At 50.9% G+C, this 230,686-nt stretch carries 221 protein-coding genes, 2 other RNA genes, 1 pseudogene and 1 riboswitch (2 of these 225 running past the window's edge); of the genes and pseudogenes, 77 read left to right on the forward strand and 147 right to left on the reverse strand.

Features of this window, described 5'->3' with window-relative positions:
• Positions 1–333: the 3' portion of a LytR/AlgR family response regulator transcription factor gene (locus ACO0LD_RS02610; RefSeq protein ID WP_423003422.1), read on the forward strand. Its footprint begins 414 nt before the window's first position; the window shows 333 of its 747 coding nt (coding positions 415–747); the start codon falls outside the window, past its left edge; the stop codon is at positions 331–333.
• A 56-nt stretch (positions 334–389) separates the two neighbouring features.
• On the opposite strand, the gene ACO0LD_RS02615 is transcribed toward ACO0LD_RS02610, so the two are convergent.
• Positions 390–1,247, reverse strand: a complete 858-nt coding sequence (locus tag ACO0LD_RS02615) for an HDOD domain-containing protein (RefSeq protein ID WP_423003424.1) — start codon at positions 1,245–1,247, stop codon at positions 390–392.
• A gap of 251 nt (positions 1,248–1,498) precedes the next feature.
• On the opposite strand from ACO0LD_RS02615, the gene ACO0LD_RS02620 reads away from it, so the two are divergent.
• Positions 1,499–1,774, forward strand: a complete 276-nt coding sequence (locus ACO0LD_RS02620; protein ID WP_423003426.1) for a hypothetical protein — start codon at positions 1,499–1,501, stop codon at positions 1,772–1,774.
• A 70-nt stretch (positions 1,775–1,844) separates the two neighbouring features.
• Here ACO0LD_RS02620 and ACO0LD_RS02625 read toward each other — a convergent pair whose 3' ends face one another.
• The 8 genes from ACO0LD_RS02625 to ACO0LD_RS02660 all read right to left on the reverse strand — a co-directional run bounded on the left by ACO0LD_RS02625 (position 1,845) and on the right by ACO0LD_RS02660 (position 10,320).
• Positions 1,845–2,417 (reverse strand): winged helix DNA-binding protein, encoded by a 573-nt coding sequence (locus ACO0LD_RS02625; RefSeq protein WP_423003428.1) that lies wholly within the window; start codon positions 2,415–2,417, stop codon positions 1,845–1,847.
• A 163-nt stretch (positions 2,418–2,580) separates the two neighbouring features.
• Positions 2,581–4,239: a methyl-accepting chemotaxis protein gene (locus ACO0LD_RS02630; RefSeq protein ID WP_423003430.1), complete on the reverse strand. Its 1,659-nt coding sequence runs from the start codon at positions 4,237–4,239 to the stop codon at positions 2,581–2,583.
• A gap of 116 nt (positions 4,240–4,355) precedes the next feature.
• On the reverse strand, positions 4,356–5,060 hold the full coding sequence (locus ACO0LD_RS02635) for an ABC transporter ATP-binding protein (RefSeq protein ID WP_423004076.1): 705 nt from the start codon (positions 5,058–5,060) through the stop codon (positions 4,356–4,358).
• On the reverse strand, positions 5,060–5,773 hold the full coding sequence (locus ACO0LD_RS02640; protein WP_423003432.1) for an ABC transporter ATP-binding protein: 714 nt from the start codon (positions 5,771–5,773) through the stop codon (positions 5,060–5,062). The genes ACO0LD_RS02635 and ACO0LD_RS02640 overlap by 1 nt, the downstream gene beginning before the upstream one ends.
• Entirely contained in the window at positions 5,770–6,840 is a 1,071-nt protein-coding gene (locus tag ACO0LD_RS02645; protein ID WP_423003434.1) for a branched-chain amino acid ABC transporter permease, read from the reverse strand. Before ACO0LD_RS02645 ends, ACO0LD_RS02640 begins: the two co-directional genes overlap by 4 nt.
• A gap of 21 nt (positions 6,841–6,861) precedes the next feature.
• The gene (locus ACO0LD_RS02650; RefSeq protein ID WP_423003436.1) at positions 6,862–7,728 is read right to left on the reverse strand and encodes a branched-chain amino acid ABC transporter permease; all 867 of its coding nucleotides are present in this window, start codon (positions 7,726–7,728) and stop codon (positions 6,862–6,864) included.
• Between the two features lie 153 nt (positions 7,729–7,881).
• Positions 7,882–9,159, reverse strand: coding sequence for an ABC transporter substrate-binding protein (locus tag ACO0LD_RS02655; RefSeq protein WP_423003438.1), 1,278 nt, complete (start codon positions 9,157–9,159; stop codon positions 7,882–7,884).
• A 117-nt stretch (positions 9,160–9,276) separates the two neighbouring features.
• Positions 9,277–10,320, reverse strand: coding sequence for a TRAP transporter substrate-binding protein (locus ACO0LD_RS02660; RefSeq protein ID WP_423003440.1), 1,044 nt, complete (start codon positions 10,318–10,320; stop codon positions 9,277–9,279).
• A 389-nt stretch (positions 10,321–10,709) separates the two neighbouring features.
• On the opposite strand from ACO0LD_RS02660, the gene ACO0LD_RS02665 reads away from it, so the two are divergent.
• The 3 genes from ACO0LD_RS02665 (at position 10,710) to ACO0LD_RS02675 (ending at position 16,859) form a co-directional block, all read left to right on the forward strand.
• Complete coding sequence (locus tag ACO0LD_RS02665; RefSeq protein WP_423003442.1) at positions 10,710–14,351, forward strand: hydantoinase B/oxoprolinase family protein; 3,642 nt, start codon at positions 10,710–10,712, stop codon at positions 14,349–14,351.
• Positions 14,352–14,772: 421 nt separating this feature from the next.
• Entirely contained in the window at positions 14,773–15,852 is a 1,080-nt protein-coding gene (locus ACO0LD_RS02670) for a porin (protein ID WP_423003444.1), read from the forward strand.
• 242 nt (positions 15,853–16,094) lie between these two features.
• Positions 16,095–16,859: a substrate-binding periplasmic protein gene (locus ACO0LD_RS02675; protein WP_423003446.1), complete on the forward strand. Its 765-nt coding sequence runs from the start codon at positions 16,095–16,097 to the stop codon at positions 16,857–16,859.
• A 6-nt stretch (positions 16,860–16,865) separates the two neighbouring features.
• Here the strand turns inward: ACO0LD_RS02675 and pyrF are convergent, their stop codons facing one another.
• Complete coding sequence (pyrF, locus tag ACO0LD_RS02680) at positions 16,866–17,684, reverse strand: orotidine-5'-phosphate decarboxylase (protein ID WP_423003448.1); 819 nt, start codon at positions 17,682–17,684, stop codon at positions 16,866–16,868.
• Between the two features lie 167 nt (positions 17,685–17,851).
• Between pyrF and ACO0LD_RS02685 the strand changes: the two genes are divergently transcribed.
• Positions 17,852–18,304 (forward strand): MarR family winged helix-turn-helix transcriptional regulator, encoded by a 453-nt coding sequence (locus ACO0LD_RS02685; RefSeq protein ID WP_423003450.1) that lies wholly within the window; start codon positions 17,852–17,854, stop codon positions 18,302–18,304.
• Positions 18,305–18,523: 219 nt separating this feature from the next.
• On the forward strand, positions 18,524–18,943 hold the full coding sequence (locus ACO0LD_RS02690) for an organic hydroperoxide resistance protein (RefSeq protein WP_110257224.1): 420 nt from the start codon (positions 18,524–18,526) through the stop codon (positions 18,941–18,943).
• 108 nt (positions 18,944–19,051) lie between these two features.
• On the opposite strand, the gene ACO0LD_RS02695 is transcribed toward ACO0LD_RS02690, so the two are convergent.
• The 5 genes from ACO0LD_RS02695 to ACO0LD_RS02715 form a co-directional block, all read right to left on the reverse strand.
• Complete coding sequence (locus ACO0LD_RS02695) at positions 19,052–19,582, reverse strand: YcnI family protein (RefSeq protein ID WP_423003452.1); 531 nt, start codon at positions 19,580–19,582, stop codon at positions 19,052–19,054.
• Positions 19,579–19,782: a hypothetical protein gene (locus ACO0LD_RS02700; protein WP_423003454.1), complete on the reverse strand. Its 204-nt coding sequence runs from the start codon at positions 19,780–19,782 to the stop codon at positions 19,579–19,581. The genes ACO0LD_RS02695 and ACO0LD_RS02700 overlap by 4 nt, the downstream gene beginning before the upstream one ends.
• Before the next feature lie 10 nt (positions 19,783–19,792).
• A complete protein-coding gene (locus tag ACO0LD_RS02705) occupies positions 19,793–20,242 on the reverse strand; it encodes a copper chaperone PCu(A)C (RefSeq protein WP_423003456.1) in 450 nt (149 codons plus the stop codon).
• A 20-nt stretch (positions 20,243–20,262) separates the two neighbouring features.
• On the reverse strand, positions 20,263–20,838 hold the full coding sequence (locus ACO0LD_RS02710) for an SCO family protein (RefSeq protein ID WP_423003457.1): 576 nt from the start codon (positions 20,836–20,838) through the stop codon (positions 20,263–20,265).
• 113 nt (positions 20,839–20,951) lie between these two features.
• A complete protein-coding gene (locus ACO0LD_RS02715; RefSeq protein WP_423003459.1) occupies positions 20,952–21,413 on the reverse strand; it encodes a DUF2946 domain-containing protein in 462 nt (153 codons plus the stop codon).
• 147 nt (positions 21,414–21,560) lie between these two features.
• Between ACO0LD_RS02715 and ACO0LD_RS02720 the strand changes: the two genes are divergently transcribed.
• From ACO0LD_RS02720 to ACO0LD_RS02740, 5 genes are all read left to right on the forward strand, one after another.
• On the forward strand, positions 21,561–22,334 hold the full coding sequence (locus ACO0LD_RS02720) for a hypothetical protein (protein WP_423003461.1): 774 nt from the start codon (positions 21,561–21,563) through the stop codon (positions 22,332–22,334).
• A gap of 6 nt (positions 22,335–22,340) precedes the next feature.
• Complete coding sequence (locus ACO0LD_RS02725; protein WP_423003463.1) at positions 22,341–23,609, forward strand: acyltransferase family protein; 1,269 nt, start codon at positions 22,341–22,343, stop codon at positions 23,607–23,609.
• A 17-nt stretch (positions 23,610–23,626) separates the two neighbouring features.
• Positions 23,627–24,124, forward strand: coding sequence for an RNA polymerase sigma factor (locus ACO0LD_RS02730; protein WP_423003465.1), 498 nt, complete (start codon positions 23,627–23,629; stop codon positions 24,122–24,124).
• A gap of 1 nt (position 24,125) precedes the next feature.
• A complete protein-coding gene (locus ACO0LD_RS02735; RefSeq protein ID WP_423003467.1) occupies positions 24,126–24,830 on the forward strand; it encodes a hypothetical protein in 705 nt (234 codons plus the stop codon).
• A gap of 89 nt (positions 24,831–24,919) precedes the next feature.
• On the forward strand, positions 24,920–27,211 hold the full coding sequence (locus tag ACO0LD_RS02740; protein WP_423003469.1) for a CocE/NonD family hydrolase: 2,292 nt from the start codon (positions 24,920–24,922) through the stop codon (positions 27,209–27,211).
• An 80-nt stretch (positions 27,212–27,291) separates the two neighbouring features.
• On the opposite strand, the gene ACO0LD_RS02745 is transcribed toward ACO0LD_RS02740, so the two are convergent.
• From ACO0LD_RS02745 to rpsP, 10 genes are all read right to left on the reverse strand, one after another.
• Positions 27,292–27,936 carry a tetratricopeptide repeat protein gene (locus tag ACO0LD_RS02745; protein ID WP_423003471.1) on the reverse strand — a complete coding sequence of 215 codons (645 nt, stop codon included), beginning with the start codon at positions 27,934–27,936 and terminating at the stop codon, positions 27,292–27,294.
• 146 nt (positions 27,937–28,082) lie between these two features.
• The gene (locus ACO0LD_RS02750; protein ID WP_423003473.1) at positions 28,083–28,244 is read right to left on the reverse strand and encodes a hypothetical protein; all 162 of its coding nucleotides are present in this window, start codon (positions 28,242–28,244) and stop codon (positions 28,083–28,085) included.
• A 10-nt stretch (positions 28,245–28,254) separates the two neighbouring features.
• On the reverse strand, positions 28,255–29,328 hold the full coding sequence (locus ACO0LD_RS02755; protein WP_423003475.1) for an acyltransferase family protein: 1,074 nt from the start codon (positions 29,326–29,328) through the stop codon (positions 28,255–28,257).
• Between the two features lie 59 nt (positions 29,329–29,387).
• The gene (locus ACO0LD_RS02760; RefSeq protein WP_423003477.1) at positions 29,388–29,957 is read right to left on the reverse strand and encodes a GNAT family N-acetyltransferase; all 570 of its coding nucleotides are present in this window, start codon (positions 29,955–29,957) and stop codon (positions 29,388–29,390) included.
• A gap of 106 nt (positions 29,958–30,063) precedes the next feature.
• The gene (locus ACO0LD_RS02765) at positions 30,064–31,014 is read right to left on the reverse strand and encodes a CobD/CbiB family protein (RefSeq protein WP_423003479.1); all 951 of its coding nucleotides are present in this window, start codon (positions 31,012–31,014) and stop codon (positions 30,064–30,066) included.
• 118 nt (positions 31,015–31,132) lie between these two features.
• Positions 31,133–31,801, reverse strand: coding sequence for a CoA pyrophosphatase (locus ACO0LD_RS02770; protein ID WP_423003481.1), 669 nt, complete (start codon positions 31,799–31,801; stop codon positions 31,133–31,135).
• Between the two features lie 136 nt (positions 31,802–31,937).
• Entirely contained in the window at positions 31,938–32,321 is a 384-nt protein-coding gene (gene rplS / locus ACO0LD_RS02775; RefSeq protein WP_186947495.1) for a 50S ribosomal protein L19, read from the reverse strand.
• 132 nt (positions 32,322–32,453) lie between these two features.
• Positions 32,454–33,200, reverse strand: coding sequence for a tRNA (guanosine(37)-N1)-methyltransferase TrmD (trmD, locus tag ACO0LD_RS02780; RefSeq protein WP_423003483.1), 747 nt, complete (start codon positions 33,198–33,200; stop codon positions 32,454–32,456).
• A gap of 25 nt (positions 33,201–33,225) precedes the next feature.
• On the reverse strand, positions 33,226–33,768 hold the full coding sequence (gene rimM, locus ACO0LD_RS02785) for a ribosome maturation factor RimM (protein ID WP_423003485.1): 543 nt from the start codon (positions 33,766–33,768) through the stop codon (positions 33,226–33,228).
• A 17-nt stretch (positions 33,769–33,785) separates the two neighbouring features.
• Positions 33,786–34,037 carry a 30S ribosomal protein S16 gene (gene rpsP, locus ACO0LD_RS02790; protein ID WP_110255824.1) on the reverse strand — a complete coding sequence of 84 codons (252 nt, stop codon included), beginning with the start codon at positions 34,035–34,037 and terminating at the stop codon, positions 33,786–33,788.
• Positions 34,038–34,221: 184 nt separating this feature from the next.
• Here rpsP and ACO0LD_RS02795 point away from each other — a divergent pair, with 184 nt between their 5' ends.
• Positions 34,222–34,662 carry a TM2 domain-containing protein gene (locus ACO0LD_RS02795; protein ID WP_423003487.1) on the forward strand — a complete coding sequence of 147 codons (441 nt, stop codon included), beginning with the start codon at positions 34,222–34,224 and terminating at the stop codon, positions 34,660–34,662.
• 254 nt (positions 34,663–34,916) lie between these two features.
• Here ACO0LD_RS02795 and ACO0LD_RS02800 read toward each other — a convergent pair whose 3' ends face one another.
• From ACO0LD_RS02800 to alaS, 10 genes are all read right to left on the reverse strand, one after another.
• Positions 34,917–35,828 (reverse strand): hypothetical protein, encoded by a 912-nt coding sequence (locus ACO0LD_RS02800; RefSeq protein ID WP_423003489.1) that lies wholly within the window; start codon positions 35,826–35,828, stop codon positions 34,917–34,919.
• Between the two features lie 195 nt (positions 35,829–36,023).
• Entirely contained in the window at positions 36,024–37,073 is a 1,050-nt protein-coding gene (locus ACO0LD_RS02805) for an alpha/beta hydrolase family esterase (protein WP_423003491.1), read from the reverse strand.
• A 7-nt stretch (positions 37,074–37,080) separates the two neighbouring features.
• Positions 37,081–38,775 carry a thiamine pyrophosphate-binding protein gene (locus tag ACO0LD_RS02810; protein WP_423003493.1) on the reverse strand — a complete coding sequence of 565 codons (1,695 nt, stop codon included), beginning with the start codon at positions 38,773–38,775 and terminating at the stop codon, positions 37,081–37,083.
• Between the two features lie 244 nt (positions 38,776–39,019).
• Positions 39,020–40,810 carry an acyl-CoA dehydrogenase gene (locus tag ACO0LD_RS02815; RefSeq protein ID WP_423003495.1) on the reverse strand — a complete coding sequence of 597 codons (1,791 nt, stop codon included), beginning with the start codon at positions 40,808–40,810 and terminating at the stop codon, positions 39,020–39,022.
• A gap of 255 nt (positions 40,811–41,065) precedes the next feature.
• Positions 41,066–41,995: an electron transfer flavoprotein subunit alpha/FixB family protein gene (locus ACO0LD_RS02820; RefSeq protein ID WP_423003497.1), complete on the reverse strand. Its 930-nt coding sequence runs from the start codon at positions 41,993–41,995 to the stop codon at positions 41,066–41,068.
• Between the two features lie 98 nt (positions 41,996–42,093).
• Positions 42,094–42,846, reverse strand: a complete 753-nt coding sequence (locus ACO0LD_RS02825) for an electron transfer flavoprotein subunit beta/FixA family protein (protein ID WP_423003499.1) — start codon at positions 42,844–42,846, stop codon at positions 42,094–42,096.
• Between the two features lie 487 nt (positions 42,847–43,333).
• Complete coding sequence (locus ACO0LD_RS02830) at positions 43,334–43,561, reverse strand: sulfurtransferase TusA family protein (RefSeq protein ID WP_162042138.1); 228 nt, start codon at positions 43,559–43,561, stop codon at positions 43,334–43,336.
• A 336-nt stretch (positions 43,562–43,897) separates the two neighbouring features.
• The gene (locus tag ACO0LD_RS02835) at positions 43,898–44,416 is read right to left on the reverse strand and encodes an NUDIX domain-containing protein (RefSeq protein ID WP_423003501.1); all 519 of its coding nucleotides are present in this window, start codon (positions 44,414–44,416) and stop codon (positions 43,898–43,900) included.
• Positions 44,417–44,423: 7 nt separating this feature from the next.
• Positions 44,424–44,960, reverse strand: coding sequence for a GNAT family N-acetyltransferase (locus ACO0LD_RS02840; protein ID WP_423003503.1), 537 nt, complete (start codon positions 44,958–44,960; stop codon positions 44,424–44,426).
• Positions 44,939–47,689, reverse strand: coding sequence for an alanine--tRNA ligase (alaS, locus tag ACO0LD_RS02845; RefSeq protein ID WP_423003505.1), 2,751 nt, complete (start codon positions 47,687–47,689; stop codon positions 44,939–44,941). Before alaS ends, ACO0LD_RS02840 begins: the two co-directional genes overlap by 22 nt.
• A 604-nt stretch (positions 47,690–48,293) precedes the next feature.
• Between alaS and ACO0LD_RS02850 the strand changes: the two genes are divergently transcribed.
• Positions 48,294–48,662, forward strand: coding sequence for a VOC family protein (locus ACO0LD_RS02850; RefSeq protein ID WP_423003507.1), 369 nt, complete (start codon positions 48,294–48,296; stop codon positions 48,660–48,662).
• A 178-nt stretch (positions 48,663–48,840) separates the two neighbouring features.
• On the opposite strand, the gene ACO0LD_RS02855 is transcribed toward ACO0LD_RS02850, so the two are convergent.
• The 7 genes from ACO0LD_RS02855 to ugpQ all read right to left on the reverse strand — a co-directional run bounded on the left by ACO0LD_RS02855 (position 48,841) and on the right by ugpQ (position 55,495).
• On the reverse strand, positions 48,841–49,164 hold the full coding sequence (locus ACO0LD_RS02855; protein WP_423003509.1) for a hypothetical protein: 324 nt from the start codon (positions 49,162–49,164) through the stop codon (positions 48,841–48,843).
• Positions 49,165–49,320: 156 nt separating this feature from the next.
• Positions 49,321–50,613, reverse strand: a complete 1,293-nt coding sequence (locus tag ACO0LD_RS02860; RefSeq protein ID WP_423003511.1) for a hypothetical protein — start codon at positions 50,611–50,613, stop codon at positions 49,321–49,323.
• A gap of 2 nt (positions 50,614–50,615) precedes the next feature.
• Positions 50,616–51,401 carry an outer membrane lipoprotein-sorting protein gene (locus ACO0LD_RS02865; RefSeq protein ID WP_423003513.1) on the reverse strand — a complete coding sequence of 262 codons (786 nt, stop codon included), beginning with the start codon at positions 51,399–51,401 and terminating at the stop codon, positions 50,616–50,618.
• Positions 51,402–51,424: 23 nt separating this feature from the next.
• Positions 51,425–52,819 carry an ABC transporter permease gene (locus tag ACO0LD_RS02870; RefSeq protein ID WP_423003515.1) on the reverse strand — a complete coding sequence of 465 codons (1,395 nt, stop codon included), beginning with the start codon at positions 52,817–52,819 and terminating at the stop codon, positions 51,425–51,427.
• Entirely contained in the window at positions 52,816–53,535 is a 720-nt protein-coding gene (locus tag ACO0LD_RS02875) for an ABC transporter ATP-binding protein (RefSeq protein WP_423003517.1), read from the reverse strand. Before ACO0LD_RS02875 ends, ACO0LD_RS02870 begins: the two co-directional genes overlap by 4 nt.
• Positions 53,536–53,584: 49 nt before the next feature.
• A complete protein-coding gene (locus ACO0LD_RS02880; protein WP_423003519.1) occupies positions 53,585–54,646 on the reverse strand; it encodes a MerR family transcriptional regulator in 1,062 nt (353 codons plus the stop codon).
• A 102-nt stretch (positions 54,647–54,748) separates the two neighbouring features.
• Positions 54,749–55,495, reverse strand: a complete 747-nt coding sequence (ugpQ, locus tag ACO0LD_RS02885) for a glycerophosphodiester phosphodiesterase (protein WP_423003521.1) — start codon at positions 55,493–55,495, stop codon at positions 54,749–54,751.
• Between the two features lie 152 nt (positions 55,496–55,647).
• Here ugpQ and ACO0LD_RS02890 point away from each other — a divergent pair, with 152 nt between their 5' ends.
• The 8 genes from ACO0LD_RS02890 (at position 55,648) to ACO0LD_RS02925 (ending at position 64,208) form a co-directional block, all read left to right on the forward strand.
• Entirely contained in the window at positions 55,648–56,889 is a 1,242-nt protein-coding gene (locus ACO0LD_RS02890) for a CaiB/BaiF CoA transferase family protein (protein WP_423003523.1), read from the forward strand.
• A 158-nt stretch (positions 56,890–57,047) separates the two neighbouring features.
• Entirely contained in the window at positions 57,048–58,175 is a 1,128-nt protein-coding gene (locus ACO0LD_RS02895; RefSeq protein ID WP_423003525.1) for a sensor histidine kinase, read from the forward strand.
• Positions 58,176–58,190: 15 nt separating this feature from the next.
• On the forward strand, positions 58,191–59,012 hold the full coding sequence (locus tag ACO0LD_RS02900; RefSeq protein ID WP_423003527.1) for a LytR/AlgR family response regulator transcription factor: 822 nt from the start codon (positions 58,191–58,193) through the stop codon (positions 59,010–59,012).
• 33 nt (positions 59,013–59,045) lie between these two features.
• Positions 59,046–59,525 (forward strand): GNAT family N-acetyltransferase, encoded by a 480-nt coding sequence (locus ACO0LD_RS02905; protein WP_423003529.1) that lies wholly within the window; start codon positions 59,046–59,048, stop codon positions 59,523–59,525.
• A gap of 48 nt (positions 59,526–59,573) precedes the next feature.
• A complete protein-coding gene (locus ACO0LD_RS02910; RefSeq protein ID WP_423003531.1) occupies positions 59,574–60,476 on the forward strand; it encodes a sulfurtransferase in 903 nt (300 codons plus the stop codon).
• Between the two features lie 190 nt (positions 60,477–60,666).
• Positions 60,667–62,727: a M13 family metallopeptidase gene (locus ACO0LD_RS02915; protein ID WP_423003533.1), complete on the forward strand. Its 2,061-nt coding sequence runs from the start codon at positions 60,667–60,669 to the stop codon at positions 62,725–62,727.
• A 204-nt stretch (positions 62,728–62,931) separates the two neighbouring features.
• Positions 62,932–63,363: a hypothetical protein gene (locus tag ACO0LD_RS02920; protein ID WP_423003535.1), complete on the forward strand. Its 432-nt coding sequence runs from the start codon at positions 62,932–62,934 to the stop codon at positions 63,361–63,363.
• An 11-nt stretch (positions 63,364–63,374) separates the two neighbouring features.
• Complete coding sequence (locus tag ACO0LD_RS02925) at positions 63,375–64,208, forward strand: DUF2145 domain-containing protein (RefSeq protein WP_423003537.1); 834 nt, start codon at positions 63,375–63,377, stop codon at positions 64,206–64,208.
• Positions 64,209–64,227: 19 nt separating this feature from the next.
• Here the strand turns inward: ACO0LD_RS02925 and ACO0LD_RS02930 are convergent, their stop codons facing one another.
• Positions 64,228–65,106, reverse strand: a complete 879-nt coding sequence (locus ACO0LD_RS02930; protein WP_423003539.1) for a LysR family transcriptional regulator — start codon at positions 65,104–65,106, stop codon at positions 64,228–64,230.
• Positions 65,107–65,215: 109 nt separating this feature from the next.
• Here ACO0LD_RS02930 and ACO0LD_RS02935 point away from each other — a divergent pair, with 109 nt between their 5' ends.
• Complete coding sequence (locus ACO0LD_RS02935) at positions 65,216–66,199, forward strand: zinc-binding dehydrogenase (RefSeq protein ID WP_423003541.1); 984 nt, start codon at positions 65,216–65,218, stop codon at positions 66,197–66,199.
• Positions 66,200–66,463: 264 nt separating this feature from the next.
• Positions 66,464–68,181, forward strand: a pseudogene (locus ACO0LD_RS02940) (long-chain-fatty-acid--CoA ligase).
• Positions 68,182–68,465: 284 nt separating this feature from the next.
• Here ACO0LD_RS02940 and ACO0LD_RS02945 read toward each other — a convergent pair.
• The 5 genes from ACO0LD_RS02945 to ACO0LD_RS02965 form a co-directional block, all read right to left on the reverse strand.
• Positions 68,466–68,921, reverse strand: a complete 456-nt coding sequence (locus ACO0LD_RS02945; RefSeq protein WP_423003543.1) for an HIT family protein — start codon at positions 68,919–68,921, stop codon at positions 68,466–68,468.
• A gap of 73 nt (positions 68,922–68,994) precedes the next feature.
• A complete protein-coding gene (locus ACO0LD_RS02950; RefSeq protein ID WP_423003545.1) occupies positions 68,995–70,632 on the reverse strand; it encodes an amino acid adenylation domain-containing protein in 1,638 nt (545 codons plus the stop codon).
• 109 nt (positions 70,633–70,741) lie between these two features.
• Positions 70,742–72,802, reverse strand: a complete 2,061-nt coding sequence (locus ACO0LD_RS02955) for an alpha/beta fold hydrolase (protein WP_423003547.1) — start codon at positions 72,800–72,802, stop codon at positions 70,742–70,744.
• 50 nt (positions 72,803–72,852) lie between these two features.
• Positions 72,853–73,098 (reverse strand): hypothetical protein, encoded by a 246-nt coding sequence (locus tag ACO0LD_RS02960; protein WP_423003549.1) that lies wholly within the window; start codon positions 73,096–73,098, stop codon positions 72,853–72,855.
• The gene (locus tag ACO0LD_RS02965; protein ID WP_423003551.1) at positions 73,076–73,972 is read right to left on the reverse strand and encodes a diiron oxygenase; all 897 of its coding nucleotides are present in this window, start codon (positions 73,970–73,972) and stop codon (positions 73,076–73,078) included. Before ACO0LD_RS02965 ends, ACO0LD_RS02960 begins: the two co-directional genes overlap by 23 nt.
• A gap of 527 nt (positions 73,973–74,499) precedes the next feature.
• Here ACO0LD_RS02965 and ACO0LD_RS02970 point away from each other — a divergent pair.
• The 7 genes from ACO0LD_RS02970 to ACO0LD_RS03000 all read left to right on the forward strand — a co-directional run bounded on the left by ACO0LD_RS02970 (position 74,500) and on the right by ACO0LD_RS03000 (position 79,897).
• A complete protein-coding gene (locus ACO0LD_RS02970; protein ID WP_423003553.1) occupies positions 74,500–75,765 on the forward strand; it encodes an RNA polymerase sigma factor in 1,266 nt (421 codons plus the stop codon).
• Between the two features lie 82 nt (positions 75,766–75,847).
• On the forward strand, positions 75,848–76,912 hold the full coding sequence (locus tag ACO0LD_RS02975; RefSeq protein ID WP_423003555.1) for an alpha/beta fold hydrolase: 1,065 nt from the start codon (positions 75,848–75,850) through the stop codon (positions 76,910–76,912).
• Positions 76,913–77,065: 153 nt separating this feature from the next.
• Positions 77,066–77,488: a VOC family protein gene (locus ACO0LD_RS02980; RefSeq protein WP_423003557.1), complete on the forward strand. Its 423-nt coding sequence runs from the start codon at positions 77,066–77,068 to the stop codon at positions 77,486–77,488.
• A 36-nt stretch (positions 77,489–77,524) separates the two neighbouring features.
• Positions 77,525–77,875: a YciI family protein gene (locus ACO0LD_RS02985; protein ID WP_423003559.1), complete on the forward strand. Its 351-nt coding sequence runs from the start codon at positions 77,525–77,527 to the stop codon at positions 77,873–77,875.
• 11 nt (positions 77,876–77,886) lie between these two features.
• Positions 77,887–78,300, forward strand: a complete 414-nt coding sequence (locus ACO0LD_RS02990) for a VOC family protein (protein WP_423003561.1) — start codon at positions 77,887–77,889, stop codon at positions 78,298–78,300.
• Between the two features lie 54 nt (positions 78,301–78,354).
• Positions 78,355–78,759, forward strand: a complete 405-nt coding sequence (locus tag ACO0LD_RS02995) for a VOC family protein (protein WP_423003563.1) — start codon at positions 78,355–78,357, stop codon at positions 78,757–78,759.
• Positions 78,760–79,033: 274 nt separating this feature from the next.
• Complete coding sequence (locus ACO0LD_RS03000) at positions 79,034–79,897, forward strand: alpha/beta hydrolase fold domain-containing protein (RefSeq protein WP_423003565.1); 864 nt, start codon at positions 79,034–79,036, stop codon at positions 79,895–79,897.
• A gap of 585 nt (positions 79,898–80,482) precedes the next feature.
• Here ACO0LD_RS03000 and ACO0LD_RS03005 read toward each other — a convergent pair.
• Together ACO0LD_RS03005 and ACO0LD_RS03010 are read right to left on the reverse strand one after the other, a co-directional pair.
• Positions 80,483–81,052, reverse strand: a complete 570-nt coding sequence (locus ACO0LD_RS03005) for an NAD(P)H-dependent oxidoreductase (protein WP_423003567.1) — start codon at positions 81,050–81,052, stop codon at positions 80,483–80,485.
• An 88-nt stretch (positions 81,053–81,140) separates the two neighbouring features.
• Complete coding sequence (locus ACO0LD_RS03010) at positions 81,141–81,842, reverse strand: pirin family protein (protein WP_423003569.1); 702 nt, start codon at positions 81,840–81,842, stop codon at positions 81,141–81,143.
• A 119-nt stretch (positions 81,843–81,961) separates the two neighbouring features.
• Between ACO0LD_RS03010 and ACO0LD_RS03015 the strand changes: the two genes are divergently transcribed.
• The gene (locus ACO0LD_RS03015) at positions 81,962–82,879 is read left to right on the forward strand and encodes a LysR family transcriptional regulator (protein WP_422953049.1); all 918 of its coding nucleotides are present in this window, start codon (positions 81,962–81,964) and stop codon (positions 82,877–82,879) included.
• 9 nt (positions 82,880–82,888) lie between these two features.
• Positions 82,889–83,791: a tRNA glutamyl-Q(34) synthetase GluQRS gene (gluQRS, locus tag ACO0LD_RS03020; protein WP_423004078.1), complete on the forward strand. Its 903-nt coding sequence runs from the start codon at positions 82,889–82,891 to the stop codon at positions 83,789–83,791.
• 77 nt (positions 83,792–83,868) lie between these two features.
• Here gluQRS and ACO0LD_RS03025 read toward each other — a convergent pair whose 3' ends face one another.
• Both ACO0LD_RS03025 and ACO0LD_RS03030 read right to left on the reverse strand, forming a co-directional pair.
• Entirely contained in the window at positions 83,869–84,378 is a 510-nt protein-coding gene (locus ACO0LD_RS03025; protein ID WP_423003571.1) for a hypothetical protein, read from the reverse strand.
• 188 nt (positions 84,379–84,566) lie between these two features.
• On the reverse strand, positions 84,567–85,235 hold the full coding sequence (locus tag ACO0LD_RS03030) for a hypothetical protein (RefSeq protein WP_423003573.1): 669 nt from the start codon (positions 85,233–85,235) through the stop codon (positions 84,567–84,569).
• Positions 85,236–85,497: 262 nt separating this feature from the next.
• Positions 85,498–85,584, forward strand: a riboswitch (cyclic di-GMP riboswitch).
• A 128-nt stretch (positions 85,585–85,712) separates the two neighbouring features.
• Here ACO0LD_RS03030 and ACO0LD_RS03035 point away from each other — a divergent pair.
• Positions 85,713–88,046, forward strand: a complete 2,334-nt coding sequence (locus ACO0LD_RS03035) for a putative Ig domain-containing protein (protein WP_423003575.1) — start codon at positions 85,713–85,715, stop codon at positions 88,044–88,046.
• A gap of 61 nt (positions 88,047–88,107) precedes the next feature.
• On the opposite strand, the gene ACO0LD_RS03040 is transcribed toward ACO0LD_RS03035, so the two are convergent.
• The 4 genes from ACO0LD_RS03040 to ACO0LD_RS03055 form a co-directional block, all read right to left on the reverse strand.
• A complete protein-coding gene (locus ACO0LD_RS03040) occupies positions 88,108–89,520 on the reverse strand; it encodes a multicopper oxidase domain-containing protein (protein WP_423003577.1) in 1,413 nt (470 codons plus the stop codon).
• Positions 89,521–89,545: 25 nt separating this feature from the next.
• On the reverse strand, positions 89,546–90,955 hold the full coding sequence (locus tag ACO0LD_RS03045; RefSeq protein WP_423003579.1) for a TolC family protein: 1,410 nt from the start codon (positions 90,953–90,955) through the stop codon (positions 89,546–89,548).
• Between the two features lie 210 nt (positions 90,956–91,165).
• Positions 91,166–91,543, reverse strand: a complete 378-nt coding sequence (locus ACO0LD_RS03050; RefSeq protein ID WP_423003581.1) for a hypothetical protein — start codon at positions 91,541–91,543, stop codon at positions 91,166–91,168.
• A gap of 44 nt (positions 91,544–91,587) precedes the next feature.
• On the reverse strand, positions 91,588–92,196 hold the full coding sequence (locus tag ACO0LD_RS03055; protein WP_423003583.1) for a LysE/ArgO family amino acid transporter: 609 nt from the start codon (positions 92,194–92,196) through the stop codon (positions 91,588–91,590).
• A gap of 338 nt (positions 92,197–92,534) precedes the next feature.
• Here ACO0LD_RS03055 and argP point away from each other — a divergent pair, with 338 nt between their 5' ends.
• Complete coding sequence (gene argP, locus ACO0LD_RS03060) at positions 92,535–93,446, forward strand: HTH-type transcriptional regulator ArgP (protein ID WP_423003585.1); 912 nt, start codon at positions 92,535–92,537, stop codon at positions 93,444–93,446.
• Here argP and ACO0LD_RS03065 read toward each other — a convergent pair.
• The 11 genes from ACO0LD_RS03065 to ACO0LD_RS03115 all read right to left on the reverse strand — a co-directional run bounded on the left by ACO0LD_RS03065 (position 93,427) and on the right by ACO0LD_RS03115 (position 109,924).
• Positions 93,427–94,695 (reverse strand): GGDEF domain-containing protein, encoded by a 1,269-nt coding sequence (locus ACO0LD_RS03065; protein ID WP_423003587.1) that lies wholly within the window; start codon positions 94,693–94,695, stop codon positions 93,427–93,429. The genes argP and ACO0LD_RS03065 overlap by 20 nt on opposite strands.
• A complete protein-coding gene (locus ACO0LD_RS03070) occupies positions 94,692–95,513 on the reverse strand; it encodes an ABC transporter substrate-binding protein (protein WP_423003589.1) in 822 nt (273 codons plus the stop codon). The genes ACO0LD_RS03065 and ACO0LD_RS03070 overlap by 4 nt, the downstream gene beginning before the upstream one ends.
• A gap of 583 nt (positions 95,514–96,096) precedes the next feature.
• The gene (locus ACO0LD_RS03075) at positions 96,097–96,888 is read right to left on the reverse strand and encodes a DNA adenine methylase (protein ID WP_423003591.1); all 792 of its coding nucleotides are present in this window, start codon (positions 96,886–96,888) and stop codon (positions 96,097–96,099) included.
• On the reverse strand, positions 96,848–97,045 hold the full coding sequence (locus ACO0LD_RS03080) for a Com family DNA-binding transcriptional regulator (RefSeq protein WP_422973485.1): 198 nt from the start codon (positions 97,043–97,045) through the stop codon (positions 96,848–96,850). Before ACO0LD_RS03080 ends, ACO0LD_RS03075 begins: the two co-directional genes overlap by 41 nt.
• 335 nt (positions 97,046–97,380) lie before the next feature.
• Complete coding sequence (locus tag ACO0LD_RS03085; RefSeq protein ID WP_423003593.1) at positions 97,381–99,291, reverse strand: hypothetical protein; 1,911 nt, start codon at positions 99,289–99,291, stop codon at positions 97,381–97,383.
• Positions 99,292–99,294: 3 nt separating this feature from the next.
• Positions 99,295–99,684: a hypothetical protein gene (locus ACO0LD_RS03090; protein ID WP_423003595.1), complete on the reverse strand. Its 390-nt coding sequence runs from the start codon at positions 99,682–99,684 to the stop codon at positions 99,295–99,297.
• A complete protein-coding gene (locus tag ACO0LD_RS03095; RefSeq protein WP_423003597.1) occupies positions 99,681–100,664 on the reverse strand; it encodes a LamG domain-containing protein in 984 nt (327 codons plus the stop codon). The genes ACO0LD_RS03090 and ACO0LD_RS03095 overlap by 4 nt, the downstream gene beginning before the upstream one ends.
• A 2-nt stretch (positions 100,665–100,666) precedes the next feature.
• Positions 100,667–101,836 carry a hypothetical protein gene (locus ACO0LD_RS03100; RefSeq protein WP_423003599.1) on the reverse strand — a complete coding sequence of 390 codons (1,170 nt, stop codon included), beginning with the start codon at positions 101,834–101,836 and terminating at the stop codon, positions 100,667–100,669.
• Positions 101,837–101,847: 11 nt separating this feature from the next.
• The gene (locus ACO0LD_RS03105) at positions 101,848–105,465 is read right to left on the reverse strand and encodes a hypothetical protein (RefSeq protein WP_423003601.1); all 3,618 of its coding nucleotides are present in this window, start codon (positions 105,463–105,465) and stop codon (positions 101,848–101,850) included.
• Positions 105,466–105,467: 2 nt separating this feature from the next.
• Positions 105,468–105,869 (reverse strand): hypothetical protein, encoded by a 402-nt coding sequence (locus ACO0LD_RS03110; protein WP_423003603.1) that lies wholly within the window; start codon positions 105,867–105,869, stop codon positions 105,468–105,470.
• Positions 105,866–109,924 carry a hypothetical protein gene (locus ACO0LD_RS03115; protein WP_423003605.1) on the reverse strand — a complete coding sequence of 1,353 codons (4,059 nt, stop codon included), beginning with the start codon at positions 109,922–109,924 and terminating at the stop codon, positions 105,866–105,868. Before ACO0LD_RS03115 ends, ACO0LD_RS03110 begins: the two co-directional genes overlap by 4 nt.
• A 17-nt stretch (positions 109,925–109,941) precedes the next feature.
• On the opposite strand from ACO0LD_RS03115, the gene ACO0LD_RS03120 reads away from it, so the two are divergent.
• A complete protein-coding gene (locus ACO0LD_RS03120; RefSeq protein ID WP_423003607.1) occupies positions 109,942–110,094 on the forward strand; it encodes a hypothetical protein in 153 nt (50 codons plus the stop codon).
• Here ACO0LD_RS03120 and ACO0LD_RS03125 read toward each other — a convergent pair.
• The 37 genes from ACO0LD_RS03125 to ACO0LD_RS03305 all read right to left on the reverse strand — a co-directional run bounded on the left by ACO0LD_RS03125 (position 110,091) and on the right by ACO0LD_RS03305 (position 133,286).
• Positions 110,091–110,564, reverse strand: coding sequence for a hypothetical protein (locus ACO0LD_RS03125; RefSeq protein ID WP_423003609.1), 474 nt, complete (start codon positions 110,562–110,564; stop codon positions 110,091–110,093). The genes ACO0LD_RS03120 and ACO0LD_RS03125 overlap by 4 nt on opposite strands.
• Positions 110,565–110,671: 107 nt before the next feature.
• The gene (locus ACO0LD_RS03130; RefSeq protein WP_423003611.1) at positions 110,672–111,436 is read right to left on the reverse strand and encodes a hypothetical protein; all 765 of its coding nucleotides are present in this window, start codon (positions 111,434–111,436) and stop codon (positions 110,672–110,674) included.
• Positions 111,437–111,470: 34 nt separating this feature from the next.
• Complete coding sequence (locus tag ACO0LD_RS03135) at positions 111,471–111,659, reverse strand: DUF7210 family protein (RefSeq protein ID WP_423003613.1); 189 nt, start codon at positions 111,657–111,659, stop codon at positions 111,471–111,473.
• Positions 111,660–111,669: 10 nt separating this feature from the next.
• The gene (locus tag ACO0LD_RS03140) at positions 111,670–112,119 is read right to left on the reverse strand and encodes a phage tail terminator protein (RefSeq protein ID WP_423003615.1); all 450 of its coding nucleotides are present in this window, start codon (positions 112,117–112,119) and stop codon (positions 111,670–111,672) included.
• Positions 112,119–112,532, reverse strand: coding sequence for a gp436 family protein (locus tag ACO0LD_RS03145; RefSeq protein WP_423003617.1), 414 nt, complete (start codon positions 112,530–112,532; stop codon positions 112,119–112,121). The genes ACO0LD_RS03140 and ACO0LD_RS03145 overlap by 1 nt, the downstream gene beginning before the upstream one ends.
• On the reverse strand, positions 112,532–113,002 hold the full coding sequence (locus tag ACO0LD_RS03150) for a hypothetical protein (RefSeq protein ID WP_423003619.1): 471 nt from the start codon (positions 113,000–113,002) through the stop codon (positions 112,532–112,534). The genes ACO0LD_RS03145 and ACO0LD_RS03150 overlap by 1 nt, the downstream gene beginning before the upstream one ends.
• 79 nt (positions 113,003–113,081) lie before the next feature.
• Entirely contained in the window at positions 113,082–113,999 is a 918-nt protein-coding gene (locus ACO0LD_RS03155; protein WP_423003620.1) for a Mu-like prophage major head subunit gpT family protein, read from the reverse strand.
• Positions 114,000–114,055: 56 nt separating this feature from the next.
• Complete coding sequence (locus ACO0LD_RS03160) at positions 114,056–115,141, reverse strand: phage protease (RefSeq protein WP_423003621.1); 1,086 nt, start codon at positions 115,139–115,141, stop codon at positions 114,056–114,058.
• Positions 115,142–115,344: 203 nt separating this feature from the next.
• Positions 115,345–115,890, reverse strand: a complete 546-nt coding sequence (locus ACO0LD_RS03165; RefSeq protein WP_423003623.1) for a phage virion morphogenesis protein — start codon at positions 115,888–115,890, stop codon at positions 115,345–115,347.
• 86 nt (positions 115,891–115,976) lie between these two features.
• Positions 115,977–117,149: a phage minor head protein gene (locus ACO0LD_RS03170; RefSeq protein WP_423003625.1), complete on the reverse strand. Its 1,173-nt coding sequence runs from the start codon at positions 117,147–117,149 to the stop codon at positions 115,977–115,979.
• Position 117,150: 1 nt separating this feature from the next.
• Positions 117,151–118,665, reverse strand: coding sequence for a DUF935 domain-containing protein (locus tag ACO0LD_RS03175; RefSeq protein ID WP_423003627.1), 1,515 nt, complete (start codon positions 118,663–118,665; stop codon positions 117,151–117,153).
• Positions 118,666–118,728: 63 nt separating this feature from the next.
• Positions 118,729–120,522 (reverse strand): hypothetical protein, encoded by a 1,794-nt coding sequence (locus ACO0LD_RS03180; RefSeq protein WP_423003629.1) that lies wholly within the window; start codon positions 120,520–120,522, stop codon positions 118,729–118,731.
• Positions 120,519–121,028, reverse strand: a complete 510-nt coding sequence (locus tag ACO0LD_RS03185; RefSeq protein WP_423003631.1) for a DUF1804 family protein — start codon at positions 121,026–121,028, stop codon at positions 120,519–120,521. The genes ACO0LD_RS03180 and ACO0LD_RS03185 overlap by 4 nt, the downstream gene beginning before the upstream one ends.
• On the reverse strand, positions 121,028–121,354 hold the full coding sequence (locus ACO0LD_RS03190) for a hypothetical protein (RefSeq protein WP_423003633.1): 327 nt from the start codon (positions 121,352–121,354) through the stop codon (positions 121,028–121,030). Before ACO0LD_RS03190 ends, ACO0LD_RS03185 begins: the two co-directional genes overlap by 1 nt.
• 9 nt (positions 121,355–121,363) lie before the next feature.
• Positions 121,364–121,606, reverse strand: coding sequence for a TraR/DksA C4-type zinc finger protein (locus ACO0LD_RS03195; protein WP_423003635.1), 243 nt, complete (start codon positions 121,604–121,606; stop codon positions 121,364–121,366).
• Positions 121,596–122,144, reverse strand: a complete 549-nt coding sequence (locus ACO0LD_RS03200; RefSeq protein ID WP_423003637.1) for a hypothetical protein — start codon at positions 122,142–122,144, stop codon at positions 121,596–121,598. Before ACO0LD_RS03200 ends, ACO0LD_RS03195 begins: the two co-directional genes overlap by 11 nt.
• A complete protein-coding gene (locus ACO0LD_RS03205; RefSeq protein WP_423003639.1) occupies positions 122,141–122,776 on the reverse strand; it encodes a transglycosylase SLT domain-containing protein in 636 nt (211 codons plus the stop codon). Before ACO0LD_RS03205 ends, ACO0LD_RS03200 begins: the two co-directional genes overlap by 4 nt.
• A 1-nt stretch (position 122,777) precedes the next feature.
• Entirely contained in the window at positions 122,778–123,131 is a 354-nt protein-coding gene (locus tag ACO0LD_RS03210) for a putative holin (protein WP_423003641.1), read from the reverse strand.
• Between the two features lie 152 nt (positions 123,132–123,283).
• Complete coding sequence (locus ACO0LD_RS03215; protein WP_423003643.1) at positions 123,284–123,934, reverse strand: hypothetical protein; 651 nt, start codon at positions 123,932–123,934, stop codon at positions 123,284–123,286.
• A 14-nt stretch (positions 123,935–123,948) separates the two neighbouring features.
• Positions 123,949–124,368, reverse strand: coding sequence for a Mor transcription activator family protein (locus tag ACO0LD_RS03220; protein WP_423003645.1), 420 nt, complete (start codon positions 124,366–124,368; stop codon positions 123,949–123,951).
• On the reverse strand, positions 124,365–124,787 hold the full coding sequence (locus ACO0LD_RS03225; protein WP_423003647.1) for a phage protein GemA/Gp16 family protein: 423 nt from the start codon (positions 124,785–124,787) through the stop codon (positions 124,365–124,367). Before ACO0LD_RS03225 ends, ACO0LD_RS03220 begins: the two co-directional genes overlap by 4 nt.
• The gene (locus ACO0LD_RS03230; RefSeq protein WP_423003649.1) at positions 124,781–125,209 is read right to left on the reverse strand and encodes a hypothetical protein; all 429 of its coding nucleotides are present in this window, start codon (positions 125,207–125,209) and stop codon (positions 124,781–124,783) included. The genes ACO0LD_RS03225 and ACO0LD_RS03230 overlap by 7 nt, the downstream gene beginning before the upstream one ends.
• A 9-nt stretch (positions 125,210–125,218) precedes the next feature.
• Positions 125,219–125,287: hammerhead ribozyme type II (locus tag ACO0LD_RS03235), an RNA gene on the reverse strand.
• A gap of 142 nt (positions 125,288–125,429) precedes the next feature.
• On the reverse strand, positions 125,430–125,693 hold the full coding sequence (locus tag ACO0LD_RS03240; RefSeq protein WP_423003651.1) for a hypothetical protein: 264 nt from the start codon (positions 125,691–125,693) through the stop codon (positions 125,430–125,432).
• Entirely contained in the window at positions 125,690–126,301 is a 612-nt protein-coding gene (locus ACO0LD_RS03245) for a DUF3164 family protein (protein WP_423003653.1), read from the reverse strand. Before ACO0LD_RS03245 ends, ACO0LD_RS03240 begins: the two co-directional genes overlap by 4 nt.
• Positions 126,302–126,317: 16 nt before the next feature.
• The gene (locus ACO0LD_RS03250; RefSeq protein WP_423003655.1) at positions 126,318–127,097 is read right to left on the reverse strand and encodes a DUF3310 domain-containing protein; all 780 of its coding nucleotides are present in this window, start codon (positions 127,095–127,097) and stop codon (positions 126,318–126,320) included.
• 15 nt (positions 127,098–127,112) lie between these two features.
• Positions 127,113–127,373 carry a hypothetical protein gene (locus ACO0LD_RS03255; protein WP_423003657.1) on the reverse strand — a complete coding sequence of 87 codons (261 nt, stop codon included), beginning with the start codon at positions 127,371–127,373 and terminating at the stop codon, positions 127,113–127,115.
• Positions 127,370–127,558, reverse strand: a complete 189-nt coding sequence (locus ACO0LD_RS03260) for a hypothetical protein (RefSeq protein ID WP_423003659.1) — start codon at positions 127,556–127,558, stop codon at positions 127,370–127,372. The genes ACO0LD_RS03255 and ACO0LD_RS03260 overlap by 4 nt, the downstream gene beginning before the upstream one ends.
• Positions 127,559–127,768: a hypothetical protein gene (locus tag ACO0LD_RS03265; protein WP_423003661.1), complete on the reverse strand. Its 210-nt coding sequence runs from the start codon at positions 127,766–127,768 to the stop codon at positions 127,559–127,561.
• Positions 127,765–128,121 (reverse strand): VVA0879 family protein, encoded by a 357-nt coding sequence (locus tag ACO0LD_RS03270; RefSeq protein ID WP_423003663.1) that lies wholly within the window; start codon positions 128,119–128,121, stop codon positions 127,765–127,767. The genes ACO0LD_RS03265 and ACO0LD_RS03270 overlap by 4 nt, the downstream gene beginning before the upstream one ends.
• On the reverse strand, positions 128,118–128,618 hold the full coding sequence (locus tag ACO0LD_RS03275) for a MarR family transcriptional regulator (protein WP_423003665.1): 501 nt from the start codon (positions 128,616–128,618) through the stop codon (positions 128,118–128,120). The genes ACO0LD_RS03270 and ACO0LD_RS03275 overlap by 4 nt, the downstream gene beginning before the upstream one ends.
• Positions 128,605–129,243 (reverse strand): hypothetical protein, encoded by a 639-nt coding sequence (locus ACO0LD_RS03280; RefSeq protein ID WP_423003666.1) that lies wholly within the window; start codon positions 129,241–129,243, stop codon positions 128,605–128,607. The genes ACO0LD_RS03275 and ACO0LD_RS03280 overlap by 14 nt, the downstream gene beginning before the upstream one ends.
• Positions 129,244–129,245: 2 nt before the next feature.
• A complete protein-coding gene (locus ACO0LD_RS03285) occupies positions 129,246–130,007 on the reverse strand; it encodes an AAA family ATPase (protein WP_423003668.1) in 762 nt (253 codons plus the stop codon).
• Between the two features lie 19 nt (positions 130,008–130,026).
• Complete coding sequence (locus tag ACO0LD_RS03290) at positions 130,027–132,210, reverse strand: Mu transposase C-terminal domain-containing protein (RefSeq protein ID WP_423003670.1); 2,184 nt, start codon at positions 132,208–132,210, stop codon at positions 130,027–130,029.
• Positions 132,207–132,425, reverse strand: a complete 219-nt coding sequence (locus tag ACO0LD_RS03295; protein ID WP_423003672.1) for a hypothetical protein — start codon at positions 132,423–132,425, stop codon at positions 132,207–132,209. Before ACO0LD_RS03295 ends, ACO0LD_RS03290 begins: the two co-directional genes overlap by 4 nt.
• 9 nt (positions 132,426–132,434) lie before the next feature.
• Complete coding sequence (locus ACO0LD_RS03300) at positions 132,435–132,923, reverse strand: hypothetical protein (protein WP_423003674.1); 489 nt, start codon at positions 132,921–132,923, stop codon at positions 132,435–132,437.
• A 60-nt stretch (positions 132,924–132,983) separates the two neighbouring features.
• The gene (locus ACO0LD_RS03305; protein ID WP_422979702.1) at positions 132,984–133,286 is read right to left on the reverse strand and encodes a helix-turn-helix domain-containing protein; all 303 of its coding nucleotides are present in this window, start codon (positions 133,284–133,286) and stop codon (positions 132,984–132,986) included.
• A 193-nt stretch (positions 133,287–133,479) separates the two neighbouring features.
• Between ACO0LD_RS03305 and ACO0LD_RS03310 the strand changes: the two genes are divergently transcribed.
• On the forward strand, positions 133,480–133,920 hold the full coding sequence (locus ACO0LD_RS03310; protein ID WP_423003676.1) for a hypothetical protein: 441 nt from the start codon (positions 133,480–133,482) through the stop codon (positions 133,918–133,920).
• A gap of 421 nt (positions 133,921–134,341) precedes the next feature.
• Here the strand turns inward: ACO0LD_RS03310 and ACO0LD_RS03315 are convergent, their stop codons facing one another.
• From ACO0LD_RS03315 to coaE, 3 genes are all read right to left on the reverse strand, one after another.
• Positions 134,342–134,659: a hypothetical protein gene (locus ACO0LD_RS03315; RefSeq protein ID WP_423003678.1), complete on the reverse strand. Its 318-nt coding sequence runs from the start codon at positions 134,657–134,659 to the stop codon at positions 134,342–134,344.
• Between the two features lie 223 nt (positions 134,660–134,882).
• Positions 134,883–136,025 carry a pantetheine-phosphate adenylyltransferase gene (coaD, locus tag ACO0LD_RS03320; RefSeq protein ID WP_423003680.1) on the reverse strand — a complete coding sequence of 381 codons (1,143 nt, stop codon included), beginning with the start codon at positions 136,023–136,025 and terminating at the stop codon, positions 134,883–134,885.
• Positions 136,026–136,027: 2 nt separating this feature from the next.
• On the reverse strand, positions 136,028–136,666 hold the full coding sequence (gene coaE, locus ACO0LD_RS03325) for a dephospho-CoA kinase (RefSeq protein WP_423003682.1): 639 nt from the start codon (positions 136,664–136,666) through the stop codon (positions 136,028–136,030).
• 249 nt (positions 136,667–136,915) lie between these two features.
• Between coaE and ACO0LD_RS03330 the strand changes: the two genes are divergently transcribed.
• The 3 genes from ACO0LD_RS03330 to groL all read left to right on the forward strand — a co-directional run bounded on the left by ACO0LD_RS03330 (position 136,916) and on the right by groL (position 141,635).
• Entirely contained in the window at positions 136,916–139,330 is a 2,415-nt protein-coding gene (locus tag ACO0LD_RS03330) for a phosphocholine-specific phospholipase C (RefSeq protein ID WP_423003684.1), read from the forward strand.
• A gap of 320 nt (positions 139,331–139,650) precedes the next feature.
• Positions 139,651–139,941 carry a co-chaperone GroES gene (gene groES / locus ACO0LD_RS03335; RefSeq protein ID WP_110257032.1) on the forward strand — a complete coding sequence of 97 codons (291 nt, stop codon included), beginning with the start codon at positions 139,651–139,653 and terminating at the stop codon, positions 139,939–139,941.
• A gap of 41 nt (positions 139,942–139,982) precedes the next feature.
• Positions 139,983–141,635 carry a chaperonin GroEL gene (groL, locus tag ACO0LD_RS03340; protein ID WP_423003686.1) on the forward strand — a complete coding sequence of 551 codons (1,653 nt, stop codon included), beginning with the start codon at positions 139,983–139,985 and terminating at the stop codon, positions 141,633–141,635.
• Positions 141,636–141,752: 117 nt separating this feature from the next.
• Here the strand turns inward: groL and ACO0LD_RS03345 are convergent, their stop codons facing one another.
• Both ACO0LD_RS03345 and ACO0LD_RS03350 read right to left on the reverse strand, forming a co-directional pair.
• Positions 141,753–142,148, reverse strand: a complete 396-nt coding sequence (locus tag ACO0LD_RS03345) for a VOC family protein (RefSeq protein ID WP_423003688.1) — start codon at positions 142,146–142,148, stop codon at positions 141,753–141,755.
• Positions 142,149–142,187: 39 nt separating this feature from the next.
• A complete protein-coding gene (locus ACO0LD_RS03350; RefSeq protein ID WP_423003690.1) occupies positions 142,188–142,610 on the reverse strand; it encodes a tautomerase family protein in 423 nt (140 codons plus the stop codon).
• Positions 142,611–142,769: 159 nt separating this feature from the next.
• Here ACO0LD_RS03350 and ACO0LD_RS03355 point away from each other — a divergent pair, with 159 nt between their 5' ends.
• From ACO0LD_RS03355 to ACO0LD_RS03375, 5 genes are all read left to right on the forward strand, one after another.
• Complete coding sequence (locus ACO0LD_RS03355) at positions 142,770–143,345, forward strand: TetR/AcrR family transcriptional regulator (protein WP_423003692.1); 576 nt, start codon at positions 142,770–142,772, stop codon at positions 143,343–143,345.
• A gap of 291 nt (positions 143,346–143,636) precedes the next feature.
• A complete protein-coding gene (locus tag ACO0LD_RS03360; protein WP_423003694.1) occupies positions 143,637–145,619 on the forward strand; it encodes an OPT family oligopeptide transporter in 1,983 nt (660 codons plus the stop codon).
• Positions 145,620–145,872: 253 nt separating this feature from the next.
• Entirely contained in the window at positions 145,873–146,328 is a 456-nt protein-coding gene (locus ACO0LD_RS03365) for a nuclear transport factor 2 family protein (RefSeq protein WP_423003696.1), read from the forward strand.
• Between the two features lie 182 nt (positions 146,329–146,510).
• Complete coding sequence (locus ACO0LD_RS03370; protein WP_423003698.1) at positions 146,511–146,843, forward strand: hypothetical protein; 333 nt, start codon at positions 146,511–146,513, stop codon at positions 146,841–146,843.
• 50 nt (positions 146,844–146,893) lie between these two features.
• Positions 146,894–147,436 (forward strand): hypothetical protein, encoded by a 543-nt coding sequence (locus tag ACO0LD_RS03375; RefSeq protein WP_423003700.1) that lies wholly within the window; start codon positions 146,894–146,896, stop codon positions 147,434–147,436.
• Between the two features lie 79 nt (positions 147,437–147,515).
• Here the strand turns inward: ACO0LD_RS03375 and ACO0LD_RS03380 are convergent, their stop codons facing one another.
• A complete protein-coding gene (locus ACO0LD_RS03380; RefSeq protein ID WP_423003702.1) occupies positions 147,516–148,136 on the reverse strand; it encodes a tRNA-uridine aminocarboxypropyltransferase in 621 nt (206 codons plus the stop codon).
• Positions 148,137–148,259: 123 nt separating this feature from the next.
• On the opposite strand from ACO0LD_RS03380, the gene ACO0LD_RS03385 reads away from it, so the two are divergent.
• Entirely contained in the window at positions 148,260–149,510 is a 1,251-nt protein-coding gene (locus tag ACO0LD_RS03385; RefSeq protein ID WP_423003704.1) for a hypothetical protein, read from the forward strand.
• Between the two features lie 313 nt (positions 149,511–149,823).
• Here the strand turns inward: ACO0LD_RS03385 and ACO0LD_RS03390 are convergent, their stop codons facing one another.
• Positions 149,824–151,773, reverse strand: a complete 1,950-nt coding sequence (locus tag ACO0LD_RS03390; protein ID WP_423003706.1) for a TonB family protein — start codon at positions 151,771–151,773, stop codon at positions 149,824–149,826.
• Positions 151,774–151,964: 191 nt separating this feature from the next.
• Here ACO0LD_RS03390 and ACO0LD_RS03395 point away from each other — a divergent pair, with 191 nt between their 5' ends.
• Both ACO0LD_RS03395 and ACO0LD_RS03400 read left to right on the forward strand, forming a co-directional pair.
• Positions 151,965–152,519 (forward strand): hypothetical protein, encoded by a 555-nt coding sequence (locus ACO0LD_RS03395; RefSeq protein WP_423003708.1) that lies wholly within the window; start codon positions 151,965–151,967, stop codon positions 152,517–152,519.
• A 207-nt stretch (positions 152,520–152,726) separates the two neighbouring features.
• Complete coding sequence (locus ACO0LD_RS03400) at positions 152,727–153,665, forward strand: 4-hydroxyproline epimerase (RefSeq protein WP_423003710.1); 939 nt, start codon at positions 152,727–152,729, stop codon at positions 153,663–153,665.
• Positions 153,666–153,723: 58 nt separating this feature from the next.
• On the opposite strand, the gene ACO0LD_RS03405 is transcribed toward ACO0LD_RS03400, so the two are convergent.
• Complete coding sequence (locus ACO0LD_RS03405) at positions 153,724–154,866, reverse strand: ABC transporter substrate-binding protein (protein ID WP_423003712.1); 1,143 nt, start codon at positions 154,864–154,866, stop codon at positions 153,724–153,726.
• A gap of 166 nt (positions 154,867–155,032) precedes the next feature.
• The gene (locus ACO0LD_RS03410; RefSeq protein WP_423003714.1) at positions 155,033–155,800 is read right to left on the reverse strand and encodes a helix-turn-helix domain-containing protein; all 768 of its coding nucleotides are present in this window, start codon (positions 155,798–155,800) and stop codon (positions 155,033–155,035) included.
• Between the two features lie 344 nt (positions 155,801–156,144).
• Here ACO0LD_RS03410 and ACO0LD_RS03415 point away from each other — a divergent pair, with 344 nt between their 5' ends.
• Positions 156,145–156,813: a GntR family transcriptional regulator gene (locus tag ACO0LD_RS03415; protein ID WP_162042205.1), complete on the forward strand. Its 669-nt coding sequence runs from the start codon at positions 156,145–156,147 to the stop codon at positions 156,811–156,813.
• A gap of 600 nt (positions 156,814–157,413) precedes the next feature.
• Positions 157,414–157,845 (forward strand): hypothetical protein, encoded by a 432-nt coding sequence (locus ACO0LD_RS03420; protein WP_423003716.1) that lies wholly within the window; start codon positions 157,414–157,416, stop codon positions 157,843–157,845.
• Positions 157,846–157,857: 12 nt separating this feature from the next.
• Here the strand turns inward: ACO0LD_RS03420 and ACO0LD_RS03425 are convergent, their stop codons facing one another.
• The 5 genes from ACO0LD_RS03425 to ACO0LD_RS03445 form a co-directional block, all read right to left on the reverse strand.
• A complete protein-coding gene (locus tag ACO0LD_RS03425; RefSeq protein WP_423003718.1) occupies positions 157,858–158,643 on the reverse strand; it encodes an enoyl-CoA hydratase in 786 nt (261 codons plus the stop codon).
• Positions 158,640–159,572, reverse strand: a complete 933-nt coding sequence (ylqF, locus tag ACO0LD_RS03430) for a ribosome biogenesis GTPase YlqF (protein ID WP_423003720.1) — start codon at positions 159,570–159,572, stop codon at positions 158,640–158,642. The genes ACO0LD_RS03425 and ylqF overlap by 4 nt, the downstream gene beginning before the upstream one ends.
• Before the next feature lie 199 nt (positions 159,573–159,771).
• The gene (locus ACO0LD_RS03435) at positions 159,772–160,281 is read right to left on the reverse strand and encodes a nuclear transport factor 2 family protein (RefSeq protein WP_423003722.1); all 510 of its coding nucleotides are present in this window, start codon (positions 160,279–160,281) and stop codon (positions 159,772–159,774) included.
• A gap of 45 nt (positions 160,282–160,326) precedes the next feature.
• Positions 160,327–160,881, reverse strand: a complete 555-nt coding sequence (locus tag ACO0LD_RS03440) for a GNAT family N-acetyltransferase (protein ID WP_423003724.1) — start codon at positions 160,879–160,881, stop codon at positions 160,327–160,329.
• A 3-nt stretch (positions 160,882–160,884) separates the two neighbouring features.
• Positions 160,885–161,823 (reverse strand): histone deacetylase family protein, encoded by a 939-nt coding sequence (locus ACO0LD_RS03445; protein WP_423003726.1) that lies wholly within the window; start codon positions 161,821–161,823, stop codon positions 160,885–160,887.
• A gap of 287 nt (positions 161,824–162,110) precedes the next feature.
• On the opposite strand from ACO0LD_RS03445, the gene ACO0LD_RS03450 reads away from it, so the two are divergent.
• The 5 genes from ACO0LD_RS03450 (at position 162,111) to ACO0LD_RS03470 (ending at position 167,843) form a co-directional block, all read left to right on the forward strand.
• Positions 162,111–163,031 carry an AAA family ATPase gene (locus ACO0LD_RS03450; RefSeq protein ID WP_423003728.1) on the forward strand — a complete coding sequence of 307 codons (921 nt, stop codon included), beginning with the start codon at positions 162,111–162,113 and terminating at the stop codon, positions 163,029–163,031.
• 28 nt (positions 163,032–163,059) lie between these two features.
• Complete coding sequence (locus ACO0LD_RS03455; RefSeq protein ID WP_423003730.1) at positions 163,060–164,034, forward strand: DUF58 domain-containing protein; 975 nt, start codon at positions 163,060–163,062, stop codon at positions 164,032–164,034.
• A gap of 5 nt (positions 164,035–164,039) precedes the next feature.
• Positions 164,040–166,052, forward strand: a complete 2,013-nt coding sequence (locus tag ACO0LD_RS03460; protein WP_423003732.1) for a transglutaminaseTgpA domain-containing protein — start codon at positions 164,040–164,042, stop codon at positions 166,050–166,052.
• Positions 166,053–166,069: 17 nt separating this feature from the next.
• On the forward strand, positions 166,070–167,209 hold the full coding sequence (mltB, locus tag ACO0LD_RS03465; RefSeq protein WP_423003734.1) for a lytic murein transglycosylase B: 1,140 nt from the start codon (positions 166,070–166,072) through the stop codon (positions 167,207–167,209).
• 334 nt (positions 167,210–167,543) lie between these two features.
• Entirely contained in the window at positions 167,544–167,843 is a 300-nt protein-coding gene (locus tag ACO0LD_RS03470; RefSeq protein WP_110257001.1) for a hypothetical protein, read from the forward strand.
• 362 nt (positions 167,844–168,205) lie between these two features.
• Here the strand turns inward: ACO0LD_RS03470 and cysM are convergent, their stop codons facing one another.
• From cysM to ACO0LD_RS03485, 3 genes are all read right to left on the reverse strand, one after another.
• Positions 168,206–169,108, reverse strand: a complete 903-nt coding sequence (gene cysM, locus ACO0LD_RS03475) for a cysteine synthase CysM (RefSeq protein WP_423003736.1) — start codon at positions 169,106–169,108, stop codon at positions 168,206–168,208.
• 261 nt (positions 169,109–169,369) lie between these two features.
• Positions 169,370–169,867 carry a ComEA family DNA-binding protein gene (locus tag ACO0LD_RS03480; RefSeq protein WP_423003738.1) on the reverse strand — a complete coding sequence of 166 codons (498 nt, stop codon included), beginning with the start codon at positions 169,865–169,867 and terminating at the stop codon, positions 169,370–169,372.
• A 154-nt stretch (positions 169,868–170,021) separates the two neighbouring features.
• Positions 170,022–170,906 carry a LysR family transcriptional regulator gene (locus ACO0LD_RS03485; RefSeq protein ID WP_423003740.1) on the reverse strand — a complete coding sequence of 295 codons (885 nt, stop codon included), beginning with the start codon at positions 170,904–170,906 and terminating at the stop codon, positions 170,022–170,024.
• A 174-nt stretch (positions 170,907–171,080) separates the two neighbouring features.
• Between ACO0LD_RS03485 and ACO0LD_RS03490 the strand changes: the two genes are divergently transcribed.
• Complete coding sequence (locus ACO0LD_RS03490) at positions 171,081–171,884, forward strand: DODA-type extradiol aromatic ring-opening family dioxygenase (protein WP_423003742.1); 804 nt, start codon at positions 171,081–171,083, stop codon at positions 171,882–171,884.
• 23 nt (positions 171,885–171,907) lie between these two features.
• On the opposite strand, the gene ACO0LD_RS03495 is transcribed toward ACO0LD_RS03490, so the two are convergent.
• The 13 genes from ACO0LD_RS03495 to gyrA all read right to left on the reverse strand — a co-directional run bounded on the left by ACO0LD_RS03495 (position 171,908) and on the right by gyrA (position 187,728).
• Entirely contained in the window at positions 171,908–172,501 is a 594-nt protein-coding gene (locus ACO0LD_RS03495) for a phospholipase D family protein (protein WP_423003744.1), read from the reverse strand.
• Between the two features lie 642 nt (positions 172,502–173,143).
• Positions 173,144–174,058, reverse strand: coding sequence for a D-glycero-beta-D-manno-heptose-7-phosphate kinase (gene rfaE1 / locus ACO0LD_RS03500; protein ID WP_423003746.1), 915 nt, complete (start codon positions 174,056–174,058; stop codon positions 173,144–173,146).
• A gap of 54 nt (positions 174,059–174,112) precedes the next feature.
• A complete protein-coding gene (locus ACO0LD_RS03505; RefSeq protein WP_423003748.1) occupies positions 174,113–175,486 on the reverse strand; it encodes a UDP-glucose dehydrogenase family protein in 1,374 nt (457 codons plus the stop codon).
• Between the two features lie 159 nt (positions 175,487–175,645).
• Positions 175,646–176,821 carry a lipopolysaccharide assembly protein LapB gene (gene lapB, locus ACO0LD_RS03510; RefSeq protein ID WP_423003750.1) on the reverse strand — a complete coding sequence of 392 codons (1,176 nt, stop codon included), beginning with the start codon at positions 176,819–176,821 and terminating at the stop codon, positions 175,646–175,648.
• Positions 176,822–176,950: 129 nt separating this feature from the next.
• A complete protein-coding gene (locus ACO0LD_RS03515) occupies positions 176,951–177,265 on the reverse strand; it encodes a LapA family protein (protein WP_162042230.1) in 315 nt (104 codons plus the stop codon).
• Between the two features lie 157 nt (positions 177,266–177,422).
• A complete protein-coding gene (locus tag ACO0LD_RS03520; protein ID WP_110256992.1) occupies positions 177,423–177,728 on the reverse strand; it encodes an integration host factor subunit beta in 306 nt (101 codons plus the stop codon).
• A gap of 23 nt (positions 177,729–177,751) precedes the next feature.
• Positions 177,752–179,455 carry a 30S ribosomal protein S1 gene (rpsA, locus tag ACO0LD_RS03525; RefSeq protein ID WP_186952926.1) on the reverse strand — a complete coding sequence of 568 codons (1,704 nt, stop codon included), beginning with the start codon at positions 179,453–179,455 and terminating at the stop codon, positions 177,752–177,754.
• A 155-nt stretch (positions 179,456–179,610) separates the two neighbouring features.
• Entirely contained in the window at positions 179,611–180,288 is a 678-nt protein-coding gene (gene cmk / locus ACO0LD_RS03530; RefSeq protein WP_423003752.1) for a (d)CMP kinase, read from the reverse strand.
• A gap of 26 nt (positions 180,289–180,314) precedes the next feature.
• Positions 180,315–181,652: a 3-phosphoshikimate 1-carboxyvinyltransferase gene (gene aroA, locus ACO0LD_RS03535; protein ID WP_423003754.1), complete on the reverse strand. Its 1,338-nt coding sequence runs from the start codon at positions 181,650–181,652 to the stop codon at positions 180,315–180,317.
• A 49-nt stretch (positions 181,653–181,701) separates the two neighbouring features.
• Positions 181,702–182,610, reverse strand: a complete 909-nt coding sequence (locus ACO0LD_RS03540) for a prephenate dehydrogenase (protein WP_423003756.1) — start codon at positions 182,608–182,610, stop codon at positions 181,702–181,704.
• 7 nt (positions 182,611–182,617) lie between these two features.
• Positions 182,618–183,691, reverse strand: coding sequence for a prephenate dehydratase (pheA, locus tag ACO0LD_RS03545; RefSeq protein ID WP_422942727.1), 1,074 nt, complete (start codon positions 183,689–183,691; stop codon positions 182,618–182,620).
• Between the two features lie 242 nt (positions 183,692–183,933).
• Positions 183,934–185,037 (reverse strand): 3-phosphoserine/phosphohydroxythreonine transaminase, encoded by a 1,104-nt coding sequence (serC, locus tag ACO0LD_RS03550; protein WP_423003758.1) that lies wholly within the window; start codon positions 185,035–185,037, stop codon positions 183,934–183,936.
• Positions 185,038–185,043: 6 nt separating this feature from the next.
• Positions 185,044–187,728 carry a DNA gyrase subunit A gene (gyrA, locus tag ACO0LD_RS03555; RefSeq protein ID WP_423003760.1) on the reverse strand — a complete coding sequence of 895 codons (2,685 nt, stop codon included), beginning with the start codon at positions 187,726–187,728 and terminating at the stop codon, positions 185,044–185,046.
• 297 nt (positions 187,729–188,025) lie between these two features.
• Between gyrA and ACO0LD_RS03560 the strand changes: the two genes are divergently transcribed.
• The 13 genes from ACO0LD_RS03560 to ACO0LD_RS03620 all read left to right on the forward strand — a co-directional run bounded on the left by ACO0LD_RS03560 (position 188,026) and on the right by ACO0LD_RS03620 (position 201,600).
• On the forward strand, positions 188,026–188,601 hold the full coding sequence (locus ACO0LD_RS03560; protein WP_423003762.1) for an OmpA family protein: 576 nt from the start codon (positions 188,026–188,028) through the stop codon (positions 188,599–188,601).
• A 309-nt stretch (positions 188,602–188,910) separates the two neighbouring features.
• Positions 188,911–189,567 (forward strand): outer membrane protein OmpA, encoded by a 657-nt coding sequence (gene ompA, locus ACO0LD_RS03565; RefSeq protein ID WP_423003764.1) that lies wholly within the window; start codon positions 188,911–188,913, stop codon positions 189,565–189,567.
• Positions 189,568–189,826: 259 nt separating this feature from the next.
• Complete coding sequence (ubiG, locus tag ACO0LD_RS03570; protein ID WP_423003766.1) at positions 189,827–190,531, forward strand: bifunctional 2-polyprenyl-6-hydroxyphenol methylase/3-demethylubiquinol 3-O-methyltransferase UbiG; 705 nt, start codon at positions 189,827–189,829, stop codon at positions 190,529–190,531.
• Between the two features lie 106 nt (positions 190,532–190,637).
• Complete coding sequence (locus ACO0LD_RS03575; protein WP_423003768.1) at positions 190,638–191,315, forward strand: HAD family hydrolase; 678 nt, start codon at positions 190,638–190,640, stop codon at positions 191,313–191,315.
• A 44-nt stretch (positions 191,316–191,359) separates the two neighbouring features.
• Positions 191,360–191,719, forward strand: a transfer-messenger RNA (tmRNA) gene (gene ssrA, locus ACO0LD_RS03580).
• 641 nt (positions 191,720–192,360) lie between these two features.
• On the forward strand, positions 192,361–193,131 hold the full coding sequence (locus ACO0LD_RS03585) for an HNH endonuclease (RefSeq protein WP_423003770.1): 771 nt from the start codon (positions 192,361–192,363) through the stop codon (positions 193,129–193,131).
• A 307-nt stretch (positions 193,132–193,438) separates the two neighbouring features.
• Positions 193,439–193,666 carry a hypothetical protein gene (locus ACO0LD_RS03590; protein WP_423003772.1) on the forward strand — a complete coding sequence of 76 codons (228 nt, stop codon included), beginning with the start codon at positions 193,439–193,441 and terminating at the stop codon, positions 193,664–193,666.
• A 245-nt stretch (positions 193,667–193,911) separates the two neighbouring features.
• On the forward strand, positions 193,912–195,366 hold the full coding sequence (locus ACO0LD_RS03595) for a DUF3375 domain-containing protein (RefSeq protein ID WP_423003774.1): 1,455 nt from the start codon (positions 193,912–193,914) through the stop codon (positions 195,364–195,366).
• 2 nt (positions 195,367–195,368) lie between these two features.
• Entirely contained in the window at positions 195,369–196,046 is a 678-nt protein-coding gene (locus tag ACO0LD_RS03600) for a DUF4194 domain-containing protein (protein WP_423003776.1), read from the forward strand.
• Positions 196,047–196,050: 4 nt separating this feature from the next.
• The gene (locus ACO0LD_RS03605; RefSeq protein ID WP_423003778.1) at positions 196,051–199,428 is read left to right on the forward strand and encodes an ATP-binding protein; all 3,378 of its coding nucleotides are present in this window, start codon (positions 196,051–196,053) and stop codon (positions 199,426–199,428) included.
• On the forward strand, positions 199,425–200,627 hold the full coding sequence (locus ACO0LD_RS03610; protein ID WP_423003780.1) for a Wadjet anti-phage system protein JetD domain-containing protein: 1,203 nt from the start codon (positions 199,425–199,427) through the stop codon (positions 200,625–200,627). Before ACO0LD_RS03605 ends, ACO0LD_RS03610 begins: the two co-directional genes overlap by 4 nt.
• Positions 200,628–200,639: 12 nt before the next feature.
• Positions 200,640–201,248: a hypothetical protein gene (locus ACO0LD_RS03615; RefSeq protein WP_423003782.1), complete on the forward strand. Its 609-nt coding sequence runs from the start codon at positions 200,640–200,642 to the stop codon at positions 201,246–201,248.
• Positions 201,249–201,411: 163 nt separating this feature from the next.
• Positions 201,412–201,600 carry a hypothetical protein gene (locus ACO0LD_RS03620; protein WP_423003784.1) on the forward strand — a complete coding sequence of 63 codons (189 nt, stop codon included), beginning with the start codon at positions 201,412–201,414 and terminating at the stop codon, positions 201,598–201,600.
• A 359-nt stretch (positions 201,601–201,959) separates the two neighbouring features.
• Here the strand turns inward: ACO0LD_RS03620 and ACO0LD_RS03625 are convergent, their stop codons facing one another.
• Both ACO0LD_RS03625 and ACO0LD_RS03630 read right to left on the reverse strand, forming a co-directional pair.
• The gene (locus ACO0LD_RS03625) at positions 201,960–202,835 is read right to left on the reverse strand and encodes an ExbD/TolR family protein (RefSeq protein WP_423003786.1); all 876 of its coding nucleotides are present in this window, start codon (positions 202,833–202,835) and stop codon (positions 201,960–201,962) included.
• A gap of 218 nt (positions 202,836–203,053) precedes the next feature.
• On the reverse strand, positions 203,054–203,683 hold the full coding sequence (locus tag ACO0LD_RS03630; RefSeq protein WP_423003787.1) for a hypothetical protein: 630 nt from the start codon (positions 203,681–203,683) through the stop codon (positions 203,054–203,056).
• A 315-nt stretch (positions 203,684–203,998) separates the two neighbouring features.
• Here ACO0LD_RS03630 and ACO0LD_RS03635 point away from each other — a divergent pair, with 315 nt between their 5' ends.
• The gene (locus ACO0LD_RS03635; protein WP_423003789.1) at positions 203,999–206,035 is read left to right on the forward strand and encodes a di-heme-cytochrome C peroxidase; all 2,037 of its coding nucleotides are present in this window, start codon (positions 203,999–204,001) and stop codon (positions 206,033–206,035) included.
• On the opposite strand, the gene ACO0LD_RS03640 is transcribed toward ACO0LD_RS03635, so the two are convergent.
• From ACO0LD_RS03640 to ACO0LD_RS03655, 4 genes are all read right to left on the reverse strand, one after another.
• Entirely contained in the window at positions 206,029–207,045 is a 1,017-nt protein-coding gene (locus tag ACO0LD_RS03640) for a substrate-binding domain-containing protein (protein ID WP_423004080.1), read from the reverse strand. The genes ACO0LD_RS03635 and ACO0LD_RS03640 overlap by 7 nt on opposite strands.
• 92 nt (positions 207,046–207,137) lie before the next feature.
• Positions 207,138–208,394 carry an MFS transporter gene (locus ACO0LD_RS03645; RefSeq protein WP_423003791.1) on the reverse strand — a complete coding sequence of 419 codons (1,257 nt, stop codon included), beginning with the start codon at positions 208,392–208,394 and terminating at the stop codon, positions 207,138–207,140.
• A gap of 58 nt (positions 208,395–208,452) precedes the next feature.
• Complete coding sequence (gene pgmB / locus ACO0LD_RS03650) at positions 208,453–209,106, reverse strand: beta-phosphoglucomutase (protein ID WP_423003793.1); 654 nt, start codon at positions 209,104–209,106, stop codon at positions 208,453–208,455.
• Complete coding sequence (locus ACO0LD_RS03655; protein ID WP_423003795.1) at positions 209,099–211,492, reverse strand: glycoside hydrolase family 65 protein; 2,394 nt, start codon at positions 211,490–211,492, stop codon at positions 209,099–209,101. The genes pgmB and ACO0LD_RS03655 overlap by 8 nt, the downstream gene beginning before the upstream one ends.
• Positions 211,493–212,189: 697 nt before the next feature.
• Here ACO0LD_RS03655 and ACO0LD_RS03660 point away from each other — a divergent pair.
• The 4 genes from ACO0LD_RS03660 to ACO0LD_RS03675 all read left to right on the forward strand — a co-directional run bounded on the left by ACO0LD_RS03660 (position 212,190) and on the right by ACO0LD_RS03675 (position 219,226).
• Complete coding sequence (locus ACO0LD_RS03660) at positions 212,190–214,019, forward strand: IucA/IucC family protein (protein ID WP_423003797.1); 1,830 nt, start codon at positions 212,190–212,192, stop codon at positions 214,017–214,019.
• Positions 214,019–215,182, forward strand: a complete 1,164-nt coding sequence (locus ACO0LD_RS03665) for an MFS transporter (RefSeq protein ID WP_423003799.1) — start codon at positions 214,019–214,021, stop codon at positions 215,180–215,182. The genes ACO0LD_RS03660 and ACO0LD_RS03665 overlap by 1 nt, the downstream gene beginning before the upstream one ends.
• Complete coding sequence (locus ACO0LD_RS03670) at positions 215,179–217,101, forward strand: IucA/IucC family protein (RefSeq protein WP_423003801.1); 1,923 nt, start codon at positions 215,179–215,181, stop codon at positions 217,099–217,101. Before ACO0LD_RS03665 ends, ACO0LD_RS03670 begins: the two co-directional genes overlap by 4 nt.
• A 61-nt stretch (positions 217,102–217,162) precedes the next feature.
• A complete protein-coding gene (locus ACO0LD_RS03675) occupies positions 217,163–219,226 on the forward strand; it encodes a TonB-dependent receptor (protein ID WP_423003803.1) in 2,064 nt (687 codons plus the stop codon).
• Positions 219,227–219,463: 237 nt separating this feature from the next.
• On the opposite strand, the gene ACO0LD_RS03680 is transcribed toward ACO0LD_RS03675, so the two are convergent.
• Complete coding sequence (locus ACO0LD_RS03680; RefSeq protein ID WP_423003805.1) at positions 219,464–220,615, reverse strand: PepSY-associated TM helix domain-containing protein; 1,152 nt, start codon at positions 220,613–220,615, stop codon at positions 219,464–219,466.
• A gap of 249 nt (positions 220,616–220,864) precedes the next feature.
• Positions 220,865–221,875 carry a LacI family DNA-binding transcriptional regulator gene (locus ACO0LD_RS03685; protein ID WP_423003807.1) on the reverse strand — a complete coding sequence of 337 codons (1,011 nt, stop codon included), beginning with the start codon at positions 221,873–221,875 and terminating at the stop codon, positions 220,865–220,867.
• Positions 221,876–222,450: 575 nt separating this feature from the next.
• On the opposite strand from ACO0LD_RS03685, the gene ACO0LD_RS03690 reads away from it, so the two are divergent.
• Positions 222,451–224,925, forward strand: coding sequence for a TonB-dependent receptor (locus ACO0LD_RS03690; RefSeq protein WP_423003809.1), 2,475 nt, complete (start codon positions 222,451–222,453; stop codon positions 224,923–224,925).
• A gap of 59 nt (positions 224,926–224,984) precedes the next feature.
• Here the strand turns inward: ACO0LD_RS03690 and ACO0LD_RS03695 are convergent, their stop codons facing one another.
• The gene (locus tag ACO0LD_RS03695) at positions 224,985–225,650 is read right to left on the reverse strand and encodes a thioesterase II family protein (RefSeq protein ID WP_423003811.1); all 666 of its coding nucleotides are present in this window, start codon (positions 225,648–225,650) and stop codon (positions 224,985–224,987) included.
• Between the two features lie 60 nt (positions 225,651–225,710).
• On the opposite strand from ACO0LD_RS03695, the gene ACO0LD_RS03700 reads away from it, so the two are divergent.
• Positions 225,711–226,511, forward strand: coding sequence for a 4'-phosphopantetheinyl transferase family protein (locus ACO0LD_RS03700; RefSeq protein WP_423003813.1), 801 nt, complete (start codon positions 225,711–225,713; stop codon positions 226,509–226,511).
• 78 nt (positions 226,512–226,589) lie between these two features.
• On the opposite strand, the gene ACO0LD_RS03705 is transcribed toward ACO0LD_RS03700, so the two are convergent.
• Entirely contained in the window at positions 226,590–226,823 is a 234-nt protein-coding gene (locus ACO0LD_RS03705; protein ID WP_110256962.1) for a hypothetical protein, read from the reverse strand.
• Between the two features lie 258 nt (positions 226,824–227,081).
• On the opposite strand from ACO0LD_RS03705, the gene ACO0LD_RS03710 reads away from it, so the two are divergent.
• A complete protein-coding gene (locus ACO0LD_RS03710; protein WP_423003815.1) occupies positions 227,082–227,393 on the forward strand; it encodes an STAS domain-containing protein in 312 nt (103 codons plus the stop codon).
• Between the two features lie 76 nt (positions 227,394–227,469).
• Here ACO0LD_RS03710 and ACO0LD_RS03715 read toward each other — a convergent pair whose 3' ends face one another.
• The 3 genes from ACO0LD_RS03715 to ACO0LD_RS03725 all read right to left on the reverse strand — a co-directional run.
• On the reverse strand, positions 227,470–229,725 hold the full coding sequence (locus ACO0LD_RS03715) for an ABC transporter transmembrane domain-containing protein (RefSeq protein ID WP_423003817.1): 2,256 nt from the start codon (positions 229,723–229,725) through the stop codon (positions 227,470–227,472).
• Between the two features lie 73 nt (positions 229,726–229,798).
• Positions 229,799–230,089 carry an acyl carrier protein gene (locus ACO0LD_RS03720; RefSeq protein ID WP_423003819.1) on the reverse strand — a complete coding sequence of 97 codons (291 nt, stop codon included), beginning with the start codon at positions 230,087–230,089 and terminating at the stop codon, positions 229,799–229,801.
• A gap of 22 nt (positions 230,090–230,111) precedes the next feature.
• On the reverse strand, positions 230,112–230,686 hold the end of the coding sequence (locus tag ACO0LD_RS03725) for a fatty acyl-AMP ligase (protein WP_423003821.1). The gene runs 1,210 nt beyond the window's last position; only the last 575 of its 1,785 coding nucleotides appear in the window; the start codon falls outside the window, past its right edge; it ends in the stop codon at positions 230,112–230,114.

A 230,686-nucleotide genomic window follows, 5' to 3' on the forward strand; every position in this document is an offset into this window, starting at 1 on the left:
AGCGAAAAACTGCAACGCCTGCTGATACGTGACCGTGGCCAGGTGCATGTGGTGCCGCTGGAAAGCATAGATTATGTTGAAGCGCAGGATGACTACATCCTCATCCACGCAGCAGGTAAGTCATACATGAAAACCCAGAGCCTGTCTGACCTGGAAGCGCAGCTCGACGCTAGCAAGTTCGTGCGCGTGCACCGCTCTTTCCTGCTACAGATCAGTGCATTGCAAGCGATGGAGAAGACCAGCAAGGACAGCCAGGTTGCTGTCCTGAAGAGTGGTGCGCAAGTGCCGGTTAGTCGTGCTGGCAACGAACGTATACGAGCATTGTTGAATTGAAACCGGAATTGAAACCGGAATTGAAACTATAGTATTGAAACTCTAGTACTGAAGCTCTAGTTAATCGCCTTCAAAACCAAAGCCAGCTCAGTCCTGGTTTCCTGCATCAGGGCATCAATATTATCTTTATCGATATTCAGTATTTTGAAACTGGCTGGTACGGTATTCCAGTCCAGTTCGGCGATGCTTTCATTGACGAAATGCGCATCCAGAAAATCTGCCACTGTCACCACGTCAATGAGGCCAACTTTATGAGTAGGGCCTGGCTGATGATCACGGTGGTCAAGCACGGCGACACGGATATCTTCAGAAATTTCCCAATCTTCCAGTATCGCGCTGCCTATGCTGGCATGCCAGTGATCGATCAAATCCCATAGCACCTGTTCGGAACTGAACAACTCTTGATAATGATTGGCCCGGTTCAAAATATAGAATTTGCCTATATCGTGCAACAAACCGGCCAGCATGGCCTTGTCGGCACTCAGCCGGGTATAGGTCCTGGCAATCACCATGGCCAGGGCTGCTACGCGAAGACTGCGCCGCCACAGGCCATCCATCTGGGCTGACAGGCTGCCATTGTATTTATTCTCCGCCAGTTGCTTCATACCTATGGAAATGGCGAGATTGCGTACTGCAGAGAAACCCAGCAGATTAGTGGCCGCCCGCAAATCGCCTATTTTTCGCCCCTGGACATTAAAGCTGGCTGAATTACTCAGATGCAGCACTTTGGCGGATAAAACCGGCTCAGTACCTATGATGCGCGTCACCATGTCGGTCGAAATGTCAGCCTGGCTCAGGGCCTTCCTGATTTTCATGGTCGCCCCCAAAGAAGTGGGGAATACCAGCTTTTTGGCAGACAATTCCGCAGTGAAAGCTTCAAGGAAAGCGAATTCGGTATTTTTTTGGTCTGTCATGATAGCAATAAGGAATGCTGACGATTTTTTATTGTACCTTGGGAAACCTGTTTATGCAGGCTTGGAAAAGACTGCTTACATGAATTATCAATTGTACTTACTGACCTCTATCCATTTCACAGGCTTTAGCCACCTTTTAATCCCGTATTCACGCATTTCGTCGCAAAGCCGGTGCATCGCAGATGGTGAAGGCGTAATCTGCATTCATCGCAGCAAGATATTGAAAAATCAGAAAACAAAGGGAAATCACCATGAAATCTGCTCAAACCGAACAATTATTCACACTGATGCGTCAGGCCGCTCATGAATTTTATTATCTGTGCCGCAAAGCCTTTCTGGCCATGATGGCCCTGCCGCTGCCACATTTGCTGGTAATCTGCCTGGTGATCGCTGTTGCCCTGATGATATTGCCGCTGGCTTTGAGTATCTTCATCGCCTTCATGATATTCAAGCTCATCGTCATCTTGCTGGCGATTAACATCAACAAAAACCAGAAGCAGGCCAGGCAATTAAATCAGGAGCAATGAGCAGGAACAATAAAGCAGGCTGGCCAGTTTTCCTCCAGGAGGAGCTGGCCAGACAAATGCAGCGCCAGGCTTACAAGGATGTAGCCGCCCTGGCCGCCTGCTCATACAAGCCAGACAATACCCGCAGGAAGCGGGCTAGCTCACTTAGTTCAAAACTCTCGGTGCCGTCGCCAGTCAGGGCAGATACCAGTACCTGCTCACGCACTTCAGAATAACGGCGACAGATATCACGGCCCGCTTCATTAGTCGAATACAGGATTTCCTTGCCACGCTTTTCTGTCTGCACCAGCTTCAGGGCCTGCAGTTTCTTGAGAGAATAATTGACGATATGGGTGTCTTCAATATTCAGAATGAAGGCGATATCGGCCAGCTTTTTCTCACGCGCCCGGTGGTTGATATGATGCAGTACCAGTACGTCGGTAATAGTCATGTCTTTCATGCCCACCGCAGCCATGCACCTGACCGCCCAGCGGTTAAAGGCATTGCTGGCAATAATCATTCCAAACTCAAACTCACTCAATTCTGCACTCCTGCCCTCAGCCAGATGGGAAGAGGAGACGATAGGTACTCTGGGTGTGGCGCTGGAAGCGGCTGGGCTAAGACCGGTTTTCGTGACAGTCTTGACAGGTTTGGTCGTGGACATAATGACTCTTTAAAGATAAATTGAATAAAAAACTGGCGTAATCCGTAGCCTGATTTTATCTTCTTTGAGCAAAAAGTCAGTCTTTTCGCATTGATTTATCAATAAAAAATCGATATTTTATGTTTTTATCCACAGCCTTAATGTTTCGCCAGCCATGCTCACCTTAGCCACGCACTACTTTTTTATTGCTGGAAATGCTCAATGCTGGCCTTGCCTGGACCCGGCCCTGTAACTGCGTCTGTGCCTGCACTGGCTCAGCTTGCGAGTTTTTTTCCAGCTTGAAGACCGCTACCGTACCCACCAGTAATTCTGCTTCATCCTGCATGCTCCTGGCCGCCGCAGCCGCCTGCTCCACCAGTGCCGCATTTTGCTGCGTCATCTGGTCCATCATGCTGATGGCCTGGTTGACTTGAACTATACCGGTATTTTGTTCACGGCTGGCCGCGCTGATTTCACTGATGATCTGCGCCACATGCTGGACTGAATTGACAATATCGCGCATGGTCAGGCTGGCTTCATTGACGAGTTTGCCACCGGCATCTACCTGCCCCACCGAGTCGGCAATCAGGGTTTTGATTTCTTTCGCCGCGCTGGCCGATCTTTGCGACAGGTTGCGCACCTCTGCCGCCACCACCGCAAAGCCACGTCCGTTTTCACCGGCGCGCGCAGCTTCTACCGCAGCATTCAATGCCAGGATATTGGTTTGAAAAGCGATGCCGTCAATGACGCCGATAATATCGACTATCTTGTTGGAACTGGCCTTGATCGCACCCATGGTGAGCTCTACCTGATCAATCACCTTGCCACCCTTGCCTGCATGCTGGTAAGCCTTGCCCGCCAAATCATGCGCCTGGGCGGCATTCTCTGCGTTTTGGCCTACCGTGGCGGTCAGTTGCTCCATCGACGCAGCGGTTTCTTCCAGGCCCGATGCCTGCTGTTCGGTACGGTTAGATAAATCCATATTGCCATTGGCGATTTCGCGCGAGGCGATGCCAATTTTTTCTGAACTTTGCCTGACCTGGCCCACGGTGCTGATCAGGCTCTGGCTCATCTGGTTCAGCGATGCCAGTAATTGACCTGTCTCATCGTTGCTCCTGACTTCAATATCGGCCCGCAAATCACCGCTGGCAACTGATTCAGCAAGCAGGATTGCGGCCTTCAATGATGAGGTAATTGCCCTGGTGGTGAGGATGGCAATCAAGATTGCCACCACGCCAGCAAAAGCCAGCAAGATAATCATCAGCACTTGTGCCGCACCAGAGATGGATGCTGCATCGCTACCGCTGCGCTCCATCTGGCTGGCTTGTAATCCCACCAGTTGATCGAGTGCAGCAAAATACTGGTCCTGCAAAGGAGCGATCTCCGGCAAGACCAGGTCCTTGGCCTGTTCCACCTCATTGTCTACCACCAGCTTGAGGAACTTGTCGAGTACAGGCTGGTAACGCTGTTTTGCTGCCAGCACGGCCTGCAAAAGTTTTTTCTCTTCTGCTGAGCTGGCCTGTTTGCCAAACTGCGCCAGATCAAGCTCTATCTGTTTTCCTGATTTGTCTATCGCAGCCTGCTCAAGCTTTCTTTCATCCAGTGTAGACAGCAGCAAGAGATTGCGCATGCTGCGGGCGATATGATCAAGGTCAGACTTGATGCGGTTGACTGTCGCTGTTTTCGGATAAACTTCCTTGACGACCAGGTTCACGCCCTGGTTCACCCGCCCAAGTTGCGTGTACCCGGTGACCGTCAACGCCAGCATGAGCAAGATAACAAACGCAAAGCCCAGGCCCAGTTTATGGCCTATCTTCCAGTTCCTGATGTACTTGTTCAGCATGGCTAGCTCCTAAAGTCAAAACGCATTTCTTTACTAAATTCGCAGACAAGTCAAGACAGCAGCAAGTGAAAACACTTGCTGCTTACCTGCTCCATTCCCCCGAAAATAACGCAATATCAGACGCCTAAATACGCTTTCTTGACGTCTTCATTGTTGAGCAGCTCTTGCCCCGTGCCCTGCATGACGATACGGCCTGTCTGTATGACATAACCGTTATGCGCAATTGCCAGCGCCTTGTGCAGGTTTTGCTCCACCAGCAGTATTGACATGCCTTGCTGGTTGATCAGTTGTATGGTGTCGAGCACCTTGGTGACGAACTTGGGTGCGATACCCCAGGATGGTTCATCCAGCAAGAGCAATTTTGGTTTCGCCATCAGCCCACGGCCTATCGCCAGCATTTGCTGCTCACCACCACTCATGGTGCCGGCCAGTTGATAGCGCCTTTCCTTGAGGATGGGGAACAAGGTGTACATGGTATCTATCGACTCAGCCACTTCGTCATCATCGCGGCGGGTATAGGCACCCAGTTGCAAATTCCTTTCCACCGTCAGGCGGGCAAAGATGCGCCGCCCTTCAGGTACCAGCGACAAGCCCAGTCCCACCCGTTTGCTGGCCGGGATTTTTTCCAGTGGTTTGCCATCGAATACGATCTGGCCAGCATCCGCCGCATTCAAACCGGCAATTGCCCGCAAAGTAGTGGTCTTGCCATTGCCATTGCCACCGACCAGGGCAACAATCTTGCCCTTCTCTACATCGATATCGACTTTGGACAAGGCCAGCACGCCGTCATAACTGACTCTCAGATTTCTTACTTGCAGCATCATTCATCTCCCAGGTAAGCAGCGATCACTTTGGGATCGTTAGATACTTGTTCAGGACTACCTTCGGCTATCTTCTTGCCGTAGTCGAGTACGACGATGGCATCAGCAATCGGCATGATGCCTTCCAGCACGTGTTCAACGATCAGGCAGGAAATACCTTCTTCACGAATTTTCAAGACCACGTCCACTGTCTCTTTGACTTCAGTCGGATTCAAACCCGCCATGACTTCATCCATCAACAACAGGCGTGGCCTGACGGCCAGTGCGCGTGCCACCGCAAGGCGGCGCTGTTCACTGATGGTCATGCTGCCTGCGGGCTTGTCCTTGAATTGGCCGAGGTTGACAAAGCTCAGCAATTTCGCAGCACTCTGTCTCGCATCGCCCACATTCTTGTTGATCAGGAAGGCACCCACCATGACGTTTTCCAACGCTGTCATGCTGGTGAAAGTGCGTGCCACCTGAAAGGTGCGGCCTATGCCAGCGCGCGCGCATTGCTCAGGGCTCATGCCGGATACCTTGATGTCATTCATCCAGATTTCACCGGTAGTTGGTGGTGCATAACCGGCGATGCAATTGAACATGGTGGTCTTGCCAGCTCCATTCGGACCTATCAGGCCAACAATCTTGCCCGCGCCCACTTCAAATGAGACGTCCTGGTTGGCGGTGATGCCGCCAAAGCGTTTGCTGACGCTCTCTACTCGCAACAAGCTCATGCTGCCTCCCTTTTTGCCTCTTGTACGTCTTGTACTTTTTGTGCCTTGACTGCTTTTCTGCGCGCAAAAAATTGCTTGATCCAGCCCAATACACCTGTCGGGTAATACACGGCAATTACCACGATCAATGCGGCGTAGATCACCAGATCAGTACCTCGACCAGAGCCACCAAACAGGGCACGGGTACCTTCTTCAATGAAGGTCAAGACACCTGCGCCTATGACTGGCCCCAGCAAAGTACCCACCCCACCAAGAATAGACACAAGTGCCATCTTGATCGACAGGCCTGTGTGCAGGACTGAGCCGGGGTCTATATACAATTCCTTCTGTGCATACAGGCTACCGCCAATCGCCGTGAAGAAACTGCTGACGGCAAAAGCGATTTGTTTGTAGCGGCTGAGGTTGATACCCAGGCTGCGTGCTGCATCTGGCTCATCCTTGATGGCGCGGAAGTAGTAACCGAGGTAGCTGTGTTCTATCCAGTAATTTACCGCCAGCGTCACCAGCAAGAGACCAAGGGCGATGTAGTAATACGGTGCCTTGTCGGTAAAGATCATGCTGCCCCAGCCTTGCTGGTCCATGGGTATGGTCAGGCCAACGGCGGCACCGGCGTATTCCCAGTTCGTGAAAATGATCTGGATGATTTCAGCCACCGCAATGGTCGCCATGCCAAAGTAATGCCCGTTAAGGCGAAAGCATGACCAGCCTATGATGAGACTGATTGCTGCGGCCAGTATGCCGCCACAGATCATGGCCACCCATGCGTTCAGGCCAAATTGCGTCAACAACAGTGTCGAGGTGTAAGCACCCAGCCCGTAAAAAGCGACATGCCCCAGCGAAACCTGGCCCGCATAACCGCCGACGATATTCCAGGCCACACCCAGTTGCGCTGCCATCAAAATCAATATCGCCAGATTTTGATGCGACGGGTCTTTAACCACCACAGGTACCAGCAATGCTGCAATCACGCACAAAGCCAGCAGTATGTATTTCACCGAGGAATTGCCATGTGAATCTGGCGCCAGCAACTCATGCGCCGAGATCACGGTTTTGTCTTGTATGTTCATTTTTGCACCTTATCTTCTACGCTATTGCTTACCCATCAATCCTTGCGGACGGAACATCAACACCGCCAGGAACAAGCCGAGCACCAGAGCCAATTTATATTGCGGCCCTATCAGAAAGCCACCCATGACTTCGATGACACCGACAATAATCCCGGCAAACAAGGCACCAATCACGCTACCAAAACCACCGAGGTTTACCACCACAAAAGCAATCAGGATGAAGTTCGCGCCCACTTCCGGGAAGATGGGAAAGAATGTCGACAACAAGGCACCCGCGACACCCGCGCAAGCTGCACCTATGCCCCAGGCCATGGCAAACATTTTTTGTGAATCAATGCCCATTAGTTGTGCCGCCTCTTTATCAGCAGCGGTCGCTTCCAGTGCTGCACCGGCACGGGTCTTGGTGAGGAACAGGTAAATCCCCATGGTCACCAGGATCGCACCAACACCTGCAGTCACCTGCGGCATGCCCACCTGTATACCAAATACCTGAACGGCACCGGATACGATGGAATGATCAACAGTCCTGAAGTCTGGTTTCCAGAAGAACTGCGCCAGACCGCGGAACAGCATCATCAAACCGAAGGTGGTAAAAATCTGCGACAACATCGGCGCATTGGTGATTTTCTTGATAATCAGCTTGTACAGGATCACGCCAAGCGCAAACAAAAACAGTGCCGTTAAAGGCAGGGTAAATATGGGGTCCAATGCAAACAGCGAGTACATCCAGAAACTGGAATACATGCCGAACATCAGAAACTCACCATGGGAAAAGTTGACGACATCCATGACACCAAAGATCAGCGTCAAACCTATCGCCACCAGCGCATAGATCAAACCGATCAAGATCCCTGACGCCAGGGTTTGAATAATAATTTCAAGGGACATATTTCTCCTCGCACTTCCTCTTATGTATAGCTATGTAAAACCGACGTCATGTATCGTCAGATAGCGCCCGGCATTTTTTTACTTTTTGGTTTACTTGCCCGGTAATGACCGGGCAAGTTTTCTTCATGTCCTGCTAAACTTCTGATTTGCGGCTTACTTGCGTTGATCCCACTTAGGCATAGGCCAGACCACATCTTTAGTCGCCAGGTCAAAAGGCCATACCGTGTTGTATTTACCATCGATGATCTGTACCAGGATGCCGGAACCCAAAACGTTCTGACCATGTTCATCAAACTTCACACCCTTCCAGGGCATGATCAGTTTATTGGCAGGGATATTGGTTTCAGTCAGTGCTTTGCGGATGGCTTCTGGCTCGGTAGAACCGGCGCGGTTGATGGCATCGACCAGTGTCATCAGACCAGTAAAAGTGCGCGAAGAATTGCCGGTAAAGTCAGCCTTGTATTTGCTGTTATACAAATCATTGACTTGCTTGATCAGTGGATTATTTTTTGCCAGATCAGGCGACCACACTTCTCGGGTGATGACGTAGTCAGCATCCTTGCCCAGAGTGCGGCGGAATTCTGTATCCGTAAAACCGGCATTGTTGGCCAAGATCATGTCAGGTGAAAAACCAAGCTCCTTATACGTTTTCATGGACATGATGGCGTCGCCCAGATAAGAAGACTGCATGACGACTTGCGGGCTGGCTGATTTCAATTGCTGCACTTCAGAAGTCAGTTGTGTGCTTTTTGCTGGATAGACGATGGTCTTGACCAGGTTGTAGCCTTTTTCTGCCGCCAGCTTGGTTTCCAGCTTGGTGGTTTCATTACCCCACAGAGTGTTTTCATTGAAGGTGGCCAGTTGCTTGACCTTGATGCCTTTTTTGGCTTCCAGCTCTTTGAAGAATTCAAAGAAATTATGAACGAATAGATCATCATGCGCCGTCGTGCGGAAGAACCATTTGAAGCCGCGCTGCGTCAGGGTAGAAGAAGATGACTCAGGATTCACATAAGGAATCTTGTATTTCTCGGCCACCTGACTGGAGGTTGCAGTCACATTACTGAAGTAGGCACCGACCACGGCGACCACTTTTTCCTGGGTAATCAGTCGCTCGGTTTCTGTCGCGCCGATTTGTGGATTGCCCTGATGGTCAGCAAACACCAGCTTGATTTTTGCGCCCTTCAGGTTAGGTAAGCCACCGCCAGCAGAGAATGGCAGATTGGGGACACTTTTTGCACCGTTATTGACGATGTCAGCAGCCAGTTCCAGCGCGTTTTTCATTTCACTGCCAGAGGATGCAGCCGCACCGGACAATGGATAGATAACGCCTATCTTGATTTCTTGCTGCGCATAGGCAGAGTAGCAAAAACTGAGACCCAAACTGGCCAGAAGACCGGCACGGGCAATTTTTTTGATGGTATTTGTAAACATTATTAAACGCTCCAATTTAATTAAATGTAAGCCCTCTGCTCTTACTTTGAAGAGAGCCATTTCCTATGCTGCTACATCTGCCTTCGTCTGGACATGCTGTATTTGCCAGCCAAAGATTTACTTCATCGACCTTTCGGTCGTGTATTTCAATAAAATCGATACTTCTTCACTGCTTGCGGTTTTCAACCACTCCCTGACAAACTGTTCACCCAGCCTGTCGAGGTTATTTCTTAATAACGCATCTACCCGGTCAACCTTGATCTTGTTATTGCGCAACTGGTTTTCAAAACCGGCATCACTATCGCGGCTCATATTCCAGCCACGTTTTTCTGCGGCCTGGGCTGCTTCCATCATTTTCTTTTGCGTCTCGGCAGCCAGCTTGGCAAACACTTTCTGGCTGATGAAGACGATATTCTTTGGTATCCATGCATTCGCCTGGTAGTAATACGCCATCTTGCTCCAGGCCTTGGTTTCTACCCCTGTCCAGCTTGAGGTAATCATCAAGTCCAGTTTATCGCTGGCTATCGCCTTTTCCAGGTCTATTACTTGTACGGGTACTGCGGTCGCCATTGCCAATTCGGCGATACGTTCGCTGGCCGGGTTGTAACTGCGCATGCGCATACCCTTGAAATCTGCCAGCGAACTCAAGGGTTTTTTCGAATACAGATTCTGTGGTGGCCACGGTACTGAATACAGTAACTTCAAACCACGCTTGGCCAGTGCTTTTTCCACTTCCGCTTTGGAAGCCATCCACAGATTATGAGCATCTTCATAACCCCTGACGGTGAATGGCAAAGAATCAAGACCAAACACCGGTATCTCTTTTGCCAGGCTGGACATGATGACTTCTCCAGCCTCGGCTTTTTCACTAATAACACCAGGAAATATTTCTGCCGGTTTTAATAAGCTGCCCGCAGCAAACACCGACATCTTCACCTGGCCGTTGCTGGCACCTGCCACTTCCTTGGCGAACTGCTGCAAATTCATGGTCTGGAAGTTATCTGCAGCATAGGCGGTGGCGATACGTATATCCACTGTCCCTGCCTGCACATTGGCAGCCATGACTGCTGCCACCAACATATAAATACCAGCAAATCTCTTGCGAGAAGGAGCAGATATGCAGGAAAAACTCAGCTTATTGCGAATTGAATCCAACATCATTTGTCTCCTCTATGTTTTATATCGTAAACGTTTTATCGATAAAACGTCAATAAAATATCTTACATTTAATCTCAATAACTACTACAATATCATCAAAGGAAAAATCTACAAGATGTTTATAAAGTTTTTTTCCTTGTCGTTATTAAGATGAAAACCAAGATGAAAAGAACTGCACCACGCTGTGGCGGCGATGCACAAGAACAGTGAACTTTTTTGCTTTTTTAATATTGGGTATCCATTGCTTCTTATATTTCCGGGCATAAAATGCAAACAAATACTTTGTCTGATTTTTGACACAAAGTTTGCAGGCCCGGGCAGGAATGGCTCCAGACCGAGATAAGACTTTGCCGAAGAAACGGCAACATCTCTTTATGAAAGGTGGTTGCAAAATGAACGAACAGAAACAGGCACACAATGACTTCGTTGAAGATCAACGCTGGCAATTCTGGATAGATAGAGGTGGTACGTTTACCGATATCGTGGCGCGCCGCCCGGATGGCAAATTACTGACCCATAAACTGCTGTCAGAAAATCCTGAGCAATATAAAGATGCTGCCGTTGCGGGTATACAAGGCCTGCTGGGTTTGACAGCAGACCAGAATATCTCGCCTGAACTGGTGTCTGCAGTAAAAATGGGGACCACCGTTGCCACCAATGCCTTGCTGGAACGCAAGGGCGACCCGACTGCGCTCATCATCACCAAAGGTTTTCGCGATGCCCTGCGCATCGCTTATCAAAACCGCCCTCGCCTGTTTGACCGCCATATCGTCTTGCCAGAACTCCTGTATGAAAAAGTCGTGGAAGTCGATGAGCGCATCGATGCGCATGGCAATGTCTTGCAAGCCCTGGATGAAGCTGCGGTCAAAAATGAATTGGCTACTCTATATAAAGATGGCTACCGCGCATTGGCCATCGTGCTCATGCATGGCTACCGACATACACGGCATGAAGACATCATAGGCAAGCTGGCTGCTGAAGCTGGCTTTACGCAAGTCTCGATTTCCAACCAGGTCAGCCCCATGATGAAGCTGATCTCGCGTGGTGACACGACAGTGGTGGATGCCTATCTGTCCCCTATCCTGCGCCGCTATGTTGACCAGGTTGCCAGCAAGATGGATGGCGTGCGTCTGTTTTTCATGCAGAGTAATGGCGGCTTGACAGATGCGCACCGCTTCCAGGGCAAGGATTCCATCTTGTCAGGCCCGGCAGGCGGCATAGTCGGCATGGTACGTACAGCCCAGACTGCGGGCTTTGACAAGATCATCGGCTTTGACATGGGCGGCACCTCGACTGACGTGTCCCATTATGCTGGTGAGTTCGAGCGTGAGTTTGAAACTCAGGTCGCCGGTGTCAGGATGCGCGCGCCGATGATGAGCATACATACCGTTGCTGCTGGCGGCGGTTCCATCCTGCATTTTGACGGTACCCGTTATCGCGTAGGCCCGGACAGTGCAGGTGCCAATCCTGGCCCTACCAGTTACAGGCGCGGTGGTCAATTGGCTGTGACTGATTGCAATGTGATGCTGGGTAAAATCCAGCCAACTTATTTCCCTAAAGTGTTTGGCCCCAAAGCAGACATGTCACTCGACCGTGATGCCGTTGTAGAAAAATTTACAGCCATGGCAGCAGAGATAGAAAAAGCCACAGGCATACGCAAGTCCCCTGAAGAAGTAGCTGAGGGCTTTATTGAAATTGCGGTTGGCAATATGGCCAATGCGATCAAATTTATCTCGGTACAGCGTGGTCATGATGTAACTGACTATACCCTGACCACCTTTGGTGGTGCAGGCGGCCAGCATGCCTGCCTGGTGGCAGACGCCTTGGGCATGACCAAGGTGTTTGCCCATCCATTCTCAGGTGTCTTGTCTGCTTACGGCATGGGCTTGGCAGACCAGACTGCCATGCGCGAACTGGCGATGGAATTACCACTGGCACCTACCTCAATACCCGCGCTGGAAAAAGAACTGGCGCGCTTGTCGGATGCAGCCAGCAATGATTTGCTGAGCCAGGGTGTCGTATCCGAAAATCTGAGCGTCAAACAACGCGTGCACTTGCGCTATGAAGGTACAGACTCTGTCATCGTGGTGGCCATGCAGGATATTGCCAGCATGATTTATCAATTTGAATCCGCCTACAAAAAACGCTACTCCTTCCTGATGTCCAACAAGCAGCTCGTCATAGAAGCGATTTCTGTGGAAGCCATAGGTAGCTCTGGTGAGGGCAATGAAAACATCGAATACTTGCCACCACGAGAAAATGATCAGACTTTGCAGCCTGTAGAAATTGTCCAGTTGTTCTCAGGTGGACAATGGCATGACACGGGCTTGTACGACCGTGACGATATGCGCCCCGGTGACAAGATCAAGGGTCCGGCCATCATTGCAGAAAAAAATGCCACCAACATCATAGAACCAGGCTGGGGTGCAGAGGTGACAGCACTGGACCATCTGGTATTCACCCGCCTCGAAGCACGCCCTAAACGCCAGGCCATAGGCACCAAGGCTGACCCGGTAATGCTGGAAGTGTTCAACAACCTGTTCATGAGCATCGCCGAGCAAATGGGCCTGCGCCTGCAAAACACGGCCTTCTCAGTCAACATCAAGGAGCGCCTGGATTTCTCTTGCGCCCTGTTTGATGCGGAAGGTAATCTGATTGCAAATGCACCGCATATTCCTGTGCATCTGGGTTCCATGGGCGACAGTATCAAGACCATCATCCGCGCCAATGCAGGCAGTATGCAACCGGGTGATGTGTATATGCTCAATGACCCCTACAACGGTGGCACCCACCTGCCTGACGTAACGGTGATCACGCCTGCCTTTAATGCAGAAGGAACCGAGGTGTTGTTCTATGTAGGTTCACGCGGCCACCACGCTGACATAGGGGGTATCACACCTGGCTCCATGCCTGCAGACAGCACAGTGGTGGAAGAAGAAGGCGTGCTGATCAATAATTTCAAACTGGTCAGCGCGGGCAAGTTGCTGGAAAAAGAAACCATCGCCCTGCTCTCTTCCGGCAAATACCCTTGCCGCAATGTCCATCAAAACCTGGCTGACTTTCAGGCACAGATTGCCGCTAACCAGAAAGGTGTCGATGAATTGCTCAAGATGGTGCAGCACTATGGCCTGGATGTCGTGCAAGCCTATATGGGTCATGTGCAAGACAATGCAGAAGAAGCGGTAAGACGTGTCATCACGGCATTACAAGACAGCAGCTATGAATACAAGCTCGACAATGGTGCAATCATCAAGGTTGCCATCCGCGTTGACCATGCATCACGTTCTGCAGAAGTCGATTTCACTGGCACATCACCGCAACTGAATAATAACTTCAATGCACCAAGTGCGATTTGCATGGCTGCCGTGTTGTATGTCTTCAGGACCTTGATAGATGATGATATCCCGCTCAACGCTGGTTGCCTCAAGCCGTTGAAAGTCATCATCCCTGAAGGCTCGATGTTGAATCCGCGCTACCCGGCGGCTGTAGTGTCCGGCAATGTGGAAACCTCAAGTTGCATCACCAATGCACTCTATGGTGCGCTGGGTGTGGTGGCATCCTCACCTGGCACCATGAATAATTTCACCTTTGGTAATGATGATTACCAATACTATGAAACCATCTCTGGTGGCTCTGGTGCTGGTGAAGGTTTCAATGGTACCGACGTAGTGCAAACCCACATGACGAACTCACGCCTGACTGATCCTGAGATACTGGAGTGGCGTTACCCAGTCAGGCTGGAAAGCTATGAAATCAAGCCAGATTCAGGCGGTGCAGGCCGCTGGCATGGTGGCAACGGTGGCGTGCGCAAGATACGCTTCCTGGAAAACATGACGGCTTCGATACTCTCGAATAACCGCGTGTATGCGCCCTTTGGTGCTGCTGGCGGTGCCGCCGGTGCCTGCGGTAAAAACTATGTGATCAGGAATGATGGCAGGACCGAAGAACTTGGTTTTGTTGCCAGCACCGACATGCAAGCTGGCGACATTTTCGTCATTGAAACGCCGGGTGGTGGTGGGTATGGCAAGGCATGATTTTTATGTGATTTGTATGTGATTTGTATGCTTTCTCATTCCTGCATTTCCGGCGAACACATGAGCTAAGAAAAATAGCCAGTGGCGGCATGTCACTGGCTATTTTTTTAAACACAAGCCTGAAAATTTTCGGGCAAAAACCCGCACCACAAATATTTCTCCTTACGCAATTTCAACTTTTTAACAACGCATCATCTATTTTTTATCAACGATTTATAATTAAGTTATATGTAAACATCTTACTTTTCATCGATAATAAATTACCGACTGCGATCGAAACAAAGTCGGTCGGTAATCGCCCTTATCGCTCGCACCAGACAACGTGAATGCACAGCGCATTGATGCATGCAGTGAAGCTACACAGCAAAGGCGATTCTTTTAACAGCGCTATCGTTTCCTTACTATTTTTTGAGAGAACCACATGAAAAAGACTTTCCTTGCTTTAGCTGTATTTGGCGCTATTGGCACTTTTGCCGGTTCTGCTTCGGCACAATCTTCTGTCACCATTTACGGCATCGTCGATACGGGTATCGCCTTAGAAAGAGGCGGCAGCGCTGGCTCAGTCAGCAAATTGACCAGTGGCATAGGTTCAGGCTCACGTCTCGGTTTCAAGGGTACTGAAGATCTGGGTGGCGGTCTGTCTGCATTCTTTTTGCTGGAAAGCGGCATCAATGTCGATACAGGCTCACTGGGCCAGGGTGGCCTGATGTTTGGACGCCAGGCCTATGTCGGCGTCAAGGGTGACTTTGGTACGCTGACTGCTGGCCGTCAGTACACACCAGAATATTTAACACTGGCATTCGCCGATCCTTTCGTTACCGGTTTTGCAGGCGATGCAGCCAATATCATGCCTAACTCTGGTGCCGGTTCCAGCCGTATGGACAACACACTGAAATACGTCACACCTTCTTTTGATGGTTTGACTGGTGAGCTAGCTTATGGCTTTGGTGAGACTGCCGGTGATACTTCTGCCGGTCGTCAGCTTGGCGCTGCCATTGCCTACACTTCTGGTCCGTTTGCAATACGCCTGGGTTACCACAACCGTAACAATGACACGGCCACATTAAAAAATACCGACGACGGCAAAACCACTTTGCTGGCTGCTACCTATGATTTTGGTGTAGTGAAAGCGCATCTCGCTTATGGCGTCAACAAAGGTTTGAACAGCTCACCATTGCGCAATACAGCCAATCCTTACGGCAGCCTAATCGCCCCAACGGCATCCACAGATTCCAACGATTTTCTGTTGGGTGTGACGGTACCGTTTGGTAGCAGCAAAATATTGGCTTCGTATATCCGCAAAGACGACAAGACCGTGAAAAACCAGGACGCCAGCCAACTGGCGGTTGCCTACATCTATTCAGTATCCAAGCGAACGGATTTGTACGCAGCATATGCAAAGATAGACAACAAGAATGGTGCTGGCTACACAGTAGGCAGCGCCATTGAAGCTGGTTCCGGTGACAGTGCCCTGCATGTGGGCATACGTCACAGTTTTTAATGCAGATCGCACATCATCAAGCGACACAATGAATTGACTTTGCTGCAGGCAATGAGTTTACTTCTTCTGAACAGACTCATTGCCATCTGAAATTTCAAAGCATGTTTGGGTTGGCAAAAAATCGTCCCAACAAGGCGTAACGACGAAGACAGTACTTTAAGTACGGCCAGGAGTTACAACGCAGTTGGGGCGGTTTTGTGCCAGTCCATTTGATGAGTGTGGCATCTGAAAGAGGCAACAAGATGCACACCATTTTCCACTCCCTGCTGGCAATCGTGCTGGCCCTGCTGCTCACTTCTGATAGTACTGCCGCCACGTTCAAACTGGCGAGCCTGAGTTACCCACCCTACGAGTATGTAGAACAAGGTGAAGTCAAAGGCATTGCAGTCGATATCGTTAAAGAAGCTTTCCGCCTGATGGGACATCAGGCCACCATCAATATCTACCCCATGCGGCGCAGCCTGGAAATGGTAAAAAGCGGTGAAGTCGATGGCATCTTTACGGCTTTCAAAACACCAGAGCGGGAAAAATTCATCGCCTACACCAATGAACCCGTCTTACTGCTAACCATCAGCCTGTGGGCAAAAAATGACAGCAATATCAGCTTTGATGGCGACCTCAGTCACCTGTCGCAATACAGGTTTGGTGCGGTGAGGGGTATCAGTTATGGCAGCAAGTTTGATGAACTCAGCAAGAGCGGCCTATTGAATGTGGAACTGGCCAGCGACCAGACCAGCGCCATCAACATGGCTCTGGCGAACCGATTCGATATCCTGATCAGCAACCATTTTGGTGCGATTCATGAAATGAAAAAAATGGGCTTGTTGAACGACTTTAAAGTTCTCTACCCTGTCATACAAGAACAGGAAACCTTTTTCGGTTTTGCCAGGAAAGCCCATCTTGAACCACTCAGGGATGAACTCGATCAGATCCTGAGATTGCTCAAGCAAAATGGCTACTACGATCTGGTCCTGAAGAAATACCGGGATGTCGCAACACCCCGATAGCTATCTTTAGCGGTATGCGTTGATGGCGTCACGCGTTTCCAGCGCCACACGGCGAATCGCATCAGCAGCACTTTCACCAGCAGCTGGCTGTGCATATAAAATGGCGCGTGAAGAATTAATCATCATGCCTGTGCCTGCTGCTGTTTTACCTGCCTGCACAGTCGCCGCTATATCACCACCCTGGGCACCTATGCCCGGCACCAGCAAAGGCATATCGCCTATAACTGCGCGCACCTGCGCCAGTTCTTTTGGAAAGGTAGCACCGACCACCAGAGCGCATTGGCCATTGGTATTCCACTTATCAGCCACCAGTTGCGCCACATGCTGATACAGCGGTTTGCCACCGACATCAAGAAATTGCAGATCAGAGCCACCCGCATTGGAAGTGCGGCACAGCACGATGGCACCACGGTCTTTCCATTCCAAGTAAGGTGCGACGGAATCAAAACCCATGTAAGGATTAACTGTGACTGCATCGGCGTCATACCGCTCAAACGCCTCACGTGCATATTGTTCTGCTGTTGCGCCGATGTCACCACGCTTGGCGTCCAGTATCACCGGGATATGCGGATAAGCAGACTTGATATAGCGGCAGATTTCTTCGAGCTGGTCTTCTGCGCGCAGGGCAGCAAAATAGGCGATTTGTGGCTTGAAGGAACAGGCCAGGTCTGCGGTTGCATCAATCACTGTTTTGCAAAATGTATAAATGGCATCTGGTTTTCCAGCTATCTCTGCCGGGAAACGGCTGACATCAGGGTCCAGGCCTACGCACAACAGGGAATTATTGGCTGTCCAGGCAGCGGAAAGTTTTTCTATGAAAGTCACGATTTACCTCTTACAGTGGGGCGTGACAGTGCACGCGCAGTGGTCGACATTATACCTTGCAGCACTCGTGGAGTTCGTCTGCATGTCAGCAAGTTCAGCACGGTGCTGGCAAAAACTGTTTATCATGCCTGCATATCATCCATTTACGAATTTGCCAGAGTGCCAAAATGAAAACACCCGCAGAAACACCCGTCAACATGCTGGCACTGGAAAACCAATTCTGCTTTGCCCTGTATTCATCCTCACTGGCGCTGACCAAGGCTTACAAGCCCATGCTTGAAGCCCTGGGCCTGACCTACCCGCAATACCTGGTCATGCTGGTCTTGTGGGAGCAGGATGATGTGCTGGTCAAAGACATAGGCCATGCCCTGTTCCTTGATTCAGGCACCCTGACACCCTTGCTGAAACGCCTGGAAGCCAATGGCATGCTGCAAAGGCACCGCGACGAAACCGATGAGCGCCAGGTCAGGATCACCCTGACACCTGCAGGCAAGGATTTGCGCAACGCCGCCCTTGATATACCGCAAAAAATCCTCTGTGCCAGTGGACAAAGCAAAGAGACGCTGATGGAATTGCGCAGCCAGCTCAGTGATTTGCGCAATGAATTATTAAATCCTTGAGTTATTCAGATCATAACTTACCAAATCCTTAACATTTTCTGATGTTTGTACTAATCTGGTGACACCTGTGCTATCGCGATGATAGAAAAAGACAATTGAAATTTAAATTGCACACAATTAAATTGTTCGCTATAGTTCATCCATCGACTCAGCAGTCGAACTTAATAACCTAGTAAATAAGCAGTAAATCAACCAGTAAATTTAAATCAGGAGTTCACCATGCAAGTACTTTACACAGCAAATGCAACAGCAACTGGCGGTCGTGATGGCCGTGCCGTTTCCAGCGACAATCAACTTTCCGTCAAATTGACGACACCAAAAGAACTCGGTGGCGCGGGTGGTGAAGGCACTAATCCTGAGCAATTGTTTGCTGCTGGTTATTCCGCCTGCTTTATCGGCGCGATGAAATTTGTTGCAGCTGCTGGCAAAATCGCCCTGCCAGCCGACGTGTCCATCAATGGCCTGGTTGGCATAGGCCCGAATGGCAAAGGCGGCTTTGGTCTGGCAGTGACTTTGAACGTCAGCCTGCCAGGTATGGATCGGGCCGAAGCAGAAGCGCTGGTACACAAGGCACATGAAGTTTGCCCATATTCCAACGCTACACGCGGCAATATCGAAGTGACTTTGAATATCCTGTAAATTCAGATGCCGGACTCGCCTGACAAATCGGGCCCCGGCAATTGAACAAGAAAAAAAATCCCCAATAGTGATTTCACGATTGGGGATTTTTCAAGTATACAAAAACACTTAGTGGTGATGTGCTGCTTCTGTTTTTTCCAATACCTCCAACACAGGTGCTGGTGCTTTCAAGCCCTTGGCAGTCTGGCCATCTGCCGGGATTTCTGCCCAATCCAGACTACCTGTTTCACATAACTGTGTCACCTTGAAGTAGACCTTGCCCGCTTTCTCTGGCAATTTCACCTGTATCGAAAACTCGTCGTAATAAGCGTCAGGCAAAGGGCCACCAGTCCAACTGACTTCACGCACATCCTGGCTGATAGTTTTGCCATGCGAGTTATAGGGCGCGCTGAGCGGCTGTATGCTGGTATCGATTCTCCAGCCAGCTTTAGGCATGGGTTTGGCGCCACTGACGTTTTCAGGGATGCTGACCTTCACTGCATTGGTTGCACTGCCCTCGCAACCATGGCCGATTTTAAATGTCAGCTTGTGATATGCACCCGCATTTGCACTGGCTTGATCCAGCGTGACATGGGCATGAGCAGCATGCGCCAACATATTGCTGGCGGCGAAGAGGCTGATGAACAATAGTTTTTTCATGTGATTATCCTCGGAGTATTTTGTTGATGAGCGGGCAGGAATTGAAATTCAATCACGGCAGGCCTGGCTTCACGTGACATGGCCTGATGCAGATAAAATGCATAGGCATGCCACACCGCCAGTGCACAAATCGCTGCGATATTGAAGCACTGCAACAGCTTCATGACACTACCAAATCCAGTTATCTTGGTTTTATTCATATCGCACTCATCAATGTTGCGTTGCCTGGTTCAAGGGTTTGACTATCGCTTTGACCTCTATGGTTTCGCGCTTTTTGTCTTTGCCTTCCACTACCAGCGTCACTGGCACTACATCACCTTCTTTGACCTGCGCTTTCAAATCCAGCAGCATGATGTGGTAAGCACCGGGTTTAAGTTCTACCACCTTGCCTGCAGGCAGGTCCATGCCATCGACAGCACGCATCTTCATCATATTGTCGGCCATTTCCATTTTATGGATTTCAGCAACACCTGCCACTGGCGAACGTACTTCCAGCAAGCGCGCGTCCTTGACGGATTTGATTTGCATGAAAGCACCCGTGGCTTTTTGCTGTGTAACAGTGGCGCGTACCCAGGCATCACTGACAGTGACTTGTGCCTGGGCAGACATGGTGAGAACGCTGGTTGCCAGAGCCATCAATATTTTATTAAATTTGTTCATTTTATTTATTCCTTTACATATTAAGTAGTCATCAGCGCGCGCAAATCTGCCGCACATTGCTCTGCAGTTTGCTCATGCTTCAAGGCAAGGCGTATCTTGCCCCTGGTATCAAATGCATAGCTGATGGAACTATGGTCCATGCTATAAGAACTGCCGCTGGGCACCTTTTGGTAAAACACCCTGAAAGCAGCTGCCATATCCTGCGTTTGCTTCATGTCGCCATACAGGCCCAAAAAGCCGGGGTCAAATGCTTTCATATATTCTGCCAGCAATTCCGGCGTATCTCTTTCCGGGTCTATGGTAATGAAAATGACCTGCAATTGCTCAGCCTTGTCCGCCAATAATTTGCGTATATGTACAGCACGGCTCAAGGCTGTGGGGCAAATATCAGGACATTGGGTAAAGCCAAAGAAGATCAGCACGCACTTGCCCTTGAAACTGGCCAGGCTATACTCCTTGCCATCGTGCCCACGCAGCTGAAAATCATTGGCATAGGTGGCACCGGTAATATCAAGGCCGGTGAAAGTCACAGGCGTGCGGCTGCAAGCCAGCAATGACATGCTGCCCAGCAGCGTCAATACAGAACGACGTTTCATTTCGATTTCTTTTCTTCATTCATCGCCACTCAAGACAACGAGATAATCCGATGATGGATTGATATCGTCTTACCCGCCCACAATCAGCAAGCCCAGGTAAAACAGGATGGAATTCAAGTAAGCTGAGCAGGTGGAGCAGGCGGCCCACGTGGCTGCGCCGCCGTCCAGATGAATAAAGTATGCGAGGATTGATAAAACAGTAAGGGCACAGCCTCAGCCAGATTGCCCTGCGGCAGGCAGGCAAAAGAGCCCGGCAACACAAAATCATGACCCGCATGCGGCAAGCAATAAGCACAATGCGCAGCCATATGCAGCTTGTCTTGCGGCGACTTGCCAGCAACCAGCTTGATCAGCTTGCCCGTCACCGCATCAATCAGCTTGACGCCATCAACACTACAAACCTCAACGACGCCAGGCTGGCTGCTAACAGTCGTAGTCACACCCATCCCTCCAGCCATCGCTGGCAGCAAACCATTGAACAGCAATGCAAAACATGCAAGCCATATCGTCAGGTATCGGAGTGAAGAAGAAATACGCATGAGCAGATTATAACCAAAGCAGAGCTGATTAACCATGCGACAGGAATATTGCTCTCGTGGCTACAGAAAATAATTTCATACGAACTGTAAATTTCTCCTGTCCCCTGCGAATAAAAGAGTAAGAGTTTAGCGATGCATTACATAAACACGCTAAACATGTACTCATCGATTCAGGGAGATAACATGTACGGTTTGATTCTATTACGCAGTTTTGTACTTGTCTTATTTTATGCATGCTGGTCTGGCGTAGCATTTGGCCAGCCTGCTAAAACCAGCTTACCAGCTTCAGCGACTTTGACACTAGAGAATGTCATGCAGCGCCATCTCGCAGCGCTAGGGGACTTCAGCAAGGTGCAGTCACGCCGGGTCAAGTTGCGCATCATAGGGATGGCACCATTTGAAATACCGACGACGGTAGAGGCAAGGCGTCCTAACCTCTTGCGCCGGGAGGTGCAGGTGCAAGGACAAGTACAAATTTCCAGCTATGACGGCAAGGATGCATGGAAGATTGATCCTTTCCTGCCTAGTGGCAAACGTGCTGTTGATCTGTCTGCGGAAGAGTTGCCAGCCATGCTGGAAGAAAGTTATTTCGACGGGATATTGGTGGCGGCGCAAAAGCAAGGTTTTCCTTTGCAATATGCCGGTATCGAAAACCAGGATGGACGGCGTGTGCATGTGCTGAAAGTCAGTATGCCGGCCACGGGTGAATCGACTATCTATCTGGATGCGGATAGTTTTCTGGAAATCAAGCGCCTGCAAAAGCGCCAGATCATGGGGCGCATGACAGAGCTGGAGGTGTACACCAGCGACTATCGTCTGCGAGATGGCTTGATGATGGCTTACCGATTTGAGATTGGCACAAAGGGCTCTACGCAGCGCATGAGCATGGTGGTGGATGCAGTGGAAAATAATCCGGCGATTGCCGCCAGCCGTTTTCAGCGCGCCACTGCGAATTGAACAGCCATGCAAAGTGATCTCATTATTGATGCGCCTGTCTCTGGCACATCGACAGCGACTGTGAAAGCTGAAGTCACTGCTGTAGCCACTACAGAACGCCTGCATGGTCTGGATGCCTTGCGTGCCGGGGCGCTGATGCTGGGGGTGTTATTGCATGCGACCATGTCTTTTTTACCCGGTGCCAAATTCTTTTGGGTCGTCAGTGACAATCAAAAAACTGAATTGTTAGGGCCAGTGTTTTTTGTCATCCATTTATTCAGGATGCCCTTGTTCTTTTTGCTTGCCGGTTATTTTGCGCACCTGGTTTTGCAAAAGAAGGGCTTGGCTGGTTTCATCAAGGACAGGTTCAAGCGCATAGTCTTGCCCTTGCTGGTCGGCTGGCCCATCATATTTACTGCCATCGTCGCCGCCATTGTGCTGGCAGCCTGGGTACGCAATGGTGGCAGCCTGCCCAGGAAATCGCCACCCGCACCTGACTTCAGGGCGGACAGTTTCCCGCTGGCGCACTTGTGGTTCTTGTATATGTTGACGCTGCTGTACGCTGTGTACCTAGGTCTCTGGGCATGCTGCAGGCGCCTGGGCATATTGCCGCATCTGAAGAAGTTTGCCGATTTGCTGATGCCAACGCTGGCAGGCTGGGTTGGCCCTTTACTGCTGGCTCTGCCGGTAGCACTGGCCTTGTTTTATACGCCGTACTGGGTGAGCTGGTTTGGTGTACCTACGCCGGACCAGTCGCTCTATCCTGGTCGTGCTGCCTGGATCAGTTTTGGCATGGCGTTTGGATTTGGCTGGATGTTGCAACAATCGCCTGCTACGCTGCTACAGTGGCAAAGGCGCTGGGTCTGGCACTTGGGGATGGCTACATTGCTGGCGGGGGTTTGTCTATACCTGACGAGTCTGGCACCGCAACTGGTACCAGCAGTACATGATGACGACAAATTGATCTATGCTTGCCTGTATGCAGCCGCTGCCTGGAATTTTTGTTTTGGCCTGACCGGTCTGGCATTAAAATTCATGAGTCATGCGAGTCTGACAGTACGCTATCTGGCCGATGCTTCTTACTGGATTTACCTCGTGCACCTGCCTTTGGTGATGGTTTTCCAGGCGCTGGTATCGCGCAGTGAATGGCATTGGACAATCAAACTGGCAGCAGTTTTACTGGCAACGCTGGCAGTGGCTTTGCTCAGTTATCACTATCTGGTCAGGCTTACTTTTATAGGCAAGGTCTTGAATGGTCAGCGCCATGCTGGCCACCGACAGTCCGTGCGGACATAAGGCATATGAACGAGTATATGGACGAAGAACTCTTCTTGCAGCAACTCGCTTCACACAAACGCCTGTTATACAAGGTGGCCTATAGCTATTGCCGTCATGCCGAAGACAGGCGCGATCTGGTGCAGGACATGGTGATGCAATTGTGGCGATCGTTCCGCAGTTTTGATCAGCGTGTGCAGTTTTCTACCTGGATGTACCGCATCGCCATGAATGTCGCTATCTCACACTACCGCAGTGAAACGCGGCAAGTGCGCGATACGCTTCCAATGGAAGAATTCGGGCTGGATATTGCCGAGGCAGATCAGCTCTACAGTGCCCAGAGCGACAATATGCGCACGCTGGACAAACTCATCAGTGAACTCGATGAACTCAATCGCGCGCTGATACTGCTGTTCATGGATGGTTACAGCAACGATGAAATCGCCAGCATCATGGGCCTGAGTGCCGCCAATGTTGCCACGCGCATGACGCGCATTAAACAGAAATTGCAAACCCGGTTTGCAGAAAGTAGCTAAGATGAATTTCGATCTCTTGAAAGCCGAGTGGGAAGCCCGGGACCAGCGCCTGGAACAGGCAGTCAGAATGAATACCCAGATGTTACGCCTGTCTTTACTGGAGCAGCACCGCCGTGAAATCGCCAAATGGAGCTGGGTAGATAAATATGAAATCATCGCTGGTACACCAGTATTCATCTACTTGATCTGGTTCCTGGCGCATCACATTGGTATATGGCAATTTGCCCTGCCCGCCTATGCCCTGCTGGCGTGGACCATCGCCATGCCCATACTCAATCATAAGCTGCGCCATGCCTTGCAAGATATGGATTTTGGACAGTCCATCGTGACAGTACAAAAGCAATTGGCCGAACACAAGGCACGACGTCTGAACTTGCTCAAATGGGCGTTTTTGCTGGGCCAGATAGTCTGGTTCATTCCCTTCATTCTGGTGTTGTTCAAAGGTCTGTTTGGTGTTAACTTGTATCTGAAGACGGAGAACTTCATAGGCCCAAGCCTGATTGGTGGTGTGCTGTTCATCCCGCTGGCGATAGGCATTTCCAAATTGTTGTCCGGCCGCTTAAAACACTCTGCCCGCTTCCAGGCATTTACCGACATGCTGGCAGGCAAGGACATTATCCAGACGCGCCAGTTCCTGAGCAAGATTGCACAGTTTGAAGAAATGCCGGATGAAACCAGTGCCAGTGACCGTCATCAAGATAGCTGATTTTTTGATGTAGGCATTCATGAATCATGTTATCTTTAATGCCATTTTTAAAATGGCAACTTCCCCTTTCATTAGCCCTGAGGTGACTCATGCGTTTTTGCATAAATCTTGCTGCCCTTGTTTTTGCACTGAGCTTGCAAAATCCTGTTCTAGCACAGGCGAATGACGGCCATGTCACTTTGCCAGAATCAGGATTGACGCAAGCCGCGTCTATGCAAAAGTCCATGGCTGTGCTGGCAAAGAACCTGCTCGAACGCGGTGGCATGGATGGTAAAAAATGGGACGCCAACCAATTGTTCCGTTTGCAGTTGCTCACTGCACAGCCGGAAGCTGCACGTCAGGCGATACAGGAATGGCGAGCGCAGGCAAAGCAGCGCGGACAAAGTAATACTGACACTCTGTTCGTTATTTATGAGCTGTATGCAAAAACACTGGAATTACAAACCCAGCGCAAGCTGAGTTTTGAAGAAGCATATAAGCTGGTTTTTCAGGATGTGTTTTCTCAACTGGACGGTGAAGCAGCACAAGATGCCAGCTTTGCACTAGGCACTTCAGTAGAACGCCTGGAAGCAGAATTGCAGCGGCAATTGAAAGAACATACCGGTAAAACAGAATTACCTCTGAAAGATGCAGTGAACCTGGCCCGCCAATACCTGGCATGGCTGGCCTATTCGAAAGTTATTCCTCTAAGCCTCCCCCTGCTGAAGGAAGATGAACAGCGCCGCTATGTCACAGAAGAGTTACTGATACCAACAGCCGATGGTGCACAGATTGCGACTTTGCTCATGCGCCCCAGAGAGCAAAACGCTGACGCGAAAAAATATACGACATTAATGAGCTTTACCATTTACGCAGACGATAACTGGAGTCGTGCTGACGCAAAAAAAATGGCTGCGCATGGTTATGCCGGTATCGTCAGTTTTACCCGTGGCAAAGGCCGCAGCCCGGACAAAATCGTCCCGTATGAACATGATGGTGAAGATGCGCGTACAGTCATCGCATGGATAGAAAAACAGGGCTGGAGTGATGGCAGGGTCGGCATGTATGGCGGTAGCTACAGTGCCTTCACCCAATGGTCTACGGCAAAAAAAATACCCAGGGCCTTGAAAGCCATGGCTGTTTCTGCCAGTACGACACCGGGTATAGATGTACCTGCAGAAGGCAATGTTTTCATGAATTTTTTATATCCATGGGTGCCCTATGTCGTCAACAATAAAACCCTGGACAATGATGCGTATGGCGATGAACAGCGCTGGAAAAATCTGGACAAGAACTGGTATACAAAAGGCGTGGCTTATCGCGAGCTCGACAAGATAGATGGCATTGCCAATCCATTGCACAAACGCTGGCTGGAACATCCTGCCTATGATAGTTATTGGCAAGCCATGATCCCCTATCAACACGAATTCTCAAAAATTAATATTCCCATCCTGAGTACTACTGGGTACTTCGATGGTGCGCAAGTTGGTGCGCTGTATTACTTCCAGCAGCACACACAATATTTGCCAACTGCTGACCACACCTTGCTGATAGGCCCCTATAACCATTTCGCCATGCAGGGTGGTGTGCCCGCGACTGAATCAGGCTACACCATAGAAGAAGTAGCAAAACTGGATTTGGCCGCATTGCGACTGCAATGGTTTGACTATCAATTCAAAGGCGCACCCAAACCAGCAATACTCAAGGACAAAGTCAATTATCAGGTGTTGGGGGCGAATATCTGGAAGCATGCGCCCAACCTGGCGGCCATGCAAAGCAACCATGTCGACTACTATCTGGGCACACCTGCACAACAAGGAGCTACACATCAATTATTGCAAAAACCTGATGCCAGACAGCGTCCGCTTACCCTGACTGTTGACATGGCAAAACGGGATGATGTCCATCAACAGGAAAGCCTGCCACGCGTCAGCAAGACTTTGAATACCCGCAATGCACTGGTCTTTGTCTCAGGTAGCTTGCCGCAAGTGACGGAAATCAGCGGCCTGTTCGCAGGCCACCTGGAATTCATCGTCAATAAAAAGGATGTAGACCTGAACGTCACACTGTTTGAGCAAATGCCCAATGGTGATCATTTTGAACTCGCTTCTTACCTGGGTAGGGCCAGCTATGCCAATGACCGCACTCAGCGTCATTTACTACAACCAGGCAAGCGCCAGCTTGTTGACTTTGTCGCTCAGCGTATCACCAGCCGCCAGACGCAAGCAGGTAGCAAAATAGTCATCGTCATTGGCATACCCAAACAAACTGACCTGCAAATCAATTATGGTACGGGCAAAGATGTCAGTGATGAAACCATCGCCGACGCAGGCAAGCCGATAGCATTGCAATTACTCAGTGGCAGTTATATCCGGGTGCCGTTCGGACAAGTCAGCAAATAAGCCCGCTTATTTGCTCTGTTTGAGAGTACGCAAAGGCGAACAAAAAATGCTCTCCAAGAAATTATAGAAACGAGGTTTCATCAATGAATCTCGCCATAAAATTTTCTGAGCTCCAAGGATAGCTTTAGCGTATCAGCCAGACTGACTATGCCTGCCAGGGCACTAATTGCTTCTTCATAATCGGGAGTAATTTGTAAGGCGCTTTTAAAGCAGTTTATTGCCTGCTCATATGTACCCAACGCGCGGTAAGCCAGGCCCAAATTAAAATATGCTTCGTCTTTTATTGCATGGTCACCTCGTAGCGCCGTTTCAAAGCATGCAATTGCAGTTTCAAATTCGCCCAAGGAAATCAAATTCGAGCCTCTGAGTATCCAGGGCCAACCGGAGTCAGCGTCTGAATATTTGCAACCAATCTCAAACCATGGAGACGCATCTTTGGGAGACTGGAAATCTTTTAACAGCACTCCGATCTGCATAGCGACATAGGCTTTATAGGTTTCGGGTGCGAGTTCATAAGCTGCAGTTAATGCTTGCAAACCTTCTTTGTTTCTCCCCAAGTCCTTCAGAGCCTCTCCATACAGAGCCCAGGCTCTGGCGTGATCAGGCCGTACCTTAATATAAACTTCGAGAAGCTCCACGACATGGGCATGATGATGATCTTTCTCTGATAATTCCTTAGCTTGGGCAAAAATCTCATCCAAAAACTCAACAGTCATTTCATTCATTGTAAAAACTCATATGCTGATAATAAATTTACGCCACCGCCAGCAGTCGTCGCATATCTGAGGGTCCCGCTCAATGTATCGCCATGTGCCCGCCATTGCGGGCCAGCCAGGGATGGGATACGTATCAGCAGGTCTTGCAATTCACTCTATGAACCTGGGCAACTGGTACATTGCTCAGGCTTGCGATAACTGCCGATAAAATCCATCAGCCCATATGCACGCTGGTTGATGGCGTCGAGCGCCAACACCGGGTCGACGGCGTTTTGTACTGGCAATTGCAAATCATTGGGCATCGCGAAAACGGACACCAAAATCTGACTAAATGCTACTCCGCACTTTAGGAATATGGGTCTTGGGTAAGAGCAAAGCATGCAAGAGCTTGCTCTTTTTAACCAGGCTCAATAGCAACAAGGGCAACAACAATCCTGCAACAAAGGCCAGGCTGGCATTCAGGTATTCAGATGCACTCCAGCGTGCCAGCATGCCGAATATTTTCCATTCTATCCATGAATGAAAAATCATGATGAATAAACTGCTGGTGCCCAGATAAGCCAAGGCTGTGCCCAAACTACCCGCGTATTGCAGGCAAGTTGATACCGACAAGACCAGATAAATACCCAGCAAAGCCTGTGCAGTTGATATCCACCAGTTGCCATACAGGCGCATATTCAAGTCTATGGTTTCGTCAAAAAAGAAATGCAAAGTCGCGAATAATATCAATGCAATGGCAAAAACCCAGGGCTGGAAGCTGAAGCGCATGACATGCTCGTGCATGGCATAGCCAAGCAAGATGAAAGCAGTGCTGATGCCTATCAAGTCCATGCTCCACGGCAAACCGGGGAAATTATGTAGTCGATTACCGAGCAAAAGATTGAATCTGTCAAATTGCTGTACATCCAAGCCTGCACAAAAGTGTGCCGTGATGACCCCCAGGGCCAGCAAAATACCTGCACAAAACATAGGTAGCAATAATCCAGGACGCAGGTAATTCGTCAGGCGCAGGATTATCCAGGCCAGCAATATGGCGAGGAATAAATGTGGTAGATACCATAGTGGTACCCACTCTATGGTGTTGCCAGTGCCATACAACATGCCCAGCAAATAAGTACGTGCATCAATACCTGATAAGACAATTCGCGCCACCCCCCAGGCTGCCAGCACGACAAAGAAAGGCTTCAATAAAGCATCAATTTTGAATGCCAGAAAATCCTTGAAGGCAGTGTCATGATGCAGAACCGCCCCGGACAAAAAGAAAAACAGGGGCATGTGAAACGAAAAAATGATACGGAATAGCTCGCCATGATCATGAGCGATGATCCAGTTGTGCCCAAAGACGACGAGGATAATACCTATGCCTTTGGCTATATCGATGCTGGCGTTGCGCTCTGACATAAGCTGGGTGAATGTATCCTTGTTTAAATCTGACCGAAATCTGACAACAATCTGGCACGCTATTTTTGCACAAGATATTCTGGCTGCGCATGCCAGTCTTGTCGCGATATAGAATGCACCGCTGCCGTCACCGGCACACCGCCAACCACCAGGCGATTACGCGCCATGCATTCGAGTTGCGCGCCCACTTTTTTTGCGACGGCAATACTATTGACATTGCCTTCAGCCGCGACTATCTCTATGCGATTAAAACCCAATTCCCTGAAACCGGCATCAGCCAGCAGCGTGGCCGCCTTGGTGGCGATACCCTTCCCTTGCTCAGACTGCCTGATCCAGTAACCGAGATTGCAGTAATTATGCAATTTGCTGATCATGTTCAAACCTGCACCGCCCAGTAATTCCTTGCCATCTTCACTGAAGATACCAAATTCATAAGCCGTACCTTCTTCCCGCGCCTTATCGCATGCGGCAAACCAGTCACGTGCGTGGTCGCTATTAAATTCTGCTTGGCACCACCCCATCCAGCGGCCTACGGTTTCTACTGATTCACGGACTACGGCTGCAAACACGTCAGCATCACCAGCTTCATAAGCACGCAGGCAAATACCAGAGGCAGTAATTTTTTTCATTATAAATAATTAGTATTCGGATATGACAAGTATAGCCTGATCAATGTACGCTGCGATTAAGTGAGCAGGCAAAAAAAAAGCCCTGTATTTAACAAGGCCCATTTTTTTAGATCCATTTTGCGAAAGATAATAATAACAGCAGCAGCATCCATAATAGCAAGGCTCGCCAGACCAGACCGACTGCGCTTTGCAAGGCACGTGGTGAAGCTTCTGCACCTGGCTGGCTTTCCAGCTCCAGGCTGTCGACATCGACCGCTGTCGCATCTGCTTGCAAGACCATGGCTTTTTCTTCTGGTTCACCAAGGCGTACACCAAGAGCACCGCCACCGGCAGACAAGATGATGCCGACCAGTTCGTCCGACCAGCGGTCTGCGTAATTGCGCCAGGAGTAGACCGCATCTTCAAAATTGCCGACCACGGCAAATGCAACCGCAGTCAGACGAGCGGGCACCCAGTCTATCCAGTAAAAGACTTTGGCTGCATAGATGCCAAATTCTTCGTTTTTCATGTGCTCAGGCTCGTTCCAGGCCCGCGACAGATATTCTGCTGCGCGGTACATGACAGCACAAGCCGGGCCGACAGGCATGAGGAACCAGAAGAACACCCCAAACACATTGCGATGGGTGGCGATCAATGAACGCTCGACAGCAAGGCGGGAAATTTCTGATACTTCCATGCCGGTGGTATCCATATGCGTCCACTCAGCCAGATAACGTCTCGCGGTATCCTCATCACCAGAACTCAAGGCCAGTTGTATAGAGGTGAAATAATGACTATAACGGCGGAAGCCCAGGGTCAGATAGACGATGAGTACATTCCATAACAAGGCGGCAATGGGATTGAGGCGCAGGCACAGCCAATAGATCAGTGCCGTTGGCAAGGTCAGCGAGGCGATGACTATCCACCAGCCCAGGCGGCCATGCTTGACCTTGCCAGCATTGAAGGATGCTTCGATTTTGTCAGCCAGTGTCTGGATTTGCGTATAGATAGGGTTATCTGCCCGCAAGGGCTTGAGCTGCTCAATCAACAACGCTAACAGGATAGAAATAAAGGTCATGGTAGACTGGACTTATGTTGCAGCGCAATGCTGCAAACAATCAATTTGCAAATGCGGCAAGTGTAAACCGATTTGCCCAGATTATGAAGCTTTGTTCTACGGAGCAAGAACTTAAGACTCATGCACGCAGGAAATGAAACAGATTGCGCAGCATGCCCGCCGTTGCACCCCAGATGAAATGCTGCTCATAGGGCATGGCATAGAAATGCCGTTTGCCTGCGTTATCTGGCAAATCAAAGCTCCTGCGCTGGTGGTTTTTGCCATCCATCAAGAAGTCCAGCGGCACTTCAAAAATCGAGGCGACTTCTGAAGGATCAGTGCGCACCCGAAAGTCGGGCTTTATGAGTGAAACGATAGGGCTCACCTGATAACCTGTGCCGGTTTTGTATTCTGGCAGGCGTCCCAATATCTCAACAAATTCGCGCTGCAAGCCTATCTCTTCTTCTGCCTCGCGCAGGGCTGTCGTCACTGGATCGAGGTCTTCCTCTTCATAACGCCCGCCGGGAAAGCTGATTTGGCCAGGATGATGGTTCAAATGCGCCGCCCTTTCGGTAAGGAGCATGGTCAGGCCTTCATCACGCATGACGATGGGTATCAATACAGAGGCGGGTCGAAAAGGCAGGTTCTTTGAGAAAAAACTCTCATCAACAACTTCTGGTATCCATACACGTTCCTGCAAAAAACGCTGGCGCAACCAGGCTGGCGAAAGATGTGCTGCAGGAACAGCACTTTCTTCACCCAAGGAATGGACAGGGAAGCTTTCAGGATCAAAAACTGGTTTGCTCACAATGACAATTAACTTTACTGTTGGTCTGTATATTCTTGACTTGCATGGCAACGAACATTTGCCGCCCATTTACTACCCATTTACCAATAAAAAAAGGATGCCGGAGCATCCTTTTTCAATACGGCAAGACCAGATATTACTCTGCTTTTGCTGCAACAACTTTACGTGCTGGCAATTTCTCTTTGATACGAGCAGATTTACCAGAGCGTTCACGCAGATAGTACAGTTTTGCACGACGTACATCACCGCGACGTTTCACTTCGATAGAAGCGATCAGTGGGGAGTACAACTGGAATGTACGCTCAACGCCTTCGCCGGAAGAAATCTTACGGACGATGAAGTTGGAATTCAAACCACGGTTACGACGGGAGATAACTACGCCTTCGTAAGCCTGTGCACGTTTGCGAGTACCTTCAACAACGTTGACGCTCACAACTACTGTATCACCTGGCGCAAAGTCAGGGATGTTCTTGCCGAGGCGAGCAATTTCTTCTTGCTCTAATTTTTGGATCAGATCCATTTTTTACTCCTATGACCATCTTGCCGACGCTGCAGAATCTGGTTCTGGCTGATGCCCGGTAGAGGATGGGGTTTAACATGTGAATCATTGAAGATTCACGCTTAAATATTTCAGCTCAAGAGCTGAAAATTACTACAAACTGCTTAAAAACTTTTCGTCGGCACGGCTTAACAAGCCTGCCACACGCGCTGCGATGATTAAATCCGGACGCTTTAACTGACTGGCTTCCAGTGCACGCTGACGCCGCCACTTTTCGATTTCAGCATGATTACCACCCATTAATACGGCTGGTACAGCCTGGTCTTCAAAGACTTCTGGCCTGGTGTAATGCGGACAATCCAGCAAGCCATTGACAAAACTGTCTTGTATTGCCGAGGTGTCATCATGCAAGACGCCAGGGATTTGCCGTATGACAGCATCCATCAGCGCCATCGCTGGCAATTCACCGCCAGACAAGACAAAATCGCCGAGGCTGATTTCTTCATCGACGTAATTATCCAGCAGACGCTGATCAACTGCCTCATACCTGCCACATAACAAGACCAGACCTGGCGTTGCCGCCAGTTGCATGACCTTTTCATGCGTCAGTGGTTTGCCCTGTGGTGACAGATAGATCACTTTGGGTGCCACTGCAGACAAGGCAGTCTGACGTGCCTTGGCAGATTCGATTGCGGTCTGCAAGGGTTTTGCCAGCATCACCATACCCGGGCCACCGCCATAAGGCCGGTCATCCACGGTACGATGCCTGTCAGTCGTAAAATCACGCGGATTCCACAGCTTTAATTCGCATTTTTGTTGCTCGAAAGCCCGCCTTGTTACACCTGATTGTGTAATGGCAGCGAACATTTCGGGGAACAGCGTAATGACATCAAATTGCATGCTTATGCCTTCTGATTGCATCACGTTAATAATCACTACCCCAGTCGACCTGGATTTTGCCTGCTTTTTGATCGACTTCCTTGACGAAAGCTTCTACAAAAGGGATCAGGCGTTCGTGTTTCGCCAGTTCATTTTCAGGTACATCCGCTGCCGCCACCCGTAAAATCGGGTGCGCACCGTTGTCCATCAAATCCCTGACCACACCTAAATTCTCACCCTGAAGATTTTCCACCTGCAAACCTATCAGATCGAGCCAATAGAATTCACCGGATGCCAAAGCAGGAAAATGCTTGCGAGAAATTTGTATAGTTGCACCCTTCAGTGCTTCTGCCGAATTTCTGTCAGGCACACCCACCAGCCGCGCAACTACGTCTTCCCCCTGGATTTTAACTTCCAGACGGTCAACATCACGCAACTCAGGCTTATCCAACCACCAGGTTTTTACTGACATCAATGCGTCAGCATCAGCAGAATAAGGACGTATCCTTACCCAGCCGTGAATACCAAATGCTCCCGAGATATAGCCAACCAGGACCAGATCATCAGGAGCATGGACTGCAGCAGTCATGATACAGCTTGCAGCGATTAAGCTGCTGCTTTACCGGACTGAGCTACCAGGCGAGCAACTGCTGGAGACAATTGAGCGCCAACACCTTGCCAGTAAGCCAGGCGATCAGCTGCAACGCGTACTGTTTCTGCATTGCCAGTAGCTACTGGGTTGTAGAAACCGATGCGCTCGATAAAGCGACCATCGCGACGATTACGGGAATCAGTTGCAACGATGTTGTAAAAAGGGCGCTTTTTTGCGCCACCACGAGCTAAACGAATAACGACCATAATATTTCCAAAAAATGTCTGAACGCGGAAAAAGCTGTAGATTATAGCCCGCTTCTTGAGTAAGTCGCAAGGACTATCCCACTTTTCCCTTGCCGAAGGGTGATTTTATTGATCAGCGTGACTATTGAGACACACTATACCGTCATCGCATACAATCACAGCTTCAACTTTGATGGTTTTTGCAATGACACCCACAGATACAAGCAACTATACAACGCCACATAAAAATAAAACCCTGGCAACTTTACTGGCAGCTGTATTTGGCGCCATAGGCTTGCACCGCTTTTACCTGGGTGGCAAAAAAGACAAATGGGGCTGGCTGCATTTCATCACGCTGCCAATCAGCATGGTGATCCACTATTTCTATTTTGGCAAACCCGAGATTGTGCAATACGGTTTTTTACTACTGTCTTTTTTGATCGCCATCCTGGAAGCGCTGGTGATAGGCCTGACACCTGATGAGAAATGGGATGCCCGCCATAATAGCAAATCCGGCAAGACCAGCGAATCCAACTGGCCGCTGGCATTGCTGCTGGTATTGACATTGGCTGTAGGCGCGTTTGCACTGATTGCCGCTATCGCACGTACTTTTGATTTGCTATATACCGGTGGTGCTTACGGCTGATGATTACGTAGTGCGTAATGAAAAGAAAATGGCTCATCGTAAAAGATGAGCCATTTTTATTACTATGCCTGCAATCTGATTACAGCATTTTTTTAACGCACAAACAAGGCAATCAGAATAACTATAGGAAGAGGTATGCCGAGTAACAAAAGCAAGATTGAACGCATGATAGGCTCCAGAAAATAATAGTTTGTTGTTTGCCCTTGCTACATTCAGGAGCAAGGGCAAAGTTTTGTGTGGACACTGATACTGACTTATACAATCACATGTGCCTCGTCACGTTGACGACCACCCAGTGTTGCTGCCAGGCTGGCGACGAAGGCACCCAGCAGCAAGGCCACGAACATCCACAGCGCAGAGTTTGCAGCAGCTTTACGGGCCTGGTCAGCAGCGACTTTGGCAGTATTTTTTGCATCGCTAACTGACTTGTTCAGTTGATCAAATACAGCATCAACGCGCTTGGTCGCATCTACCTGTGTCATGCCAGTACGTTGAGCAACCAGCTTGGCCAGGTAATCACGGTCATTTGGTGACAGAGAACCGTTGGCGATATCCGTCGACAAGATGCGGCCAACTTCCATGCGTACACCATTGTTATTACCGGCATTAGAGGCCGCGCCATCTGTCGCTGTTTGCTCTGTACGCAAAAGCATATCGGTAAAATAATCCACCGGATTGACCTTGGCATTACCAGCTACATTACCAGCTACTGCCGCTGTTGCAGTCACCGCAGTGCCTGCGGCATCTGCTGCGCCACTGAGCATGCTTTGCGCAGCACTGGCGAGCAAGCCCACCGTCAACAATGAGGCAACTGCCCATGCCAGCATGCCGTGCGCAGTGTCGCGGAAGTACACTTCGTTGTCATGCACATTGCTCCACTTGGTACGCAAGCGGCCTGCGATATAACCGCCAATGCCGGACGCTGCAAGTTGCGTGAAGCCTATCCAGGCGATGGTGGAAATCCCCATTACTGTGGCGTTATAAGACCACGGTGAAACCGCGGACAAACCTAGGCCCGCACCCAGCATCAGCAATATCAAAGACAGTGCCGCTGCAGCCACAGCACCCCCAAGCACCGCTCCCCAGGACACGCCAGAAGTGCCTGACCGGGATGCATTTTCTTGGGTGACTACCAACATGTTTGCTTCAGTAGTATTGTTATTCATATAGGTATCCATCTGCTTTCAATTGGTTAGGACATACGAAATAAAATCTCAAGCTTTTTCATTATCAAAAACCACCTGAGAATGTCATCAGGATAGGTGGCACTTATTTGTATGTCTGTGTGTTATTTAACACTGCCAAATAATTTTTTCTGGAGGAAATAGGAGATGCATTTGCACAACAGCAATCCGGATTGATCAGGATGAATATGCAAACTGCTTGCTGGCAAAAGCCCAGATCATGCTACTTGCGTCAGGGCCTTTAGGATCACTGTAAGCATGGCCTGCAGCGCCGCCACTCCAGGCATGCTCCAGCCCAATCACCTCGCACAAGCTGGCGACAACTCGTCCTTGAGCACGATAGTCGGTAATAGTCGCTGGATAACGTGCGCCGCGTTGTATGGTACGAGGCTTACTCGCTTTCGCGCCCGCCTGGGTCGCCCACTGCTGCGCCACCAGCACACCATTGACAGGGAAGACAACGCGGTCTTTGCTACCCTGTATCACCAGCAAAGCAGGCAGCTTTATCCCGGCTGGTAGTGGTGCTGCATCCAGGCGGCGTCCGCGCATTGCCATGATGGCCGTTGCCGAAGAATGCGCAAGCCCGGTAGCAATGCCCGAATGCATGGCCAGCGCCCGAAACCTTGCCGGGTGACTTACCGCCAGCAGTGCTGCCATGCTGGCACCGGCAGAAAGCCCGGCCACGGCAATGCGTTGCAGGTCTACAGGCTGCAACAGGCACACCTGATCGATCACGGCATCGATGGATTTAGCCTCGCGTTGTGCCCGGCCTGAGCGTGTGTCATACCAGTTCCAGCAAGCCTGGGGATTCGACAGTTTATCCTGTTCAGGATAAAGCACGAGAAAGCGCTTGCGAGCAGCCAACTGATTCATTTTGCTACTGGCCGCCAATGCCGCTGCATCTTGCAGGCACCCATGCAGCATGACCATGAGTGGCAAACGCTCGGTACACCTGACACCGGGTGGCCGGTACAGGTAATAGCGCCGCAAACCAGCCATACCGACCGTCATGCCTGTACTTGAAACTGATTTTGCTGATTTCGCTGGTGTACCCGGTTTGGCCGCCTTAGCCAACCTGGCTGGTTTTCGTTTGCCGGTCTTTGGCACAACTGCTGCCAGTGTTTTTTTGACTGCACTGGCACCAGTCCGAGACGCCACTTTTACCATCTTGTTCAAGGCGCTTTTGAAGGAATTGCTCCATAGCGACGTGCTGATCCGTTTGCTCATGTATGGCTTAGCCGCCACGTATGGACAGCAAGGCTTCTTTCACCCTCGCCAATCCGAAACGCCATATTTGATCCAGATGTATGTGTGGCATGGATGGCAGCTCCGAAGGATCGATAAACACATTCAAGACCGCCGGGCCGCTGGCGGCCAATACCTGGCGCAAACCCTCTTCCAGCTCACTCGATTTCTTCACCGTGAATCCGGATGCGCCACAAGCGACTGCAAAGGCAGCAAAATCCATATTCGGAAATGTACTGCCCTTATCCGCTGGCAAGCCAGCCTCTTCCATTTCAAGATGCACCAGGCCCCATTGCTGATTATTGAACACCACCACTTTCACTGGCAGGCGATGTTCGACACTGGTCATGAACTCACCCAGCAACATGGTAAAGCCACCATCGCCTACCGCCACGATGACTTGCCTGTTACGGTCCAGCGCCTGCACGCCATTTGCCTGGCCCAGACTGGTGCCAACTGCTGCGTTATTGAATGAAGCGAGTATCCTTTGCTGGCCGGATTGTTGCAGCCAGTTGCCGCACCACAGAGTCACTACGCCAGTGTCGATGATGATGGCCGCATCTGCTTTTGCATGTCTGCTGATGCCACGTGCCAGCGCTTGCGGATTGACAGGCTCAGTGCCCTCTTTCAACTCCGCCTTTTTATCCAGCATCTCATCCCATTTTTTGCGGGCTTCGGTCACTGTTTGCAAAAAACCCTGGTCTTCGCGCTGTGGCAATTGTTCAAGAAACTGCGTGATAGTCGGCTTGATGGCACCAACTATACCGAGTTGCACACCGGTACGGCGCCCCAGTACTTCAGCGCGCAAATCGATTTGTATTACCTTGCCGTTCTTGGGTAGGTATTCGGCATAGGGATAATCTGAGCCCAGCATCAATACCATGTCTGCATTTTGCAGGGCATCGACACCAGGTGCGCCACCGATCAAACCAACCCCGCCCATCCACAGCGGGTGGTTGTGCACCACCATGTCCTTGCCACGGAAGGTGTGCATCACAGGTGCCTGCAAGCGCTCTGCCAGTTGCAGCACTTGGGTTATGGCTGAGCGACAACCAGTACCGGCAAAAATCGCGATTTTCTTTGATTGCTTGATCAGGTGCACTGCCACGGCCACGTCTTCAGGATCAGCCGCCATTTCTGGCGAGGCACGCAAGGTGGCCAGGCTGCCCATTTTGGCATCGGTTTTTGCAAAAAATACGTCTGGCGGAATATTCAAATGAGCCACGCCGTGCATGCCATAAGCATGCGCAATCGCCTGGTGGAATATATGCGCCGCCTGCTCGGCATTGGCCAGCGTTTGGGTATACACCGCAACATCGCGGAATAATAAATCAGGTGTATTTTCTTGCAGATAATCATTACCCCGCTGCGCAGCAGGAACGCCGCCAGAGATCGCCAATACCGGCGCATGGTCTTTGTGCGCCTCATACAGACCGGCAATCAGGTGATTGGCACCCGGGCCAGTAGTGCCACAGCAGACAGCAAGTTTGCCAGTCAGCTTGGCCTGGCCTGCTGCCGCGAGGGCCGCGCCTTCTTCATGCCTTACGCCTATCCATTCCATGTCCTTGTGGCGGCGTATGGCATCAGTAAATGGATTGAGCGCATCACCCACCACGCCAAATATCTGACGTACACCAATGTCATATAAAGTGGCGACCAAAAACTCAGCGACTGTTTGTTGCATGGGATACTCCTTATCCGGGGGCACGCGATCTGGGCGGGCCGCATTGAAAGCGGGCAAAACAGATACCCAGCTTTGATGGTAAAGGTGCACGCGATAAGTCTCTATGCGCTAACGCACACAGGATTTGGAGGAGATAAGCTAAGGAAGGATAAACAGGCAGGATGTCGTCATAAAAAAACGGCCCATTCAACATGAATGAGCCATTTTTTATACAAACATATAATTTAACTTACGACAACGATCCTCAGAACTGATCTTCAGACAAAGCCATGACACCAGCGCTGCCATCCACAATCGCTGAACGCAAACCTTGTGCTGCCGACAGGATATGGTCAGCAAAATAGCGGGCAGTTGCGATCTTGGCTTTCAGGAAAGCTGCATCGCCCTCGCCTGCATCCAGTTTTTTCTGGGCGATGATGGCAGCACGTGCCATTTGCCAGCCACCGAAAACGATGCCTGCCAGCTTCAGGTACAGGACGCTGCCAGCAAATACACCCTTGATGTCTTGCTTGAAGTTGGTCACGACATAATCAACCACGTCTTCCAGCGCTGCAGTACCTGCTGCCAGTTGACGCTGTATCGCCAGCGCATCAACAGAACCAATTGCCGTCAATTGTGCTTCTGTGGCGCGCATGTCAGCGATGAATGCTTTGGCAGTGGCACCACCATCGCGTGAAGTCTTGCGGCCTACCAGGTCATTTGCCTGGATGGCTGTAGTACCTTCATAGATGGTCAGAATCTTGGCATCGCGATAGTGTTGTGCCGCACCGGTTTCTTCGATAAAGCCCATGCCACCATGCACCTGCACGCCAGTCGATGTGACATCCAGCGACATTTCTGTCGACCAGCCTTTGACGATAGGCACCAGGTATTCATACTTGGCCTGGTTAGTCTTGCGCACTGCGGCATCGGCATGGTGATGAGCAAAGTCACTGATACCAGCGGCGACGTAGGCCAGCGCACGTGCCCCCTCAGTCTGGGCACGCATGGACATCAGCATGCGGCGTACGTCAGGGTGATTGATGATAGAGACCGGGCCAGCGGAACCAGCCAGGTCACGCGATTGCACGCGGTCTTTGGCGTACTGCACTGCCTTTTGGTAAGCGCGTTCTGCCACGCCTATGCCTTGCAAGCCAACGCCAAAGCGGGCCGCATTCATCATGATGAACATGTATTCGAGGCCGCGGTTTTCTTCGCCTACCAGCGTACCCAAAGCACCGCCGTTGTCGCCGAATTGCAATACCGCAGTCGGGCTGGCCTTGATACCCAGTTTGTGTTCTATCGATACACAGTGCGCATCGTTGCGTGCACCCAGGCTACCGTCGGCATTGACCAAAAATTTAGGCACGATGAACAGCGAAATACCTTTGACGCCTTCTGGCGCATCAGGTGTACGTGCCAGCACCAGGTGGACGATATTTTCTGCCATATCGTGTTCACCATAGGTGATGAAAATCTTGGTACCAAACACTTTATATGTGCCATCGCCTTGAGGTACTGCGCGGCTGCGGACCATCGCCAGGTCAGAACCGGCTTGTGGTTCAGTCAGGTTCATGGTGCCTGTCCATTTACCGGAAATCAGGTTTTCCAGATAGATGGCTTTTTGTTCGTCACTACCTGCGGTCAGCAGGGCTTCAATCGCGCCATCGGTCAGCAAGGGGCACAGGGCAAACGAGATACTTGCTGCATTGAGCATTTCTATGCACGGCGTTGCCACCAGCTTGGGCAAGCCCTGGCCGCCAAATTCTTGTGGATGCTGCACACCCTGCCAGCCTGCCTCACCAAACATCTTGAAGGCTTCTTTAAAGCCCTTGGTGGTAAAGACTTCGCCATCTTTCCAGTAGCTCGGTGCCTGGTCACCAGGGAAGTTCAAAGGGGCGACCACTTCACCGGCAAACTTGGCGTTTTCTTCCAGCACTGCTTCTACGGTTTCTGCCGTTGCATCTTCACAGCCAGGCAAGGCATTTACTTCCGCCAGACCGGCCAGTTCGTTGATGAGGAACAGCATGTCCTTGACAGGGGCAACATAGCTCATTTTTGTATCCCAAAAAAAGAAAAAGGGGCAGGTCAGGAAGATCGCCTGAATGATGCGATAAACCGCTTACCTGCCCCGTCGGGCCGCCACAGCGGCCAAAAAATTAGAACCTGCTCACGATCTTACTGCGCGAGCGTGATCGGGGCTCATGCGCTGCTCAAAATGCTCACGTACTTAAGTACATTCCGCTTTTTGCGCTGCTCTTCAACCCGCTGACGCCCGCTCGCTACAGATCGTGAACAGGTTCTTAGTTTTTTAGCCCAGCTCAGCTACCAACTGTGGAACGATTTCAAACAAATCGCCAACGATGCCATAGTCCGCTACCGAGAAAATCGGTGCTTCTGGATCTTTGTTGATGGCGACGATGGTTTTGGAATCTTTCATACCGGCCAGATGCTGGATCGCGCCAGAGATACCAACGGCGATATACAACTGAGGTGCAACGATCTTGCCGGTCTGGCCAACTTGCCAGTCATTCGGTACAAAGCCAGCATCCACCGCAGCACGGGATGCACCCATGGCTGCGCCCAGCTTGTCAGCCAGCGGTTCCAGAATCTTGAAGTTGTCGCCAGAACCCATGCCACGGCCACCGGAAACGATGACTTTGGCGGCTGTCAGTTCAGGACGGTCAGACTTGGCCACTTCGCGGGAAACAAATGCAGATTTGCCAGAATCAGCAACTGCAGAAATTGTTTCAACAGCAGCAGAACCACCAGTAGCAGCAGCGTCAAAACCTGTAGTACGTACAGTGATGACCTTGATCGCATCTGTCGATTGCACGGTAGCGATGGCATTGCCAGCATAGATAGGACGCTCGAAAGTGTCAGGACTGTCTACTTTGGTGATTTCAGAAATTTGCGATACGTCGAGCTTGGCAGCAACGCGTGGCAAAATGTTTTTGCCGTAGGCAGTTGCCGGTGCCAGGATGTGGCTGTAGCCAGAAGCGATTGCCAATACTTGCTCGGCAATGTTCTCTGCCAAACCATCGGCAAAATGCGCTGCATCTGCATGCAATACTTTGGCAACGCCAGCGATTTGTGCCGCAGCTTGTGCTACTGCACCAGCATTGTGGCCAGCAACCAGTACGTGTACATCTGCGCCGCATTGTGCAGCAGCAGTAACGGTATTCAATGTGCTGCCCTTGAGGCCAGCGTTGTCGTGTTCAGCGATGACGAGTGTAGTCATGATGTCTTCCACTTGATGTGTTGCCAGGATCAATATCCGGGCAACAAAAATTATTCTTAAATTCTGTCTCTAATTCAGCAGTCAGCTTTAGCCAAATATCAGCCAATAACCTTGGCTTCATTACGCAGCTTGGCAACCAGGGTCGCTACGTCAGGCACTTTGATACCGGCGCTGCGTTTTGGTGGCTCTACCACTTTCAGGGTCTTGACGCGGGAAGCAACATCCACACCCAGGTCTGCTGGTTTGACATTGTCCAGTTGTTTTTTCTTGGCCTTCATGATGTTAGGCAAAGTCACATAACGTGGTTCATTCAAACGCAAGTCTGTCGTGATGATGGCTGGCAGTGTCAGGGACAGTGTTTCCAGGCCGCCGTCCACTTCACGGGTGACTGTGGCTTTACCATCAGCAACCGTGACTTTGGAGGCGAAAGTCGCTTGTGGCCAACCCAGCAGAGCTGCCAGCATCTGGCCAGTCTGGTTGCTGTCATCATCAATTGCCTGTTTGCCGAGGATGATCAGTTGTGGTTGTTCTTTGTCAGCCAGTGCCTTGAGCAATTTGGCCACGGCCAGCGGTTGCAGTTCTGCATCGCTTTCGACCAGAATGCCACGGTCAGCACCAATTGCCATTGCTGTCCGCAAGGTTTCCTGGCATTGCGCCACGCCGCAAGAAACAGCGATAACCTCGGTCACCACGCCAGCTTCTTTCAAACGAGTCGCTTCTTCAACAGCGATTTCATCAAATGGGTTCATGGACATTTTAACGTTGGCGATATCAACGCCAGAGCCATCAGATTTGACACGTACTTTGACGTTGTAATCGACGACGCGTTTGACTGGTACCAGGACTTTCATAGTTCTGCCTTTATGAGCTAATGGGGAATACCGAATTTAATACCGATTTATACGAAACTTGCTACGAATGTTAAAGCTTGATACTGAAAATTTGTTGCCTGACGTTCCATCACTTTGCCTGCGAGACTGGGGAAGTGTATAAAACCTCTGCATTAAGTACGGTCTTACAGACCAGGGTACTTAACTTAGCCCCTTATATTACTGCGCTTTCACACCTGCAAATTGACGTATACGTAAATTCTATTGATTATAAAACGAAAACATCAAGATTTTGCACAATTTAGCACGAGCGTTCTTTTTAATCCACTTTAGCACTAGAGCAGAATGTCTAATCCAATAATGAATTACGCACCTGTATGAGACGGATTCATGCTGAATAGAGCAGGAAATAAGTGGTAAATTGATTTACAGAAATGAAAAAACCCGCAACAAGATTGCGGGTTTTTTTGTGCGCTGCTTTGCCGACGGGTGAGCAGGCAGATCAGGCTTATTTGCGTTTGATAAAATACTCAAACTCTTTGCTGCCTTCTTGATGCGACAACAGTTCATTGCCGGTTTGCTTGGAAAAGGCCTTGAAGTCCCTTACCGAACCAGGATCAGTCGCCAGCACATGCAACACTTCACCAGTGAGCATTTCGGCCAGCGCCTTCTTGGTTTTTAAAATTGGAAGAGGACAGTTCAGTCCGCGCGCATCCAGTTCTTTATTGAATTGCATGATTTCCCCAGTAATACAAATTGAGTAAGCTAATTCGCCCGACAATTGATGCACCAATTCTACCGGAATTTTCATTCGTATGGTGCATCGCAGCAGACTAACAACAAAAGACCAAATATTTTAAAAAGTTTCCGCACTGAAATGGTGCAAAACCAAAGAATCTTCGTCTACAGCCTACACTCTCATCTTAGACAGTAAACTTACTCCTGGCTTACTAATTGAGGGTATTTCACCAAAACAATTGTTAAACTGGTTTTTTTATTAGCAATTACACATAAATCCGCATGCACTTGGTCTGATAACCCGCACATTGTTTTGCATTGCAAAAGACCCAAGCTATTTACTTTCCCATTCCCTGTACACAGGTTCCAGACCACGCTTACGCATCCAGTCAGCCATGGCATGACCAGTACCGGCATTCCAGGGCCTGAGTTTTTCGGGTTCTATGAGGCGGTATTCCAGCAATTCTGGCGACAGGCTGACTGTGCCAGATGCCTTGACGTGATAGGCAATGATGAGTTCATTTTTTCTGATGAACTCATAAACGCCAATCAGGGTGATTTCGTCGGCATCGAGATTGGTTTCTTCCTTGAGTTCGCGGGCCACGCCCTGCTCAGGGGTTTCGCCGCGCTCCATGAAGCCGGTGATCAGGGCAAAGGTGTTTTCTGGCCAGGCGGCATTGCGTGCCAGCAGTATCTTGTCTTCAAATTCGACCAGGGCAGCCAATACAGGCAAGGGATTGTCCCAGTGGGTCCAGTGTCCTTCAGGGCAGGCCAGCCTGAGCTTGCCTGCTTCCTGTTCATCGGGACGTTCTATCAGGGATGTTGCACATACAGGGCAAAACTTCATTTCCATGCTGACCTCAGGTTTCCCTCAGCGGTATCATCGCCTGCCTGGGATGCAAACGCGCCATGGCATAGCTGTCGACATATTGTCCATTGCGAAAAGCATAAGCTCGCATGGTGCCTTCAATATCGAAGCCAAATTTTTTATACAAATGAATGGCGGCAGTGTTATCGCAAAACACGGTCAACTCTATGCGCAGCACATTAAGCCAGTTATCCGATAAATTCAGTAACTCGGTCAACAGCGCGGTGCCTATGCCGCGTCCGGAAAAAGAGTCTGCCACACCCATGCCAAGCGAGGCAACGTGACTACGTCTTTGCTTTTTTTCCATATGCAGGCTGGCCATACCCACCACCACACCATCATAGATGGCGACCAGGCGGGTATCATTGGGGTCAGCCTTTTCCAGCCGCTCTTGCCATATCTCTGTTGTGGGATGCGGCAGTTGCAAAGTACCTGCATAGGTGCCGCCACTGGCGAACACCCTTTGCAGTTGGGCCGCATCTGAAACTTCAGCACGGCGTATATGTATCATAGACGTGAAGTTACCCATTCAGTCACACCCTCCAAGGCTTTTGTCAGACCACTGGCATCCGTACCACCCGCTTGCGCCATATCAGGACGGCCACCACCTTTGCCGCCGACTTGCTGCGCTACGAAGTTGACCAGGTCACCCGCTTTGATTCTGGATGTGCTGTCCGCCGTTACACCGGCAATCAAGCTGACTTTGCCGTCATTAACTGCGGCAAGAACGATGGCAGCGGTTTTCAGCTTGTCTTTGAGCTTGTCCATTGTTTCACGCAGGGCTGTTACGTCAGCGCCTTGCAGCGTGGCTGCCAGCACCTTGATGCCTTTGACATCAACGGCCTGGCTCACCAGATCATCGCCCTGGCTGGAAGCCATTTTGGATTTCAGCGTGGCCAGTTCTTTTTCCAGCGCTTTGACATGATCCTGCACTTGCCCGATACGCAGCGTCAGTTCTTCTGGCTGGGTTTTCAGGGCTGCTGCAGCTTCATTGATGCGGCTGTTCAGGTTTTGTACCAGCGCCAGCGCAACTTCACCAGTCACAGCTTCTACACGGCGGATACCAGCAGCAACGCCACCTTCAGCAACGATCTTGAACAAGCCGATATCGCCCGTGCGGGATACGTGCGTACCACCGCACAATTCGCGAGAAGAGCCGATATCAAGTACACGCACTTCATCGCCATATTTTTCGCCGAACAAGGCCATGGCACCGTGCTTGACCGCGTCGTCATAGCCCATGACCTGCGCCTGGGTAGCGGCATTCGCCAGAATTTCACGGTTGACGATGGTTTCTACCTGACGGATTTCATCGGCAGTCATAGGACCATTGTGGCTAAAGTCGAAGCGGGTTTTTTCCACATCAACCAGAGAACCTTTTTGTGAAACATGGCTGCCCAATACTTCACGCAAGGCCTTATGCATCAAATGCGTGGCAGAGTGATTGCGCATGGTTTGTGCGCGGATTTCTGCATTCACTTCAGCTTTGAGGCTTTGTGCCAGGCTGAGACTGCCTGATTTCAAAACACCATGATGGCCGAATACATCGGCTTGTACTTTCAGCGTGTCACTGACTTCAAACACCGTACCATCCGCTGTCACCAGGACACCAGAGTCACCAGCCTGACCGCCGGACTCAGCATAGAAAGGCGTAGTGTCGAGCACAACGATAGCTTGCTGACCAGCCTTGATTTCATTAACGGCACTGCCATCAACATACAGAGCTACAACCCTGGCTTCGTGCTGCAACTGATCGTAGCCGACGAATTTGGTTTTGTCGCCGCTATATTCCATTGCCGCAGTTTGCTTGAATTTACCGCCTTCGCGTGCTTTTTGACGTTGCGCTTCCATTGCAGCGTCAAAGCCTTCCATATCCAATGTCACGTCGCGTTCTCTGCATATATCTGCAGTCAAGTCCACAGGAAAACCATAGGTATCATAAAGTAAGAACGCAGTCTTTCCGTCCAATATCTTTGTTATCTTCTTAATATCTTTAATTTCTTTAATAATTCCTTTGTCGGAATTAAACGTTTTAATGTTTTCAGGGCCACCGACAAGTGCATCTCTTATGACATCCATCCCCTCCTCAAAACGTTCTGGTCTTGGAGATGATGTTTCTTTTGTCAGCGCTGCTTCAAGAATCTTCATGCCGTTTTCCAGCGTTTCGCCGAAACGTTCCTCTTCCTGCTTGATGACTTGCGCAACACGTTCAGCCGCTTCCGCCAGTTCAGGATAAGCAACACCCATTTCCTTGACCAGATCAGGTACCAGCTTATAGAAGAAAGGCTGGCTTTGGCCCAGCTTGTGACCATGACGCAAAGCGCGGCGTGTGATGCGACGCAAGACGTAACCACGGCCTTCATTGCCCGGAATGATGCCGTCAACGATCAAAAAGCCCGCACAGCGGATATGATCAGCAATCACGCGCAGCGAATTGTTTTCCAGGTCCGTACAGCCAGTTTCACGTGCAGCGGCCTTGATCAGGTTTTGGAAAGTATCGATTTCATAGTTGGAATGCACATGCTGCAAGACTGCAGACAGACGCTCCAGGCCCATGCCGGTATCCACGCATGGTTTAGGCAAAGGATTCAGGACACCTGCTTCATCCTTGTTGAACTGCATGAACACGAGGTTCCAGATTTCGATGAAGCGGTCGCCGTCTTCATCTGGCGAGCCTGGAGGGCCGCCCCAGATTTCCGGGCCGTGGTCATAGAAAATCTCGGTACAAGGACCGCAAGGGCCAGTGTCGGCCATTTGCCAGAAATTGTCGGATGCGTAACGTGCGCCCTTGTTGTCGCCGATGCGGATAATGCGTTCTACCGGTACGCCGATTTCGTTTTTCCAGATATCGTAGGCTTCGTCATCTTCCTGGTAAACGGTGACAGTCAGCTTGTCTTTTGGCAAGCCATAGACAGCAGTCAACAATTCCCAGGCGTAGTGAATCGCATCTTTCTTGAAATAATCGCCGAAAGAGAAATTGCCCAGCATTTCAAAGAAAGTGTGGTGACGCGCTGTGTAACCCACATTTTCCAGATCATTATGCTTGCCACCGGCACGTACGCTGCGTTGCGCTGTCGTGGCACGGGTGTAGGCACGTTTGTCCTGGCCGAGGAACACATCCTTGAACTGCACCATACCGGAGTTGGTGAACAGCAAAGTAGGATCATTGCCGGGTATCAAACTGGAAGAGCGCACACGGGTATGGCCCTTGGATTCAAAAAAGCTGAGGAATTTATCGCGGATTTCTGACGAGTTCATAAATGATGGTTCTAAGCTGAAAAATGGGTGTAATTTCTGATTATACGGTATAAATTCAGCTCGATATCTATGGCGGCAGATGGCAGACGGACAAGTTTATTAAAAAACCTGCTTAAAAAACTAAAGACCTCTCAACACAGAGACACGGAGACACAGAGAAAAGAAGGAGGAAACCACAAAGTATTTTTGAGAGACTGGCGTTGTTTTATCGTCATCAGCATGGATGGTGCGTACAGGAATAGACAAAAATATGATTATCTTTTTGCAAAAAAAAACCCCCTAAAGCCACCAGCATTGACTGGCGGCTTTTCTCCTGATTACTTGAGTATCAGCCATCTACACTGGCATTATGCTTTTTATTACGAATTTTCTTGCTGGCACGGTCCTCTTCGTGCTCCAGCTTGGCGCGGTCAATGCGCCGGTCCCTATAATACATTTTCAATCTGGCCGGCGATTACGCGATTGCTAATTGCCCCTACGCGCTGAATACCCCTGAAAAAAATAGCTTTCCTTGATACAGTTGCGATCCAGCACTGATCAAATGGCTGTAACCAGTCCAGGCGATAGAGCTTCGACATTTCAACCAAATTTTGCAGAGAGCGCCATGCCAGCAGTTTTAAACACTATTCTGATTTATGCGAAAAGCCCGTCGGCTACGGCTGAGTTTTATCGCAAGTTCTTTGACTTTGAAACCACCGGGGACATAGTTGAAGGTTTGATCGAGCTTAACTCTCCCGCCTCTGGTGCCAGTATCCTGATTCATCAAGCTGCCAGGACCATTAAGCTTGGTCAGGTTGGGGTAAAGCTGATGTTTAGCGTCAAGGATGTTGATGGTTTTAAAGAGCAATGTGCACAACGTGGCCTGGTCTTTGGCAGCACGCATCAGGCCAACGGGTATTCTTTTGCGAATGTCAAAGACCCCGATGGTAATTCGGTTGCGATATCAAGTCGTGCCTATCGTGCTGCTGCTTGAGCTATCAGGGGCACGGTTTGGGTGAGGGTAAAGAGAATATCTTGTACGCTCATTGTGTAATGCAACTGGGACAGTTTTGTGTAAGTCTTAATTAAATTTCCTGCAAACAAAAACCGCCAGCATAAGCTGGCGGTTGTGCTTTTGGCTGTGCATTTACAGCGATACATACCGAAAAACCTTAATTTGTTGTCGCGCTTGCATTGTGCTTTTTATTACGAATCTTCTTACTTGCACGATTTTCTTCATGTTCAAGTTTAGCGCGCTCTGCTCCGGTGACAACGCCGTCCGCTTTGGCTGCTTGCTTGTCGGCCTCGATTTTGGCTTCGCGTTTTTCCAGGTTGGCGGATTCTTTCGCGGTCAATGCGCCACTTTCCATGCCTTTGGCAACGCGCTTTTGTTGCACTTCCTGGCGTTTATCAATATTCGGGGTATTGGTTTGTGCGAAAACCGAACCGGCGATGAGGGTAGCGACAAGTGCTGCAGCAAATTTGATGGATTTCATGGTTTTTCCTGTTAAGAATGATCTGAGCTAAATTATTTTGTGCTATGAGCATGCTGCCCATGTGCCAATAACGAGAGCACCACGTTTTCCGATTACAGCAGAAATGTAATCGATGTAAGAACTCGTAACCGCCTGCCTCCAGTCTTGCCTGCCTATCTAAAAGTAATAGCGCGCCAGTAATTGCCAGCTTTGCATTTGTGGCGCTGCGCCGTAATTGCTCAGGGCTGTGCCGCTGTTGCGCTGCCATTGCAGGGCGAACTCTGAGTGTTTCACGTGGTAACGGGCCTCCAGCCATGACATGCGGCTGGAATCAGCCAGGTCATGGCGACTCATCGCCGCCAGGTCCAGATGGTTGATCAGCGCATCCTGCCAGCTTGCATAGACAAAAACACTGCGCTTGGCCGGTGCCTCTTGTACACCTTGCAGAAAGCGGCGATAGATCACATAGCTTTGCAGGGAAGTCTGTCCCAGATTGTTCCATTTTTCCTGATCCATGCCACCGCCGTTGTATTGCAGTTCGGCTGTCAGCGATATCTTGTTGCCGGTGGTATAGGTCAAGCCAGTCGCGCTGTGATTGCGGAACGCGCTGTCGTCAGGATAAGTTATTCCGATTTGCCGCATGGCTTGGCTCAGGTTGGACTGGCTGCGCCCGCCCGACCACTCGGCAAACATCACCGTAGAATCATTGAGCAGAGCGGTCAGGTTCAAGCCAAATTGCACAGGCTGTTTTTCTGCCTTGTACAACAAGACCTGTGGTGTGATGCCATCAATCACTTGCTGGCTCAAGGCCAGCAGCCAGCGGTTCTGATCATTGGTTGCCGCAACATCAGGATTAAAGCTGGAGGCATTGCGTACATCAGCCAGTTTGGGCGAATACAAGGCCGTCAAAGAGCCGCCACTCCACAGTTTTTGCCCACGCAACATGATACTGCCCTGGCGGTTTTCTTTCAGACTGGCAGGGTCGACCGACACCACGGAACGCAAGGCAGAAGTGCGGAAATAATCAGTAGGGTTGTAACCCAGTGCCACGCCATTACGTGCATTGATACGTCCCAGGTCCAGTATCTGATCAGTCTGCACCTGCCAACTGAGGTAAGCTTCTTTCAGGGTATTGATGCCATGTTGCTGCCCTGCTAGCTGTGGCGGCCAGTTGACATCAAGCCGGTCAGACAAGACTGCGCGCCAGCCTGGCGCGAAAGAATTGTCATACTGCAGGTCCAGCGAAAGCCGTTGAAAATGCTGGCTGGCGCCACCAAGACGTGCACGGTTTACCCCGGTCCCGGCTTCAACAAATAGACGCCAGTTACTGGGCTGCTCAACTGTAGCAGGCATCTGGTCCGCGACTTTCAACGCATCAAGATCGGGGTCTTGCTGAGCATAAGCGTTCAGCGCCAGCAAAGCCATGAAAGCGAAAACACCAGATTTGAATGGAAATGGTTTGCAGCGCATTGTCATTCCGGCTTGAAGCGTGGCAAATAATCGCGCTGCAACCACTGGTCTGGCACGTCACGCTTGACCAGGTTGGAGTAACGCATCACCGTCACCCATGTTGGGTCCAGGCCATCGATGATGACGGTTTCGGTCGGCCTGTCGATGCCAAGCTGTTTTTCATAGCGACGGTAATATGCGGTCTTGAGCAGCTTGCCGCTTTCGGTATAAAACTTTGCCTTGACCGGATGATTATTGCCAGACTCTATCCACATATCGATGTGATGATAAGTCGCGTCAGGCGAGCTGACATTCATGCTCAGTTTGTTGCAATGTTTGGTCTGGCGATCACCGTCCTGGGTGTCTTCTTCCACGGCACTCACTGCCTGGTAATCCTTGGCCAGATTGACGGTGACCACATCACCATTTGATGCCTGGCCCAGCAGGCGCTGCTGCGGTGACATGCGTATGCTGGCCTTGCTGCTGGGGTCGTAAAACCACAAGTCCTTGCCGCTGAACAGGATAAGCTTGTTGGCATCCCTCGCTGGTGCGATATAGCGTATCAGGCTGCGGAACTGGCCGCTGTTGGGGTCAGCCTTGGAGTAGATGGACAGAGTGCTGGTGTCCGTCTGTTTGCCTGCACGATATTCGATAAGGGTATTGGTCAGGCCGAAAGGATAATCGGGATTGCGTACCACATCACTGGCAGCCAGTATCTCTTGCGGGTTTTGGGCTGCATGAGCAGCCTGAGCTACCAATAACAAACCGGCCATGGCAAGGAAAATGACAGGCTTTTTCAAATAATTCATGGAGTTTCCCGGTAATTTTTGCTTCATACATGCCTCAGCGCATCAACAATCATCAGTCTCGATGCGCGATTCGCAGGCAACCAGGCAGAGATCACAGTCACCAGCAACAGGCCGATAATGCTACCTGTCAGCAAAGGCATATCTTGCCATACCCGCACCTGTATCAGGTAAGCATAGGAGTAACCAGGCGGTGTCCATGCTGCGCCGCTATTATTGATCAGATAGGCAATCACCAGTGAACCAAGCAGACCGCATACTGCACCTATCGCACCCAGCACCACACCTTCACACAGGAACAGCCTGCGTAAGCCGGAACGGCGCAGACCCATGGCGCGCAAGGTGCCTATCTCTACCGTGCGTTCCACCACGGCAGTGCTCATGGTATTACCGATAGTGAAGAGTACAATCACGCCTATCAGTATGGCGATAAAGCCAAACATGGAATTCATGAATTGCACCGTCTGCCCATACATGGGGTTGAGCACCTTGAAGTCGAGTAGTTCCAGTTTCTGACCTGTCACATTCTGATCCAGCAATTGCTGAAGACGGGCACGTGCTGCCGGTATCTGCCAGGTATGTTTTAACTGTATCTGTATCGCGGTTACCTGCGCTTTGCCATTACCATAGATCAGCTTTTGTGCCTGGCTTAAATGCATGGCCATATAAACGTCATCGAGTGCCTTGATACCCATGTTCCTGGCGGTGATGACACTGAGGCTGGCAACATTTGGCGCACCGTGTGAAGTTGCCGCCAGCATTTCTATGCGGGTACCTTCTTCCTTGACGGTGTTGCCCTGCTCCAGTGCAGACAGCGCTGCGATATCGCCGGGGGCCTGTGCGCTATTGTCTGCCGGGGCGGCGGGGGTGTCGTCCTGCTTGCAGTCAGGTATCTTCAAGGCCTTGCACAATTTGATCTTGCGTGCCACGCCTTCGCCTATGACGACTGCATCGGGGTTGCTGCCATTCAAAGGCAGGGGCTTGGCATAGCTTTGCATGTCGTAGTCATTCCAGTTCAGCATCTGGTTGCGCTCAGGTACAACGACGCCTAAAGCCAGTACTGAACGTGAAACACCGGCAGAAAAATTCCCCGCGAGACCACCAAGCTGCAACGTAGGTGTCACCACCAACAACATGGGGGCCAGTTCTTTATCCTGTTTGACGAGTTCGATAATGTGCTGGTAGTCGGCAATGCCATAGGCAGTAGGATTGTCACCACCTTCAAGGAAATATCCCTGGCGCTGGATTTGCAAGTGGCCGCTACCCTGGATAAAGCCAGTTTCCATGCCATAGGTGATATTGGAGCGGTAACCGCCAAACAGCAGGATGGCAGTCAGGCCCACCACCATGGCCAGCAGGGTTGTCAATGAACGACGACGGTTCCTGAGCAGGTTGCGCAGGGCTAAGGAAAAAGTCTTCATGCATTCAACTCCATCGCTACATTTTTTTGTTCTGCCTGCCGTTCTATGTTCACGATGCGGCCATCGCGTATGAATATCGTGTCATCTGCCTCGGCCTGCACTTGCGGATCATGAGAAGAAAATACGAAGGAGACATGGCGCTCACGCTGCATTTTGCGCATCAGGCTGATGATGGCAGCACCGGTCTGGCTGTCGAGATTGGCAGTTGGCTCATCTGCCAGCACCAGCTTGGGTTCAGTCGCCAGTGCACGGGCAATCGCCACACGCTGGCGCTGGCCGCCGGACAATTGACCTGGCAGGTTTTGCGCCCGGTCTGCCAATCCCACCGCGTCAAGCAGGTCAAGCACACGCTTCTTGCGCTCCCCGGCAGCGACCTTGGCCAGGATCAAGGGATATTCGACGTTTTCATAAGTACTAAGGACAGGTAATAGATTAAAGTTCTGGAAAATGAAACCCAGGTGACGTGCCCTGAAGTCTGACAAGGCATCATCAGACATTTGATGTACGGCCTGGTCTGCGACTATCACTTCGCCACTGTCTGACCTGTCTATGCATCCGATGAGATTCAGCAATGTGGTTTTGCCGCTGCCAGAAGGGCCAGAAATCACAGTAAAACAATTAGCCCGCAATTGCAGGTTGATATCGACCAGCGCGGGCACATCGACCGCATCGAGGTGATAGGTTTTCATGACTTGCTTCAGTACTACGGGATACATAGTTACTCCGGTATGAAAATATAAATAATGAAATTCTCAGGGTGTGCTGTCAGCGGGCTGCATGGTCCGGCAAATTGGCAGACATATCGCTGACCATTAAGGCCAGCATGCCTTGCTCGACAAATTGCTTCATGTCTGCGGTATAGCCACTGCCAGCCAGCATCTCTGGATGTTGCTCGTGGGCAGTCTGCACTTTCGCATGCGTAGCTGGATTCATGCCCCAGGTGTCAGCAATCAGCCATTGCCAATGGCGCATGAGCTGCATGGTATCTGGGTGCTCAAGCGGAAGCTTGCTTTCCATCATCTGCCGGGTACGGGCAAAGGTAGTCAGCCATTCCTGCATATTCTTTTGGCCATGTTTGCGGTAATGCTGCAATTCACCCTCATCCAGATAGTTTGCAAAGATATCGCAGCGTATCTCATGCAGTGCCTGCAAAATAAAATCGAGCAATTCACCATCTATACCGGTGATGGCCTGGGCAGAAAAGTCTGTTCTGTGCATGTCGCTGAGTTTGGCAAAGAAACGCGGGTCGTCCCCCATGCTGGCCTTGCACAAGTCTATCCATTCAAGCGCCAGTTTCTTGGCCTGAGTATCAGCTGCAGGTATGCCGTTTTCCATGAGACTGCGCACGGCTGCCACCAGTTTGGGCCATTGTTGCTTGAAGTCGTTTTGCGCTGCCCGTTTTTGAAAGATGGCAATTTCTTCTGCGCTGAAATACTGGCGCTGGGTCGCCATCAGGCGCAGGGTAGATAGCCATTCGTCGAGGTCTGGCTCTCTTTCATCTGTCAATTTTTCTTCGAGTACCGCGAGGCGTTCCCGCAAATCGCGGGCATCGGCAATCTGTTTGTCGATGGCGCACATTTGCTGGCGTATCAGCTGACGCAAATCCGCCCCGTCACCATTGAGCATATCGCGTGTTTCCGCCAGTGACAGACCCAGACCACGCAAGGCTTGCACCCTGTGCAGACGCGCGACATCATCTTTATTATATAAACGATAACCAGATGCCGTGCGCGAAGACGGTTGTACCAGACCTATTTCTTCATAATGATGCAGCGCACGGATAGTCAGACCTATGCGCTTTGCCAGTTCGCCTATCTTGAGTAACATTGCTTGCCCTTTTTGAAAGGCTCATCATAAAGTCTCACCTTACGTCAGAGTCAAGCAATTTCAGGCATTAATTTTCAGCAATTGAGGTTACTTTTTCGAAAATCAAAAATCGGCCGGTATCAAATCCAGCCTGTCTGTACAGAAGGCATCTACCCCCCAGTGCAGTATTTCCGCCGCCCGTTCCTGGCTGTTGACGGTGTAGCAAAACACGCCATAACCGGCATTCTTGACTTCCCTGACCTGCTCTGGTGTCAGGTATTTGTGGTTGGTGTGCAAGGCTCTGGCTGCCAGTTCTTGCAGGCGAGCCTTCCAGTCGGCTGTAATTTTATCCATCAAGAAACCGCGTGGGATGGTCGGTGCGGCATACTTTGCAGCCATCAGGGCACTGAATGAAAAGGAAGAAAACAATGGTAAATGCAGGGCATCGACGACGGCGACATCAGCGAACAGGGCTTGCGTCTGTTCTGCCACAACCCTGCCGGTTTCTTTTTCCGCCCCCGGTGTGGGCTTGATTTCCACATTCATCCAGATGCCGTGCTGGCGGCAAAACCTGACAACATCGGCATACAGGGGCACATGTTCTCCCACGAATAGAGCTGAAAACCATTTACCGGCATCCATGGCCTGCAAATCAACCGCCAAAATGTCTGCCACCCTACCACTACCAGCAACGGTTCTGCCAAATTCGGGGTCATGCATGAGCACAGGGACGCCATCCTTTGATAACATGACATCAAATTCCACGGCGGCAAAACCGTGCTCCCATCCGCAACGCATCGCTGCCAGGGTATTTTCTGGTGCCAGGGTCCCGCCACCACGGTGGGCGATGACTTTAGGATAGGGCCACATATGCGCTCCGTATATCAACAATTAAACAAGGACTTACGCAAAATTGTCCCAGCAAGGCGCAGCGACGAAGACAGTACTTTAGTACGGCTAGTCGCTGCAACGCAACTGGGGCGGTTTTGCGTATGTCCGCAATAATCTAAGGATAATCGAAGATGCCAACAACGTCGCTACAAAAAACTGCCCTGGGCCATATCCGCGTGCTGGACTTGACGCGGGTATTGGCTGGCCCCTGGTGTGCGCAAAACCTGGCAGACCTGGGAGCAGAGGTCATCAAGGTTGAAAGACCCGGTAGTGGCGACGATACCCGTAGCTGGGGTCCACCTTATCTGCGCGATGCAGAAGGCAATAACACGACAGAGGCAGCTTATTATTTGGCAGCAAACCGTGGCAAACAGGCCATTACGGTGGATATAGCCACGCCTGAGGGCCAGCAAATCATCCGTGAACTGGCGGCGAAATCCGATGTGGTGCTGGAAAACTACAAGGTCGGCCAGTTAAAAAAATATGGCCTTGATTATGAATCCTTGAAATTGATCAAGCCTGATCTGGTGTATTGCTCCATCACCGGCTTTGGCCAGGATGGCCCCTACGCCCACCGCGCTGGCTATGACTTTATCGTCCAGGGCATGGGCGGCTTCATGTCATTGACAGGTGAGCGTGATGACCTGCCAGGCGGCGGCCCGCAAAAAGCCGGTGTGGCGATTGCTGACTTGATGACGGGTATGTATTCGACCATCGCCGTCATGGCAGCCCTGACCCACAGGGACAGGACAGGTGAAGGCCAGTACATAGACATGGCCTTGCTGGACGTGCAGGTAGCCATGCTGGCGAATATGAACATGAATTACCTGGCCAGCGGCAATGCGCCCAAACGCTGGGGTAATGCGCATCCGAATATCGTGCCCTACCAAACCTTTGCGACTGCTGATGGCCATATCATCGTGGCTGCGGGTAATGATGGCCAGTATAAAAAATTTGTACAAATAGGTGGATTGCCAGAACTGGCAGATGATCCGCGTTTCAGCACCAACCCGCAGCGTGTCCAACACAGGGATGTGCTGGTACCCATACTGGCCAACATGGTCAGGCTCAAGACCAAGCAGGAATGGATCAGCCTGCTGGAAGAAGCTGGCGTACCTTGCGGCCCCATCAATACCCTAGATGAAGTGTTTGCAGACCCGCAAGTGCTGGCACGCGAGATGCAGATCAACCTGCCCCACCCTACCGCTGGTCAAGTGAAACTGGTAGCCAGCCCGATGAAGTTGTCGGCAACACCGGTCACTTATCCATCTGCACCACCATTATTAGGGCAACATACCAAGACCGTGCTGACAGATGTACTGGGTTATGGCGTAGAACAATTAGATGATTTGAAATCCAGGAATATTATTTAAAGGATATGCTCCCGTATTTTGTCAACGCCATCTAAGAGTGGTTCGCGCCAGATTTGGCTGGCTTTACGACAAAAACATCCGCATTGTCTTATTCAACTATGGGTTGAACAACAGACGGGCTAAGCTGCCATTACAAATATCTCTCAACACATGATGAAATGAATAATAAACCCTTGCGCCAATTCCAGACTTATTTACAGTCAAAATTAAAGCCTGAGAATTACCAGAGCTTGCTAGGAGTTATCGGCGACATGCCGCGCCTGTTAGCCATCAATCTGGCCTGCGGCTTTGCTGTCCAATATCTCCTGCATGCCCGGGGCAGCCTGTTTGAGCACATCGTGTTCTCCATGTTCATAGGTTTTTCAGCCTATTTGCTGATCAAGATATTCAAGCGCCTGTTCTGGGGTGCAGGGACACCGAACACCATTGGTTTCTACCTCATGTGTTTGGTGGTGGCCCCTCTGGCTTTGATGGTAGGCATGTCTATCGCCGCCTTTGTATTCAATATCCCTGTTCCGGATATCAATAAGATCAAGTCGCCATACCTGGTCAGCTCTATTGTCATGACTTGCATAGTCAGCCTGATCGCTGCCTGGTCATTCTGGAGCCGTGCCAGGATTTCAGAATTACAGGCCGCTGCCGAAGCGGAAAAAGCCAAGAATGCCGCCATAGAAAAACAGGCCATGCAAGCCCAGTTGCAAATGTTGCAGGCACAGATTGAACCTCACATGCTGTTCAATACCCTGGCCAATCTGCAAGGCCTGATCGCGATAGACCCGCCACGCGCGCAACACATGCTGGCGCAATTGATCGTCTATCTGCGCAATACCTTAAGCTCATCCCGCGCAGAAAAAACCACGCTGAAGCAGGAATTCACTCTCATGCAAGCCTATCTGGAATTGCTGGCTATACGCATGGGCAAGCGCCTGCAATATACCCTGGATTTGCCGGACGATCTGCAGCAAACACCTATCGCCCCCATGCTCTTGCAACCGCTGGTCGAAAACGCCATCAAGCACGGGCTGGAACCGAAAATGGAAGGTGGCAGCATCCACGTCGTCGCAGAAAGACAAGGCGCGCAATTGCATTTAAAAGTCATCGACACCGGCCTGGGCTTGCCCTTCAATTATGACGATAGCAAAAATGTCAGCAGCGCTGCGAATAACATTGGTAACGCCAATATCCGTGAACGCCTGCAAGCCCTATATGGTCCGCAAGCCAGCCTGAGTCTGCAAGCCAATCAGCCTGAAGGCGCAATTGCCCATCTCAGCATCCCTATCAATTAAATAATTCAGATAACCATGACAGCTAAACGTGCCCTGATTGCAGAAGACGAACCCATACTCGCACTGACCCTGCAAAAGATGCTGGAAAAACTCTGGCCAGAGCTACAACTCTGCGCCGTGGTTGAGAACGGCGTACAAGCAGTACAAGAAGCACTGGACAAACTGCCAGACATCCTCTTTCTCGACATCAAAATGCCCGGCAAGACTGGGCTGGAGGTGGCGCAAGAGCTGGCCGAAGAGTGGCCGGATGACAAAGCCTTTCCTCTCATCGTCTACGTCACAGCCTATGATGAATATGCGATAGAAGCCTTTGAGCATTCTGCATCTGATTATGTCTTGAAACCAGTCAGCGAAGAGCGCCTGAGCAAGACTGTGCAAAGATTGCAAGCAAGGCTGGACGATGGCGTGCAAAGGCCAAATGAACTGGACCGGGTGCTCGAACAATTGCGTCACCTTGTGCCAGGCCAGGCTCTACCAGGAAGTAATAGCAACGGTAGTCAGTCAGCACCAGAACGCCTGCGCATTATCCGCGCCGCAGTCGGCAACCAGATACGCATGATCAATGTCGATGACGTGCTGTATTTTGAGGCCACCGATAAGTACATCAATGTCGTCACCCGAGAATATTCATCCCTGATACGCAGCAGCCTGCGTGAATTATTGCCACAGCTCGACAGCAGCATATTCTGGCAAATCCACCGCAGCACGGTCGTCAATACCCTGCATATACAAATCGCCAACAAGGATGACACTGGCAAGATCAGCCTGAAGCTCAAAGGCAGTGAAGACAAATTGCAAGTCAGTAGAGTCTATGCGCATCTGTTCAGACAGATGTAAGCTAGTGCCTGAAAAAATTAAAAGTGAGAGCCAATGACAAACCCAAAAAACTTAAATGATTTGCAATGGCAATGCGCCAGCTTTGCTGAATTAAGCAATATGCAATTACATGCGATTTACCAGGCACGTGCCGCCGTGTTTATCCTTGAACAAAACTGCCCATATCAGGACGTGGATGGCAAAGACCCTGTTTCACATCACCTGACAGCCTGGACGCCTGAAGGCGAAGTCGCGGCTTACCTGCGTATCGTCCCTGCCGGTATCAGCTTCACCGAAACTTCCCTGGGCCGCGTCATCAGTACCAAAGACTGGCGTGGCACAGGTGTTGGCAAAGCTTTAATTGCAAATGGCATTAAGGCTTTGCATGCGCTTTATCCAGCCGCCCCTATCCGCATTGGTGCCCAGGCTTACCTTGAAAAATTCTATGGCAGCTTTGGTTTTGAGACGGTTTCTGACATCTATCTGGAAGACGATATTCCCCATATCGAGATGCTGCTGCTCGCAAAAGCCTGATTAAATCGCTTATAATGCTGCCAAATCAATGACTTACTGAATTTCATCATGCCTGCTGTAATACAAACACCCGATAAACCCTACGTCAATATTTCTGCCTACAAGTTCATCAGCTTTGATGACACCGCTGAAAAACGCCAGGTGTTTCTGGATAAATGCAAAGAACTGAATTTGAAAGGCACGGTGCTGCTGACGCCAGAAGGCATCAATATGTTCCTGGCCGGTTTGCGCCATGAGATAGACGCCTATATGGAATGGCTGCACCAGGACCCGCGTTTTGCAGACGTCGTTGCCAAGGAAAGTTTTTCTGACCACCAGCCCTTCACCAAAATATTGGTCAAGCTGAAGGCAGAAATCATCACCATGCGCATGCCGCTGATCAAGCCTGAAGAAGGTCGCGCCCCTGCCGTTGATGCCCATACGCTCAAGCGCTGGCTGGACCAGGGCCATGATGACAATGGCAAAGCCGTGGTCATGGTCGATACCCGCAATGATTTTGAAGTCGACGTTGGCAGCTTTGACAACACCATAGATTACCGCATTGCCAAGTTCACAGAGTTCCCGGCTGTCATCGAAGCCAATCGCGATGCCTTGAATGACAAGACAGTAGTAACTTTCTGCACTGGTGGCATACGCTGCGAAAAAGCGGCCATCCATATGCAAAATGTTGGCTTCGACAGCGTCTACCAGCTCGAAGGCGGCATCCTCAAGTATTTTGAAGAAGTCGGCGGTGATCACTACCATGGTGACTGCTTTGTATTTGACTACCGCACTGCGCTGAACCCCCAACTTGAAGCCACTGACACCAAACAATGCTTTGCCTGCCGTGCCGTTGTCACGCCACGTGAACAATTGTCTCCCTGGTATATCTCCGGAAAATCTTGCCCGCATTGCAAGAAAGAATCGACAGGGGCAACTGGCGCGAGTGAAATTGAGGCTGCTGCCGTCTGATTGCCGCATTCAGACTGTTGAAATAAAGTTTCAAACGAAAGCATTACTGTTTATACAGTAATGCTTTTTTATTTCCCACACTGAACTTCGCCTGCGCCAGACAGTCTATTCAGGTTCTGGCATATAAAATAAACTGCCTCACCCTGCAGCGCATTGCTGCCCTGGCAAAACAAACATACAGAGACTCCCTATGAAACGCTTATTACTCAGCACACTCGCCCTCAGCCTGCTGGCCAATGCTGTACTGGCTGCCGACACTCCCCCTGTGAGCACTGTCGCCAAAGTCGCGGCCCTGGGGTCAGGCATACATCCTGAAGACATGGACAAGGCAGTGCGCGCGCAGGATGATTTTTATCGCTATGCACAAGGCGCGTGGTTGAAGGCGAATGAAATCCCGGCCGACAAATCAGACTGGGGTACTTTCATGAAAGCGCGTGAAGATGTGCAACAGCAATTGCGTACCATCGTCGAAAGCGCCGCGAAAGAGAGCAACAAACTGGCTGGTTCGGACAAGCAAAAAATCGGTGATCTTTATACCAGTTTCATGGATGAGAAAAAACTCAATGCCCTGGGCATCACTGCATTGAATAATGAATTGGGGCGAATTACCAAAATACAAAACAAGCGTGGCATTCATGATCTGATTGCCCATTTCCATGAGATAGGTGTCAACACCCCGATACGTTTAAGCATAGGCCAGGACGACACCAACTCCAGCCAATATGCCGTGACTGTATCCCAAGGTGGGCTGGGTTTGCCAAACCGCGATTACTATCTGTCGCAGGATGACGCAAAAATGGCCGGCATCCGTGCCAAATACAAGACTCATATAGAAAAAATACTGACATTGGCAGGTAAAAGCAATGCAGCAGCACAGGCCGACAATATCATCGCGCTGGAAACCGCACTGGCCAAGGTGCAATGGACAACCGAAGAAAACCGCGATCCGGTCAAGACCTATAACAAAATGTCCGTTGCTGAATTGAGCAAGATGACACCCGCCTTCAACTGGGCGGTGTATCTGAAATCAGCCCACATGCAAGGCAAAATCAATGACCTTATCGTATCGCAGCCGAGTTACATCAAAGGTTTTGACGACGCCATCAACAACTTCAACCTCAACATCTGGAAGTCCTATTTCACCTGGCACCTGATCCGCTCCTATAGCCCTTTCCTGTCGTCTGATTTTGTGAATGAAAACTTTGCGTTTTATGAAGCTACGATTGCAGGTACCAAGGAAAACCGCACACGTGAAAAACGCGGTGTAGCACTGACGGACCAGTTGCTGGGTGAACCCGTAGGCAAGATCTATGTAGAAAAATACTTTCCGCCTGAAGTCAAACAACGCACAGAAAAAATGGTGGGGTATTTCCTCGAAGCCTTCAAACAAAGTATAGAAACTCTGGACTGGATGAGCCCCGAAACCAAGAAACAGGCACAAATCAAATTATCCAAGATCAGCGTCAAGATAGGCTACCCAAGACATTGGCAGGATGATACTCGCCTGACGATCAAGAGTGATGACTTGGTCGGCAACCTCATGCGCGCCCGCAAAGCACGCCACGACAGGGAAGTTGCCAAGCTAGGCAAACCCATAGACCGTGAAGAATGGCATATGACGCCACAAACGGTGAATGCCTATTACAGCGAGACAATGAATGAAATCGTCTTCCCCGCAGCACGCCTGCAATCACCTTTGTTTGATGTCACTGCAGAAGATGCTTTCAACTATGGTGCACTGGGCATTTCCATCGGCCATGAAATCAGCCATGCATTTGATGACCAGGGCGCGCAGTATGATGGCGACGGCAATTTGCGCAACTGGTGGACAGCCGAAGACAAGGAAAAATTCAAGAAAAAAACTGCCAGCCTGGTTGATCAATATGCGACGTATAGCCCAGTTCCAGGTTATTTCCTGAATGGGAAAACGACCCTGGGTGAAAACATTGCAGACAACGCTGGCATCGTCATGGCATTGCGTGCTTACAAACTGTCACTACAAGGCAAACCAGCGCCGGTGATTGATGGCTGGACAGCCGAGCAACGCCTGTTCATGGGCCTGGCACAAGCCAGACGCGGCAAGTCACGCGAACAACGCGCCATCGCTCTTGTCAAGACCGACGTGCATTCTCCTGGAGAATTCCGCGTCAATGGCAGCCTGGTCAATCATCCTGATTTTTATACTTCGTTTGACGTCAAACCTGGCGACAAGATGTATCTGACACCGGATAAGCGGGTCAGTATCTGGTAAATCATTTATCGCCCCACTACCTGCCATCCTCTGATCCAGAGTCATGGCAGGTAGCATGTACAGTATCCAATTTCCTCAAAAATCGTCGTACTGGTATCAAATTCCACTACCTCTTCTGTAACTATTTGCTACTGATGACAAATAGCTTGTGATTCTATGGTCTTATATTATTGTAGAGTCACTTTCTACATTCAAGGAGACATCATGTCAGTACCAATTCGCAAAATCGCCCTGATTGCCGCTCTGTGCGCCAGCAGCCTGTTGCCACTTTCCGCACACGCAGGCCGTGGTTGCATTTCTTGCGGCCCCTCCGGTGGCTCTGAAGCTCTGTCAATGGGCGTGGGCATCATCATGCTTGGTGGTTTTTCCATGGTGGCGGGATCAGGCGAGATGATTGTCGACACCGTCAAGGCGGGTGCCGATGGCGTAACTGTTGTACTCAAGGGTTCTACCCAGGCTGTCAGCACTACTGTCAGGTTATCTGGCAAGGGAATAGAAAAGGTTGGTCTGGTCAGCGGTGCCGTGGTGGAAGTCAGCGCCACGACAACTGGCTATCTGCTGGTCAGTGCGGGCAAGGTAATAGCGTTCATCCCGAATGAAATTGGCACCGCCCTGATGCACCATAACAAGGTCTGATTAATTTATATATGCGCACACGCTCACTGACTTCCTCTGCCACGCTGACGAACGTACCAGCGTTGATACAGCGTTTACTCATCGTCATCACACTGGCTTGCACGGCACCTGCTTTTGCCGGTCGCCCTTGCGAAGAAAATAGTTACGATCCAAAAAAAGTCATGCAAGCGCTGGAGTTTGCGCACAAGACCCAAATCAAGCTGGATGAAAGCCAGGCCAATGTTGCCATCATTGCCCGCGTCGGCCAGGATTTATCCAAATACAATTTGCGCTATTCCCATTTGGGCCTGATAGAACATTTACCAGATGGTACCTGGTCTGTCATGCATGAGCTGAACCAGTGTGGCACTGCCAATTCAGAATTATTCAGGGAAGGCCTGGGTAATTTTTTCATGGACGACATGTTTGCCTTTGAAACCCTGATCCTCATCCCCAACACCGAACTGCAGCAGAAAATACAGCAAGTGATGGCTGACGGCCGCGCCAGGAATTTGCATGCAGCGCGCTACAACATGTTGTCCTATGCCTACTCCACCATGTACCAGAACTCGAATCAATGGGCACTCGAAGTCCTCGCAGCTGCGCAAGCTAATGATGTACGCATAGAAAACCGTACGCAGGCCCAGGCATGGTTGAAGTCGGCATCGTATAAGCCTGATACCCTCAACATCCCGTCCCTGACACGCCTGGGTGCACGCATGTTCCGCGCTAACGTCGCATTCGACGACCACCCATTCGACCGCCGCATGGCTGGGCAAATCGACACCGTGACTGTGGAATCTATCGTTCGTTTCATGATGACCAGAGACCCCAAGGCACAAAAAATCGTGATTGGCCAACCCTGAACAAACACGCCCGCCCAACTCAGGATTGCAGATATTCCCATAGGCGGGCTGCTACCGGCCCGTGCTTGACGTCACTGCGACGGGCTGCCACCAGTTGCAATTGGCTCTCCTTGAAATAACGCCCACGTATTGACAGCAGCCTGCCGTCTGCAAGCTCGTCCTTCACCAGGTAACCAGGCATATTGCCCCAGCCCATGCCTTGCAGGATCAACTCTTTTTTCATGAACTGGTCACTGACCGTCCAGCTATGGGCGCCCGGTATCAAATGGTATTCGCGTTGTTGAGTATGGGTGGCGGTATCACGCAAGATGCACTGTACATAGTCGCGCATCTGTTCGGCCGTAATCGCATCATGGATGGCAAATTTTAAAAAACCTGGTGCCACTACTGGTATCAGTTTCACCTTGCCCAGCCTGATGAATTCCATGCGTACATCTGCTTCATCGATATGATGGAGTATCAGGTCTGCATCGCCATCCATCAGGCGCTCGACCGGCCCGGTCAGGGTCTCGAACTGCAAATGCAATCGGGTGGCAGGACAATTATCAAAAAAACGTTTGAGTCTGGCCAGCATGTCGGGCAGATGACACAGGTCACCGATAACGACGCGCAGTTCGGCCTCTTCCCCCGCTGCAAGGCATTGCGCATGTTTTTGCAAGGCTGCGACATTGTCCAGCACCTGCCTGGCCTTGAGATGAAATGAGCGGCCTTCTGCCGTCAGGCTGACGCGATAGCCACTGCGGTCAAGCAAGCGCAAATCCAGGCGGTTTTCCAGATTCTTGATGGCATTGAAGACCGTGGGATGAGTACGGTGCAAGCGGTCAGCAGCCGCCTGGAAACTACCTTCTTCCACGACCGCATTCAAACACAGCAGTTCTTGCAGGCTCAGGTCATTCATTTTCTTTGTAATTAATATCTATATTAACTGTAATTATTTAGTAATTTTAATCTACATAGATAAAAAATACACTGTCCTTCACTTTTCAATCACATGAAGGAGTCACTGAATGCGAGCAATCATCATCAAGCAATATGGCGGTGCAGAACAACTGGATATACAGGAACTGCCAATACCCGCCCCTAATCCCGGGCAGGTACTGATACAGGTAAAAGCCTTTGGCCTGAACCGTGCCGAACTCTATATGCGCCAGGGAAGCTGGGGTGATGTCGCCAGGGTCAGCGGCATAGAATGCGCTGGCGTGATTGTTGAAGACCCAAGTGGCCGCTGGCTACAAGACCAGAAAGTGATTGCCCTCATGGGCGGCATGGGGCGCAGCATCAACGGCAGTTATGCCGAATACACTTGTGTGCCCACCAGCAATGTCGTCGCAGTGGAAACCGGCATGTCGTGGGAAAACCTGGCCGCCTTGCCCGAATCCTATGCCACCGCCTGGAGCTGCCTGCACGGCAATCTGGGCATACGACCAGGACAAGCACTATTGATACGTGGTGCCAGCTCTGCGCTGGGGCAAGCAGCTATCAATATTGCAGCCCATGCCGGTGCCTACGTCATTGCCACCACCCGTACCCTGGATAAGGCAGAACAGTTGAAGTCACTCGGTGCCAGCCTGGTGATACTGGAGCAGGGTCAGATTGCCCAGGATATCCGGCACCTGTACCCACAGGGGCTGGATGCGGTGCTCGATCTGGTTGGCAATAGCAGCATAATCGACAGCCTGCATGGTCTTAAACGATATGGGCGCGCCTGCCTGGCTGGTTTTTTAGGCGGCCCCGCACCGATTGCCAACTTCAATCCTATCCATGATATGCCCTGTGATGTCTACCTGAGTTTCTTTGCCAGCTTCATGCTGGGGACGCCGGAATATCCACTATCTGCAATCCCTTTTCAAGACATCATAGGGTGGGCAGAACAAGGCATTTACCAGGCCACGCCAGCAGGCGTGTTTGAATTTGAACAGATACGCACAGCGCACGAAATGATGGAAGCCTCCGTTGCCAGAGGAAAGCTGGTAATCAGGATTGGCACGTAAAAAAAGGCAGCGACACCAGTCTGCCACTAGCGGCTGGCTGGTTCTCCAAAACAGTTTCCCAGACTGTCATTCCTTGAACAGGAAACCACAAGTGTATCGATTAGTGGACTTATTCAAATGTCAGCTTTAAGTCTTGCCTGCAATTCCCCTGCCAGTTAGCATGACTAGAAAACAATAATAAGTTTGCCAATATCAGTACGCAACCGGTATCTACTACCGCCATGCGTCACCCGATTTTTATAACAATGAGACAAAAGGTAAAGCATGGACAAGTTTTGGCTGCAATCCTATCCCAAAGGTGTGCCCGCAGAAATCGACTACACACAATACACATCCCTGGTGCACTTGCTGGAAGAGTCTTTCCAGAAATATGCCGACCGCAAGGCTTATGTCTGCATGGACAAGTACCTGAGCTATGCAGAAGTGGATGACTTGTCGAAAAAATTTGGTGCGTGGCTGCAAAGCAGGGGCCTGGAGAAAGGTGCACGCGTTGCCATCATGATGCCCAACGTCCTGCAATACCCTGTCGTCATCGCCGCAGTCTTGCGCGCAGGCTATACCGCCGTCAACGTCAACCCATTATATACACCGCGTGAGCTAGAGCATCAGTTGAATGACTCAGGTGCAGAAGCCATTGTCATCCTGGAGAACTTTGCCACAACGCTGCAACAGGTGTTGAGCAAAACCAGTATCAAGCATGTGGTCGTGACCAGCATGGGTGACCTGATGGGTAGCGTCAAAGGCATGGTCGTCAATTTCGCTGTGCGCCATATCAAAAAAATGGTACCAGAATTTTCATTGCCAAGCGCCATCAGCTTCAAGCAGGCGCTGGCAGATGGGTCACGCCAGCCCTTGAAAGCGGTAACGATCACGCATGATGACATCGCCTTTTTGCAATACACCGGTGGTACGACGGGCGTCTCCAAGGGAGCGACGCTGTCGCACCGCAACGTCACTGCCAATGTCCTGCAAAATGATGCCTGGGCACAACCGGCACTGAACAAAGCTCCAAAAATAGAGGCCATGACCATCGTCTGTGCCCTGCCCCTCTACCATATCTTTGCACTGACAAGTTGCTGCCTGATGGGCACACGCCTGGGTGGTCTGAATATCCTGATCCCCAATCCGCGTGACATACCAGGGCTGGTGAAGACGCTTTCCAAACATAAATCAGCATGCTGCCAGCAGTAAATACCCTGTACAACGGCTTGCTGAATAATCCTGATTTTGCAAAACTTGATTTCTCTGAACTCAAGGCCTGCAATGGTGGTGGCATGGCAGTACAGCAGGCAGTTGCCGAGCGCTGGAAAAAAATCACAGGCTGCGCTATCGTTGAAGGCTATGGTTTGTCCGAAACATCGCCCGTCGCGACCTGCAACCCATCCAATGCAGAAAACTTTAGCGGCACCATAGGCTTGCCATTGCCATCAACAGAAATAGCGATACTTGACGATAGCGGCAAGCGCGTACCATTGGGTGAAGCAGGTGAAATTGCCATACGTGGCCCGCAAGTCATGGTGGGCTATTGGAATCGCCCTGACGATACAGCCAATGTCATGACTGCCGATGGATTTTTCAAATCAGGTGATGTCGGCATCATGCAAGAAAATGGTTATATCCGCGTTGTCGATCGCAAGAAAGACATGATACTAGTGTCAGGCTTTAATGTTTACCCGAATGAAATTGAAGGCGTAGTGGCGGCTCACCCTGGCGTGCTGGAATGCGCCTGCATCGGTGTGCCAGATGCCAATTCTGGCGAGGCAGTGAAATTATATGTCGTCAAAAAAGATGCGCAATTGACTGATGAAATGTTGATGACTTATTGCAAGGAACAACTGACTTCCTACAAAAAACCCAAGTACATAGAATTCCGTACCGAGTTACCAAAGTCAAATGTTGGCAAAATCTTGCGCCGTGAATTAAGAGACGAAAAGAAAGTGGAAAAGATTGATATCAAGCCAGATGAAAAGAAAGCGGCTTGATGGCTAAATTAAGCCTAGCTTAACCAAGCCAAGCTAACAAAACAGGGCCAGCATCGTCAGGCCTTGTTTTTTTTACGTAAATAACTTGTATAGGACTTACGCAAAATTGTCCCGGCAAGGCTATCGCTGTGGGAAACATCCCTGGCAAGGGATGTTCGTTTCATCGGCAAGCAACGTGTTGCTTGAAACCCCGATTACACCGTCAGCGACGAAGACTGTACTTTAGTACGCGGCTCCTAGGAGAGGATCTGCAACGCAGATGGGGCGGTTTTGCGTAAGTCCTCTTATTCTGATTTGAGCAAAGCCTGCCACCGCGCAGCCTGTCGTGTCAAACGTTTGCTGCGGCCTATATAAGACCAGGGATTGATAAAGCGTGTCAGGTAGCGCCATACCATCATCGCGGTATCGCCATCACGGCGTGGTATCACATGCAGGTGCACATGGGCTACATGCTGGTTGGCAGCCTTGCCATTATTGAGCAGCACTGCGGTGGCATTGCTTTCACCACCCAGGCGCAATGCGGATGAAAAACGGCTTGCCATGGCAAACAGGTAAGCGACCGTTTCTTCCGGCAAATCTTCTATATGCTGCTGGTGTTGTTGCGGTATCACCAGCAAATGCCCGCGCGTCAATGGGAAGGCATCGAGTATGGCGATACACTGTTCATCACGGTAAACTACTGATGCAGCACTGCGCCCTTCGAGGATTTCGCAAAATACGCATTCATGCTTGCTGGTCACATTATTCTCCACTTTGTACACATGAAAAACCCGCCACTCAGGACGGGTTCATATCCTGTTACACCTTCAAGTATCACACACCAGGAACAAGCTTTTCCACTTGCTGGCCATCACTTTCTTTTGCCAGTTTTTGCAAGGCTGAATAATCGATCTTGCCATTCGAATTGAAAGGCATCTTGCGCAATTCAATCACATCCTGCGGCAGCATGTAGGCAGGCAAATGCAGGGTACAAGCCTTGAGTATATCTCTTGATGATACGGTAAAGCCACAGCCATAGGCAAGCAAGCTCTGCACGCTACCATCGGCAGCCACAGGCCAGGGCACTACTGCCACCAGGTCAGAACCACCCAGGCGACGTATCACCGCCTCCACCTCTTGCACCTCTACCCGGTAACCACGTATCTTGACCTGGTTATCGATACGGCCACAATACAGCAAGCCGACCTTAGCATCGACACAGGCCAGGTCACCGGTACGGTACCAGCGCTGCGCCTGTTTTCCCTCAAAATGCATGTTCAGGAAACGCTGGCGTGTTAATTCAGTATTTTCCCAATAGCCCTGTGCCAGTTGTGAGCCGCCCAGATATAGTTCACCGATTTCACCATCAGCAACAGGATTAAAGTGCTCATCCAGGACCATGGTTTCCTGTCCTGGCAGAGGCTGGCCTATGGGCACGACAGGCAATGCAGCAATGCGCTGATCACTGGCCTCATAAGGATGCACCGTAAAGGCGATCGTCGCCTCAGTAGGTCCATATAAATTCTCTATGATGGAATTGGGTGCCGCAGGTTGCCAGTCTTGTGCCAGGCTGGTCGGCAAGGCTTCACCACAAAACAGGCTGTACTTCAGACTGGGCAAAATGCCCGGACGCAAGGCGTTATAGCGCTTCAGGCAGGCGGCAAGTGATGGCACAGAGAACCAGTGTGTCAATTCATGTTGCTGCACAAATTTAAGCGGCATCATCATGAGCTTTGCAGGCACGCTATACAGGCAGGCACCAGCACTCAGGCTGACAAAAATATCATGCACCGACAAATCAAAGGTAAAGTCAAAAAACTGGGTAAAGCGGTCACTCTGCCCCGGCTGATAGCGCGCCTTGATACTGGCAACATAGGTAGCAGCATTTTCATTCGTTACAGCCACACCCTTGGGCAAACCCGTGCTGCCGGAAGTGAACAGGATATAGGCGACAGGATTGGCTTTTGCAGGCAAAGTAAGACTGGCAGTATCAGCCTCGGCCATCTGGCGTTTTAAAATATAGGTATGCTGGCTGGCACTGGTTGCCCAGGTAGGCAACGTCTCCGTCTCGGGCATCAGCACCGTCAAAGGCTCGGGATAAGCTTGCAGCAATTCTTTGGCTGCATCCATCGAGCGTTCATCGACGACAATCGAGGTCGATGCAGACAGCTCCACCATGCGCAAATTGCGCTGCACCGGGAACTTGGCATTCAGTGGCACATAGGTCATGCCCGCCAGCAAAGTGCCAAGCACAGAGGCATAGGCAGTAATACTGCGGTCGACCAGTAAAGCACAACGTTGACGGCTGCAATCCTTGTTTTCGCGCGCCAGCGTGCGGGTAATCCTGGCAACACGCAACAGCAATTCAGCATAGGTATAGACTTGTTCATCCACCCATAAGGCATTGCTGTTAGGCTGGTTTTTTGCCGTATTGAGAAAACCGGCAATCAATAATTTTTGTTCTTTTTTCATAAAAATGTCTCCCCCCGACCATGGTGATGACCATGGCCGTCATTTCGCAACGACAAAAACAGCAGGGCAATATCCGCAGGTGCTCTTGATGCGGACATCGCCATTGACATCAACTCAGGCTGGGTACCACTTGCTCCTGATGCTGCGCGACAAATTGCCGGATCATGGTCGCCAGGTCTTCATCATAGAAATGCGAGAAGTGATCACCATTTTCATCAAAGGACAGCACGCCCTGCTTCAGGCCTGCGACCAGGAAGCGGCCCACATCGGCATGCGTGACAAGATCCTTGCCACCGACATGCACGAGCACAGGGTGTGGGATATCCGCAGTCCAGGCATCGTCTCTTTCATTGAACAGGCCGTTCATCATATTGGCGTAGCGGAACAATGATTCCGGCGTGCGGAAAGGTACGCTGGTCATATACAGCAGGAAGGGGTCGGTACTGGTCAGGATGGTAGAAATCATCTTGCGGTCTTCACCATCATCTGAGGTTGCATGCGCGCCATAAATGAGGTCGCAGTACTTTTGGGCGAAACGATAATTGGCAGCAATCTTGGGGAAGAGTGTGCGGATATTTTTTTCAAAATCAGTGATCTTGATTTCATTCGACGCTGGGAGCGAAACACCGCCATTCAGCAATACTGCCGATGAAATACGCTCAGGGAAAGCCGCCATGCTGCGCAGGCTGACCTGGGCACCGCTGCTCCAGCCGGCAATTGCTGTCTTGGCTATGCCAAAGTGATCAAGTATTGCCACCATGTCTTTGGCATGGGTCAAGGAATGACATTTCTCCAGATCAAATTCATGGGTAATGGCGGGCACCCAGCGGCTTTCCCAGGTGATGACGTGAAACTGGTCAGTCAAGCGCTGGGCCAACGGGAACATGAAGTCCGATGGCATGCCATAGGCATTTGCCAGCACCAGCGCCGGTTTGCTCTTGTCACCCAGCGTCAGCACGCACAGTTCCGTCCCATCTTCTGCCGTCACCTGAGTGCGGTTGAAGGTAGTGCCACTTTGTTGCTCATCGAGTTCCTTGATAAAGGCAGTCAGGTAAGTACCATAATCAGCCCAGCTCAGCCCCACATGTTTGGGCAAGCTGCGGGCAAAGTTCTTGATGGTGCGGTAGTAGCCGCCATAAAACACGGTGCGTTTGTCAAACAATTCTTCTATCGCCGTAGCTGGTGTATCGCGCTCGGGCACGAAATTGATGCTTTTCATGCCGAGTGCAGTATCAATTTTTTCCAGCATGGTCTTGACATTGAGGTCGCTGGAATTGGTCAGGTGATACACCTTCTGGTCACCAAAACCGATATTGCTCAGATAGATCATATCGAACACGCATTGATCCACCGGCACCAGATTACCCGCGGCAGCCAGGTCACCGATGAGGCGCAAAGGTGTCTGCAATTTGCTCAGTGTTTCGCGCAGGCGGTACATTTCCTGCGTCAGGCCGTAGATACCAAAGCGCGTGCCACCGCTACGGCGTGATGCCAGCGGCCCCATGATGATGGCAGGACGCAGGATGCGATAATCCAGGCCGTTGGCATCGCAGTATCTGGCGACTTCATGCTCGCCCTCATTTTTACTGCTCTCGTAAAAATTGTTGTAGGCGATATCGACGGGATGCAGGCTCTCCGGTATTTCACCAGCCACGCGGCCAGAGGTATAGGCAGTAGAGATATGCAGGTAGTGCTGGCAATGTACACGCCGCGCCAGGTCCATCACATTCTGGGTGCCGTTGATATTGTGGTGGTAGATTTCTTCCTTGTGGCGGTCTTCAAACTTCAGGCTGGCAGCGCAATGCCAGAATTCGCTGATGCCTGCAGCCATGAGTTTTTCCAGATCGTTCTTGCTGATCGCACACATGGTCTCGGTCATGTCGCCGAGTATGTATTCCAGCTTGCTATCGATATCCGCTTTGGGAATGGGCTGGTTGTAGGCAGAGGCACATACTGCCAGCGCATCATACACACGCTGCCTGGCGTGTTCTTGCGATTCTCCCCTGACCAGTACATAGATCTTGCCGCTCTGGCGCAAACGCCAGAACAGAAAATTACTGCCGAGGAAACCGGTAGCTCCGGTAAGAATAATATTTTTTGTCGTGTTGCGGTGACGGTTAGTCAGTTCCAGCAAATCGCCATAGCGATAATCAGTGAATTGATGTTCCATGGTTTTATTCCTTGTTTATGTTTTCTATATATGCAGCGGAAGGGCGTGCCTTATTCCATATAATTCAGTTGAACCCTGTCCAGGGTCCTGACCTTGTCGAGCACGGTGTCGTCCACCACGACTTCCCTGCCACTGATTTCTTCTATGAGGAGTACGTATTCCACAAAACTCAGGGAATCGACGACATCGTTTTCTATAAGGTCAAGGTCGAAGGGAATATCGGACAGATATTTTTTCTTTGACAGCAACCACTGTTTAACTTCATTGATCTTGTCAAGACTGATAAGCTGGTTCAAGACTTGTCTCCTGTTTTAATAAATTGGTGTCGCCCAGCAGGGCCAATACTTTTTTCAGCAATTCACGCGCGTGGAAATCTTGTCTCGCCGGGTCAGCGAGCAGTGCACTGCGGATTGCCATGCCGCTGCTAAAACCGGCATCACGGTACATGGCCGGGTTGTAGAGGGATTCGATAGTGACCTGCACATATTTGCGCAAGTGTTGCGAGACTTTCTCCAGCACTTCTGGCGCATAGTCATTGCTGATGCCATCTGCCAGTCTGGCCAGCAAGGCACGGCCAAAGGTGATGTGGCGCGACTCATCATTGCGGTGCGCCTCATTGATCTCGCGTATGAAGGGATGCACGCCCTCATCAAGTGCAATCTTCAAATTGTAGTAATGACCGACTTCTTCAAAAATGAAAATCTGCGCAAAGCGAACGAGGATAGTCAGCCTGGGGTCAAGCTTGAGTTCAGTCAGTTGTATTTTCTTGTTGCCATAAATCTTGCCCCCGTAGTTTTCGCAGAATTTGGCGAAGTACCACATGTGCTGGTTTTCTTCATCAATGAAATGATGCAGGTAATCATTGGCTTCTTTCAGCATGGGGGTATGCAAGAGTTCAGCCACGCCTGCTATCAACTCCTGCTCGCCAGTAACATTCAGGCTGAAGAGGTTGATGCATTCCCATTTGCTGAGCAGTTTGCGTTGCGCCTCGCTGGCCTGCTCGTAGTAAGCTGTAACGTGGATGGTCAGCAGTTCAGGGCTTACCCACCAGTCCTGCTCACTGATATCATCTACCCAGTCAAAGCGGGTGAAGCTGAAGACATGCCTGTCACGTGATAATTGCACCAGCCTGGCGAGCCGGTCGGTATACATGCTTTGCGTGCTGCTCATCTTTCTTTGTCTCCATTGATGCAGATCAATACGTTAAAATTTAGTCTAGCTATTTTTAGATGTCTCTTTAACTACATTAATAAAAGTCCAACATCAGCGTCCATTGAATTTGATAGAATTTTTCATCTAAGTTTCTGGCACAAAATTTGATTTGCAGAAACTTTGTCGACCTATAAAAATCGTAGGAAAACACCCCGTCTGAGACGTGGCAGCCTCATACCACTGGGCTTGCTGGAGGGTATTTTTGTATTCAGGAATTGATTTCAGCGGCGGGCAGGCCACTAAACAATTAGTGGCAAAAAAAGCACAATCGATCTATTTTCAAAAATCGCTGAGCCAGTCGGCATGATAGAAATTTTCTTTAAATTAATGTTTTTAAAGCATTGTTCTTTAAGAGTGAGCTAGAATCCGTCATCTCTATTTCTGGTACGGAAAATGCAGAATTTATCGATTCTTCAGAATCTTTTATCTGAGCCGCACCAGTATTCAGGTAATCATCAAGGCTTCATACCTCAATTAACCGCACGATGACTTCAGTCAGCGATAACACCCGCCAATTAGTCGAAGGCATATACCAGCAAGAGTCGCGTCGGGTCTTTGCGACCCTGGTGCATCTGCTGGGCGATTTTGATCAGGCTGAAGAAGCCCTGCACGAAGCCTTCAAGGCAGCGCTCGAGCAATGGCCGGACAAAGGCGTGCCTGAATATCCGCACACCTGGCTGGTATCGGCAGGGCGCTACAAGGCTATCGATAGCATACGCAGGCAAAAACGTTTTGACCCGCTGGACCAGCACGCAGAAACCGTGGAGATGCTGGTAGATGAGAGTGCCCAGCTTGGTGAAGCTGCACTTGAATCAACAGTCATGGAAGACGACAGGCTGCGCCTGATCTTCACCTGCTGCCATCCGGCACTGGCGGCCGATGCCCAGGTTGCGCTGACCTTGCGTGAAGTCTGCGGCCTGACGACGGAAGAAATCGCCCATGCCTTCCTGACCCCGGCCCCTACTCTGGCGCAGCGCATAGTGCGTGCCAAGGCAAAAATACGTGATGCCAAAATCCCTTATCAGGTACCGGAGAAAGAAGAATTGCCAGCGCGCCTGCATAGCGTGCTTAGGGTGATTTATCTGGTCTTTAATGAAGGCTATTCCAGTTCTGCAGGTGACTCAGTTTTGCGTCTGGACCTGGCGACAGAAGCCATAAGGCTGACACGCCTGCTACATGAATTATTGCCTGAACCTGAAGTCATAGGCTTGCTGGCCTTGATGCTATTACATGAATCACGCCGCCCTGCCCGTACTGACATCCATGGAGAATTGATCGCACTGGAGCAGCAAGACAGGCAATTATGGAATCAACATTTGATAAGCGAAGGTTGCACCCTGGTAGAACAGGCTTTGCGCTCTGGCCGCTTTGCTGCCTATACCCTGCAGGCGGCGATATCTGCCGTCCATGCAGAAGCAGTTACTTATGCAGAGACTGACTGGCCACAGATTGTTGGTCTTTACGACGCGCTGCTGCGGGTAGAAGCCAGCCCCATCATAGAATTGAACCGCGCCATCGCTATTGCCATGTGCACCGACGGATTAAAGACCGGCCTGAAATTGGTAGCTACCCTGCTGGAAAAAGACGAAATGCAAAACTACCATTTGGCACACGCAGCAAGAGCTGACTTGTGTCGCCGCGATGGTGACCTGATACAGGCAAAGCTGTCCTACGAACAGGCGCTAAAGCTCTGCAAACAGGAACCAGAAAAACGCTTTATTGAACGCCGCTTGCAGGCACTCATAAATTAGAGTTTTCATCTGATACCCATCAGTTTTACTAAAATCAGTTTTACTAAAAAATAAAAACGACCGCCCCCACCTTAGGAGATATATGGCAAAACTGCACCGCGTCCTTCCCGCTTTGTTAATGAGCCTGCTACCTGCACTATGCCAGGCGCAAGCAACACCAATTTCACCTGGTCTTGCCTGCAAGTCTGCAAAGCAAGCCATTAATGAAGAAGGTTTTGTAGAGCTAGGCGGCATACCCCAATGGGTCACCATCAAGGGCAGGCATTGCAGCAACCCGGTGATCCTGATCGTGCATGGCGGGCCTGGTAATACCATGAGCCCGTATGGCACTGCGATTTACGGTGCATGGGAAAAAGATTACACCGTCGTGCAATGGGATCAGCGTGGCGCGGGCAAGACCTTCGGCAAGAACAAACCCGGTGAAGAAACGCCTTTGACAATTGCGCAAATGGCTGATGATGGCGTGGCCCTGGCGGCTTATCTGACTCAGCATCTTGGGAAGAAGAAAATCATCCTGACTGGCAGCTCATGGGGTTCAATACTTGGCGTGCAGATGAGTCTATCAAAACCCGAATTATTTTATGCCTATGTTGGTACCTCACAAGTTGTCAGCTACAAGACTAACCAGGGAGCCAGCTACAGCAAGGTATTGAGCCTGGCACAAGCTGCAGGTGACCAGGAGACGGTTGGCAAAGTAAGCGCGCTAGGCCCGCCACCGTGGAGCAATCCCCGTAACTTCGGTATTTTGCGCAAGGCTATCCGCAAATATGAAGCACTGCGCACAGACCCGGCCCCAAAAACATGGTGGGCATCTGACCCGGCCTATGCCACACCGACAGCGCTGGCTGACTACGAAGCTGGCGAAGATTATTCTTTCCTGAAATTTGTCGGTTACAAAGGTGATGGCATGTTCAGCACGGTGGATTTTCCTGCTACGGCAAGCAAATTCGCCATCCCGGTCTTTTTTGTCCAGGGCGCAGAAGATTTGCTGACCATGCCAGAGATTACCCGTCAGTATGTGGCTAGCATTACTGCACCGCAAAAAGAATATATCGTCGTGCCACGCGCCGGGCATGATCCCAATTTGCCATTTATTGAGGCACAATTAAAGCTGCTCAATGAGCGGGTACGAGCCTTGAGTAATTAATGCTCATTGGAAATTTTTTACGCATCAAAAAAAATATTTAAAATATTTTTGGCTTAATGTCGATTTAGTGTCGATTTACCGCCCAGCCATTCGACTATCAGATGTGGAGACGCTTTCACACGATAATCCAACCAATTGATAAAGGAAATGACCATGCCACATCCTATCGCTTACCTGTCCTTCAATGGCAACTGCAAGGAAGCCATGTACTATTATGAGCAAGTCCTGGGCGGCAAAATCACCGTCATGATGAATGGTGCCGACTCCCCCATGGCAGCCATGATACCAGCTGAATCAGCCCATCGCATCCTGCACGCACGCCTGGAATTGCCGGACGGTGGCCTGCTGTTTGCAGGTGACTGCCCGCAGCAAATGCCATATGACGGCATCAAGGGTGTCTCGTTTACCTTGAATTACGATACCACGGAAGAAGCCAGCAAGGTCTTTAGCGCGCTGGCAGAAGGCGGCCAGGTAACCATGCCGGTACAGCCTGCATTCTGGGCCAAGTCCTGGGGCATGCTGGTCGACAAATACGGCACGCCATGGATCATCAACGGCGAACCACTGCCACTGTAATCCGATCAACGCTATTCCATTCTCGCTGGAGCCCTTATGAAATACCTATGCCTGGTGTATCTCGACAATGAGCACTGGAATGCCTGCCCGGATGAAAAATGTGCCACGTATGCCCAGGGCTTGCTGGACAGCGGTCACATGCTGGCAGCCGAGCCCCTGCACCCTGTACACACCGCTACTACCGTCAGGGTAAGGAACGGACAATTGTCAGTCACCGATGGCCCATTTGCCGAAACCAAGGAAATGTTGGCAGGCTTTTATCTTATCGACGCCAGGGATTTGAATGAAGCCATACAACTGGCTTCAAAAATCCCGCCAGCCCAGCATGGCAGCATAGAAGTACGCCCGGTGCGCGCCCTGGACTTGCCAACGGCAGTAACAAATTAAAGGGGAACGACATGCACAAGCAAATCTTTGTCAACCTGCCTGTCAAAGACCTGGCCCGCGCCAAGGAATTCTGGAGCAGCCTGGGCTACAGCTTTGATCCCAAATTCGCCAGTGACAACGCCGCCTGCATCATCTTCGGTGAAAGCATCCTGGTCATGCTGCTGGTAGAAGAACTGTTTGCCAGCTTCGCCCACAAACCCGTCTGCGATGCGCATGAGCGTGTAGAAGTTTTGCATGCAGTCTCGTGTGACAGCCGCGAACATGTCGATACCCTCATCGCAAAAGCCAGGGCAGCAGGTGCCACCATCCCTGACGAAGCGGAAGACCATGGCTTCATGTATGCGCAGGGTTTTTATGATCTTGATGGCCATGGCTGGAATTGCTGTGCATGGGTACCTGAAGCTGAATGCAAACAAACAGCTTGAGGGCATGACTCGCTGAGCCTGATCACACTAGTACAACAAATTAAGGAAGACAAAATGCATAAGCAAATTTTTGTAAATCTGTCTGTCAAGGACCTGCCCCGTTCAAAAGAATTCTGGAGCAGCCTAGGTTATAGTTTTGAACCCAAGTTCACCAATGACCAGGGTGCCTGTATGGTAATGGGCGAAAACCTGTTCGTCATGCTACTGGTGGAAGAATTTTTTGCCGGCTTCACCAACAAACCGATCAGCGATGCACGTGAACGTACTGAAGTGTTGAACTGCCTGTCTTGCGACAGTCGCGAGCATGTCGATAGCCTGGTTGCCAAGGCAAGAGCTGCGGGTGCCACAGTGCCTAAAGAACCAGTAGACCATGGTTTCATGTATGGGCACGGTTTCCATGATATTGATGGTCATGGCTGGGAACTGGCGTACATGGTAGCTGAAGGTGAGTGCAAATAAGTCTGCGTGAGCTGAACTTAAACTGCCACACCGCCTGAATCTTCAGGCGGTTTTTTTATGCGCACTCACTTTCGATTTCATGCAATTCGTCACGGCAGACTCAAGCTTGGTCACACTATCTGCATCTCTCCTTGCTGACGCGGCATACTTGGATATCTCTATGTAAAAATCTTGATGTCACGGGAATTATGAAATGAAAATTTTTAGCCAGCCAAGCAATCTATTTAGACTCACATCCTTTTTATATCGCTTGATAAACTGTATCACGCTGAGTATGTTGGCAGCAGCTTCTGCACATGCGGACATGCCAGATGCAGGCTATGAAATTCAACACGGAATAATCTATCAAGGTACTGGTGATGAAGTGTTGACCGGTGACTTATACCGCCCCAAGGGAGATGGAAAATATCCCGTGCTGATTGCAGTACACGGTGGCGACTGGCGTTTTGCTGATGCCAGCCTGTATAAGCACTGGGGGCCATATCTGGCAAAAAATGGCTATGCCGTATTTGCCATTAATTATCGTCTGGTCAAAGATAAAACCAACCTCTATCCGGCAGCAGTACATGATGTGCGCGCCGCCGTGCAATTCTTGCGGCAGCAGGCGGCGACTTACCAGCTGGATCCTGAACGTATAGGCTTGATGGGCGATTCTGCCGGAGCACAGCTTGCTACCATAGTCGCACTGGCTGGTGATCAGCCACCGTTCTCGGATGGCATGCAGCCCACTACCAGGGTCAAGGTCTGCATAGGAATTTATGGCAGTTATGATCTGACTGCAAAGTGGGAACATTCGAACCGCTACTACCCTGACAATAATATTGCCCAGGGTTTTCTTGGTAGCAGCTTGATCGATAACCGCAAAATCTATTTTGAGGCATCACCGTTATCTTATGTGACGCGAGATAATAATCAAACGCAGTTCCTGTTGAGCTGGGGAGCGAAGGACAAATTTGTTGATCCTGAAGGGCAGTCGATTGCTTTTATGCACGCCTTGAAGCAGGCGGGGTTTTCTGTGCATTCAGTCGTGTTGAAGAATGCGGGGCATTATTGGGCTTCTGAGTCTATCAGAATTCCGGGGACAGATTCTGGATATCTGGCACCACGCTTATTGCAGTTTTTGAAGGAGAAACTATAAAAATTTACCAACACAAATAATGATTCCAGAGATGTCTGCAATTGATGGGTAGTAAATCGTTTTGCTTTCGCTATATCGATATTGATTGAATTACCACTCCCCAAGGCCGTCATTCCTGCGTGCTTTTGGCAGGAATCCAGCGGCGTTCTTGGCATCCTGTTAGCTTCATTAATTTCAGAATTTTTGTGTTTTAATGCCTGGATTTTAAACACGTGCGTTCATCATTTACGATTGCAAGTCGGGGGTAGCCCGACAGCTACATTCTTTTCTTGTCTCGCCAAGAAAAGAATGCAAAAGAAGGCGACCCAGGCGTCGTCGCCCCCTGAAGGGGGTCCCCGTTTGTGCAGTACAAAAAATGGGAAGGCCCGAAACTCGCTTCGCTCAAACAGCGGTCCTTCTTAATCCATTTTCTGTACCGCACAAACGGCGTCGACACATGGGAACTGCAAAGTCAAAAACAACACCAACGTCAATTCGACCTGTATTCATATTTCTCAATTTTGATTGATGAGCGTACTCATATGGGCATAACAAAAAACCCGCCCATCAATCCGGCGGGTCTTTTTACTTCAACACTAACTCAACTTACTTAAACTTCGTAGCCACTTCCGCAATACGCTTACCAAACAATTTCGCCGTTTCCAGGTCACCTGGCAACGGGCCTTCTTCTGGTGAAGAGTCGGATGGGGATTGTGTCATCAGGCCGCTGAAGCTGGCGATGTAGTTGATGTCATTGCGTTGCGCTGCCTTGCTATTAGCTGGCATCAAGCCAGTGCCTACCCAGATCATGGAGTGCTGTTGTGACAGTGTGAACAGGTAATGCAGGGTCGATAATTTGTCGCCATTCATGGAGGCAGAATTGGTGAAGCCTGCGGCGATCTTGTCTTTCCAGACCTGGCTATACCAGGGCTTGGAAGAAGCATCGGCGAATTTTTTGAATTGCCAGGACACCGATCCCATGTAAGTTGGGGAACCAAAGACGATAGCATCAGCGGCGGCCAGGGTTTCCCATTGTGCGTCGGTGATATTGCCTTCGGCGTCAATCTTGATGAGTTCAGCGTCGGCTCCTGCTGCCGCTGCACCTGCGTGTACTGCTTCTGCGGCCTTGGTGGTATGGCCATAACCTGAATGATAAATAATCGCGACTTTAGACATGTTTTACTCCAGTGTGAATATTGAGTTTTTACGCAAAAAGACAAATCACTGAGGCGTTTTTGCATCAGTGATTTGCCTGTCTTCCAGCTTAATGCGGCAGATCAAATACCAGTACTTCTGCCTGTTTTCCCTGCTCCAGCACGAGTTTTTCTTCGGCTGACATCATCACGGCATCGCCCTCTTTGAGGGACATGCCATTTACCTGCAATTCACCACGTGCTATGTGGACATAAGTCAGGCGATCCTTTGCCAGCGGCAATTCCTGCTTTTGTTCTGCATCAAACAAACCAATTTGCAGACGTGCGTTCTGGCGAATTTTGATGGAGCCCTCGGCACCATCACCAGAAACTACCAGACGCAAGCGCCCCTGTTTTTCTTCACGGCTGAATTCTTTTTCGCCGTACAAAGGCTCACCACCCAGTTGGTCTGGCTGTATCCAGATTTGCAGCAAACGTGTGTGTTCGGTATTGGCCGGATTGAATTCCGAATGACGCACACCAGTACCTGCACTCATATACTGCACATTGCCTGGACGTATCGTACTGCCATTACCCATGCTGTCTTTGTGCGCAATCGCACCTTCGAGCACATAAGTAATAATCTCCATGTTCTGGTGCGGATGCGTACCAAAACCCATGGCAGGAGCAATCCAGTCATCATTAATCACACGCAAGGGCCCAAAACCCATATGCTCTGGATCGTAATATTCTGCAAATGAAAAACTGTGATGTGATTTCAGCCAGCCGTGCTCGGCGTGGCCGCGTTCTTGTGATGGTCTGAGCGTAATCATATAAGTCCCTTTCAAATTTCCTGAAGAATGTGTTCAGGCGATGTACACACTATATACATGCAAATTCTTTGACATAAGGGTAGAATTTCATACAACTCATTCAAATTATTTGAACAAGCATGAACCTGACTCTTGAAGCCCTGCAAATCCTCGATGCCATAGACCGCAAGGGCAGCTTTGCGGCGGCTGCAGCGGCCCTGGATAAAGTGCCCTCCGCCATCACCTACAGCATACGCAAGCTGGAAGAAGACCTGGATGTGCTGCTATATGACAGACGTGGCCACAGGGCCAAACTGACCATTGCGGGAGAGGAGTTATTGCTACAAGGCAGGCATTTGCTGAATGCCGCACAGGAATTGGAAAACCGCGTCAAACGCGCTGCCAGTGGCTGGGAAGCGGAGCTGCGCATCGTCATTGACGGCATCATACAATTCGACGATATCATTCCCTTGATCAAGGAATTTGAACAACAAGCGTGCGGCACGCGCATCCGCATCAGCCAGGAGATTTTATCGGGTGTATGGGAAACCATGGTATCTGGCCGGGCGGACCTGGCCATAGGTGCTGCCTATTACGGGCCGGATGCCATACGCATGCAGGGTGAATTCCAGACCCGCTTGCTGGGCAGTGTGGAATGGGTGTTTGCCGTGGCACCACAACACCCGCTGGCGCAGGCAGCAGAACCGCTGACACCGGCGATTTTGCAGGCCCACAGGGCGATCGCCATAGGTGATACTGGCCTGACCCTGCCATCGATGACGGCAGGCTTGCTGAGCGGTCAGGACACCATGACCGTGCCCACCATGCATGCCAAGCTGGCAGCACAACTGGCAGGCCTGGGTTGTGGCCATTTGCCGCGCCGCCTGGCATTGCCCCATTTGCGTAGCGGTGCTTTGATAGAAAAGAAGACCAGCGCCCACCGCCCGCCAGAAGATAACCGCCTGGTCTGGCGCAATGCCAACAAGGGCAAGGCTTTGCTGTGGTTTTTACAAAAGTTGCAAGACCCTGTCGTGCAACGCATGTTGATAGGTAATTGAATGACATCCATGCCAACAAAACAGATGACGCAAAAATACATAGGACGTTTCGCCCCCTCACCGACTGGCCCCTTGCACATGGGTTCGCTGGTCGCTGCCATGGCCAGCTATCTTGATGCCAAAGCCCATGACGGGCTATGGCTATTGCGCATGGAAGACCTGGATTTTGACCGCAATGTCAAAGGAGCAGACCAGCACATCATCAACTCGCTGCAACGCTGCGGCATGCTGTGGGATGGTGACATCACCTGGCAAAGCAAGCGCCAGCATCTGTATGAAGCTGCCTTGCAAGCTTTAGGCGACAATCTCTATCCCTGCGCATGTTCACGCAAGGAAATCTCTGATTCGCGCCTGCGTCTGGGTGAAACTGCCAGCCAGATTTACCCGGGCACTTGCCGCCCTGGCCTGGCAGCAGGCAAAATTGCCCGCGCCTGGCGCTTGCGCGTGCCAGATCAAATCTATACTTTTGAAGACAGGCTGGCAGGCATGCAGCAACAAAACCTGGCGACTGAGGTTGGGGACTTTGTCTTGAAGCGCGCTGACGGTTTTTGGGCCTATCAGTTGGCGGTAGTGGTCGATGATGCCGCGCAAGGCATCACCCATGTGGTGCGCGGTGCTGATTTGATAGATTCCACCGCACGGCAAATCTATCTGCAAGAATTGCTGGACTTGCCCACGCCGCATTATCTGCATGTGCCGGTAGTGAGCAATGCAGATGGTGAGAAATTATCCAAGCAAACCGGGGCGCTGGCTTTTGACCGTGGTGACAATGATGTACTGCATGAAGCTCTGGTACCGGCAGCACAATTCCTGGGGCTGAGCTTGCCATCACCAGTCGCTGATATTCCCGCTTTCTGGTCAATGGCAATTCAGGCCTGGAAAGACAAGATGGCGAGTGCAGGAGCACAATAAAACAAGGGCTGCAATGCAGCCCTTGTTAATATCCGTTAGCCGTTAGCCATTAGCCATTAGCCAGGGCGGGTAAGCAATCAATGCTCAGGATGTTCCCTGCCGCGCTCATGTCCATGGCGGTCATGCTCATCATTACGTCTGTCGCCGCGTCTGTCATCCCACCTTTCATCCCTACGATAGTCATCACGCCTGTAATCTTCACGTCGATAAGCATCATGTCTGTAATCGTGATCACGGTAATAACCATCGCGATAGCGTGGCACTACCTGGGTGTTATACCAACTCTCCTGAACAAAATATACTGGGCGATTACAAGCGTTGTAGCGATAGCAGTTCTTTTCCCATTTATTTCTGTGGCCTGGAGGCACGACCAGATACATGGGTTGCTGAACAACATTCACCCTTTGCACTATGCGAGGCTCACGATAAATCACTTGTGGTTGTGGGAAATTACCAATGTCGACATGACCATAAAATCCCGGCTGCCCGAATTGCAAAGACACACCCACATCCTGCGCCTGCGTCTGTGCCGTCATGAAGAGCGTTGCGCAGGCAGCAGTCGCCAGCAATACTCTTTTACATGTCATGTTTATCATTGCGTACTCCATTTCTATTACGTTAACCAAAGAAGCAATACAGCGCTTACAGTACTACAACGTTTGTAAAGCATATCTGTTGACCTCCTTGGTCAATTTACTTCTGCAAGCACCTCAGGTCTGTACGTTAGCCAACACAAAATAAACAAGGGCCATATGCAAGTGTGTCTTGTGGCAACTTATTTAACCGGGAAATCCGCAGCCCATTGCTGTGCTTTCTGATCAAGTACAGCACGACGTTCTGCTGATACTTTAGCTGTCAATTGCGCTAGCGTGGTTCTGTGTGATGTGCAGGCATACTGCGCATTCCGATTGCCAAATTTGCGCTTGAGTACACATTCCAGCTGATTGGCACCTGCCACATCTTCATAGGCAGGTTCCAGTGCTTCTGGCAAGACAGTTTGATAGCGCAGCACCAGTTGCGCTGACATGCCACGGTAGGCAGGGTCGTTCGCACCTGCCTGATGGGTATATTTGACAGCATCTTTCAAGGCCGCATAGGCGTCTGCATTTTTCTTGATATTTTGAATACCCGGATTGGATGTGGTTTCACTCGTGCCATCGCCACTTGTCATTGTCACTGACCATCCTGATTTTTCAGTAATTTTTTCTTCCAGACATGCGAGGCGGTTATTCGCTTCTGCGGCGACATAAGTTTGTGCTTCAACATCGCCCTCAGCAGCCAGTTTGCGGTTCCTTGTCAGCCAGTCCTTGAAATCGGCACGTAAAGGTTTTGCGGTGATCAGATCGCAATCATCCAGGCTGATTTTTGCAGCCTGTGAACTTGCGCAAGTAAGTGCCAGGCAAATCAGAATTCCGGCGCGGGAGATGCGTGGAGAAAGTTTCATAAGTATTTTATTGTTTTCAATTTAAAAAGGTCATCAGCCAAAAGCTCGCAGATGCTGCCATGGCAAAAATAGTATGGGAAATGATTTTACAAATTAACACTTTTGCCTCATTCAAAAGCCAGTAAAACAACAATCTTCATTTTCTATTATCAAAGCGAAATCCAAGCTTGTTATAGCTGCACGATTTCAACAATCCTTGACATTTTTCTGCTTCCTTTTGGATCGAAATCTTCATACCCTAAAACTGTAATTTTTAATTTCCAAAACTTGAGGGCAAACCCGTTGAAAGACGGCGACGCAAAGCCACCGGCCTACAGCGCATACGCGCCATGGCAGCGGGGTTGCCAGTGATGATATTGCCAAAGCGTTTGATCGCCAGGGCATTGCATTTGCTGCCGAATCACCGCCCTCTGCTGATATCGGAGCGCACACGTGATCAATACAAAAAGAACATATTCCAGACAGCTAAAGTCGCTTATGTGGCTAAGCTTTTTCCTCACCGCAAGCGTCATGACAGCCTGCGGTGGTGACAGCCCCCAGGTCAGCAATTCTGTCGTTGCGTTGCCGCCAGCAGAAGTCGCCACTGGCGTGACTACACTTGAAGTCACGGTTCCGGTTCTTCCTCCTGACGTAGCAATTCAAAACACGCAAGCTACATTTCACCTCGCACCGCTTCTGCTTGATGCGCCTGCTGATATTGATGCTACGGATAGCAACAGATCAGCCCGCATGCCTGTCGCCATGCAAGCCATACCGCGTGAGTGGCAAGGCGTGCGTGGCCGTGGTTTGACAGTGTCGGCAATACGCTCACTACCACGTCCACAGTTGACACCGCCCCCCATTGCAGCGGGCCAGATTGATGTGCTGCCATCGGCAGGAACGGGCGTGGTATCCACTTATACTCCGGCACAGATACGTGCTGCTTATGGCTTGCCAACACTGCCTGCCAGCATGAATAATTTGACAGCAGCACAAGCCGCATTACTGGGTGCGGGGCAGACAATTTACATCGTCAATGCCAGACATGATCCCAATATCGTGGCAGAACTGAATGCCTTCAATCAAAAATTTGGCCTGCCTGCATGCACGGTAAAAAGTATCGCTTCCAGCACCGTCTTGCCTTTAGCAACTGCATCTACCAGCGTCTGTGAATTCTCTGTGGTGTATAGCACCAGTGCTGGTGGCATGAGCAGTAGTGCACCGGCCTATGATTCTGGCTGGGCGACGGAAATTGCACTTGATGTGCAGTGGGCGCATGCAAGCGCGCCATTGGCCCGCATCATCCTGATCGAAACTGCAGATGCATCCATGAGCAATATGGTGGGCGGCATCAGGCTGGCCAATGCCATGGGGCCTGGTGTGGTATCGATGAGTTTTGGCTCAACGGAAGGGAGCTGGACTGCTGGTGTAGAGAACACATTCACGACGGCCAAAATGACTTATCTTGCTGCCTCCGGCGACTCAGGACCTGAAGTGGAATGGCCAGCAGTATCACCTAATGTAGTAGCAGTTGGTGGCACCAGCCTGACTTATTCTGGCGGCAGCAGGACTGAAGTGGCTTGGTCAAATACTGGTGGTGGCGTCAGTGCTTATACCGCCACACCCGCATATCAAAATACGGCCGTGCCTGGTATGGGCGCACCTGCCCGCAGGACGGTGGCTGATGTATCCATGAATTCTGACCCGAATACGGGTCAGTATGTAGCGATCATGACACCCGGCAGCAGCACAGTGAACTGGGTCAGTGCCGGTGGCACCAGCCTCGCTACACCACAATGGGCAGGCATCATCGCCGTCGCCAATGCGACGCTGGTACAAGCGGGCAAAGCTGTATTGGGTGCACCACACACCGTGCTGTACAACAAAATCGCCAGCGTGCCTGGCAGCTACGCCAGTGCATTTGCTGACGTAGCCAAAGGCAGCAATGGCAGTTGCGCCAGTTGTACAGCCAAGGTCGGTCATGATCAGTTGACTGGCTTGGGTACTCCGAATGTCAGTAATTTGCTCAGCGCACTCAGCGGCACAATCGTAACACCAGCGCCGACGGTGACCTCTGCCAGCATCACTGGCCAGACTGGCACCACACTGAGCTTTACGGTGTCGGCAACGGCAAGCAATGCACTGACCTACAGCCTGAGCGGTAATCCCTCAGGCATGACTATCAGCAGCGCTGGCATCATCACCTGGGCCACGCCTGTTACAGGCACATATACAGTGATTGTGACTGCGCTGGATGCGGTAACGGGCCTGAGTGGCAAGGGCACATACACTGTGACGATTACAGCGCCTGTGCCGCCGGTAGTGACTGCCAGCACCATTAATGGCGTAGTCGGCAGCGCTTTATCTTTTAATGTAAATGCGACCTCCAGCAATGTCTTGAGTTATAGCCTCAGCGGTGCACCATCCGGCATGAGCATCAGCCAGACTGGCACCGTCACCTGGGCCAGCCCGCTAGTTGGCAAGTATATCGTTACCGCCATCGCAAAAGACAGCAAGACAGGTTTGAGTGGTCAGGCGGTATTCAACATCAGCATCGTGGCATCTGGCCTGAGCATCAATGCTCCTGCCATGACGGGTGTGGCAGGCAAGGCCTTGACAGGCACTATCAGTATCACGGCGCCTGGCGCAACGTCGCTATCCATTTCCATCAGCGGTGCACCACTGGGCTTGAACTTTGCCATGAGTGGCACGAATATCACAACCAGCTGGAACAGCCCTGTGACTGGCAACTACAGCTTGAAGATCACCGCAACTGACAATACTGGCAGGACGGCAACAGTGAATATGCCTGTGACCATTACAGCTAAATAAGAAATTTTCTGTATTAAGAATTGGGGGAATCAGATTTAATGATTCCCCATCTTTTTTAAGCTTAATGCCCGCTATGACCTTGTGGCTTGCGCACCTGCACTTCAACTTCGGGCATGGCATGTGAGCCATGCTTCATACCGGCATGTGCATCAGCAGGCTGGCGTGGTGCATCTGCCACCGGCCCGCCATATTCATATGCCACCGTGCCCTTGGGATGCTGGAACCAGCCGGGATCTTTATAATCACCCGGCTTCTGGTCTTTGCGCACTTTGACAACGCTGAACATACCGCCCATTTCCAGCCCGCCAAATGGCCCCTCGCCTGTCATCATGGGGATAGTGTTGTCGGGCAAGGGCATTTCCATGGTCCCCATGTCAGCCATGCCCTTGTCACCCATGGTCATGTAGGCAGGAATGAGCTTGTTGATCTTGTTAGCGACATCCTTATGATCAACACCTATCATGGATGGCACGTTATGGCCCATGGCATTCATGGTGTGATGACTCTTGTGGCAATGGAAGGACCAGTCGCCTTCTTCATCGGCGACAAATTCTACCTGGCGCATCTGGCCCACGGCAATGTCCGTCGTTACCTCAGGCCAGCGTGCGGTTCTTGGTACCGGGCCGCCATCAGTGCCTGTCACCGTGAATTCATGACCATGAATGTGGATAGGATGATTGGTCATCGTCAGGTTACCTACGCGTATCCTGACCCTGTCATTCTTGCGTACATTCAGGGTATCAATGCCAGGAAAAATGCGGCTATTCCACGACCATAAATTAAAGTCTGTCATGGTCATGATGTTGGGCTTGTAGGCACCGGGTTCTATGTCATAAGCACTGAGTAAAAAAATAAAATCCCGGTCGACTTCATCAATCTGCGGATGTTTATTTTTTGGATGGGTAATCCATGAACCCATCATGCCCATCGCCATTTGCACCATCTCATCAGCATGCGGGTGATACATGAAGGTACCCGGGCGACGTGCCACAAATTCGTAGACAAAGGTCTTGCCTGGCTGTATCGATGGCTGGGTCAGGCCAGACACACCATCCATGCCATTCGGCAGGCGCTGACCGTGCCAGTGAATGCTGGTGTGTTCTGGCAAGCGGTTGGTGACGAAGATACGTACCCTGTCCCCCTCCACCACCTCTATCGTCGGCCCCGGGCTTTGGCCGTTATAACCCCACAGATGCGCTTTCATGCCGGGAGCCATTTCCCGCACTACCGGCTCAGCGACCAGATGGAATTCCTTGACACCATTATTCATGCGCCATGGCAGGGTCCAGCCATTCAGGGTCACTACCGGATTGTAGGGTCGGCCATTCTTGGGCTGCAGTGGCGGCATGGTGTCAGGGCTGTTTTGTGTCACGGCTTCTGGCAAGGCTGCCAGTGCGACTTTGCTGACACTGCTGGCTGCCAGGGCACCGCCAGCGATGCTTGCAAATTTAAAAAAATCTCTTCTTGTACTCATGTTATTTCCTTCGCAGATCTTGTGATCAATGCGCTGCTTCTGCCGTGGCAGTTGATTTGACGGGATTCAGATTACTTGCTGATGGACGACCCAAGAGCTCAGCCTGCAAGGCAGCATCTGCCAGCCAGAATTGTTGCTCTGCATTGATGGCTGCCAGCACGCTGTTGATTTGCTCGCGGCTGTCAGCAAGCAATTCAAACACGCTGATGAACATGCCGTTGTAGCGCAACTGGTTTTCTGCAGAAATGCGTTTGCGCAGAGGCAGGATTTCGTCACGGTATTGCCTGGCGATATCGTACATGCTGCGATAGGCAGAATAACTGACGCGCAGATGCGAGCCTGCATTATTCACCGTATCTTGCAGACGATAACTGGCTGCCAGAGTCTTCGCATTCATGGCAGTTCTTTGTGCGTCACCCCAATCGAATATTGGCAACCTGATGCTGACTTCAAAACCACGTTTGATTTCGCTATGTCCCGCAGCATCGAAGTTGGTATCTCGCCTGATACCAAGTTCAATATCAGCAAAACTGCTGACCAGGTTCAATCCCTGCCGTGCTGCCGCCGCATCCAGTTCCTGTTTTGCCAGTTGTATATCGAGACGGTCTTTGGTCGCTTGCGGGCCTATCTTTTCTGCTGGCATTGGCGTTGCAGGCAAATCTGGCAGGCGCTCTGGTAGTTTGAGGTTTTTTTCCTGTTCGTCATTCAAGCCCAGCAAACGCACCAGTTCTTCGCGGGTAGCCAGACTGTTATGACGGGCAAAACTCAACTGTGCCAATGCATCGGCCTTGAAAGCTTGCTGGCGCGCTGCCTGCAGGGTATTGAAATTACCCGCCTTGAGCATACGCTCTGCCAGTATGGCGCTGGCGTCGGCGGCTTCACCAACCTGTCTGGCATATTCCAGACCCTGCTGCGCCGCAACTGCCTTGACCCAGGCCACGCGCACCTGGCTGACACGATCAATGACATCCAGGCTTAGCTGAGTCTGCGCTTGCGCCAGGCCATGCTGCACCATGGTTTGTCTTTGGGGCAGGCTGAGCAAATCCAGCAGGCCGAAGCTCAGCATGCGGGCAATTTCAAGCTCACCGGATTGACGGCTACGTTCAAAGTTAAAGAGAGGGTTTTGGATACGTGCTTCTTGTTCAGTATCCGCCCCATCTGCCTGGTGTTGCGCCAGCATGGCTTGCAGCGCTGGGCTATTGAGCAAGGCAATTTGTATGGCGGCATCTTGCGATAGCGCCTCACGCAGCAGGCTTGCCGCCCGTGTCTGCATGTCTTTTTGTTGCGCAGAGGTGCTGGCCAGCGCCAGATTTCCTTGCGTATAAGCCGGATATTGTTGATTGATTTTTTGGGTACTCTGGTCGATATCGAAACTGGCACAGCCAGTCATTACCAGCAATGCTGGCAACAGATATCGGTAATGAATATGCGACATGAAGTCCTCGCGGTAAGAAATGTGTTTCTGCCAAATTTGGGGATGCGTGTGATTGTCGTAGGTTGGGCCGGCCTCGCTAGGCTACGGGGTATCAGCCCAACACTGTGCCTCAACAAACGTATACGTTGTGTGACCGCCGAGTGTTGGGCTGGTAAACCGTAGCCCAACCTACGAGCTAACCCAACCTACAAAACGTAGCCAACCAAGCGATTATTTAGACAAAAAATTCCTGGGAGGGCGTTCCAGCATGCGCGCAGGCACGGATGCTGGCAGCAAGACAGGCAGCACCTGAGCATCATCGTGCGCAGGTACCAATGTAGAAATTGAGAGAGCAGGCATCAGGGCGATGCCCATACAACAGGGTGAAGAAGACTTGCAATGATCGCCGACCTTGCCTTTCACAGCTCCGGTGCTAGCGCCAATTGCCTTGGCAGCTGGCTGGCAATGTTCATTGCTACTGGCAACAGAGATGCCAGCCTGGACAGGCATATCCATGGCGCAGCCCAATTTACTGGCGACAGCAAAGCCCTGCAGGGGCAGCAGTACCAGTAACAGGCAAGCAATCAATAAACGCCAGGATTTTTTCATGTGCCGAAGTTATCACAATTCGGGCTTTTCAACAAATTGCCAGATCAACCCAGCATTAAATTAAGTGCAAGCATCAGCATCACTGTACCCACGAGGCTATCCAGCACCCGCCAGGCTATGGGCTTGGCAAACCATGGGGCAAGCAGGCGGGCACCAAAGCCCAGGGCGGCAAACCAGATCGTCGCATTCAAGACGGCCCCTACGGCAAACCAGTATTTGCCATCACCAGGTTGCTGCCCGCCTATGGCACCCAGCAACACGACCGTATCAAGATAAGTGTGGGGATTGAGCAAAGTCGCTCCCAGCACTGCCAGGGCTGCCTTGCCCGCCGTCAGATTCAACGCTCCGGCTTCAGCCACCAGGACTTGCTGACTGGCTGCAGCCCGCAGAGACCGCAGCCCATACCAGATCAAAAACGCCGCCCCGCCCCAACGAGCTATCATCAGCAAGACTGGCTGGCTATTGATCATGCTCCCGATGCCCGCGACACCTGCCAGTATCAGCAGCATTTCACAAACGATACAGATCATTACTGTCAAACCCACATGCTGCTTGCGCAAACCCATGCGCAAGACATGCGCATTTTGCGATCCGATAGCCATGATCAAACCCGCGCTCATGCCCATGCCCTTGAGTATAAAAGCCAACATCATCAGTCTCCCGTTTGTCGATGTAGTGATTGTGAGGAGAAAAAGGTTTAATATGAAGTAAATTTAAAATATTTACGAATTCATTAAAATTTCTTAATTAATGGATTTAGTTCTTTTAAATTCTTTGAAGCGCAACAAGAAATTCGAACAATATGCTGCTCGCTAGTGGAGCGATGATTAAAAACTCTTTCCTCCTCTGTGTCTCTGTGGTGCAGCAGGGAATTCGAGTGGCATGCCACTCGCCTGCGTAACGAAGACTTCTTGCAAGAAGTCTTTCCTTTCTCTGTGTTGAGAGGTCTTTACTCAAAACAACGCAAACTCATTAACATATCGATAGAAATATGCAAACAAGACTAGACAGCCGCCAATGCGAAGCCTTCCTGAGTGTCATTGACCATGGCAGCCTGGAACAAGCTGCCCAGGCCCTGAACCTGACCAGCTCGGCCATTTCCCAACGTATCAAGGCATTGGAAATGGAACTGGGCAATACCCTGCTGGTACGCAGCCGCCCCTGCCGTGCCACAGCAGCCGGGCAAAAACTGGTGCAACACTTGCGCCGGGTGGCAGAACTGGAACAGGATTTACAAAGTGAGTTTGCTGGTCAGCAAAGTGCCGCCATCAGCATTGCACTCGGGGTCAATGCCGATAGTCTTGATAGCTGGTTACTGCCTGCCCTGGCAGAATTTTTGATTGCTGAAAATATCCTGCTTGAAGTGTTGATCGATGATCAGGATCACACCCATGATTTACTGGAAAGCGGCATGGTCCTTGGCTGCCTCTCTGCAGAACAAAATGCCATGCGTGGTTGCCAGGCTGTGCCGCTGGGTTTCATGCGTTACCATCCTGTCGCCAGCAAAGCATATTGCCTGCGCTGGTTTCCGCAAGGGATGACACGCGAGGCAGCAAGGTCAGCACCGGTACTGACCTTTAATCGCAAAGACAAATTGCAAGCACAGATTTTGCTCGAACATTTTGGACTGCAGGAACATGCTTACCCCACCCACTATGTGCCGGCAACGACACCGTATAACCAGTCGATTTTACTAGGGCTGGGCTGGGGCGTGATTCCTGATGTCATGCTGGAAAATCTGGATCAGGACAAACTGGTCAGGCTGATGCCTGATCATCCTGTAGATGTCGCTCTGTACTGGCATCACTGGAAAGTGCAGACGCCACGACTGGCACGGCTGACGAATACCCTGGTCAGGCAAGCCCGCGGCAGTCTGCGGCAAATCAAGGCGCCAAATGAATAACTGGCGCTGCCTTGGGGTACACCTGGTTGCGGCCCTGGGATTTGGCTTTGTATAGCCATTCATCAGCCCTCTGCACCATGCTTTCCATACTGTCTGCGGCCTGCAGTTGTGCTACACCAAAGCTGGCAGTAATGTGCAATATGCGGCCATCTGACAGACGAATGACAAGATCATGCTCCACTTTATGGCGTATTCTTTCTGCCACTTCCAGTGCCGCGATCAGGCTGGTCTCTGGCAAGACCATGATAAATTCTTCCCCACCATAACGAACTATCCAGTCCACGTCCGCCCGCAATTCATCCACCAGGCATTGGGTAAAGGCGATGAGTACATTGTCCCCTACGGCATGGCCATATTCATCATTGATTTTCTTGAATAAATCAATGTCGCAAAACACCAGTGCCAAGTGACGCTGATAACGTATGGCCCTTTGTATTTCTGCCGGCATGCGTTCATTGAATAGCAGGCGGTTATAGCAATTGGTCAGGCCATCGGTAATCGACAATTGCTTCAGCGTTTTCATGGCGGCTTCGAGCTGGCTGGTTCGCTCAGCCACCAGCGCATCCTGATTGGCAATATGTTTTTGCAGGCTGTCCTGCATGGTACGGAAACCATCTACGACCAGGTCAATCTCGTTATAACCGTTTTCCGGTTTGCGTTTTAATTCCAGCTTGGTGGCCAGCTGATTGGCTTGCAGGTTTTTGACAAAATCAGCCAGTTGACGCATGGGTTTCTCAAGGTCGTGCCGCAATATCGCCACTACCGCTACAAAGATAAAAATCGACAGGATAATGACTTCAATAATGACGATAATAAAGCTGCGTAATAATTCCTTGCGCAGACTGGTTTTATCAACCACAAATTCTGCCGTGCCAACAGACTTGCTGGCATCTGCAGGTGCCGGTATGTCAAACCGCATGTGCTGACCGTTTTCCAGGCGATTGACATCGCCGCCGGTAAACTGTTGCCCGGTACTGGCCTTGATGGCGACGTAGGAGATTGTTTTATTTTTAAGGATTAAGGCGATCTGCTTTTGTATGGTTTGCGGTTCTATATCCCAGATAGCGACCGACAACAAAGGAAGATGGGCATGGGCCACATCATCCACAGTCATATTGAAATTTTCTTCTATTGCCCGGTAGTTGAGCCAGGCTTGCAAACTGCTGATACAGACCACGCACAGGATGACCCATTTGAAGACACGGCGTATCAACAAATTGGCTATCGGTTGCAAGGCTTGATTACTCATTTGCGCGGGTCAGACTGGATCAATAATTGGCGGAAACTGAAATCATATTTCTTGATGGCAGGGTTAAGGAATTTGCTGAATCTTTTAAAATCCACCTTATCAAAATTCTGCGCCCCAAATAATTGCTGAAAACGCCTGGCCTCTTCTGGCGTAAATAAAATGAACATGGACCTGTTTTGCTCCAGACCTTCATCGGCAAAGTCCTTGCCATGATGATAGTCATACAACATCACCAGACCAAACGCGCCAGTAATGAAATGACCACCAGCCAGGGCCGTGAGGCTGCCTGACTCCAGCGCAGTAAAAGCTTCTGCCGAGGTATTGATGGCGCTGAAATGAGCATCTCGCCCAGGCTTGCCGCCACGGACACGCCAGCTTTCAATTGCGCCAAAGCTCATCAAATCATTCCCGGCCCAGATCAGCCTGGTCTGGGGATAGCGCTGATACAGCCAGACACTCTGTTCCTGTGCCTTGGCACGATTCCAGTCACCATAGACAACCTGGTCCAATACCACGTTTGCTTCTGCCACTGCCTTGCGCATGCCCTCGTTACGCTTGTAGGAGGTAGCGGTGGACCTGTCCCCGGCAATTGCCAGCATGTGCAATTTGCCATCAGCACTGAACATTTTTTCGGCCTTGCCACGCTGTATCAGCGCGCGTGCAGTCAGGTAACCGGCGTCTTCTGCCTGTGGTTCAAGCACACCCAGCCAGCCCTTGTACAATTGGCGTGGCGAGCCAGTTTTTTCCCTGTCACCTGCATCATTGATACCACTATAGGCGAAAAATGTCTTGATACTTGCCGCATCCAGTATGCGCAAGGCTGTAAGCTCGCGGAGATTTTGTCCCCCGTTCGTACTTTATTTGTCACCGCAATAAACAAGGCGCTTGCGGGTTATTTGTCCCTCAAGCGCCTTGAAGTGGGTTATGACCTACGCACCTTGGTAAAATAAGCCAAGGCCAAAAACACAAGAAAAACAAAACCTCCCAATTCTATTGCAAGCCGCATCAATGCATTGTCCTCGAAAACCAAGGCGGCCACGCTAGATGGCTCTGGACTCTCAATTACCCGGCATACTGCCGTCCACCAAAGTAACCCAAACCCCCATGCTGCTAATGGTAGATACTCTGGCTGCAAATACGCGACAGACAGGACTAAACAACTACAAACAATCACGCAAGCGCTAGAAATGTACACAACTGATGCACTATAACCGTTAGCGATTGACAAAGTAGCAAACAAATAGACAAGTAGGAAATTGAAAAAAAATATGGATGTAACTGCAAATCTTACTAATTCACGCATGCGCCCTCCCTTTTGAATTTAACGCTTGATAAATACTAAGTCCAAATTTTTTTTTGGCAAGGTACAAGTACCTGAATTCGCGTATAACCAACAAAATATTAAAACAACTGTCCAAGTAGCTCCTCTTGCCAGTTCATTATCACCAGTTCCTTGCTGGTTTCCGGCTGGCCATGGGTGTTTGATACGCTGTACTTAATATCCAGACCCATCATGTGCAACCCGTTAAACGCCTCCCTAATATCTGGGTGATCATTGATGCTGACCATGACCTTTCCCTTGCACGTCTTCATAAACTCAGCCATTTGCACATAGTTTTCATAGCCAAATTCAACGCCGTAACCCTCTGTTTCCCAATATGGCGGGTCGCAGTAGAAAAACGTATGCGCCCGGTCATATCGCTTCATGCAGTCCAACCAGGACAGGTTTTCCACATACGTGCCAGCCAGGCGCAAATGGGCTGCGCTCAGGGCCTCCTCGATGCGGCACAGGTTAATCGGTGATCCTGTCGTGGCCGTGCCAAAGTTCTGGCCAGTCACCTTACCGCCAAATGCGTGCTGCTGCAGGTAGTAAAACCTGGCAGCACGCTGGATATCCGTTAACGTTTCCGGGATAGCTGCCTTCTGCCATTTGAATATCTGGCGGCTACTAATCGCCCACTTAAACTGCCTTACAAACTCTTCCATGTGATGCTGGACGACCCTGTAAAGGTTCACCAGCTCGCCATTGATATCATTGATAACCTCTGTTGGCGCTGGCACAGGGCGCAAGAAATACAGGGCAGCGCCACCACAAAACACCTCGACATAACACTCATGTTTCGGAAAAAGCGGGATCAATTTATCCGCCAACCTACGTTTGCCACCCAGCCAAGGGATGATTGGATTCGTCATTCTCTGTTGCTCCTGGTGACGCTCCTGGGCGTTCAGGTATGGCGCTCGTGGCGCTCAATTCATTTAATGCTTTACATCTGGGACACTTGATACTGAGCCTGGTGTATTCACCAGCCCCTAGTTTTTTACTACACTTTCCACATCGTATTTCCTGCATTTAACGCTCCGTGCTAACATTCGCCCCACCTGTACAGGTGGCAGGGCCGTGGTTTGAGCGCAGTGCATGCTGCAATCAGATGACTTGATCAGTGTTCGCGCACTGGTCAGGTCGCTCTGTTCTAAACGTCGATATTCACTACCGTTAAATCTGGGGCTTCCCCCTCTATCACACCATCCTTAAAAAACACCTTCGTATTCAATGTTGCCGGGCCTCTGGCCGTTACTTGCGCGCCTCCTGGTAGTTCTATGATGTTGTGACCTGGCCGGACTGCGATCACCTTACCTACGAGTAGTGGCGGCGCTGGTATCAGGTCTTTGAAAATCTTATAAATATTAGCCATGCGTTTGCACCTCGATAGTCTGGCGAAGCTTTGACTGTTCAGCGCTGATTGAAACACCTTTGACGATGCCCATCACCTCGGCGCTGTCCACATAACGTGTCATTTTGCCCGGCATGATAATTCCCGACTCTTGCAATACAGGCAGACTCAACGAATAGCTTGCATTGCGTCCTGTCTCAGCCAGGATAGAAATGCCGCGCTGCCTGGCGGGTGCGCTATCAGTAATCAGGGCATCTGTGATCATAGGGGCCAGCTTGTCACCAGCCGAACCAGCCCGTTTAACGTAACCGAGGATGCCGCCCGCCGTCGCGCCGCTCACATACACGGCGTTATAGTCTGGCTTGTCCGTCCAGCTTATTGACTCCCTTGTGACTGCTGCAGATGGCAATTCAATGTCAGGCGTAGTACTGGCCCATTCCCAGGGTTTCACCGGGTAACGCGGCATAATCCGCAAAGTCAGAGCCGTAGGGTCAGGCTGGATGAATGCGCCTGCCGCATTGGCGATAGTCGTCAATGCAGACATGTAGCTGCCTTGATGACTCCAGACGCCTGCAGGGACTAGCCAATCATCGATACTCCAATCTACAGACCAGCCAATAGGCACACCGTTAATCATCAGGGCGTCATTCATCAATTGCTGTGCTGTGCGCTCGATGTCGTTCTTAAACGTCAGGATAGGGCTGTACGGGTCTGCAAGCATGGCTGACAGGCCACGGCCACTGATGGATATGGTGGATTTGCCAAACACGTTTTCGCGCTGGATATCCTCGGCCAGCAAAGAAAACTTTTGCCCGTTGACTGATGCCTCCAGGATTACCTTATCGCCAGCGTGGCCAGGCTCGACCAGCGCCAGTGCAGATGCTGGCATCGATGTCGAAAACGACCATGTCCAGCTATCCATATCAATCTGCATTTGCAGGGTCGTGGCGGGCAGGATGTAATTGCCTTCGACACGTCTTAACTGTACGTCGTTAAGCATGATGTAAGTCCTTTTAACGGGTAAGACGATGGTATTCACTGGCGGCGCAGTGCGCTCACAAGAAAACACCAGGCTTGTAGAATTCGACCAGGCTGAAGCAAACAGCAAATCAACGGCATTGCCAGGTGGCGGCACATAGCAAGGCGGTTTAACGGGTGGCAGTATCTCCGCCGCTTTGCCTGGCGGCGGCTTCCTGGCCTTCTGAAAACCTGACCTACCTGTCACCTGCAATGCGTCAGCGTCCTGGAAACCGTCCCGCGCCTGCACCAGGTTGCGCCTTGCATCGCCCCAGCCCGATAAACGGCTGGCCCTGGCAACAGGTTGCATAGACTGGAATGCGGATTGCCTTTCAGTCTTCACAGGCCGTGCTTCTTGCCAGCTTGTCCTGGTCGTCGTCCTTGCCACTGGCGACATCGATGCGAAGCTGGTCAGCCTGCCGATCTCAACATGTATTGCTTCTTCATGGCTGGCCGTCGTACTGGTGCGGTTCCTTATCAAGCTATGCGCCAGTTTGACCTGGCCACGCGCAAACAATGGCCTGGCTACCTGCCAGTTATCCTGGCTCTTTGCATGGCTGGCCAGCATCACTTGGTAGATGGTTTTAACGCTTGATTCTGTTTGCTCGGCCTTTTGCCACGCGTTGCTGATTCTGCCCACCACTGGTCTGGCCGTGTCAGATAGATAGACGACTGCGCCATGGCAAACCATCGCCGGGAACGTGCCTGCCAGCGTTCCATGCAGGTCTGGCACGGTTGGCAAGGAAATATCCACGCCACCAAACACCAGGTCTGCAGGGTTCTCTCCAGGGCTTTCTGAAAACACCAGGTCAACTGGCACGTATGGCGCAGCTTCGCCGCCGAACACCATCAGCGACGGGTTGCCAGACGGCGCATCAGAAAACAGAAGCAGGCTAGACTCAGTCAAGGCTTATCCCAGATTCAAGGCTGTCAAAAACGCTTTGCCGCCTGCATACAGTTGCGTACTCTCAAGCTGGATCACACCATTGCCTGCCGCGTCGGTCACGTCGCAATCAAATGCGATTTCACCATTACCATTCACAACACGCGCCCAGGTAGCCTGGCCAGTAACAGCTATCAGCCCAAAAGTGCTGACCGTCAGACTAAGGACACCACCCGCAACAATGCCAGCGGGCTTGGTCAGTGCGACCTCTACCAGCATTTGCGTCTCAGGGCCACCAAAAGCAGGCTGTACGCCGTTATAAATGCGTACCCTGGCATGACCTGAGCCAGCGTCCAAATGAGTCAAGGAGCCTGCTTGTCTGGCTTCCAGGTGTTGTGGCGATATGCTCAAGATCATGGCATCAGCTCCGGCGTTAAATTGTCTGCCACGACTGCGCGGAAATTGTGCGTGTGGTCATAGGTCAACACGGTGTATTTAACGTCCATAGAAATATGGTCGAATACATATGCCCCTGTCACTGGGTCACTCCAGGTCTCGCGTATCATCATGCCATCACGGTCTTTGAATAATCTGACGCGGGTCGACACCGCAACGTCTGGCGGGCCTTTCTTCTTCGTCACGCCAGAAATTCTCCCGTTGCCGCCATAGAGTAGATCAGCCTCTTTCCGGCTCGGCGTTGCCAGGTGTGGGTGTTTAAAATTGGTCGAAGGAATACCCACTGAAACCACTCTTTTGACGACATGCACGCCAGTTGCCAAGATATCTGGCTTGGTCGCGTCAAATTCTCCGGGCGGCGTGAAGTTCCCAACGTACCTGGCGACACCTGCGGTCATTCTTAAGTCATCGATATAACACTGAGAACCCTGCACCCCTGATCCATCAGCCCCAATCGTGTTAATAATCGTTTCGCCAGGATACGTTGCAGTATTCGGCAAAGCGACGCCATCGACGTATAAAGACAATTGATTTGACGAGCGTACAGCGCAAACGTGGTGCCAAGTGTTAAGGCTCAATGCGGTAGTGGTGCTGGTAATGTATGGGTAAAAAATGGGATATGTTCCGTACACATATAGACCACCACTTCCTGTCCTGACCATGAGGGCGGCATAAGTGCTGGGCGCGCTGCGCAGATATACCCAGCATTCTATTGTCCAGTCGCCGCTACCCAGGCTGATGTCCGGGAACGTCAGAAAATCTGAATCCCCGTTCAGCTTCATGCTTGAACCACCATACACACTTTGCTCAGTGCTTAGTTTCGCGCTGCCATGAATCACAGGCGCAAATGATTTTGCTCCTGCATTCTCAATTGACGTGCTGTTATTTGCACCGTTAAACGGTAGTAAAACCGGAGTGTTATAAAAATACTGATCGGCCATTACTATCTCCAAGGCCCGGTTACATCAAAGAACATCGCTGCATTGAGGTATCCGGTTGAAGTCACAGCACGCAATGATCGGCCAGCCAGGTCACCCTGGCCTACGATTAAATCCTTGTTCGCCAGGATGGTGTATGCGTTTGATTGCGGAATGGCCAGCGCTCCCGGCAAGACTCCCCGATACGCTTTGCTGCCAAATTCAACCAAATTAAAATTAACCGCATACACGCCGCCGTCTGCTGGGTTAGGAAAGGACGTCGCACTGGGAATCGCACCTGAATACACGTTAGTATCCGAGTACATCAGCGGGAAAGTGCGGCCCATCTGTACGGCACCTCCCAGTCCCGAATAAGACCTGGCGCAGTAAAATTCTGCAGCAGCTACGGCTGAATACATAAGTTGCGCGGCAGTTGCTTGGAACTGACCAGGGTGGCTATATGCATTGCCAGTGATACCGCAAGCATAAGCGTCGCCGCTCTTTGTAGGCACAATATCGCCAAAGTACGTGATCTCTGCCACTCCAGGGTAAGAGGACATAGCAGGGTAACGCACCAGGTAGAATGCTCTGGCATCGGCGAAGACCAGCCACTTAACCTGTGTGCTGTCTGCAAAAACGCTTTTTTGCCAAAAGTAACCGCCAGCTAATTGGTTATTAGTCGGAAACTGTCCTGTCCCCGTGTTGATGTCGGACATGGACTCATAACCGACTACGCGGGTCATGGTCGCGTTTGTGTCATCTACGCGGCAATAACATCCACTGGATGCGCCATCTGCAGATTTGTACGCGGCGGTGTTGGTGGCGTTGAAAGCCTTTAACCATCCGGCGCCAGCCAGCTTGGCCGTGATCGTGCCTGTGGCAGTCTGGTTAGAAATGCCAGCGGTTGCAAACGAAATGGAATTGGCAGTAATGGCTGTAACCTTGGCCTCGCCATTGAGTTCTGCAGGCGACGTTACACCCGCCACTAGTGCCACTGTGCCGACCGTGAAACTGTGGCCAGCGCCGACGTTTAAGGTGGCCACGTTTCCGGCCACTACTGCAGAAGTCACTGATACAAGGCCAAAGCCGTTAATCAAGCAAGCATCCAGTACGGCGATCTGGCTACCAGGTGTACCAGTCAGCGTGGGCGCACCTGCCATCTCTGAATGAAAATATTTTACTGTCGTGTCAGTCATGTTTAACTCTCTTAAGGTTGGTCAATATCACCACGCACTAACAGCGTGAATTTGTCGTTGATCGATGATGGTGGCCCCTGCAGGATTGTCCTGGCCACCCACACTGGGTTAGTTGCCCCGACAGTGTTAAACCGCAGCACGTTGCCCACGGCCCAGCCCGATCCCCAGCCGATGGCCTTCAACGTGAAATAAGGCACGCTTGTTGCTGGGTTGATTGGCGAGCTGTCCGCAGTGGTTGTCCCTGTGCCGATCACGCCCACATGCTCGCCGATGATGTCAAAGGTCGTTGTGTTGGTGAACCTGATTGCCCAGCGCTCGGTCAATGCACCTTTGTTCGTCACCACGATAGGCGCAAGCGTGTCGTTATATGTGCCTTGCGCATCTGCGCCGTTGACCGTGTCCTGCCAGGTGTTATTGAATGTTGTCTGATCAAACAGCACAGAGACGCGGGCATGGGTATCACCAATGATCATGGCGCTGGACACATACGAACCCATCGGGAAGTTATGGGTCAATGCCCTGGACAAGGTCAACTGCCCATTGATCTGGGCGTCTGTCACCATGGCCATATCTTCGATACGATGCTCAACGGTCACAGGCACCACGTAGCTGGACACGTCCACAAACGTCACTGTCCCGGCTTCCAGGTCTTGCGTGTAGCCTGTGCTGATCACCTGGCCATTGCCATCAATGACGCGTATGCGGGACAGGCGAACCCTGGCACAGTTGATCGTCTGGCCGTTCACAACTGCACCGGGACTAACTGTAGCCGTGTGGCCGACCACCACAAAACTACCCTGGCGGAAGATAGGCACTTTACCGTCTGTCGGCAGGCGCACTGGATCAAGGCCCAGGATGTTCTGGTCTAATGGTAGGTAGGAATAGCCCACTGCGTTATAGCGCAATGAGTCAGTTTTAACTGCGCCAGTCTTGACGTACTTAACGCCAGCGATGCCCAGGTAAGACAAGTTCATAACGCCTGGATCATTGGCGTGTGTGTCGTCTACCGCCGTGCCAAAGCGCAGCGAGCAAATGCCGTTGTTAAAATCAACCGTTCCAAAAACGCCGGATGCAGGATTATTGATGATGCCATTGATATCTGGCGTCACTGAGAAATTGTCGCCGTTTTGCTTTGTGCCATCCAAAGAGAAACCACCGTTAAACAATGGCGCAACGGCTGTCCTAAATGTAATCGCATCCGTAAGCGCGGTTGTGCCTTCAGAATCAATGCCAGCGATATTGCTTGGCGTGTTGTTGCTTCCTGCGGCCCAGTCGGTCAATACAACACCGTTCATGCTTGACACCGCGCCAATGGAACCACAGAGCGTGCCTGTACCTGTCGTTACGGATACATCCTTGACCAGGCGATTATCCGTGGTAACGAAATGCCGCTTACCACTCAGGGTGAAAGCAGAAGGCGCAGGAGTGCTGGGCATAAACAAGCTGTCCAGCGTGAAATTGTAGGTCTGGCCAGTGCCATCTGAACCGACATACATCAGTTCGGCAGCGTTGTGCTGCAGGCCCACCCACCAAGCCCAAGACACGGTTATTTCTCCAGGTGGTGTGGTTGCTCCGTTTTGAAAGTTCAACGTGCGCGTATACATGCTCTTGCTGATGACCTGGCCAGTTTGAATAGAACCATCTGGGAGCAGGCTAGTGCTTTGATAGTTGTTTTCTTCTTTCTTGACTCCGCCAATGGATTTAACCAGTGTGCATTCGCCTGTGGTGTAGTTGATAGTCCCTACCGTTAAATTGCTGTCGTAATTCGCAATCTGCAGATGGCCAGCGCCGTCATCCACGACTTGCACAAGCTCCTGTTTAAAGATGGTGGACATATACCATGTGAAGCCGCTGTAATTCGTATATACGGACATCAGGAACGTTCTGGGGCGCACTGGGCCGATAACTGAAAATGCCCAGTTGACACCGCTATCAGTGAACAATGCAACAGCGCCGATGACTGCTGCAGCATTCGTGGTAGACATGACCACGCCCGCATTCTTTGTTGGCAGTGTCTTAGGGCAAAACAAAACTCTGCCTGTAGCGTAGTTCACTGTCCCGGTCGCATCTCCAGTCAGAGCGCCATTGTTATCCGTGGCTGTGCGGGCTGTGCCATCGTGCCAGGTCAACATCAGGGAGCCTGGCTTGATTGCATCGTTGATCGTGACAACCTTGCCAAACGCCTTGGCCTGGTCACCAGGCTGACCAGGAATCAGGGTCATAGGGCGCGAGGTGGACGTATCGACCCACTGCAGGATGATCTGGCTACCTACGTCCGGCAATGTCCCCAGAGTCACGGAAACTGTCCCTGTAGTAAAATTCACCGTCCCAGCGCCTATGACGCTTTCTGATCCACGGATAGCGCCTGAGCCATCATCTGAAAGTACATACCAGCGAGACAACGCCCTGTAACTGACTTGCAGGGTGCCACGCGCTGGAATGGAGGCAATCGAAAACACCCAGTTTGCGCGCTGGCCCTGGGCGGTGACAGGGACACCCACGGAGGAAGTCACGGATGTAGGTGTGTCTGCAGGCGTGTAAGTGTAAGTCGTGGAATTAACACCTGTCCCGAAAATGTTTGTCGATACAGACACCACGCCGTTTTCATAATCGATAGCGCCTACTGCCGTGTCAGCGTTGAACAATACGCCGCCTTTGTCTGTCACCGATACGCTACCGACAGCCAGACTGAAAGAGCCAGGCAGTATCTTGCCGCCTATGTACATGGACTGCGTTTTGTTCAGTGCAGCGTTGACCGTGTTCGTGAATGCTTCCCCAGCTTTGAGCAGAGGCAATGACCGCTGGCTCATACGTGCATCAGCGATTGGTACTTCCACTTTTGTGCTGGGTACAAGCTGATTGAATATGCTGGAGCCTTTGACGACCAGGTCACCCAGTGCTGCAACCTGGGTAAGAGGCACAACGCCATAGTAACGGGCCGCGTCTGCCACTATGGTGGAAAACATGCGCGTTCTACCGATGTAGTCGCTGGCCGCTGCCTCCGTGCGTGTGGCGTCCATGCCCGCAAAGTCGGCTGTCAGTGCGTCACTGAGCGTTAAAGATACTTCGAGGCGTGTAAAGTCCCCATTCGTATCTGTGAAGGTGCGGACACGGGAAGACGCGGCAATTATCTTGATGTATTGCTCAAGCTGCGTGGGCAAGCCGTCATTCTTGCGCATAACCAGAGTGTCACCGACTGCAGGCGCTGGGATACTTTCACGTTGCAGGAGCGTGACGATGCGCTGGCCAGCGATGTGATCGCCAAACAGATTGCCGGGATATCTCGCGCCCAGGGACAAATACGATTCAATCCTACCTTTAGCAGATGCCCTGGTATCAAACACCTGGCCAGTAGAAAACAGGGTGATCGACACCTTGGGGTCTGACGGTGGTTCGGCCACGATCACATTTGCACCAAAGTAGGTGTCCACGCTGTTCGTCAGAACTGAGGCAAACAATTTGCGCAGATTCACGCGGCCACCAGCTCTATCCAATTCGGATATGTCTGGAAAAATGCTGTTGCTTGTACCGTCGATGATAAGCGTGGCAGTCGGGCCACCGCCGCCCTCGGGTACATCGTCCATCACTTTGGAAGTCTGCAGGGCGACATCGCCCGCTAGTATAGGCATCGTTAAATCTCCATAAACTTAAGTTTCACTAACCAATAATCATCTGCGTCATAGGTCGCCATCTGGCGCACCGGCTCAGCTTCCAGGGCTGGCGGTTCATGGTGGCGAAACACAACGTTAAAGCCTCGGCCATCGTCTAAGGTCAGACGAAACTGCTGGCCTGGCACCGTTGACCAGGTGCGCAATTTGTCAGCCACGGCCCTGGTATGCCAGGCCATGCTGTTTTCTGGCGGCTGCAGGCTGATAGGTCGGCCAGCCTGGCGTGTCGCGTTTTCAACCAGGAGCGCCCCAGTCAGGCTGTATTCCACAGACGACACAACTGGTGTCCATTCGTGCTCATCCACCCATAGGAGGTCGTGTGACAGCTCCTGGTCTTCGCCTAGCGTTAAATTGCGTAGCATCATGATGCTGTCCTTTGCGCCTGCTTGAGCATGTCTAATAAATTGCGTTCATTATTAGCGTTCGTCGTCACCTGGACAGTCTTCCCGCCACCCGTTAAATTGACCTGGATAGTCTTCTCTGGTTTTTGGGTAGTGGCTGGCCTGGCAGACTGCTTGACCAGCTCCTTGATGGCAGGATCATCTGTCATCCTGGGAAAACTGATCTGGCTCAGCAACTGGCGCGATAGGTCGGCGACTGTCGGCGCATTGCGGTAGTTCGCAGCCTCTGGTGCGGTCAAGACTTTTTCATCCTCATGAAGCTCGGCCACGTAACCGTCTTTAGGGACGCGATCCAGCCCACCTTTATGAGAACCATCTACACGTCGGCGGAAACCGCCACTGGGGCCTCCAGGCGTGGCAAAACCGCCCATTCCACCGCTGCCGTCATTTATCCCGGCGCTGCCCGCTTCACTGGTGTTGATGCCCATGGACTCGGCCAGCGTCTTGGCGCGGTTATAACTGCGCAAAATGCTGTCAGCGCCCCCAGAAGAAAATGCCGTAGAGTTTGCGTCGTACATTTCCTTGTTTGCTTTGGCAGCTTTCCAGGCTGTTTGGGCGCGCTGCTTGTTCTCGGCTGTCGGTTCAATCTTCTTACCGTGTTCAGCGTCAAACAGCATGTCGGCAATGTCGTTATCCATTGCAGCAGCACCGAAGCCATCCGAAGCAGTACTGGATGCCTTGCCGGATTTATCGACGATAACGCCTTGTTCATTTTCATAGTGACCCTTGCTGGTGTAGCGCAGATGCTCACCGTCAGGCGTGGTTACATCGTTTTTGCCAACTGGATCAAGTCCTGTATATCGCTCCTTGGTCGCTGGTGGCTTAGATGAATACTGTTCACCCCTAACGTTCGGTAAATCTCCTGAGGGGCGATTTGGCGTATTTTCACCATTCTTTGGTGGGGCGCTAATATTGCCACCACCTGGAATCTTGACTTTCCCAGCCGCATCGGCAGCTTTGTCGAATTTTGTAATCAACCCGCCAACCGCACCATCGGCCTTCTCAATCTCACCCTTCAGGGAACCTACTGCAGTCTTTGTGGCGTTGACCTTTTCTGTAACCAGGGTCTGACTTTGTGCGACGTTTCCAGTCGTACTGTTGATCTGTTCAATTGCGCCACGATTCAACTCATAGGCAACATTAGTCTCTTTAACTGTGTCTCTAACCAGTTCTTGCTTTACCTTTTTTTCTTCTACTTGACTGACAATAGCTTGCTGACCAGACAGTTCAGAGCGTGACCAATTCACAGCCTCTTCGGCTTGGCGTGCAGCGTCTGCAGCTCCTTTTGCTTTGTCCTTGTAAACATCTACGTCTTCTTTACCCAAATGCAACTCTACTTCTTTTTCTGCATTTATCTTCTGTTGCAAGCTAATCAAAAGTTTTTGGGAATCGACCGCTACCTGGTAAGCCAATTTAGCTTCTGCGGCCTTTTCGATCGCTAATTGCTTGTTTATCTTGGCTAAGTTTAGTTCTTCCTTAGCCAATTCAGACCCGGATTTCCTATATTCGTTTTGCTTTAACAAGACGTCAAGATTTGCGCGACCGACGTCAGCCTGCGCTTTCACCAGGTCTAGGTGTGCCTTTGCAAGGTCAGCGTTTGAGCGCGACATATCCGCAGCTTGCTGCGCAAGCCTTGCCATAGCAGCTTCTGCACCCTTGCTCTTCTCTTCAATATCCTTTAAGGCCCTAGCCAAAGCCTCGCCGGATATTGTCCCTGCTTTCGCAAGGCGTTCTACTTCTGCACGTAGGTCGGCAAAGTCCTTGTCGGTCTTTGCCGTTTTTAACGCCTTCTCAAACAGTTCATCAAATTTGATGCCAACCTCTGCAAGCGCGGGCTTGATGTCCCCAGCCGCTCTTTTAACATCACCCAGCGATGCCCCAACTTGATTGAGTTCTGCCAGCGTCTTTGATGCATCAACACCTTTAGAGAATGCGTCAAGCAGGGTTGCTGATGTCGCTTTGGTGTTGCTGCCCAACTCCGCCACCAGAGCTTTCGCTGTATCGAATTCTTTGTTTAACGGTGCAAGGCGATCTTTCCCCGCCAGCTCGACTACTTTTAGGCCAGCCTCATTAACAGCTTTTGAGAAATTGCTTAGGTCATCGGCGGACAGACGCTGCAGGCGCTTTTGCAGTTCATCAAGCTGTGCTGCACTAAGCTGGCCAGCCGCCTGCATGTCTCTCAGCTTGCCATTCATCGCCTCGGCCTGCGCGGTGAATTCCTTTGTGTTCGTTCCGTTCTGACGCACGGCTTCAGCCAGGCGCAACACTTCCGCCTCTGCTTTGCTGAAGTCCGTCACCTCGGCAAGTTTCTGCTGGTATATGGCCGCGTCCCTTAGAGACTGGCGGTATTTGCCTACGGCACTTTCACCACGGGCAAACTGGCTAACAGTTTGATCCGCGAAGCCGATCATGTCCTTTCCAGTAGCCTGCAGACTGTCGCCCACGCCCTGGATAGCCTTGCCCCAGTCCTTGTTCACGTATCCTACAAGCTTGCCAAAGCCAGAGATGATTTTGCCGATGATGTCCAGGGCTGCGCCACCCATACCAAATATCGTAGCCGTGACCAGGTCAAGGCCGTCCTTGAGACCAGCGAGCACCAGGGCAATAGTGCCAATCAGAAATTTAAGGATTTGGCCCAGGACTGTAACCTTGGTTCCTGCAGAGTCCGTGTAGTGTCCCAGCGTTAAAATTTCTGTACCGACCTTGATCACGAAGCCGAGCAGCTCCATGAAGCCTTTTCCCAGGGCCGCAATGGATGGGTAGATTTCACCGACCATGCCCAGCACTGTGTTTAACGCGCCACCCATGGCATTACCGAATGAAGACACGCCCTCGGCCAGCAAGCGTGATGCAGCACCTGATTTGTCAATTCCCTGGGCTATCCTGTCGGCATCCTTCAAAAACCGGGTTGCAGCGTCCACCAGTGCGCCATAGGCAGGCAGCAGCTTGCTACCAATGTCGTTGGCCAGCTCTTCCTGGTATCGCTTCAATGACTGGACTTTCTTGCCGACCGTGTCCATGGACGCTTCATAGGAGCCTTGCAGCTTTTCTGCCTGCTTCAGTGATTCATCCATCACCGCCTGGGCTTTTTGCTTCTGGGTCAACTGCTCGACGGTCTTGCCAATGGATATCGCAAACTGACGCTCTGCGGCCTCGACGTTGACCGTTAAACCCATGTAGCGCAGGCCCACGGTATCCAGTTGCGAGATGTTCGTTATGAGCCTCGTCAGGGTAGCTGACGAGTTTTCACCTGTGACCACGGCCAGGTCTTGCGCGGCCCTGGCCAGCTTCGCTACCTGGGACACTTGGCCTTCTGCTTTGGGGCCGATCTCCAGACCCGCCTGGATCATTTGAGTAATGGCTTCGCGGGTTCCCTGGGTCGTGATACCCAGGCCCTTGACCTCTTTCTCATACTTGCCTATCTCTTGCGCACCATACCCGGCATTCTTCGCCACGACGTTCATGGTGATGCCCAGGGTCTCTGTTCGGGCCGCATAATCGGCAGACTCTTTGAGTCCATAGGCCACGGCCAGCGCAACAAATGCGCTGATCAGTGATCCCACGTTGTCCTTCAATACACCAACGGCAGAACTGACTGCGGATGCTGCTGGGTTCATCACTCCCAGCGCTTTATTTAACGCGCCACCGCCTCCGGCAGCATCATTGGATTTGTCTGATACGCCTTTCAGTTCTTGATTTAGCTCGGCCAGCTTTGTCCTGGTGGCATTGGTGACCGATTGCAGTTCTTTGCCGGATAGCTGTCCAGTGCTGGTCAGTTGCTGGTGTGCCTGGGTGACCTTGGCGATTTCTGCGCGTATTTCAGCAAAAGAGCGGACGCCTATGGCCTTGTACGCTTCGGCCTGGCTGCTGAGTTCAGTAAAACCTTGTTTTCCTGCAGACGCATTTGCACCCGCCGTCTTGGCAGACTCGCCCAACCCGGTGATTTCCTTGGCTAAGGCCGTGACTCCATTCAGTCCCTCGACCAGGGTTTTAATTTTCAGTTCCAGGACTGTTGACATTACTTCAGCTCTCCAAAATGCTTTACCACTGCTTTAACGCTATCCTCGTCACCCCTGGTCGCGACCAGCATCAAGTGGAACAGCTCACTATCCCGCTGGTTCTTGAACCGGGCTACGCTGCTGACGAATGCCTTGAACTGCGGCCAGGTGTATTCCAGGATGTCTTTTAGGCTGTGGCCTGCTGCGATGAGGGATTGGATGCTGTCTGCCCAATGGCTGTCAGAGCCTGAGCGTTGTCTTTTACCGCTGTACTGAGCGTTCCGATTGTTTGCAACAGGCGTGGCAGAACGCGCTGGATAAAAAAATCGATATTGACCTCCAGCAAAGCTGTTAGCAAAGTCACGGCGTCGTCAATGTCCAGCCCATCGACCCAGTCACGCGGCTTGTTTGCCAGGACAGATAGCAGGTTTAAGCTGTCGTCAGTGTGCGCAATAACCAGATTGAGCATGTCAAGCTTTGAGCCTTGAGCATTTCCCATCAACACGTAAGCAATTGGCTGGACGGCGGTTAAGACCAAAGGAAGGCGACCAACTTTAAACGGCTGAATCGGCAATGATTCACCCGCAATGATGATTGTTTTAACGGTAGGAATGATCTTGCTCAGGTCATCTTGTGGTGGTGTGTTTTCTGCTGTTGACATGTTCGCTCCTGGTTGTTTGGGTAAGTGCAACCAGTGTAGAGAGCAAACAAAAAGCCCATCAGTTGATGGGCTTCAGTGGGATGCATGCCGTCTAGTGACGGCTTTTTTTAAGCGGTCGATACCTGGAGTATTCGTCCGAATCGGCCCATTTCACCATCGGCAGGCTTGGTGCTGTCAATCAGGACTTCAGCGCTGATTTTCATATCGCCTTGCTTCTCAGTGATCAGAGCCAGTTCTTTCAAAGGTTCCGTTTTCAACCTGTACAGCTCTACTATGATGGGTGCGCCGCCTTGTGCCAGATTAATGCCTTCATAGCGGAAGTAAACATCATCAGGAATCTTGCTGAATATCGATATTGAGTTCACTCCGCCATGTGTATAGGCTACTTTAAGCGGCTCGGTTAAGCCTGTGGCATCCTTGATTGTTATCGCGCCATAGACTGCTTCCACATCATACTTGCTTGAATTCAGTGTCACGGGTGTAGCAGAAGAATCGGTGATTGTCACGGCTGACGCTTGAGGGTATTTCAGCGCTATTCGGTCACCGCTGAGCAAACCGCTTGGCAAAACCTCGCCTGTTACTGTCCCGTTCGCAATCAGGCTGTTCTTACCGAAGATCACCTGGCTGACGTTTTCCGGGCTGAAGTCCATCAGTGTCAAATCCAGATTGGCTTCCTTATCAAGCACCAGGCTCATGGATTTGCCACGCTCGCCAGACCAGGACTCTTTACGTTCGACCTTGGTTGTTTTAAAAGTGATTTTTGCTTCGTCAACGTCGCCGAGCCAGCGCAATGACTTTGGATTGCCGTTGGCGTCACGCAAGCCAAAGAATGTTTTACCCTGGCCCAGATAGTATTGTGGTTGGTAAGTCATGTTATGGACTCCTTTGTATTGTGGTCAAATCGTTTTACTTCTTGGCGTCTTTGTTGCTCTTGCCGTCTGGTTCCTTTTCCGGGTTGACCAGCTCACCCACGGCGACTGCAGTCAGCCATTCAGCATCCATGGGCGACACTGTGATTTCTGCACCTGCTTCATATTTAACGCCTGCATGTGTGTGCGGCTTTTTCAGACGAACCACGACGTTTTGATTACTCATAAATCCTCCGTTAGGAATTAAAAACAAACTCTGCTTTAAAAACAAAAGGGTAGTAACCATACCCATTTGCGTAATGTGGTGGAACCGGCCTGCCACGCACCAGCGGCTTAACGGTGTCGTCTGGCTTCCAACCGCTGACAGCCCTTAGCAGCGATGCAATCAATGGCCCAGCTAATCGCCTGGCACCTTCACCTGTGTTAATTGGGTCGGCGTCATAGACAGCCAGAATCACTGCCCAGAGCTGGGTAACTACTTGCACCTTGCCCAGGTTGCCCTGGTCTCTGGATGTCGTGCCAGTCTCGTCACCCACATAGATGACATGCGCTGCAGGTGTTATCTGCTGCTGTGTCGCTAGGTCGGCCAGGTTGGCGCAGGCATAGACCCCTTGTAAGCCAGGCATTTTTTCCTTGATCCTGGCAATCAGTGGCTGCTCTATGAACAGGTAATCTTCAATTGCCATTACCAGTCCCTCCCGCCAAACACACTGCGGCCTGGTGCAATTTGGACGGTATCGGCTGTCTGCGCCACCTTGTTTTCGACATCCAGGCCAAGTGAACACTTGCCCTTGGATATCTCTGACAGCAGCCTGATCCTCTGGTGGTAGCGCTTCGATACTGGGTGGTCATCGTCAATCCTGGTGTGCAGGAAATAGCGTGTCAGGTCTTGACTGATCTGCTGCAGAATGATGGGCGTCGATGCCAGAGGCAGCGGATAGCGTCCCTCCAGGTACACATCGATTTCTGCCTGGGCCTGACTGATAGCCTTGTTGACCACGTCCACATTTACCACTGATCCCGGTACGTCGCGGTTACTCAGAGAGACAAGCTCTTTTTCCCCAAAGGCATCAATCAAGTCCTGGACACTGCAGTACATCACTCTCTCCGCAGGTAAGGGTCGCTCGCGATGGCCGTAAATTGCTCTTCGGTCAGTTCGTCCAGGTCGACTGGTCGCCCCTGATCGGTAAAGCAGATGCCGCCCCTGTAGCGGCGATTGTTAGGCACATTGACTGTGCGAATATTGACGATTCGGCGTACGTCCAGAGCATTTGCGTTTATGTCTTCTGCAGTAACTTGCATAAGCGCCTGGACGAGTGACTCGATTTTGTCGTTTACAGGGGGCTGCTCGGTCACTGTTGCGCCGTCCTGTACGGCCTGGTCTTGCTGGCCTTGCGCTGCGGTCTGTTCAAGCAGCTTGCCTTCTTCCCCTGCGGACTGGCCCTGGTCAGATGGGTCTGACTTCTTGTCCTGGCTTGGCTGAGTCTGCAACTCCTGCTGCCCTTGTAACGTTGACTGGTCAGGCTGTTTTCCAGCATCATCACCAGCTTTGTCTTGTTTCTTGCTCATGGTTGCTCCTGTACGTAATTGTTGATCCTGGCCTAAACCTCCCCCACAACTGGGGGAGGGGCAACACCTGGCTAGTGGGTTATGCGTTCACCCAGGCAGAGTCCAGTACTTCAACCAAGTTGTAATTCGGGTTGTCCGCACCGTTGGCCATGCGCGCCACTTTGATGACTTCGTTGGCGGCAGAACGGTGAACGGTTGGGCAAACCAGGAGTGTTGGCGTGATGTTCAGAGGGTTGCCGCCGTCGCCTTTAAAGCCGCGCATCAAGTCGTATGCTTCTTCAAAGCTGGCCTTTGTCAGTGGCTTGGTGCTGCACACCGCCATTTGCCAGAAGCCGAAACCGACGTTGGAGCGCGCACGGACACCGTAACGGTAGATGTCCTTCATGAATACGCTTTCATCTTCATTCGCCTGCATTGCTGTCAACTCCGGCGATGATCGCTTCTGGAAGATGATTGGCTTTACCGCCCTGGACGTGTCGAGCAGATACCAAGGGGCCACAGCACCAGAGGCAGGCGTGAGCAGGTTGGAAACGTTCTGTGGCGGGCCTGTGCCGTCCGTATTAGGGTACACAGGGTGATCGGTGTCAAAGAAGTTTTGCCCATCAAAGCACAATGTGGACTGCCCGACCTTGAGAATGCCGAAAGAATGCTTGTCGGGATAACGAGCGGCACTCAGTCCCATTTCCTGGAACAGAGGCGTGTATACACCTACATTATCGTCTTCGATATCAGTGCGCTTTACTGACACCGAGCCTTCATACAGCTTATTGGTGATAGCGTAGCCATACGCTGCCATGTCCTTGAGTTGACGTTCACCAATCCATTCTTGCAAATCTGGGAACTGGCCCAACCAGCCGTAGGTATTACTGGCCGACGTACTTGGCACAACCGTGGCAATCTTCTCGTACTGGGATGGCGTGGTCTGAAGTGCGCCTTGAAATGTGTTCAGAAAGCCTGTAAACAAAGCTTTCAGCAGTGGGGGCGTAATTATTGCCATGAAACTCTCCTGATGATGTTAAGTGGTTGTTTTAACCGTAGTTGATCTGCTGGGCTTTACTTGGCGTACTTCTTCTTGCCAGCGGCATAGGCTTCTGGCGTCTGTCCCAGCAAACGGGCGGCGTCCAGTTCTTCTGCTGAAAGGGCCACACCGTCAATTTCGACCTTCGTACCAGATGTTTGCGTACCTGCCAGGGCGGCGATCTGTGGTGTCGTCGCGATAAAGGCATTCAAGGCAGCCATGTCCTTTGCGCCCAGGTCACGCGCCCACTTTTCCAGGGCTGGCAGCAGTTTTCCTGCGGCCAGGGCAGCTTCAACGACCTTGTCCACGGCACTGCCGTTGACCTGGTTTGCTAACGCAGACAGTTGTGTCTGCAAGGCATTCACCGCTTCGATAGGTACAAATTTAGCCGGGTCAGGTGTAGTCGTCCCTGCAGATGCCAGTTGTGCAGACAGCGCCGTTACGCTGTCTTGTTGCTCCTTCGCCTTGATCACAAAGGCATTCAGTGCTGACAGGGCCGTGGCTTCGTTTGCCTTGTCGTCCAGGCCCAGGACTTTCAGCAGTGCTGCTAACAGTTCATTCATTGGTTGCTCCTCTTCTTCATCATCAAAAAAATGGGATGACAGAGCAGCCAGCCTGGCCTGTTGCATCCCGTCTATACCTGCATAATTGGTCAGCGCTGCCATCGTCAGCTTGGTAATGCGACCCGTATTTGCATCAAAATTAATTACCGGACTGATAAACCTGTACTCGCTGGTCTCGATGGCCAGGGCCGCTGCAGGCGTCCATTCCACGTCTATGGCAAACAGGCCGACTCCCTCGCGCCACTCAAGCGTCTTGAACCATCCTGCAGCGGGCGCTGGCTGGCCGTTCTTTTCTTTCCACAGGGTTTGGTGCTCGTAATCGATTACTGCAGGGTTGCCACGGGCAGCAGCAGCGGCGATCAAGGTTTGCGCGTTGTCTGCATCCAGCACCCATTCAGTGCAGTTGCAGCCTTCCAGATTGGCGGGACGGCCATCGATGGCGGTAAAACGTCCGGCAGGCAGCAATTGAATTTCTTTGCTTGCCTTGACATCGATCTGTATCGACAAAGCTGCTAAGGCCGTGCCGTTGCGTTTTTTGAGTGAGGTTTTCTTGTCCATGTCGCCATGATCGGCGCATGCCAGTCTGGCGACTATTTGAAGGGGTTCAGTGGCTTGGTGTTTCGTTTTGGAGGATTTTGAGGCGGGTAGGCTGGACGGTTGGCGGCTGTGGGGCGATTTAACGCTGGTTTAACGCGGTAGGAGCATGATGGCATGCGGTTTGGTGCGTCCTGCCTGATTTAAACGCCCCTGAAGCCCGCAAATCAATTTTGGCTGTTTATCACATCGTTGATGTATTCCTGGATGGTTTCCACAACGATCTGCTGGGCGATGTCATCCGGTTTGCCGTCGCTGTCTAATGGCATGAATGGCCTGGCCGGAATGTCGCCCCACAGCTTGGGAAACTGGGAACGTGTCCCGCCAAACTGCTGCATGGCCGCGTACACCATGCTATTGCTAACAGTAACAGAATCCCAGGTGGCCACATAGCTAAACTGACGCATCAAGTCTTTGCTGATGCCGATCAGCGGCTTTTTAGACATGACACGCTCACCACCTTTTTTAGACAGTTTCCCGGCCTTGTTGTAATTACTTCCGCCTAACTGCTCCAGGTAACGAAGGATCGTTGTCTGGGTATTGGATGCCCAGGGAATGCCAGCCGGGGACGCGGATTTTTCAAAACTCTGTTTACTTACCTCCATCAGGTTTTCACCGATGGCCCGCATGGCTGGCTCGGTGTTTTGGGTAGCCGCGACTATCTTGGCCAGCAGCGCCTGGACTATCTGGTCATTGCTTTGGATTTCTAACATTTGCTTTCCTGTGCTATTATTTTAGTCATTGGCGTCACCGTCCTGGACGTAATGGTTGGGGAGAACACACATCAGCCAGATGCCTGCTAAACCTTGATATACATCGACAACAGGTTTAACACCCGGTTTTTCTTGCCTAGGCGTAGTTCAAATACTGCCGTTATCAAATCCCCATCTATTTCCTTGCTGGCCTTGACCGTGGGTAATCCGTGCTTAGACGGGTCTCCAGGGGAAAGCTTGTCTGCGTCGTTTAACACACTCAGCACATGCGCGAAGTCTTCCGGCGTCGGCGGGCGCTGCTTGCCGCCGTCACGGCTGTGGCTCTTGTTAACGTGCCTGGCGTACTCACTCTTGAGCATGACCATGAAGCCTGTTGTGTCGTCTCCGATTGCTTTTTGTATGTCGCTCGGATTCTCCACAAAGCCCAGGAACTGGTTTTCTGTTAAATCAGGGTTGGCTATCGCATCCTTGACGAACTGGACGACATCCTCGGCATGTACTGTTTTATTCATCAGCCGGGACAATGCCGTGCTAATGGCTGGGGGATAGGTAATCAGCTTGGCTTGCACTAGCTCGCGGAACGAGGTGGCGATGTTTGCACCAGGTGCATAGTTAAACCCGTCATCGATACCAACGGTATTGCCTGGCGCTGGCGCATCTGCAGGGCCGCGCCCGTTTGCTACAGCCTTCATATATACAGTCTTAGTGACTGCAATGACGCGGCACTGACATCCCCAGCCGTTAGGAGGGAAATGCTCTTGCCAGAAAGGATGGTCACGCGGCAGCGTTAAACCGTGCCAGGACTTATGCAAGGGCCTGGGAAACGTTACGCTGTCACTATGCAGGTACTGCCAGTACGGCTTCGCTTTGATTAACTCAGGGTCATTTAACTGCTGCCAGCGTCCCGCTGCATAGCTGGCGCTCATGTTCGTCTGGTAAATAACTTTCGTGCGCCAGGCTGTCTTTGCTTCTGACTCTTCCCCAGTCCAGCCAGTCCAGCCGTGTTTGGCGACGATCTGTTTAAAATCCTTTCTAAACGCCTGGATGCCAGTGCCTTGTTCGATGGCCTTGTTTATCGCTCCATGCAGGTCAGCCAGCAAATCTGCACTTTGCGCCCCCGCGACCATAAACCCGCGATCGTGCGCCTGGCGCATGATGTCATCCCATCGCTCAGTAGGTAGGTTTAGTTTTTTCTTGAAGAAGGTAAGCTGCTCCTGGAATGGCTTGTTCCATGGCGGCAGTTGTTCCAGGTCGGCCACGTTAACGACCTGCCTTTACTTCATACATGCCTGCGGCCAGGGCCGCTGCAATGCCCTGCGCCATCACCGCCTGCAGGTCTTCCAGGGGAAGCCCGGCATATGCATTCAGCAATGTAGCCTGCAAGGCTGGGAGGCTTTCCGCTTCGTTGACCAGCGATGCAATATGACTGACCACAGCTTGCCAGGCGTCTGCAGTATCCTGTTCAAGTGTCACCGCTTGTCTGTCTGCTGGCGCTTGCTGGTTTTTCGCCGTCAGCGCTGCAAATGCGCTCAGGCCCTGCGCTTTACCTTTGATGTTGGCAGCGCTCGTACCTGGTACGCGTACCAGGATAGGTTCATCTTTCAGTGGCGCTGGGATGCCGAGTTTCTTCTGTACCCACGTCACTGGGATGGGCGTGCCAACATCCACCAGGTTGGGCAAGGCCGTGGCAAAGGTTGTAAAGTCTTCTTTCTCCGACGTATCAAAGACCAGTAGAGGCAAGCGCCGTGGGTTGGCGTTTGGTCTGTTTAACGCTAACAGTGAATAGAACAGGTCGCGGCCTATAGTCGCGGCAACTTGCTTTGCATCTGAATCCCGCAGGTCGTGACGTACTTCATTGTGAACGGTGCCAAGTGCGTTGGTCGAGGACTTGCCGTCCGCCTGGCTGGTTAGTGTTCCGCCTAGGACAGCCTTGCTCACAGACCTTTCTGCCCAATCACTCATGGCGAGATGTGGATCATGTGTACCTCTTGCCGCCTGCTCAAACTCTATTTTCATTCCCTCCGGGATGATCCCGGCAGCAGCGTGGCCGATCTCGGTCACGGCCCGCAGCAGCGTTGCTTTCTCTTTTTCACCTGTACCTGTTGGATACGTACCCAGGCGAATGGGAATGCCGTAAATCTCCAGCAGCTCGGCCAGGTCACGGATGGCGAAGTTCTTAAACAGGTATGGCCATGCTAGTACTCGGTGCAGGCCACAGCGGGCCACGTAGCCGGACTTGGCACGGTGGACGTGCTTGATCCACCCCATGGGGATTAGCTCCGCACCAAGAGGGCTGCTATCGCGCAGGCGCAGCTCGTCCTGGTTGAACTGCGCGAGGCGGAACCAGGAGGCGGGCCTGTGATGCAATTTGTCAGGTATCCACTGTTTTTCGGTCAAGCCCCATTCCATTTCAACATTGGCGTAACCGAAACCTATACCGTCCATCATGGCTAACAGGCAGTCGTTAAAACCGCTGACCTGGGTAATAATTTCTGTTAGCCAGGCAGCATCGTCTTTCTCGGCTGGCGTGGCGTTCTCTGCTGGCTCTATCTTCCAGGGAATGGTCAGGATCGCATTCTTGCGTTTGCTGATCTCGCTAAAGATATGTGCATCTTTTTCTTCCATATCCGAAAATAAGTCAGCCTGCGCTTGCAGGTTGCCGCGCTCGGCTTCCTCCAATATCTGGGCAAGTCTGTAAGGCGTTAAACCCCGGCTTGGATGGTTTGCATACTCGGTCGGCAATGTGGCTATGCGGGCCGTCTGTGGCTCATGCAAGATTTCCTGCTGTATCGGATTGCCGTTGATATCGACGATTGTTCCCATTCTTCCTGCTCCTGTTTAGTATCCGCCCCGCCCCTGGTTAGCGGGGGCATCGTCTTGCAACCAGTTGGAAGCAAACGATTGTGGTTCATCGTTTCGACGTTTAACGCTCTGGAATTCAAACATGCCAGCGCCCCTGGTTACTGCGACCCAGTGCAGCAAGTGCAAGGCTGTTAAACCGTCGTAATGGTGATTCGATTGCGGCTCTGGCCACGTATCCAGCTCGCCAAGTAGCAAAGTCAACTTTGCATGTAACAGAATCGTCGGCGCGATTTCATCTGTTACATAAGGTTCTAAGGAGTCGATCCTAATCTCTGGCGGGACGGTAGCTGTGACTCCGATCAGGGGAAGCGCAACACCCTTGGCCAGCCCTGCATTGATGAATGTCTGACGTGAGTGCTCATAAGCATTGTTGTTCTCAAAGGCAATACCCAAACACTTAAACTCTCTTTGCATGTCGATCAGGTCGGATTCCAGCTTGGATGGCACCCGGCGCTTGATCCATGCTTCCATGACGTGCACTCTTTTATTCTCACGATCTAGGCCACCAACGAGAATAGATGACGGGTCAGACTTCCTGCTTGCGCCCATGGATGGGTCACAGGCTCCGAAGATCAGCCAGTCTTGCAGGCGTTTTACCCAGAAATGAATCTTGTTAAAAGTCTTGTCTTCGTCACTCCGAGCGTCGCCCTGCATCTCGGTGTTAAACGCCTTACGTGCTGTCGCTCTTTGGCGCATCAGCCAGTACAAAGGCCGGACGGTCGGCCAGGAAGTGACCGCACCTTCATCCATGGCATCTTTATTTGCCAGGTAGAAGCGGTAAGATAGACGGTCGTTATTGTTGATGACCTGGTTACTTTTGGCTGCCGCTTCTGCTTGAGTGACATCCGCATTTCGCATCAATTCTTCGCACTCTGCCCATAAGTCCATATTGGTAGGCATAGTTTCGATTGCGCGGAAGTGATGCACCACATGACCGATAGTGCGCTTGGCTCTGCTGATTGGGTCGTCCTTGTCCAGGATCGTACCAACGCCCAAATATTTAACGCTGCCATCAGGCGGGCCGAGGTAATCAATTGCCTTGCTCAGCCAGTTCCAACGGTTGTCACGTTCGGTCGGGCTTTTGGCTTCCGCATCCGTGATCAAGTCATCACCCAGCAATAGCTTAGGGCGGCTGGCACCGTGAAACGTTCCGCGAATCGCTTGTTCTGCACCGAATGGCTCTACCTTGACATTGGTCTTGGTGATGAATTCGCCGACCTTCCATGTCGGGCCTTTGCCGCACACCTCGGGAAAATCCATGGCAAGGGCAGCATTAACCGTCAACTCAGTTTTAACGACCTCAAGCAGCTTGGTTGGCAGTTTAGTCTCCGCCCCCAGCAAAATGACATAATCAATAAAATAAGGGGCTGGATCACTCCAGCCTATTTCTTTCCTGATTTCTTCCCTCTGCAGGAGCGCCTGGACTGCAATCCATACTGGCCCTATCTTAGTCAGCATGGATGATTTTGCCTCACCCCTGGGAGCAATCCACCATTCCTTAATGCCGCCTGGCTGCCGCAATAGTTGCGGATAGCGTTGGCAGAATTGGCCCTGGAATAAAGATGGTTCGCCCCTGATGTGGTGCGGAAAGTAGGTGTAAGCAAAAAATTGAAAATCACCCATCAAAACGCGTTTGCGGCGTGCCGCGATGGCAGTCTTAGAAGCGTCCAGACCAATATGGTGCGCTTCAATGTCGCGTCTCAGGGATGCGGTAAGCTCCGCAATCTGGTTCTTGAACTCAGTGCTGGTAATAGAAAAATCAAGGTTCATTTTGTCTTGGCCAGTAACTTGGGTAATACGTCGGCGAAGGGTTCCAGAATTTCAACGAAAGCCGAGCCGTGTTCTGGGTAGCGCTCTTGGACAAACTCCGCCAGGCCGCGCAAGACCAGCATCCCAATCGCCAGAGCGTTGGTTTCCGGCAGAAAGCGCTTCATCGCGGCCATAGACTTATGGATGTTATCCATCAGGCTGGACAGCAGTTCGACGCGCTGGACGGCTGGCATTTTGTCATCGGCCTTGATCAAGGCTAGGACACTGTTAAATTGCACCAGCATTTCCGTTAGGATTTGCTGGGACAACTGCTCAACGTTGCCGCCTGCCAGAGCGGATGCGCTTTTAAGCTTGTCCCAGTCGTCGCCAGCCTCCAGGGCTTTTTCTTTCCAGCGCCGGGCGGTTGCATACGCGACGCTGGCCAGCTTGGCCGCCTGCTCAAGTGAGAGACGGTCAAATACATAGTGCTTGCGCACCTTGGCACGGACGTCTGCGGATTTCGCCATTAATGCCCCAGCTTTCGTTTAATGATTTCTACAATCACAGCGACACCAACACTAGAGCCTATGCCCGCAATGACTCCTGCGCGGTTGCTGCTGGTCTCCAGGGCGCGGATGCGCTGCTCGTGATCTTTAACGCTCTCGGCAATTTTTGCCGGGTTAGCCACCTCAATGACGCGCAAGCGGCTTTCATGGCCGTCTAGGCGTTGGGTTAACTTTGTATCCAGGCTGGCCAGTGCGATTTCCTGGCGTTGGGATGACTGGGCCTGTGCATCCAGTTTGGCTTCCATCCGGCCAAGGATGCGGGCTAAATCGTCGTTACTTATTTGCATAGAGTTCCTTTATCGCCTGAAAATTTTTTGTCTTGCATCGTCTCGCCTGGCGCAATCAATGCACATCTGGCACCCTGGAGAAGCCTTGCGACGTTCTGTTGATATCGGTTCGTCACAAACGACACACCACTCAGCGCTGATTTGTGGAGCCTTTGCCTTCAGGCTGGCCAGCCTGGCCATCTCCGCTTGAATCGCGCCGTCCCGGTTTTTTTCTTCCAGGTCGGTGGCCTGGTCGGAGATATCACTGCTCATGCTCTGGGCTGGCCTTTGCGGGGTTGATGTGCCAATCAATCAGGGCGTCAAGCCTTGCGCGGCAGGTGTTGTACTGGGCTGCAGCGCCGTTGATCCAGGCGGCGATATCTGTATCGGTGGCAAAGCCGGTACTCGTCTCAGCAGGCCCGCTGGCGGCGTTGGACAAGGTGGCAGGCTCACTACCTGCTGCGGCGCGGTTGAGCAGGCCGACAGTACGGCCATTGAGACAAGTGCGGCCAGTGGTGCTTTTTTGGATTTCATTGTTTAACTCCGTTTTAGTAGTGGCCAGCCGTTGCTCGGTTAGATCAAGGGAGGTTTGCAATGCATTGGCGCGTTGGTTGGCGTCCTGCAGGCGAACCAGAGCAGCCTGGGTGGCTTGGGCCTGCTGGTCGCTATGCTGTGCTTTAATGCCAGCCAGATTGGCCTTGGCTATTTCGATTTGCGCGGTGTCATAGACATGCGCTGCGGCAGCGCCCAGGGACATACCGAAGGCAACCAGGAGCATGTCAAACCATCCGAAGTTTGATAAAAATTTCATGGCTGGCCTACCGTTCTGCCCCAGGCTGAATAGCGATACTGCAGGCGGTTGAGGATTCGGTCGGGATAGCCCAGGTTTTCAGAGCAATGGATAACGCTGCGCTTGGCACGACCACAGGCCGCGTCTATAGCCTCATGGTTCAGCGCTGGGCGGACCAGCGCAGCTTCTGCCTGCCAATGGCCCAGGCCGCCGTTATAGCTGCGATCCATGGCCCAGAGTCGGTCAAACTCGGTTAGCCCGGCAACACGCTGATACAGCCACAGGTCATAACCGATCATGGCCCGCATTGCCCAGATTGGATTGCGTGGTTGACATTCCTGGGCCGACAGCTTGTTTAATGCACACCACCAGGTAGCAGTGGCTGGCATAAATTGAGTCATGCCGAGTGCGCCGACCCTTGATACTGCGTCAGGGTTCCATCCACTTTCCTGCTGGACTTGAGCCGCAAAGACTGGCACAGGTGCATCTAAGCCCCACACTGATTGGGCAATGCGCGTTAAATCATTCCGATATTTATTTGCGGCTTGCGGTACTTCCTGGGCATTTGCGGGTGAGGCTAAACACATAACCATTGCAACCAGGAGCGTTGCAAGGATTACTGGCAGCGAGAAAGCAGATAGGAACTGGCGCATGTTATGCCCCCAGGCCAACCGCGATCATGGCGGTGCCAACTATAAACGCCCGTCGCCACATGGATGCAGCCGCGAGTAAGTCGTTCTGTAGGAACCGTTCCAGCTTGAATTGTAAGGGTGGGTCTTCGACTTCTTCGATGTCCTCTAACGATTCAATGTCCGTGGCCAAGAACGAATCTGGCCGCGCATAAGGGAACAGGCTGCGATCCAGCCAATAACCGACCACCCCAGCGATGGTGATCAGACTCAGCTTGTAAAGGCTTACGGGTATCTGCGCGGGGGAAAAGGCAAGTACTAAGACTGACAGCAGCAATGCAGCTATCAGCCAATCGGTCATACGGGGAAGTTTTTTCAAGATATTCTCCTATCAGGTTAATGTGTATTGACACATCACCAAGGATAGAGAGACCTTGCTTTTGAAACTATTGGAAGGGGTTCAGTATAAACAAAAAGCCGCTGTTCTAAGTCAGCGGCTCTACTACTAATTTAAGATATTTCAAACCAAGACTAATAAACATTTACAGACGTTATTCTCTTCGTTTTCACTTTGACCAAATTTGGAATATTACTTGGGACTCCAAGTTCCATTTGTAATCTGGCTATCCTAACGCGGCCACTATCAACAATAGGAACAGAGCAATAGAATAGGTCCCCTCCAGTTAGCACTTGAGTTGAACAATTTTTGATAGTGCCTTCAACGTCTATTTTCAACATGTCTTTCAGCAGTACATAGTAGGAGCTTGAACTGCATTTAGATTCCAAACAAGTTTTCAAAGCGTCTTTGTTTGCTTTTTGTTGCAGTTCAAATTTTTCTGCTTTAGCTAGGTCTTCTTTTTCCTGTTCGGCGCGCATTTTTGGCAAATTTTCGTTGTAAATTTTCGCGTTGATTTCAGCTTTTAGCTTTTGAGACTCCTGCTTTTCTTTAAGGTTGTCGTATTCAACTTTAAGACTACGTGCATACTCTGCATTCTCTCTCTTGACGTTCTCGTAACCATCGTCTTGTCTCTGCTGATCCTTTTTTTCAGTCCGAATTTTTTCTCCAGAGCCGACGCATGGAAATTCTTGAAACACAACTTTGCCGTTCACTGAACACTTAAAAGCATCGGCATGCGCGGACGTTACTGCAAAAAGAAACATCAAAAATATCAGGTTTTTCATTTCAGCCTCACTGTTCAAAATAAACTTTCTTGCACATATCGGCTTATCTGATTGACCTGGCTCATATCTGTATTCTTTAGGATTTCCCAGATGCGGCGATCAGAAAGCCCGTATTCCCGCATTAGTTCCCGGACTGCTGTTCCGCCATTATACTTCTTGACGATATTTTTGTTGCGTTCTTGTCTATACTGGCTTGCAAGGTTTGGAATATAGAGACGTTCACCGCCGAAGTGCCTGCAAAGGCGCTGGGCATTTGACATTCCTACTACTTCAGCCAATGCGGCGAAAGTTTGCGCACCCAGGCCCGTTTCTGACTTCGGAAAGTCAAAGCTGCCGCCGCCAAAGTTTTTGGTATCCATCATAAGAATGGCGGCGCTTTCTCCGATCATACTGATCATCAGCTTAACGATGGCTTCTGGGTCGCGCTGTGTCATGAGGTGGCTCTCCCGTTTCTGTCTGCATCTATCATAAGCGCGGCAATGATCTTGCCAAGGTCGCCTACTGAGCAAAACTCAATTCGTTCATACCCCAGGTTCTTGACGAGCGGTGTAACATAAGACCAAGGCCGTTTTGCTTCAGCCAGCAAGGCTTCAATCTTCTCCATTCTTGGCATGCGGTCTGCCCCGACTTTGGGCATCTGATGTTTTGGTTTGATCTTGAAGCCCAGGCGCTTGAACTCGTCCAGGAGTGCTTTCCGTTCTTGCCAAGTCAGGTCTTTGGATGACTCCTTGCCTGCGACCCGTCTCAACAGTGCCCGATAAGAATCGTCAGCCATGGCTAGCTGCACCTTGGCTATATGTATCTGTGCCAGCTCGGCCCGGCGCAACTGGTCAGCATTGCGTTGCTTTAGCATGGCTCATATCCAATATGAACTACTTCAATGCTCTGATTGTTTTTCACAAAATGGCGGCGCATGTCCTTAACGTTGCTCCATACAGGGCTGAAGTAGCTGTATTGCTGATTGAATCGTGCAAGGTCAGCTTTTGGGCATCGCTTTCCACCATAGATTTTGATTAATTCGGCGCGAGCTTTTGGTTTCAGCGCGTACTTCGAAATTTTGCGGAAAAACCGCTTTGTTTCATCTGCGTCCGAATCGGGTGACAACCATTTTCCATCCATAACGCCATTGACATAGATCATCACTACATACTTCAGGGACTTCTCTCTTGCGACGCGTAGATTGATCTTATAGCCGTCAATTTCCAGTTCAACGACTCCCCACGCGCTAGACAGGTTCGCCTCAACTTCCGCCCATTGCTCCTTAGTGATTTGCATTTGTTTCCTCCTTGGCTGCTCATCAGTACCAGGTAACCACACCTGGCAGACAAGGCGGTGAACTGCCTTGTTTCGCTTGTACGACAATTAAAGCGAATGACCCTTAACGCGGGTCATTCGGGGCATTCACCTCTCGGAAGGTTACCGGGCATGCCCTGTAGCTGTTACCGTAATGCTTTGCTGATTTGCGCCACCTGCTACCTGGGCGCTCGCTATGTTGTTACGTGCTACTGGTCGTCTCGCGCTTGCTGCGCCAGATAAACACCTTCTTTCTCGCCTCATGAAAGGCAATCAGTGCTTTGTTCTCAAACTTAAACAAGGTTGTCAGCCGGGCCAGTTCCTCCAGTCCGTCAATCAGTGGCTGGCATGGCGGATTCCGGCCAGCGTCTGCTGGGTATTCCTTAAATGTGACCGATGATGACGTGCCATCGTCAGCGGTATAGTTGATGGTCACTATGGCCTTAACGATTTTCGGTTCAGTCATAAGGCCGCCATATCCAGAGGTATAGGGTTGTATTGGTCTGTGTCGTCTTGGCGTTCATAGAAGCGGATGTACTGCTTACTACCCACGACCTGGACAGACTCGCCAATGGCGGTCATGGCATTGATCCAGCGCTCATCCTTGATATCCAGACGGCGCAGTGCCAGGATGCGTCCATGATTGAGGTTGCCCTCTCTGTCGGTTTTGAAAGCGTCCTGAACAAGCACCTGGATTTCTGGGCTTGAACCTTGGCTCCATTCCTTTATGCATTCATCAATGAGCGCTTTCGCTGCCTGCAGGCGTTCGTCAAACTGGATGTTCTCTGATACCGCAAACTGTATTTTGTATCTGCCATCGAAAGAAAACATCGTGACATTTCCCTTTTTTCCGCCAAGCTTTGCCTTGTACTCTTCGGCACTCAAGGTAACAAAGGCGGAAATGTCGCCGAAAGCGGATTTCTTAAATTCGCTCAAAGCAGCATTAAGAGCTACCGCTTTGGCCATCATTTCCTTCACCAGACCGTCTCTAGCCTTGTCAATTGGTTTGACCTTGGATGGTGGCCAGAAACGTCCTTGTGCGTCTTCCATGAAGTCTGTTGTATCGGTTGTCATGTTGTTCAATTCCTGGTTACTGGGTTACGGGTGTTTCTGCTTGGGCCAGCCAGTTTGCGTACCTTGCGCACTTCTGGTAATCCTGCAGGCCGTCTTTGAGTTCTGCGCGAATGACGTACTTGAGCACGTTGCCCTTAAAGTAGCCCCTGAGTTCTTCTGGCGTCAGCTTGGCCCGTAGGATGTCGATAAATTCGATACCTCCGACGGTATAGTGCTGTGGTGTGTTGACCGGGTCGTGCTCTGGTTTGGTCAGTAGGACGGCCTTTTGTGGTGTCGTCTCTGGTGCAGCCAAGTCGTCTGCTTCCGATGCCAGGCAATACCATTTCCCACGCTTGATCACGGTGCCGTCTTGGATGAGCCTGGACAGATACTGGGTCGGCGAGTACTTGGCTGGCTCTATCCCCATGGCCCTGCACAGATCGTCTGCCGTTACTTCTTTTTTCCCCACCAGGAAAGCAAGGGCTTTGTCGATCTTGGTCGGCCCTTTGGTCTGGGATTGTTTGACAATCTCGTCCTGGACTTGCTTAACGGTGGCCTGCTCCTGGTCTTTCGCCTTTTCGGCTGGCGGTGTTGCAGCCACCCAGCCCAGCACAGCTGGATTCGCCCGATAAGCGTCCACTTGCAGACTATTTGGCGCTGTAACCTTGGTTGCCATGAGCTTGCCATGGCGCGTTGCTGTAACCAGGATGTTTTCGACCACATCAGGATCGATGTCCAGTTTGTCGCTGATCTGGACGGCCCGCAGCCCTGGCTGACTTCTTACCAGGCTGATGATTTCCTCTTCGTGTTTGCTCATGATGTGCCTTTCGAGTTAGTGAATTTGGTTGGTGGCCGCTTGCACGACTTGCACGCGCTCAGCCATGAATGCATCCAGTGTTGATTTAACGCGGGCGTCATCAAGACTCACATGTGCATGCACGAGGCGTCCCAGCCAACCTGCCATTCCTTTGACGGCATCCCTGAATCCATTGCGCTCTTTGAGTGCCTGCAACAAGGCAGCCTCAAGTTCGTCATAGGTGGGCTTCTCTTTTGTATCCAGTTTCTCTTCTATTACTTGCAGTGCTGATTTCATTCTTCTTCTCCTACTGTGATTTCAACGGTGGGAACGGCATTGCCCACGGGTTTGGTTTTGGTTGGGCGTACTACGTCCTTGATTTGCTCCATCTTGTTGCTGCCCCATTCGCTGTGCAGGACAATCATCACTTTGGCATTTGCTGGACATCGACGCAGCCTCTGCATCAGTTCCAGGACGTTCATTTAACGCCCCTCCAAGGCACGTAGACGCAGCGATAGTTCATTGCGCCGCATCATCGTTTTAAGCCGGTTCTTATCGGTGAATATTCGATTGCCTTGCAGTTGCTGGTCGTACCAGTCAAGGTCACGACTCAATTTGATGTAGCGGCGATCCAGGCGCTTGATCTGGAAGGCGACGATTGCGTGTTTAACGCTTTTAATAACGCTGCTCATGCTGACTCCTTTCCCGCTACTTGGCTTTCAGCCTCTGCAGGAGCGAAATCAAAAATAGAATGTGTACCTCCGTTGAATTCCACTCTGACTGTAGAAATGTTGAACAGGCCACCATTTGTGTAATTGCATGGGCCACCCGTGGTGTCGCCCATTTCTTTCGCACTCTCGGTGTAACGGCCAATGCACGAGTAGGCGTTTGCACCTTCCGGGGCGTTTGCCTCTTCCCAGTCCTTTACAGCAGCTACAAAGCCGCAAGATGGGCAAATGAATTTCCAGTTTGCAGAACTGGTACCAAAGCGCTTTATCGCTTCAGCTCTCCACTCGTCGTGGGTATAATGCGTAAGTACTTTCATGCAGCCTCCTGTGCTGTTTGTACGGTTACTTGAGGGCCACCAACCACGGGGAGTGGTAAAGTCACCTTGTCGATAATTCCAGCCTGCTGGACAGGTTCGGAAGCTGCTTGGCGCATTGCTGGCCGTTTCGCTTTAGGTGCGATTACCTTGCTTAGTGGCGCTGGCTTATGCGGACAAGATTGACAAGCCTGCCAATGCATCATCTGGCGCGGGTTTTGTGTGGGAGCTGCGCACAGTGCGTTTTCCCGGCAGACAGCAACACCGATGATCTTGTACGTATGCGGACACTCCAGCTGCTCAAATGCTCGGCGAAATTGCAGCTCTATGCCATTCGTGCTGGCCTTGCCTTTGCCGTACTCGCCAATGCCGTTCATTACCGCAGAAAGCGTGGAACGATTGACTTGCATCTTCCCGGCCACGACTGTTTTGTTAGTGGCATCCACTTCCACCTTCATGGCCTTGAACCAGTCGCTATCCATGTATTCACAGTGTTTCATCTTCAGCTCCTATTTCATCGACCCACACAATGCGGTTCCAATTCGGGTCATACACGGTTTTTGTTCTTTGGATCATTGGAGCGCGTGGCCCGCTTTCCATTTGGCGCTTGAGTCGATAACGCGCTGGCTGAGCTTTCTTTCCTGCAACTGCTTCTTTGGTGCATTCCAGGTATCCTGCTGCAGCCAGGGCATGGACATAATTGCGGGCCGTTTCCTCGCCCACTGTCTGGCTCGTTGTGCTGGCAAAAGATGCAAGCTCCCTAAAATTGAAACTCTGCCCTTTGAGTACACGGCGCAATGTTCCCCACATGGCCTCATTGACGCTGCCTTGCGTGACTGTTTCACCTTTCTTGGTCAGCCTGGGTGCTTCCACCCCGTTATCCTTGATAAGGGCGTAGATGTTGCGCCTGCAAATTCTGCCTGCTGGTTCGGTGTCAATGACTGCGATAAAACCCGCTTTTAAGAGGACTTTGACGTAGTCTTTGACGATGCTGTCAGACACCTTGCCGAACTCGGCCAGTTGCGCCTGGGTGAACCTTTCCGGCTGCTTGCGTACCTGCTCCCATACCCTTTGGCGTGGTGTCTTACCACCGCGCATTTCTTGCGTTGCTGGTAGTCTGGCCATCGTTAAATTTTCCTTTTCGGATGTGTGGCTGATGGCAACGCGATTTTTTGCAGTGCAGCCAGGTTAATGTTTTCCTTGCCAGTGACCAGGCAGTCTTCATGAATGACATTCAGGCACTTGACGACGGCTGACACAGAGCCTTTGGAGAAGGTCGTCAAGGCGCTTAGCGCTTCTTCTGCAAAATCGATGCTTGGGCAATAGATCGGGGCCAGCTTGGCCGTGTCCTGCACGGTCACATCCTGTGCCTCGGCCCATGCAGCTATGCGGCGATAAAGCTGTTTGAACGCAGGTTTGGTCAATTCGCTAGGCAGCTTTTCCTCGCCCACTAGTAGGATGGGCGACTGTGTGCAATCGAATATGGCGCGGGTGATTTGTGCCAGTGCCGGACGTTCAATAGCCCTGTTAAACTCGTCCAGGATCAAAATGCGACCAGAGACGGCTAACTGGTTGTTGACCATATCGAACAGGTCAGGGACGCTGCAGCTTTTATCCCAGTCCACTTTCATCTCATCCAGAATCTTTTGCAGGAAAGTTTTCTTAGTCCAGACTGGCTGAATTTGGACAAAGTAGGCGCGTGTCTCCAGTGCCAGCACATTGCTGGAAAAGGTCTTGCCCCAGCCCGATGGGCCATACAAACAGCCGATGCCATCCATTCCCTGGCGACGGTTTTTTAATTGATCCAAGGTTGTTGCCACCAGGTCAAACGTGGCGATTGCGGCCACGCCACCTTTTGGGCGATTGTTTATTTGCTTGTCTTTTGTCATAATCCTTGTGCTTTCGTAGTTAGTTGTTCATGAACAGCATGGTTGCCGCCATGCTGTTCTCTTCCTGGCCAGACTCCTCCAGGTAACGCTTGTAAAACGTTCTGTACTCTGATGACATGGGGTACGACTTATGCCACCGAGCCAGTGTTGCATCGTTAATTTCGCCTCCTTCCTGTACTTGTTGCTCTAACCTGTGCCATCTGGTCAGGCGCTCTTGCCGTGTTTCCGGCAATTCAAAAACATTGCTTTGTTCGACTGATTTAACGGGTTTCTCAGCTTCTTCCCGTTGAGGTGCAGCAGATATCAGAACCTGCTCCGATTCGCGCTCTAAAGCCCATTTGCTGCGTAATGTGTCGATATCTGAAGTGATTTGTATGCCCTTGATGACTTCCAATTCCAGCGGGGCGGAACCATTGCGTTCTGCGCGGACTTCTTCCAGCTTGTTTTCCAGGCGCTTTTCGCGGCCAGCGGCCCGCTTGTCACGCATGCGCTCCACAAAGGACTGGGGCATGTAGTCGCGCAAGTTACCGTCCAGGTCTGCTGTGCAAATTAGGCGGCCATCGTGGTGATAAACCCAGACCATTTGCGGGTCATGGAGGTCATAGCCGACACAGGCTTCTGTGTCGTTAAAGTCTTCCAGGGCAGCGTTAAAGTATCTGTTTCCGAACAGTTCAATTTCACAGCGGCGCACAGACCGGACTATTTGTGGCCTGAACAACGGTCTTGCCTCGGTTTCACTGATCCGGTGCGGCGCAAATCCTTCCGCTTCTGCCGTTGCCCAAGCTTCGTCTGGACTCATGTGACGGCGTCGGCCAGTCTCCGGGTCTGTGATTTTCGGTAATGACCTATGCGGACGGGCGTTGTACTCGGCAACCTTGTCCCTGGCGAACTCCAGGAATAAAGGCCACGGCATCAATGGCATCGTGCTGGTGTGTGTCGCTTTTTTCATGATCGCCTGACGCGACAGCTTGAACACCTGCAGCTTGGCCTGGCGATCCATGTCCTTGCCAATGTAACCAGGGACTTCCTTGGCTGCGTTGACCCACACTGTTTGGTGCAGTCGCTCAATCACACCACGCGCCTGGCTGTTGTATGGCAAGCTATTGACCATTTCCGTCCCCAGCCTGGCCATTAAACCTGTCGCCGTGGCTGTCATCATCTGGTTGACGTAGCCTGAGCCGTTATCTACGTACAAAATGGCCGGGATGCCGCCCGTTAAGGCTGCTACGCGCAGCGCATCCAGCACCGCCAGCGCACTTTCAGCCAGGTCAACAGACCAGCCAATCAGGCGACGTGTCCCGATATCGACGACGGATGTAATCTCTGGCCTGAATGGTCGGCCATGCATGGGATGCTGTACTTCTGCATCGAACGTGTGGCCGTCGGCACTGTATATGTCAGACGGCAGCAGCTTGCTGAAGTCGCGGCGCACGAATTTTTTGATTGTCTTAAGTTCTCGGTCGCCCATCCTTCCAATTTGCCTGGAAACACTGCCGACCTTGTCCAGGAATCGGCGCACTTGGTGAATGCTAGGCAGCTCGCCCTGGTATATCTTGGCAAATTGTCGATATGCATGCTCTACCGTTGGTTTTTCTGGTTTTTGGTAGTGGCCCAGGAATGATTCTGCCCAGGCGGGTACATTCATGTCTTTCTCACGTTTCTTTGGGACTAGCTCGCCACTTTTTTGATAAGCGACAAAACGTGTCAGGCTTCGATCTGATGGCAACCCATCTGGGCTGGAACGTCCACGGCCATCCCTGGCCAATTTGAGCATGGCAATCAGCTGCGGGCTGGCTTCGCCTTTTTGCGCCATGCTGATCAAATGCTTTGCGGCGCGTTTTAACGGATAGCCAGTGCCTTGCATAATCGCGTTTAACGCATCCAGAACACCTTTACGTGCGTCACCCGTTAAACTTTGGGCTTCGGTGTGCGCGATGGTCGTCTGTGGCTTGACCGTTGGCAGTGTTCGCGCTGGAATTGTCGCTGCAAGCTGCTTTGTGGCTTCTTGGCGTATCGCTTCCATCACTTCTGAAGGTGGCGTGTATTCGCGGCGAATGCCGCCTCGGCCAGATACTTCAACATAGCTCCAGAGCTGTCTTTCTGTAAGCAATTGAATACCTCGTACACTGCTTGGAAGACCTGGAATCCGCAGCGCTGCCAGGTCGGCGGCAGTGTAATGGGGTTTTACGATTACCTGACTCATGCAGGTTCACCGATTGAATAAGTACGCTTCACTGAGGCAAAGTGCTTTTTAGTTAAGTCGCGGGCGTCGCATTCATCCGCTGCAGCCAGCAATGCTTTGGCAAAGGCGCGTACAGCTGCGGGGCTCATTTCGACGTGCGGGCCTGGCATTTCGTCAATGACTACCAGCGGTTTGTTAAGGCGTGTTTCGGTCAAGGTGACTTGTAAAGTTTTCATGTTCTACTTTCAATCGCAAGTGTTAAACAGTTCAAGTTCTGGCTCGCAAGCCTTGGTAACGTTGCTGCGCTGGTAGGCCAGTTGACCCAGTGTGGTCGTCAGCGCGGCCAAGGTTTGTTCTATGGCGTCGCCGTTTTGATAAAAGCGGGATAGCAGCGCCATGGCTTCAGAAAAGCAGGCCTGCACTTCGACCAGGTCGGTGACCTTTGCAGTTTTTCCGGCTGCGATCGCGACCACAACTTTGTCGCCATGTGCCAAACACAAGTAATCACTGACAAAGGTGGCACCGCAAAATGCTTCAAACTGGCGTATGCGGTTCAAGGGCATGGAAGTTTCTCCCAACCAGCGGTATAGCCTCTTGACATCCACACCCATAAGGTCAGCCAGGACTTTGATGGGGCGGCGCTGTTCAGAACCGGCATATTCCACGCACAATTCCATCGCCTCGCTGAGGCTTGTAGCTCTTACTGATTTCCAGCGTCTTTTTCGCAACGACATTTTCACAACTCCGCGAAACGTAAAGATGGTGTTAAGTCCAGTGACGGCCTATGATTCATTTCAAGCAACAGCGCACTGCAAAGTGCGAAGTGACTTGGTAGGAAGCGTTAAAACTGGCGTAAAATTCCGCCTCTCATAGCGCAATGGCCAGATTTCCTCTGGAGCGACTCCGATGGCAGCAGCAATAATGCTTTCTGCTTTTGGGTAGGGGCGATCTAAGGCTGAGTTGATGGTTCTCTCAGCCAGGCCGCTTTGCACTGAGAGTTGGCGCAGCGACCAACCTTTTTTATGAAGCGCGGCGACGATATCCGCACGATGCCAATCGGCTTGCGCGGATTTTTTTGGGGCGTTTGATGCATCCATTGTTTTCCTCTTTGGGTTGGGTCAATGGATGCATGTTAAGTGTGAAAAAGTGCGAAGTCAACTACTTCATTGTATTTCGCAGTTATATTTTCCTACTTGTGGCGGAATGTTTTTTAACTTATTGATTTTAAAAGATATTTATTTTTAATAAACTGCGAAGTAGATTTCGCAGTTACAGCGAATAAAGTGCGAAATGACAAAGTTATATACAGCGGCTGAAATTGTCGAGATGAAATTGCCAAATTTGCCATCAACGAAGAGAGCAATTCAATTACGCGCTGAAAAAGAGGAATGGCACTTTGAGACGAGAGTCGGCTTAGGCGGGATTAGGAAGATGTTTGAAATCCCTGAAGCTTACCTACCAGGCTACGTGCCTATGCTTGACCGTGTAGGTAAGAAAAGGGTTGGAATTGACGTCGATCGCATTGCTTCAGTAGCCAAGGACAAGTTAGGTGAGAAGCTCGACCTCAATCGCCTCAAACGTGCAATGCAATTCCTTGAACGCTATTTGGATGAGAACAATGTCACTATCACCGTAGAGCGCAAGAGCGAAATAATCGGCGTTTTATACAATTACATGGAGACTCATGGCAGCGATGAAGACGTGGCACAGTTGTTAAAGCTAGTAGCTTAAAACGTTAAAAAGTAACAATATTGGCTGTCGTGTAACTAAATGTAGTTTTGCAATTACAATGTGTCATCAATATAGGATGGCGTATGTAGTTTGTGGTAAAGCGGGGAGACGACGATTTATTAATTCAAATTTTGGAAAGTGAACTTAAAAGCACTCCGCCATTGATTGTTTGCCTGCACTGTCAAGCGATATCGATCCAGATATCCAGAACCGCCACCAACGACCCCGTCTACTCAAGAAAGTATCAATCCTGGTACAGAAGTTTGCTGAATGGTGACAATAGTCGTGCAAAAGTTATTCACAATTCACCATTTCTTATCAAATGCCAAAAGCGGAAGTTTTGGCCCCTAATCGGGCTGATAGCCACGCTGGCATTAGGTTTTGCCATGTTCGGTTGCCTTGCTGAATAGGGACAAAACGATCACTCCCCCACAAAGGCTTCGGCACCAACCGCATAATCATTCGACAAGATCACATAATCGGGCCGTTTATTCGCAGGGCGTGCAGCGATTTGCCTGGCGTATTCCAGCGTCTTTAAATGGTCACGTTCAGAATAGATCACTTCCAGCTGTATGCCCAGACTACGGGCAGCAGCCGTCATGCCATTGCTGGCAGTGACCCAATAAATTTCATCTGATTTCCCCGGGTTGAGGAAGGTGACTGTCATAGCCAGGGCCACGCAAGGCATGAACAGCGTCATACTGGCCAACAGGCTTAAACCCAAACGATAAATCCACATCCATGCCTCCGCGCATCCTGTCATGCAATCAAGCGATAGCAACAAATGCAGACTGGACAAGTACCTGTCTTAAGTTCACGCATCAAATATGGTGAATCGACAGCTTTTTACTCAGGTTCTATTTTCGCGGTTTTCAGGTGTAAAAAGTTGCTCATTCACAAAAACTCACATTTATGTGAATGATCTGATGTGTCATGAAGCCGAATACTGTTTTGCAGGCGGCCTATTTCAGCAGCGCTTTTTCTCGCCTGATATTCACGAGGGCCTGGCTGGTGTAGAGATCAGCAAACCAAGCATCGGCAAACAACTTGCCGGCTTCAGCCTGTGCTTCGAAATGGCTTAATACCCGCGCCCTGCCCGCCTGATAAGTGGCATCATCGACATGACTGTATTCAAGCCTTACGGCAGTTGCATAGGCATCATAGGTATCTGCCGCCTGGCCCAAAATCGCCAGATCAACGCCCAGCATGCCGTCCTTCAGTGGATGACTCAGGTTCGCACTCTGGAAGTGATCCGTCACGCGTATCAAGTCTGCCACTTCTTGCGCATGTTGTGAGCCCAGACTTGCCTCCAGCCACAATCTGGCACTTTGCTCTTCATTCGACAACCCGGTATGTTCGCCACCATAGACCGCGTCATGGAACCAGAAAGCCTTTTTCAATATCGCCACGTCCGACTTGTTGGCACCGGTATTGCTGGCCCATGCCGAGATTTCGCTCAAACCATGTACCAGGTGATCGAGATTATGGTAAGTCCGGCGTCCGGCACCGTAGGCATCATCGCCAGTCAGGTAATCAAACCAGTGGTCGAGTTTGGCGCTGTCGACATCATCGGCATCAATCTCGGCTTCCCACAGTTTTTGCCAGTCAGTGCGCAACCAGCTTTTGATCCAGGCGATATAGGCTGGCATGGGCATGAACTTTTTTACCGTCCAGTGCCAGCCCACCGGCCCCTGCAAGGCACGCACGAAACTGGAACTGACCGAGCCCAGGTCACGCGGTGGCATGACGAAGATAGTCTTTGCACCATCGAGTACATCGACATTGGTTTGCTGTATCAGGTTTTCATAATCGAAGTCTGAGGTATTACGTATGCCACGCACCAGATACTCTATGCCATGGCGCTTGGCAGCACGGGCAGTGTAATCCCCCTTGACGATGACGACACTGACGTTGTGCCAGCCACATTCAGCCACACTGCGCTCAATGATGTCCTTGCGTTCGGGCGCAGAAAACTGCGGCTTCTTGCCCGGGTTTTCAGAGATGAAAACCACGACTTCATCAGCCAATGCCCTGGCTTCTTGTATCACCCACAGATGACCATTGGTGATGGGATCAAGAGTGCCAGAGAATGCGATTTTTTTCATTGTTAGCTCCAGTACGACATATAAATAAGATGTTGCTGCAAGACTTGCCGGTTCAGCTCTGCGATACTGCCCTGATTGATCATCAATGCATGGGCTTGTCCCCGGAAAGCATATTCCTGTGCCTGCATACTGAAAACCTGCAGGATCTCCACTTCCGTCCAGTCAGGATTACGGTGACGTACACGCCGCAGGCGTGTTTTCTCATCTGCCTGCAGTAGCAAGACGCTATCGTACATGAAGCCATGATCTTTATCAGGCAACAATGCCGACTCCCAAATGACATAGGCTGCTGTTTGCTGGATAGTCCATTGCCACATGGCCTGTAATACATATGGCTGCAGCAAATTTCTCAGGCAACGATTTGCATGAGTATCACTGGCCAGCACTGTTCGAAGAATGCCACGTCGCAGGCAACCAACTTCTGTCAACAATTGCGGCAATACCGAGGCAATCTCCGCCAGCACAGGGTGCTGGCTGTCCTGATGTATCGCGCGCGCCACCAGATCTGCATCAATCACCGGCACACCCAGTTTAATAAATCCAGCCGCAGCGCTTGATTTGCCGCAACCCATGCTACCAGTCATCAACACCACACGAGAGTGTATGGCTTTGCCAGGCGCAGGATTAAAAATAGTATTCATGTGAAGCCCCAATATTGGTCAAACAACCAATATTGGGAGATTAATGCATTAACACTCAAACCGCAAGCTTATTTTGGTTTGACAACCAAATAATAAAGATCAATTCAGCGAATTAGGATCAGGAACATCAGCATTGCCTGATTCCCCTTTTAAACCAATGCTGTCATATTGCCGACATATTACTAATATATTTTCATACAGTAATAAGCACTGATTAAACACTAAACTTAAATGAAAAGGGGATGAGAAATGATTTCAGACAGCCGCAGAAAATTTTTGCGATTTTCAGTCGCAAGTGCTGGTGCCAGCATGTTACCCGGGGTGATACAGCAAGCCCTTGCCGTACCGGCAAACAATGTCACTGGCACATTGGCAGATGTTGGCCACGTGGTGATTTTCATGCAGGAAAACCGTTCTTTCGATCATTACTTTGGCACCCTGGCCGGTGTGCGCGGCTTTGATGATCCGCGTGCCATCAGCTTGCCGAATGGCGCTCCCGTCTGGCAGCAACCCAATCCGGCAGGCGGCAGTGTTTTACCTTTCCATTTTGACGCCAAAAACACCAGTGCCCTGTCTGTCGGCACCAATCACTCCTGGAAAGGATCGCAACAAACCTGGCAAGGCTGGGATGTCTGGGTCAGCAAAAAAACGGTGCAAACCATGGGTTATTTTGACCGTGGCGACCTGCCGTTTTATTACGCACTGGCAGATGCATTCACCATTTGCGATGCCTATCATTGCTCGATCTTTGGTGCGACCGACCCCAACCGCATGTATTCGCTGACGGGCACCAGCCAGGGCTGGTTGGGTGGCATGGGCAGCCTGTATAACGTTGATGCCAGGGACTACTACAATGCCGACCCGGCCAATGACGATGTCTCTGCCGCAGTTACATCCGGTGCGCCCAACTGGCAAACCTATGCAGAAGTGCTGGAATCCAATCAGGTCAGCTGGAAGGTGTATCAGGAATGGGATAATTACGGCGACAACTACCTCGCCTATTTCAAGAATTTCCGAGTGAATGCAGACGGCAGCAGGTTAAGCAGCAGCTCGCCGCTGTACCAGAAAGCACGCATTATGGCACCTGGTGCCAGTGTGGGTGGCAGCAAGGGTGATGGTCTGGTCAGCGCTTTTGCAGATGACGTGCGCAATAGAAGGCTACCGCAGGTATCCTGGATATGCGCACCAAATGATTACACAGAGCATTCACCCAACTCCCCCAACGCAGGTGAAAACCTGACCGCACGCTTGCTGGCTGCTCTGGTGGCTGAACCCGAGGTGTGGGCAAAGACTGTGTTCTTGCTGATGTACGACGAGAACGATGGCTTCTTCGATCATGTGCCACCTCATATCCCGCCCATCACCACCGCCATGGGCCGGTCTACGCTGGCAGACAATGGCTTCTATGAAAAATACGGCAGTGAACCTGTGGGGCTGGGTCCGCGCGTGCCCATGCTGGTAATCTCGCCCTGGAGCAAAGGTGGCAAGGTTTGCTCCCAGGTTTTTGACCATACCTCGAAGTTACGCTTTCTTGAAGAATGGCTGGTCAATGGCCTGGGCAAGGACAGGGCCGCAGTCAGTTGCAAACAGATATCGCCGTGGCGACGTACAGTCTGCGGTGATTTGACTTCTGCATTTGATTTCAAATCCCCGGATCAAAACTGGCCAACTACCGTACCAAAAACTGCAGCCTATGTACCTGTCAATGGCAAACCCTATCCTGTGCCGCCAGTCAACCAGAGCCAGCCACGCCAGGAGGCCTATCTGCAAGCACAAGGCCCGCGCCCAGCCTGCTGCCTGCCATATCTGCTGGAAGCACAGGCCAGGGCCAACAACAGCAGGCAACTGGAAGTCAGCTTCATTAATAATGGCACCGCTGGCGCTGCTTTTATTGTGTATTCAAAAGTGCGCACAGGTGGCCCCTGGCATTACACCGTTGAAGCTGGCAAGCAAATCCAGAAAGAAACCTGGAACTGGAGTACTGATACTTACCAGCTCAGCGCCTATGGCCCGAATGGTTTGATGCGCGAATGGCGCGGCAGCACCACGGCCATCATCAAGCCTGAGGTACAGGCAGCCCACGATAGCAATAGTGGCAAACTGGTGCTCACCCTGTCCAATATCGACAATGTACAGCCCTGCAATTTCACCGTCAGCGACAATGCCTATGGCAGCCTGGCAAACACCTACTCACTGGCAGGTGGCCAGAGTTTGCGACTCGAATATCCATTGATCAGCAGTTTTGGCTGGTATGACTTCAGCATCAGCAGCAGTGCCGACAGCCAGTTTTTTCGCCGGATAGCCGGTCATGTGGAAGCAGTGGGCAACAATAGTAATAACAATCGCACAGATCCTTTGATCGGCGGTCAACGCAATAGCGCTCGCCTGACTACCACCACTCCGCGCATCTCGCGCGGCAGCAATGTGGTTGCCTCCTATGCGGCATTACCAGCACAAGTCAATGCCAAAAACTGGATAGGTGTATACGCTGCCGGTGCAGTACCGGGCAATGGCAATTCACTGGAGTGGCAATATGCCAGCAATAGTCAGGGCAGCGTGACTCTCAATACCGCCAGCCTCGCCGCTGGTAATTATGCACTCTGGTATTTGTACAATGATGCCTACACCGTCTTGGCTGGACCGGTAGCATTGACGATTGTGTAACATCCAGCAGCGGTTTGCAGTGCAAAGCTGAGTAAATTAATATTTACTCAGCTGCAATACAATATCAAAAAATACATTTCAATCTACGCGAAAAACAATCCACACGGGAAAAAGCAGTCAAACACCAGTATGAAAGCACAACTTAATCACAACTAAGTTGCTGATTATTAAAGAAATATTAGTTTAGCCCTTTTTTAGCTCTTGAAAAGCCCTCCCCTCGCCCATATACTTAGCACTCGTTGAGAGAGAGTGCTAACAAAGTCTTTCTCCAGCTTAATTGAATTCCAATAGTAATTACTCGCAAATTTAAAGGAGCTAGTATGAACCTTCGTCCCCTGCATGATCGCCTGATCGTGAAACGCCTGGATCAAGAAACAAAAACCGCATCTGGTATCGTTCTGCCTGACGCTGCAGCTGAAAAGCCAGATCAAGGTGAAGTACTGGCTGTTGGTCCTGGCAAATTGCTGGACAACGGTACTGTGCGCGCCCTGGACGTTAAAGTCGGCGACCGCGTTTTGTTCGGTAAATATTCTGGTCAGGCTGTCAAAGTTGACGGCAACGAAGTTCTGGTGATGCGTGAAGAAGACATCTTCGCGGTCGTACAGAAGTAATCGACATCCACGATATCAATTAAAGAATTCGGAGAATTAATATGGCAGCTAAACAAGTAATTTTTGGTGATGACGCACGTGCGAAAATCGTCAATGGCGTCAACATCCTGGCGAACGCAGTTAAAGTCACCCTGGGCCCTAAAGGCCGTAACGTCGTTCTGGAACGCTCTTTCGGCGCGCCTACAGTCACTAAAGACGGTGTTTCTGTAGCTAAAGAAATCGAACTGAAAGACAAACTGGAAAACATGGGTGCACAACTGGTGAAAGAAGTGGCTTCCCGCACTTCTGACAACGCTGGTGACGGTACAACGACAGCGACAGTTCTGGCACAAGCCATCGTTCGCGAAGGTTTCAAATATGTAGCAGCTGGCTTCAACCCAACTGACTTGAAACGCGGTATCGACAAAGCGGTTACAGCCATCGTTGCTGAAATCAAGACTCTGTCCAAGCCAACAACAACCAACAAAGAAATCGCTCAAGTTGGTTCCATCTCTGCCAACTCCGATGCAAACATCGGCGACATCATTGCCAAGGCAATGGACAAAGTTGGCAAAGAAGGCGTGATCACTGTTGAAGACGGCAAATCCCTGGACAACGAACTCGACATCGTTGAAGGTATGCAGTTTGACCGTGGCTACCTGTCACCCTACTTCATCAACAATCCAGAAAAACAATCCGTTATCCTGGAAAACCCGTTCATCCTGTTGTTCGACAAAAAAATCTCGAACATCCGTGACCTGCTGCCAGTATTGGAACAAGTTGCAAAATCCGGCCGCCCACTGCTGATCATCGCTGAAGATGTAGACGGCGAAGCGCTGGCAACTCTGGTTGTGAACAACATCCGTGGCATCCTGAAAACTGCAGCTGTTAAAGCGCCAGGCTTCGGTGACCGTCGCAAAGCCATGCTGGAAGACATCGCTATCCTGACCGGTGGTCAAGTGATTGCTGAAGAAGTTGGCCTGACACTGGAAAAAGCAACTCTGGCTGACCTGGGTCAAGCTAAACGTATCGAAATCGGTAAAGAAAACACGACCGTGATCGATGGCGCTGGCCAGGCTGTTGGTATCGAAGCACGCGTTAAACAAATCCGCGCGCAAATCGAAGAAGCAACTTCTGACTACGACCGTGAAAAACTGCAAGAACGCGTTGCCAAACTTGCAGGCGGCGTTGCTGTGATCAAGGTTGGTGCTGCAACTGAAGTTGAAATGAAAGAGAAAAAAGCCCGCGTTGAAGATGCTCTGCACGCAACTCGCGCTGCCGTAGAAGAAGGCGTTGTTCCTGGCGGTGGCGTTGCCCTGCTGCGCGCACGTCAAGCTGCTGGCGAAATCAAAGGCGACAATCCAGATCAAGAAGCAGGTATCAAACTGGTTCTGAAAGCAATCGAAGCACCTCTGCGTGAAATCGTTGCTAACGCCGGTGGCGAACCTAGCGTTGTTGTTAACGCCATCATCAATGGCAAAGGCAACTACGGCTTCAATGCTGCCAATGACACATACGGCGACATGATAGAAATGGGTATTCTCGATCCAGCTAAAGTAACTCGCTCCGCATTGCAAAATGCAGCGTCGGTTGCTGGCCTGATCCTGACTACTGATGCTCTGGTTGCTGAATTGCCTGACGACAAATCAGGTGGCGGCATGGGCGGTGATATGGGTGGCATGGGCGGTATGGGTGGTATGGGCGGCATGATGTAATAGCTGCTAGCTACTCTCAGTAATCTAACCGAGAGTCGCATTGCTCAAAACCCCGCAACTTTCGTTGCGGGGTTTTTTATTGTCCATCACACTCTACTCTCTTCGCTAGCATCCAATTCAGGCAGCACAGTTAAACATCCACTGCACACCGAACTGGTCAGTCAGCTTGCCAAAATAATCTCCCCAGACTTGCACAGCCAACGGCGTAGTCACATTTGCGCCCTGGCTCATGAGTGCAAACAGCTGATCGGTTTGCTCACGGCTATCCATCATCAATATGTGCGCAGAACCTCGCATAGGCTCTGCATCATCATTGTCTGAGGCATAAAAAAGCACACCTGGCCCCTCGAACCTGGCATGCATGATCTTGCCGCGCATGGCCTCATTCTTCAATGGCATCCCAGCCTCACCATGACGCAGGATGTCGGTCACCCTGCCCAAGCCGCAATGCGTATAAAAATCCAGGGCCTGCTCGCATTGCATAGTAAAAAACAGATAGTTTGATTGTTGCATAGTGCTGCCTCCCGAATCGGTTTGCGTGGGCCGTTTGCTTCAGTGGAACCCTTGCTGCACAGACTCACCCATCTCGGCATTGGAATAAGCCTTGCCCGCAATACCCCAGGTGCCATCAACTGCATATGTCACGTTGACATATGTCCTTTCCCGCGGATGCGCCCCCTGCTTGAGCCTGTCTATGATGTCAGTGACCTCACTGACAAAGGCCTGCTTGACCTCGGCGGTAGGGAAAGTGACTGAGGGAACTTTCACTTCGACAACCGCCAGCGACTGCAGCTTGCCACCAGCATAGCTGCGCGCCTCCGGGCTGACGGCCAGATGGCCGACGACGTTAGGCGTCATGAACTTGTTGCCAGTCAAACCGTGCACGCGCAGTAAAGCGTCTGCAACAAGAGGGAGAACGTCACGCTCGCCCTCAAGAGTAAGAAGGTCTGTAGTAACTTGAACTGAGATAGGCATAGCTTAACTCCTTGAGCAAAATGGATGGTCGAGCCAAAGAGCAGCCCTTGACTCCCGCATCACGGACGTTATATAACGGTCGTGATGTGATGCATAATTACATAACGATCGTTATGTTGTAAAGTTTTAAATAGCATTTTTATTCTGGAGATTTTTTACATGGCACACCGGGCGGGACAAAAAGAAGAAAGCAAGGCAAAGATACTCAAAAGTGCAGGTCGTGGATTTCGCAGCCGGGGTTTTGGTGGTTCTGGCGTTGATGGGCTGGCAAAAGATGCCGCAGTAACATCGGGCGCTTTTTACACTCATTTCAAGTCGAAGGCAGATGCTTTCCGTGAGGCGGTAGTTGCCGGGCTTGAAGACCTGAAGCTGGGAGTCAACCAGGCGCGCGAGCAACTGGGCAGTGGTTGGCGCACGGCATTTATCGATTTTTACCTCGGGGAGCGTCGCACTTGTGACCTGGCCGATAGCTGCGCATTACAAAGCCTGTCGCCTGAAGTGGCGCGGGCAGAGGAAAAGACGCGGCAAGCGTATGAAACCGAATTGCTGGCCATCATAGAAACTGTGGCTGCAGGCCTGGATGGACAAGCTAATGCCAAACGCGAAGAAGCAACTGCCTTGCTGGCACTGCTGGTCGGCGGAGTCACCCTTGCCAGGGCTGTCAATGATCCTGCCATCAGCAAGGACATTGCTGCGGCAGTTCGCAAGGCAGCATTGGATTTGAACAGCCACTGACTCCCGAATTTGCATGCCAGGAATTCTGCCCCGGTCACGCCGACCGGGACAATTCAGGTCGGGGGCAGTCACGCATCGATGCCAGTTTCACTATAAATCAAATTGGAACAACAGCAAAAAGCCTTTTTTCAGCAAGCACGCTTGACAGAAAACATCTGCCGCTTGGATACTGCCGCACCTGAAAGAAAATTTTCATATTTCCGGCTCTGTGTTTCATATTTGCAATGATCTTGCGTATGAATTAACAAGCCGGGCATCATCATCAAGCAAGACAACCGCTTCGGAGAAAATATGGCGCTGCAACAATTAAGCGATGAGCAAATACGAACCTGGACCCGCGCCCAAAAGGACGAGTGGTGGTTCACCAATATCTACCGTGGTGATATGGCACAGTTGACCATACGCTCGGCATTTACTGGTTTTTTGCTTGGCGGCATATTGTCTGCAACCGCGTTATACATCGGAGCCAAAACCGGCATCACCATAGGTGTAGGCCTGACCTCGGTCATCCTGGCATTTGCGATTTTCAAGATACTTGCCAATCTGGGCCTGGCCAAAGACTTCACCATCCTTGAAAACAACTGCACACAATCCATCGCGACAGCTGCTGGCTACATGACCATGCCACTCAATACCGTGCTGTCAGCGTATATGCTGATCAGTGGCACGGTAGTCAGCTGGTGGCATTTGGTGGTGTGGATGAGTATCTGCTCCATTCTGGGTGTGCTGGTTGCCTTCCCGATGAAGCGCCGTTTTATCAATGAAGACCAGTTGCCCTTCCCTGAAGGCCGTGCCTGCGGCGTGGTGCTGGATGCCGTGTATACCGGTGAAGCAGCCAGCGGCATGTACAAGGCGCGCCTGATGGCTTTCTCTGCCATGTGGACGGCAATCTACCAGATGATCACCAGCGATGGCTGGATGAAACTCATACAGTTCAAAATCCTGCGCATGGACAAATGGGCAGGCATGACAGAAGCCTGGCATTTCCAGGAACGGTTTGACTCTTACTATTACGCCGCAGCGGTCAAATATGACATGCTGATCCCAAAAATCCTGGGTACAGATTTCCGTGCATTGGGTCTGCGTTTTACCCTCGATGCTGCCATGCTGGGCGTAGGCGGCCTGATGGGTATACGTGTCGCCAGCAGCGTCTTGCTGGGTACCATCATCAACTTCGTTTTCCTGGCACCGTGGATGATACAACGTGGCGATATCGTCGAACGCATCGCACCTAGCGGCAAACTGGTACCTATTTCACGTACCGAGATCGTCAATCAATGGGGTCTGTGGTGGGCGGTTTCGATGATGGTGGTGGCCTCCTTCATCAGCCTTGCAGCCAAGCCTGAACTGTTCACCAGCATCTTCAAAAAAGCGGATAAAAATAAAGTAGCCGACCAAACCAGCACGATACTCGACCATATTGAAGTTCCGCTCATCATCTCTTACATAGGCATCCCCATCTTCAGTATCCTGGCGGCATGGACCACGCATGAATTCTTTGGTGTGCCATGGCTGATGTCCATCATCACCCTACCGCTGGTATTCATCCTGACCATCATCTGTGCCAATGCGATGGCGCTGACATCCTGGACACCGACAGGCACGCTGTCAAAGATCACCCAGTTCAGCATGGGTGCCATCGACAGTACTAATCCAGCCAACAACCTGATACCTGCAGGCATGACGGCTGAAGTGGCATCGAATGCATCCAACCTGCTGTCCGATATCAAACCGGGCTATATGCTGGGCGCAAAACCAAGGCAGCAGGCAATAGGCCATATCATCGGCATTTTCTCTGGCGCGCTGGCTTGCGTACCGCTGTACTTCCTGCTGTTCTTGCCACCAGATGCTGATGGCATACGTTCCACCGCCACTATCGTCTCCGACAAGTTTGCCTTCCCAGGTGCGATGCAATGGAAAGGCGTGGCCGAACTGATCGCCAAAGGCTTCAGCAGCCTGCCAGCATCTGCCATCACCGGCATCATCGTCGCAGCAGTGGCAGCCACTATCATCGAACTTGCCCGCATATTCACCAAAGGCCGCTTCCCGCTGTCTGCAGTCTCCATCGGTCTGGGCGTCATCCTGCCGCCAGAATCTTGCCTGGCAATGTGGGTAGGTGCAGCGATATTCTGGTGGATGGGCAGCCGCAACAGCACTCCTGGCAGCAAAGGCCATGATTTCTGGGTAGAAGGTTGCGAACCTATCTGCGCTGGCTTGATCTCTGGTGCAGCATTGATAGGCATAGGCAATGCGATTATCAATGTGCTGATTTGATCCGACTTTGAAACATCAGGCCATGCAATGATTAGCCCCGCTTCTTGCGGGGCTTTTTTATCACTGTGAAGATTTTTCCTGAAGATAGTAACGCGAACAAATACCAGGAACCAACATGAATATACCGGGTCAAGGTAAATTGATGCACTTGCTCAGACAGGTGACTCCCGCTAAGGGGTCAACAAACATGTCATACTTTATTTCATCCCGTATTTGATCTTTTAAAAGCCGCACTTAATCAGGAACCAAAACCATGTCCCTTGTGACCCTTTTCGTCGCCGCTACCTTTTACGCCAGCCCTGGTACCAATCAACTCCCTACCACGGCCGATGCTGCGACCATAGCCGCCATCGAGGCCACTTGCTACGACTATATTGACGGCCAACTGGAAGCAGATCCCAAACGGGTAGCCCGGTCACTGCACCCCGATCTGGCCAAACGTGCCGTGATAGGCGACACGCCGGACGAACGCCTGGGCCTGCGGCGCATGTCCAAGGAAGAATTGGTCAACCTGACCAAAGCAGGCGCACTTAAAACGCCGAAAGCAGAATGGAACCGCAGCTGTACCGTCCTGGATGTCACAGATAAAGCCGCCTCAGTACGACTGGAAACGCCATGGTTTGTCGATTACTTCCACATGGGCAAATTTGAAGACCGCTGGATTATTGTGAATGCGCTTTGGTATAGTAAGCCAAAGAAAAGCAGTTAAATGAGCATGGGAGAAGTATCTGAACTATTTGCACTGGACAGATCCCAAGCATGAATTGGGTCAGTAAAATAGAAGCATCTCAGACTTGCCAAATATTGATAGCATTAACAATAATATTACACACTTAATCTGACTTGCCTTGCTTGAGAAAACCAGATTAAAACTCAAACCATAAAAAAATCATGAGTGAACAAACAGTCCTGCACATACAATTCATCGGCGACAATGATATCCCTGACATATCAAGCAAATCCGACGAAATCACCAAAATCCTTTTTGAGGACGGAATTCACAAAGATGTTTTGCAAGATCTGATTACGGCTTTTTCAAACAACGAGGCGGTTTTCAATGTACATAGTGCCTATCTGATTTCATTGATCGAAAGTGTCGCTGCATTATTTCAATCAGCATGGTTTGAAGCCAGAGGTTTGGGTGAGGAATTTCGCTATACATGGGTAGCAGAATTCAAGGAAGGCCATAAAGTGTTTACTCAAGGTCCATGGGATTATGAATAAATCATTGGCTGACTTTTAATATATCTTCTTACGCGATAAACTTCATCAATATGGGCAGCACCTACCGTTTCATTGCAGATCCGTCACAGCAATCCGAAGTTGTTGACTGGTTTCGTGCGCGCTCTACACCTCCAATAGAGGTGCAGACCGAGCGAAGTCTCATTTTATACTTTAAAGATATTGGCCCACTGACGTACCATTCAAATGGGGCGATAAACCCAAAAACTTCGCCTGTTGTTACAGTGTTTCTTCCGCGTGTACGACGTGGCGCTTTATGGACAGTAGGAGAAGTTCATTTCCTGGCGACGCCACTGCGCCAACAATACCCTGCACTGTACAAGATAAGCTCGGCCTTTTTAAAATGGCTTGCTAACCAAGAGTGTGTTTTCTCGAATAAAGATACGAACAATAAATTTGCTTACTATCTTGAAGGCTCAATAAAAAACTATGACACACCAGTATTTGCGTTCGAGTCGGGCCTTCGAGCGCTGGAGTCAGAAAATTATTTCGTGGCAGATGATGACAATGATGCGAAACTCGAACAAATTTGCAAATCTTTGCTCCTGCGTGGAGTGAAGTGCCACGATATCTAGCCAGTATCCGCAAAGTTGAAAACAAAAGGGTAAAGCCCTTTTTTAAAAATAATTTTTCGTCATGCTTATTAAGGCGTTTTCAATTTAGCCTAAACCCCATCTGCTGCCCCACAAATCCATCAAACGCCAGCAACAGCGGCTGATATTTCTCCTCATCCTGCTCCAGCTGCATCAACGCATAACAAGCTGCCTCCAGCGTCGATAATTGATCAGGCGCGTGAGCTTTGCGTATGCGGTAGTGCGAGGCTGGCATGTCTTGCAGGCTCAGGCGTGGCAGCTGTTGCAGCACGGTGTTCAGGTACAGCATCTTGCGGCTTTTGCGCCAGGTCGCGTCGATTATCACCAGCCGCATATTCGATAGCGCAAGATCTTGCAAAACAAAATCGGACGGCTCGTATTGCAAATCATCAGCATCGTTTTGCGTGGTTGCCGGATAAAGCAATACCGCCTGTTTGCCACCAGCTTGCAGCAGATTAATCAATAATTGCTCGTCAAACTGCTCGCCTTCCACCATACGTGAATCTTGCAGGCACAGATCCAGCAGGCGTGCGCTGCCCTTGGCATTGTTGACTTCCAGAGGATGTTGCAGCAGCAATACCTCCGGCGCATTGTTGATGCTGCAAACCCAGTTGCATATGCACGCGGTGGATGGGCGCAAGCATCGTGGGCAGGATTTTCTTTTGGGCTTGGGTTCTGACATGTCAACATTGTGAAGGATTGTTATTTAAGCGGCAAGCTTCAGATGGTTTCAGGCAAAGTCTTTATGGCTTCGTCTATCATGAACAGAACCTCTCATGCTTCTCTCTATCTTATTTTCTGTCTTATGAAACTCCCAACTATCCTTGCAGCAAGCCTGCTATTGGCAACCAGCGCCTGCGGTGGAGGCGGTGGCTCTACTGCGGCAACTACCACAGGCAGCACCACGACCACAGGAACCACGACGGGTACAAGCACCGGAACTACTACAGGTACAACGACCGGTACTGGAACCACCACCGGCACCACCACCGGTACCACGGTCGTCACACTTGAAAAGAAAGCCGCTACACTGGCGGCCAGGCTGGGCAAGTCCACACGCTTTCTGGTCGGCCTTGGCAGTGCCGATCTGGCTGACATACAAAAGCAGGGTATTACCCCGGACATCTATGACCAATATCTGGTTGGTGTAGGTGCAGGCTCATGGCCAACATGGAACAGCCCTTCTGGCGCATACGTGCAAATCGTTGCACAAAATGCCGACAAACTGGGCGCTATCCCCATGTTCACTTTGTACCAGATGGCCAGCAATGGGGACGGCAATCTGAGTGGCTTGACCAATACGACTTTCATGAAAGGCTATTGGGACAATGTACGCCTGATGTTCCAGCAAATCAAAGCTTACGGCAAACCCGTGCTGGTGAATTTTGAGCCAGACTTTTGGGGTTATACCCAAAGGATATCCAACAACGCCGACCCTGCCACCGTGCCTGCGCAAGTCAACAGCAATCCTGATTGCAGCAACCAACCGAATAGTGTCGCCGGCATCAGCCAATGCCTGATGCAAATGGCGAGAGCAATTGCACCAAATGCTTACGTTGGTTTTCCCCCTGCCCTGTTTGAAGACCTGCACTCAACTGCCATGTCTTATATGCTGAAGCTGGGTGCAGACAAGGCAGACTTCATCGTCATGCAAACCCTGGACAGGGATGCCGGTTGTTTTGAAACCGTACCGCAAGTGTCTTATTGCTCACGTACAGGCACAGGATGGTACTGGGATGAATCCAATCTGAGTTCGCCTAATTTCAAAGACCATTTCGCGCTGGCCAAAACCTATTACCAGGGCTTGCAATTACCTGTACTGTGGTGGCAAACGCCGCTGGGCGTACCATCCACACAGCTAGGCGGCTCTGCAGGTAAATACCGCGACAACAAGGTACGCTATTTCCTGACGCATGCATCGGAAATGGTCGCCGTTGGTGGCATAGGTGCGGTGTTCAGTACCGGGGAAGTCAACCAGACTTCCATCAATACCGACGGTGGGCAGTTCAAGACTTATTCGACCAGCTATCTGGCAAAGCCTGCTGCTTTACCCTGACAATAAAAAGCCAGCTCCTGATCAGAAGCTGGCTTTTTAAATGATTACAAGACCGCAGAATAAAATCATGCATTTCGCCCGCATCTATTCTTCAGCGCTCACTTTGGTGTATGGTCGCCACACTGGTGCTCAATAATTCTGCCAGCTTTGTATCCCTGCTTGCCTGCATGATCCTGGGAGCTGGAACCAAGGCACTCAAGCTGATCAGTGCAATGAATACAATTGAATAGTATTGAATTTTGTCATTATGAAGATTGATCTTCCCTGCCCTAACATGGAGGGAAAATTCTAGCCGGTGGGTTAGCTCAAACATCTAACGCAGTTCTTCTACCAGTCTCAGATTATCTTCAAAATTCCAGATGCGACGTATTTCTATGACGTCGTACTGTGCCGCGATATTTGGCGGGAAGGCAGCATATTTTGCGTTGACGCGCACAATGCGGCGCACTGCCTCGTCGATGTCGGCACGTCCACTGGATCGCAGTATGGTGATTTCTTCCACGCTGCCATCACTACGTATGGAAACAACGACAACCGGGTCACCGCGTGCCCTGTCCTTGGACACTTGTGAATAATTCAAATTGCCATTGCGTTCAATTTTTTGCTTCCAGCTATCGATATACAGACGCAAGGGTACGTCTCTGTCCTGGCTACCAAACAGGCTGCGGCGACGTGGTCTTTCATCCACGTCATTGCGTGGCAAAGGTGGCGTGCCGCGCAAGATATCGAGCCCGCGCGCCTGGTCCCTGGCCTTGCTTGCGAGATCACCACCGAGGGTATTTTTAGGCAAGCTGAACGGGTCGGATTTACTGCCCTGACTGTTGCCATTACCTGGCGTATTGGCACCGGCATTATTTTGCTGCCCGGTATTTGGACCCTGGCTGATGCCAGTGCTTGCGGTCTGATTATTGGCGGCGGCCTGAGCTGCAGCTTTGGCAGCGGCAGCCGCTTGTGCTTGTGCTTGTGCTTGTGCCTGCGCCTGTGCTTGTGCCTGTGCCTGGGCACGTTGCTCATCTGCTTTTTGTTTTGCCGCCAGCTCTTCAGATTTCAGTTTGGCTAACTGCTCTTCATTTTTTTGTCTGGCGACTATTTCTTCTTGTTGCTTCTGACGTGCTGCTGCCTGTTGGCGCTGTTCTTCCTGCTTGCGTTTTTCTGCTTCAAGCGCAACTTGCTGTTCTTTTTCTTTTAGCTGTTGTTGTTCCCTGGCTTGTTGCTGTTCTTTCTGCGCCTGTGCCAGCTGCTGTGCCTTTTGCTGTCTTTCTTCTTCCTGGCGCTTGTTGTCGTCCTGGCGTTTTTGGTCTGCTACCTTGATTTCTTCTGCCTGGGCTGCTTCGCGCTGGGCGCGGCGGTTTTGTTCCTCTGCTTCCAGTTGCTTTTGCAGGGCTAAGGCCGCTGCCGCTTGACGGCTGGCTTCATCGGCTAGTTTGCGGTTTTCTTCGTCAAACTGTTTGCTCAATTGCTGGAGTTCGGCCTTGCCATTGGTGCTGGCCTGTTGTGCCAATTCATCTGCCTGCTTGCGCATCAGTTCTTCGCGTTTTTTACGTCTTTGTTCTTTTGCCTGCTCTTTGGCGGCTTTTTCTTGCGGAGTTTCCTGCTCTACACCTTCTTGCGCTATGTTGTCATATTGCTTTTTAGGATCCGGCTCTGCATCAGCTTTTTTAGGGAGATCGTCAGGATTAGGTACCGCCATGGAAAAGCTGTCTTCACGTGCAACGTCCTGGGTAATCACGCGTGCCACATCAGGTGCCATGACCTTGCGCTGTTGCGCTACTGGCGGTGCGGTATTGGTTTTGACTTTTTGCACGGCACGCGGCTTGCTGGCTACCTTGGTTTGTACTGGCGTGGGTGCAGGTGCGGCCTTTTGTGGTGCAACCAGGCGTATACCGGAATTGGCTGCCTTGCTTTCAGCCTTTGCTGTGGCGCCGCTTTCTTTCACGCTGGCTGCGGCGACTGTGGATGCAGGCGCAGGATCAGTCTTGGGCGTGATTTCCTTGACTGGCGCTATAGGCGAAATAGGGGTAATGGGTGCAGACGCTTCTGTAGCAGCGGCGCTGGCAGTAACAGGCTTGTCATTACTGGCTGGCGCTGCATTGGCGATCTGTACCGTGATTTCTGGTGACTCTGCCCTGCGCTTGTTCCAGGGGGCTTCCAGCCCCGGCATACCCAGGCCAGGCAAACCAAACTGCAGCGACAGAATAAATATATGCACGGCGATAGAGATGAGCAAACCGCCGGTCAGGCGCTGCTTGATCTCTTTGGGCATGGCATTTTCAGTTTGGGCTGGATACAGATTCATGCAACAAGTTTAATTTTTTCTCAGGTCCGACTGATTATCACTGATTATCGCATGGTCAAAACACGAAACGTACTTTACCATCTGTATGCATCAAAAAAGTGCTTCAACATGAGAAATTCACGACCTGAGTTTGATGACCCACCAAAAAGGAGTTACAGATGAACCCCAGCCTGCGCATTTTCGCCGCCTCTGCCCTCCTTGCCATGGGTACTCCCGCAATGGCAGAAGTTGTCAATATAAGTAGCAATGGTTTCCAGATACGTCATGAAGTATTACTGAATATACCACCTGAAGAAGCCTATGAACTTCTAGTCAATGTTGGCAACTGGTGGAACCCTTCACACACTTATACGCATAACACCAAGAACCTGAGTATAGATGCCCGGCCCGGTGGCTGTTTTTGTGAAAAATACCCTGGCGGCGGCGGGGTACAGCATATGAGCGTAGTACATGCTGCCCCTGGCAAAGCCTTGCGCATGTCAGGCGCACTCGGCCCCTTGCAGGCACATGGCCTGGCTGGCAGCATGAGTTGGGATTTTATCCCGCAAAAAAAGAATGAGAGCAGCCCGGCTCTGAGTAAACTTGTGCTGACCTATAGCGTAGGTGGTTACATGCTGGGCGGCTTTGAAAAAATAGGCCCTATGGCGAATGACATGCTGGGCGAACAAATCACACGCTATAAGAATTTCGCAAATACGGGCAAGGTAGATTGAGCGCTAAATCAGCTCTCTGGATATGGCAAGATTGCCAATATGACTATGCTGATTTCGTCGAACACCTGCTGAATTTGTGTCAAGACAAATTCAGCAGTTTTGCCTAAGCTGACGCCAGTATTTACCCATGATGAATCAGGTTTTCCTTTACCTGGAACTGCCTGATTCGGCAAACTTCAGCAAACATATTCCCACACTGGCAAAAACATGAAAAAAATCTCGGTCATTGATTCACATACTGGCGGTGAACCTACGCGCATTATTGTTGACGGCGGCCCTGACCTGGGCACGGGTGACCTGGCTGCACGTTTACAGGTGTTTCGCGAAAAATTTGATCATTATCGCTCGGCCACAGTTTGCGAACCACGTGGTTCGGATGTCATTGTCGGGGCACTCGCTTGTGCGCCGCATGATCCATCCTGCGCGGCTGGCGTGATTTTTTTCAATAATGTCGGTTATCTGGGCATGTGCGGCCATGGCATGATAGGTTTCATCGTCACCCTGGCCTATCAGGGCCAGATCAAGGCAGGCAAGCACAAGATAGAAACCCCGGTAGGTATCGTGGAAGCAGAGCTGCATGCCGACAACACAGTGACGGTGCACAATGTGCCCGCCTACCGCTATCGCCAGGCAGTGCAAATCGATGTCGCCGGACATGGGCAAGTCAGTGGTGATATCGCCTGGGGTGGTAACTGGTTCTTTTTGATCAACCAGCATGGGCAAGACTTGCGCTTGTCGAATGTTGAGCAACTGACAGACTTTAGCTGGCGCGTCCGAAAAGCACTTGAAGCACAAGGTATCACTGGCGAAAACGGCGCATTGATCGATCATGTGGAATTATTTGGTCCACCCATGTCAGCCGACAACCAGAGCCAGAACTTTGTGCTGTGTCCCGGCAAAGCCTATGACAGATCGCCATGCGGCACCGGCACCAGTGCCAAACTGGCTTGCCTGGCAGCGGATAAAAAACTGGAAGAAGGCCAGGTCTGGCGTCAGGAAAGCATACTCGGCAGTGTCTTTGAAGCCAGCTATCGCTATGCAGGAGATGGCAAGGTCTTGCCCAGTCTGCGGGGTAGCGCCTTTGTCAATGCTGAAGCGCAGTTATTGCTGGATGAACGCGACCCTTTTGTTTGGGGTATACGCTAAACAGTTTGCAGCTTGATCCCCTGCAAGGATCAAGCTTGCACATTCAGGATTTACATCATCAACGTAAAAAACGCCCGTCTTTCGACACTACGGTCAGTTCAGCATAGTCGGAACCCTGGTGGTTATTTTTGCCAAAGTTAACGATGAAGCCATCAAAGTCGGTGCGGCCCATGCCTTCCAGTGCAGTGATCAAGCGTTCGCTGTTGACATCCTTGCCCGCCCGCTTGATGGCTTCGACAAACACCTTGGCATCCAGAAAACCTTCTATACCCAGATAGGAATATTCCTTGACGCCCATCTTGCTCATGACTTTCTGGTAGTCACGCACCAGCGTGGTCGTAGCAGAAAACGGGAAAGGCAATACCTGGGAAATGATGACGCCTACACCATCCTTGCCCAGCGCATTGATACCCGCCTGCGATGCCAGTACCGACAGGGCAAAATACTGCATGCCCTTGACCTTTTTGTTATACGCCAGGATGAAGTCACTGGAAGCTTTGCCGGCAGTGATCAGGATAATGGATTGGACGTCAGCAGCTTCCATTGCACTGACCGCTTTATCCAGATCAGACGAATCGCTATTGATGCTGACGGTAGATGTCAGTTTCAACTGGCGCTTGCTGGCAGCCTGCTCTATGCCTGCCAGGCCTTCCTTGCCGAAGGCATTGTTCTGAACCACCACGCCTACTTTTTTGATGCCGCGTACACTCAGGTGATCAATGATTTTTTCGGTCTCGGTGACATAGCCAGCACGGATATTAAAGATGCGGCGGTTAAATGGCTTGCGCACCACCTCGGCCCCAGTCACTGGTGCAAAACTGACGATGCCCGCTTCATCCAGCAAGGGTATCAACGCTGTATTGGCGGGTGTGCCCAGCATGCCAAACAAGGCGACGGCTTTTTCTTTTTCTATTAATTGTTTCGCATTGGCGATGGATTTAGTGGCGTCGTAGGCATCATCCAGGATGACCAGCCGTATCTTGCGGCCATTCACGCCGCCTTGTGAATTGATATAGTCAAAATAGGCTTTGGCGCCAGTGGAATGAGCAACACCCAGTTCAGCCAGAGTCCCAGTCAAAGCAGTCGATTGGCCAATGACGATGTCATTCGCATCTGCATGGGCACTCACACTACAGCACAGCATCAAATTGACGAGCAAAAGCCTGACCATCGCTTTACAGCGATTTAATTTTACAAACATAGTGTCTCCAGTGTTTTCTTTCCTCCTGTGCAAGATGCCAGGAGGTGTTTTGGTTTTATGCCTGACAGAATTTCTGTAAAGCATTGCCCAAAGAATAAAACACATCCCTGTCAAAGATTGTCGTTTGGATGACTATTGAATTGCAAATAGGAAACTTTTCCAGTATTTAGCTTCGTACCACGACGTCGCGATATTCACTGGGTGTCATGCCGACCGTCGCCTTAAAGATACGGGAGAACGCACTGTGGTCCTGATAACCACAGGCTACGGCAATATCTGTAATGCTTAATTGCGACTCAGCCAGCAAGGAAGAAGCGGCATCCAGGCGGATCTTGACCATCATCTGCCTTGGTGTAAGGGAAAATATCTTGTGAAAATTGCGTTCGAGTTGCGCCACCGACAAACCCGTCAGCTTGACCAGGTCAGCCATGGCAATGGTTTGCGTATAGTTTTGATGCAGATGCTTTACCGCTGCGGCAATCTTGGCATATACAGGATGACGCTGGTCAGGCATGGCCAGGTCACGTGAAATGCCGGTCATGCCTATGATTTGATGGCGAGTATCACGCAAAGGGATTTTTTGCGTCAGGCACCAGCCTGGCGAACGGTTAGGGTAAAGATGCAATTCCAGTTGATCATGGATTTCTTTTCTACCACTCAAGACCAGCGCATCTTGTGTTGCATAACTGGTTGCCAGTGAGGATGGAAATACTTCTTCCGCCTTTTTACCTAACAAGGCCTCTTTATCCCTGACACCACAACGTCTCGCTAACGTATGGTTCACCACCAGATAACGTCCCTCATTATCCTTGACGAAAAACACGATATCCGGCATGGCATCGAACAGGCTTTCAGAAAAAAAAACATTCGCCATCTGGCTGGCCATTTGCTGACGTTTTTCCTGAGCGGGAAAGGGGGTGGCTGGCAGCGTCAATTGATCAACTCCATAAACAAAGGGGGCGAGAAAAGGGAGAAACAGGGATGAAAAATATTATGTTGCAATTAATCTAATTTATAAATATATTTAAATTATATTAGAAATGTGCAGCTTATCTCAAAATCCAGTCTAAAATCTACACCTATGCCGATTTCTGCGCAAATCATCAGCAAATAAGGACAGTCCGTGGCAAAATTAGAGACAGGAATATATTGCCATCCATCAAAAAACTGCATTAGTTATAGAAAAACACGCAGAATTTGATAAGTTCAACCTTTTACAAGGTAAAATTCGTACACGAATAGGTAAAATCCATACAAAATACAGAACATGGATATCTGATGCTTGCTACTCCCGAAAAAACACCCGCTTTTGCCCCCAAGCTGCGCGCTGCCGACGTTGCCTATGACGCTATAGAAAGCATGATCGTCACGCTGCAGTTAAAACCCGGCTCCCCGGTAGTCGAGTCTGAACTGGTAGAAAGAACCGGTCTTGGCCGCACACCGCTGCGCGAAGCCCTGATGCGCATGTCATCAAACGGCCTGATACAGCAAATGCCCAGACGTGGCCTGATCATCAGCGACATCGAAGCCGCCGAGCACATGACGCTGATAGAAACCCGCCGCGTCATTGAACGCCTGATCGGTGCCAGTGCCGCCCGCCGCGCCACGCCGCAACACCGCAAAGACATCATAGAATGCGCCGACAAAATGCTGGTCGCCGCCAAACGCAATGACCTCAACGACTACATGGCAGCCGACCAGGCCCTCGACCACGTAGTCCACGAAGCCTGCCGCAACCCCTCAGCCGTCGCCGCCGTCATCCCCCTCATCATCAAATGCCGCCGTTTCTGGTACGCCTTCCAGCACGAAGGCGACATAGAAGAAGGCGCCCGCTGCCACATGCTGGTCGCCAAGGCAATTGCCAAAGGCAATGAAGAGCAGGCAGCCAAGGCGGCTGATGGTTTAATGGATTACCTGGAGTCGTTTGCGCGTAAGGTGATTGGGTAGGCGAGGTGTTTGGGGTTTTAGAAAGCCTCATTGACTACAAGCCAAAGAATATTCTCCAAGGTCGCAGCGACGTCGAAGTTGGGGTTGGTTTTGACTTTCCGCAGTTCCCATGTGTCGACGCCGTTTGTGCAGTACAGAAAATGGATTAAGAAATGCCCGTGTCTGAGGTGTAGCTGGGGTTTCGAGATGCATGCATCTCGCCAGCGTAACGGCAATCGCTTGCAAGCGATTGTGCGCCCTGCCAGGGTAGCGAGTTTCGGGCATTTCCCATTTTTTGTATTGCACAAACGGGTACCCCGCAGGGGCGACGACGCCTGGGTCGCCTTTTTGGCATCCCTTTTTGGCGAAGCAAAAAGGGATGTAGCTGCCGGTCTACCACCGGCCTGCGATCTCAAATGACGAATGCAGGTATTGAAAAGCCGGATGAGTAAATCACTTAACGGCCTACTACAAACGCCACTGGATTCCTGCCAAAAGCACGCAGGAATGACGTTAAAGAGATTACGGCTCAATGGCAGCAAACCATGCTATTCAAGAATGGCATAAAACACGCCCAATTGTGCCCAATTCTTCAGCAGCTAAGAGTATAATCTTGCCCCTATGGCATTCCACCCTTTTATTTCCAAACCCAACACCCAAGCGATCGCCCTGTCGACCGTCGTGTATGGTTTGCTGTATTTCGTGTTTATTGCGCTGCTGAAGGCATCAATGGCACCGGCAACACTGGTGAATACGGATACCGGCTTATGGGGGAACCAGCTGTTCATGGCCATCTTTGGTTTTGCCCAGTATGTGGTGCCTGGCTTGCTGGTGGGATATCTGGCTGAAAAGTCGCCTATGATGCACGGGTATTTGTTGGGTATTGCCACCACGGCGCTGGTATATACCTATGCCAGTTTTGCCTATAGCGACAACCCTGCCCAACTGCCCACCTCATATACCGTCTTGTATACCTGCTTTGTAGCTGGCGTCTGGTGCTCACTCGGTGCGGTCATTGCTGACCATCTCAGAACGCATAAGCCAGAGCCATAATCAAGACAATAATCACGACCAGTCAGGTCTGCGTTTTTCAAGAAAAGCCTGCACACCTTCTTGCGCAGCATCATCCAGCATATTGCAAGCCATGGTTTGTCCGGCGAGTTGATATGCTGCTTCAACACCCATTTCCAGCTGTTTGTAGAATAACTGCTTGCCCATGCTGATGGCCAGCGCAGGCTTGGCAACGATGCTGGCGGCCAGTTCTGCGACGCAGGTATCGAGTTGCTCAGGGTTGACGACGCGATTGACGAGACCGCGCTGCATTGCTGTCCGCGCATCAATGAAATCACCGGTCAGCAGCATTTCCATGGCTTGTTTACGTGAGACATTGCGTGACAAGGCAACTGCAGGTGTAGAACAGAACAAGCCGACATTGACGCCTGACACGGCAAAACTGGCATTCTCGCTGGCCACAGCCAGATCACACATGCCGACCAACTGACAACCGGCTGCTGTCGCCAGGCCCTGCACGCGGGCGATGACAGGTTGAGGCAGCTTTTGGATAGTCAGCATGAGCTTGCTGCATTGCTGGAACAGGCTCTTGTAATAGGCTTCAGATGGATGGACCTGCATTTGCCTGAGGTCATGTCCAGCGCAAAATGCCTTGCCAGCAGCAGCCAGCACAACTACCCGCACGCTTTCGTCAGTAGCAATGGTCTTGAATTCAGCCTGCAAGGCTGCCAGCATTTCTTCTGACAAGGGATTGAAGCGTTCGCCACGATTCATTGTCAGGGTGGTGACGCCCGCTACATCACCACGTAGCACAAACGGCACATCTGCCGGAAGACTCATTCTGCATCTTCCTGTTCTGGTTCCATGCCAGTCTGCACGCTCTTGCCCTGCCCCAGCAAAATAGGCGGTACATAGGTCGCCAGTAAATGCTCGCGGCTGGCCGGGGTTTCCAGGCTGACACGTCCCAAGGCACCACTGCGGTAATCAAGCAACAGGGTGTGGGAAGCTTTTTCATAATCCCAGTCGCCACCTTTGAGCTTATAGCCACGTTTTTTGGCCACGCCCTCAATGACAGAAACGGCATCTATGCCTTCGACTGGAAAGCCGTAGCGAGCAGTGATGAATTTTGGATAATGAATCAGTAATTGCTCTGCCAGAAAAGTCGCGATTTCTTCCTCGATCAGCGCATTCACGCCGACAGCATGGCTGGCTGCCAGCATCAGGCCATCAGTAGGATGTTCTATCTTGGGCCAGAGCATGCCGGGGGTGTCGGTCAAAATCATGTTCTTGCCCAGATACAAGCGCTGCTGGGTCTTGGTCACAGCGGGTTCATCACCGACATTGGCAACACGTTTTTTGAGCAGGGCATTCATCAAGGTCGATTTGCCGACATTGGGTATGCCCATGATCATCATGCGCAAAGGCTTGGTGGGCACGCCGCGATGCGGTGCCAGCTTCAGGGCCAGACCTGGCACTTTGGCGACATCAGACGGTTTTTTGCAACTCAGGGCGACGGCGAACACGCCCTTCTGGGCGTTATAAAAATCCAGCCAGGCCTTGGTGGCATTGGGATCAGCCAGGTCAGACTTGTTCAGTATCTTCAGGCAAGGACGTTGGCGGAAGTTGCGCAGCGACTCTACCATGGGGTTGCAAGAGGCTTGTGGAATGCGGGCATCCTGCACTTCTATCACCAGGTCGGTGTTTTCCATGGTTTCCGCCGCCTTCTTGCGGGCGGCGTTCATGTGGCCGGGGAACCATTGTATGGACATGCTTATTCTTCTTTTTAGCAAAAACAAAGCGATATTGTACGGAACTCTGCCCTGCTTGCGCCGGATTTTGCTTTGCACGCCTTAAAACTAAGCTATTACAAGGCTATTTACTCTGATCCAACATTCAATTTTGCCAAGTTAACATGTCTGATTGCTCAAAATGTTTATCATTTACTTATCAGGAAGGTTTTAACAGGCATCATTTTTTTTGTACTTGCTCAACTTGCTTTTCATCGAGTTTCTTGACCCCTGCTGCGAGATAGTCAGTCAATTCATTCGGTACCGTCAACGATAGCTGATAATGCCGGATTTCAAAGCCTTTTGCAGTTTGCTCTATCACGCCCGTGGCCTGGCAAATACCCATCTGGGTTTGGAGTTGCTCATCAAACCATATCCACTTGCGGTCTTCCGACATACTGATATGGCGGTTAAAGGATGTAAATGCCCAGGCAGACGGACGCTCGAAAAAGCGCTTGGCCCAGATTTTGAACTCATCCCGGGTCCAGCGCTCGGTCTTGTCAGTACCTATATAAATACCATCTTTTGCCATCTTGTCGAAATACTGCAGCCGCGCATGGGCGGCATCGTCATGCCATTCATCAATGAACTGGGCAACTTTGCTCGTGACGCTTGCAATATCGTCTGCTGCATGAACCAGCGTCGTCTGCATGGCCCATGCAGCCAACAAGGCACTCAGTGTCTTTTTCATTTTCATATCCTGGCTTTCTTGGCTTTCTTGACTTGACTCGGGATATCAGTTTTGCTGATTCATGTAATCTTCGCGGGTGATACGATAAATCAGGCTGGCGGCTTCACCTGGCACGTCTTCCACTTCTGAGTATAGCTGCATGCCGATTTTTTCCAGAGTGCGGCGCGAGGGGATATTGGCAGGCCTGACCAGGCCATATACGGCATCCTCAGCCAGCACCATAAAGGCTGCATGCAAGGCTGCCATCGCCATTTCCGTGGCATAGCCCTTGCCCCAGGCATGCGCAGCAAAACGGAAATAGATATTCAGACCACTGAAGTCACCTATCTGCTTGCGCATGACGCCACCAAAACCCAAGACCTGATCTGGCTCATCTATAGAGCAGACTGTCCAGTAACCAAAATGCTGGCGTTCCCACGCGCCTACCCAATCATCCAGCAACACCCTGGTGGTTTCGCGTGATCTGGGGCCGGTGGGATTATGGATATTGGTGGCGGGGTCACCATGGATGATGGCAGCGCTGTCTATGTCACTGCGTTCCAGCTTGCGCAATAAAAGACGCTCCGTCTTCAGCGGATTCAGGCTACTGTAATTAATCATGGCTCAATCCAGGTCAGCCAGGACTTTGAGATGAGCCACCACGCTGCGCCCCAGGGCTGACAGGTTATAACCGCCTTCCAGGCAACTGACGATGCGCTTGCCGGAAAACTCTTGCGCAATCTTCATGATTTCTTTGGTGATCCAGGCATAGTCGGCTTCGACCAGGCCCATCTGCCCCATATCATCTTCACGGTGGGCATCAAAACCGGCAGAGATAAAGATCATTTCCGGTTCGAACTTGCGCAGGGCTGGCAACCACTGCTCAGTAATCAACTGGCGCACGACATCGCCATAGCTGTGCGCGGGCACGGGGATATTCACCATATTGCTGGCCGGATGTTCAGTGCCAGTGTACGGATAATAGGGATGCTGGAAAAAACTCACCATGAGCACACGTTCATCATTGCGGAAAGCTTCTTCCGTGCCATTGCCATGATGGACATCAAAATCGACAATGGCAATGCGCTGCAAACCGCGCACTTCCAGTGCATGTTTGGCTGCCACAGCGATATTATTAAACATGCAAAAACCCATGGCTTCGCCAGGTGTGGCATGGTGGCCTGGCGGGCGTATGGCACAAAATGCATTCTCCACTTCACCATCCAGCACGGCGTCAGTCGCTGCTACCGCAGCACCGGCAGCGCGCAGCGAGGCACGCCAGGTGTAGGCATTCAATGAGGTATCAGCATCCAGCGGGAAATGCTCGCATTCCGACCGCTCGGAAGGACAGTTTTCGCGTATGCGGTAGATCGCATCGGCAGTATGCACACGGGCCAGATGGGCTTCTGTGGCTTGCGGTGCCTCGCGATGATCCAGCAAAGTACTGATGCGGCTGGCGATCAATTGATCATCGATGGCTTGCAGGCGGTCTGGTGATTCCGGGTGCCATGAGCCCATTTCATGGCGTTTGCAGTCAGCATGGGTGTAATACGCAGTTGTCATGTCTCTGTGCCAGAACTGCCACAAATCCTGCCCGGCACAAGCATGCCAGCGCAGTATGAGTGATAGATGTCCTGTTTATCTTATCTGTCTTATTATCAGTTTCACCCTATTTGCCCGATTTTGCAAATCCGTCTGTCTGAAACTTTTCACTATGAGCAACAGTTTTTGACATTTCGGTTTACACTATGAGCACTTAAATTTGACAATTCATGAGTCGACTCTGCCTGATCAAGGCATGGCTTTTATGAATATCAGGCAATAATAAACATAGCTCAGCAAGGAAAAACATGTTTTCCAAAGTACATAAAGTAGCAAAACAGGTTAACAACGTCATCATAGGCAAGGAACAGCAAATCAGGCAGGCATTGGTCTGTTTGCTGGCAGGTGGGCATTTGCTGATCGAAGATTTGCCAGGTGTAGGCAAGACCACACTGGCGCATGCGCTGGCGATTTCGCTGGGTTTGAAATTCAACCGTCTGCAATTTACCAGTGACCTGTTGCCAGCTGATGTGGTTGGCATTTCGATTTTTGACAGGGAAAAATCACAATTTGTTTTTCATCCCGGCCCTGTGTTTGCCCAGGTCTTGCTGGCCGATGAAATCAATCGCGCAACGCCAAAGACACAATCTTCATTGCTGGAAGCCATGGAAGAAAGACAGGTCTCGGTAGAAGGGCAAACCCGTAACCTGCCCTCGCCTTTCTTTGTCATCGCCACCCAAAACCCGGCGCATCAGGTAGGTACCTTTGCCCTGCCTGAATCGCAACTGGACAGGTTTTTGATGTGCCTGTCGCTAGGTTACCCGGATGCAGCAGCTGAACGCGCCCTTTTGATGGGTGAAGACAGGCGCAGCCTGCTGGCACAACTGCCTGCCGTGATGCAGGCAGAAGAGTTGATGGAAGCCCAGCAACAACTCAAGAAAATCCATACCTCGGCATCGTTGATTGACTATGTACAGTCACTGGCACACGCAACGCGCCAGGGCGATTTATTTGCCGAAGGCATGAGCCCGCGTGCCTCTATCGCCTTGTTACAGGCAGCGCGCGCATGGGCAGCCATGGAAGGCCGCGACCACGTCTTGCCTGAAGATGTGCAGGCAGTCTTGATACCTGTCATTGCGCATAGATTGCGCCCCTTGAAATCAATGACGGGCAAAGTCAGTGCCAGCAGCGAATTGCTGGCGCAATTGATGAAGCGCGTCAGCGTCTGAACCTGAGCAGCCATAGATAAATAACGGCATGTTCACATCGATAAAAAAAAGACTGCGCAAGATCGTCTTTCTGGAACACAAACCAGAAAGCGGCGAAGTGTTCCTGAATCAGCGACGGGTATTCACCCTGCCCAGCAAACCCGGAATGGTATTTGTCGTCTTATTACTGCTGATGTTTTTGGCAGCCACCAATTACAGCCTGAATCTTGGCTTTGGCCTGACTTATGTATTGGGCGGGATTGCCGTAGTCAATGTATTTTACGGGTTCCGTAACCTGGCTTACCTGCATTTGTTGCCAGGTTCCGCCAGGGCAGTCTTTGCCGGGGAAGAAACCGAGTACACAGTGTATGTGATCAATCGCCGCGCCCATCCACGCTATGCCATCAGTGTGGGCTTCGCCGAAAAAGGTCATCCAGAAAAATTTGTCGATATTGCCGCCGACAGCCGCGTCGCGGTGCAACTCAGTTATCCCACCACGAACAGGGGCTTGCAGGCCATACCCAGAATCCGCTTGCAAACCAATTATCCTTTAGGTTTGTTGCGCGCCTGGAGCACCTGGTTGCCAGATGCAAATGCCCTGGTCTACCCGCAACCGGAACCTAATCCGCCGCCTTTGCCCATGTCTGGTGCAGGAAAAAAGACTGAAGTGCCAGGCCATGCAGGTGATGAAGATTTTGCCGGTGTGCGCGCTTATCAGCCTGGCGATTCCATGAAACATCTGGCCTGGAAGCAGATTGCCAAAGTAGATACGGCTTTGGGTGGTTCGCTGGTGACCAAGCAGTTCGCCGGAGGCTCGGGCAGTGATGTGATGCTGGACTTTGCCGCCCTCCCGAGTAATCTGGATACAGAATTGAAATTATCACGCCTGACCAGTTGGGTGCTTGAAGCTGATCAGCGTGGCCTGACATACGGTTTCAGGCTGGCGCAAACGCAGCATCCACCCACCACAGGGCCTGAGCATTGCGAAGCCTGCCTGCGCGCACTGGCGCTGTACGAGATATGAGCATCATGAAATCGCCAGTCTTTCGCACCATACTCTCACGTGACAAGGCAGATACCCTGCTGCTGATCTTTGCCTGTCTTTTTGTACTCTTGCCACACGCAGACCATGTCAAATGGTGGGTAAATGCCTCTTGCGCCCTGCTGTTGGTATGGCGGGGTTGGCTGACACTGAGTGGCCGCCGCCTGCCACCGGCTTTGCTGTTGTTACCGGTCGCTGTCATGATGATGACTGGTGTATATCTGACGCACAGGACTTTCTTTGGCAGGGAAGCTGGCGTCACCATGCTGGTCTTGCTGCTGACTTGCAAGCTCCTGGAAATGCACGCCAAGCGCGATTTGTTCGTAGTGATTTTTCTTGGTTTCTTTTTATTGCTGACCAGTTTCTTTTATCAGCAAACCATCTTTGCGGCCATACTGACACTGACTGGCTTATGCCTGCTGCTGACTGCGCAACTGTCCTTTCATTACACTGGTGTAGTACCACCATTGCTGCAAAGACTCAAAATGGGGGTCAGCATACTTGGGTTGGCAATTCCACTGACCATCATCGCCTTTGTGCTATTCCCACGCATACAGGGGCCGCTGTGGGGCTTGCCGGGCGATGCGCAATCCGGACGCAGTGGCTTATCAAGCTCCATGTCACCGGGCAATATCAGCGAACTGGCCCAGTCTGAAGAAATTGCCTTTCGCGTCAAGTTCGATAAATTCATTCCAGCCAAACCCCAGCTATACTGGCGTGGCATCGTCATGAATCAATTCGATGGACGTAGCTGGTCACAGGAAGAAAAAAGGTCTTCCTATAAAACCGATCAGGATAAAAACTGGATCAAGTATGGAGGTCAGGCCATACATCAGGAAATCACGCTGGAAGCGAATGGACAAAACTGGTTATTCGCACTGGACATGCCAGCAGGTAAGCCCGAGTTGGATGCGAACACAGGCACGGTTGCCATCATCAACAAACTGATGGAGACGCGGCGTGAACAAGCCACAAATGAAAGACTCAAATACACAATAGAGTCTTACACCAGCTATACACTGGAAGCAGCAAGCAGCCGGGAAATGATGGCAGATTCGCTTAAAATGCCAGAAGGATACAACCCGCGCACCCTGGCTTTTGCAGCCGCATTACGTCAGCAATATCCAGATGACATGCAACTCATTTGGGCAATACTCAATTATTTTCGTCGCGAAACTTATTCTTACACGCTGGAACCCCCACGCCTGGGCAAAAACAGCGCAGATGAATTTTTGTTTGACACCAAGGCGGGCTTTTGCGAACACTATGCCAGTGCCTTTGTCTTGCTGATGCGCGCTGCCAATATTCCGGCACGGGTAGTGGCTGGCTATCAGGGTGGCAATCTGAATTCTGTCGATGGTTACCTGGAAATTCGCCAATCCGATGCCCATGCCTGGGCCGAAGTCTGGCTAGAGGGCAAGGGATGGCTCAGGGTAGATCCGACTGCAGCCGTCGCGCCTGAAAGGGTGCAGCGTTCTCTCAATTATGCGGTGCCGCGTCAGGGGCTGGCCGGGCTGATGAATCTGAGTCCGGATGGAATTTCTTTTTTTAACCAGGTGCGCATGCAGTGGAGCGCTGTCAACAATTCATGGAATCAGTGGGTACTCAATTACAACCAGAATACCCAAAGAAACCTGTTGAACTCCCTGGGTTTCATGAAAGTAGACTGGGCACAACTGACCTTGTTGTTCTTTATTGCCACCAGCCTGATACTGGGCCTGATCGCCCTACCGCTAATTCGTAACCGGCCACGTATCACGGCGCTTGATAAGGTATACTTTTCTTTTTGTCGCAAGATGGAAAAAAAGACCGCAGCACGCGCTTTACATGAAGGGCCCAAAGCCTACCTGGAAAGATTGCGCAGCAGCCTGACCGCAGCTGAATTTGAAAATGCCGAGCGTTTTCTGACACTGTATGCAAGTGCCCGCTACGGCAAAAACCCAGGTCCGGAAAGCACACTGATCCGGCGTTTGAAAACCCTGCTGGCCGCATGCCGCTAATTTTTTATTGACGTATTTTGATCTCACTGACCACACCTGCATCAAACCAGCCCGGCATATTGCTGAATGGCGTTTACTCCCTCATCATCGCTGTCGCCCTGCTCACTGCGGGCGAAGCGTATGCCACAGGAAAAAAACATACGAAAAAAGCGGCGGCGAATGCTGCTTCAGCCCCGGCTGCCAAAGCTAAAAAAGATGAAGGCCATTTTGAGCAATGGAAGGAAGTATCCAGCTTCATTTCTGAAATGGTCAGCAAGCATGGCTACACGGAAGCAGAGTTGAAAGCCATCTTCAAGCAGGCAAAGTACATAGAAACTGCCAGGCAACTGATGCGCCCTGCTCCTGCAGGCAAACCCAAGAACTGGAAAGCATACCGCGCCCGCTTTGTCGAACCCTACCGTATTGAAGCAGGCATCGCCTTCTGGGATAAATATGCCGATGCCCTGGCAAAGGCTGAACAGGAATATGGCGTACCGCCAGAAATCATCGTCGGCCTGATCGGTGTCGAAACTATCTTTGGTAAACAGACTGGCGGCTTCCGCGTGATGGATGTACTGACCACGCTGGCCTTCGATTATCCCGACACGCCTACCCGTGATATGCGCATGCAATTTTTCCGTGGTGAACTGGAAAACATGTTGCTGATGTCCAGAGAAGCTTCACTCGATCCCTTTGTCTTTAAAGGTTCCTATGCAGGCGCGATAGGCTGGCCACAGTTCATGCCTGGCAGCATCAGGAAATATGCAGTGGACTTTGATGGCGACGGCAGAATCAACCTGACTGATTCACCCGTTGATGCCATAGGCAGCGTCGCCCACTATCTTGCCGTGCATGGCTGGAAGCGTAATTTGCCCATCGCTTTCCCGGCCACCCTGGTGTTGAATGAGAAAAGTGAACAGCTCAATACTGCACTGGGGAAAGGTTTGCAGGCCAGTTATCAGTTGCAGGATTTAAAAGCCATCGCGACAACAGCCAGTAGCGAAGCGCCAACAAACATCCAATATGGTCTTGTCGATCTGCAAAATGGCAACGACGCAACAGAATACTGGCTGGCAACAGAGAACTTTTTTGCCATCACGCTGTACAACCGCAGCTATTTTTACGCGATGTCAGTCTTTGATCTGGGACGTGTCATCGCCGCCGCCAGACAAAAATAATTCCTATTCAAGCAGATTGGATAGCATTACAGAGTGTTGGAAGAAGAAGCTCACAATTTAACAGATTTTAATAGACCGAATAAAATTGTTAATTTATGTTATTCTAGTAACTAATTACTGGAATAAACATTGCCATTCAGTATTTTCTAAACTAAAGTGCTGTTATCTAGTTGACACATTTACTTCTTAACTAAGCAAAGTGTCAAGAGATTTAACAATGGTTTGCTATTTTTCTGACAAGCAAATTATATTTTAAAGATACAATATTACCGTTTGATTAATTTTTTATTGAAGCAACTAATTAAGCGTCAATAAACTACACAGCGAGGTAATTATGGCAAATTTGACCCAGCTTGAATCCGATGAAATCGACTATGATCCAAACAATCTGTTGGATACTCTGATCAAGCAATTGCATTTGAAAAATGATGCAGCACTCTCCAGAGCATTGGAAGTGGCACCACCAGTAATCAGTAAAATCAGGCATCGTCGCCTGCCGGTCGGCGCATCACTGCTGATCCGCATGCATGAAATCAGCGATGTCAGCATCAAAGAACTGCGCGAATTGATGGGCGACCGTCGTGCGAAGTTCCGTATCAGCGACAAACAATTCAAACCAAAAGACGCAGCATAAGTCTTTTATTTGATAGGTGGTTGCTGCCTGATAAATCTCCGGATTTTCAGGAACACTGCTTTATTGAAAAATACCGAAAATGCGCCACAAGCGTGATTTCGGTATTTTTTTTGACCTTGTTTTAGACCTTGTTTTATTTTGCGCTGGATTTATGACAGCTTGATGTAAAAACTGACAAAGACGGATAACAAAAATGTGCGCTTTAGATAGCCCAATGAGTGGGCTCAATTGCGGCCTGCAAGTGAGTGAACGAAATGTGGACTCAAATCGCAAGGCTCTTTGATGCACGCATTAGTGAATCAATGAATGAGCGCAACGAGTGAACGCAATGCCTGCGCTCACAGTCACCGCCGCCATTACAATCAGGCAGGAAATACGCCTGTAGACAAATACCGGTCTCCACGGTCACAAACAACAAAGACGATGGTGGCATTTTCTACGGTCTGAGCAACGCGCAAAGCGATTTCGCATGCGCCTGCGGCAGAAATACCACAGAATATGCCCTCTTCCACCGCCATCCTGCGCGCCATTTGTTCAGCATCTGCCTGCGTAACTGACTCCACCTGATCAACCCTGGCTTTGTCAAAAATCTTGGGCATGTAAGCCTCTGGCCACTTGCGTATGCCAGGTATTTGCGAGCCTTCTTCTGGCTGCGCGCCGATGATGTGGATCTGCGGGTTTTGTTCTTTCAGATAAGCCGATACGCCCATGATGGTACCCGTGGTTCCCATGGCACTGATAAAGTGGGTGATCTTGCCCTTGGTATCACGCCAGATTTCTGGCCCTGTTGTTTCATAATGCGCCAGCGGATTATCTGGATTGGCGAACTGGTCGAGGATCACACCCTGCCCTTCTGACTGCATTTGTTCTGCCAGGTCGCGTGCATATTCCATGCCGCCAGTCTTGGGTGTCAACATGATTTGCGCGCCATAGGCTGCCATGCTTTGGCGGCGTTCTATACTCAGGTTCTCTGGCATCAACAAAATCATCTTGTAACCGCGCATGGCCGCAGCCATGGCGAGGGCGATACCGGTGTTACCGCTGGTGGCTTCTATCAAAGTATCACCAGGTTTGATACGGCCACGCTCTTCTGCCCTTTTGATCATGGACAAGGCTGGTCTGTCCTTGACGGAGCCGGCAGGATTATTCCCTTCCAGCTTGCCGAGGATGACATTATTACGTCGCAGGTTTTCATCGCCGGGTATGCGCTGCAATCTAACGAGCGGTGTATTGCCTATGGTGTCTTCGATGGTCAGATAGGTCATGGTAAGCAGCTTAAAAAGACAAAGGCTTATTCTAATCGTAGTTACCCTTAGACGCTTGGCGCATAAGCAAGCAGCTTGTTTGAAAAAGCATCGTCAACACTGATGAAAATCAGCTTCTCATAGACAAATCAAGCCTTTGCAGCCCACACACATGCGCCAATCAGGCTTATACAGAATTTAAATAAGCTAATAAAAAACCCCGGAATCACTTCCGGGGTTTTGTGAATCTGTCAGTTCAACAATAAAACTGAAGAATCAGACTTATTTTGCGCTGGCCTTGGAAGCTGCCGATGCAGCAGAAGCCTTGGACGCTGCTGAAGCTGCTGATGCAGCACTTGCGGCTGATGCCACTGATGCGCTGGAGGCTGCAGATGCCGCAGCAGAAGCTTTTGGTGCCGCTGTTGCAGATGCTGCTTTATCTGCCTTGGCTGCTGCCTTGTCAGCTTTAGCAGATGCAGCACTGGCTGCTGGTTTTGCCGCTACACCAGGTTTAGCCTGGCCATTGACAGTCAAACCTGCTTCAGACAATTTGGTGGCGCTTTTTTCGCCTACGCCTTTGACGCGACTTTCAAAATCTGCCCAATCCTTGAAGGCACCATTCTTGGTACGCTCTTCTATGATGGCCTTGGATTTGGCCGGGCCTATGCCCTTGATGCCATCCAGCGCAGCCTGGTCGCCTTTATTGACATCGACATCAGCGAATGCAAAACCAGTAGCAGCCAACAAAGCCATCAGGCCAAATATAATTTTCTTCAACATGCGAATACTCCCTCAATAATTGAACATTTTTTTAAGCGATATTTAAAGCGAATTTTTAAACGACATAGCCTGTCTTTTATAGCTGGCTATGTAGCTAACAACGGCACTGGATTAATTCCGTTGACAAGTATTCCACAATTTAATGTCAGTATGACTAATCGCCCAGCCTGTCTATCAAAAAATCGATGAAGCATCGCAACTTGGGTGGCATCTGGCGGCGGCTGGCATAGACCGCATAAAGACTGCCGGCAAAACCCGGTTCATTACCGGCCACCAGTTGCAAACGGCCAGAAGCAAGATCGTCGTCCACCAGCCACTGAGGTAAAAATGCGGCACCCATGCCCGCCAGTACGCAGTGATAACTCAGCGTCGTGTCACCGCACTTCATGATGGCATCCAGCTTGAGTGACGCACCCTGTGTTTGTACTGGCAGGTGGAATCTTTCCAATTGCACATAATTGGGTAATATCATCGCCACGGTAATGGGCTCGTCTTTTTTGCCAGCGTCCAGCTTTTTCACAAACTCTGGTGTGGCCACCAAATGGAAGTCGACCTTGCACAAGCGCCTGGCGATCAGGGCGGGTGATGGTTCATCGGTCGCCCTCAGGGCCAGATCAAAGCCATCTGCCACCAGATCTACCATATGGTTATCGAGGTGCAAGTCCAGTCTGACCTCGGGATAATTTTCACGAAAATCTGCCAGCACCCTGGCAAAACCGGGGTTGGCACACCAGACGGGAGCACTGATCTTCAACTCACCGCGTGGTGGCCCGCTTTCTTGTGCAAGCGAAGCGACAGCAGCATCAAGTATATCCAGCGCCTGCCTGCCCTGCGCAAAGAAATCCTTGCCCGCCTCAGTCAGGCTCATGCTGCGGCTGCTCCGGTTTAGCAACCTGGCCCCCAGCTTGCGCTCCAGTCTGGCGATATGTTTGCTGACCATGGGCGCGGCCATGCCCAGCCTGTCAGCCGCAGCGGTAAAGCTGCCGGACTCGACAATCTCACGAAATACCCTGATGCCATTGATATCAAGCTCATCCATATCATGCTCCTCATGGCTCAATTGATCATTGTTGCACTTTTTGGAAACAATACAATTACTTTACCACCATCGATTTCCTGATCAGGAAACATTATGATGAATTACATTGGGTTTTATGAAATTTACTTGGAAAAAGCAAGCCCCGGCACCAAATGACCTGTAGAGGATACTCATATGAAATTGCCTACCTATTTTATCTCGCATGGCGGCGGCCCCTGGCCTTACATGGAAGACATGCGTAAAACCATGCATGTGCTGGAAGAATCACTGGTGGATATGCCACGGCAATTGCCGTACAAGCCCAAGGCCATCTTGATGATCTCAGCCCACTGGGAAGAAAGCGCGTTCAAGGTCATGACAAATCCCTGGCCAGGCATGCTATATGACTATGGCGGTTTTCCTGAACATACCTACAAGGTGCATTATTCGGCCCCAGGTTCGCCTGAATTGGCAGAACGGGTAATGGGCTTGATCAAGGATGCAGGTTTGCCCGCACAGCCGGATGCGCAACGTGGTTTTGACCACGGTGCATTTGCGCCGCTGGCCGTAATGTACCCAGAGGCTGATATGCCGGTCGTGCAATTATCACTGCGCATGGGATTGGACCCGGCAGAACACCTGGCACTGGGACGTGCACTTGCCCCTTTGCGTGATGAGGGCATACTGATCATAGGCAGTGGCCTCAGCTACCATAACCTGCGGCGCTTTGGCCCGCTGGCGAAAGAACCTTCATCAAGTTTTGATGACTGGTTGCAGGACAGCCTGATCGCCAGCAGCACGACCGAAAGAGTCGCCCGCCTGATCCATTGGGAAGAAGCACCGGCAGCACGGGTTGCCCATCCCAGGGAAGAACATTTATTGCCACTGATGGTGGCAGTCGGTGCGGCAGAAGATGAAGTTGCCAGTTGTGTTTATCATGAAGAAAACATCTTTGGCGGCGTGGTGGCATCAAGCTTTCGCTTTGGGGCGATTGCCTGAAGCATTTCAAAATTTGTTAATGGCTACTTTGCCTGTGGCATAGTTTTATAATCCACTCCCGCAGACCAACGGCTTTCCCAGTGGCGAAGAAATGACTTCGCCAACTCTGGATTCCGCCAGAACACGATGACATTTTCGCTGTTATCTTCTGCCGCATCACGGGTGTAATTGAAGCTGCCGTTCTGGACGGTCTGTTCATCCGCGATGATGTACTTGTCATGATGAATCGCATACACAGAAATAGTACGCGTAGCGATGCCTGCCACGACAAGGCGGTTCAAGGCTGCCCAATTAGGTTTTTTCTGGTTACGACGATAATCGACCAGCACCATGATATTGACGCCGCGCTTTTTTGCGTCTAGCAGTGCCTTGACCACGGTTGGCGAACTAAACGAGTAGGCCGCTAATCTGATACTGGAGACAGCGGCATTGATTACCTTGAGCACCAATTCCTCGGCCTTGGCATCAGGAGAAAAAGCGTTCTCAATCTGCGCAGACGCAGCGTCCAAGATAGCCCCGGCAGGTTTATCTTCCAGCGGCGATGCGCGGCAAGATGCTGCCATTAGCAAAGCTGAGCTTACCGCGAGAAGGAGTTGTTTGATACTCAAGGCAGACATATTAATACCCTTGGCTGTTATAGCTCACACTTGATCTGACACACCGCGTCCGACTGACGAGCAGCGACATCCGTCCCGTTGCGAAACTTCGAGTCACAGAAAGTCTGTCATTGGACTCTGTTTGTAGCTCCCGGAAGGGCCGTGATACAAGCAGACATATATAACTGCTCGCTCGCTACTTAAAAACCGCAGACTTTGAACAAATAGCTGGTCCTCTTTGGTAACTTGATACGCTCCCGAACCAGGATGAGCTGGACTTATCCTTGGCTGGCAACTAACTCCATCAATAGTACCCTCTTTGAGGAATGCATAATTGGGGCTTAGCTCATCTATCCAGTAAATCAAAACTCTACCTTGCTGGGTAAACGCGAGCGTTTCGCCGCCAAAGCTTACATCCAAGCCATCATCGTAAAGTGCCTTTAATTCAGCATCGAAGTGACGTTCAAAACTTATTTCCATACTGCAAATTAAACCAAAGAGATATTGTATTGAGCTAGGCTTGCAGCTGGCAGCGGCCCTTAGAACTCCAACTCATCTAACAGATTGTGTCAGGTCAAGTCTTAGCGAATACACCTTAGCTTGCATGCTTGAATGTACGCCTCATCTGTATCACTGAACTGGCATGCGAGTCAGCCATCAGGCTCATTGCACAGCCTCAGGAAACAACTCTTCCCGCGTCACCGTAGCCGTACCCAGCTTGCCAACCACGATGCCGCCAGCACGGTTGGCAATCACCACAGCCTCTTGCATGGACTTACCTTGCGCCAGCATGACGGCCATGGTGGCGATGACGGTATCACCTGCACCAGAGACATCAAATACTTCACGCGCCATGGCTGGTACATGGGTCACACCATCAGCCGTGAACAGGGTCATGCCCTCTTCTGAGCGGGTCAGCAGCAAGGCATCGATTTGCAAATCTGCGCGCAATTGCTGGGCCCTGGTTGTCAGCTCCTCTTCATTTGGCCAGTCACCGATGATTTGCTTTAACTCAGACTTGTTCGGTGTCAACAAGCTGGCACCGGCATAGCGTTTGAAGTCGCTGCCCTTGGGGTCCACCAGCACGATCTTGCCTGCGGCCTTTGCTGCAGCAATCATGGCGCTGACGTTCACCAGGCTGCCCTTGGCATAGTCGGACAAGACGACGACATCGTAACCGGTCAGCAAGGAGTTGAAGCGATTCAGTTTGTCACGCAAGACATGTTCAGTCGGGCGCTCTTCAAAATCAATGCGTAGCAACTGCTGCTGCCTGCCAATAACGCGCAGCTTGATAATGGTAGAGATTTGCTGGTCACGACTGAGGTAAGCCTCGATGCCTGAAGTCTTCAGCAAACGCTCCATGCTATTACCTGCATCATCATCGCCGATGACACCCATCAAGGCAGCCTGTACGCCCAGGGCGACGGCATTGCGGGCCACATTGGCAGCACCGCCAAGACGCTCTTCACTTTTTTCCACGCGCACAATGGGCACCGGGGCTTCGGGTGATATGCGGTTGACTTCGCCAAACCAGTATCTGTCCAGCATGACATCGCCAGCAACCAGAATACGCTTCATTGCTGTATTTTTCTTTGCATCCATATTCTGCATTATTTGTTCGTCATTTATTTGTCATTTATTCGTCAATACGGAGCGGCCTATGCCGTGGTATTCAATGCCCAGTTCGGTCATGACCGTGGGCTCAAACAGGTTGCGGCCATCAAACACCACCGGCTGTTTCAGGCGTGCCTTGACCTCATCAAAATCCGGGCTGCGGAAGGCCTTCCATTCAGTGACAATGGCCAGTGCATCGGCTTCAAGCAGTGCATCCATGGGGTTGGCTGCATAGCGTATGGATGCCAGCAATTCTGGCGCATCGTAGAAATCCAGTTCAAATACGCGCTTGGCTTCCTGCATGGAAACCGGGTCATACACTGCTACCGTCGCACCAGCGCGCAATAATTCACCCAGCAAGACACGGGATGACGCAGCCCGCATATCATCGGTATTCGGTTTGAATGCAAGGCCCCAGATGGCGAAATGACGGCCACTGAGGTTTTCGCCAAAGCGCTGCTGTATCTTCTTGCCGAGTACCTGTTTTTGACGTGCATTGACGGCTTCTACCGCCTGCAGGATCAGGAGATTCAACCCATAGTCCTGGGCAGTACGTTCCAGCGCCTGCACATCTTTAGGGAAGCAGGAACCACCATAACCACAACCAGCATACAAAAAGCTGTGACCTATGCGCGGGTCAGAGCCTATGCCGTGACGCACAGCTTCAATATCGGCACCGACATGGTCAGCCAGATTGGCCAGCTCATTCATGAAAGAGATGCGAGTCGCCAGCATGGCGTTCGCTGCATACTTGGTGAACTCTGCCGAGCGTACATCCATCCAGTAAGTGCGTTCATGGTTGCGGTTGAAAGGCGCATACAACTTCTTCATCTGGCTGCGGGCTTTTTCGCCTTGCGGCGTCTGGTCGCAACCAATAACGATGCGGTCAGGGCGCATGAAGTCTTCTACTGCTGCGCCTTCTTTCAGGAATTCTGGATTGGAGACCACTGAGAATTCTGCCGTCACCGAACGTGCCGTCAATTCAGCAGCGATGGCAGCGCTTACGCGGTCCGCCGTACCGACAGGCACGGTAGACTTGTCAACGACGACCTTGAAGTTCGTCATGTACTTGCCAATATTTTTTGCCGCAGCCACGACGTATTGCAAATCAGCAGAACCATCTTCATCCGGAGGTGTACCGACAGCGATGAACTGCACATCACCATGTTTTACGCTGGCTTCGACATCAGTAGAAAACTGTATGCGGCCCGCAGCACGGTTGCGTGCGACGATTTCTTCCAGGCCCGGCTCATGGATGGGGATGCCGCCGTTATTGAGGATATCAATCTTGCGCTGGTCAACATCCAGGCAAAACACATCATTACCCAATTCAGCCAGGCAGGCACCTGTGACCAGACCGACATAACCTGTACCAATAATTGTGATTTTCATTTTTTGATCACCAAATAAAAATAAGTCATTCTGTGCACCCAAATATCTAGTCATCCATATAGAATTTCAGATCACAGCCCTTATTCAAGATTCTTTACACTTAACGAATATCCCTGAAGCCTTGCGCAAATCAGTCTGCGCTCAGACATGCAGAGTTTATTAATTCATGACGTTCAGCTCTTCTGTCCGACGTGGTGGATAAGTTTCCCATTTACTGCAGCCAGGGCAATGCCAATAAAATTGCCTGGCCTTGAAACCGCAATTGGAGCACTGATAACGCGCCAGCTTTTGTGCATAGCCGTGCACCAGATTCTTGATGATGGCCAGTTCCGGCCTGACTTCAGGCGGCACCACCATGATGCGGCCATCCAGCAATTTGTCCAGACCCAGCAGGGTTGGGGTGCGGCGCAATTCTTCGCTGACAAGACTATTGACGGCTTCCACACCTTCCAGCTCCAGCGTGGCCTTGAAGGCGACTTCCAGTAAATCTATCGATGGTGCCTCTGCCAGGTAATTCTTGAGCAGGTTCAATCCTTCTTGCGACTTGTCGAGCTTGCGGTATGCATCCATCAGGCGCTGCGCCACCAGGGCAACATGCGGCACGCTTTGCTGCTCTACCCTGCACCAGGTGGACAAGGCAATCTCAGTATCGCCATTAGCCATATACACGTCGCCCATGAGGATGATGGCGCGTACATTGTTGCGGTCTGCTGCGAGTGCTTTTTCAAGGTTGGCCAAGGCGGCATCGGTATTGGTATGCACCAGCTCATCCTGGGCAATTTCGCAGTAAAACTGGGCGATCTCTTTTTGACGGCCACCAGCGCCGCATTCCTGCAAGGCATTGGCGGCTTCTATCGCGCGCGCCCATTCTTTTTCACGCTGGTAAATTTCCAGCAGGGCGCGTCTGGCCTGGGCTTCAAACGAACTGTTGACGAGCAAGTTATAGGTTTCTTCAGCACGGTCGAGTAATCCGGCTTTCAGGTAATCCTGGCCCAGCTCATACATGGCCTGGTTTTTTTGTTCGGTAGGCAAATCCGGCCTGGCCAGCAGGTTTTGATGCACGCGGATAGCGCGTTCAGTCTCGCCACGGCGGCGGAACAGGTTGCCGAGGGCGAAGTGTAAATCCACCGCCTCAGGATCAAGCCTGACGATATCGATAAAGGCATCAATGGCCTTGTCGGGCTGGTCATTGAGCAGGAAATTCAAGCCCTTGAAATAACCACGCGGCAGGCTGCGGGATTCAGAGATCAACTGGCGTATATCGATACGCGCAGCGCTCCAGCCCAAGGTAAAGAATAAGGGTATGCCTAGCAGCCACCAAATTTCAAATTCCATATGTGTTTCTTCTTATTGTTGATAACAACGCGATGCCGATGTGAGAGCGAGCGCCAAACTTACTCTGTTGATCTTCTTTTGCCAGTGTCCATATGCTGCGACCAGCGCCTAAAAGTGTCAGCGCAGGTGTCAGATATTGCGAATGCTATCAGGCTGGGGCGCTTGTGTGCTGGCCCTTTGTGCTGCTTCACGTTCTTTTTCAATTTCTGCCAGCGTCTTTTTATGCTTGTGCAGATCACGTCTGTGGCGGAACACCATAGGCACCATGGCCAGTGCGCCCAGCGTAGCGCCACCGGCAAAAAAAGCCAGCAGCATGATGACCAGTGGTGCAGATTGCTGATAGCCAAAGAAATATTGCAGCGTCACAATCTGGTCGTTTTTCAAGGCAAAGCCAAAGAACAGGACAAACAGCACGATGGCGAAAAATCTTGAAATATATTTCATGTATGCATCCTTGATGGATAAGCAGGGAAATCGTCAATTAAGCAATTAATCCCGAAAAGAGCATTGTACTGAAAAAAAACGGCATATCGGAAAACCGATATGCCGTTTTTATTTTTACATCGCTGTCGAAGCCCGAACTTTGACCAGTCAACCTGACTTAGTCATCGTGTATCGGTTGCCCCACCATGGCATCAACACGTTCGCGCAATTCCTTGCCCGGTTTAAAGTGCGGCACCCGTTTTTCAGGGACCATCACCTTGTCGCCGGACTTGGGGTTACGACCTATCCGTGGTGGACGACTGTTCAGTGCAAAGCTGCCAAAACCACGAATCTCTATGCGCTGCCCGGTTGCCAAAGCATCCGACATGGCGTCGAGTATGGTTTTAACAGCAATATCCACATCTTTAGCTACCAGTTGCGGATATCGCTCTGCCAGACGAGCTATCAGCTCCGACTTAGTCATAGTGAAAACCTTATGACGTAAGCTTAGTTTTTATTGTCGAGCTTGGCTTTCAACAAAGCGCCCAGGCTGGTTGTGCCGGATGCTGCGTTGGAATCAGTAACGGACATTTTTTGCATAGCTTCTTGTGTTTCAACGCTATCTTTAGCTTTGATAGACAATTGGATACCACGAGCTTTGCGGTCGATGTTCAATACCAGGGCTTCAACACTGTCGCCGACTTTCAGGTGTGTACCAGCATCTTCCACGCGGTCGCGGGAGATTTCGGATGCACGCAGGTAGCCTTCAACGTCGTCTGCCAACTGGATTACTGCGCCTTTGGCTTCAACAGATTTAACTGTACCAACGACAACTGCACCTTTGTCATTCATTGCGCAGTAGTTGTTGAATGGGTCGCCTTCCAGCTGTTTAACGCCCAGGGAAACACGCTCACGCTCAACATCGATAGCCAGAACGATGGCTTCCAGTTCGTCACCTTTCTTGAAACGACGAACTGCTTCTTCGCCTGTTTCGTTCCAGGACAGATCAGACAAATGTACCAGACCGTCGATATTGCCAGACAAACCGATAAATACGCCGAAGTCAGTGATGGACTTGATCGCGCCGCGAACTTTGTCACCTTTCTTGTGGTTGATCGCGAAATCATCCCAAGGATTGGCTTTGCACTGTTTCATGCCCAGGCTGATACGACGACGTTCTTCGTCGATTTCCAGAACCATGACTTCAACTTCGTCGCCCAATTGAACAACTTTGTTTGGTGCAACGTTTTTGTTAGTCCAGTCCATTTCGGAAACGTGAACCAGGCCTTCGATACCTTGCTCGACTTCAACGAACGCGCCGTAGTCGGTCAGGTTCGTTACTTTACCGAACAGACGTGTGTTCGCTGGGTAACGACGGGACAAACCTGTCCATGGGTCGTCGCCCAATTGTTTTACGCCCAGGGAAACACGGTTTTTCTCTTGGTCGAATTTCAATACTTTTGCAGTGATTTCCTGACCAACTGTCAACACCTCGGAAGGGTGACGTACACGACGCCATGCCAGATCAGTGATATGCAACAAGCCATCGATGCCGCCCAGATCAACGAACGCGCCGTAGTCAGTGATATTTTTTACAATACCAGTAACCACTGTGCCTTCTTTCAGGGTTTCCATCAGTTTTTGACGCTCTTCGCCCATGGACGCTTCAACAACAGCGCGGCGGGACAGCACAACGTTGTTACGTTTGCGGTCGAGCTTGATAACTTTGAATTCCATGGTTTTGCCTTCGTAAGGAGTTGTATCCTTAACTGGGCGTGTATCAACCAAAGAACCTGGCAAGAAAGCGCGGATGCCGTTCGTCAGAACAGTCAAGCCACCTTTTACTTTGCCATTTACTGTACCAGTAACGATCTCACCAGACTCCAGCGCTTTTTCCAGCGCGAGCCAGGAGGCCAGACGTTTAGCTTTGTCACGGGACAAAATTGTGTCGCCGAAACCGTTTTCCAGCGAATCAATCGCTACGGAAACGAAATCGCCGATATTAACTTCCAGGTCACCCTGGTCGTTTTTGAATTCTTCAACAGGGATAAAGGCTTCAGACTTCAAGCCAGCGTTAACGATCACGAAGTTGTGGTCGATACGGACGACTTCAGCAGAAATCACTTCACCGGAACGCATATCCTGACGTGACAGGGATTCTTCGAACAAAGCTGCGAAGCTATCTGCACCGGTTGCGAAATCTTGGGACATAAAAACAGTAGACATAGTATTTACAAGTTAGCCGGAACGGTGCAAAAGGCACTATTAACCGGGTTAGGTTGAACATCCCCTTATTAACCTTGCGTCAATAAAGGCACTTGAAACGACACATGCAGACTTCACCAGCTACTTATTACCTAAGCTACCTATACGGCGTTGTTTGTCTGTGTTTGCGCATACCAGACCAACACTTTATTGACAGCTTCTTCAGCGGTTAATTCAGATGTATCCAGGATGATCGCGTCTGGCGCGGGCTTGAGCGGCGCTGTGGTGCGGGCACTATCTCTCGCATCACGTTCCATCAAATCTTTTACCAAGTTTTCCATATTAGCAGAAATTCCCTTTTCAATCAATTGCTTATATCGACGGCTTGCGCGCGCCTCAGCACTTGCTGTTAAGAAAACTTTTAAGCTGGCATCAGGAAAGATGACCGTCCCCATATCGCGCCCGTCAGCGACCAGGCCAGGCGTATAGCGAAAAGCCACCTGCAAATCAACCAGCGCCTGGCGAACTGCTGGCAAAACGGCAATGCGGGAAGCAGCCACACCGACTTCTTCTGCCCGCACGGCATCGGTAACGTCAGCATCTTCAAGAAAAACATGGCCGTGGACAAAACGGCAAGGCAGGGTTCTTGCCATGCTGGCAATGGCAGTTTCATCTTCAAGCGCGATGCCATGGCGGGTAGCCATCAAGGCAGTCAGGCGGTACAGGGCACCAGAATCCAGGTAATGAAAACCCAGATGCTTGGCCACCCTGTGTGCCACCGTGCCCTTGCCGGATGCGGTAGGGCCATCAATTGTAATAACAGGACTAGGCGCAGTCATAGATGCCATAGGTGCAATAAGAACCTTTAAAACAAATCTTTGTGATTAATCTTGGCAAAGACTTCAAAATAATCAGGAAAAGTCTTGGCCACGCATTTTGGATCATTGATGCGCATAGTAGCACCCCTGCGGGCACGACCATCGAGACTGGCCAAAGAGAAGCACATGGCCATGCGGTGATCATCGTAAGTATCGATAGTTGCAGGCAAGATATGCTCAGGCGGCGTCACCGTCATATAATCTGCGCCCTCTTCCACTATTGCGCCCAGCTTGCGCAATTCTGTTGCCATGGCGGACAGGCGGTCGGTTTCCTTGACGCGCCAGCTGGCGATATTACGCAGGGTCGTGGTGCCATTGGTATACAGGGCAGCGACCGCTATTGTCATGGCAGCATCGGGGATATGGTTAAAATCCATATCTATGGCCTGTAAGACACCATTCGAGCTGGCTTCTATCCAGTTATCGCCACGGGTAATCGTTGCGCCCATTTTTTCCAGCGCTTCGGCAAAACGCACATCGCCCTGTATGCTGGACTTGCCTACACCCTCGACCCGGATAGGCCCGCCAGCAATGGCACCTGCTGCCAGGAAATAGGATGCAGAAGAAGCATCACCTTCAACGTGGATAACGCCAGGCGACACATAATGCTGGCCTTTTGTGACTGTGAATGCCTGCCAGCCATCACGCTCTACCGTCACGCCAAATTTTTGCATGAGGTTCAGGGTAATTTCTATGTAAGGCTTGGAAATCAGCTCGCCCATCACTTCTATCGTCACATCATGCTCACGCGCCATCAAAGGTGCAGCCATCAACAAGGCCGTCAGGAACTGGCTGGAGACATTACCCTTCACTTGCAAACGCTGGGCATGGATATGGCCACGGCGTATATGCAAAGGTGGATAGCCGGGGTTGCCGGTATATTCTATCTGTGCACCGGCTTCATTCAATGCATCAACCAGGTCACCGATAGGACGCTCATGCATGCGGTGCACGCCATGGATGGTGTAATCGCCACCCAATACGGCCAATGCACCAACCAGCGGGCGTATTGCAGTACCGGCATTGCCCATGAACAGATCAGCTTGGTGTTTTGGGAAATGGCCTTTGACACCTTCTACCGTGTAATTCTGGCTATCGCCATCCTGCTCCCAGTGCACGCCCAGTTGCGTCAGGGCGTTCAGCATGACCAGCGTGTCATCAGATGCCAGCAAATCCATGATTTGGGTCTTGCCCTCTGCCAGCGCTGCCAGCAAAAGAGTACGGTTGGAAATACTTTTGGAGCCCGGCAATTTGACCGTGCCCTGCACCTGCATCACAGGTTGCAGATCAAGGTAATGCGGATAATGTTTGCTTGCTTGTGTCATGGTCGTATTCAATTCTGAGTTTGTCGATGTAGAGCAGAGCTAATCTCTTTCAATCCCCACCTTCACGCTGCTGTTTCTCGGCTGCCTCAATCGCGCTGATCCAGTTATGGCGCGCACGCTGGGCATTGGCGTAAATACCTTCTATGCCGTCACTGTCGGCATCCACCAGATGCTGGCGCAAGATGGACAGGCGGGCAGTATACGAATCCAGTTCCTGCAGCATCGCAGCACGGTTCGCCAGGCTGATGTCACGCCACATTTCTGGCGATGAACCGGCAATGCGGGTAAAGTCGCGAAAGCCACTGGCGGCATACTGGAACAAGGTATCCGCATGCGGCTTGCGGGCAATATCATCGACCAGGGCATAGGCCAGCAAATGCGGCAAATGGCTGACTGCGGCAAATACACCGTCATGTGCAGCAGGTTCCAGATGATGGATGATGGCACCGCATTGCTGCCATGCCCAGGCCACTCTCGCCACATCAGCATCGCTATTTTCTGGCAGACGGGTGATGACGGCCTTTTTGCCGACATACAAATCCACCAGTGCAGCCTCAGGCCCATTCAATTCACGCCCGGCTATCGGATGCGCTGGTACAAACTGCGCGATCTTTTCAGCCAGGCTGGCGCGTGCAGCGGCAACCACATCGGCCTTGGTGCTGCCAGCATCCGTGACTATCGTACCCGGCTGCAGGTGAGGATAAATCGCCTTCAATATCGCGCCGGTTTGTGCCACTGGCGCTGCAATCAGCACCAGGTCACAGTTACGCAATGCCTGCTCGGCATTCAAGGCTATTTCATCGATGATGCCCAGTTGCTGCGCTTTTTCCAGCGAAGCCTGGCTGCGCCCTACCCCGACTATCTGCTCAACTGCCCCTGCTTTTTTCAAAGCCAGGGCAAATGAGCCACCAATCAAACCTACGCCAAAAATTGCTATGCGTTGAAAAACTTTTTGCATCAGGCACTCACACTGTACAAGGGTAAGAACCCAGCACCTTGAAGAAAGCTGCCTTGTCATTGAGCTCGGCCATAGCGGCTTCTACCTTGGCATCCATCACATGACCTTCTACGTCTACATAGAAATAATATTCCCAATTGCCGGTTCTTGCAGGACGTGACTCAAAACGTGTCATCGAGACGCCATGTTTTTCCAATGGTGCCAGCAGATTGTAGACAGCACCCGCCTTGTTCGGCGTCGCCAGCACGATGGAAGTCTGGTCCTTGCCGCTAGGCGTGGTACGCAAACGGCCAATGACAGCAAAACGGGTACGGTTATGCGGGTCATCCTGGATATGGGCGGAGACTATGCCAAGATTGTACTGATGACCAGCAATTTCACTGGCAATCGCCGCCACGGTATAGTCACCACTGGCCATGCGTGCTGCCTCGGCATTAGATGCCACGGCATGTCTTTCCACATGAGGGAAATGCTGGTTCAGCCAGGCCTGGCATTGTGCCAAAGCCTGCGAATGGGCACAGATACGGCTGACGCCTTCCATATTGCCAGACTTGCTCATCAGGCTATGTTGTACAGGTATCGCCAGTTCACCACTGATGGCCAGGCTGGTTTGCAAAAGCAGGTCCAGGGTACGGTTGATCGCGCCCTCGGAGGAATTCTCGATAGGCACGACGCCAAAGTCTGCCGTACCTGCTTCAGTCGCACGGAAAACTTCATCAATAGATACGCAAGGCAAAGGCTGGATAGCATGACCAAACTGCTTGTAGACTGCCTGCTCACTGAAAGTGCCGACAGGGCCAAGGAAAGCCACGACCACGCGACGCTCCAGCGCACGGCAGGCCGACATGATTTCGCGGAAGATCAGTTGTATATCATCGCTCAGCAAGGGGCCGGGATTGCGTTCAGCCACGCCGCGCAAGACTTGCGCTTCACGTTCAGGGCGAAACACTGGCGCATTGGTTTCTGCCTTGACATGGCCAACTTCTTCGGCCACGCGGGCGCGCTGGTTCAGCAAATCCAGGATTTGTGCATCGATGGCATCAATCTTGATGCGCAGGGGGAGTAATTTATTGTCGCTCATAATGACCTAAAAACCGTGTTTGATAGGGTGTGGGCAGGCAGTAATACTGTAGCGCATGACTGCCATGCCGGATATGCTTTTTTCGCCGGGCTTTTGACCTGGTTCATCAGCGCCACGGTTTCCAGGTGATGGTGAGTACCATGCTCAGAAAGGGCTGACGATGAAAATAATGTTAGCGGCGTCTGTCTATAGTAAACAAAACAGACGCTGCATGTCTTAAATGCTGTTTTTAAGCTCAAGGCTTATGAATTTCTTTTGGCGAAATCATGCATAAAACTGATCAGTACCTGTACGCCCTCTATAGGCATGGCGTTATAAATCGAGGCACGCATGCCGCCTACTGATTTATGGCCTTTCAATTGCAACAGGCCATTCGCCTTGGCTTCTGCCAGGAATGCCGCATTCAGGCTTTCATCTTTCAGGTAAAAAGGCACATTCATACGCGAACGGCTGCCCTTCTCTACTCGGTTTTCATAAAAACCTGTGGAATCCAGGTAGCCATACAGCAGGCTGGACTTGGCAATATTCTTTTGCTCCAGCGCCGCCACACCGCCCTGCTGCTTGAGCCACTGGAAAACCAGGCCAGCGATATAAATCGCATAGGTTGGCGGGGTGTTATACATGGAATCATTGTCGGCAACGATTTTCCAGTCAAAGGCAGACGGGCAGATGGGCAAGGCATGGCCGAGCAAATCTTCGCGCACGATGACGATGGTCAAACCTGCCGGGCCGATATTCTTTTGCGCACCACCAAAGATGACGCCGTATTTCGATACATCAATCACGCGCGACAGAATGTGCGAAGACATGTCGGCAACGATAGGCGCTCCACCGGTTTCTGCCGCCACATCGGGGGCAAACTGATATTCAACACCATCGATGGTTTCATTGGTACACAGATGCACGTAGGCAGCATCGGGTGTCAATTTCCAGCTGTCACGTGGCGGCACTGTGGTGTAGCCGCTGGCTTCACCAGAAGCAGCGATGTTCACATTACCGTATTTTTTTGCTTCCTTGATGGACTTGCCCGTCCAGGAACCGGTATGCACAAAATCTGCCGTTGCAGGCTGCGGCTTGCGCCCCATGAGGTTCATGGGAACGATGGCGTTTTCGCCCAGGCCACCGCCTTGCATGAACAGGATCTTATAATTGTCCGGCACCGCCAGCAGCTCGCGCAAATCGCTTTGCGCAGCAGCGAGGATGGACATGAATTCTGGCCCACGATGGCTCATTTCCATGACGGACATGCCACTGCCATGCCAATCCAGCATTTCGGCAGCAGCTTGCTGCAATACCTCTTTCGGCAATACTGCCGGGCCTGCAGAGAAATTGTAGATCGTCGTCATGATGCTTTACTCCGCTGCGTCGGCTTCTGGTGCGTTGCCTTCCGCTTCATTTGCGCCAGCATCGGCACCGGCTTCACCAACGTCGCCTGCTTCCAGTACAGCATCTACATCAGCATCCGTTTCCACGATACGTTGCAGACCAGACAGCTTGGTGCCATCTTCCACCGCAATCAGGGTCACACCCTGGGTTGCACGGCCCATTTCACGAATTTCGGAAACGCGGGTACGGATAAGGATGCCGCCAGTAGTGATCAACATGATTTCATCGGTAGTGTCGACCAGAGTAGCGGCTACAACCTTGCCATTACGCTCGGAAGTCTGAATCGCGATCATGCCCTTGGTACCACGGCCATGGCGGGTGTATTCAGTGATAGGCGTACGTTTGCCGTAACCGTTTTCAGTTGCAGTCAATACAGATTGCTGTTCATTCTCAGCTACCAGCAAGGCAATGACCTGCTGACCTTCATCCAGATTCATACCACGTACGCCACGGGCGGTACGGCCCATAGGACGGACATCATTTTCATCAAAGCGTACTGCCTTGCCAGAATCAGAGAACAGCATGACGTCATGCTTGCCATCGGTCAGCGCAGCACCAATGAGGAAATCGCCTTCGTCCAGGTCAACCGCAATAATGCCGGCTTTACGCGGGTTGCTGAAGTCAGTCAAAGGTGTTTTCTTGACCGTGCCCAGACTGGTGGACATGAAGACATAATGGTCTTCAGGGAAAGTGCGGTTATCGCCAGACAAAGGCAGGATGACCGTGATTTTTTCACCGTCCTGCAATGGGAACATGTTCACGATAGGCTTACCGCGTGAAGTACGCGAGCCTTGTGGTACTTCCCATACCTTCAGCCAGTACATGCGGCCACGGTTACTGAAGCACAGGATGTAATCATGGGTATTGGCCACAAACAGTTGCTCAATCCAGTCATCATCCTTGGTCGCTGTCGCCTGCTTGCCACGGCCACCGCGTTTTTGTGCGCGGTATTCAGACAAGGGTTGCGACTTCATATAGCCGGTATGCGACAGGGTCACGACCATGTCTTGCGGCGTGATCAGGTCTTCTGTACCCAGGTCTGTGGCGTTATGGGTGATTTCTGAACGGCGTACGTCTTTATTGCCTTCGCCGTATTCATTGCGGGCCAGGGTCAGTTCATCAGTGATGATGACAGTGACGCGCTCTGGCTTGGACAAGATATCCAGCAAATCGGCGATTTCTGCCATAACGTCTTTGTATTCATTGACGATCTTGTCTTGCTCCAGACCGGTCAAGCGCTGCAAACGCATTTGCAGGATTTCTTGCGCCTGGTCGTCAGACAATTTATACAGGCCATCTGGCTGTATGCCGTAATGCTTGGGCAAATTCTCAGGGCGGAAAGCATCAATGCCAGCTAAATTGTCAGCCGCAGTACGCGTCAGCATCTCGCGCACCATGGAACTATCCCAGGCACGAGTCATCAATTCCTGTTTCGCGATCGGTGGCGTAGGCGCAGCGCGGATGATGGCGATAAAGTCATCAATATTCGCCAGCGCAACTGCCAGACCTTCCAGCACATGACCACGCTCACGTGCCTTGCGCAGTTCAAACAGGGTGCGGCGTGTTACTACTTCACGGCGATGCGACAGGAAGCAGGACAGCATTTCCTTCAGGTTCAGCAATTTAGGCTGGCCATTCACCAGCGCCACCATGTTCATGCCGAAGGTGTCTTGCAACTGCGTTTGCTTGTACAGATTGTTCAGTACTACGTCTGGTACTTCACCACGCTTGAGCTCGATCACCACGCGCATACCCGATTTATCGGATTCATCGCGGATATCAGAAATACCATCAAGCTTTTTGTCACGTACCAGCTCAGCGATACGTTCCAGCAGGGATTTTTTGTTAACCTGGTATGGCAGCTCATCAACGATCAGTGCCGTGCGGTTTTCTTTGCCAAACTCTTCAAAGTGCGTCTTGGCGCGCATGACCACACGGCCACGACCCGTGCGGTAACCATCGCGCACACCAGACACACCGTAGATAATGCCGCCAGTAGGGAAATCAGGCGCGGGGATGATCTCGATCAGTTCATCGATCGTGCAATCACTATTGCGCAAGACATGCAGGGCACCGTTGATGATCTCGGTAATATTATGTGGCGGGATATTCGTCGCCATACCCACTGCAATACCAGATGCGCCGTTGATCAGCAGATTCGGGATGCGGGTAGGCAGAACTGAAGGCTCTCTTTCCTTGCCATCATAGTTGGGGACGAAATCGACCGTTTCTTTTTCGATATCTGCCAGGATTTCATTGGCAATCTTGTCCAGGCGACACTCGGTATAACGCATCGCCGCAGCATTGTCGCCGTCGATGGAACCAAAGTTACCCTGTCCATCGACCAGGGTATAACGCAGGGAAAAGTCCTGCGCCATACGCACCAGCGTGTCGTAAATGGAGGCATCGCCATGGGGATGGTACTTACCCATGACCTCACCCACCACACGCGCACATTTGACGAAGGGGCGGTTATAGACATTGTTCATTTCGTGCATCGCGAACAATACGCGACGATGCACAGGCTTTAAGCCATCACGCACATCCGGCAAAGCACGACCTACGATAACGCTCATCGCGTAATCGAGATAGCTTTTGCGCATTTCTTCTTCAAGGGAAATCGGGAGTGTTTCTTTTGCGAATTGATCCATTGGCGGCCGGCGAATTAGAGCTTGGTTAATTAATAACGTCTTTAATAACGTCTATTTAAGATTGCTAAAGAGACTGCTAAAGACTGACGTTTAACTCTTGATTCTAACATGCCTCCCCCTCCGAATTCCATTTATAGCAATTAAGTCGACCAAACACAGCCAATAGCCTGCAAAATAGCCAACTATCAGCATGCAACACTGTCATTCAAATGACAGCCGGGGTGCAAATTTATATGATTTAATCAAAAGCATAATAAAAACACCTGACAGATAATTAATCCCCCCACGGAGACAACCATGTTAAAAAAATTGACGGCACTTTGTGTGCTCGCAGCATTTGCCCTGCCTGCTGCAACGGCACTTGCCCAAGCCAGCGCACCAGCGTCTGCCGCGCAAAGTGCAGAATCACCCCCTGCTGCTGCACCCATGACGCCCCCAGCTCCGGCAATAGCGCCTGTCCCGCCAACACCGCCCAAACGCTGTGACTTTGCCCTCACCCTGCAAAGCGATGAAATTTTTGAACACAAAAAATCTGTACAATTATCTGTACTTAATAGCAAGGGTAAAGAGCGAATTGACAATGAAGTCATGGCCAAACTGGCAAATTGCACCAAAGTTGACCTGATCGTCGTCAGTGGCCATACCGACCTGATAGGCAGCCATGCGCAAACCCAGAAATTATCTGAAAAGAATGCTGATGCCGTCATAGCCTACCTAGCCAGCAAGGGTTTAAATGCTCCTATGGATACCATGGGCATGGGCAAAACCCAGCAAATCAAGGCTTGCGATGACAAATTGCCGAAAGCAAAACTGACAGAATGCCTTGCACCAAACAGGCGCATCGTCATTGAAGGACGTGGTTTGGCCAAATAATTTCACCGGAGAAAACCAGTCTAATTTATGATCAAAAACAAAACATTTCTGCTCCGGAATTGATATTAGCTTGCCAAACCATACATTTCGTTGTCAAAATACGACATATTTAACTAACTGTAACTTTGTCTATTTAACAATTTTCGTCTTTATATGGATGACTATGGCAAAATAGAACGAATGTTGATTTATGGCTGTGATGATGTTTGACGAAATAGTAATGTCATCATCGCCGTGTTAATATCTGGTTTTATGCAGTAATCATTGCGCAGTTCATCTGCGGTAATAATCTCACCCGAGAGGAGAAATATGAAAAATTTAGTCAAGCTCGTTATCGCAGCGTCCGCAGTAGCATCCTTTTCTGCTTCCGCACAGCAAGACATTATGGCCAACAAGCCACACAGCGCCTATGTACAAGATGGTCGCGGTGTAATTGCACGTGACCCATTTGGTCTGTGCTGGCGTACTGGCTACTGGACTCCTGCTGACGCAGTTCCAGGTTGCGATGCACCATTAGTACAACCAGCTCCGCCTACACCACCAGCACCACCTCCAGTTGTAGCTCCAGTTGAACCACCAAAACCGGTTGTTCCACCTGCACCTACTTCTGAAAAAGTAACATTTGCTGCTGACGCATTCTTTGATTTTGACAAAGCAGTTCTGAAACCAGAAGCTAAAGTCAAACTCGACGACATGGCATCCAAATTGAAAGCAATCAATCTGGAAGTCGTGATCGCTGTTGGTCACACTGACTCTGTAGGCTCTGACGAATACAACCAAAAATTGTCTATCCGTCGCGCTGAAGCAGTCAAAGCTTACCTGGTAAGCAAAGGTATCGAAGCTAACCGTGTTTACACCGAAGGCAAAGGCGAAAAACAACCAGTAGCTGACAATAAAACAGCTGAAGGTCGCGCTAAAAACCGTCGCGTTGAAATCGAAGTTGTTGGTACACGCAACGTTAAGTAATCGAAGCCTGGCTTCAATAAAAAACCCGCTTCGGCGGGTTTTTTTATTTGTGGTCTGCACTAATACATTTCTGCTTCGTTTCCGCCTAAGTTACAAATCCTTTCCCCAATCCCTTCCAAATCCTTTTCCAAATCTCGTCCAAATCCCTTCTCAATCATTTCCATACTATGTTTATTTTCCGCCAATGCGGTATAGCCCCGAATCGCCTACAATAGCGGTTTCGCAGCTCATGCCCTGACCCGGCACTTCAGACCACATCATGTCGACCTTGAACGCTGATCCCGCAGAAATCCAGAAATTTAGTGAACTTGCCCATCGCTGGTGGGACCCCACCTCCGAATTCAAACCACTGCATGAAATCAATCCCCTGCGGCTGGAATGGATCAACCAGCGTGCACCGCTGGCGGGCAAACAAGTCATTGACGTCGGTTGCGGCGGCGGCATCCTGGCTGAGGCCATGGCAAAAAAAGGCGCGACTGTCACCGGCATAGACCTGTCTGACAAGGCGCTCAAAGTCGCCGACCTGCATGGCCTGGAATCTGGCGTCAACGTGCGCTATAAAAAAATCGCTGCCGAAGACATGGCAGAAGCCGAAGCTGGCCAGTTCGACATCGTCACCTGCATGGAAATGCTGGAACACGTACCCGACCCTGCATCCATCATTAAAGCCTGTGCAAAGATGGTCAAACCTGGTGGGCATTTATTCTTTTCGACATTGAACCGCAATGCCAAGGCCTATCTGTTTGCCGTCATCGGCGCAGAATACCTGCTGCAAATGCTGCCCAAAGGCACGCATGACTATGCCAAGTTCATCACCCCGGCAGAATTGTCACAAGACATACGCAATGCAGGTCTCGAATTACATGCGATGAAGGGCTTGAGTTATAACCCCCTCACCCAAATCTACTCACTGAATGCCGATACCAGCGTCAACTACATGGTCGCCTGTACACGCCCGCTTTGAACCGGATAAATTTGATGAGCCTGATGAGTCCGATGTGTTCAATGAACTTAACAAAACGCCTTCATCAAACGTGAGCGCGTGCTTTTGATCTCTTTGATACTTTACTATGCAAACTCCACTAGCAATACTGTTTGACCTGGACGGCACCCTGGCGGATACGGCACCCGACCTGGCAGCAGCAGTCAATGTCATGCGCGCAAACCGCCAACTTGCTCCCGTCCATTACCAAAGCTTGCGACCCCATGCATCAGCCGGTGCACGAGGTTTGCTGGGCGCTGGTTTTGGCATCAAGCCAGATCATCCTGACTACGAAGCCATGCGCGTTGAATTTTTAAATCAGTATGAATCTGCCATCGCAGTTCATAGCAAACTGTTCAAGCAAGTGCCCGACCTCTTGCGCGGCCTTGATGTCATGGGCGTTGCCTGGGGCATAGTCACCAACAAAGCCATGCGCTTTACACGCCCGCTGATCCCGCTGCTGGATTTGCAGGAGGCGCGCTGCGTCATCTCCGGCGACACCACTCCCCACTCAAAGCCCCACCCTGCCCCCTTGCTGGAAGCCGCAAGGCAACTGGGCATACGCTCAGAAAATTGCTGGTATGTTGGCGACGACCTGCGCGACATCCAGGCTGCGGAAGCCGCCGGCATGACCAGCATCGCCGCCGCCTGGGGTTATTGTGGAGCAACCGAACCCAAACACTGGAAAGCCGACGCCATCATCGACAGCCCGCTGGAACTGCTGGAACTGGTACGCGGCAAACATTTACAGGCCGTAGGCTCTTGAATCTTCCGTACCAACCTATATATGGGATATACTAGCAATGCTTAGGGGTCGACCAGGTTTCGACAGGGGTTGCAAAGCAGCGCAGGGCATACCGAGGCCAGACTACCTCGTAAATACAATCTGAACTATATAACTGCAAACGATAACTCGTACGCATTAGCCGCTTAATACCGGCTAACCTTACACCACTTCGTCCATAGGGTGGGCTGGCAACAGCAGTAAGGACATTCATATGGAATCGTCTTGAGCCGGGTTACTTGACTCTCGATTAAATAATAGGTAACTCGTCCTGCCGCAGCGTGTGCGTCCGCGTCGTCAGGATTAAATCAAATGGCAGCACTAAGTATGTAGAACTGTCTGTAGAGTGCTTCTGGACGCGGGTTCGATTCCCGCCGACTCCACCAAAATAGAAAAGCCACCCGGCATCATCGGGTGGCTTTTGTATTTTGACGATCTGCGGAATTGAATTCGCGGGACGCGGGGCGAGTGGGGAATTCGAGCTGCATGCAGCGAGCCCACGAGCGACATGGCGCTTGCAAGCGCCATGGCTGGCCAGGATGGCCGATTCCCGCCGTCTCCACCAAAATACAAAGCCATCCAATTTATTGGATGGCTTTTTTGTTTTGACTATCCGCATGACTTGGGCCTGCAGGAGGCAGGGATGAGTAGGGACTGGTAACGTCACCCGCGTGCTGTTACCAGCCTCACGAATCTAAGCAGCTTACAAGCAGCGAAATGGAGACAAGGGAATTCAAGTTCCATGCAGCGAACCCATTAGCGCCATGGCAGACCAGGATGGCAGGCTCCCGACGACTCCATCGAAATAATAATAGCCATCCAATTTATTGAATGGCTATTTTTCAACCTTGTCTTAATCAGGTTAGCTTTTAAATTCTATTATTTCTTGAGAGTAATTTTTCAATATCAAGCAATTAAAATAGTTAGGCTTTTGACAGGTAGATGTCAAGTTTTAACATAAGCTTTCCGTCCTCTTAAAAATCGATACAATCTATTTCGAAAACTATCACTAGGGGGAGAACAACAAATGGCCCGTATTCTACTTGAGAAACAAAACGGCGAAACAAAACCAGGTCCCGGTACGATAGGCTGTCGAATGTGGAATGTTATGGATGCAACAAAAAAACGTCTTGGACGAGTACCCAGCATAGCTGAACTGCAAGCACTTCCGGAATTTGCCGTGGGTAACAACGGCAAACCGGATTTAAAAGTGAATGTGAGTAGCATATACGCAAGATGGCGTAAATTTAATGGCATAAGCGGTCGCATTACTGGAGTTGCTACAGAACCTGCTCCCCAGGCAGTGACCGTAGCACCAACTCATGCTCCAGTCCCGCGCAGAATGCCGGCAATTGATCCAGTGCTCGCTGCACAAGCATCGACGGCCGCCGATATGTCTACAGAGGAAAGCGATGGCGTTTACGCTGATTATGGAAAAATTGTCGATGAAGACGATGAGTCAGCATTCCCTGAAGGGAGAGCAACCTTCGAACGTCATCGCCGATTGGAGCGTGATAGCACCTTGTCGCACAAAGCCAAGTCAGCTCATCTTAAGAAAACAGGAAAACTGGAATGTGAGGTATGCGCAATTGACTTCCATAAATTCTATGGCGAAATCGGTGCTGGCTTCATTGAGGCACACCACCGGATTCCGGTTCATCAGCTTGATGGCACGACCAAAACAAAACTCAGTGACCTTGCCCTCGTTTGTTCAAATTGCCATCGTATGCTTCATCGCGCAACCCCTCAATTGACTGTTGAAAAATTGCGAGATCTTTTAAATGGCATTCGCCAATAGCAAATCATTTACAGTTAGCGAAAATAAAGTCAGAGGTATGTCTGTCCTAGCATGTTACTACTGCTAAATAATTTCTGAAAAAAATAGTATCAAAAAAAACCCAAAGCATCCTGGACAGACGTCAAAGCCAAGCTAACTGACATGAGCGAAACAGAGCTTATCAAGTTAGTGCGTGATCTATATGCTAGCGACAAAAACAATCAGCACTTTCTGCATGCCCGATTCGACCTGAGTGACGATGTTTTGGGTCCGTATAAAAGTCACTATACATCGCTGGCTATGGCCAGATTTTGGTCATGACACCTCTGTGAGCAAGGCAACAAAAGCGATAACCGACTATAAAAAAGCCCTTGGTCAACCAGATGGTGTGGCCGAGCTGATGATTTTTTATTGCGAGCAAGCTGCTGGTTTCATCGATAGCATAGCGTTGGAAGATGAAACATATTTTGACGCATTGATCACCATGTTTGAACATGTTCTGGTTATGATCGCCACCCTTCCCCTGAAAAAAAGCAGTCATATAGCGGTCGGCTAGAAGATGTTGGGCGCGTTTGCCACCGCTTTGGTTATGGTGTGGGCGATGAAATGGATCAATTGCTTGCAAAATATAGGGTCAAAAGTTGAATCCTCTTTGCAATGCAAACCTGTTCCCTGCTCGACAATGACAAAGCATTAGTCTCATATTGCAGCATCATTATTAAATATACATGACAGCCTCCATCTTTATGCAGTAGGATTATTGCCTGTACATATACCAATTTGAATAGCGAGCAATTCTGCATGTCCCTGGACTTTTCTACTCTGTCCGCCCTGCGTACTCATCATCCTGCCTGGCGCTTGTTGTGTTCTGACCATGCGCCCTTGATTGCCAGTTTTTTACACCGTGTCTTTGTCGTTCCCAACGTACGTGTTGCCAATGCCATCGACCTGGCTGAGATGCTGGAAGATGAGTTGTTTGCACTGCGTGAGCGTTTGGGTGAAAGCGAATTCCCCAAGCGAGCGCAGGAGTATTTGAATGATTGGGCCAGCCCGGATAAAGCGTGGCTGCGTAAATTTTATCAACAGGGTTCAGACGAAGCGCAGTTTGACCTGACACCAGCAACAGAAAAAGCCATCAACTGGCTCAGTAGCCTGACTGAGCGCAGCTTTGTCGGTACCGAGTCGCGCTTGCTGACCTTGTTTGATTTGCTCAAGCAAATGAGCGAAGGCAGCGAGGCTGACCCGGCAAAACGCGTCGCCGAACTGCAAAAGAAACGTGAGGACATCGATGCCGAGATCAGCCGGGTATTGAGTGGTGACCTTGGCTTGCTGGATGACACGGGTATCAAAGACCGCTTTCAGCAATTCATGCAAATTTCTCGTGATCTCTTGACGGATTTTCGTGAGGTTGAATACAACTTTCGCCGGCTTGACCGCAGGGTGCGTGAGCATATTGCTTTGTGGGAGGGTTCCAAGGGTGCCTTGCTGGAACAAATCATGAGTGAACGCGATGCGATCAGCGATTCAGACCAGGGTAAAAGCTTTCGTGCCTTTTGGGATTTTTTGATGTCCAGCCGCAGGCAGGAAGAATTGACGCAGTTGCTCGATCATGTCCTTGCCTTGACGCCGGTACAGGAACTGGCACCCGGCCCGCGTACCAGACGTGTGCACTATGACTGGCTGGAAGCTGGTGAGCATACCCAGCGCACAGTCGCCCAATTATCGCAACAGTTAAGGCGTTTTCTGGATGACCAAACCTGGCTGGAAAATCGCCGTATCATGGACATCTTGCGTGGCATAGAATCCAAGTCGCTGGCTTTACGCCAGCAACAGCCATCGGGTGAATTTACCAGCATAGACGAAATGACGGCAGAGATAGAGTTGCCGATGGAGCGCCCTTTGCACACCCCCTCTTTCAAACCGGTGATTGCTGACTTGATCTTGCAGGCTGGCGATGCAGATCTTGATACCAATGCGCTCTACAATTATTTCACTATAGACAAAGCAGAGTTGATGCTACACATACGCCATGCATTGCAACTGCAATCACAAGCAACGCTGCAAGAAATCACGACCAAACATCCCTTGCAACATGGCCTTGCTGAGTTAATTAGTTACCTGCATTTGGGTAATGAATCTTTCAATACTGTGATTGATGAAGACCATACTGAAACCATAGGCTGGCATGCAGTCACATCCCGCGGTGAGCAAGTACAAAAACAAGCGACCCTGCCACGCGTTATTTTTGTGAGATGAGCATGGACACCCAGACTACCCCTGCTACCCACAATGCAACTAACCAGACCACATCTAATCAAGACCATTCCCTGTCCCCGCTGCTGATCAATTTACTCAAAACGGTGCTGTACCGTGAAGATGATGAGCAATTGTGGGGCGCGCTATTGAAACTGCAAGCAAGGGTGCGTGACTATGTCGCTGCTCTCAACCTTGATCTGGTGCTGGATGAAGCAGAAGGTTATGCCTTTCTTAAAAGCCGCCCTGAACCAGAAGAACAGGAAGCAAAAACCAAGACCCGGTTACCAAGATTGGTGGCGCGACGTCCCTTGTCATTTCCTGTGAGTTTGCTACTGGCTTTGCTTAGGAAGAGGCTGGCAGAATTTGATGCCAATGGCGGTGACACACGCCTGGTCTTGGGCAAGGAAGACATCGCCGGACTAATGCGCGTATTTTTACCTGACAGCAGTAATGAAGCCAGACTGGTCGATCAGGTAGAAACCCATATCAACAAAGTGATAGACCTGGGCTTTATAAGTAAATTAAAAACCGGCAACAACCCACAAACTTATGAAGTGCGGCGCATACTGAAAGCCTTTGTTGATGCGCAATGGCTGGCTGATTTTGATGTCAGGCTAGCCAGTTACCAGGCGCAACTTGCTGGCGAAGAAGATACATCGGACAAAATTGATGATGAATGATGTGATGCAATCAGATACTGCGGATATTGAACTCACAGCAGAGGTCGAGCTGTCTGGCTTTCGCCTGCACAGGCTGGAGGTGTTGAATTGGGGTACGTTTGATAGCAAAGTCTGGACTCTGCATCTGGATGGCAAAAATGGCTTGCTCACGGGTGACATAGGTTCAGGCAAATCCACGCTGGTAGATGCGATCACCACCTTGCTGGTGCCGGCACAAAAAGCGGCTTACAACAAAGCGGCTGGTGCTGACAGCCGCGAGAGGAACCTGCGCTCTTATGTGCTGGGCTATTTCAAATCAGAACGCAATGAGGTCAGTGGCGTTGCCAAACCAGTATCCCTGCGTAAAGACAATAGTTATTCTGTCATATTGGCTGTGTTTCGCAATGCCGGTTTTGACCAGACCGTGACGCTGGCGCAGATGTTCTGGATGAAAGAGCCGCATGGGCAACCTGCACGTTTTTTTGTCGGTGCAGAAAAAGAGCTTTCCATCGCCACTGACTTTGCCAATTTTGATGCAGACATTAACAAATTGCGCAAACGGCTGCGTACTTCAGGTGCAGATGTGGAAGAAACCTTCCCTAAATATGCCGCGTGGTTCAGGCGGCGTTTTGGCATCGAAAATGATCAGGCGCTTGAATTGTTTCATCAGACTGTATCGATGAAGTCCGTCGGCAACCTAACTGACTTTGTTCGCACCCACATGCTGGAACCCTTTGATGTATCCAGCCGTACTGATGCACTGATTTCTCATTTTGAAGATCTGAACCGTGCCCATGAAGCTGTATTGAAGGCCAAGCGCCAGACCACGATGCTGATACCGCTGGTTGCAGATTATGAACTGCACATCCTCAAGACTGCGGAAATTGAACAACTGAAGCAATGCCGTGAAAGCTTGCCCGGTCATTTTGCCAGTTTGAAATTGCATTTGCTGACACAACGCCTGAGCCATTTAGGTGAGGAATGGCTGCAACACAATGCGCAGATCAGGCAAATGGAATTACAGCGTGAAAAACAGAACTTTGAGATTGATGACATCAAAATTGCCATTGCGAATAATGGTGGTGACAGACTGGCCAAGCTCGAAGCAGAGATAAGAGAAAAAGAAATCTTGCGTGAAAATCGCAAGAGCAAAGCTGACCGTTATGCTCAGCTACTTGCTGATCTTGATGAAAAGTCAGCTAACAATCAACAGGATTTTCTGGATCAAAACCACGCCCTGCGTGCCATGACATCGGATTTGAGGATTGAGGAAAGCCGCCTACAAAACATCTACACAGACCATGGCATCACATTCAGGGATGGCAAGAAAGAGCGAGATGATTTGCAGGCAGAAATCAATAGCCTGAAGCGCCGCCCAAATAATATCGACAGCAAGCAAATCAAGATACGCGAGCTTTTATGTAGCGCACTTGACATCGTAGAAGATGAAGTGCCCTTTTGTGGCGAATTGATACAAATCCGCGATACCGAGCAAGATTGGGAAGGTGCAGCAGAACGACTCATGCACGGCTTTGCCTTGTCCATGCTGGTGCCAGAAAAATATTACCCGCAAGTCGCAGAATGGGTGAACAGTAATCACTTGTATGGACGCTTTGTGTATTTCCATGTGCACCAGCAAAAACGCGGTAACATGGCTAGCCCTCATCCAGATTCATTGGTGAGGAAACTCGCCATCAAGACTGACTCTGGATTTTATGAATGGCTGGAACGTGAACTGGTACATCGCTTCGATGTTGCCTGTTGCGCAAGCCAAGCACAATTCCGCCAGGCTGCCAGAGCGATTACCATGGCAGGACAAATCAAAGACCACAGTGGTCGCCATGAAAAAGACGATAGTTACAGCATCAATGACCGCAGCCGTTATGTACTGGGTTGGTCGAATGCATCCAAAATTGCGGCGCTGGAAAAGAAGCGTCGCCAATTGGAAACCGATGTATTACGCGCCGTGAAGTTGATGAATGAGGCCAAAGCATTACTAGACGTAGCAAAAGCCAAAATTAATACACTGGGCAAACTGGAAGAATTCAGAGATTTTGAAGAAATCAACTGGACCAGCCTGGTGACAGATATTGCCGATTTGCAGCTTGAACGGCAAAAACTGGAAGCTGCTTCTGATGTATTGCTATCATTAAACCAGAATTTACAAAACGCCAGACTAGCGATGAAAGAACTGGAAACACAGCTCGATGATTTAAAACACAAACGCTCCATCAATGTCAATAACCGGGAACATGCTGAAAGCCTGCAGGCCGCTGCGCTGACGATCATACAGCGACAGCAGACAGTGACTGATGTAACGCCACTCCTGGAAAAATTGCGTAGCCAGGCCTTGGGAAAACACACGCTAACGGTTGAATCATGCGATCCGCAAGAGCAGGAGGTTCGTAGTTTCATACAAAAAAATGTAGAAGCTGAAGACAGCAAGCTGAAGAGATTAGCTAGCAGCATCAGTGAAGCCATGTTCAAGTTCAAGACAGAATTCACGTTGGAGACCGCTGACTTTGATAATCATGTCGATGCCGGGTTTGAATACAAGAAGCTGCTGGAGCAATTGAATCACGACGACTTGCCACGCTTTGAAGCACGCTTCAAAGAGATGTTAAATGTCAACACCATCAACGAGCTGGCCAATTTCAACGCGCAATTGGCAAGGGAACGTGAGACCATCAAAGAGCGCATCGCGCATATCAATCAGTCACTGATACAGATTGACTACAACCCTGGCCGCTACATCATTGTGGAATCACAAATCAGCCCGGATGCCGATATACGCGACTTTCAGGCCGATTTGCGGGCTTGTACCGAGGGAACATTGAGCGGTTCGGACGAGGCGCAGTATTCAGAGACTAAATTCTTGCAAGTAAAAACCATCATAGACCGCTTTCGCGGGCGTGAGAGTTTGTCGGAACAGGACAAGCGCTGGACTGGCAAGGTAACTGACGTGCGCAACTGGTTCCTGTTTGCTGCCAGTGAAAGGTGGCGCAGCAACGATGATGAGTACGAACATTATTCAGATTCTGGTGGTAAGTCAGGGGGTCAAAAAGAAAAATTGGCCTACACCATTTTAGCCGCCAGCCTCGCCTATCAATTTGGCCTGGGTTGGGACAGGCAACGTTCGCGTTCATTCCGCTTTGTGGTGATTGACGAGGCGTTTGGACGCGGCTCGGACGAGTCCGCACAATATGGCCTGAATTTGTTCCAGCAGTTGAATCTGCAATTACTGATCGTCACTCCTTTGCAAAAAATCCATATCATTGAACCCTATGTATCCAGCGTTGGCTTTGTGCATAACGAAGATGGCCAGGCATCCAAATTGCGTAATTTGTCGATAGAAGAATATCGCGAACAAAAAGTGCATATGCTGGTGAATGCGTTGACATGAGCTGGACTGGGCCATCTGAACTAAAAGCCCAGTTGCAACGCCTATGGGAGCGTGGCGATTTATTACGCATGCAGTTGGAACCTGAAGCGCACTTCCCGCTACGCCTGAGCTTGAAAGTACCTACATCCAGCGACATCAGTGACCACTTTGACGCAGTACGGAAATGGATTGCAGAACTGGCCTCAGTTCCACATATCCGTATCGAATGGCGCGAAGTGCGTCACCGTGTGCATGGTTTGCAACGCCTGCCCGATCAAGCATGGCTTGATGGTCTGGATGCGACTTTAGCACTGGCAAATAAAAAACGGGAAGCCGCGCGTTTTCAGTTGATGTTTGATGACACTCTGCACAAGCTCCCAGTCTTACAGGCATGGTTAAAGAAACGGCCTATGCAGGCGCTGGACTTGTATGACCGATGGCCGCAATTATTGGCGATAGTCACATGGTTATGCGCACATTCACGTCCCGCAATTTATTTGCGCCAGGTTGACATTGCTGGCATACACAGCAAATTCATCGAGGCCAATCGTACTGTATTGTCGGAGCTGCTTGATCTGGCATTAAGCCCGGACGCCATTGATGAGCGTTACACAGGAAGCAGCCAATTTGCGGCACGTTATGGATTTCTGGATAAACCACTGCGCTTGCGCTTCAGGGTGCTTGACGAGCGTATGCAAATTTTGGCTGGAATCAACCACCCGGACATCATGCTGGATGCAGACAGCTTTGCCCGCCTTGACTTGTCTGGCAAGACTGTTTTTATTACCGAGAATGAAACCAATTTTCTGGCTTTTCCTAAAGTCGCCAATGCCATCGTTATTTTTGGCTCTGGTTACGGCTGGGATGCACTTGCGTCCGCTCAATGGTTGAACAACTGTGCAATTCATTATTGGGGTGACATTGACACCCACGGCTTTGCGATTCTCAACCAGTTGCGCCAGCATTTCCGGCATGTCACGTCATTCTTAATGGACAGGGAAAGCTTGCTGAGGCATGAAATGCATTGGGGTGAGGAAGGTAATCAAGTCACCCATGACCTGCCCATGCTTAACACTGAAGAACTCTCAGTGTTTGAAGACTTGCGCAACCAACGCTTAAGGAAGAACCTGAGACTGGAACAAGAGCGCATACAATTTGAGTACGTAATGAATGAAGTGCGGCGTATCACGAATACGCCACAGATATTGCATCAAGCTTGAACATTATCGCCAATGACCACGGAACTTAAATTTTATCTCGCCACCTGGATCAGCTACTGCATCATGTGTGCATGGCTCTATTTATCTGACCGTCAGTCTTTTCCCATTCAAGGCTACAAATCATTTCTGTTCGTACCCTGGAAGCTGCTTACTTTCAGCATTGCCGCAATTGGGATTACCGTCGTCGCCCCCTACACCGCTGACCCTACCTGGGATTATTTTGATGCCGCCATGATGTCTGTGCTCACATTCTTGACTGCGCCTTGGGCGACGGGGATTATCTATCTGGGAATAAGAGGCAAAGCCAAATTCAGGCATGTGCTGGTCGCGTTTGGCGTATGGATGTTTTCTGCTAGCTGGTGTTATGACTTGTATCTCTTAATCAGAGATGGCCATTACCCGATTACCTGGGAGGCAAATATTTACGCATCGTCTGTACTTTATTTTAGCGCGGGCCTGTTGTGGAATCTTGAATATAAAGCTGGTCGTGGAGTGACATTTTCTTTTCTTGAACCTGGATTTCCTGGTCGCCCGCAACAAACAGGTTTTGCCAAAATCGCTTTGTTTGGCTTGCCTTTCATGCTACTTGCTATCTGTTGCATAGGATATTTTCTCTTGTGAAAGCTGCCAAATCTACTCGATCCATTGCCACAGTTCAGTTTTTTCACGCATCTACTTACGCTTCACTGGAATTGAATGTGCGAAGTGAGCTACTGCACAAACACCTTGCTGAAATTAGCAAGTATCTGCAACTGGAAATACATAGAACCTCCGGCAGGAACTGATGCCCAAATTCGAAAGTTTAAGTAAACAAATCAAAGGATTGACGCCAGCGAAGACCCGGCTTTTGACTAACGACGAGACAACAAAAGTACTTGATTCGGTCATTGAACTATCAAAACATCCCGCCTACAGCAATATAGCCAAGTCATTTTTGGCAGCTTACGAAGAAGGAGGCAATCTTTGGGATTGAGGTATTGATCCTATTGATTTTGCAAAAAAATCACCTCGACATGGCTACTCATATGGATGGTGGGTCGTGCGCGGAGATGAAATTATTGCGTCTTTGTGTTATTCGTTTTCATGAATATTGACATAGTTTAAGAGATACATTGATGAGGCATGTGCCATGCTCAAGTAAACATGGCACATGGCCCTTATAAGAACCTGTTGACGATCTGTAGCGAGCGAGCGTCAGCGGGGTCAGTGCAACATTCACGGCAAAAAGCGAAATGTACTCTAGCACATGAGCACCGCGTGGACTCCGATTGCGCACGCGCAGTAAGATCGTAAACAGGTTCTCAGAAATTGACCTGGAATGAAACTCGACAATTAACGTTTACTCATGTTTTTCACCCGCTCAAGCAATTCCTTCTGCTGCGCCGCCAGTTCACGTATGCGCTGCTCATTTGCCCTGAGTGTATTTTCTTCTGACGATTTTTTCCGTGCATTCGCCACACTTTTGACCAAGAGCCAGTGCTTTTCTATGGTTGCTGAGTCAAACGCATTGACTATATCTACATAGGCTTGAATTGGTGAATTTTTATCGGCGTTGATGAAAGCATAGATACCTGCATTTGATTTTTTTGCCTGCTCGATGGCATGAACCAAATCCCCCATCTTTTCGTGTCTGTAAGTCACATTCTTGCCTTTGAGTTTTCCATCGCTGCCATTCATTTGCAGTGCATAGTCACCATCCGCAGAAATCTGGACTGTAAGGTATGCGGTATTATTGGCTGGCATATCCAGGGGTATTTGTACGGTGCACGAACCTGCTTCTGTCGTCACGGTAAATTTGCTCAAGGTTTGCCCGACCATCGTGGATACAACATCGACCAGATACTGGAAGTTAACATCCCGCCCTGTTTTGATGTTGAGAACGACATCGCTTGCGCCATTTTTCATCTCATGCAAATTTTTTTCCAGTGCATCGAGATCAGGAAAACCGCCTAACTTGCCTGTTTTTTTGGTGCTTTTATCCTGATCTGAGCTGATGACATAGTCCCCCCTGGCAGTCAATGTGAGGGTTAAAGAGCTGGTTTTGACTGTAGCGCTTGCTGCAGCAGGCACTACAATATTTTTACTAGCCGCGCTTGACGCCTGAGCGTAAGAGGCAATTGCAAATGCGATCATCACGCTGATGAAGTGGATATGTCTCATGTTATTCGAGATACTTATAGATTGATGAAGCCACAGAAAATCAAACATGCGTCATGCTTGAATCAATACATCCCGAACGATAGCCATAAGGTCTGTGCTTGTCAAAGCGACCCGGCAAGAATGATCACAAGTCTTAATCAAACAATTAGATCACAGCGATTCAATCACAGCAATTAAGCAGCCAGATTAAATTTCGGGCACAAAAACAATAAGCCACCTCACGGTGGCTTATTGTTTGCAACACTGAACAGCCGCTTCAGAGATGCTTAGCTACGAATATACCGGCTATCAACTGCAAAGGCGGTCGGCGAATTGCCGATGGCCTGTACAAAAAACAGTTCACCATTGCGCAGCATGAACGCACCCTGGGCACTGCCAGATGAGACTTCTATGGTCTGGGTAATTGTCGTGTCCTTGAAAACAAATTTCCAGGTAGTTTTGCCGTTGACCACGGTAGATGAAACAGCACTGCCAACAAAGTTGATCACTGCACCATTAGCGGTGGCGTTGACGAGGTCAACAGAAGAAGCGACGGTTTCACCGGTCAACATTTTGACGGTGGCATTGGCTTCTGTCCTGATATGCTGCGCCACCAGAACTGGCGATGTGTAGGTGCCAGTAGCGACGATGGCTCCGGTGCAATTGACGTTTTCATAGTATTCAATTTTCTGTGACACGGACAGTGCAGAGCCAGCGCTGGTCGCCGCAACCGTGATGGTCTCGATTCCATGGTTCACGCAACCCTGGTTCCAGACGCCTGCATATTTGCTCAATGGCCCAGTACTTGTATCAACAGGCGTGACGGTTGCAGGTGCGCTACCGCCAGAGCCACCACCGCAGGCCGCCAGCAACATTGCTGTCATCACGCTCAAACCAATTAGTTTAATTTCTTTCATTTTGCACCACTCATTAGTATAAAAATAACCCGTTCGTATTATGACAATTTTTTAATTGAATTTGGAAAACAATTGCCTTTTTATCTAAATTTAACAATAAGACTTTCTCAGGAACAATCTTAGCCTGATCACAGAAACTGCATTTGATCTACATATAAGTCCGGCACTCTAAGGCGATGTTGTTAAAAATATACATTTACTGCAAGTTATGCAATGATCTATCGAAAAAGAATTAGAATATCGGCATGATAAAAATGCAATCATAAAACACGCCAACTCACCGGATTTCCCGCGTCTTTCCACTCAGGGAGCATCATGAAATTTCCAAAAATAAAATTCAAAATATGGCATGGCTTCTTGCTGCTGATTTTGCTGTTCATCATCCCGCCATTGATCATCACTCTGTCGCAGAGATGGGAAGTGTCTGACAGTGATCCTGATCGCGGTGCGATGACGGTCAAGCAGGATGTGTTTGGTGATAGCGCAAGCAAAATTGTTTATCTGGAACAGAACTGGAAGCCTGAACAGAGTCTGTGGTTTTATACGACGACACAGGGTTCCAACTTACTGCCTTATGATTTTTTCCTGGTGCTGGAACAGGACGACAAGCCGGAGTTGTTCCGCAGTGATGAAAACATCAATCGCTATCGTTACCTGCCACAGAAAAAAACTTCCAGTAACCCTGATGCCTTGCCTGTGGGCTTTGTCAAAGACAATTACCTGAGCAAAAATTACATGGGCTTTACCTGTGCTGCTTGCCATACCGCGCAAGTTAATTACAAGGGTACGGGCATGCGTATTGATGGTGGCCCGGCCAGCGCTGACATGGCGGGTTTTTTGAAAGGCTTGACCCAGGCGATGATGGCTGTAAGAGATAAACCAGATGTGCAAAAACGTTTTGTCCAGGCTGTTTTGAAGCTCGGTGCTTATAATAATGAAGCAGACGTGATTGCCGATATCAAGACTTATACCCTGCGCCTGACCAGCTATAACATCATCAACCATAGCCCTGTCGATTACGGCTATGCCAGGCTGGATGCCTTTGGCCGCATCTATAACCGCACGCTGGAGCATTTGTTGAACCGCCAGCAAATAGAAGAAGTGCTGGGCAAGCTGCTGACTGAAGATGAAATGCGTACAGCACTGGCAGGCATAGGCCCGGACATCAGTTCTGCTGACCGCGACAAGATCATAGAAAGAGTGGCGACTTCGGCCAAAAACATTGTCAAGCTCAGGCAGGAATTATTCATCAAGGCGGATGCGCCTGTCAGTTACCCCTTCTTGTGGGATATTGCCCAGCATGATTATGTGCAGTGGAATGGTCTGGGTGGCAACGGTGGCCTGGGACCACTAGGGCGCAATACCGGTGAAGTCATTGGTGTGTTTGGCTCGCTGGACTGGCATGAAGGTAAGCGCTTCTCTATTACTTCATTGATTTCTGGCCAGGGCTGGACCAAGAAGGTCATAGAATTTGACAGCTCCATCAATACCCAGAACTTGCGCCGCATAGAAAACCAGTTGACTGAATTGCAGTCGCCCAAATGGCCGCAAGAGATTTTGGGCAAGCTGGACCAGACCCGCATCAAGCGTGGTGAAAAACTGTTTGCCAATTATTGCGTCAGTTGCCATGCAGAGATAGACCGCAGCTCGCCACAACGACGCGTGGTGGCGCATATGTCGAAGCTGGAAGAAGTGGGCACCGATCCGACCATGGCCGACAACAGTATCAAATACGACGGCTATTCAGGCATCTTGCGCAATCAATATGTGGGTGCGGGTGTGGGTGATGTCTTGCTGGATAAAAAAGCCCCTATCGCTGCCCTGCTAACCAAGGCAACTTTGGGCGTGGTGACTACGCCAGATGCGGACAAGGGCTTCATACGCCGCTGGTCTGAATGGCTGCACAATATTATCCAGGCTTTGTTTGGCAATGAGATCAAGGATTCAAACAAGCATGGCAATTACATCCCTGATACCACCATGAACCCCTATTCTTCGCTGCAGGCATACAAAGGGCGCTCATTGAATGGTATCTGGGCGACCGGGCCTTATTTGCACAATGGATCTGTACCTACCCTGTATGATTTGTTGCTGCCAGCGACCTGCCCTGCCGATCAAAAAGATGCAGAATGCCGCCCTGAAAAATTCCTGGTCGGTTCGCGTGAATTTGATGCAGAAAAAGTTGGCATGAAGAGTACGGGCTATGAAGGTTTTACCTTCGATACCAGGCTGAATGGCAACCGTAACTTTGGTCATGAATATGGTACAAAGGCAGCCAAAGAGCCGGGCGACTTGCCTATGCTGACGAAAGAGCAGAGGCTGGATTTGCTGGAGTATTTGAAGGATCAGTAATGATCTTTACATTGGCCGGTGGTTGATCCTGCGATCAACACCGGCTGCCACAACACCTGCAAGTCTGCTGCAGGTGTGCCGTTCATCAGCGCCAGCAGCATTTCACTCATTTTAGTGCCAGCCGCACGAGGATCAGGCTGGTCTATGGTGGTGACCTGGTCGCCAACCAGGGTGTCTTCCATGCTACCCCAGACGATGACGGAGATGTCACGGCCTATCTCAATGCCTGCGTCCATCAGGGCCCGCATGGCACCCACGCCGGAGAGATGGTTATCGACAATGATGGCGCTGGGCCTGGGTGAACAATTCAATAGCTGCTGCACTGCCAGGTAGCCACTACGTCTGTCGAGGGCATCCTGTATCAGGTAGCGGGTATCAATATCCAAACCTGCATTACTCATGGCTTCGACAAAGCTGGTGCGCCTTTGTCTGGCAAAGTTCAATTCCAGCGGGGCGCTGATGAGGCTGATGCGCTGGTGGCCAAGTTCCAGCAAGTGTTGTACTGCCAGCCGTATGCCGTTTGCATTGTCATAGTCAAACCAGGCATAAGGCTTGTCGGTCTGGGTGCGGCCATGGGCGATGAAGGGAAAGCCCTGCCTGGACAAATAAGCGATGCGAGGGTCTTGCACCATGGTGCGGCTGACGATGAGGCCATCGACGCGGCGGCCTTTGACCATTTGCTCATACGAGGGCAATTCATTGCCGGGTGAGACAGGCGCAATCATCAGGTTCATCTTGCGCGCTTCCAGCGCTTCGGCCATGCCGCCGACAACACCAAGGAACATGGGGTCACCCAGGTCAGATGGCAGCAAGGGGTAGATCAGGCCAAACACATTGGTGCGGCCCACGGCCAGGCTGCGCGCCATGGGGTTAGCCTCATAGCCATGCTGCTCTGCCGCTGCCAATACTTTTTTGCGCGTCTGCTCACCGACCTCAGGGTAGCCGTTCAAGGCACGGCTGACCGTGGTCTTGGACATACCCAGGCTGGCGGCAAGCTCCTTTAAAGTAATCGACATAGGGCAAATGGAAAAGATGGAATTAAGATGGACGGAAGCTGGGATTATATACTTGTGCAGAGAGGCTAAGTTCATCCATAAGCATATCAGTCCAGCCGCTCAATCGCACGCTTGAAGAAAAACAGCGTCAGCAAGATGACACTCAAGGGCAGCAAGGACAGATAAAACGCCGTTTGCCCATTCATCGCACCAAACACATAACCAGTGATCATGGAACCGCTGGTGCCGCCCAGGGCAGAAAACAAGACCAGCAAACCCGTCATGGCGGCATGCTGGTTAGTCGGCAAAGAGCTCAGCATGACAGAATTAATACCAGGATAAATCGGTGCCATGAACAAGCCTATCAAGGGGAAGATGAAGGCCGCCAGCGGTGCATTGCTCCAGCGCAGATCAGGATTGGCAACGATGTTATGCGTCAATGGCAAGGTCAGCAAGACCAGCGCTGCCATGCTGATAAGGCAGATGTTCAACACCAGATACCAGTTAAGCTTGCGCATGACCGCACCCGCGCCCAGCCTGCCTATGGCCAGGCAAGCCGCAAAAATACTGGTGGCTTGTACGCTCATGTCCACCGGCATTTTGAGGATTTCATTATTAAAGGTCGGTAGCCAGGTGCCTATACCCTGCTCCAGCAGTACGTATAAAAAAGCCGAGATTATGTAAACACAGACGAGGGGACGCGCCATCAGTTTAAGCATATCGGCAAAATCGGTAAGCAGGCTGCTTTTACTGACAGTCAGCTTTGCTTCAAATTCTGTAAAACTGGTGGTCGCCACCAGCAAGAAAGTCACAGCACACAAGCCTGCCAGCAGCCAGTAGACATGCAACCAGACTGGCGAGGCGGGATCATTGGCATCGATGAAATAACCAAATATCCAGTAACCACTGAGCACGCCCACCATGAAGAAACCTTCCAGCGTATTCATGAGACTGGCATGCTGCTTGCGGTCTGCACTGATCAGGCCTATGGTCGCATAGACAGATACCTTGATAAGCGCAAAGGCCACACCCACGCTGAGAAACAGCAGTTTCGTCATCAAAAATCCTGGCAGCAAGGGCATGGCTGCCGTGCTGACAGTGACTATCGCCATGCCGGTCAGCATCGCATATTTATAACCCAGACGCGGCAGAAAAGACGCCACGCAAAACGAGACTATGCTGATGGGGATATCCTTGAAAGCCTCCAGCACACTGGCAGCAGATTTGCTGACGCCATAAGTCTTGATAACTTGTAGTATCACCGTGCCCACGCTGTTGAGCAGGATGGCGAATACAAAATACAGCAGGAATAGCGCAAGAATAATGCGCCGCCTGCTGGCTGGCTGCGGGTGTTGCTCGGTCATGTTGTCTCCTGCCTTTTTTTATTTTTACTGCTTATTTTATGTACTACTGTTACTGCTTTTACTTCAAGTAATCCTGCAAACTGAAATGATGCAAACCTGCGATGACAACGTCAGCTTCCGTCAATACTGCCGGGCTGCCTATGCCTAGCGCAAACATCTTCGCAGATTTGATGGCGCGTATGCCTGCTATAGAATCTTCCACGCCAAAACATTCATCTGAAGTCAAGCCCAGCCCCGCTGCTGCGGTCAGGAAAATTTCTGGGTCTGGTTTGCTATTCCTTATTTTTGCAGCATCGACGACGACATCAAACTGATCTGCGATACCGAGTCTCTCAATTACCGCCTGGGCATTTTTACTGACCGATGCCAAGGCTGTTTTTAAACCTGCCGCGCGTATCTGTTGCAAGGACTCTGCCGCACCGGGCAATAAGTCGGCAGGACTGAGTTGGGCGATCAAGCTTTGATAATGCAGGTTTTTTTGATCTGCCAGTTCCAGTTTATCTGCATCGCTAAAGTCTTTGCCGGATGCTGCCAGGATCAGGTTCAGCGAGCCCATTCTGTCCACACCTTTTAATTGCTCATTGAAGGCTTCGTCAAAACTTGCACCTACACTCTCAGCCAGTTTTTTCCAGGCCAGATAGTGATAATGCGCAGTGTCAGTCAGCACACCATCCAGATCAAAAATCACTGCGCGATATTCGTATTTACGCATGAGCCTGCTCCGGTTGATGCAATGATACTTTGCATGTCGCTTGTTGCTCAGTCACTTGCAGGCTTTGCCCTCTATGCTGGAATTGCAATGCCATGCCGCGCAAGAGACGATATTCGACATGGGTTTGGTTCACCGTAATTTCCAGCAATTGCCCCTGGAAATGCACGCGGAACTGGTAGTCTTGCCATTGCCTGGGCAAGACCGGCGCAAAACTCAGTTGCCCCTTGTTGACGCGCATGCCCGCAAAGCCATAGGCAATACCCAGCCAGGTACCGCCCATGGCGGCAGTGTGCACACCATAATGGGTATTGCCATGGGTATTGTCCAGGTCCAGCCTGGCGGTTTGCATGAAGTAGTCGTAAGCCTTGTCCTGATAACCGACTTCTGCGGCGATGATGCTGAAGATACAGGTCGACAGGGATGAATCATGCGTCGTGACTTTCTCATAAAAATCAAAGTCACGGCGCTTGTCATCAAGGCTGAACTGGTCACTGAGCAAGAGCAAGGCCAGCACTACATCTGCCTGTTTGCAGACCTGATGGCGGTAGATGACCAGCGGATGGTAATTCAATAGCAGAGGATAATTTTCCTTGGGAGTATTGGCAAAATCCCAGACCTTTTTATTGAGAAAACTATCATCCTGCTCATGGATGCCGCGTTCTTTGTTGTAGGGCAAAGCCATCAGATCGGCGGCACGTTGCCATGCGTTTTCCTCATCCGCTTGCAGATGGATTTTTGCAGCAAGTTCAGCAAATTTTTCTGCGTGTTCAAGTTGTAGTTGCTTGACGATATCAGCAGCAAATCGCAAATGCATTTGCGCCATCGCATTGGTGTAATAGTTGTTGTTGACTTGTGCCGTGTATTCGTCAGGACCAGTCACTTCATTGATGCAGAACGATTCTGCATCCTGCCCTGGCAGGCGGGTGTAATGACCCAGGCCCATCCACAGGCGTGCTGTTTCCAGCACGATTTCTGCACCTTGCGTGAGCAAGAAATCCATGTCTGCCGTCGCTTCCATATACAGCTTGATGGAATAGGCAATGTCAGCATTGATATGGTATTGCGCTGTGCCTGCGGGGAAGTAGGCTGAACATTCTTCGCCATCTATGGTGCGCCATGGGTAGAGGGCGCCGCTGGCGTGCGACATCTGCCGCGCACGTTCCCTGGCTTGCGGCAGGTATTGATAGCGGTATTCGAGCAGCTTTCTGGCGATCTCTGGTTTGTTGTAGAGGAAGAAGGGGAAGATATAAATTTCTGTATCCCAGAAATAATGCCCCTCATAACCTTCACCTGTCAGACCCTTGGCAGCAATATTGGTTTTACCATCACGCCCTACTGATTGCAGCAGGTGGAACATATTGAAACGTATGCCCTGCTGCAAGGCAGCGTCACCGCTGATGTGCACATCGGCCTGTGCCCAGAAGTCATCCAGATAAGCTTGCTGGTTCGTTGCCAGTTGTGCAAATCCTTGTTCACGCACCTTGACCAGTCCCTGCTGGCTGAGTGAGAGCAAAGACGCTGCCGGATAATCGCGGGATGAAAAATAACTGCAGAATTTATCCAGCTTTATCGCCTGGCCTTGTACTGCCTGGATAGTGAATTGCTGCTCCAGCTTGTCATCGCTCTGCTGCAAGCTGCTGGTGTAAGCACTCTCGGTTTGCAAATGATTTTGCATGGCAGTTGCCAGGCTCAGGCCGCTATTGTGGGTGCGGTGCAGGAAGGCGGAGAAATCATCTTCCTGCACAACTTCCAGTTTGTGCAGCACCGGGCCGCTGATGGCGGAACCAACACGCGGGTCATCACCTGCCACGATATTTTTTACCGCTGCATCGATAGCAGAAACCAGTTTGATCTCGCCAGAAAAATTCAAAGGCGTGACTTCATACGACATCGCATACACATGCTTGTTATCAAAACTGACCATGCGCTGACTATGCAGGCGCATGCTGCGCCCCTGTGCAGATGTCCATTGCAGAGTGCGCGTCAGCAGGCCGGTGCGGAAGTCCAGTTGACGCTGGTAGCTGTCTACCCTGCCTTGCTGCAAATCGAAAGTCTCGTCTTCCAGCATCAATGTAATGCATTTGGCATTGGGCACATTCAGCATGAATTGATTGGTGCGCGCCAGACCGTAGGCGTTTTCTGGATACTGTATGGCTTCGGACTCATAAAAGCCGTTGAGGTAACTGCCGTTCAGTGAATCTGCTGCTGTCCTTTGGTTGCCCTCTTCTGCCGTGCCGCGCAAACCTATGTAGCCATTTCCAAGGGAAAACAGGGTTTCGCTGAGCAGGTGATGCCCGTCATCGAGTTGATTTTCTGCAATCCCCCAGCCTTCTAGCGGAAATTGATGTTGCAAGGCATCGCTTGTTTGCACGGTCTCGTCCTTCATTTTTATTCTTGATCTTGGTGTTTTGGTTAATTTTTTTGGTTTAAATTCACAAAACTTACTCAAACCGGTTTGAAATTTAAATTAATTCTATTTAAACCGGTTTTAAAAGTCAACAAACTAAATTTTATATTTTTGAAGCAAAGACTTGAAGGGCTTGAGAATTGCTTTGAAAATGCTCTGAGGGTGAAATTACTTCAGGTGTGTGCGGATACCTGTTTCTCTTGCTGATCTCGTACTTATTTCATGCTTAAGCAGCAGTTTTAACCTCCGATTTCTTCAGCCCTGAAAGGCAATAAGATGTGCGCCACCCCGCAAATTGACCTTGAATATCGTAGGTTATTTGATAAATAAATCACAAATGATAACGATTCTCATTTATAATGATTTCACTTTAGCAATTTCACACCCTCTCAAGCGCCAGCCCCAGCTCCACACGTACGCCAGCATCCCTACGTGGGCAAGTGAAAAAACCATGCGTTATATCCGCGGGGGAATCATGTCCATCGTCATTTCATATTCGTATTCATATCTATCAATCGTCGCCTCTGTCCTGAAAAATATTCTCATGGCGAAGTACTACGACTGTCCTGGCTAGTCGCCAGCCCATAAGAAATTTTCTTTTCACATCGTGCAGGAAAGTGTGATTGCCCCGGCAATCACAGAGGACTTGCTCGCCCTCATTTTTTTGGAAAACAGCATGAACAGCAAAAAGCAACATCAAGCGACTGGTAATATGTCATTTTATCCAGTTGCAGCCGAACGCACGCTACGTCAGTTCATCGACGCCTTCTGGTTTGAAGGTGCTTTGGATGGACATCTGGAAAGGCAAGCTGATGGAAAAGCTGATCTGTATTTGCGGGGAGTGGATGAACAAGGCCAACAGTTTGAATACCGGATAGCTGCACATCCGGCAAACAGCTTTGGGCGCAGCCGTTTGCATGGCCCGGTATTCGAAGTGAGCAACGGCATCGCCACCCATGACATTGCCATTGTGGCGGGCAATTTACTGAGGCCGCATGCGGCGCAGAATGGCCCGCGCTTCATCAATGAATTAATTCATACCGCTGCCAAGCAGGCTTGCTCTTTGCAAGCCCAGGCCTTAACCGCAAAAGGTAGTGCTGCACTTGACTTGCCTTATGCATGGCAAGAGGCACAATTGGGTGAAGGCCATCTGTATCACCCTTGTTATCGTTCGCGTATAGGTTTTAACCTGGCCGACCATCAGCGCTATGGGCCAGAATTTGCGCAGGCTTTTGGACTGGTCTGGCTGGCACTCGATAAACGACTGGCTGATATTCATAGCTTGCCTGGTGGTGACTACACACAATTTTTGCAAGCGGAAATTGATGCAACAGAAGTGCTGCACTTGCAGCGAGCCATCATAAGCTCAGGCAAGGATGCGGAGGATTATTATCTGCTGCCCGCCCATCCCTGGCACTGGCATCAGTGTCTGCAAATCCAGTATGCCGACTGGCTGGCAGATGGCCACCTGCTCTATCTTGGTACAGGCGAAACGGCCTGGCTGGCACAGCAATCGATACGTTCACTGACATGTCTTGCCAGCCATAGCAATCACAACCTGAAGCTGCCGCTGGCCATCGCGAACAGTTCGGCAGACCGCATCCTGTCTGACCATCATGTTCATAATGCGCCACTGATATCGCAATGGCTGGAAAGTTTGTGTAGCGAAGATATTTTTTTACAGCAGCATTGCAGGCTGGCGGTTCTGGCAGAACCCATGGGCATCACCCTGACACCTGCTGCATCACGCCAGGACAGATATGGCTTGCTGGGTGCGATCTGGCGACAATCACCGACATCCATACTCAGGCAAGGCGAGCAGATATTCCCTTGCACTGCCTTGACTACACTCAATGATCAGCAGCAACCAAATCAGCAACTAAATCATCAACAATTGAATATCTCACCCTGGTTACAACAACATGGCACTGAAACCTGGGTCAAGGCGCTATTGCAAGCCATGTTGCCACCGTTTATCCATCTGATGCTGGCGCACGGCGTCTTGCTCGAAGCGCACGCGCAAAATACCTTACTCATCGTCAGGGATGGTTTGCCTGCCGGTGTAGCCATCCGTGACTTGCCGGGTGGCCTGCATTACATCGCCGGACAAACCACCAACGAAGTTCGCTTGCAGCATTTACGCCAGGCTCCGGCACACCGCAATGCAGCCAATGCCAGCAATGGCTTTGCCATGGACACTATGGACGAAGCCAGGGATTATCTGCTTGAAGTGCTCTTGTTTATCCACCTGTCTGAACTGGCACACAGGCTGGAAATGCATCACGGTTTTGATGAAAGCCGTTTCTGGCATCTGGCTGCACAAACCGTGCTGAGCTACCAGACGCAAGTGCCGCAGTTGTCCACCCGTTTCCAGCAATTCAATTTATTTGTCCCTGAATTGCAAATGGAAAAACTGGCCAGCAGACGTCTTTCTGCCGCGCAGTCGCAAGCGTTTCATGCAGTGCCCAATCCTCTACATCATTTCATGCAGCCTTCAGGTGTGTGATGCGGCAAATCATTTTCATTACTGTGTTGGGGCATTTTGGTGCAGCCTTTGCTGCCCTGTGCATGCCGCCATTTTATGCACATATACTGAAGCAGAATTTCTCTAGCCAGGCCTTGATCATGGCGGGTTGGTACTTTACCCTGCCTACGCTGGCGGCGGCGATTTCCAATCCCTTATGGGGCAAGCTGGCTGACCGTATAGGCATACGCGCATCCCTGATAAGGGCGCACTGGGGTTTGTGCCTGAGTTTTATCATCACAGGCATGGCGCGCACGCCCTGGGAATTTGCCTTTGGCCTGACTTTGCAAGGTTTGCTGGGTGGCACCTTTGCTGCATCAAATGCGTTTCTGGCGTCACTCTTGCCCAGCAAACGTCTGACCACATTCTTGAGTGTCATGCAAGGCTCGGCCCGCACCGCCCTCTTTGCTGGGCCCGCCATCATAGGCCTGTTCAGCGACGGCCAAAATCTGCTGCATATCTTTTTTTATCTCGCCATCTTCCCCGGCCTGGCAGGACTGGTTTTGTACTTTTTACCTGCGCGAACTGGTGTCCAGCCTGACAGTGATAGCAGTGATAACAGTGAAGTCAGCAATAACACGCCGTCAAACAGCATTCAGACCGGCACACTCAATGCCAGCAGTCTGTATCGCTTCCAGGCCTTGTTCACCATAGGTACGGTATTGACCTATCCGTATTTTGTCATCGACCTGGCACAACGTCTGGCCATCCCTGCATCCTTGGCTGGTGCCTTGTTTGGATTGCCGCATGCACTGTTCTTGCTGCTGGCCTGGCCACTCGGGTGTCATGTCAATTTTTCCAATGCACAGACTGCACTGGCGCGTTTTTCGGCGCTGACATGTGCGGGTCTGCTGTTGCAGGTGCTGGCCAATAATCTGCCCGCGTTAATCACGGGCCGCATTCTCATGGGCGTGGGTATGACCGGCGCTTATCTGGCCATTAATACTCTGGCAGCCTCCACGACCAGACAGGCCAGTGCAGGTCAACATTTTGGCAAGCTGGAAGGCGCAAATAAATGGGGCGCTGTTCTGGCAGGAATTCTCGCAAGCGGTCTGGCTACTTCAATGAGCTATACCGCGCCCATCTGGTTGGCTTGTGCCCTGTTGGCCGGCCTGTCCATTTTTATAGAAAGTAAACGCCTATGAACGCTAGCTTACCGCGGTTCGCCTGGAACCACGCACCGGAAACTTTGCACTTCCTCCACCTGCCGTCTTTGCCACATGCTTTGCCGCATGCCAGGCAGGCCGCCAACAATGCTGTTCCTGTCGATGCCAGGGAATACGCCCAGTTGCAACATGCCCGCGTGCTGCTGAACTGCTATGCGCGTGAAGTCGCCATGCAGGAACATAAGCTGGCAGTCCGTTCCATCGCTCACACCAGACTGCCGCCTGCAGCACTGCGACAGTATCAGGGCCAGGTGCTGGACATACAGTTGCCACGCATGCATAGCCGTTTTTGCGTAGGGGTGCAACATGTCTCAGTCACCGGCAATTACGATTACATCACCGACATCTATCTGCAAGACCATCAACAGACCTGGTCGGTAGCCAGTTGGCGTGATATTGCCCATCTCATCGTTTCAGATCTTTCGCTACGCGAAGACACTGACTTTAATGCCGATCTGCTACAACAAATCGAGGAAAGCATCGCCACCATGCAGCATTTGCTGGAAGCGCAGCAAGGCAAATTACGCTCTCTTCACACGGACTCGGCTTTACAGCAATACATACGCAGCGAACAGCATTTGCTGACGGGCCACCCTTTCCATCCTACGCCCAAGAGTCGTTCAGGCTGGACAAAAGCAGAAGAAAAAAACTATTCACCTGAACATGGCGCACAACTGCAGTTGCGCTACTTCCAGCTTCCATGCAGCTGGATCATCAGCGATAGTCTGGATGAGCAAGACTTGTCCAGCCGCCTGCAGCAACTGACTGGCCATGAACTGCAAGCCGATAGCAAACACATCATCGTGCCCCTGCACCCCTGGCAAGCTGGCTGGCTCGTGCAGCAGCCCCGCATTCAAGCCGCCATGGCCGCCGGTGAGATACGCGACCTGGGTTGTAGTGGCAAACAGTTTTATCCCACGGCATCCATACGCACCATGCTGGCTGAAGATGGCAGTGCTTTTTTGAAACTGTCGCTGAACCTGCGCATCACCAATTGCATACGCAATAATGCGCGGCACGAACTGGCTGCCGCATTGACTGCAAGCCGCCTGTACCGACCGATGAAGGCAGACATGCAAGCACTGTTCCCGCATTTTCATGCACTGGAAGAACAGGCTTACCTGAGCGTAGCCTTCCCGGAAGATCAGCAGCAGAGTGACAGGCAAAATAAGGAAATCGAAGACGGCTTTGGGCTGGTCTTGCGCGAAGGTCTGGCAACTCATATGGCGCAAGGCATCACGCCCATGATATGCGCAGCGCTGTTTGGCAACGGCCAGGCGGGTCGTCTGCAGGTCGCTGCATTGATAGAACGGTTTTCCCACAGACATAGCCTATCCCTGCGCCAGGGCATGCGTTTGTGGTTCAGCCGTTATGCCGAGCTGGCAATTTATCCCGTTTTTTACCTGTTGTTTGAAAAAGGTATCGCATTTGAGCCACATATGCAAAACAGCATCGTCGGACTTGCAGAAGATGGTGCACCGGCACGCTTTATCGTCCGTGATCTGGAACTGACCAGACTGACACCCAGGGCTCACGAACTGCTCACATCCATGCAAATCGATGAACATACCCGCAAAGAAATCTGTTGCAGCGACGAAGCTGGCTGGACACGTATAGGCTATTGCCTGCTGGTCAATAATATTTGCGAAGTTATCGCCACGCTGGCGAATGGCAATCATGAACTGTACCTGGAATTGTGGGCTTGCCTGCGCAACACCCTGCAAAGTTATCTCGCTAACTTCCCCAACCCGGAAGCAGCCCGCCGCATACAGGGCTTGCTGTCCGGCGAACCCTTGCCAGTCAAGGGAAATTTGTTGATCCGTTTTTTAAAGCAGGCTGACCGCAAGGCTGCCTATCTGCCGCTATATCACCCGCTGGGCGTGGTGAATGAACCTTAATGAACCTTGATGAGCCTTGCTCTGTATCCGTTTTTTTCAACTCCAAAATGATGCACTAATTATGTACGCAAAACCTTTTTCACTGATACTCCCGGCCTTGCTTTGTCAGGCTTATAGCCACACAGTGATGGCACAAAGCACGACACAAAATGACTTGCCATTAATTGAAGTCAAGGCACAGTCACGGCAAGGTGCTACCAGAGTAAGTGGTGCCAGCAAAACCAATGGGACTTTGCTGGAAACCCCGCAATCAATTTCTGTCGTCAACAATGAAGATTTGCGGGACCGTGCAGCCAATAGCAGCAAGGACGCACTGGCCTATACGCCCGGCATTATCGCCGGGCAAGGCGAAGGCCGCCGCGATGAATTTTATATACGCGGTTTTTACTCTCCACGGGAAACCCTGCTGGATGGCATGCGTGATGACAGCCTGTACTTTCGCGATCTTGCCACCACGGACAAACTCGAAGTCATCAAGGGTGCAACAGCCGCCTTGTATGGCCGTGGCGCAGCCGGGGGTCTGATCAACCGCATTACCAAAAAGCCGCAGGTCAAACAGGACAATGAAATTTCGCTGGCCCTGGGTTCGAACAACCAGCGCAGGCTCAGCATTGATACAGGTGGTGCCCTGAGCAATGAGGTCAATGCACGCCTGATTGCTGCCTATGATGCGGGTGACAGTTACCGGAATATTGTTGATCATAAGCGCATGCTGCTGGCACCATCACTGTCATGGAATATCAGCCCGCAAACCAGCTTGCTGTTGCAGACGGAATTGCAGCGCGAAGACCACACGCCAGACCGTGGCATACCATCACTGAATGGACGTGCCGTGGCGGTTGATGCCAGCACTTTTTATGGCGAAAAATTTGACTTTACAAAAACCAATAGTGATCTTTTTAAAGCCAGGCTGGAACACAAGTTCAATCAGCAACTTAGCCTGGTCAATAACCTGCAATACAGCCAGACTGATCTCGATGGCGTGAATACACGCAACCGGCGAGTGAATGCAGACAATACCGTGTCACGCCAGATTACCTACTTCCCTATACAACAAAAAAACCTGGTCAACCAGACTGAACTGACGTACGCCATAGGCAACCACCTCTTGCTGGCTGGCCTGGAATTATCCCAACAAAAGCGCGACTCACTGGTCAGGCAAACTGGCACGGCTTACCCTGTGGATTTATACCGCCCCCAGCAATTGCTCGCGGCTCCTGACTTCAGGGCTTTGCCTGTGGCCATAGACAGCCACTTCAATGCCGATACTACGGCCCTGTACCTGCAAGATCAGATTGCCTTGACGAGTGAATGGGATGTGCTGCTCGGTGGCCGTTTTGACCAGTTCAAACAAAAGCAAACTAACCGCTTGCTCAACAATGCCGTCAGTGAACGTACTGACAATCTTTTCTCACCACGCATGGGACTGGTGTATAAAATCACGCCGCAACAGTCTGCCTATTTCACGATCAGTCGCTCACATCAGCCTGCCGGTGGTGATTTGCTCTATACAGGCAGCAATCCGCTAAGCCAGGTCAAGCCCCTGAAAACTGACTTGCAGGAAATCGGTTTGAAGCAAGAGTGGCTGGATAAACGCCTGTACACCAGCATCGCCTTGTTCAGGGTAGAGCAAAGCAATCAATTGACTGCTGACCCAACTGACCTGACAGGTTTGCGCCAGTTGCAAATCGGCCGTCAGCGCAACCAGGGACTGGAGCTTGAACTTCAGGGACAACTGTTCAGCGCTACTCAGGTCAATGCCAGCTACACCTATAACGATGCAAAAATCGTCGCATCGAATGATATACGCATAGGCAACCGCGCAGAAATGACGCCATCCCACAATGCCAGTCTTTGGTTAAAACAAAGCTTCAGCAAGAACTGGAGCGCTGGTGCAGGCATCATTGCCCATAGCGAGCAATACGCCCTGACTGATAATACGGTACGCCTGCCAGGTTACGCCCGCGTCGACCTGGCACTGACTTACATGCAAGCCCGTTATGACATTACCCTTAAACTCAATAACCTCGGCAATACCCGCTACATGGAGTCAGCCAATAACAATGTGCAGATACAACCTGGAGCACCTTTCAATGCCTATCTGGTGTTGAATACACGCTTCTAGTGGACTGTAACAGTGAAATCGAGAGTGAAGGACATGTGCCCGGCGCATCAGGGCAAGGCAAGGGTTGAACAAATGGACACAGCGATAGCGGGGCTATCGCGAGTATTTGCAACGAAGCCATGATCGTCGCGCACATGGCAGGCACTCCGATTTCCACTGTTACAGTCCACTAGACACAGGGGCTTGAACGCCCCTCCCTGTCAAGGCCAGCCGGATGCATCGCGCATCCGGCTTTTTTTATTTGCGCTTGCGCCACATGCGCCAACCCGTCAGCATCAAAATCAGCGGAACCAGGCCAAAGCATGAAATGAATATCCTGCCTGGCATGCCAAAAGCCATGCCGCTATGCAGGGGGAACAGCCAGGCCAGAAAGCGGTCGCCAGCCTGCCCCTGTAGCGGATCGGCAACCCTGATGATGCGGCCACTGCCGGCATCTACACTGACCCTGCTGGCACCATCGCCGCTATGCATTTCCTGGGGCTGGCGCAAACGGATTTCATACACGGCAGCAGAAGCCGATGGCAAACCCAGGCGCGAAATTCTGGCATGCGGGAATACGCCCTGTGCTATCAGCATGGCTTGTACAGCAGTGATGTACTGACCGGGAAGCACATTTGCATCACCTGGCTTGCGTGCCTGTGTGATCGGTAATAATTTGCCTACGACGGGCAATAGCCATTGTGGCTGATTGAAGTAGGCACCAGAAAATCCCAGTAGCAAGAGCACCGGCAAAGCAAAAAATCCCAGCATGCGGTGCAGGCGAAAATTAATGGCAGCCGGAGTTGCCGCCAGATTGACTGTCAGAGCCTGTCGCAAGGCTTTCCAGGTGGGCTTGGGCAGCCATAAAAACAGGCCAATAAGCGACATCAGCACGAGCATGATGCCGCTGACTGCGATCACGGTCTTGCCGGTCTCACCAAGTAAAACATAGCGGTGCAAGTGATACAGGCTTGGTATCAGCAAACTTCCTGAGATGCCGTATTGCCCCCAGTTGCGTTCACCTTTCACTTCCAGCGTGAGCGGGTCAAGCATGACCTGGCGTGACCAGTCCTGGCTAAACGCGGACTTGCCAGTAGCTGGTCTGGCAGGATACCAGGCAGTAATGACATCTGCCGTACTGGCAGGCAGCATCAATTGCCTGGGGCGGCCATAAGCAGGATTGGCCGTCAGGGCATTCAGCGCAGCCTGTACCATTTCTGGCTTGATCGGTTCAGAAGTGTGAGTTTGATGTGCAGTGCTGAACAGAGCTGGATTGAGTGCATGATCAAGCTCATGCATCCAGCAAATGATGCTGCCCGTGAGCCCCAATAGCACGAATACACTGCCAAACGTGAGTGCCAGCCACAAATGCAAACGCAGCAATACCGTGCGTGCTGACTTAGGCAACATAAGCAGTCCTGAAATAGCGACCATTTGAGATCGTGTGAAACTGGGGATTGCAGGTAAACATCGTGAATATCCAGACTGAGAAAAAATGGCTGGCTATTCTTGGGGAAACAGGAAAATGCTGGCTGTAGTGGGGGGCTGCTTATTGAATGGCACCATATAGCAGCGCTGCCATTATCTTATCTAAAACAGCCAGGCAGATCAATGATAGTTACGGGATAACAGCCGCGAGGCGGCTAAACATAATCGCATTCAGGTCTGTCTGACCACCAGCATGGTCTGCAAGACCTCGGACTCGACCGGCTCTTCGTTGATGAGGCCAAGGATTTTCTTGGCGAGCAGGATGCCGCCATCGCGCAGGTATTGGTGTACGCTGGTGAGTGCAGGGATGAAGCTGGCTGCACCTGGGGTGTCGTCGTAGCCGATGACAGATACCTGGCCAGGCACGGTCATGTCTGCTTCGGTAATTGCACGTATCGCGCCCATGGCCAGCAAGTCACTGGCGGCAAATACGGCATCGAAAGTTTTGTCTTTTTTCTTGAGGTAGGTGGACATGCAATCAAACCCGGCTTCAAAAGTGAAAGCTTTTGGACGCAAGATGGTGACGGCATGTTGTTGCTCACCCAGTGCTTCCATGAAACCGGCGCAACGCTCCTGCACTTCGGCATGATCAATGTCGCCTATGAACAAGAGCTTGCGCCGCCCTTGCTGGATAAAGCGTTCAGCCACGCTGGCACCGCCCTTGCGGTTATCACTGCCGACGACGATGCCTGGTTGATTGGCATCTGGTGCGCCCCAGATCACCAGTGGCAAGCCCGAACGTTGCAAGCGGTGTACGGCTTCACCGTGTGAGCCCTGTCCCAGCAAGATCATGCCATCAGCCCCTTGTACAGGTGGCGTGTCGATGAGCTGCATGGAAGTCAGCACTACGCTGTAGCCTGCTGTCGTCAACTCCTGGGTGATGCCGCCCAATAATTCCAGCGGATAAGGGTCGGACATGGGCCTGTCATTGGCTGGTGTCATTTCCACTACGACGGCGACAGAATGGCTGCGGCCCAGGCGCAAATTGCGGGCGCTGACGTTGAAACGATAACCCTGCTCTTCTGCAATCTTGCGGATTTTTTCACGTGTATCGACCGTCACCAGCGGACTATTGCGCAAGGCACGCGACACCGTAATGGTGGATACCCCGGCAATGGCAGCCAGGTGTTCCATCGTTACCCCGGATTCGGGATTGGGTGTGCTGCGCTTTTTTGCTGACATGCAAAGGCCTTGTTATCGAGTGCTAGGTGTTTGGTTTTCGGATACAGTGATTTCAGATTCTGGCAAAGATCAGCGTTATCGCTGGCTTCGCTGTCCCTGAAACTTTTTCGCTTTAATTCCCGCGCATTATGACAGAGCTTGTTTGGGTGCGATATATCCCAGACCCTGCACTGGTACATCGGTACACAATCATCAGTCTGGAATATCGGACGACACAGACGCAAATCAAGCAAAAATACACCGAATATTTTGCCAGCCGCATGCGAACATCGATTCTAGGCAAGCTCACCAATCCTTTATTTCCACATAGAAACCCTGTACTTTTAAGCATCTAAATAATTTGTGTCGAATAAATGACATCGATAACATTTCAATTGACATCGATAACATTTATTGTTTCAATGGGCTTGTTTTTACATCTCGTCACTTGAGTTCCAGGGATACAGGCCAAAAAAACCAGGCCAGGCTCATTTAGGAAGTGGCAAGAGGCAACAATGCGTATGATGAAAAGTCTGCGGATTGCCTTTGAACGGATGTTAAGGACGACTAACTTTAATAATATTCAGGAGCACAACATGAACTGCAACAAGCCCTTCCGCTTGTCGGCGATCACTATCGCCATGATGACATTATTGAGCCAGGCCCAAGCCCAGGTCGCCAGCAATCCAGAGACCAATGCCGCGGCTGCAGCGACGACGAATACTGCCGCGCCAGCCAAGGCAGATGAAGTCCAGCAAATCGTGGTGACCGGTAATGCCCGCAGTGGCGGCCAACGCAAGATTGATGCGTCTTACTCCATCACCACCGCCAATGAAGAACAACTGAAACAGGCCGCCCCCAGCAGCACTGCTGATTTGCTGAAAATCGTGCCGGGTATTTATGCCGAATCCAGTGGCGGCAATGCCGGTGCCAATATAGGTGTGCGCGGCTTCCCTATCGACGGTGATGCACCATTTGTGACGATACAAATGAATGGCTCGCCTTTGTTCCCGCCACCTACCCTGTCTTTCCTGGAAGGTTCATCGCTGTTCCGTATTGATGACACCATAGAGCGCGTCGAAGTCTTGCGCGGTGGCCCCAGCCCTATCTTCTCGAATGGCCAGCCTGGTGCGACCATGAACTTTTTGCTCAAGAAAGGCCGTGACCTTGCTGAAGGCAGTTTGCGCGCCACTGTGGGTACAGGTAATCTGCGTCGCATCGATGGCTATTATGGTGGCAAGATTGCCGATGGCTGGTATGGCACCATAGGCGGTTTTTATCGTGTTGCACAAGGTGTGCGTGACGGACAATACCCGGCAGATGAAGGCGGCCAGGTCACTGCCAGTGTCACCAGGAAACTGGATCAGGGCGAGCTGACTTTTTATGCGCGCACCGTCAATGACAAAAACACTTTCTATACTGGCGTACCATTGATCTCTGCCAGTTCTGCTGGCGGCAAGCCAACTGCTTTTCCTGGTTTTGACCCTTTGACCGGTTCGCTGTATGGCAATGAATTGCGCAATGTCGCTCTGGAAGTAGGCCCTGGTCAGGTCATCAATAAAGACCTGGCAAATGGCCGTGGCTTGCAAGCCAATCTGTTTGGCGTGGATTTTTCGCAAACCATCAATGGCTGGAATATCAGTAACAAACTCAATCATTTTTCTGGCGATGCACCTACCCTGGCGATCTTCACTGGTAATAGCCCTGTGAGCATGTCCAGCTATATCAATAGCGCTATCCAGTCAGCCAATGGCCAGGCCAATGTGGTGGCTGCTGCAGGTGGCAAACAGGCTATTTCAGGCACGGCAACTTATCTGAATGGTGGCGGTGCAGTTGCAGGTGACCAGCAAGTGATGTCAGCAGGTATCTGGTCGGTAGAAAAGAAACTGAGTTCCTTCACTGATGAACTGCGCATCAGCAAAGAAATCATCAAGGATCACACCATGACGGCGGGCCTGTACTACGCCGATTACTCATCCAAGGACATGTGGTATCTGGGTAATAGTGTCCTGATGACAGCGACACCGAATGCCCGCCCTATCAATGTGCAATTGAACAATGGCGTGGTAGTCAGCGGCAATGGACATGATGGCGCATCCTTCTACACCTTGAATGAAAATTTCTCGGCGCAGAACACGGCGTTTTACCTGGCCGATGAATGGAAGATCAATGACCGTATCCGCGTTGATGCTGGTGTACGTACCGAGAACCGCCGTTTGAATGGCGTTATCTCGAATCCAAAATCGGTGGACCTGGATAATAATCCGCTGACCCTGTACAACAACAGCGCATCAGTACTGAGCGGCACGAACACGCCTGTGAATCGCACTGACAGTGAAATATCTTACACCCTGGGTGGTAATTACAAGGTGTCAGAAAACTTCAGCGTATTTGCGCGCCTGAATTCTGGCTTTGCCCTGCCACAGTTCGATACCATACGCGACAATGGTGTGAATGCGCCTGTGACCAAGGTCAAGCAGTATGAGATAGGTTTGAAGAGCGTGTCAGAATACGTCAGTGCTTACCTGACATTCTTCCACAATACTTTCACTGGCCTGCCCTTCCAGCAGTTTTTGTCGAATGGCAGCAATGTGACAGCGATTGGTGGCTCCAGTGGTTCTGGTCTGGAATTTGAAGTGGCTGCGCGCCCGATCAAGAACTTCCAGATTTCACTCAGCGGTGCCTACCAGCAATCGAAGTATGAAAACTATGGTGCCAATACCGGCAATGAAGTGAAGCGCCAGCCTAAATTGCAGTTCCGCCTGTCACCGAGCTACCGTATCCCGCTCGACAATGGTGATATCAAGCTGTATGGTACTTACACCCATGTCGATGCGCGCTTTGCCGATGCAGAAAACCAGCAATCCCTGCCCAAGTACTACACCCTGGATGCAGGTATCCTGGTGGGCCTGGGTGAAAATCTGGAATTCCGCCTGGCTGGTACCAACCTGACCAATCAACTCGGTCTGACCGAAGGCAATTCCCGCGTCATAGGCAGTGGCAGCAGCGTGGTCTTTGCCCGCCCTATCTTTGGTCGTGCGATTGAGGCATCGGTGCTGTACAGGTTCTAATATTTATTGGTATTGTTCTGTAAGCGTGGCCCTGAAATCCAGGGCCACGCTTTTTCATTTCAGGCGATCAGGCTCTGCACTTTTTCAACTTCATCAAACAGAAAAAAGTGTCCGCCTGCAAACGTATGTACTTCAGGCGCATTCACAAAACATTCTGTCCAGGCCAGGCCATCTGCCAGCGCTATCCTGTCATCTTGCCCCAGCAGCACGCGCACAGGTACATCATGCTGGCGCTGGCTGCCATCGACATAGGCTTCTGCTGCACCTATGTCGGCACGCAGGATAGGCTCAAACAATTCCATCAATTGTGGTTCAGCCAGCACTTCTGCTGATATGCCGCCCATGTTTGCTACCCACTCAAGAAATTCCTTGCGCGGCAGTTCTGCGTGGTGCTCCAAAGCGCGGCTATGCGGTGCAGCAGCACCTGACAATACCAGTCTCTGTGGCAGGCTAGCCCCAAGCTCCACCAGTCTGTCGAGTATGGCAAGCGCAATATAGGCACCCATGCTGTGTCCAAACAAGACATAGGAGCTACCAGCGCTTGCGCGCAAAGTAGGTTCGAGCAAGGCAGCTACCATCTCAGGTATGCTGTGCATCAAAGGCTGGCGCATATTGCTGCCGTGGCCTGGCGGGTCGAGCACCAGCCATTCATGTGCATGTTCACGCGACAGCTTTGCATAGCTATAGCTGCTGCCACCGGCAAACGGGTAGGCGATGATTTTCAATATACTGTTCCTTTATCAGCGTTCTCAATATAATGCGGCACGGATGAATATAACCTGTCTATGACTACTAACACAAAGAATATGTACCCGAACCCGGCGGCACAAATATGGATAGCCGAACTCGATTACCTGCGCACATACAGGGCCGGTTTGCAAACCCTGTTAACCGGCGCTGAGCAAATACGTGCCCAACGCTATCTGCAGCAGGATGACAGGGACAGGTATCTGGGTGGTCGTGCATTGGTGAAGCTGGCAGTAGCAAAAATGACTGGTATCCCGCCTGGAGAGATATCAGTCATCACCGCTGCCACTGGCAAGCCATCAGTCAGCTTCGTGAATGAAAATATTATGGTCCCTGCCATCAGCATTTCTCACGCTGGTCAGCTAGTCGTGGTGGCCCTGCAATATGGTGCAGAGACAGGGGTGGATGTCGAACTATTTAATCATGATGTCAATCTGGATGATTTGATGGGGGTAGTTTGCAGCAAGGAGGAAATTGCGGAAATTAAGCTGTCTGACAACAAAAACAGGGCACAAAAATTTTATGCATTCTGGGTTTTAAAAGAAGCTTATCTGAAAGCTACTGGCGAAGGCTTGTCGGCAGACGCACGCAAGCTGGTATTCAGTGTGAATCATGCGTCCAGCGTCCGCTTGCTTAAAAACCTGGACAATGGCGATGCCGCTGACTGGCAGTTTGTACTCAAACAATATGACGAGCAGCACCTCATTGCACTGGCAAGCAAAAGAAGTTTACCCAAAACAGCTGACGACAGCGGATTCGGGTCTGCACAATACATCCCCACTTTTATGGATGCGTTGTCTTTGCTCGGGGATTATTGCTCAGGAAAAACATTTGATTGATGTGCTGTCTGAGGGCCTGCTACAGTCATCAGGCACATAGCCCGGATGAGCCATGTGCTCTACTCTACGACTAAAATATTACTTCTTGATGCTCAGAACAATCGAGCCTGTCCAATTTGCACCGCCGTTTTCAACGAGGATGCTCAGTACATTGGTGATCTCTGTCCATTCCATGGAGATTTTTGCGCCGCCGATGTCTACGCCGTCAGATTTCAAAGTGCCGTTTGGGTCAGACAGCAGTTTGGTACGGTATGCGGGATCTTGTGCGGATTTTGCGATTGCAGATGCCAGTTGGTCATATAAATGTGCCATTTTTTTACCCCTAGTTTACGTGGTTCAACGAAGTTAATATCGGAATGAAACGAAACTCTGTGCTGCCAATGAATTTGAATTTCTAGCTCAAATTTTAGGCAGCGAAGGCAATAGTACACTTGCGTAGAAATGATGTCTAGCATTTAACAAAGCGTAAAAAAATATTATTATTTTTGCGTTGTTAAATGTACGATTTGAGCCGAAATTACGTCTAGAATAAGCAGCATTTAACCCACAAACTTTCCTGTCAGGATCATTATGCCGAATATAAAAACCTTTACTCCTGCTGGCCGCCTCGATAGCAATAATTCTGCTGCGTTTGAGAAAGAGATTCTCGTTGCTATCGAAGCTGGTGAGGTTCACATACTTATCGATTTTTCTGAACTCGCCTACATCAGCAGTGCTGGCCTGCGCGTTATCTTGTTGACGGCCAAGAAAACCAAGGCTGCCAGCGGCAAGCTGGTTTTGTGCAGTCTGAATGAATCGATCAATGAAGTATTTTTGGTCAGTGGTTTTAATGCGATTCTTGATATACAGGCGAACAAGGATGCTGCACTGGCGCGTTTTTGAATTCATCAAACCGTCATAAAAAGCTCTCGCAATTTTTTTGCCAGAGCTTTTTACTTTTTGCCGTCCTATTTGATAATTAAGCGTCTGCAGCTTCTATAATTGCCTGCGTCCACTCTGCCGCTCTTTCATAGGCCGTTGTCGTCACCGCTTCTTTCAGTTTAGGGTCAGCATCCATCAACTCCATGAATTGCTGGCGATCAAGGCTGATACAAGTGCTGTCGACGACTGCACGCACAGACCAGATACGCGGTACCGGGCGTATCAGCGCCATTTCGCCAAAGTAGTCACCATCATCGAGCATGCCCAACGTAGTTTCTTTGTCGCCTTCCAGCTTCACATAGTTTTCCAGCTTGCCGCGAGCAACGATATAGAACTTGCTGCCTGGCTCGCCTTCTTCAAACACAGGCTTGCCAGCGGCAAAAGATTCTGACACCAGTGACTTCGAGAGTTTTTGCAAGACCTCGTCCGAGCATTCGGACAGGAAAGGGATGCCTCTGAGACGTTCCACGGAAACACTGGCCTTGCCATCGTCAGTAATCGTGAAGCCGCTTTGCTTGCGCCACAGCATGGCATAGCGACCATCCTTGGCCAGCAACTCTTCATGCGTGCCCGACTCCACCACCTGGCCTTTTTCCATGACGATAATGAGATCGTAATTGGTGATATGGGTGAAGCGATGGGTGACAGATACTACGGTCCAATCGGCAGAGATGGCATCAAGCGTCGCGCCTATCTCGGCTTCGGTATGGGCATCAAGTGCCGAAGTGGCTTCATCAAGGAAGAGTATGCGTGGGTTACGCAACAAGGCACGGGCGATGGCAATACGCTGGCGCTGGCCGCCCGACAGGCTACCGCCCTGGCTGCCGACCACGCTTTGGTAGCCATTCGGGAAAGTCTCTATCAAATCATGGATGCCTGCATCCTTGGCAGCGGCGACAATTTCTTCATCTGTTGCATCCAGCCTGCCCATGCGTATGTTTTCTGCGATGCTGGTATCGAACAAGGCAGTGTTTTGCAAGACCACGCTGGTCTGTGCGCGCAGCGATGCTTCTGTGCCATCACGCAAATCGACATTATCGAGCAATATCTTGCCCTTGTTCGGGTCATACAGGCGCATCAGCAAAGACAGTACCGTGGATTTGCCAGAGCCGGAACCACCGACGATGGCAACTGTCCTGCCCGCCGGGATTTCTATATCGACGCCGCGCAGGATAGGGTGATCAGCCTGATAGGCGAATTCCACGCCTTGCAGTTTCAGGTTTTCCTGTATCGCTGGCAGTGCCGTGGCTGTCGGACTGTCGGGCAAGGCTGGCTGCGCGCCCAGCAGTTTTTGTATGCGCGAGTAACTGTTCATGCCCTGCACCAGCAAAGGGATGGCCTGGGTCAGGTTATCCGTTGCACCACCAATATTGAGCAGCAAGCCTATGAAGGCAATCAGCAAACCCGTGGTCAGGAAACCCATGACAGCCAGAATCGCACCTACGCCGAGCACACCTATCTGCAAGAAACCGGCAGCGACATTGGTGGAGCGACCTATCATGGAGGTGAAGAAATTCGCCCTGAAATCATCTTCCTGCAAGCGCGTCAACCTCTCGCCGAATTGCTGTTCGCGGTATTTGCTGAGGTTGAAGGTGCGTATGGTCAGGTGATTCAGCAAATTCTCTTGTACCAGACCTGCATTGCCAGATTGCAGGTCATCACGCGAGCGACCAAACTTGCGCGCACGCGGGCCAAATGGTTTGGGGGCAAAGGCGATCATGGGCATGAGTATCAGCGCCACCATGGCCAGCCGCCATTCGATGACGAATAGCAGAACCAGGCTGGTGACGATGGTGACCAGGCGCATGCAAAAGCTGGGCAGGCCGCGCACCAGGGCAGTTTCTATCGCCATCACATCAGGACCAAAGCAGGCAACGATATCGCCTTGCGGTGTCTTGCTGAAAAAATCGGTGGATTGCTTTTGCAGGTTACTGAACATCCTTTCCTGCAAACTCTTGGAAATACGAGAACCTATAGTCGCCGTACCAAAGTCCTGCATCAGGCCAGCACCTGCATTGAGCAGGAAGCCGACGGCCAGCACACCCAGCAAAATTGCCAGCAAACCCATGTCCTTGTTGACGATGGCCTTGTCGAAGATGTAGCGGTAGCTTAATGGCATGAGCAGATTAAAGCCTATCTGCACCAGCAAGGCCAGCGCCACCAGGCTGGCCAGCAGACGGTAGGTAAAGGCCAGGCCCAGTGCCTGACCGATAAATCCCCAGAAACTGACTTTATGTTCGCCATCCGCTGCCTTGGCGGCTTCGTTTTTGGGTGCTGCTTTTTGATCGCTCATGCTTGCTCCGGTTGAGATAGGATCATGGGTTGCCATGATGCATTCATTCAGTGCTGCTCTTGCTCAGTGCTTTCTACTCTTTATCTATTCCTGATCTATTTTTATCCAGCGTCGCTACATATTCACTCAAGAGATGTATCGTCGGATAATCCCAAACGATGGTGGATTCAATTTCCACACCCAGCAAATCATCGAGTTCAACAATCAAGTCCATGACGTTGATGGAATCCAGGCCCAGGCTGTTAAAAGGCATGTCAGGATCGATATCGTCGGTTGACTGCTCCAATAGTTGTGCGACTCTATGAATGAGCCAGTCTTCGAGCTGCTCTGCATTCCATTTTTTTGCTGCCAGCTTTTCTGTCATTGTCTGTTCCCGGATTTGCTGATTAATCTTTGTTGCGGAATTCTGCCGATGCGGTACGTGATCTGATACTTTCAGGCAATTCAGAAAATGCCCTGCGGTTTTGTCCATAGCTGGTCTTGCCGCTGGTAGTCTTGTTGATGCCCATGGGCCCCACAAAGCGCAGATGGGTAATCGCGATTTCTGCTGGTGCCACTGCCAGCCTGATCTGATTGGCGAGTTTTTCGAGTTCTGTACTCAGAGCCTGTTCAGGGCTGTCGACAAACCAGCTACGCGCAGTGCGTGCCAACTCGCAGATGACGATAATGCTTTCATTCTTTGCGCTCGCATCATCATAGGAAAAAACGGCGACATCCTCAATCCCGATTACCGCATTCTGTATCAATGCTTCCACATCATGTGGATATATATTGCGGCCATTCAGTATCATTAACTCTTTGCTGCGGCCGGTCACGTAGAGTTGCCCCTCGACAATGGCGCCTATATCTCCCGTCACCAGATAACGAGCAAGGCACTGATCGGCTAGTTGCGCATGAAAAGTCAGCTGGCTTTGCTCAGTATTATTGAAATAAGTCTCTGGCACACTGGGGCCAGTAATCC

The sequence above is a fragment of the Undibacterium sp. Ji83W genome (genome assembly GCF_049340385.1).
Classification (GTDB): domain Bacteria; phylum Pseudomonadota; class Gammaproteobacteria; order Burkholderiales; family Burkholderiaceae_D; genus Undibacterium.

Bases quoted from the DNA above. Each gene is read 5' to 3' on its own strand.
- ACO0LD_RS02670 (WP_423003444.1), top strand. From the start codon at position 14,773: ATGAAAAAGACTTTCCTTGCTTTAGCTGTATTTGGCGCTATTGGCACT.
- ACO0LD_RS03135 (WP_423003613.1), bottom strand. From the start codon at position 111,659: ATGAGTAATCAAAACGTCGTGGTTCGTCTGAAAAAGCCGCACACACAT.
- pgmB (WP_423003793.1), bottom strand. From the start codon at position 209,106: ATGCGTAAATACGAATATCGCGCAGTGATTTTTGATCTGGATGGTGTG.
- ACO0LD_RS03600 (WP_423003776.1), top strand. From the start codon at position 195,369: ATGGACACCCAGACTACCCCTGCTACCCACAATGCAACTAACCAGACC.
- ACO0LD_RS02625 (WP_423003428.1), bottom strand. From the start codon at position 2,417: ATGTCCACGACCAAACCTGTCAAGACTGTCACGAAAACCGGTCTTAGC.
- ACO0LD_RS03215 (WP_423003643.1), bottom strand. From the start codon at position 123,934: ATGAAAAACCTGATATTTTTGATGTTTCTTTTTGCAGTAACGTCCGCG.
- ACO0LD_RS02930 (WP_423003539.1), bottom strand. From the start codon at position 65,106: ATGAATGACCTGAGCCTGCAAGAACTGCTGTGTTTGAATGCGGTCGTG.
- ACO0LD_RS03395 (WP_423003708.1), top strand. From the start codon at position 151,965: ATGAACCCCAGCCTGCGCATTTTCGCCGCCTCTGCCCTCCTTGCCATG.
- ACO0LD_RS02710 (WP_423003457.1), bottom strand. From the start codon at position 20,838: ATGAAACGTCGTTCTGTATTGACGCTGCTGGGCAGCATGTCATTGCTG.
- ACO0LD_RS02765 (WP_423003479.1), bottom strand. From the start codon at position 31,014: ATGACCTTTATTTCTATCCTGTTAGCGTTGTTGATTGAGCAGCTCAAG.
- ACO0LD_RS03250 (WP_423003655.1), bottom strand. From the start codon at position 127,097: ATGAGCAAACACGAAGAGGAAATCATCAGCCTGGTAAGAAGTCAGCCA.
- ACO0LD_RS03040 (WP_423003577.1), bottom strand. From the start codon at position 89,520: ATGAGTACAAGAAGAGATTTTTTTAAATTTGCAAGCATCGCTGGCGGT.
- ACO0LD_RS02720 (WP_423003461.1), top strand. From the start codon at position 21,561: ATGTACGGTTTGATTCTATTACGCAGTTTTGTACTTGTCTTATTTTAT.
- ACO0LD_RS03435 (WP_423003722.1), bottom strand. From the start codon at position 160,281: ATGAAAAAGACACTGAGTGCCTTGTTGGCTGCATGGGCCATGCAGACG.
- ACO0LD_RS03310 (WP_423003676.1), top strand. From the start codon at position 133,480: ATGACAAAGTTATATACAGCGGCTGAAATTGTCGAGATGAAATTGCCA.
- ACO0LD_RS03670 (WP_423003801.1), top strand. From the start codon at position 215,179: ATGAACGCTAGCTTACCGCGGTTCGCCTGGAACCACGCACCGGAAACT.
- ACO0LD_RS03195 (WP_423003635.1), bottom strand. From the start codon at position 121,606: ATGAGCAGTGATATCTCCGACCAGGCCACCGACCTGGAAGAAAAAAAC.
- ACO0LD_RS03005 (WP_423003567.1), bottom strand. From the start codon at position 81,052: ATGTCTAAAGTCGCGATTATTTATCATTCAGGTTATGGCCATACCACC.
- ACO0LD_RS03405 (WP_423003712.1), bottom strand. From the start codon at position 154,866: ATGTTTGTAAAATTAAATCGCTGTAAAGCGATGGTCAGGCTTTTGCTC.
- ACO0LD_RS03390 (WP_423003706.1), bottom strand. From the start codon at position 151,773: ATGCCCAAAGAGATCAAGCAGCGCCTGACCGGCGGTTTGCTCATCTCT.
- ACO0LD_RS02615 (WP_423003424.1), bottom strand. From the start codon at position 1,247: ATGACAGACCAAAAAAATACCGAATTCGCTTTCCTTGAAGCTTTCACT.
- ACO0LD_RS03050 (WP_423003581.1), bottom strand. From the start codon at position 91,543: ATGAAAAAATCCTGGCGTTTATTGATTGCTTGCCTGTTACTGGTACTG.
- ACO0LD_RS03520 (WP_110256992.1), bottom strand. From the start codon at position 177,728: ATGACTAAGTCGGAGCTGATAGCTCGTCTGGCAGAGCGATATCCGCAA.
- coaD (WP_423003680.1), bottom strand. From the start codon at position 136,025: ATGAAAAAAATCGCATTCTCTGGCACTCTTGATCCCATCACCAATGGT.
- ACO0LD_RS02895 (WP_423003525.1), top strand. From the start codon at position 57,048: ATGAATAATAAACCCTTGCGCCAATTCCAGACTTATTTACAGTCAAAA.
- ACO0LD_RS03690 (WP_423003809.1), top strand. From the start codon at position 222,451: ATGAACTGCAACAAGCCCTTCCGCTTGTCGGCGATCACTATCGCCATG.
- ACO0LD_RS03130 (WP_423003611.1), bottom strand. From the start codon at position 111,436: ATGACTTACCAACCACAATACTATCTGGGCCAGGGTAAAACATTCTTT.
- ACO0LD_RS03460 (WP_423003732.1), top strand. From the start codon at position 164,040: ATGAAATCGCCAGTCTTTCGCACCATACTCTCACGTGACAAGGCAGAT.
- ACO0LD_RS02630 (WP_423003430.1), bottom strand. From the start codon at position 4,239: ATGCTGAACAAGTACATCAGGAACTGGAAGATAGGCCATAAACTGGGC.
- ACO0LD_RS02865 (WP_423003513.1), bottom strand. From the start codon at position 51,401: ATGAATTATTTGAAAAAGCCTGTCATTTTCCTTGCCATGGCCGGTTTG.
- ACO0LD_RS03125 (WP_423003609.1), bottom strand. From the start codon at position 110,564: ATGTCAACAGCAGAAAACACACCACCACAAGATGACCTGAGCAAGATC.
- ACO0LD_RS02855 (WP_423003509.1), bottom strand. From the start codon at position 49,164: ATGAAATCCATCAAATTTGCTGCAGCACTTGTCGCTACCCTCATCGCC.
- ACO0LD_RS02655 (WP_423003438.1), bottom strand. From the start codon at position 9,159: ATGTTTACAAATACCATCAAAAAAATTGCCCGTGCCGGTCTTCTGGCC.
- ACO0LD_RS02825 (WP_423003499.1), bottom strand. From the start codon at position 42,846: ATGAAAGTCCTGGTACCAGTCAAACGCGTCGTCGATTACAACGTCAAA.
- aroA (WP_423003754.1), bottom strand. From the start codon at position 181,652: ATGACACAAGCAAGCAAACATTATCCGCATTACCTTGATCTGCAACCT.
- ACO0LD_RS03015 (WP_422953049.1), top strand. From the start codon at position 81,962: ATGAACCTGACTCTTGAAGCCCTGCAAATCCTCGATGCCATAGACCGC.
- ACO0LD_RS03355 (WP_423003692.1), top strand. From the start codon at position 142,770: ATGGCACACCGGGCGGGACAAAAAGAAGAAAGCAAGGCAAAGATACTC.
- ACO0LD_RS03080 (WP_422973485.1), bottom strand. From the start codon at position 97,045: ATGCAGGAAATACGATGTGGAAAGTGTAGTAAAAAACTAGGGGCTGGT.
- ACO0LD_RS03000 (WP_423003565.1), top strand. From the start codon at position 79,034: ATGTTGGCAGCAGCTTCTGCACATGCGGACATGCCAGATGCAGGCTAT.
- ACO0LD_RS03065 (WP_423003587.1), bottom strand. From the start codon at position 94,695: ATGAGTAATCAAGCCTTGCAACCGATAGCCAATTTGTTGATACGCCGT.
- ACO0LD_RS02935 (WP_423003541.1), top strand. From the start codon at position 65,216: ATGCGAGCAATCATCATCAAGCAATATGGCGGTGCAGAACAACTGGAT.
- ACO0LD_RS02925 (WP_423003537.1), top strand. From the start codon at position 63,375: ATGCGCACACGCTCACTGACTTCCTCTGCCACGCTGACGAACGTACCA.
- ACO0LD_RS03630 (WP_423003787.1), bottom strand. From the start codon at position 203,683: ATGAAAGAAATTAAACTAATTGGTTTGAGCGTGATGACAGCAATGTTG.
- ACO0LD_RS02740 (WP_423003469.1), top strand. From the start codon at position 24,920: ATGCGTTTTTGCATAAATCTTGCTGCCCTTGTTTTTGCACTGAGCTTG.
- ACO0LD_RS02725 (WP_423003463.1), top strand. From the start codon at position 22,341: ATGCAAAGTGATCTCATTATTGATGCGCCTGTCTCTGGCACATCGACA.
- ACO0LD_RS03370 (WP_423003698.1), top strand. From the start codon at position 146,511: ATGAGTGAACAAACAGTCCTGCACATACAATTCATCGGCGACAATGAT.
- ACO0LD_RS03490 (WP_423003742.1), top strand. From the start codon at position 171,081: ATGAAATTGCCTACCTATTTTATCTCGCATGGCGGCGGCCCCTGGCCT.
- ACO0LD_RS02635 (WP_423004076.1), bottom strand. From the start codon at position 5,060: ATGCTGCAAGTAAGAAATCTGAGAGTCAGTTATGACGGCGTGCTGGCC.
- rplS (WP_186947495.1), bottom strand. From the start codon at position 32,321: ATGGATCTGATCCAAAAATTAGAGCAAGAAGAAATTGCTCGCCTCGGC.
- ACO0LD_RS02830 (WP_162042138.1), bottom strand. From the start codon at position 43,561: ATGCAATTCAATAAAGAACTGGATGCGCGCGGACTGAACTGTCCTCTT.
- ACO0LD_RS02800 (WP_423003489.1), bottom strand. From the start codon at position 35,828: ATGAATAACAATACTACTGAAGCAAACATGTTGGTAGTCACCCAAGAA.
- ACO0LD_RS03275 (WP_423003665.1), bottom strand. From the start codon at position 128,618: ATGAAACACTGTGAATACATGGATAGCGACTGGTTCAAGGCCATGAAG.
- ACO0LD_RS02745 (WP_423003471.1), bottom strand. From the start codon at position 27,936: ATGAATGAAATGACTGTTGAGTTTTTGGATGAGATTTTTGCCCAAGCT.
- ACO0LD_RS03480 (WP_423003738.1), bottom strand. From the start codon at position 169,867: ATGTTGAAGAAAATTATATTTGGCCTGATGGCTTTGTTGGCTGCTACT.
- ACO0LD_RS03660 (WP_423003797.1), top strand. From the start codon at position 212,190: ATGAACAGCAAAAAGCAACATCAAGCGACTGGTAATATGTCATTTTAT.
- ACO0LD_RS02735 (WP_423003467.1), top strand. From the start codon at position 24,126: ATGAATTTCGATCTCTTGAAAGCCGAGTGGGAAGCCCGGGACCAGCGC.
- ACO0LD_RS02640 (WP_423003432.1), bottom strand. From the start codon at position 5,773: ATGAGCTTGTTGCGAGTAGAGAGCGTCAGCAAACGCTTTGGCGGCATC.
- ACO0LD_RS02705 (WP_423003456.1), bottom strand. From the start codon at position 20,242: ATGAACAAATTTAATAAAATATTGATGGCTCTGGCAACCAGCGTTCTC.
- ACO0LD_RS02850 (WP_423003507.1), top strand. From the start codon at position 48,294: ATGCCAGCAGTTTTAAACACTATTCTGATTTATGCGAAAAGCCCGTCG.
- ACO0LD_RS03280 (WP_423003666.1), bottom strand. From the start codon at position 129,243: ATGGCCAGACTACCAGCAACGCAAGAAATGCGCGGTGGTAAGACACCA.
- ACO0LD_RS02650 (WP_423003436.1), bottom strand. From the start codon at position 7,728: ATGTCCCTTGAAATTATTATTCAAACCCTGGCGTCAGGGATCTTGATC.
- ACO0LD_RS03455 (WP_423003730.1), top strand. From the start codon at position 163,060: ATGTTCACATCGATAAAAAAAAGACTGCGCAAGATCGTCTTTCTGGAA.
- ACO0LD_RS03100 (WP_423003599.1), bottom strand. From the start codon at position 101,836: ATGACTGACACGACAGTAAAATATTTTCATTCAGAGATGGCAGGTGCG.
- rimM (WP_423003485.1), bottom strand. From the start codon at position 33,768: ATGACTGCTGCAGTCCATGCTCCTGATGATCTGGTCCTGGTTGGCTAT.
- ACO0LD_RS02915 (WP_423003533.1), top strand. From the start codon at position 60,667: ATGAAACGCTTATTACTCAGCACACTCGCCCTCAGCCTGCTGGCCAAT.
- ACO0LD_RS03655 (WP_423003795.1), bottom strand. From the start codon at position 211,492: ATGAAGGACGAGACCGTGCAAACAAGCGATGCCTTGCAACATCAATTT.
- ubiG (WP_423003766.1), top strand. From the start codon at position 189,827: ATGTCGACCTTGAACGCTGATCCCGCAGAAATCCAGAAATTTAGTGAA.
- ACO0LD_RS03290 (WP_423003670.1), bottom strand. From the start codon at position 132,210: ATGAGTCAGGTAATCGTAAAACCCCATTACACTGCCGCCGACCTGGCA.
- ACO0LD_RS03710 (WP_423003815.1), top strand. From the start codon at position 227,082: ATGCCGAATATAAAAACCTTTACTCCTGCTGGCCGCCTCGATAGCAAT.
- ACO0LD_RS02675 (WP_423003446.1), top strand. From the start codon at position 16,095: ATGCACACCATTTTCCACTCCCTGCTGGCAATCGTGCTGGCCCTGCTG.
- ACO0LD_RS02905 (WP_423003529.1), top strand. From the start codon at position 59,046: ATGACAAACCCAAAAAACTTAAATGATTTGCAATGGCAATGCGCCAGC.
- ACO0LD_RS02660 (WP_423003440.1), bottom strand. From the start codon at position 10,320: ATGATGTTGGATTCAATTCGCAATAAGCTGAGTTTTTCCTGCATATCT.
- ACO0LD_RS02965 (WP_423003551.1), bottom strand. From the start codon at position 73,972: ATGAGCAGCACGCAAAGCATGTATACCGACCGGCTCGCCAGGCTGGTG.
- ACO0LD_RS02665 (WP_423003442.1), top strand. From the start codon at position 10,710: ATGAACGAACAGAAACAGGCACACAATGACTTCGTTGAAGATCAACGC.
- ACO0LD_RS02815 (WP_423003495.1), bottom strand. From the start codon at position 40,810: ATGAGCTATGTTGCCCCTGTCAAGGACATGCTGTTCCTCATCAACGAA.
- gluQRS (WP_423004078.1), top strand. From the start codon at position 82,889: ATGCCAACAAAACAGATGACGCAAAAATACATAGGACGTTTCGCCCCC.
- ACO0LD_RS03075 (WP_423003591.1), bottom strand. From the start codon at position 96,888: ATGACGAATCCAATCATCCCTTGGCTGGGTGGCAAACGTAGGTTGGCG.
- ACO0LD_RS03680 (WP_423003805.1), bottom strand. From the start codon at position 220,615: ATGTTGCCTAAGTCAGCACGCACGGTATTGCTGCGTTTGCATTTGTGG.
- ACO0LD_RS02805 (WP_423003491.1), bottom strand. From the start codon at position 37,073: ATGAGCAAACGGATCAGCACGTCGCTATGGAGCAATTCCTTCAAAAGC.
- ACO0LD_RS03445 (WP_423003726.1), bottom strand. From the start codon at position 161,823: ATGACAACTGCGTATTACACCCATGCTGACTGCAAACGCCATGAAATG.
- ylqF (WP_423003720.1), bottom strand. From the start codon at position 159,572: ATGTCCATACAATGGTTCCCCGGCCACATGAACGCCGCCCGCAAGAAG.
- ACO0LD_RS03720 (WP_423003819.1), bottom strand. From the start codon at position 230,089: ATGACAGAAAAGCTGGCAGCAAAAAAATGGAATGCAGAGCAGCTCGAA.
- argP (WP_423003585.1), top strand. From the start codon at position 92,535: ATGCAAACAAGACTAGACAGCCGCCAATGCGAAGCCTTCCTGAGTGTC.
- groES (WP_110257032.1), top strand. From the start codon at position 139,651: ATGAACCTTCGTCCCCTGCATGATCGCCTGATCGTGAAACGCCTGGAT.
- ACO0LD_RS03295 (WP_423003672.1), bottom strand. From the start codon at position 132,425: ATGAAAACTTTACAAGTCACCTTGACCGAAACACGCCTTAACAAACCG.
- ACO0LD_RS03575 (WP_423003768.1), top strand. From the start codon at position 190,638: ATGCAAACTCCACTAGCAATACTGTTTGACCTGGACGGCACCCTGGCG.
- ACO0LD_RS02860 (WP_423003511.1), bottom strand. From the start codon at position 50,613: ATGCGCTGCAAACCATTTCCATTCAAATCTGGTGTTTTCGCTTTCATG.
- ACO0LD_RS03245 (WP_423003653.1), bottom strand. From the start codon at position 126,301: ATGACAACCGATACAACAGACTTCATGGAAGACGCACAAGGACGTTTC.
- rpsA (WP_186952926.1), bottom strand. From the start codon at position 179,455: ATGTCCCAAGATTTCGCAACCGGTGCAGATAGCTTCGCAGCTTTGTTC.
- ACO0LD_RS03305 (WP_422979702.1), bottom strand. From the start codon at position 133,286: ATGGATGCATCAAACGCCCCAAAAAAATCCGCGCAAGCCGATTGGCAT.
- ACO0LD_RS03415 (WP_162042205.1), top strand. From the start codon at position 156,145: ATGCTTGCTACTCCCGAAAAAACACCCGCTTTTGCCCCCAAGCTGCGC.
- ACO0LD_RS02875 (WP_423003517.1), bottom strand. From the start codon at position 53,535: ATGTATCCCGTAGTACTGAAGCAAGTCATGAAAACCTATCACCTCGAT.
- ACO0LD_RS02975 (WP_423003555.1), top strand. From the start codon at position 75,848: ATGGCAAAACTGCACCGCGTCCTTCCCGCTTTGTTAATGAGCCTGCTA.
- ACO0LD_RS03485 (WP_423003740.1), bottom strand. From the start codon at position 170,906: ATGGATGAGCTTGATATCAATGGCATCAGGGTATTTCGTGAGATTGTC.
- ACO0LD_RS03685 (WP_423003807.1), bottom strand. From the start codon at position 221,875: ATGTCAGCAAAAAAGCGCAGCACACCCAATCCCGAATCCGGGGTAACG.
- ACO0LD_RS03055 (WP_423003583.1), bottom strand. From the start codon at position 92,196: ATGATGTTGGCTTTTATACTCAAGGGCATGGGCATGAGCGCGGGTTTG.
- ACO0LD_RS03260 (WP_423003659.1), bottom strand. From the start codon at position 127,558: ATGAACGTCCTGGAACTGATGCAGAGGCTGCGTCGATGTCCAGCAAAT.
- ACO0LD_RS03205 (WP_423003639.1), bottom strand. From the start codon at position 122,776: ATGCGCCAGTTCCTATCTGCTTTCTCGCTGCCAGTAATCCTTGCAACG.
- ACO0LD_RS02900 (WP_423003527.1), top strand. From the start codon at position 58,191: ATGACAGCTAAACGTGCCCTGATTGCAGAAGACGAACCCATACTCGCA.
- ACO0LD_RS02870 (WP_423003515.1), bottom strand. From the start codon at position 52,819: ATGAAGACTTTTTCCTTAGCCCTGCGCAACCTGCTCAGGAACCGTCGT.
- ACO0LD_RS03110 (WP_423003603.1), bottom strand. From the start codon at position 105,869: ATGATGCTACGCAATTTAACGCTAGGCGAAGACCAGGAGCTGTCACAC.
- ACO0LD_RS03095 (WP_423003597.1), bottom strand. From the start codon at position 100,664: ATGGCCGATCAGTATTTTTATAACACTCCGGTTTTACTACCGTTTAAC.
- ACO0LD_RS03470 (WP_110257001.1), top strand. From the start codon at position 167,544: ATGGCAAATTTGACCCAGCTTGAATCCGATGAAATCGACTATGATCCA.
- trmD (WP_423003483.1), bottom strand. From the start codon at position 33,200: ATGCAATTTGATGTCATTACGCTGTTCCCCGAAATGTTCGCTGCCATT.
- ACO0LD_RS03330 (WP_423003684.1), top strand. From the start codon at position 136,916: ATGATTTCAGACAGCCGCAGAAAATTTTTGCGATTTTCAGTCGCAAGT.
- ACO0LD_RS02835 (WP_423003501.1), bottom strand. From the start codon at position 44,416: ATGGAAATGAAGTTTTGCCCTGTATGTGCAACATCCCTGATAGAACGT.
- ACO0LD_RS02715 (WP_423003459.1), bottom strand. From the start codon at position 21,413: ATGGTTAATCAGCTCTGCTTTGGTTATAATCTGCTCATGCGTATTTCT.
- ACO0LD_RS03220 (WP_423003645.1), bottom strand. From the start codon at position 124,368: ATGACACAGCGCGACCCAGAAGCCATCGTTAAGCTGATGATCAGTATG.
- ACO0LD_RS03030 (WP_423003573.1), bottom strand. From the start codon at position 85,235: ATGAAACTTTCTCCACGCATCTCCCGCGCCGGAATTCTGATTTGCCTG.
- coaE (WP_423003682.1), bottom strand. From the start codon at position 136,666: ATGAATACTATTTTTAATCCTGCGCCTGGCAAAGCCATACACTCTCGT.
- ACO0LD_RS03705 (WP_110256962.1), bottom strand. From the start codon at position 226,823: ATGGCACATTTATATGACCAACTGGCATCTGCAATCGCAAAATCCGCA.
- ACO0LD_RS03425 (WP_423003718.1), bottom strand. From the start codon at position 158,643: ATGAGTCTTCCGGCAGATGTGCCGTTTGTGCTACGTGGTGATGTAGCG.
- ACO0LD_RS03155 (WP_423003620.1), bottom strand. From the start codon at position 113,999: ATGGCAATAATTACGCCCCCACTGCTGAAAGCTTTGTTTACAGGCTTT.
- ACO0LD_RS03230 (WP_423003649.1), bottom strand. From the start codon at position 125,209: ATGCAAATCACTAAGGAGCAATGGGCGGAAGTTGAGGCGAACCTGTCT.
- ACO0LD_RS02730 (WP_423003465.1), top strand. From the start codon at position 23,627: ATGGACGAAGAACTCTTCTTGCAGCAACTCGCTTCACACAAACGCCTG.
- alaS (WP_423003505.1), bottom strand. From the start codon at position 47,689: ATGAACTCGTCAGAAATCCGCGATAAATTCCTCAGCTTTTTTGAATCC.
- ACO0LD_RS02985 (WP_423003559.1), top strand. From the start codon at position 77,525: ATGAAATACCTATGCCTGGTGTATCTCGACAATGAGCACTGGAATGCC.
- ACO0LD_RS03615 (WP_423003782.1), top strand. From the start codon at position 200,640: ATGACCACGGAACTTAAATTTTATCTCGCCACCTGGATCAGCTACTGC.
- ACO0LD_RS03345 (WP_423003688.1), bottom strand. From the start codon at position 142,148: ATGCAACAATCAAACTATCTGTTTTTTACTATGCAATGCGAGCAGGCC.
- ACO0LD_RS03185 (WP_423003631.1), bottom strand. From the start codon at position 121,028: ATGGCGAAATCCGCAGACGTCCGTGCCAAGGTGCGCAAGCACTATGTA.
- ACO0LD_RS02890 (WP_423003523.1), top strand. From the start codon at position 55,648: ATGCCAACAACGTCGCTACAAAAAACTGCCCTGGGCCATATCCGCGTG.
- ACO0LD_RS03560 (WP_423003762.1), top strand. From the start codon at position 188,026: ATGTTAAAAAAATTGACGGCACTTTGTGTGCTCGCAGCATTTGCCCTG.
- ACO0LD_RS03200 (WP_423003637.1), bottom strand. From the start codon at position 122,144: ATGAAATTTTTATCAAACTTCGGATGGTTTGACATGCTCCTGGTTGCC.
- ACO0LD_RS03715 (WP_423003817.1), bottom strand. From the start codon at position 229,725: ATGAGCGATCAAAAAGCAGCACCCAAAAACGAAGCCGCCAAGGCAGCG.
- ACO0LD_RS02645 (WP_423003434.1), bottom strand. From the start codon at position 6,840: ATGAACATACAAGACAAAACCGTGATCTCGGCGCATGAGTTGCTGGCG.
- ACO0LD_RS03360 (WP_423003694.1), top strand. From the start codon at position 143,637: ATGGCGCTGCAACAATTAAGCGATGAGCAAATACGAACCTGGACCCGC.
- ACO0LD_RS03605 (WP_423003778.1), top strand. From the start codon at position 196,051: ATGCAATCAGATACTGCGGATATTGAACTCACAGCAGAGGTCGAGCTG.
- ACO0LD_RS03380 (WP_423003702.1), bottom strand. From the start codon at position 148,136: ATGTCAGAACCCAAGCCCAAAAGAAAATCCTGCCCACGATGCTTGCGC.
- ACO0LD_RS02920 (WP_423003535.1), top strand. From the start codon at position 62,932: ATGTCAGTACCAATTCGCAAAATCGCCCTGATTGCCGCTCTGTGCGCC.
- lapB (WP_423003750.1), bottom strand. From the start codon at position 176,821: ATGGAATTTGAAATTTGGTGGCTGCTAGGCATACCCTTATTCTTTACC.
- ACO0LD_RS03105 (WP_423003601.1), bottom strand. From the start codon at position 105,465: ATGCCTATACTAGCGGGCGATGTCGCCCTGCAGACTTCCAAAGTGATG.
- ACO0LD_RS03035 (WP_423003575.1), top strand. From the start codon at position 85,713: ATGTGGCTAAGCTTTTTCCTCACCGCAAGCGTCATGACAGCCTGCGGT.
- serC (WP_423003758.1), bottom strand. From the start codon at position 185,037: ATGACGACGATCTACAATTTCTCTGCAGGCCCGGCAGTATTGCCGAAA.
- ACO0LD_RS03595 (WP_423003774.1), top strand. From the start codon at position 193,912: ATGTCCCTGGACTTTTCTACTCTGTCCGCCCTGCGTACTCATCATCCT.
- ACO0LD_RS02950 (WP_423003545.1), bottom strand. From the start codon at position 70,632: ATGAAAAAAGAACAAAAATTATTGATTGCCGGTTTTCTCAATACGGCA.
- ACO0LD_RS02695 (WP_423003452.1), bottom strand. From the start codon at position 19,582: ATGAAAAAACTATTGTTCATCAGCCTCTTCGCCGCCAGCAATATGTTG.
- ompA (WP_423003764.1), top strand. From the start codon at position 188,911: ATGAAAAATTTAGTCAAGCTCGTTATCGCAGCGTCCGCAGTAGCATCC.
- ACO0LD_RS03365 (WP_423003696.1), top strand. From the start codon at position 145,873: ATGTCCCTTGTGACCCTTTTCGTCGCCGCTACCTTTTACGCCAGCCCT.
- ACO0LD_RS02910 (WP_423003531.1), top strand. From the start codon at position 59,574: ATGCCTGCTGTAATACAAACACCCGATAAACCCTACGTCAATATTTCT.
- ACO0LD_RS03515 (WP_162042230.1), bottom strand. From the start codon at position 177,265: ATGAAATATATTTCAAGATTTTTCGCCATCGTGCTGTTTGTCCTGTTC.
- ACO0LD_RS03450 (WP_423003728.1), top strand. From the start codon at position 162,111: ATGTTTTCCAAAGTACATAAAGTAGCAAAACAGGTTAACAACGTCATC.
- ACO0LD_RS02880 (WP_423003519.1), bottom strand. From the start codon at position 54,646: ATGTTACTCAAGATAGGCGAACTGGCAAAGCGCATAGGTCTGACTATC.
- pheA (WP_422942727.1), bottom strand. From the start codon at position 183,691: ATGAGCGACAATAAATTACTCCCCCTGCGCATCAAGATTGATGCCATC.
- ACO0LD_RS03620 (WP_423003784.1), top strand. From the start codon at position 201,412: ATGCCCAAATTCGAAAGTTTAAGTAAACAAATCAAAGGATTGACGCCA.
- ACO0LD_RS03255 (WP_423003657.1), bottom strand. From the start codon at position 127,373: ATGAAATCAGCACTGCAAGTAATAGAAGAGAAACTGGATACAAAAGAG.
- ACO0LD_RS03285 (WP_423003668.1), bottom strand. From the start codon at position 130,007: ATGACAAAAGACAAGCAAATAAACAATCGCCCAAAAGGTGGCGTGGCC.
- ACO0LD_RS03700 (WP_423003813.1), top strand. From the start codon at position 225,711: ATGACTACTAACACAAAGAATATGTACCCGAACCCGGCGGCACAAATA.
- ACO0LD_RS03225 (WP_423003647.1), bottom strand. From the start codon at position 124,787: ATGCTAAAGCAACGCAATGCTGACCAGTTGCGCCGGGCCGAGCTGGCA.
- ACO0LD_RS02690 (WP_110257224.1), top strand. From the start codon at position 18,524: ATGCAAGTACTTTACACAGCAAATGCAACAGCAACTGGCGGTCGTGAT.
- ACO0LD_RS03180 (WP_423003629.1), bottom strand. From the start codon at position 120,522: ATGAACCTTGATTTTTCTATTACCAGCACTGAGTTCAAGAACCAGATT.
- cysM (WP_423003736.1), bottom strand. From the start codon at position 169,108: ATGACCTATCTGACCATCGAAGACACCATAGGCAATACACCGCTCGTT.
- ACO0LD_RS02980 (WP_423003557.1), top strand. From the start codon at position 77,066: ATGCCACATCCTATCGCTTACCTGTCCTTCAATGGCAACTGCAAGGAA.
- ACO0LD_RS02820 (WP_423003497.1), bottom strand. From the start codon at position 41,995: ATGACTACACTCGTCATCGCTGAACACGACAACGCTGGCCTCAAGGGC.
- ACO0LD_RS03635 (WP_423003789.1), top strand. From the start codon at position 203,999: ATGAAATTTCCAAAAATAAAATTCAAAATATGGCATGGCTTCTTGCTG.
- ACO0LD_RS03585 (WP_423003770.1), top strand. From the start codon at position 192,361: ATGGCCCGTATTCTACTTGAGAAACAAAACGGCGAAACAAAACCAGGT.
- ACO0LD_RS03115 (WP_423003605.1), bottom strand. From the start codon at position 109,924: ATGTCAACAGTCCTGGAACTGAAAATTAAAACCCTGGTCGAGGGACTG.
- ACO0LD_RS03665 (WP_423003799.1), top strand. From the start codon at position 214,019: ATGCGGCAAATCATTTTCATTACTGTGTTGGGGCATTTTGGTGCAGCC.
- ACO0LD_RS03440 (WP_423003724.1), bottom strand. From the start codon at position 160,881: ATGATTAATTACAGTAGCCTGAATCCGCTGAAGACGGAGCGTCTTTTA.
- rpsP (WP_110255824.1), bottom strand. From the start codon at position 34,037: ATGGTCGTTATTCGTTTAGCTCGTGGTGGCGCAAAAAAGCGCCCTTTT.
- ACO0LD_RS03420 (WP_423003716.1), top strand. From the start codon at position 157,414: ATGGCATTCCACCCTTTTATTTCCAAACCCAACACCCAAGCGATCGCC.
- ACO0LD_RS03165 (WP_423003623.1), bottom strand. From the start codon at position 115,890: ATGTTAGAAATCCAAAGCAATGACCAGATAGTCCAGGCGCTGCTGGCC.
- ACO0LD_RS03610 (WP_423003780.1), top strand. From the start codon at position 199,425: ATGAGCTGGACTGGGCCATCTGAACTAAAAGCCCAGTTGCAACGCCTA.
- ACO0LD_RS02755 (WP_423003475.1), bottom strand. From the start codon at position 29,328: ATGTCAGAGCGCAACGCCAGCATCGATATAGCCAAAGGCATAGGTATT.
- ugpQ (WP_423003521.1), bottom strand. From the start codon at position 55,495: ATGTGGCCCTATCCTAAAGTCATCGCCCACCGTGGTGGCGGGACCCTG.
- ACO0LD_RS03270 (WP_423003663.1), bottom strand. From the start codon at position 128,121: ATGAAAGTACTTACGCATTATACCCACGACGAGTGGAGAGCTGAAGCG.
- ACO0LD_RS03140 (WP_423003615.1), bottom strand. From the start codon at position 112,119: ATGGCAATTGAAGATTACCTGTTCATAGAGCAGCCACTGATTGCCAGG.
- ACO0LD_RS02810 (WP_423003493.1), bottom strand. From the start codon at position 38,775: ATGCAACAAACAGTCGCTGAGTTTTTGGTCGCCACTTTATATGACATT.
- ACO0LD_RS03265 (WP_423003661.1), bottom strand. From the start codon at position 127,768: ATGAGCAGCGTTATTAAAAGCGTTAAACACGCAATCGTCGCCTTCCAG.
- ACO0LD_RS02970 (WP_423003553.1), top strand. From the start codon at position 74,500: ATGACTTCAGTCAGCGATAACACCCGCCAATTAGTCGAAGGCATATAC.
- ACO0LD_RS03120 (WP_423003607.1), top strand. From the start codon at position 109,942: ATGCTTTACCACTGCTTTAACGCTATCCTCGTCACCCCTGGTCGCGAC.
- gyrA (WP_423003760.1), bottom strand. From the start codon at position 187,728: ATGGATCAATTCGCAAAAGAAACACTCCCGATTTCCCTTGAAGAAGAA.
- ACO0LD_RS02955 (WP_423003547.1), bottom strand. From the start codon at position 72,802: ATGGAACATCAATTCACTGATTATCGCTATGGCGATTTGCTGGAACTG.
- cmk (WP_423003752.1), bottom strand. From the start codon at position 180,288: ATGACTGCGCCTAGTCCTGTTATTACAATTGATGGCCCTACCGCATCC.
- ACO0LD_RS03540 (WP_423003756.1), bottom strand. From the start codon at position 182,610: ATGCAAAAAGTTTTTCAACGCATAGCAATTTTTGGCGTAGGTTTGATT.
- ACO0LD_RS03300 (WP_423003674.1), bottom strand. From the start codon at position 132,923: ATGTCGTTGCGAAAAAGACGCTGGAAATCAGTAAGAGCTACAAGCCTC.
- ACO0LD_RS03315 (WP_423003678.1), bottom strand. From the start codon at position 134,659: ATGTGGATTTATCGTTTGGGTTTAAGCCTGTTGGCCAGTATGACGCTG.
- ACO0LD_RS03010 (WP_423003569.1), bottom strand. From the start codon at position 81,842: ATGATTACGCTCAGACCATCACAAGAACGCGGCCACGCCGAGCACGGC.
- ACO0LD_RS03375 (WP_423003700.1), top strand. From the start codon at position 146,894: ATGGGCAGCACCTACCGTTTCATTGCAGATCCGTCACAGCAATCCGAA.
- ACO0LD_RS03090 (WP_423003595.1), bottom strand. From the start codon at position 99,684: ATGATCTTGAGCATATCGCCACAACACCTGGAAGCCAGACAAGCAGGC.
- ACO0LD_RS03145 (WP_423003617.1), bottom strand. From the start codon at position 112,532: ATGTACTGCAGTGTCCAGGACTTGATTGATGCCTTTGGGGAAAAAGAG.
- ACO0LD_RS02700 (WP_423003454.1), bottom strand. From the start codon at position 19,782: ATGAATAAAACCAAGATAACTGGATTTGGTAGTGTCATGAAGCTGTTG.
- ACO0LD_RS03645 (WP_423003791.1), bottom strand. From the start codon at position 208,394: ATGACCGAGCAACACCCGCAGCCAGCCAGCAGGCGGCGCATTATTCTT.
- ACO0LD_RS02840 (WP_423003503.1), bottom strand. From the start codon at position 44,960: ATGGGTAACTTCACGTCTATGATACATATACGCCGTGCTGAAGTTTCA.
- ACO0LD_RS03495 (WP_423003744.1), bottom strand. From the start codon at position 172,501: ATGTCTGCCTTGAGTATCAAACAACTCCTTCTCGCGGTAAGCTCAGCT.
- ACO0LD_RS02995 (WP_423003563.1), top strand. From the start codon at position 78,355: ATGCATAAGCAAATTTTTGTAAATCTGTCTGTCAAGGACCTGCCCCGT.
- ACO0LD_RS03625 (WP_423003786.1), bottom strand. From the start codon at position 202,835: ATGTTTGATTTTCTGTGGCTTCATCAATCTATAAGTATCTCGAATAAC.
- ACO0LD_RS02620 (WP_423003426.1), top strand. From the start codon at position 1,499: ATGAAATCTGCTCAAACCGAACAATTATTCACACTGATGCGTCAGGCC.
- ACO0LD_RS02795 (WP_423003487.1), top strand. From the start codon at position 34,222: ATGACACCCACAGATACAAGCAACTATACAACGCCACATAAAAATAAA.
- ACO0LD_RS03240 (WP_423003651.1), bottom strand. From the start codon at position 125,693: ATGACTGAACCGAAAATCGTTAAGGCCATAGTGACCATCAACTATACC.
- ACO0LD_RS03675 (WP_423003803.1), top strand. From the start codon at position 217,163: ATGTACGCAAAACCTTTTTCACTGATACTCCCGGCCTTGCTTTGTCAG.
- ACO0LD_RS03045 (WP_423003579.1), bottom strand. From the start codon at position 90,955: ATGTCGCATATTCATTACCGATATCTGTTGCCAGCATTGCTGGTAATG.
- ACO0LD_RS02760 (WP_423003477.1), bottom strand. From the start codon at position 29,957: ATGAAAAAAATTACTGCCTCTGGTATTTGCCTGCGTGCTTATGAAGCT.
- ACO0LD_RS03190 (WP_423003633.1), bottom strand. From the start codon at position 121,354: ATGCAAATAAGTAACGACGATTTAGCCCGCATCCTTGGCCGGATGGAA.
- rfaE1 (WP_423003746.1), bottom strand. From the start codon at position 174,058: ATGAAGCGTATTCTGGTTGCTGGCGATGTCATGCTGGACAGATACTGG.
- ACO0LD_RS03150 (WP_423003619.1), bottom strand. From the start codon at position 113,002: ATGAGCAAGAAACAAGACAAAGCTGGTGATGATGCTGGAAAACAGCCT.
- ACO0LD_RS03350 (WP_423003690.1), bottom strand. From the start codon at position 142,610: ATGCCTATCTCAGTTCAAGTTACTACAGACCTTCTTACTCTTGAGGGC.
- ACO0LD_RS03385 (WP_423003704.1), top strand. From the start codon at position 148,260: ATGAAACTCCCAACTATCCTTGCAGCAAGCCTGCTATTGGCAACCAGC.
- ACO0LD_RS02685 (WP_423003450.1), top strand. From the start codon at position 17,852: ATGAAAACACCCGCAGAAACACCCGTCAACATGCTGGCACTGGAAAAC.
- ACO0LD_RS03505 (WP_423003748.1), bottom strand. From the start codon at position 175,486: ATGAAAATCACAATTATTGGTACAGGTTATGTCGGTCTGGTCACAGGT.
- groL (WP_423003686.1), top strand. From the start codon at position 139,983: ATGGCAGCTAAACAAGTAATTTTTGGTGATGACGCACGTGCGAAAATC.
- ACO0LD_RS03025 (WP_423003571.1), bottom strand. From the start codon at position 84,378: ATGACATGTAAAAGAGTATTGCTGGCGACTGCTGCCTGCGCAACGCTC.
- ACO0LD_RS03400 (WP_423003710.1), top strand. From the start codon at position 152,727: ATGAAAAAAATCTCGGTCATTGATTCACATACTGGCGGTGAACCTACG.
- ACO0LD_RS03160 (WP_423003621.1), bottom strand. From the start codon at position 115,141: ATGGACAAGAAAACCTCACTCAAAAAACGCAACGGCACGGCCTTAGCA.
- ACO0LD_RS02990 (WP_423003561.1), top strand. From the start codon at position 77,887: ATGCACAAGCAAATCTTTGTCAACCTGCCTGTCAAAGACCTGGCCCGC.